The organism is Pseudescherichia sp. (assembly GCF_032052675.1).
Lineage (GTDB): Bacteria > Pseudomonadota > Gammaproteobacteria > Enterobacterales > Enterobacteriaceae > Pseudescherichia.
In genome coordinates, this window is record NZ_DAMBWA010000001.1 from 285,379 (window position 1) to 516,064 (window position 230,686).

The 230,686-nt window shown below is 57.3% G+C and carries 204 protein-coding genes, 1 tRNA gene, 1 pseudogene and 1 riboswitch (2 of these 207 running past the window's edge); of the genes and pseudogenes, 83 read left to right on the forward strand and 123 right to left on the reverse strand.

What is annotated here, in order from left to right; translation table 11 throughout:
* Positions 1-2,013 carry the 3' portion of a diguanylate cyclase gene (locus tag RTX96_RS01370; protein WP_312669912.1) on the forward strand. 1,317 nt of this gene lie to the left of the window's left edge, so the window shows 2,013 of its 3,330 coding nt (coding positions 1,318-3,330); the start codon falls outside the window, past its left edge; the stop codon is at positions 2,011-2,013.
* On the opposite strand, the gene alkA is transcribed toward RTX96_RS01370, so the two are convergent.
* Positions 1,995-2,864 (reverse strand): DNA-3-methyladenine glycosylase 2, encoded by an 870-nt coding sequence (alkA, locus tag RTX96_RS01375; protein ID WP_103819134.1) that lies wholly within the window; start codon positions 2,862-2,864, stop codon positions 1,995-1,997. The genes RTX96_RS01370 and alkA overlap by 19 nt on opposite strands.
* A 113-nt stretch (positions 2,865-2,977) precedes the next feature.
* Here alkA and yegD point away from each other — a divergent pair, with 113 nt between their 5' ends.
* The 9 genes from yegD to yegS all read left to right on the forward strand — a co-directional run bounded on the left by yegD (position 2,978) and on the right by yegS (position 18,313).
* Positions 2,978-4,327 carry a molecular chaperone gene (gene yegD, locus RTX96_RS01380; RefSeq protein WP_312669913.1) on the forward strand — a complete coding sequence of 450 codons (1,350 nt, stop codon included), beginning with the start codon at positions 2,978-2,980 and terminating at the stop codon, positions 4,325-4,327.
* A 280-nt stretch (positions 4,328-4,607) separates the two neighbouring features.
* Positions 4,608-5,852, forward strand: a complete 1,245-nt coding sequence (locus tag RTX96_RS01385) for an MdtA/MuxA family multidrug efflux RND transporter periplasmic adaptor subunit (RefSeq protein ID WP_312669914.1) — start codon at positions 4,608-4,610, stop codon at positions 5,850-5,852.
* Positions 5,852-8,986, forward strand: a complete 3,135-nt coding sequence (locus RTX96_RS01390) for an MdtB/MuxB family multidrug efflux RND transporter permease subunit (protein WP_312669915.1) — start codon at positions 5,852-5,854, stop codon at positions 8,984-8,986. Before RTX96_RS01385 ends, RTX96_RS01390 begins: the two co-directional genes overlap by 1 nt.
* Positions 8,987-12,070, forward strand: coding sequence for a multidrug efflux RND transporter permease subunit MdtC (gene mdtC, locus RTX96_RS01395; RefSeq protein WP_312669916.1), 3,084 nt, complete (start codon positions 8,987-8,989; stop codon positions 12,068-12,070).
* A 20-nt stretch (positions 12,071-12,090) separates the two neighbouring features.
* Positions 12,091-13,506: an MFS transporter gene (locus RTX96_RS01400; protein ID WP_312669917.1), complete on the forward strand. Its 1,416-nt coding sequence runs from the start codon at positions 12,091-12,093 to the stop codon at positions 13,504-13,506.
* A complete protein-coding gene (baeS, locus tag RTX96_RS01405; RefSeq protein WP_312268193.1) occupies positions 13,503-14,906 on the forward strand; it encodes a two-component system sensor histidine kinase BaeS in 1,404 nt (467 codons plus the stop codon). Before RTX96_RS01400 ends, baeS begins: the two co-directional genes overlap by 4 nt.
* Complete coding sequence (gene baeR / locus RTX96_RS01410) at positions 14,903-15,625, forward strand: two-component system response regulator BaeR (RefSeq protein WP_103819127.1); 723 nt, start codon at positions 14,903-14,905, stop codon at positions 15,623-15,625. The genes baeS and baeR overlap by 4 nt, the downstream gene beginning before the upstream one ends.
* Positions 15,626-15,789: 164 nt before the next feature.
* Positions 15,790-17,151 carry a tRNA 5-hydroxyuridine modification protein YegQ gene (gene yegQ / locus RTX96_RS01415; RefSeq protein ID WP_103819126.1) on the forward strand — a complete coding sequence of 454 codons (1,362 nt, stop codon included), beginning with the start codon at positions 15,790-15,792 and terminating at the stop codon, positions 17,149-17,151.
* A 262-nt stretch (positions 17,152-17,413) separates the two neighbouring features.
* Positions 17,414-18,313: a lipid kinase YegS gene (gene yegS, locus RTX96_RS01420; protein WP_103819125.1), complete on the forward strand. Its 900-nt coding sequence runs from the start codon at positions 17,414-17,416 to the stop codon at positions 18,311-18,313.
* A gap of 51 nt (positions 18,314-18,364) precedes the next feature.
* Here the strand turns inward: yegS and RTX96_RS01425 are convergent, their stop codons facing one another.
* From RTX96_RS01425 to RTX96_RS01495, 15 genes and pseudogenes are all read right to left on the reverse strand, one after another.
* Positions 18,365-19,138: an ABC transporter ATP-binding protein gene (locus RTX96_RS01425; protein ID WP_312669918.1), complete on the reverse strand. Its 774-nt coding sequence runs from the start codon at positions 19,136-19,138 to the stop codon at positions 18,365-18,367.
* Positions 19,139-19,148: 10 nt separating this feature from the next.
* Entirely contained in the window at positions 19,149-20,012 is an 864-nt protein-coding gene (locus tag RTX96_RS01430) for an ABC transporter ATP-binding protein (RefSeq protein WP_312268326.1), read from the reverse strand.
* Entirely contained in the window at positions 19,984-20,889 is a 906-nt protein-coding gene (locus RTX96_RS01435; protein ID WP_154058162.1) for an ABC transporter permease, read from the reverse strand. Before RTX96_RS01435 ends, RTX96_RS01430 begins: the two co-directional genes overlap by 29 nt.
* Complete coding sequence (locus tag RTX96_RS01440) at positions 20,886-21,923, reverse strand: ABC transporter permease (protein WP_312669919.1); 1,038 nt, start codon at positions 21,921-21,923, stop codon at positions 20,886-20,888. The genes RTX96_RS01435 and RTX96_RS01440 overlap by 4 nt, the downstream gene beginning before the upstream one ends.
* Complete coding sequence (locus RTX96_RS01445; RefSeq protein WP_312669920.1) at positions 21,920-23,548, reverse strand: ABC transporter substrate-binding protein; 1,629 nt, start codon at positions 23,546-23,548, stop codon at positions 21,920-21,922. The genes RTX96_RS01440 and RTX96_RS01445 overlap by 4 nt, the downstream gene beginning before the upstream one ends.
* A gap of 71 nt (positions 23,549-23,619) precedes the next feature.
* Positions 23,620-24,774, reverse strand: coding sequence for a mandelate racemase family protein (locus tag RTX96_RS01450; RefSeq protein ID WP_312669921.1), 1,155 nt, complete (start codon positions 24,772-24,774; stop codon positions 23,620-23,622).
* Positions 24,775-25,177: 403 nt separating this feature from the next.
* Entirely contained in the window at positions 25,178-26,230 is a 1,053-nt protein-coding gene (gene fbaB, locus RTX96_RS01455) for a class I fructose-bisphosphate aldolase (protein WP_103819118.1), read from the reverse strand.
* A 173-nt stretch (positions 26,231-26,403) separates the two neighbouring features.
* Positions 26,404-26,769 carry a hypothetical protein gene (locus RTX96_RS01460; protein WP_312669922.1) on the reverse strand — a complete coding sequence of 122 codons (366 nt, stop codon included), beginning with the start codon at positions 26,767-26,769 and terminating at the stop codon, positions 26,404-26,406.
* A gap of 137 nt (positions 26,770-26,906) precedes the next feature.
* A complete protein-coding gene (thiD, locus tag RTX96_RS01465) occupies positions 26,907-27,707 on the reverse strand; it encodes a bifunctional hydroxymethylpyrimidine kinase/phosphomethylpyrimidine kinase (RefSeq protein WP_103819116.1) in 801 nt (266 codons plus the stop codon).
* Positions 27,704-28,492 carry a hydroxyethylthiazole kinase gene (gene thiM / locus RTX96_RS01470; RefSeq protein WP_312669924.1) on the reverse strand — a complete coding sequence of 263 codons (789 nt, stop codon included), beginning with the start codon at positions 28,490-28,492 and terminating at the stop codon, positions 27,704-27,706. The genes thiD and thiM overlap by 4 nt, the downstream gene beginning before the upstream one ends.
* A 32-nt stretch (positions 28,493-28,524) precedes the next feature.
* Positions 28,525-28,622, reverse strand: a riboswitch (TPP riboswitch).
* Positions 28,623-29,826: 1,204 nt separating this feature from the next.
* Positions 29,827-31,272: an AAA family ATPase gene (locus RTX96_RS01475; RefSeq protein WP_312669925.1), complete on the reverse strand. Its 1,446-nt coding sequence runs from the start codon at positions 31,270-31,272 to the stop codon at positions 29,827-29,829.
* A gap of 112 nt (positions 31,273-31,384) precedes the next feature.
* Positions 31,385-31,831: pseudogene (locus tag RTX96_RS01480) on the reverse strand (integrase); the annotation flags it as partial.
* A gap of 88 nt (positions 31,832-31,919) precedes the next feature.
* Positions 31,920-32,498, reverse strand: coding sequence for a hypothetical protein (locus tag RTX96_RS01485; protein ID WP_312669926.1), 579 nt, complete (start codon positions 32,496-32,498; stop codon positions 31,920-31,922).
* A 370-nt stretch (positions 32,499-32,868) separates the two neighbouring features.
* Positions 32,869-33,360 carry a type VI secretion system tube protein TssD gene (tssD, locus tag RTX96_RS01490; RefSeq protein WP_312669927.1) on the reverse strand — a complete coding sequence of 164 codons (492 nt, stop codon included), beginning with the start codon at positions 33,358-33,360 and terminating at the stop codon, positions 32,869-32,871.
* A 280-nt stretch (positions 33,361-33,640) separates the two neighbouring features.
* Positions 33,641-34,534: a LysR family transcriptional regulator gene (locus RTX96_RS01495; RefSeq protein WP_312268205.1), complete on the reverse strand. Its 894-nt coding sequence runs from the start codon at positions 34,532-34,534 to the stop codon at positions 33,641-33,643.
* Positions 34,535-34,698: 164 nt separating this feature from the next.
* Here RTX96_RS01495 and RTX96_RS01500 point away from each other — a divergent pair, with 164 nt between their 5' ends.
* The 4 genes from RTX96_RS01500 (at position 34,699) to RTX96_RS01515 (ending at position 37,004) form a co-directional block, all read left to right on the forward strand.
* Complete coding sequence (locus RTX96_RS01500; RefSeq protein WP_103819111.1) at positions 34,699-35,706, forward strand: zinc-binding alcohol dehydrogenase family protein; 1,008 nt, start codon at positions 34,699-34,701, stop codon at positions 35,704-35,706.
* The gene (locus RTX96_RS01505) at positions 35,706-36,029 is read left to right on the forward strand and encodes a putative quinol monooxygenase (RefSeq protein ID WP_103819110.1); all 324 of its coding nucleotides are present in this window, start codon (positions 35,706-35,708) and stop codon (positions 36,027-36,029) included. The genes RTX96_RS01500 and RTX96_RS01505 overlap by 1 nt, the downstream gene beginning before the upstream one ends.
* A gap of 223 nt (positions 36,030-36,252) precedes the next feature.
* On the forward strand, positions 36,253-36,582 hold the full coding sequence (locus RTX96_RS01510) for an RcnB family protein (protein WP_103819109.1): 330 nt from the start codon (positions 36,253-36,255) through the stop codon (positions 36,580-36,582).
* Positions 36,579-37,004 (forward strand): GNAT family N-acetyltransferase, encoded by a 426-nt coding sequence (locus tag RTX96_RS01515; RefSeq protein WP_103819108.1) that lies wholly within the window; start codon positions 36,579-36,581, stop codon positions 37,002-37,004. The genes RTX96_RS01510 and RTX96_RS01515 overlap by 4 nt, the downstream gene beginning before the upstream one ends.
* Positions 37,005-37,111: 107 nt before the next feature.
* Here the strand turns inward: RTX96_RS01515 and apbC are convergent, their stop codons facing one another.
* Positions 37,112-38,221, reverse strand: coding sequence for an iron-sulfur cluster carrier protein ApbC (gene apbC / locus RTX96_RS01520; protein WP_103819107.1), 1,110 nt, complete (start codon positions 38,219-38,221; stop codon positions 37,112-37,114).
* A gap of 134 nt (positions 38,222-38,355) precedes the next feature.
* Between apbC and metG the strand changes: the two genes are divergently transcribed.
* Both metG and RTX96_RS01530 read left to right on the forward strand, forming a co-directional pair.
* Entirely contained in the window at positions 38,356-40,389 is a 2,034-nt protein-coding gene (metG, locus tag RTX96_RS01525) for a methionine--tRNA ligase (RefSeq protein ID WP_312670012.1), read from the forward strand.
* An 85-nt stretch (positions 40,390-40,474) separates the two neighbouring features.
* A complete protein-coding gene (locus RTX96_RS01530) occupies positions 40,475-40,933 on the forward strand; it encodes a YehR family lipoprotein (RefSeq protein WP_103819106.1) in 459 nt (152 codons plus the stop codon).
* Between the two features lie 43 nt (positions 40,934-40,976).
* Here the strand turns inward: RTX96_RS01530 and RTX96_RS01535 are convergent, their stop codons facing one another.
* Genes RTX96_RS01535 through RTX96_RS01545 form a run of 3 tightly spaced genes read right to left on the reverse strand, consistent with a single transcriptional unit; the run spans position 40,977 to position 43,894 of the window.
* A complete protein-coding gene (locus RTX96_RS01535; RefSeq protein WP_103819105.1) occupies positions 40,977-41,444 on the reverse strand; it encodes a DUF1456 family protein in 468 nt (155 codons plus the stop codon).
* 48 nt (positions 41,445-41,492) lie between these two features.
* On the reverse strand, positions 41,493-42,212 hold the full coding sequence (gene btsR / locus RTX96_RS01540) for a two-component system response regulator BtsR (RefSeq protein WP_103819104.1): 720 nt from the start codon (positions 42,210-42,212) through the stop codon (positions 41,493-41,495).
* Entirely contained in the window at positions 42,206-43,894 is a 1,689-nt protein-coding gene (locus tag RTX96_RS01545) for a sensor histidine kinase (RefSeq protein WP_312669928.1), read from the reverse strand. Before RTX96_RS01545 ends, btsR begins: the two co-directional genes overlap by 7 nt.
* A gap of 218 nt (positions 43,895-44,112) precedes the next feature.
* On the opposite strand from RTX96_RS01545, the gene mlrA reads away from it, so the two are divergent.
* Together mlrA and RTX96_RS01555 are read left to right on the forward strand one after the other, a co-directional pair.
* Positions 44,113-44,844: an HTH-type transcriptional regulator MlrA gene (gene mlrA, locus RTX96_RS01550; RefSeq protein WP_103819102.1), complete on the forward strand. Its 732-nt coding sequence runs from the start codon at positions 44,113-44,115 to the stop codon at positions 44,842-44,844.
* Positions 44,845-44,902: 58 nt separating this feature from the next.
* The gene (locus RTX96_RS01555) at positions 44,903-45,010 is read left to right on the forward strand and encodes a protein YohO (RefSeq protein ID WP_103819101.1); all 108 of its coding nucleotides are present in this window, start codon (positions 44,903-44,905) and stop codon (positions 45,008-45,010) included.
* On the opposite strand, the gene RTX96_RS01560 is transcribed toward RTX96_RS01555, so the two are convergent.
* From RTX96_RS01560 to bglX, 5 genes are all read right to left on the reverse strand, one after another.
* Positions 44,991-45,722: an ABC transporter permease gene (locus RTX96_RS01560; RefSeq protein ID WP_103819100.1), complete on the reverse strand. Its 732-nt coding sequence runs from the start codon at positions 45,720-45,722 to the stop codon at positions 44,991-44,993. The genes RTX96_RS01555 and RTX96_RS01560 overlap by 20 nt on opposite strands.
* Positions 45,706-46,653 carry an ABC transporter ATP-binding protein gene (locus tag RTX96_RS01565; protein ID WP_312669929.1) on the reverse strand — a complete coding sequence of 316 codons (948 nt, stop codon included), beginning with the start codon at positions 46,651-46,653 and terminating at the stop codon, positions 45,706-45,708. The genes RTX96_RS01560 and RTX96_RS01565 overlap by 17 nt, the downstream gene beginning before the upstream one ends.
* On the reverse strand, positions 46,650-47,804 hold the full coding sequence (locus tag RTX96_RS01570) for an ABC transporter permease (protein WP_312669930.1): 1,155 nt from the start codon (positions 47,802-47,804) through the stop codon (positions 46,650-46,652). Before RTX96_RS01570 ends, RTX96_RS01565 begins: the two co-directional genes overlap by 4 nt.
* Before the next feature lie 21 nt (positions 47,805-47,825).
* Positions 47,826-48,743, reverse strand: a complete 918-nt coding sequence (locus RTX96_RS01575; RefSeq protein WP_312669931.1) for an ABC transporter substrate-binding protein — start codon at positions 48,741-48,743, stop codon at positions 47,826-47,828.
* 98 nt (positions 48,744-48,841) lie between these two features.
* Positions 48,842-51,139 (reverse strand): beta-glucosidase BglX, encoded by a 2,298-nt coding sequence (bglX, locus tag RTX96_RS01580; protein ID WP_312669932.1) that lies wholly within the window; start codon positions 51,137-51,139, stop codon positions 48,842-48,844.
* Positions 51,140-51,325: 186 nt separating this feature from the next.
* Here bglX and dld point away from each other — a divergent pair, with 186 nt between their 5' ends.
* The gene (dld, locus tag RTX96_RS01585; RefSeq protein ID WP_312669933.1) at positions 51,326-53,056 is read left to right on the forward strand and encodes a D-lactate dehydrogenase; all 1,731 of its coding nucleotides are present in this window, start codon (positions 51,326-51,328) and stop codon (positions 53,054-53,056) included.
* 14 nt (positions 53,057-53,070) lie between these two features.
* The gene (locus tag RTX96_RS01590) at positions 53,071-53,625 is read left to right on the forward strand and encodes a GNAT family N-acetyltransferase (protein WP_103819095.1); all 555 of its coding nucleotides are present in this window, start codon (positions 53,071-53,073) and stop codon (positions 53,623-53,625) included.
* An 18-nt stretch (positions 53,626-53,643) separates the two neighbouring features.
* Here RTX96_RS01590 and pbpG read toward each other — a convergent pair whose 3' ends face one another.
* Positions 53,644-54,591: a D-alanyl-D-alanine endopeptidase gene (gene pbpG / locus RTX96_RS01595; protein ID WP_103819094.1), complete on the reverse strand. Its 948-nt coding sequence runs from the start codon at positions 54,589-54,591 to the stop codon at positions 53,644-53,646.
* 153 nt (positions 54,592-54,744) lie between these two features.
* On the reverse strand, positions 54,745-55,332 hold the full coding sequence (locus tag RTX96_RS01600; protein WP_103819093.1) for a Yip1 family protein: 588 nt from the start codon (positions 55,330-55,332) through the stop codon (positions 54,745-54,747).
* A gap of 163 nt (positions 55,333-55,495) precedes the next feature.
* On the opposite strand from RTX96_RS01600, the gene RTX96_RS01605 reads away from it, so the two are divergent.
* A complete protein-coding gene (locus tag RTX96_RS01605) occupies positions 55,496-56,074 on the forward strand; it encodes a DedA family protein (RefSeq protein WP_103819092.1) in 579 nt (192 codons plus the stop codon).
* Positions 56,075-56,091: 17 nt separating this feature from the next.
* Here RTX96_RS01605 and RTX96_RS01610 read toward each other — a convergent pair whose 3' ends face one another.
* Positions 56,092-56,862: an SDR family oxidoreductase gene (locus tag RTX96_RS01610; RefSeq protein ID WP_103819091.1), complete on the reverse strand. Its 771-nt coding sequence runs from the start codon at positions 56,860-56,862 to the stop codon at positions 56,092-56,094.
* 179 nt (positions 56,863-57,041) lie between these two features.
* On the opposite strand from RTX96_RS01610, the gene yohP reads away from it, so the two are divergent.
* Entirely contained in the window at positions 57,042-57,125 is an 84-nt protein-coding gene (gene yohP / locus RTX96_RS01615) for a small membrane protein YohP (RefSeq protein ID WP_000698460.1), read from the forward strand.
* A gap of 102 nt (positions 57,126-57,227) precedes the next feature.
* Here the strand turns inward: yohP and mdtQ are convergent, their stop codons facing one another.
* Both mdtQ and dusC read right to left on the reverse strand, forming a co-directional pair.
* A complete protein-coding gene (gene mdtQ / locus RTX96_RS01620; RefSeq protein ID WP_312669934.1) occupies positions 57,228-58,667 on the reverse strand; it encodes a multidrug resistance outer membrane protein MdtQ in 1,440 nt (479 codons plus the stop codon).
* Between the two features lie 144 nt (positions 58,668-58,811).
* Positions 58,812-59,759, reverse strand: coding sequence for a tRNA dihydrouridine(16) synthase DusC (gene dusC, locus RTX96_RS01625; RefSeq protein WP_312669935.1), 948 nt, complete (start codon positions 59,757-59,759; stop codon positions 58,812-58,814).
* A gap of 208 nt (positions 59,760-59,967) precedes the next feature.
* Between dusC and RTX96_RS01630 the strand changes: the two genes are divergently transcribed.
* The 4 genes from RTX96_RS01630 to sanA all read left to right on the forward strand — a co-directional run bounded on the left by RTX96_RS01630 (position 59,968) and on the right by sanA (position 62,958).
* Positions 59,968-60,366 (forward strand): CidA/LrgA family protein, encoded by a 399-nt coding sequence (locus tag RTX96_RS01630; RefSeq protein WP_103819087.1) that lies wholly within the window; start codon positions 59,968-59,970, stop codon positions 60,364-60,366.
* Positions 60,363-61,058 carry a CidB/LrgB family autolysis modulator gene (locus RTX96_RS01635; protein ID WP_103819086.1) on the forward strand — a complete coding sequence of 232 codons (696 nt, stop codon included), beginning with the start codon at positions 60,363-60,365 and terminating at the stop codon, positions 61,056-61,058. The genes RTX96_RS01630 and RTX96_RS01635 overlap by 4 nt, the downstream gene beginning before the upstream one ends.
* 129 nt (positions 61,059-61,187) lie before the next feature.
* Entirely contained in the window at positions 61,188-62,075 is an 888-nt protein-coding gene (gene cdd, locus RTX96_RS01640) for a cytidine deaminase (protein ID WP_103819085.1), read from the forward strand.
* Between the two features lie 163 nt (positions 62,076-62,238).
* A complete protein-coding gene (gene sanA, locus RTX96_RS01645; RefSeq protein ID WP_103819084.1) occupies positions 62,239-62,958 on the forward strand; it encodes an outer membrane permeability protein SanA in 720 nt (239 codons plus the stop codon).
* A gap of 3 nt (positions 62,959-62,961) precedes the next feature.
* Here the strand turns inward: sanA and RTX96_RS01650 are convergent, their stop codons facing one another.
* Together RTX96_RS01650 and RTX96_RS01655 are read right to left on the reverse strand one after the other, a co-directional pair.
* A complete protein-coding gene (locus RTX96_RS01650) occupies positions 62,962-64,188 on the reverse strand; it encodes an EAL domain-containing protein (protein ID WP_312669936.1) in 1,227 nt (408 codons plus the stop codon).
* Between the two features lie 90 nt (positions 64,189-64,278).
* Complete coding sequence (locus tag RTX96_RS01655) at positions 64,279-64,611, reverse strand: EmrE family multidrug efflux SMR transporter (protein WP_312669937.1); 333 nt, start codon at positions 64,609-64,611, stop codon at positions 64,279-64,281.
* Between the two features lie 113 nt (positions 64,612-64,724).
* Here RTX96_RS01655 and RTX96_RS01660 point away from each other — a divergent pair, with 113 nt between their 5' ends.
* The 4 genes from RTX96_RS01660 to RTX96_RS01675 are packed head-to-tail and all read left to right on the forward strand — an operon-like array spanning position 64,725 to position 66,678.
* Positions 64,725-64,922, forward strand: a complete 198-nt coding sequence (locus tag RTX96_RS01660; protein ID WP_103819081.1) for a hypothetical protein — start codon at positions 64,725-64,727, stop codon at positions 64,920-64,922.
* Position 64,923: 1 nt separating this feature from the next.
* Positions 64,924-65,691 (forward strand): hypothetical protein, encoded by a 768-nt coding sequence (locus tag RTX96_RS01665; protein WP_103819080.1) that lies wholly within the window; start codon positions 64,924-64,926, stop codon positions 65,689-65,691.
* Between the two features lie 18 nt (positions 65,692-65,709).
* The gene (locus tag RTX96_RS01670; RefSeq protein WP_103819079.1) at positions 65,710-66,222 is read left to right on the forward strand and encodes a hypothetical protein; all 513 of its coding nucleotides are present in this window, start codon (positions 65,710-65,712) and stop codon (positions 66,220-66,222) included.
* Between the two features lie 9 nt (positions 66,223-66,231).
* Positions 66,232-66,678, forward strand: a complete 447-nt coding sequence (locus RTX96_RS01675) for a YetF domain-containing protein (RefSeq protein WP_312669938.1) — start codon at positions 66,232-66,234, stop codon at positions 66,676-66,678.
* A 135-nt stretch (positions 66,679-66,813) separates the two neighbouring features.
* Here RTX96_RS01675 and RTX96_RS01685 read toward each other — a convergent pair whose 3' ends face one another.
* The 9 genes from RTX96_RS01685 to RTX96_RS01725 form a co-directional block, all read right to left on the reverse strand.
* The gene (locus tag RTX96_RS01685) at positions 66,814-67,293 is read right to left on the reverse strand and encodes a ferritin-like domain-containing protein (RefSeq protein WP_103819077.1); all 480 of its coding nucleotides are present in this window, start codon (positions 67,291-67,293) and stop codon (positions 66,814-66,816) included.
* Positions 67,294-67,440: 147 nt separating this feature from the next.
* A complete protein-coding gene (locus RTX96_RS01690) occupies positions 67,441-67,620 on the reverse strand; it encodes a general stress protein (protein WP_042389732.1) in 180 nt (59 codons plus the stop codon).
* Positions 67,621-67,955: 335 nt separating this feature from the next.
* The gene (gene mglC / locus RTX96_RS01695) at positions 67,956-68,966 is read right to left on the reverse strand and encodes a galactose/methyl galactoside ABC transporter permease MglC (protein ID WP_312268225.1); all 1,011 of its coding nucleotides are present in this window, start codon (positions 68,964-68,966) and stop codon (positions 67,956-67,958) included.
* A 15-nt stretch (positions 68,967-68,981) separates the two neighbouring features.
* The gene (gene mglA, locus RTX96_RS01700; RefSeq protein ID WP_042389728.1) at positions 68,982-70,502 is read right to left on the reverse strand and encodes a galactose/methyl galactoside ABC transporter ATP-binding protein MglA; all 1,521 of its coding nucleotides are present in this window, start codon (positions 70,500-70,502) and stop codon (positions 68,982-68,984) included.
* Between the two features lie 78 nt (positions 70,503-70,580).
* Complete coding sequence (gene mglB / locus RTX96_RS01705) at positions 70,581-71,579, reverse strand: galactose/glucose ABC transporter substrate-binding protein MglB (RefSeq protein WP_103819075.1); 999 nt, start codon at positions 71,577-71,579, stop codon at positions 70,581-70,583.
* A 282-nt stretch (positions 71,580-71,861) separates the two neighbouring features.
* Complete coding sequence (galS, locus tag RTX96_RS01710) at positions 71,862-72,887, reverse strand: HTH-type transcriptional regulator GalS (protein WP_312669939.1); 1,026 nt, start codon at positions 72,885-72,887, stop codon at positions 71,862-71,864.
* Positions 72,888-73,042: 155 nt separating this feature from the next.
* Complete coding sequence (gene yeiB, locus RTX96_RS01715) at positions 73,043-74,200, reverse strand: DUF418 domain-containing protein YeiB (RefSeq protein ID WP_312669940.1); 1,158 nt, start codon at positions 74,198-74,200, stop codon at positions 73,043-73,045.
* Positions 74,201-74,229: 29 nt separating this feature from the next.
* Positions 74,230-74,895: a GTP cyclohydrolase I FolE gene (folE, locus tag RTX96_RS01720; RefSeq protein ID WP_103819072.1), complete on the reverse strand. Its 666-nt coding sequence runs from the start codon at positions 74,893-74,895 to the stop codon at positions 74,230-74,232.
* 121 nt (positions 74,896-75,016) lie between these two features.
* Positions 75,017-76,150, reverse strand: coding sequence for a YbfB/YjiJ family MFS transporter (locus RTX96_RS01725; RefSeq protein ID WP_312669941.1), 1,134 nt, complete (start codon positions 76,148-76,150; stop codon positions 75,017-75,019).
* Between the two features lie 141 nt (positions 76,151-76,291).
* On the opposite strand from RTX96_RS01725, the gene fghA reads away from it, so the two are divergent.
* The 3 genes from fghA to RTX96_RS01740 all read left to right on the forward strand — a co-directional run bounded on the left by fghA (position 76,292) and on the right by RTX96_RS01740 (position 78,736).
* Entirely contained in the window at positions 76,292-77,131 is an 840-nt protein-coding gene (gene fghA / locus RTX96_RS01730; RefSeq protein WP_312669942.1) for an S-formylglutathione hydrolase, read from the forward strand.
* 425 nt (positions 77,132-77,556) lie between these two features.
* Positions 77,557-78,441: a LysR family transcriptional regulator gene (locus RTX96_RS01735; protein WP_312669943.1), complete on the forward strand. Its 885-nt coding sequence runs from the start codon at positions 77,557-77,559 to the stop codon at positions 78,439-78,441.
* On the forward strand, positions 78,425-78,736 hold the full coding sequence (locus RTX96_RS01740; RefSeq protein ID WP_103819068.1) for a phage holin family protein: 312 nt from the start codon (positions 78,425-78,427) through the stop codon (positions 78,734-78,736). The genes RTX96_RS01735 and RTX96_RS01740 overlap by 17 nt, the downstream gene beginning before the upstream one ends.
* Positions 78,737-78,783: 47 nt before the next feature.
* Here the strand turns inward: RTX96_RS01740 and cirA are convergent, their stop codons facing one another.
* The 3 genes from cirA to yieE all read right to left on the reverse strand — a co-directional run bounded on the left by cirA (position 78,784) and on the right by yieE (position 83,450).
* Positions 78,784-80,766, reverse strand: coding sequence for a catecholate siderophore receptor CirA (gene cirA / locus RTX96_RS01745; RefSeq protein ID WP_312669944.1), 1,983 nt, complete (start codon positions 80,764-80,766; stop codon positions 78,784-78,786).
* Positions 80,767-80,983: 217 nt separating this feature from the next.
* Positions 80,984-82,453 carry an amino acid permease gene (locus tag RTX96_RS01750; protein WP_103819066.1) on the reverse strand — a complete coding sequence of 490 codons (1,470 nt, stop codon included), beginning with the start codon at positions 82,451-82,453 and terminating at the stop codon, positions 80,984-80,986.
* A 130-nt stretch (positions 82,454-82,583) separates the two neighbouring features.
* Positions 82,584-83,450: a DNA-binding transcriptional regulator YeiE gene (gene yieE, locus RTX96_RS01755; RefSeq protein ID WP_312669945.1), complete on the reverse strand. Its 867-nt coding sequence runs from the start codon at positions 83,448-83,450 to the stop codon at positions 82,584-82,586.
* 123 nt (positions 83,451-83,573) lie between these two features.
* Here yieE and RTX96_RS01760 point away from each other — a divergent pair, with 123 nt between their 5' ends.
* Both RTX96_RS01760 and nfo read left to right on the forward strand, forming a co-directional pair.
* Positions 83,574-84,620 carry a YeiH family putative sulfate export transporter gene (locus RTX96_RS01760; protein ID WP_312669946.1) on the forward strand — a complete coding sequence of 349 codons (1,047 nt, stop codon included), beginning with the start codon at positions 83,574-83,576 and terminating at the stop codon, positions 84,618-84,620.
* A 75-nt stretch (positions 84,621-84,695) separates the two neighbouring features.
* Complete coding sequence (gene nfo / locus RTX96_RS01765) at positions 84,696-85,553, forward strand: deoxyribonuclease IV (RefSeq protein WP_312669947.1); 858 nt, start codon at positions 84,696-84,698, stop codon at positions 85,551-85,553.
* 558 nt (positions 85,554-86,111) lie between these two features.
* Here the strand turns inward: nfo and fruA are convergent.
* Genes fruA through fruB form a run of 3 tightly spaced genes read right to left on the reverse strand, consistent with a single transcriptional unit; the run spans position 86,112 to position 89,893 of the window.
* On the reverse strand, positions 86,112-87,809 hold the full coding sequence (gene fruA / locus RTX96_RS01770; RefSeq protein WP_103819062.1) for a PTS fructose transporter subunit IIBC: 1,698 nt from the start codon (positions 87,807-87,809) through the stop codon (positions 86,112-86,114).
* A 15-nt stretch (positions 87,810-87,824) separates the two neighbouring features.
* Entirely contained in the window at positions 87,825-88,763 is a 939-nt protein-coding gene (gene fruK, locus RTX96_RS01775) for a 1-phosphofructokinase (RefSeq protein ID WP_042389694.1), read from the reverse strand.
* Positions 88,763-89,893 carry a fused PTS fructose transporter subunit IIA/HPr protein gene (gene fruB / locus RTX96_RS01780; RefSeq protein WP_312669948.1) on the reverse strand — a complete coding sequence of 377 codons (1,131 nt, stop codon included), beginning with the start codon at positions 89,891-89,893 and terminating at the stop codon, positions 88,763-88,765. The genes fruK and fruB overlap by 1 nt, the downstream gene beginning before the upstream one ends.
* 370 nt (positions 89,894-90,263) lie before the next feature.
* Here fruB and setB point away from each other — a divergent pair, with 370 nt between their 5' ends.
* Positions 90,264-91,445: a sugar efflux transporter SetB gene (setB, locus tag RTX96_RS01785; protein ID WP_103819060.1), complete on the forward strand. Its 1,182-nt coding sequence runs from the start codon at positions 90,264-90,266 to the stop codon at positions 91,443-91,445.
* Here setB and RTX96_RS01790 read toward each other — a convergent pair.
* Positions 91,442-91,696: a YkgJ family cysteine cluster protein gene (locus RTX96_RS01790; RefSeq protein WP_312229299.1), complete on the reverse strand. Its 255-nt coding sequence runs from the start codon at positions 91,694-91,696 to the stop codon at positions 91,442-91,444. The genes setB and RTX96_RS01790 overlap by 4 nt on opposite strands.
* Positions 91,697-91,864: 168 nt before the next feature.
* On the opposite strand from RTX96_RS01790, the gene yeiP reads away from it, so the two are divergent.
* Positions 91,865-92,437, forward strand: coding sequence for an elongation factor P-like protein YeiP (gene yeiP / locus RTX96_RS01795; RefSeq protein WP_103819058.1), 573 nt, complete (start codon positions 91,865-91,867; stop codon positions 92,435-92,437).
* Between the two features lie 104 nt (positions 92,438-92,541).
* Here yeiP and uxuA read toward each other — a convergent pair whose 3' ends face one another.
* Positions 92,542-93,732 carry a mannonate dehydratase gene (gene uxuA, locus RTX96_RS01800; RefSeq protein ID WP_103819057.1) on the reverse strand — a complete coding sequence of 397 codons (1,191 nt, stop codon included), beginning with the start codon at positions 93,730-93,732 and terminating at the stop codon, positions 92,542-92,544.
* Between the two features lie 209 nt (positions 93,733-93,941).
* Between uxuA and RTX96_RS01805 the strand changes: the two genes are divergently transcribed.
* From RTX96_RS01805 to yejF, 8 genes are all read left to right on the forward strand, one after another.
* The gene (locus tag RTX96_RS01805; protein ID WP_312669949.1) at positions 93,942-95,408 is read left to right on the forward strand and encodes a fructuronate reductase; all 1,467 of its coding nucleotides are present in this window, start codon (positions 93,942-93,944) and stop codon (positions 95,406-95,408) included.
* A gap of 131 nt (positions 95,409-95,539) precedes the next feature.
* The gene (locus RTX96_RS01810) at positions 95,540-96,526 is read left to right on the forward strand and encodes a GTP-binding protein (protein ID WP_312669950.1); all 987 of its coding nucleotides are present in this window, start codon (positions 95,540-95,542) and stop codon (positions 96,524-96,526) included.
* 33 nt (positions 96,527-96,559) lie between these two features.
* On the forward strand, positions 96,560-97,273 hold the full coding sequence (locus RTX96_RS01815; RefSeq protein ID WP_312669951.1) for a phosphatase PAP2 family protein: 714 nt from the start codon (positions 96,560-96,562) through the stop codon (positions 97,271-97,273).
* Between the two features lie 416 nt (positions 97,274-97,689).
* Positions 97,690-98,256, forward strand: coding sequence for a bifunctional murein DD-endopeptidase/murein LD-carboxypeptidase (gene mepS, locus RTX96_RS01820; protein ID WP_103819053.1), 567 nt, complete (start codon positions 97,690-97,692; stop codon positions 98,254-98,256).
* Positions 98,257-98,466: 210 nt separating this feature from the next.
* A complete protein-coding gene (locus RTX96_RS01825; protein ID WP_103819052.1) occupies positions 98,467-100,275 on the forward strand; it encodes an extracellular solute-binding protein in 1,809 nt (602 codons plus the stop codon).
* A gap of 15 nt (positions 100,276-100,290) precedes the next feature.
* Complete coding sequence (locus RTX96_RS01830) at positions 100,291-101,385, forward strand: microcin C ABC transporter permease YejB (RefSeq protein ID WP_312268243.1); 1,095 nt, start codon at positions 100,291-100,293, stop codon at positions 101,383-101,385.
* Entirely contained in the window at positions 101,385-102,410 is a 1,026-nt protein-coding gene (locus tag RTX96_RS01835; RefSeq protein WP_312669952.1) for an ABC transporter permease, read from the forward strand. The genes RTX96_RS01830 and RTX96_RS01835 overlap by 1 nt, the downstream gene beginning before the upstream one ends.
* Position 102,411: 1 nt before the next feature.
* Positions 102,412-103,998 carry a microcin C ABC transporter ATP-binding protein YejF gene (yejF, locus tag RTX96_RS01840; RefSeq protein ID WP_312669953.1) on the forward strand — a complete coding sequence of 529 codons (1,587 nt, stop codon included), beginning with the start codon at positions 102,412-102,414 and terminating at the stop codon, positions 103,996-103,998.
* A gap of 3 nt (positions 103,999-104,001) precedes the next feature.
* On the opposite strand, the gene RTX96_RS01845 is transcribed toward yejF, so the two are convergent.
* The 3 genes from RTX96_RS01845 to rsuA form a co-directional block, all read right to left on the reverse strand.
* A complete protein-coding gene (locus tag RTX96_RS01845) occupies positions 104,002-104,346 on the reverse strand; it encodes a YejG family protein (RefSeq protein ID WP_103819048.1) in 345 nt (114 codons plus the stop codon).
* 330 nt (positions 104,347-104,676) lie between these two features.
* Positions 104,677-105,867, reverse strand: a complete 1,191-nt coding sequence (locus RTX96_RS01850; protein WP_103819047.1) for a Bcr/CflA family multidrug efflux MFS transporter — start codon at positions 105,865-105,867, stop codon at positions 104,677-104,679.
* Between the two features lie 16 nt (positions 105,868-105,883).
* Positions 105,884-106,591, reverse strand: a complete 708-nt coding sequence (gene rsuA / locus RTX96_RS01855) for a 16S rRNA pseudouridine(516) synthase RsuA (protein WP_103819046.1) — start codon at positions 106,589-106,591, stop codon at positions 105,884-105,886.
* Positions 106,592-106,743: 152 nt separating this feature from the next.
* On the opposite strand from rsuA, the gene RTX96_RS01860 reads away from it, so the two are divergent.
* Both RTX96_RS01860 and rplY read left to right on the forward strand, forming a co-directional pair.
* Complete coding sequence (locus RTX96_RS01860) at positions 106,744-108,504, forward strand: DEAD/DEAH box helicase (RefSeq protein ID WP_312669954.1); 1,761 nt, start codon at positions 106,744-106,746, stop codon at positions 108,502-108,504.
* A 122-nt stretch (positions 108,505-108,626) separates the two neighbouring features.
* The gene (gene rplY / locus RTX96_RS01865; RefSeq protein WP_042389657.1) at positions 108,627-108,911 is read left to right on the forward strand and encodes a 50S ribosomal protein L25; all 285 of its coding nucleotides are present in this window, start codon (positions 108,627-108,629) and stop codon (positions 108,909-108,911) included.
* Between the two features lie 143 nt (positions 108,912-109,054).
* Here the strand turns inward: rplY and yejK are convergent, their stop codons facing one another.
* Positions 109,055-110,059 carry a nucleoid-associated protein YejK gene (gene yejK, locus RTX96_RS01870; protein ID WP_103819044.1) on the reverse strand — a complete coding sequence of 335 codons (1,005 nt, stop codon included), beginning with the start codon at positions 110,057-110,059 and terminating at the stop codon, positions 109,055-109,057.
* Between the two features lie 134 nt (positions 110,060-110,193).
* Between yejK and RTX96_RS01875 the strand changes: the two genes are divergently transcribed.
* From RTX96_RS01875 to RTX96_RS01900, 6 genes are all read left to right on the forward strand, one after another.
* The gene (locus tag RTX96_RS01875) at positions 110,194-110,421 is read left to right on the forward strand and encodes a YejL family protein (RefSeq protein ID WP_312669955.1); all 228 of its coding nucleotides are present in this window, start codon (positions 110,194-110,196) and stop codon (positions 110,419-110,421) included.
* Between the two features lie 18 nt (positions 110,422-110,439).
* Positions 110,440-112,197, forward strand: a complete 1,758-nt coding sequence (gene yejM, locus RTX96_RS01880) for an LPS biosynthesis-modulating metalloenzyme YejM (protein ID WP_312669956.1) — start codon at positions 110,440-110,442, stop codon at positions 112,195-112,197.
* Positions 112,198-112,272: 75 nt separating this feature from the next.
* Positions 112,273-112,349 (forward strand) — tRNA-Pro (locus tag RTX96_RS01885).
* 187 nt (positions 112,350-112,536) lie between these two features.
* A complete protein-coding gene (locus RTX96_RS01890) occupies positions 112,537-113,598 on the forward strand; it encodes a hypothetical protein (protein WP_312669957.1) in 1,062 nt (353 codons plus the stop codon).
* Between the two features lie 30 nt (positions 113,599-113,628).
* A complete protein-coding gene (locus RTX96_RS01895) occupies positions 113,629-114,717 on the forward strand; it encodes a hypothetical protein (RefSeq protein ID WP_312669958.1) in 1,089 nt (362 codons plus the stop codon).
* Positions 114,718-115,170: 453 nt separating this feature from the next.
* Complete coding sequence (locus RTX96_RS01900; protein WP_312669959.1) at positions 115,171-116,232, forward strand: hypothetical protein; 1,062 nt, start codon at positions 115,171-115,173, stop codon at positions 116,230-116,232.
* 62 nt (positions 116,233-116,294) lie between these two features.
* Here the strand turns inward: RTX96_RS01900 and mqo are convergent, their stop codons facing one another.
* The gene (gene mqo, locus RTX96_RS01905; RefSeq protein ID WP_312669960.1) at positions 116,295-117,953 is read right to left on the reverse strand and encodes a malate dehydrogenase (quinone); all 1,659 of its coding nucleotides are present in this window, start codon (positions 117,951-117,953) and stop codon (positions 116,295-116,297) included.
* A gap of 257 nt (positions 117,954-118,210) precedes the next feature.
* Between mqo and RTX96_RS01910 the strand changes: the two genes are divergently transcribed.
* Positions 118,211-119,458: a SulP family inorganic anion transporter gene (locus tag RTX96_RS01910; protein WP_312669961.1), complete on the forward strand. Its 1,248-nt coding sequence runs from the start codon at positions 118,211-118,213 to the stop codon at positions 119,456-119,458.
* Here the strand turns inward: RTX96_RS01910 and mgtE are convergent.
* From mgtE to RTX96_RS01940, 6 genes are all read right to left on the reverse strand, one after another.
* Positions 119,421-120,857 carry a magnesium transporter gene (gene mgtE, locus RTX96_RS01915; RefSeq protein ID WP_312268253.1) on the reverse strand — a complete coding sequence of 479 codons (1,437 nt, stop codon included), beginning with the start codon at positions 120,855-120,857 and terminating at the stop codon, positions 119,421-119,423. The genes RTX96_RS01910 and mgtE overlap by 38 nt on opposite strands.
* Positions 120,858-120,885: 28 nt before the next feature.
* Positions 120,886-122,529, reverse strand: a complete 1,644-nt coding sequence (locus RTX96_RS01920) for a multidrug ABC transporter permease/ATP-binding protein (protein ID WP_312454180.1) — start codon at positions 122,527-122,529, stop codon at positions 120,886-120,888.
* An 80-nt stretch (positions 122,530-122,609) separates the two neighbouring features.
* Entirely contained in the window at positions 122,610-123,254 is a 645-nt protein-coding gene (alkB, locus tag RTX96_RS01925) for a DNA oxidative demethylase AlkB (RefSeq protein WP_312669962.1), read from the reverse strand.
* Positions 123,254-124,318 (reverse strand): bifunctional DNA-binding transcriptional regulator/O6-methylguanine-DNA methyltransferase Ada, encoded by a 1,065-nt coding sequence (ada, locus tag RTX96_RS01930; RefSeq protein WP_312669963.1) that lies wholly within the window; start codon positions 124,316-124,318, stop codon positions 123,254-123,256. The genes alkB and ada overlap by 1 nt, the downstream gene beginning before the upstream one ends.
* 78 nt (positions 124,319-124,396) lie before the next feature.
* On the reverse strand, positions 124,397-125,443 hold the full coding sequence (gene apbE / locus RTX96_RS01935) for an FAD:protein FMN transferase ApbE (protein ID WP_312669964.1): 1,047 nt from the start codon (positions 125,441-125,443) through the stop codon (positions 124,397-124,399).
* Positions 125,444-125,561: 118 nt separating this feature from the next.
* Entirely contained in the window at positions 125,562-126,686 is a 1,125-nt protein-coding gene (locus tag RTX96_RS01940; protein ID WP_103819032.1) for a porin OmpC, read from the reverse strand.
* A 753-nt stretch (positions 126,687-127,439) separates the two neighbouring features.
* On the opposite strand from RTX96_RS01940, the gene rcsD reads away from it, so the two are divergent.
* Together rcsD and rcsB are read left to right on the forward strand one after the other, a co-directional pair.
* Positions 127,440-130,106 carry a phosphotransferase RcsD gene (gene rcsD, locus RTX96_RS01945; RefSeq protein ID WP_103819030.1) on the forward strand — a complete coding sequence of 889 codons (2,667 nt, stop codon included), beginning with the start codon at positions 127,440-127,442 and terminating at the stop codon, positions 130,104-130,106.
* A 16-nt stretch (positions 130,107-130,122) separates the two neighbouring features.
* Positions 130,123-130,773, forward strand: a complete 651-nt coding sequence (gene rcsB / locus RTX96_RS01950; protein WP_103819029.1) for a response regulator transcription factor RcsB — start codon at positions 130,123-130,125, stop codon at positions 130,771-130,773.
* Positions 130,774-130,832: 59 nt separating this feature from the next.
* On the opposite strand, the gene rcsC is transcribed toward rcsB, so the two are convergent.
* Together rcsC and gyrA are read right to left on the reverse strand one after the other, a co-directional pair.
* Positions 130,833-133,679, reverse strand: coding sequence for a two-component system sensor histidine kinase RcsC (gene rcsC / locus RTX96_RS01955; RefSeq protein WP_312268260.1), 2,847 nt, complete (start codon positions 133,677-133,679; stop codon positions 130,833-130,835).
* A gap of 127 nt (positions 133,680-133,806) precedes the next feature.
* Positions 133,807-136,443 (reverse strand): DNA topoisomerase (ATP-hydrolyzing) subunit A, encoded by a 2,637-nt coding sequence (gene gyrA, locus RTX96_RS01960; RefSeq protein ID WP_312268261.1) that lies wholly within the window; start codon positions 136,441-136,443, stop codon positions 133,807-133,809.
* A 157-nt stretch (positions 136,444-136,600) separates the two neighbouring features.
* Here gyrA and ubiG point away from each other — a divergent pair, with 157 nt between their 5' ends.
* The 4 genes from ubiG to yfaE all read left to right on the forward strand — a co-directional run bounded on the left by ubiG (position 136,601) and on the right by yfaE (position 141,455).
* Complete coding sequence (ubiG, locus tag RTX96_RS01965; RefSeq protein ID WP_103819026.1) at positions 136,601-137,329, forward strand: bifunctional 2-polyprenyl-6-hydroxyphenol methylase/3-demethylubiquinol 3-O-methyltransferase UbiG; 729 nt, start codon at positions 136,601-136,603, stop codon at positions 137,327-137,329.
* Between the two features lie 349 nt (positions 137,330-137,678).
* A complete protein-coding gene (gene nrdA, locus RTX96_RS01970; RefSeq protein ID WP_103819025.1) occupies positions 137,679-139,964 on the forward strand; it encodes a class 1a ribonucleoside-diphosphate reductase subunit alpha in 2,286 nt (761 codons plus the stop codon).
* Between the two features lie 106 nt (positions 139,965-140,070).
* On the forward strand, positions 140,071-141,201 hold the full coding sequence (gene nrdB, locus RTX96_RS01975) for a class Ia ribonucleoside-diphosphate reductase subunit beta (RefSeq protein WP_042389616.1): 1,131 nt from the start codon (positions 140,071-140,073) through the stop codon (positions 141,199-141,201).
* Entirely contained in the window at positions 141,201-141,455 is a 255-nt protein-coding gene (gene yfaE / locus RTX96_RS01980) for a class I ribonucleotide reductase maintenance protein YfaE (protein WP_103819024.1), read from the forward strand. The genes nrdB and yfaE overlap by 1 nt, the downstream gene beginning before the upstream one ends.
* An 86-nt stretch (positions 141,456-141,541) precedes the next feature.
* Here the strand turns inward: yfaE and RTX96_RS01985 are convergent, their stop codons facing one another.
* From RTX96_RS01985 to RTX96_RS02000, 4 genes are all read right to left on the reverse strand, one after another.
* Positions 141,542-141,979: a helix-turn-helix domain-containing protein gene (locus RTX96_RS01985; protein WP_312268262.1), complete on the reverse strand. Its 438-nt coding sequence runs from the start codon at positions 141,977-141,979 to the stop codon at positions 141,542-141,544.
* Between the two features lie 354 nt (positions 141,980-142,333).
* Positions 142,334-143,683 carry a glycerol-3-phosphate transporter gene (glpT, locus tag RTX96_RS01990; RefSeq protein WP_312669965.1) on the reverse strand — a complete coding sequence of 450 codons (1,350 nt, stop codon included), beginning with the start codon at positions 143,681-143,683 and terminating at the stop codon, positions 142,334-142,336.
* 330 nt (positions 143,684-144,013) lie between these two features.
* Positions 144,014-145,213, reverse strand: coding sequence for a nicotinamide mononucleotide deamidase-related protein YfaY (locus tag RTX96_RS01995; protein ID WP_312268264.1), 1,200 nt, complete (start codon positions 145,211-145,213; stop codon positions 144,014-144,016).
* Between the two features lie 113 nt (positions 145,214-145,326).
* Positions 145,327-145,869, reverse strand: a complete 543-nt coding sequence (locus tag RTX96_RS02000) for a YfaZ family outer membrane protein (RefSeq protein WP_312669966.1) — start codon at positions 145,867-145,869, stop codon at positions 145,327-145,329.
* Between the two features lie 381 nt (positions 145,870-146,250).
* Here RTX96_RS02000 and arnB point away from each other — a divergent pair, with 381 nt between their 5' ends.
* The 7 genes from arnB to arnF are packed head-to-tail and all read left to right on the forward strand — an operon-like array spanning position 146,251 to position 153,624.
* Complete coding sequence (arnB, locus tag RTX96_RS02005; protein ID WP_312669967.1) at positions 146,251-147,390, forward strand: UDP-4-amino-4-deoxy-L-arabinose aminotransferase; 1,140 nt, start codon at positions 146,251-146,253, stop codon at positions 147,388-147,390.
* Positions 147,391-147,392: 2 nt separating this feature from the next.
* Positions 147,393-148,376: an undecaprenyl-phosphate 4-deoxy-4-formamido-L-arabinose transferase gene (gene arnC, locus RTX96_RS02010; RefSeq protein ID WP_312669968.1), complete on the forward strand. Its 984-nt coding sequence runs from the start codon at positions 147,393-147,395 to the stop codon at positions 148,374-148,376.
* Positions 148,373-150,355 carry a bifunctional UDP-4-amino-4-deoxy-L-arabinose formyltransferase/UDP-glucuronic acid oxidase ArnA gene (arnA, locus tag RTX96_RS02015; RefSeq protein WP_312669969.1) on the forward strand — a complete coding sequence of 661 codons (1,983 nt, stop codon included), beginning with the start codon at positions 148,373-148,375 and terminating at the stop codon, positions 150,353-150,355. The genes arnC and arnA overlap by 4 nt, the downstream gene beginning before the upstream one ends.
* Positions 150,352-151,254: a 4-deoxy-4-formamido-L-arabinose-phosphoundecaprenol deformylase gene (arnD, locus tag RTX96_RS02020; protein ID WP_312669970.1), complete on the forward strand. Its 903-nt coding sequence runs from the start codon at positions 150,352-150,354 to the stop codon at positions 151,252-151,254. Before arnA ends, arnD begins: the two co-directional genes overlap by 4 nt.
* Positions 151,251-152,906 carry a lipid IV(A) 4-amino-4-deoxy-L-arabinosyltransferase gene (gene arnT / locus RTX96_RS02025; RefSeq protein WP_312669971.1) on the forward strand — a complete coding sequence of 552 codons (1,656 nt, stop codon included), beginning with the start codon at positions 151,251-151,253 and terminating at the stop codon, positions 152,904-152,906. Before arnD ends, arnT begins: the two co-directional genes overlap by 4 nt.
* Entirely contained in the window at positions 152,903-153,238 is a 336-nt protein-coding gene (arnE, locus tag RTX96_RS02030) for a 4-amino-4-deoxy-L-arabinose-phosphoundecaprenol flippase subunit ArnE (RefSeq protein WP_312669972.1), read from the forward strand. Before arnT ends, arnE begins: the two co-directional genes overlap by 4 nt.
* A complete protein-coding gene (gene arnF, locus RTX96_RS02035) occupies positions 153,238-153,624 on the forward strand; it encodes a 4-amino-4-deoxy-L-arabinose-phosphoundecaprenol flippase subunit ArnF (protein ID WP_312669973.1) in 387 nt (128 codons plus the stop codon). Before arnE ends, arnF begins: the two co-directional genes overlap by 1 nt.
* 7 nt (positions 153,625-153,631) lie before the next feature.
* Here arnF and menE read toward each other — a convergent pair whose 3' ends face one another.
* The 7 genes from menE to RTX96_RS02070 all read right to left on the reverse strand — a co-directional run bounded on the left by menE (position 153,632) and on the right by RTX96_RS02070 (position 160,250).
* On the reverse strand, positions 153,632-155,002 hold the full coding sequence (gene menE, locus RTX96_RS02040) for an o-succinylbenzoate--CoA ligase (RefSeq protein ID WP_312669974.1): 1,371 nt from the start codon (positions 155,000-155,002) through the stop codon (positions 153,632-153,634).
* Positions 154,999-155,961 (reverse strand): o-succinylbenzoate synthase, encoded by a 963-nt coding sequence (menC, locus tag RTX96_RS02045; RefSeq protein WP_312669975.1) that lies wholly within the window; start codon positions 155,959-155,961, stop codon positions 154,999-155,001. Before menC ends, menE begins: the two co-directional genes overlap by 4 nt.
* Entirely contained in the window at positions 155,961-156,818 is an 858-nt protein-coding gene (gene menB / locus RTX96_RS02050) for a 1,4-dihydroxy-2-naphthoyl-CoA synthase (RefSeq protein WP_312669976.1), read from the reverse strand. Before menB ends, menC begins: the two co-directional genes overlap by 1 nt.
* 13 nt (positions 156,819-156,831) lie before the next feature.
* Positions 156,832-157,605, reverse strand: a complete 774-nt coding sequence (gene menH, locus RTX96_RS02055; protein WP_312669977.1) for a 2-succinyl-6-hydroxy-2,4-cyclohexadiene-1-carboxylate synthase — start codon at positions 157,603-157,605, stop codon at positions 156,832-156,834.
* The gene (menD, locus tag RTX96_RS02060) at positions 157,602-159,272 is read right to left on the reverse strand and encodes a 2-succinyl-5-enolpyruvyl-6-hydroxy-3-cyclohexene-1-carboxylic-acid synthase (RefSeq protein ID WP_312669978.1); all 1,671 of its coding nucleotides are present in this window, start codon (positions 159,270-159,272) and stop codon (positions 157,602-157,604) included. Before menD ends, menH begins: the two co-directional genes overlap by 4 nt.
* 148 nt (positions 159,273-159,420) lie before the next feature.
* The gene (elaB, locus tag RTX96_RS02065) at positions 159,421-159,723 is read right to left on the reverse strand and encodes a stress response protein ElaB (RefSeq protein WP_103819015.1); all 303 of its coding nucleotides are present in this window, start codon (positions 159,721-159,723) and stop codon (positions 159,421-159,423) included.
* Between the two features lie 53 nt (positions 159,724-159,776).
* Positions 159,777-160,250 (reverse strand): GNAT family N-acetyltransferase, encoded by a 474-nt coding sequence (locus RTX96_RS02070; protein ID WP_103819014.1) that lies wholly within the window; start codon positions 160,248-160,250, stop codon positions 159,777-159,779.
* A gap of 60 nt (positions 160,251-160,310) precedes the next feature.
* Between RTX96_RS02070 and rnz the strand changes: the two genes are divergently transcribed.
* Positions 160,311-161,228: a ribonuclease Z gene (rnz, locus tag RTX96_RS02075; RefSeq protein ID WP_312669979.1), complete on the forward strand. Its 918-nt coding sequence runs from the start codon at positions 160,311-160,313 to the stop codon at positions 161,226-161,228.
* 75 nt (positions 161,229-161,303) lie between these two features.
* Positions 161,304-162,308, forward strand: a complete 1,005-nt coding sequence (locus RTX96_RS02080; RefSeq protein ID WP_312669980.1) for a chemotaxis protein — start codon at positions 161,304-161,306, stop codon at positions 162,306-162,308.
* Between the two features lie 82 nt (positions 162,309-162,390).
* Here RTX96_RS02080 and RTX96_RS02085 read toward each other — a convergent pair whose 3' ends face one another.
* The 16 genes from RTX96_RS02085 to lrhA all read right to left on the reverse strand — a co-directional run bounded on the left by RTX96_RS02085 (position 162,391) and on the right by lrhA (position 181,053).
* Positions 162,391-162,996 carry a hypothetical protein gene (locus RTX96_RS02085; protein ID WP_312669981.1) on the reverse strand — a complete coding sequence of 202 codons (606 nt, stop codon included), beginning with the start codon at positions 162,994-162,996 and terminating at the stop codon, positions 162,391-162,393.
* 7 nt (positions 162,997-163,003) lie between these two features.
* The gene (locus RTX96_RS02090) at positions 163,004-164,344 is read right to left on the reverse strand and encodes an AAA family ATPase (protein WP_312669982.1); all 1,341 of its coding nucleotides are present in this window, start codon (positions 164,342-164,344) and stop codon (positions 163,004-163,006) included.
* A gap of 158 nt (positions 164,345-164,502) precedes the next feature.
* Positions 164,503-165,960: an NADH-quinone oxidoreductase subunit NuoN gene (gene nuoN / locus RTX96_RS02095; protein ID WP_312268274.1), complete on the reverse strand. Its 1,458-nt coding sequence runs from the start codon at positions 165,958-165,960 to the stop codon at positions 164,503-164,505.
* A gap of 7 nt (positions 165,961-165,967) precedes the next feature.
* A complete protein-coding gene (nuoM, locus tag RTX96_RS02100) occupies positions 165,968-167,497 on the reverse strand; it encodes an NADH-quinone oxidoreductase subunit M (protein ID WP_103819010.1) in 1,530 nt (509 codons plus the stop codon).
* A gap of 121 nt (positions 167,498-167,618) precedes the next feature.
* The gene (nuoL, locus tag RTX96_RS02105; RefSeq protein WP_312669983.1) at positions 167,619-169,460 is read right to left on the reverse strand and encodes an NADH-quinone oxidoreductase subunit L; all 1,842 of its coding nucleotides are present in this window, start codon (positions 169,458-169,460) and stop codon (positions 167,619-167,621) included.
* Positions 169,457-169,759, reverse strand: coding sequence for an NADH-quinone oxidoreductase subunit NuoK (gene nuoK, locus RTX96_RS02110; protein ID WP_042389582.1), 303 nt, complete (start codon positions 169,757-169,759; stop codon positions 169,457-169,459). Before nuoK ends, nuoL begins: the two co-directional genes overlap by 4 nt.
* Complete coding sequence (gene nuoJ, locus RTX96_RS02115) at positions 169,756-170,307, reverse strand: NADH-quinone oxidoreductase subunit J (RefSeq protein WP_103819008.1); 552 nt, start codon at positions 170,305-170,307, stop codon at positions 169,756-169,758. Before nuoJ ends, nuoK begins: the two co-directional genes overlap by 4 nt.
* An 11-nt stretch (positions 170,308-170,318) precedes the next feature.
* Positions 170,319-170,861: an NADH-quinone oxidoreductase subunit NuoI gene (gene nuoI / locus RTX96_RS02120; protein ID WP_103819007.1), complete on the reverse strand. Its 543-nt coding sequence runs from the start codon at positions 170,859-170,861 to the stop codon at positions 170,319-170,321.
* Between the two features lie 14 nt (positions 170,862-170,875).
* Positions 170,876-171,853, reverse strand: coding sequence for an NADH-quinone oxidoreductase subunit NuoH (gene nuoH / locus RTX96_RS02125; RefSeq protein ID WP_042389577.1), 978 nt, complete (start codon positions 171,851-171,853; stop codon positions 170,876-170,878).
* The gene (nuoG, locus tag RTX96_RS02130; protein WP_141092915.1) at positions 171,850-174,576 is read right to left on the reverse strand and encodes an NADH-quinone oxidoreductase subunit NuoG; all 2,727 of its coding nucleotides are present in this window, start codon (positions 174,574-174,576) and stop codon (positions 171,850-171,852) included. Before nuoG ends, nuoH begins: the two co-directional genes overlap by 4 nt.
* 32 nt (positions 174,577-174,608) lie before the next feature.
* Positions 174,609-175,946 (reverse strand): NADH-quinone oxidoreductase subunit NuoF, encoded by a 1,338-nt coding sequence (gene nuoF / locus RTX96_RS02135; RefSeq protein ID WP_312268277.1) that lies wholly within the window; start codon positions 175,944-175,946, stop codon positions 174,609-174,611.
* Positions 175,946-176,446: an NADH-quinone oxidoreductase subunit NuoE gene (gene nuoE / locus RTX96_RS02140; RefSeq protein ID WP_042389573.1), complete on the reverse strand. Its 501-nt coding sequence runs from the start codon at positions 176,444-176,446 to the stop codon at positions 175,946-175,948. The genes nuoF and nuoE overlap by 1 nt, the downstream gene beginning before the upstream one ends.
* A 2-nt stretch (positions 176,447-176,448) precedes the next feature.
* Complete coding sequence (gene nuoC / locus RTX96_RS02145) at positions 176,449-178,251, reverse strand: NADH-quinone oxidoreductase subunit C/D (protein WP_103819004.1); 1,803 nt, start codon at positions 178,249-178,251, stop codon at positions 176,449-176,451.
* A gap of 87 nt (positions 178,252-178,338) precedes the next feature.
* Entirely contained in the window at positions 178,339-179,013 is a 675-nt protein-coding gene (gene nuoB / locus RTX96_RS02150) for an NADH-quinone oxidoreductase subunit NuoB (RefSeq protein WP_042389571.1), read from the reverse strand.
* Between the two features lie 15 nt (positions 179,014-179,028).
* Entirely contained in the window at positions 179,029-179,472 is a 444-nt protein-coding gene (nuoA, locus tag RTX96_RS02155) for an NADH-quinone oxidoreductase subunit NuoA (protein ID WP_042389569.1), read from the reverse strand.
* Positions 179,473-180,117: 645 nt separating this feature from the next.
* Entirely contained in the window at positions 180,118-181,053 is a 936-nt protein-coding gene (lrhA, locus tag RTX96_RS02160) for a transcriptional regulator LrhA (RefSeq protein WP_312669985.1), read from the reverse strand.
* Positions 181,054-181,901: 848 nt separating this feature from the next.
* Between lrhA and alaA the strand changes: the two genes are divergently transcribed.
* Both alaA and yfbR read left to right on the forward strand, forming a co-directional pair.
* Positions 181,902-183,116, forward strand: a complete 1,215-nt coding sequence (gene alaA, locus RTX96_RS02165; RefSeq protein ID WP_103819002.1) for an alanine transaminase AlaA — start codon at positions 181,902-181,904, stop codon at positions 183,114-183,116.
* 81 nt (positions 183,117-183,197) lie between these two features.
* On the forward strand, positions 183,198-183,803 hold the full coding sequence (yfbR, locus tag RTX96_RS02170) for a 5'-deoxynucleotidase (protein ID WP_103819001.1): 606 nt from the start codon (positions 183,198-183,200) through the stop codon (positions 183,801-183,803).
* Positions 183,804-183,843: 40 nt separating this feature from the next.
* Here the strand turns inward: yfbR and RTX96_RS02175 are convergent, their stop codons facing one another.
* From RTX96_RS02175 to yfbV, 4 genes are all read right to left on the reverse strand, one after another.
* Positions 183,844-185,676, reverse strand: a complete 1,833-nt coding sequence (locus RTX96_RS02175; RefSeq protein ID WP_103819000.1) for an SLC13 family permease — start codon at positions 185,674-185,676, stop codon at positions 183,844-183,846.
* A gap of 88 nt (positions 185,677-185,764) precedes the next feature.
* A complete protein-coding gene (locus RTX96_RS02180) occupies positions 185,765-186,436 on the reverse strand; it encodes a sugar phosphatase (RefSeq protein ID WP_312669986.1) in 672 nt (223 codons plus the stop codon).
* Entirely contained in the window at positions 186,436-186,930 is a 495-nt protein-coding gene (locus RTX96_RS02185; protein WP_103818998.1) for a YfbU family protein, read from the reverse strand. Before RTX96_RS02185 ends, RTX96_RS02180 begins: the two co-directional genes overlap by 1 nt.
* Positions 186,931-187,010: 80 nt before the next feature.
* Entirely contained in the window at positions 187,011-187,466 is a 456-nt protein-coding gene (yfbV, locus tag RTX96_RS02190; RefSeq protein WP_103818997.1) for a terminus macrodomain insulation protein YfbV, read from the reverse strand.
* A gap of 338 nt (positions 187,467-187,804) precedes the next feature.
* On the opposite strand from yfbV, the gene ackA reads away from it, so the two are divergent.
* The 3 genes from ackA (at position 187,805) to RTX96_RS02205 (ending at position 193,750) form a co-directional block, all read left to right on the forward strand.
* Positions 187,805-189,007, forward strand: a complete 1,203-nt coding sequence (ackA, locus tag RTX96_RS02195; RefSeq protein ID WP_103818996.1) for an acetate kinase — start codon at positions 187,805-187,807, stop codon at positions 189,005-189,007.
* Between the two features lie 80 nt (positions 189,008-189,087).
* Positions 189,088-191,229, forward strand: coding sequence for a phosphate acetyltransferase (gene pta / locus RTX96_RS02200; RefSeq protein WP_312669987.1), 2,142 nt, complete (start codon positions 189,088-189,090; stop codon positions 191,227-191,229).
* Positions 191,230-191,350: 121 nt separating this feature from the next.
* Positions 191,351-193,750: a phosphoketolase family protein gene (locus RTX96_RS02205; RefSeq protein WP_312669988.1), complete on the forward strand. Its 2,400-nt coding sequence runs from the start codon at positions 191,351-191,353 to the stop codon at positions 193,748-193,750.
* Between the two features lie 58 nt (positions 193,751-193,808).
* On the opposite strand, the gene yfcD is transcribed toward RTX96_RS02205, so the two are convergent.
* From yfcD to yfcF, 3 genes are all read right to left on the reverse strand, one after another.
* On the reverse strand, positions 193,809-194,354 hold the full coding sequence (yfcD, locus tag RTX96_RS02210) for an NUDIX hydrolase YfcD (RefSeq protein ID WP_103818993.1): 546 nt from the start codon (positions 194,352-194,354) through the stop codon (positions 193,809-193,811).
* Positions 194,355-194,410: 56 nt separating this feature from the next.
* Positions 194,411-194,962, reverse strand: a complete 552-nt coding sequence (yfcE, locus tag RTX96_RS02215; protein ID WP_103818992.1) for a phosphodiesterase — start codon at positions 194,960-194,962, stop codon at positions 194,411-194,413.
* 63 nt (positions 194,963-195,025) lie between these two features.
* Positions 195,026-195,664, reverse strand: a complete 639-nt coding sequence (gene yfcF / locus RTX96_RS02220) for a glutathione transferase (RefSeq protein WP_312670013.1) — start codon at positions 195,662-195,664, stop codon at positions 195,026-195,028.
* Positions 195,665-195,798: 134 nt separating this feature from the next.
* Between yfcF and yfcG the strand changes: the two genes are divergently transcribed.
* The 4 genes from yfcG to RTX96_RS02240 all read left to right on the forward strand — a co-directional run bounded on the left by yfcG (position 195,799) and on the right by RTX96_RS02240 (position 198,383).
* Positions 195,799-196,428: a GSH-dependent disulfide bond oxidoreductase gene (gene yfcG, locus RTX96_RS02225; protein WP_312669989.1), complete on the forward strand. Its 630-nt coding sequence runs from the start codon at positions 195,799-195,801 to the stop codon at positions 196,426-196,428.
* A gap of 75 nt (positions 196,429-196,503) precedes the next feature.
* Positions 196,504-196,866, forward strand: coding sequence for a dihydroneopterin triphosphate 2'-epimerase (gene folX, locus RTX96_RS02230; RefSeq protein WP_103818989.1), 363 nt, complete (start codon positions 196,504-196,506; stop codon positions 196,864-196,866).
* Between the two features lie 19 nt (positions 196,867-196,885).
* Positions 196,886-197,779 (forward strand): TIGR01777 family oxidoreductase, encoded by an 894-nt coding sequence (locus tag RTX96_RS02235; RefSeq protein WP_312669990.1) that lies wholly within the window; start codon positions 196,886-196,888, stop codon positions 197,777-197,779.
* A 76-nt stretch (positions 197,780-197,855) separates the two neighbouring features.
* Positions 197,856-198,383 (forward strand): GNAT family N-acetyltransferase, encoded by a 528-nt coding sequence (locus RTX96_RS02240; RefSeq protein ID WP_103818987.1) that lies wholly within the window; start codon positions 197,856-197,858, stop codon positions 198,381-198,383.
* Between the two features lie 16 nt (positions 198,384-198,399).
* Here RTX96_RS02240 and hisP read toward each other — a convergent pair whose 3' ends face one another.
* From hisP to pdxB, 15 genes are all read right to left on the reverse strand, one after another.
* On the reverse strand, positions 198,400-199,173 hold the full coding sequence (gene hisP, locus RTX96_RS02245) for a histidine ABC transporter ATP-binding protein HisP (RefSeq protein WP_103818986.1): 774 nt from the start codon (positions 199,171-199,173) through the stop codon (positions 198,400-198,402).
* Between the two features lie 7 nt (positions 199,174-199,180).
* A complete protein-coding gene (locus RTX96_RS02250) occupies positions 199,181-199,897 on the reverse strand; it encodes an ABC transporter permease (RefSeq protein WP_103818985.1) in 717 nt (238 codons plus the stop codon).
* Positions 199,894-200,580, reverse strand: a complete 687-nt coding sequence (locus tag RTX96_RS02255; protein ID WP_103818984.1) for a histidine ABC transporter permease HisQ — start codon at positions 200,578-200,580, stop codon at positions 199,894-199,896. The genes RTX96_RS02250 and RTX96_RS02255 overlap by 4 nt, the downstream gene beginning before the upstream one ends.
* Positions 200,581-200,665: 85 nt before the next feature.
* The gene (gene hisJ / locus RTX96_RS02260; RefSeq protein ID WP_103818983.1) at positions 200,666-201,448 is read right to left on the reverse strand and encodes a histidine ABC transporter substrate-binding protein HisJ; all 783 of its coding nucleotides are present in this window, start codon (positions 201,446-201,448) and stop codon (positions 200,666-200,668) included.
* 251 nt (positions 201,449-201,699) lie between these two features.
* The gene (gene argT, locus RTX96_RS02265) at positions 201,700-202,482 is read right to left on the reverse strand and encodes a lysine/arginine/ornithine ABC transporter substrate-binding protein ArgT (protein ID WP_042389536.1); all 783 of its coding nucleotides are present in this window, start codon (positions 202,480-202,482) and stop codon (positions 201,700-201,702) included.
* A gap of 286 nt (positions 202,483-202,768) precedes the next feature.
* Positions 202,769-203,350: a UbiX family flavin prenyltransferase gene (locus RTX96_RS02270; protein WP_103818982.1), complete on the reverse strand. Its 582-nt coding sequence runs from the start codon at positions 203,348-203,350 to the stop codon at positions 202,769-202,771.
* Between the two features lie 95 nt (positions 203,351-203,445).
* Entirely contained in the window at positions 203,446-204,963 is a 1,518-nt protein-coding gene (gene purF / locus RTX96_RS02275; RefSeq protein ID WP_103818981.1) for an amidophosphoribosyltransferase, read from the reverse strand.
* Between the two features lie 33 nt (positions 204,964-204,996).
* The gene (cvpA, locus tag RTX96_RS02280) at positions 204,997-205,485 is read right to left on the reverse strand and encodes a colicin V production protein (protein WP_103818980.1); all 489 of its coding nucleotides are present in this window, start codon (positions 205,483-205,485) and stop codon (positions 204,997-204,999) included.
* Between the two features lie 185 nt (positions 205,486-205,670).
* Positions 205,671-206,375 carry a cell division protein DedD gene (dedD, locus tag RTX96_RS02285; RefSeq protein ID WP_312669991.1) on the reverse strand — a complete coding sequence of 235 codons (705 nt, stop codon included), beginning with the start codon at positions 206,373-206,375 and terminating at the stop codon, positions 205,671-205,673.
* Positions 206,365-207,633 (reverse strand): bifunctional tetrahydrofolate synthase/dihydrofolate synthase, encoded by a 1,269-nt coding sequence (gene folC, locus RTX96_RS02290; protein ID WP_312669992.1) that lies wholly within the window; start codon positions 207,631-207,633, stop codon positions 206,365-206,367. The genes dedD and folC overlap by 11 nt, the downstream gene beginning before the upstream one ends.
* Before the next feature lie 67 nt (positions 207,634-207,700).
* Positions 207,701-208,615: an acetyl-CoA carboxylase, carboxyltransferase subunit beta gene (gene accD / locus RTX96_RS02295; protein WP_103818977.1), complete on the reverse strand. Its 915-nt coding sequence runs from the start codon at positions 208,613-208,615 to the stop codon at positions 207,701-207,703.
* A gap of 103 nt (positions 208,616-208,718) precedes the next feature.
* On the reverse strand, positions 208,719-209,378 hold the full coding sequence (locus RTX96_RS02300; RefSeq protein ID WP_103818976.1) for a DedA family protein: 660 nt from the start codon (positions 209,376-209,378) through the stop codon (positions 208,719-208,721).
* Between the two features lie 25 nt (positions 209,379-209,403).
* Positions 209,404-210,216 carry a tRNA pseudouridine(38-40) synthase TruA gene (truA, locus tag RTX96_RS02305; protein WP_103818975.1) on the reverse strand — a complete coding sequence of 271 codons (813 nt, stop codon included), beginning with the start codon at positions 210,214-210,216 and terminating at the stop codon, positions 209,404-209,406.
* Complete coding sequence (locus tag RTX96_RS02310) at positions 210,216-211,229, reverse strand: aspartate-semialdehyde dehydrogenase (RefSeq protein WP_103818974.1); 1,014 nt, start codon at positions 211,227-211,229, stop codon at positions 210,216-210,218. Before RTX96_RS02310 ends, truA begins: the two co-directional genes overlap by 1 nt.
* A gap of 66 nt (positions 211,230-211,295) precedes the next feature.
* The gene (gene pdxB / locus RTX96_RS02315) at positions 211,296-212,432 is read right to left on the reverse strand and encodes a 4-phosphoerythronate dehydrogenase PdxB (protein ID WP_103818973.1); all 1,137 of its coding nucleotides are present in this window, start codon (positions 212,430-212,432) and stop codon (positions 211,296-211,298) included.
* Between the two features lie 125 nt (positions 212,433-212,557).
* Here pdxB and flk point away from each other — a divergent pair, with 125 nt between their 5' ends.
* The gene (gene flk / locus RTX96_RS02320) at positions 212,558-213,565 is read left to right on the forward strand and encodes a flagella biosynthesis regulator Flk (protein WP_312670014.1); all 1,008 of its coding nucleotides are present in this window, start codon (positions 212,558-212,560) and stop codon (positions 213,563-213,565) included.
* An 81-nt stretch (positions 213,566-213,646) separates the two neighbouring features.
* Complete coding sequence (locus tag RTX96_RS02325) at positions 213,647-214,711, forward strand: SDR family oxidoreductase (RefSeq protein ID WP_268107305.1); 1,065 nt, start codon at positions 213,647-213,649, stop codon at positions 214,709-214,711.
* 46 nt (positions 214,712-214,757) lie between these two features.
* Here the strand turns inward: RTX96_RS02325 and RTX96_RS02330 are convergent, their stop codons facing one another.
* Positions 214,758-216,188, reverse strand: coding sequence for a 6-phospho-beta-glucosidase (locus RTX96_RS02330; protein WP_312268288.1), 1,431 nt, complete (start codon positions 216,186-216,188; stop codon positions 214,758-214,760).
* Between the two features lie 257 nt (positions 216,189-216,445).
* On the reverse strand, positions 216,446-217,663 hold the full coding sequence (gene fabB, locus RTX96_RS02335; RefSeq protein WP_103818969.1) for a beta-ketoacyl-ACP synthase I: 1,218 nt from the start codon (positions 217,661-217,663) through the stop codon (positions 216,446-216,448).
* Positions 217,664-217,821: 158 nt separating this feature from the next.
* Here fabB and mnmC point away from each other — a divergent pair, with 158 nt between their 5' ends.
* A complete protein-coding gene (mnmC, locus tag RTX96_RS02340; RefSeq protein ID WP_312669993.1) occupies positions 217,822-219,834 on the forward strand; it encodes a bifunctional tRNA (5-methylaminomethyl-2-thiouridine)(34)-methyltransferase MnmD/FAD-dependent 5-carboxymethylaminomethyl-2-thiouridine(34) oxidoreductase MnmC in 2,013 nt (670 codons plus the stop codon).
* A 99-nt stretch (positions 219,835-219,933) separates the two neighbouring features.
* Here mnmC and RTX96_RS02345 read toward each other — a convergent pair whose 3' ends face one another.
* Genes RTX96_RS02345 through prmB form a run of 6 tightly spaced genes read right to left on the reverse strand, consistent with a single transcriptional unit; the run spans position 219,934 to position 224,487 of the window.
* Complete coding sequence (locus RTX96_RS02345; protein WP_103818967.1) at positions 219,934-220,209, reverse strand: YfcL family protein; 276 nt, start codon at positions 220,207-220,209, stop codon at positions 219,934-219,936.
* Positions 220,210-220,238: 29 nt separating this feature from the next.
* A complete protein-coding gene (locus RTX96_RS02350; RefSeq protein WP_312268291.1) occupies positions 220,239-220,790 on the reverse strand; it encodes an elongation factor P hydroxylase in 552 nt (183 codons plus the stop codon).
* Positions 220,787-221,599 carry a sulfite exporter TauE/SafE family protein gene (locus tag RTX96_RS02355; protein WP_103818965.1) on the reverse strand — a complete coding sequence of 271 codons (813 nt, stop codon included), beginning with the start codon at positions 221,597-221,599 and terminating at the stop codon, positions 220,787-220,789. The genes RTX96_RS02350 and RTX96_RS02355 overlap by 4 nt, the downstream gene beginning before the upstream one ends.
* Entirely contained in the window at positions 221,599-222,423 is an 825-nt protein-coding gene (gene mepA, locus RTX96_RS02360; RefSeq protein ID WP_103818964.1) for a penicillin-insensitive murein endopeptidase, read from the reverse strand. The genes RTX96_RS02355 and mepA overlap by 1 nt, the downstream gene beginning before the upstream one ends.
* A 3-nt stretch (positions 222,424-222,426) precedes the next feature.
* Positions 222,427-223,512 (reverse strand): chorismate synthase, encoded by a 1,086-nt coding sequence (gene aroC, locus RTX96_RS02365; RefSeq protein WP_103818963.1) that lies wholly within the window; start codon positions 223,510-223,512, stop codon positions 222,427-222,429.
* Between the two features lie 42 nt (positions 223,513-223,554).
* Complete coding sequence (gene prmB / locus RTX96_RS02370; RefSeq protein ID WP_103818962.1) at positions 223,555-224,487, reverse strand: 50S ribosomal protein L3 N(5)-glutamine methyltransferase; 933 nt, start codon at positions 224,485-224,487, stop codon at positions 223,555-223,557.
* Between the two features lie 166 nt (positions 224,488-224,653).
* Between prmB and smrB the strand changes: the two genes are divergently transcribed.
* On the forward strand, positions 224,654-225,205 hold the full coding sequence (gene smrB, locus RTX96_RS02375; RefSeq protein WP_103818961.1) for an endonuclease SmrB: 552 nt from the start codon (positions 224,654-224,656) through the stop codon (positions 225,203-225,205).
* A gap of 80 nt (positions 225,206-225,285) precedes the next feature.
* Here smrB and sixA read toward each other — a convergent pair whose 3' ends face one another.
* The 4 genes from sixA to RTX96_RS02395 all read right to left on the reverse strand — a co-directional run bounded on the left by sixA (position 225,286) and on the right by RTX96_RS02395 (position 229,900).
* Entirely contained in the window at positions 225,286-225,771 is a 486-nt protein-coding gene (sixA, locus tag RTX96_RS02380; protein WP_103818960.1) for a phosphohistidine phosphatase SixA, read from the reverse strand.
* A gap of 210 nt (positions 225,772-225,981) precedes the next feature.
* Positions 225,982-228,129: a fatty acid oxidation complex subunit alpha FadJ gene (gene fadJ, locus RTX96_RS02385; protein ID WP_409418550.1), complete on the reverse strand. Its 2,148-nt coding sequence runs from the start codon at positions 228,127-228,129 to the stop codon at positions 225,982-225,984.
* Between the two features lie 17 nt (positions 228,130-228,146).
* Positions 228,147-229,457 carry an acetyl-CoA C-acyltransferase FadI gene (fadI, locus tag RTX96_RS02390; protein ID WP_312669994.1) on the reverse strand — a complete coding sequence of 437 codons (1,311 nt, stop codon included), beginning with the start codon at positions 229,455-229,457 and terminating at the stop codon, positions 228,147-228,149.
* Positions 229,458-229,615: 158 nt separating this feature from the next.
* The gene (locus RTX96_RS02395) at positions 229,616-229,900 is read right to left on the reverse strand and encodes a YfcZ/YiiS family protein (protein ID WP_312669995.1); all 285 of its coding nucleotides are present in this window, start codon (positions 229,898-229,900) and stop codon (positions 229,616-229,618) included.
* A 371-nt stretch (positions 229,901-230,271) separates the two neighbouring features.
* On the opposite strand from RTX96_RS02395, the gene fadL reads away from it, so the two are divergent.
* A protein-coding gene (gene fadL / locus RTX96_RS02400) for a long-chain fatty acid transporter FadL (protein WP_312669996.1) crosses the window boundary here: on the forward strand, positions 230,272-230,686 show its 5' portion. Its footprint extends 947 nt past the window's final position; 415 of the gene's 1,362 nt are visible here — the first part of the coding sequence; its start codon is at positions 230,272-230,274; the stop codon falls past the right edge of the window.

Here is a 230,686-nt window from a genome sequence, read left to right on the forward strand (position 1 = left end):
ATTGGCATCTGGGAGTGGGAGCTGGAGCCGGATATCATCAGCTGGGATAAGCGCATGTTTGAGCTTTATGAACTCCCGCCGCACGTGAAGCCGACCTGGAAGCTGTGGTATGAGTGCGTGGTTCCGGAGGACAGAGCCGAAACCGAGCGCATCGTTCGCGACTCGCTGATAGCGAGGGTGGCATTTAAGCTTGAGTTCCGCATCCACGTTAAAGGGGGCGTTCGCCATATCCGCACCCTGGCGAACCGCGTGCTGAATAAAAATGGCGAGGTTGAACGGCTGCTCGGCGTCAATATGGACATGACCGAGGTGAAACAGCTGAACGAGGCGCTATTCCAGGAGAAAGAGCGTCTGCACATTACGCTCGACTCCATCGGCGAAGCGGTGCTCTGTACCGACGTGGATATGAACGTCACCTTTATGAACCCGGTGGCGGAAAAAATGAGCGGCTGGCAGCAGGAGTTAGCGATAGGCCAGTCTCTGCTGAACGTTCTGCGCATTACCTTTGGCGATAACGGCCCGGCGCTGGAAAATATCCATAGTGGGGACATGTCCCGTTCAGCTATCGAGCAGGACGTGGTGCTGCACTGCCGCAACGGCGGTACCTATGATATCCACTACAGCGTGACGCCTCTTAGCACCCTTGACGGACATAATATCGGCTTCGTGCTGGTGATCCAGGACGTCACCGAGTCCCGGAAGATGCTGCGCCAGCTGAGCTATAGCGCCTCCCACGATGCGTTGACCCATCTGGCAAACCGCGTCAGCTTCGAGAACCATCTTAAACGCCTGCTGCATACGGTGCAGGAGACCCATCAGCGTCACGCGCTGGTCTATATCGATCTCGACCGCTTTAAGGCAGTTAACGACACCGCAGGCCACGCGGCGGGCGATGCCCTGCTGCGGGAGCTCTCCTCCCTGATGCTGAGCATGCTGCGCTCTACCGATATCCTTGCCCGCCTCGGCGGAGATGAGTTTGGTCTGCTGCTGCCCGAGTGCAATATCGAGAGCGCCCGCTATATCTCCGGGCGCATCATCCATGCGATCAACGACTACCGCTTTATGTGGGAGGGCCGCCTGCACCGCATCGGCGCGAGCGCCGGGATCACCCTGATTGATGAGAGCAACTGCCAGGCCTCCGAGGTCATGTCCCAGGCGGATATCGCCTGCTACGCCTCGAAAAATAACGGTCGGGGCGTGGTCACGGTGTACGAACCGCAGCAGGATCACATGCATCACAACCGCAGCCTCATCTCCCTTGAAGAGCAGTCACGGATGATCCGGGACAACCATCTGCTGCTGGTAGCGCGCGGCGTCGCCTCCCCGCGCGTGCCGGAGTCCTGTAATTTCTGGCTGCTCTCGCTGCGCCTGTGGACCAGCGAAGGGGAAGCGATGGAGGAGCGCGCCTTCCGTTCAGGCCTCGCCGAGCCGGAGCTTATCCGCGCCCTCGATCGCCGGGTGATCCACGAGTTCTTTACCAACAGCGCCGCCGGGGTGATACGCAAAGGGGTCAGCGTCGCGCTGCCGCTCTCCAGCGCCGGGCTGGGCAGTCGGACAGTGATCAACGAGATTATTGAGAAGCTGGCGCAAAGCGGCATGCCGGGCCGCCTGCTGCACTTTGTGATCCATGCCGATGCCCTGATGCGGGAAGAGAGCAGCATCGGAGAGGGCCTGGCTAAACTTCGCCAGGCGGGCTGCCGACTCATTATCAGCCATATTGGCCGCGACCTGGAGATCTTCAACCATCTTATGCCGCAGATGGCGGACTACGTTCTGCTGGAGCCTGAGTTGGTCACTAACGTGCACGGTAACCTGATGGACGAGATGATGGTCACTATCGTACAGGGCCATGCCCAGCGCCTGGGGATGAAGAGCATCGCCGGGCCAACCAACCAGCCGATGATGATGGATACCCTCTCCGGCATCGGCATTGACTATATCTATGGGGATACCATCTCCCAGGCCCAGCCGCTGGATCTGATGCTAAACACCAGCTACTTTGCGATTAACTGACGATCGTCAGCTGACGGCTGCCAGTCCGGGGTGTACCAGAGATGCAGCAGCGCATAGGCGCGCCAGGGTTGCCAGCGTTGGGCATAGCGGCGGATCTGCGCCGGGGTCATGCCCGCAAAACGCTGCTTGATGGCGTAGTCATCGGCTAAAAAGACATCTTTCGCCTGCCAGCCGCGCATGGCCAGATAGTTTGCCGTCCAGCGCCCGATCCCGGGAAAACGCTGCAATAATTTTACTCCCTGCTCGATATCCGTCGGCGGCTGCAGCGGGAACTCGCCCTCAAGGGTGGCGCGGGCCAGATTAACCAGCGCCTCGGCGCGCTTAAGCGGCATCCCCAGCGCTTTTAACGCTGCAGGATCGGCCCGGACCAGCGTCTCTGCCGTCGGGAAGCAGATAAAGCCCGGCGCGTCCGCCAGCGGTTCGCCTAGGCTCGCCACCACCTTCCCGGTCAGCTTTGCCGCCATCGCTACGCTTACCAGTTGCCCAAGGATCGCCCTCACACCCTGTTCAAACGTATCCATCGAGCCCGGCAGCCGCAGGCCCGGCCTCTGCTCCCCCAGCGAACCGAGGGCCTGCACAATCTCCTGCGGATCGCAGGCAAGATCGAACAGACGCCCAAGCCGTTCCAGACACGCATCGGCAACAGGCATCAGCCCATCGCTAAGGGTGACCCGCAGCGTATGGTTAGCCTCATCCGGCTCAGCGGTGACGATCCCCCGATGCTCTCCCAGCGCAAAGCTGCGTACGTAGCGGCCTTCGCTGACCACCTCCACACCGGTTACCGCACGCGCCTGTAAAAAACCTAACATCCACGCCCAGTCGTAGGGCGGCTTCCAGCTCAGTGTATACATGGTTACTCCTCTCACTCTCTTTTCAGCTTAAGCGCCCCGCCACTTTTTTGCTTTGCTTTCATAATCCTTTCGGCTAAAGTCGCCCCCCTTCTTCACCGGCATGGGGAACTTTCATGTTTATTGGTTTTGACTACGGCACGGCAAACTGCTCCGTTGCGGTGATGCGCGACGGCATCCCGCAGCTCTTAAAAATGGAAAACGGCAGCACGCTACTGCCTTCAATGCTCTGCGCCCCGACGCGGGAAGCGGTCAGCGAGTGGCTCTACCGCCACCATGACGTCCCGGCTACCGGCGGTGAAACCCAGGCGCTGCTGCGTCGGGCGGTGAGCTTCAACCGCGAGGAAGATATCGAGGTGCTGCCGGGCAGCGTCCAGTTTGGTCTTCAGTCGTTGCAGCAGTACGTTCAGGATCCGGAAGAGGTCTACTTCGTAAAATCGCCGAAATCCTTCCTCGGGGCCAGCGGCCTGAAGCCGCAGCAGATCGCCCTGTTTGAGGATCTGGTCTGCGCCATGATGCTGCATATTCGCCAGCAGGCGGAGAGCCAGCTGCCGGAGGCCATCGATCGGGCGGTAATTGGCCGCCCCATCAACTTCCAGGGGCTGGGCGGCGATGACGCTAACGCCCAGGCGCAGGGGATCCTCGACCGTGCCGCCAGGCGCGCAGGCTTTAACGAGGTGGTGTTCCAGTACGAGCCGGTCGCGGCGGGTCTGGATTTTGAAGCTACGCTGCAATCAGAGAAGCGCGTGCTGGTAGTGGATATCGGCGGCGGGACCACCGACTGTTCGCTGCTGCTGATGGGCCCACAGTGGCACCAGCGTCAGGATCGCGACAGCAGTCTGCTGGGCCACAGCGGCTGCCGCGTCGGCGGTAACGATCTCGACATTGCGCTGGCCTTCAAGCACCTGATGCCGTTGCTGGGCATGGGCGGCCAGACCGAAAAGGGTATCGCCCTGCCGATCCTGCCGTGGTGGAACGCGGTAGCGATTAACGACGTTCCGGCCCAGAGCGACTTCTACAGCAGCGCCAACGGCCGTCTGCTTAACGACCTGGTGCGCGACGCCCGGGAGGGGGATAAGGTGGCGCGGCTGTTGAAGGTGTGGCGTCAACGACTGAGCTACCGCCTGGTGCGCAGCGCGGAAGAGAGCAAGATTGCCCTCTCCGACAACCTGCAAACCGAGGCTCGCCTGCCGTTTATCAGCGACGAGCTGGCAACCGCCATCACTCAAGAGGGGCTGGAGACCGCCCTCAACCAGCCGCTGGCGCGCATCCTTGAGCAGGTGCAGCTGGCGCTGGCAAGCAGCAATGAGACGCCGGATATTATCTACCTGACCGGCGGCAGCGCCCGCTCCCCGTTGATCAAAAAGGCGCTGGCCGAGGCCCTGCCCGGTATTCCTATTGCCGGCGGCGACGATTTTGGCTCGGTCACCGCGGGCCTCGCCCGTTGGGCGCAGGTGGTGTTTTAAAGATCCATAGCGCACTCCGCGCCCTGTAGGCCGGGTAAGGCGCAGCCGCCACCCGGCATTTCCATGCCACCATTGTGCAACGCCCGGCGGCGCTACGCTTGCCGGGCCTACGGAACCCGTTACACCTCCGCACCCGGCGATTTCATACCACCATAGTGCAACGCCCCTCCCATTCAGACGATTCCAGACGGTCTTTCATATTTCCTCCATTTTTCTGCGGCGTTGCATTACTAAACTAGTATCATTCTGTGAAATGTTTCAGGAAGAGATACGGATAACAATGAAAGGTCGTGTTAATGCCCGCTGGGCGATGGTTATCGGCGTGGCGCTTGTTGCTATTGCCGCACTTTGGTACTGGCATAGCCACAACAGCACCCAGACCGCGGCAGGCGCACATGCCCCGCAGGCGGGACGCGGAGCTACGGGCGGTCGTCGCGGTATGCCGCTGGCCCCGGTGCAGGCCGCTACCGCCGTGGAGGGTGAAGTCCCCCGCTATTTGACCGGCCTTGGCACCATCACTGCCGCCAATACCGTGACCGTGCGCAGCCGCGTTGACGGCCAGCTAATGGCACTCCACTTCCAGGAGGGTCAGCAGGTCAAAGCGGGCGATCTGCTGGCGGAGATTGACCCTAGCCAGTTCAAAGTGGCGCTCGCCCAGGCCCAGGGCCAGCTGGCGAAGGACAGAGCCACGCTGGCCAACGCCCAGCGCGATCTGGCCCGCTATCAGCAGCTGGTTAAAACTAACCTGGTTTCCCGCCAGGAGCTGGATGCCCAGCAGGCGCTGGTGAGCGAATCCCAGGGCACCATCAAGGCAGATGAAGCCTCGGTGGCAAGTGCCCAGCTGCAGCTGGACTGGAGCCGCATTACCGCCCCGATTGATGGCCGCGTTGGCCTCAAGCAGGTCGACATCGGCAACCAGATCTCCAGCGGCGACACCACCGGCATCGTGGTCATTACCCAGACCCACCCTATCGATCTGGTCTTTACCCTACCGGAGAGCGATATCGCCACGGTGGTGCAGGCACAAAAGGCCGGACAGACCCTTAGCGTTGAAGCCTGGGACCGCACCAACAAGCAGAAGCTGAGCGACGGCACCCTGCTGAGCCTCGACAACCAGATCGACACCACCACCGGCACCATCAAGCTGAAGGCCCGCTTTGCCAACCACGATGACGCCCTCTTCCCTAACCAGTTCGTTAACGCCCGGATGCTGGTCTCTACCGAGCAGAACGCGGTGCTGATCCCGACCGCCGCGCTGCAGATGGGCAACGACGGCCACTTTGTCTGGGTGCTGAACGAGCAGAACAAAGTGAGCAAGCACACCGTAACGCCTGGCATTCAAAACAGCCAGCAGGTAGCGATCAGCGCCGGGCTGTCGGCAGGCGACCGTGTAGTCACTGACGGCATCGACCGCCTAACCGAAGGTGCGCAGGTTGAGGTGGTAACGGCCCAGAGCGCCGACGCCGCTCCTGCCGCGCAGGCGAAAACCCACGGCACGCGCGCCGCACAGGGAGCCGGTTCCTGATGCAGGTGTTACCTCCCAGCGCTACCGGCGGCCCGTCCCGCCTGTTTATTCTCCGTCCGGTTGCCACCACGCTGCTGATGGTAGCGATCCTGCTGGCCGGGATCATCGGCTACCGTTTTCTGCCGGTATCCGCCCTGCCCGAGGTGGACTATCCCACGATTCAGGTGGTGACCCTCTACCCCGGTGCCAGCCCGGACGTGATGACCTCCGCCGTCACCGCGCCGCTTGAGCGCCAGTTCGGCCAGATGTCTGGCCTCAAGCAGATGTCCTCCCAAAGCTCCGGCGGCGCGTCGGTAGTGACGCTCCAGTTTCAGCTGACGCTGGGGCTGGACGTTGCCGAGCAGGAGGTGCAGGCCGCAATTAACGCCGCCACTAACCTGCTCCCCTCCGATCTGCCTAACCCGCCGGTCTACAGCAAGGTCAACCCGGCGGATCCGCCGATCATGTCGCTGGCGGTGACCTCGACCGCGATGCCGATGACCCAGGTTGAGGATATGGTCGAGACCCGTGTCGCGCAGAAGATCTCCCAGGTCTCCGGCGTTGGGCTGGTCACCCTCTCCGGCGGCCAGCGTCCAGCCGTGCGGGTGAAGCTGAACGCCCAGGCCATTGCGGCACTCGGGCTGACCAGCGAAACCATACGTACTGCAATTAACAATAACAACGTTAACTCGGCGAAGGGTAGCCTCGATGGCCCGACGCGGGCGGTGACCCTCTCCGCGAACGATCAGATGCAGTCTGCCGAAGATTATCGCCGCCTGATTATCGCCTACCAGAACGGGGCACCGATCCGCCTCGGCGACGTGGCGACCATCGAGCAGGGGGCGGAGAACAGCTGGCTGGGGGCGTGGGCCAACAAGCAGCAGGCGATTGTGATGAACGTCCAGCGCCAGCCGGGGGCCAATATTCTCTCGACCGCAGACAGCATCCGCACGCTGCTGCCCCAGCTCACCGAGAGCCTGCCAAAGTCGGTTACGGTGAAGGTCCTGTCGGATCGTACTACTAACATTCGCGCCTCGGTGCACGACACCCAGTTTGAACTGATGCTGGCCATCGCCCTGGTAGTGATGATCATCTACCTGTTCCTGCGCAACGTCCCGGCCACCATCATTCCTGCCGTGGCGGTGCCGCTGTCGCTGGTAGGCACCTTTGCGGTGATGGTGTTCCTCGACTTCTCGATCAACAACCTGACGCTGATGGCGCTGACTATCGCTACCGGCTTCGTGGTGGATGACGCCATCGTGGTGATTGAGAACATCTCCCGCTATATCGAAAAAGGCGAGAAGCCGCTGACGGCGGCGCTGAAGGGTGCGGGCGAAATTGGCTTTACTATCATCTCCCTCACCTTCTCGCTGATCGCGGTGTTGATCCCGCTGCTGTTTATGGGCGATATCGTGGGCCGTCTGTTCCGCGAGTTTGCCGTCACCCTGGCGGTGGCGATTTTGATCTCCGCCGTGGTCTCTCTGACCCTGACGCCCATGATGTGCGCCCGCATGCTCAGCCATGAATCCCTGCGCAAGCAGAACCGCTTCTCCCGCGCCTCGGAACGCTTTTTCGAGCGGGTGATCGCCGCCTATGGCAGAGGGCTGACGAAGGTGCTGAACCATCCGTGGCTGACCCTCAGCGTGGCGGTGGGGGCCCTGCTGCTGTCGGTGCTGCTGTGGGTGACCATCCCGAAAGGCTTCTTCCCGGTGCAGGATAACGGCATCATTCAGGGCACGTTGCAGGCCCCGCAGTCGGCGTCGTTTGCCAGCATGGCGGAGCGCCAGCGCCAGGTGAGCGATATTGTCCTGAAGGATCCGGCGGTTGAGAGCCTGACGGCCTTTGTCGGCGTCGACGGCACCAACCCGTCACTGAACAGCGCCCGGCTGCAAATCAACCTTAAGCCGCTGGATGACCGGGACGATCGCGTTCAGGCCGTCATTGCCCGCCTGCAACAGGCGGTGGCAAACGTGCCGGGCGTGGCGCTCTATCTCCAGCCGACCCAGGATCTGACCATCGACACCACCGTCAGCCGCACCCAATACCAGTTTACCCTCCAGGCCACGACCCTTGAGGCGCTGAGCACCTGGGTGCCACAGCTGATGAACCAGCTTCAGACCCTGCCGCAGCTGGCCGACGTCAGCAGCGACTGGCAGGACAAGGGGCTGGCAGCCTACGTGAACGTTGACCGGGACAGCGCCAGCCGACTGGGTATTACGATGGCCGACGTGGATAACGCCCTCTACAACGCCTTCGGTCAGCGACTGATCTCCACTATCTATACCCAGGCCAACCAGTACCGCGTGGTGCTGGAGCATAATACGGCGGCAACGCCGGGTCTGGCGGCGCTGGACTCCATTCGCCTGACCAGCAGCGACGGCGGCGTGGTACCGCTCAGCGCCATTGCGAAGGTGGAGGAGCGCTATACGCCGCTGGCGATCAACCATCTTGACCAGTTCCCGTCTACAACCATCTCGTTTAACGTTCAGGACGGGTACGCGCTGGGGGATGCGGTGCAGGCTATTCTGGACAGCGAGAAAAATCTCAGCCTGCCGGGGGATATCACTACCCAGTTCCAGGGCAGCTCGCTGGCGTTCCAGGACGCGCTGGGCAGCACCGTGTGGCTGATCGTCGCGGCGGTGGTGGCGATGTATATCGTGCTCGGCGTGCTCTACGAGAGCTTTATTCACCCGATCACCATCCTCTCTACTCTGCCTACCGCTGGGGTGGGCGCGCTGCTGGCCCTGATGCTGGCGGGCAGCGAGCTGGACGTGATCGCCATTATCGGCATCATCCTGCTGATCGGCATCGTTAAGAAGAACGCCATCATGATGATCGACTTTGCCCTCGCCGCCGAGCGGGAGCAGGGCATGTCGCCGCGGGAGGCGATCTTCCAGGCCTGCCTGCTGCGCTTCCGTCCGATCCTGATGACCACCCTCGCGGCGCTGCTGGGTGCGCTGCCGCTGATGCTGAGCACCGGGGTGGGCGCCGAGCTGCGCCGTCCGCTGGGGATTGGCATGGTCGGCGGCCTGCTGGTGAGCCAGGTGCTGACCCTCTTTACCACGCCGGTGATCTACCTGCTGTTTGACCGCCTGGCCCTGCGGGTTCGCCACCGCTTCCCCCGCCGTGAAGAGCGTGAAGGGGAGGAGGCGTAAGTGAAGTTTTTTGCCCTGTTTATTCACCGTCCGGTCGCCACCATCCTGATTTCGCTGGCGATCACGCTGTGCGGCATTCTCGGCTTCCGTCTGCTGCCGGTGGCCCCGCTGCCGCAGGTGGATTATCCAGTGATCATGGTGAGCGCCTCCCTGCCGGGGGCCTCGCCGGAGACGATGGCCTCCTCGGTGGCGACGCCGCTGGAGCGATCTCTTGGGCGCATCGCCGGGGTCAATGAGATGACCTCCTCCAGCTCGCTGGGCAGCACGCGCATCATTCTGGAGTTCAATTTCGATCGCGATATCAACGGTGCGGCGCGTGACGTGCAGGCGGCGATCAACGCTGCACAGAGCCTGCTGCCGAGCGGAATGCCGAGCCGTCCGACCTATCGGAAAGCGAACCCGTCCGATGCGCCAATCATGATCCTGACCCTGACCTCGGACACCTACTCCCAGGGAGAGCTGTACGACTTCGCCTCGACCCAGCTGGCGCAGACCATCTCGCAAATAGAGGGCGTGGGCGATGTTGACGTCGGCGGCAGCTCCCTGCCCGCCGTGCGGGTGGCGCTCAACCCCCAGGCGCTGTTTAACCAGGGTGTCTCTTTGGACGACGTGCGCAGCGCGATTAATAACGCCAACGTGCGCAGGCCGCAGGGCGCCATTGAGGATGGCACCCACCGCTGGCAGCTGCAGACCAACGACGAGATCAAAACCGCCGAGGCCTACCAGCCGCTGATTGTCCACTACAGCAACGGGGCGGCGGTGCGCCTTGGCGACGTCGCCAGCGTCACCGATTCGGTGCAGGACGTGCGCAACGCCGGGATGACCAACGCCAAGCCAGCGATCCTGCTGATGATCCGCAAGCTGCCGGAAGCCAACATTATCCAGACCGTGGACAGCATCCGCGCCCGGCTACCGGAGCTGCAGGAGACGATCCCGGCGGCCATCGATCTGCAGATCGCCCAGGACCGCTCCCCCACTATCCGCGCCTCGCTGGATGAGGTCGAGCACAGCCTGATCATCTCCGTCGCGCTGGTGATCCTGGTGGTCTTCCTCTTCCTGCGCTCGGGACGGGCGACGCTGATCCCGGCGGTGGCGGTGCCGGTGTCGCTGATCGGCACCTTTGCGGCTATGTACCTGTGCGGCTTTAGCCTTAACAACCTCTCCCTGATGGCCCTGACCATCGCCACCGGCTTCGTGGTGGATGACGCCATCGTGGTGCTGGAGAATATCGCCCGCCATCTGGAGGCCGGAATGAAACCGCTCCAGGCGGCATTGCAGGGCTCGCGGGAGGTGGGCTTTACCGTGCTCTCCATGAGCCTGTCGCTGGTGGCGGTCTTCCTGCCGCTGCTGCTGATGGACGGCCTGCCGGGCCGCCTGCTGCGGGAGTTCGCCGTCACCCTGTCGGTGGCGATCGGCATCTCGCTGGTGGTCTCCCTGACCCTGACGCCGATGATGTGTGGCTGGCTGCTCAAGAGCGGCAAACCGAAAGCGCAGACCAAAGTGCGGGGCTTTGGCCGCCTGCTGCTGGGCCTGCAGCAGGGCTACGCTAAATCGCTGAAGTGGGTGCTAAACCATACCCGGCTGGTAGGCGTAGTGCTACTCGGCACCATTGCGCTCAACGTCTGGCTCTATATCGCCATCCCGAAAACCTTCTTCCCGGAGCAGGACACCGGCGTGCTGATGGGCGGCATTCAGGCCGACCAGAGCATCTCCTTCCAGGCGATGCGCGGCAAGCTGGCGGACTTTATGAAGATTATTCGTGACGATCCGGCGGTGGATAACGTCACCGGCTTTACCGGCGGCTCGCGGGTCAACAGCGGGATGATGTTTATCACCCTGAAATCCCGTGACCAGCGCAGCGATACGGCCCAGCAGGTGATTGATCGTCTGCGAGTGAAACTGGCGAAAGAGCCGGGGGCTAACCTGTTCCTGATGGCGGTACAGGATATCCGCGTCGGCGGACGCCAGTCGAACGCCAGCTACCAGTACGCCCTGCTGTCGGACAATCTCAGCGACCTGCGGGAGTGGGAGCCGAAGATCCGCAAGGCATTTTCGGCCCTGCCCCAGCTGGCGGACGTTAACTCCGACCAGCAGGATAACGGCGCGGAGATGGACCTGATCTATGACCGCGAGACGATGTCCCGGCTAGGCATCAGCGTACAGGATGCTAACGGCCTGCTGAATAACGCCTTTGGCCAGCGGCAGATCTCGACCATCTACGAGGCGCTTAATCAGTACAAGGTGGTGATGGAGGTCGATCCGCGCTACACCCAGGACATTAGCGCCCTCGACAAGATGTTTGTGATCAACAGCGAGGGCAAGCCGATCCCCCTCTCCTACTTCGCGAAGTGGCAGCCGGCTAACGCGCCGCTGTCGGTAAACCATCAGGGGCTCTCTGCCGCCTCGACCATCGCCTTTAACCTGCCGACCGGCGTCTCGCTCTCCGAGGCCAGCGCGGCGATCGACAGGACCATGACCCAGCTGGGAGTGCCCTCCAGCGTGCGCGGCAGCTTTGCCGGGACGGCACAGGTCTTCCAGGAGACCATGCGCTCCCAGCTGATCCTGATCCTCGCGGCCATCGCCACGGTCTACATCGTGCTCGGCATTCTCTATGAGAGCTACGTTCATCCGCTGACCATTCTCTCTACCCTGCCGTCGGCGGGCGTGGGGGCGCTGCTGGCGCTGGAGCTGTTCAATGCCCCATTTAGCCTCATCGCCCTGATCGGAATTATGTTATTGATAGGTATCGTCAAGAAGAACGCCATCATGATGGTCGACTTCGCCCTGGAGGCGCAGCGCACCGGCAACCTGACGCCGCAGGAGGCCATCTTCCAGGCCTGTCTGCTGCGCTTCAGACCGATCATGATGACCACCCTGGCGGCGCTGTTTGGCGCGCTGCCGCTGGTGCTGACCTCCGGCGACGGTTCCGAGCTGCGCCAGCCGCTCGGGATCACCATCGTCGGTGGCCTGGTGATGAGCCAGCTGCTGACGCTCTACACCACGCCGGTGGTCTACCTCTTCTTTGACCGGCTGCGGCTGCGTTTTGCCCGTAAAGGTAAAGGCCAGCCGCTACTGAATGATTAACCGTTCAACAGGCAGGTGAGATGACCGATCTACCGAACCAGGTCCGCTGGCAGCTATGGATAGTCGCCTTCGGCTTTTTTATGCAGGCGCTGGATACCACCATCGTCAATACCGCCCTGCCCTCAATGGCGCAGAGCCTCGGCGAAAGCCCGCTGCATATGCATATGGTGGTGGTGGCCTACGTACTCACGGTGGCGGTAATGCTGCCCGCCAGCGGCTGGCTGGCGGATAAGGTCGGGGTGCGCAACGTCTTCTTCAGCGCGATTGTGCTCTTTACCCTGGGATCGCTGTTCTGCGCCCAGGCCAGCACCCTCGATGGGCTGGTGATGTCCCGCGTGCTGCAGGGCGTCGGCGGCGCGATGATGGTGCCGGTGGGCAGGCTGACGGTGATGAAGATCGTTCCCCGGTCGCAGTACATGGCGGCGATGACCTTCGTCACCCTGCCGGGGCAGATTGGCCCCCTGCTTGGCCCGGCGCTGGGAGGTATTCTGGTGGAGTACGCCTCCTGGCACTGGATCTTTTTGATTAACCTGCCGGTGGGTATCGTTGGGGCGATGGCTACCCTCTGGCTGATGCCCAACTACACCCTGCAAACCCGCCGCTTCGATATGCCTGGCTTCCTGCTGCTGGCCTTTGGCATGGCAGCCTTGACCCTCGCTCTCGACGGCCAGAAGGGGTTAGGCATCTCGACGTTAACCCTCGTGGCGCTGGTGGTTGCAGGCGGGCTCGCGCTGGGCGTCTACCTGTGGCACGCCAGACGCAACGAGGCGGCGCTCTTTCCCCTCGGCCTGTTTAGTACCCGCTCCTTCTCGCTGGGCCTGGCCGGCAGCTTTGCCGGACGCATCGGCAGCGGGATGCTGCCCTTTATCACCCCGGTTTTTCTCCAGATCGGCCTCGGTTTCTCGCCGTTCCACGCCGGGCTGATGATGATCCCGATGGTGCTGGGCAGCATGGGCATGAAGCGCATCGTAGTGCAGATCGTTAACCGCTTCGGCTACCGTCGGGTACTGGTGGCCAGCACGCTGGGGCTGGCGCTGGTGAGCCTGCTGTTTATGGCAACGGCGCTGGCGGGCCTCTACTACCTGCTGCCAGTGGTGCTGTTTGTGCAGGGGATGATCAACTCGATGCGCTTCTCGACCATGAACACCCTGACGCTAAAGGATCTGCCGGATGCGCAGGCCAGCAGCGGCAACAGCCTGCTGTCGATGGTCATGCAGCTCTCAATGAGCGTCGGCGTTACCGTCGCCGGGCTGCTGCTCGGCCTGTTTGGTCAGCAACATCTGGCGACCGACAGTACTCTGGTACACCACGTTTTCTTTTCCACCTATCTGTGCATGGCGGTGATTATCGCCCTGCCCGCGCTGGTCTTTGCCCGCGTGCCGAATGACGCCAGCACCAATACCGTGATTGCCCGGCGCAAAAGGAGCCACCGATGAAATTCTGGCGACCCGGTATTACCGGCAAGCTCTTTCTGGCGATTTTCGCCACCTGTATTGCGCTGCTGATCACCATGCACTGGGCGGTGCGGGTCAGCTTTGAGCGCGGCTTTATCGACTACATCAAGCATGGCAACGAGCAGCGGCTGCAGATGCTTGGCGATGCGCTGGGGGAGCAGTATGCGCTGCATGGCAACTGGCGTTTCCTGCGCAATAACGACCGCTTTGTCTTTCAGATCCTGCGCTCCTTTGAGCATGACGGCAACGACGATCGGCCCGGCCCTGGCATGCCCCCTCACGGCTGGCGCACACAGTTCTGGGTGACCGATCAGCGTGGTGACGTGCTGGTTGGCCCGCGATCGCCGATCCCAAAAGAGGGAACCCGGCGGGCGATAATGGTCAACGGGGCGGAAGTGGGCGCAGTGATCGCCTCCCCGGTAGAGCGTCTGACCCGCAACACCGACATCAACTTCGATCGTCAGCAGCGGCGCACCAGCTGGCTGATTGTCGGCCTCGCCACGCTGCTGGCGGCGCTGGCGACCTTCCCGCTGGCGCGCGGCCTGCTCGCCCCGGTGAAACGACTGGTAGAGGGGACGCACCGGCTGGCAGCCGGGGACTTTACCACCCGCGTGGCGACATCCAGCCCGGATGAGCTGGGCAAGCTGGCGCAGGACTTTAACCAGCTCGCCAGCACCCTGGAGAAGAACCAGCAGATGCGCCGCGACTTTATGGCCGATATCTCCCACGAGCTGCGTACCCCGCTGGCGGTATTGCGCGGCGAGCTGGAGGCAATTCAGGACGGCGTGCGCCAGTTCACCCCCGAGTCGGTGGCCTCCTTACAGGCCGAGGTGGGCACGCTGACCAAGCTGGTTGACGATCTGCATCAGCTCTCGATGTCCGACGAGGGGGCGCTGGCCTACCAGAAAGCCCCTATGGATGTCATAACCCTGCTGGAGATTGCCGCCGGCGTATTCCGGGAGCGTTTTGCCAGCCGGGGACTGACCCTTAGCGTCTCGCTGCCGGAGAGCGCCATCGTATTTGGCGATCGCGACCGCCTGATGCAGCTGTTTAATAATCTGCTGGAGAACAGCCTGCGCTATACCGACGCCGGAGGCCAGCTGGTGATCAGCGCCAGCGTGAAGCCTGATACCCTGGCGATGACCTTCGCCGACAGCGGCCCCGGCGTCAGTGACGAACAGCTAAGCCGCCTGTTTGAGCGCTTCTACCGCACCGAAGGCTCGCGCAACCGCGCCAGCGGCGGCTCTGGACTGGGGCTGCCTATCTGCGTGAACATTGTTGAAGCTCACGGCGGGACCATTGCCGCAGCCCATTCGCCTTTTGGCGGGGTTAGCATTACAGTTGAACTACCGCTGGAACGCGATTTACCGAGAGATGTATGACTGAGTTACCGATTGACGAAAACACCCCGCGCATTTTAATCGTGGAAGATGAGCCAAAGCTGGGACAGCTGCTGGTGGACTACCTGCGGGCGGCAGGCTACGCCCCGACGTTGATTAGCCACGGTGATAAGGTGCTGCCCTACGTGCGCCAGACGCCGCCGGATCTGATGCTGCTGGATCTGATGCTCCCCGGTACCGACGGTCTGACCCTGTGCCGGGAGATCCGCCGCTTTTCCGATCTGCCGATTGTGATGGTCACCGCCCGCATCGAAGAGATCGACCGCCTGCTGGGGCTGGAGATTGGTGCCGATGACTATATCTGCAAGCCCTATAGCCCGCGGGAGGTGGTGGCGCGGGTAAAAACCATTCTGCGTCGCTGCAAGCCCCAGCGCGAGCTGAAAGAGCTGGACGCGGTCAGCCCACTGGTGATCGACGAAGGACGTTTCCAGGCCAGCTGGCACAGCAAGGCGCTGGATCTCACCCCCGCCGAGTTTCGCCTGCTGAAGACCCTCTCTGGCGAGCCGGGAAAAGTCTTCTCCCGCGAGCAGCTGCTGAATCATCTCTATGATGATTACCGGGTCGTCACCGACCGCACCATCGATAGCCACATCAAGAACCTGCGCCGCAAGCTGGAGGCGCTGGATGAGGAGCAGTCCTTTATCCGCGCGGTGTACGGCGTCGGCTACCGCTGGGAGGCGGATGCAGGCCGAATAGCCTGATATTTACGCCCGGCAAGCGGCGCGCCGCTTGCCGGGCCTACGGATGACGGCGCTTTACCTGACTCCCCCGCAACGCTATAATTCCCGCCCTTAAAACAGGGGATTACCCCCTGCCCGCCCACTACGCTGCGGCGGATCTGACCTGTCATCAGAACGAGAACATAATGTTTAAACCGGAACTTCTCTCCCCGGCGGGAACGCTGAAAAATATGCGTTACGCCTTCGCCTATGGCGCGGATGCTGTCTACGCGGGCCAGCCCCGCTACTCCCTGCGCGTGCGCAATAACGAATTCAACCACGAGAATCTCCAGCTGGGGATCAACGAAGCCCATGCGCTGGGTAAAAAGTTTTACGTGGTGGTGAATATTGCGCCGCACAACGCCAAGCTGAAGACCTTTATCCGCGATTTAGCGCCGGTGGTGGCGATGGGGCCGGATGCGCTGATCATGTCCGATCCCGGTTTAATCATGCTGGTGCGCGAGCACTTCCCTGAGATAGACATTCACCTTTCGGTGCAGGCTAACGCCGTCAACTGGGCGACGGTGAAGTTCTGGCAGCAGATGGGCCTGACCCGGGTGATCCTCTCCCGCGAGCTGTCGCTGGATGAGATCGCCGAGATCCGCCAGCAGGTGCCGGAGATGGAGCTTGAGATCTTCGTTCACGGCGCGCTGTGCATGGCCTATTCGGGCCGCTGCCTGCTCTCCGGCTACATTAACAAGCGCGATCCGAACCAGGGCACCTGCACCAACGCCTGCCGCTGGGAGTACAACGTCCAGGAAGGGAAAGAGGACGCCGTGGGTAATATCGTCCACGTCCACGAGCCGATCCCGGTGAAAAACGTCGAGCCGACGCTGGGGATTGGCGCGCCGACCGACAAGGTCTTTATGATTGAAGAGGCCCAGCGTCCCGGCGAGTACATGACCGCGTTCGAAGATGAGCACGGCACCTACATCATGAACTCGAAAGATCTGCGCGCCATCGCCCACGTTGAGCGCCTGACGCAGATGGGCGTGCACTCGCTGAAGATCGAGGGCCGCACCAAGTCATTCTACTACTGCGCCCGTACCGCGCAGGTTTACCGCAAGGCCATTGACGACGCCGCCGCCGGTAAACCGTTCGACACCAGCCTGATGGAGACCCTTGAGGGGCTGGCACACCGGGGCTATACCGAAGGCTTCCTGCGCCGTCATACCCATGACGACTACCAAAACTACGAGCAGGGCTACTCGATCTCCGATCGCCAGCAGTTTGTTGGCGAGTTTACCGGCGAGCGCAACGGCGCGCTGGCGGCGGTGAAGGTGAAAAATAAGTTCTCCGTGGGCGACAGCATGGAGCTGATGACCCCGCACGGCAACGTCAACTTCACCCTGGAGCATATGGAGAATGCCAAAGGCGAAGCGATGCCGGTTGCGCCGGGCGACGGCTATACCGTCTGGCTGCCGGTGCCTTCGGATATGCAGCTGGAGTATGGTCTGCTGATGCGCAATTTCAACGGCCAGACGACGCGCAATCCGCACGCTGCTTAGCGGCCGAGTAGTTCATTTGGGTTATTTTTTCAATTGATAGGGATCTTAGAATCGGATCACATACCGTTTCGCTTGATAAGGGTATTATTCCTGCGCTGAAAAACATAACCCATAAATGCTAGCTCTACCAGGAACCACCTCCTTGGCCTGTGTAATCTCCCTTACGCAGGCCTATTTTTTTTGTGCCTTTCGGCCTCTTCTTACACGCTCTCGTTCCAGCTAAGATACACTCTCTCCATTCTCTCTTTTTCAGGGTTTTAGGATGACTAGCGATCCGTCGAGTTTACTTATTCTGAATGGCAAAAGTGCAGGCGATGACACCCTACGCGAGGCAGTTACCCTGCTGCGTAACGAAGGTATTGAGCTGCACGTCAGGGTCACATGGGAAAAAGGTGACGCGGCCCGCTACGTTGCGGAAGCCGTAGAGCTTGGGGTTGCTACTGTCATCGCCGGCGGCGGCGATGGCACGATCAATGAAGTGGCCACGGCGCTGGTCAACGTGGCGGGAGCGAATGCGCCGGCGCTTGGGATTATCCCTCTCGGTACCGCCAATGATTTTGCCACCAGCGTAGGGATACCGGAGACGCTGGATAAGGCGCTGCAGCTGGCGATTGTCGGCAAGGCCGTGCCGATAGATATCGCCAGGGTCAATGGCGAGACCGGGTTTATCAATATGGCCACCGGCGGGTTCGGCACGCGCATCACTACCGAAACGCCGGAGCGGCTGAAGGCTGCGCTGGGTGGCGTATCCTATGTCATTCACGGCCTGATGCGCATGGACACGTTGAAAGCCGACAGCGTTGAGATCCGTGGTGAAAACTTTTCCTGGCAGGGCGACGCGCTGGTGATCGGCATTGGCAATGGTCGCCAGGCAGGCGGCGGACAGCAGCTCTGCCCGAGCGCGCTGATCAACGACGGCCTGCTGCAGATCCGCATTTTTACCGGGGACGAGCTTCTGCCCGCGCTCTTTACCACCCTCACCCGCCCGGAAGACAGCCCGAACATCGTGGATGGCGAATCGGCCTGGTTTGAGGTGACCTCTCCCCATGAGATCACCTTTAACCTCGACGGCGAGCCGCTGAGCGGCCAGCATTTCCGGATGGAGATCATGCCCGGCGCGTTGCAGTGCCGGTTGCCACCGGACTGTCCGTTATTGCGTTAGTTTTTCGTAGGCCGGGTAAGCGCAGCGTCACCCGGCGTAAAAAACCAGCGGCTAATAGGCCGCCACCGCCCGCGCCATCTCCCGGCTGTACTGCTGGCTGGCATTGACCAGCATCCGCGTATAGTCAGTTTTTGCCTGACCGCTCACCAGATTGTCTACTGTCAATGTCTCAAGGATCTTGCCGTACTGCATTACGGCAATCTTCTGGCACAGATGGGCGATGACGCCAAGATCGTGGGTCACCATCAGATAGGTCAGCTTCGACTCCTGATGCAGCTCCGCCAGCAGGTTGAGGATCTCCGCCTGCACCGACACGTCCAGCGCCGAGGTCGGCTCATCCAGCAGCAGCACCTGCGGCTCAAGGATCAGCGCCCGGGCGATAGCCACGCGCTGGCGCTGACCGCCGGAGAGCTGGTGCGGGAAGCGATCGCGAAAGGCGCGGTTCAGCCCGACCCGATCCAGCAGGCGGTTTACCCGCCGATCCCGGTCGCCAATGCCGTGAATATGCAGCGGCTCCTCCAGAATATCGCCGATGGTATGCCGCGGATGCAGCGAGCCGTAGGGATCCTGAAACACCATCTGCACCAGTCGACAGCGCTGCGGATTGAGTCGGTGCTCCAGCGGCTGGCCGTTAATGGCCAGCTCGCCATCCCAGTGGGTAAACAGCCCCGCCAGGCATTTCAGCACCGTGGTTTTACCCGAGCCGGACTCCCCCACCAGGCCGTAAATCTCCCCAGGCTGCACGTTAAAGCTGACGTCATACAGGACCTGGTTACGCTTCTCCCCTTCGCCAAAGGCCAGGTTCAGGTTCTTCACATCGATCATAGTGGGCTCCTCACTCGCTCAGCCAGCTGGCCTGGCGCTGCAGTACCGGCAGCACGGGACGACGATGGTGGATCTCCGGCAGGGCGCTGATCAGCCCCTGAGTATAGGGGTGCCGGGCATTGTGCAGATCGCAGGCGGCAATCGACTCCACTACCCGCCCGGCGTACATCACCAGCACCCGGTCGCAGAAGCTACGCACCAGGTTGATATCGTGACTGATAAAGATCAGCCCGAGCCCGCGGGACTGAACCAGATCGTCCAGCAGCCCCAGCACCTGTAAACGCACCGAGACATCCAGCGCAGAAGTGGGCTCGTCGGCGATCACCAGCTCGGGATCGGTGATCAGCATCATAGCGATCATGATGCGCTGCCCCTGCCCGCCGGAGATCTCGTGTGGGTAGAGGTTATAGACGCGCTCGGGCTGGCGGATACGCACCACGTCGAGCATCTCCAGCACTTTGGCCTTCGCCTCGGCCTTACGCCCCGGATGGTGAGTCAGCCAGGCCTCGGCGATCTGTTCCCCGACGCAGACCACCGGGTTAAGGGAGTATTTCGGGTCCTGCATGATCATGGAGATCCGCTTCCCGCGCACGGTACGCATCTGCGACTCGCTGGCAGTGCGCAGGTCGACATCGCCGAAGTGCATCCGTTCGGCGGTAATGCGAGCCTTAGCCGGATGCAGGCGCATCAGCGCCCGGCCAACCGTGGATTTACCGGAGCCGGATTCGCCGACGATGGCCAGCTTCTCCTGTCCCAGCTGAAAGGAGACGCCGCGCACCGCGTTGGTAACCGCGCGTCCGTTGATAAAGTCGACGTGGAGATTGCGCACGTCGAGCAGAGGTGCGTTATTCGCTGCGAGGATCGAGGATGTCACGTAGGCCATCTCCTAAAAAGTTGAACGCCAGGCTGTTGATCAGGATCGCCAGCCCCGGAATAGTCACTACCCACCAGCACTCCATCATGTAGGTGCGGCCGCTGGAGATCATTGCCCCCCACTCCGGCTCCGGCGGCTGGGCGCCAAGGCCGAGGAAGCCCAGCCCGGCGGCGGTCAGGATAATCCCCGCCATGTTCATAGTGATGCGGATGATCACCGACGGCAGGCAGAGCGGCACGATGTGACGCCACAGGACGCGCACCGGCGAGGCCCCCTGCAAGCGCACCGCCGAGATAAAGTCGGCCTGGCGCAGGGAGAGGGTTTCGGCCCGCGCCAGTCGCGCAATCGGCGGCCAGGCGGTCAGGGTAATGGCGATTACCACGTGCTCAAGGCCGGGGCCGAGGGCGGCCACGAACGCCAGGGCCAGCACCAGGCTTGGGAAGGAGATAAAGATATCGGTGACGCGCATCAGCACCATATCAACCTTGCCACCAAAATAGCCCGCGCTCACCCCCAGCAGCAGGCCCAGCGGCCCGACGGTGACCGACACCAGCAGCACGATGTAGAGCGTGATGCGCGCCCCGTAGACCAGGCGGCTGAAGATGTCCCGACCAAACTCGTCGGTGCCAAACCAGTGCTGGGCGTTTGGAGATTGCAGCGCGGCGTTGAGATCCTGCACCAGCGGGTTATAGGGCGCGATCCACGGCGCAAAGGCCGCCACTACCAGCAGCAGGAAAATAATCCCGCCGCCGATGGCGGTCAGCGGGTTGCGGGCCATCTTGCCAATAAACCCGCCGGTGCGGGCCAGGGCGCGCTTCAGGCGCAGGCGGCTTTCATTTCCGCCGCCGGTTACGGGCGTATCCAGAGAGACCGTCATGATTTCGTCCTCGGGTCAAAGAGTTGGTAGAGCATGTCGGAGAGCAGATTGAGCATCACGAAGATCACCCCCACCAGCAGCACGCAGCCCATAACCGCATTCATATCCCCCAGCAGCAGGCTGCCGGTGAGGTAGGATCCAAAGCCCGGCCAGGAGAAGACTGTTTCGATCAGGACCGCGCCCTCCAGCAACGAGCCGTAGGCCAGCGCCACCACCGTCAGAAGCTGCACGAGGATGTTGCGAAACGCGTGGTTCCAGATCACTTGCCGCTCGGTTAAGCCTTTAACGCGGGCGGTGATGATGAACTCCTGGGAGAGCTGGGCCAGCATAAAGCTGCGGGTCATCCGGCTGATGTAGGCCAGGGAGTGGAAGCCGAGCAGCGACGCGGGCAGCACGAGATGATTGATGGCGTTCCAGAACACCTGTCCATTACCTGCCAACAGGGCATCAATGGTAAACAGCCCGGTGCGGCGCGGAACCAGCCCCTCAAGGCCCATATCCAGCCGTCCGGCCCCGCCGACCCAGCCGAGCCAGGCGTAGAACAGCAGCAGGCCCATCATCCCTACCCAGAAGATCGGCGTCGAGTAGCCCGCCAGGCTGATGATGCGCACCACGTAGTCGGAAAACGAGTTGCGCCGCGCCGCGGCCAGCACGCCAAGCGGAATGCCGAGGCCCGCGCCGACGATAATCGCCATCGTTGCCAGCTCCAGCGTCGCCGGGAAGACGCGCAGAATATCATCCGTTACCGGTTTACCCGTCAGCAGCGCGTTACCGAGATCGCCATGCAGCAGATTGTTAAAGTAGATACCAAACTGGGTCAGCAGAGATTTATCGAACCCCAGCTGTTGGTAAACCTGCTGATAGGTGCTCTGGTCGGCGTCCGGGCCGACGATCGCCAGCACCGGATCCACCGGCATCACCCGGCCAATAAAAAAGGTTAGCAGCAGCAGGCCGAACAGGGTCACCAGCACCTGACCGAGCCGGGTTGAGAACCGCCGGGCTCGGGAGCCGGGCGCTAAGATTGCTACACTCATCCTTTGGTTCCTCCGGTATGGATCGGCTCTTTGTAAACCTCACGCAGGAAAGTCGTGGCGGAGGGGTGAGACTGGAAGTTCTTCACCTCGTTGCGGACCACCACCGAGTCCACCATCTGGGAGAGCGGCACCAGGGCGGGGATCAGCTGGTCGTAGCGGGTCTGGATCTGCTGATAGTCGGCAATCTGCTTCTGCGGATCGCGCTCCAGCAGCGCTTTATCGATCATCTCATTAAGCGGCTTATCGTAAAAACCGGTGCGCCAGCCCTGGAAGTTGGTCAGCCGCGCCTCGTCGCTGTTGTCCGGGTTATAGACCAGCGCGCGCAGGCTGGAGTGCGGATGCGGCTCCACCCCGCTGCCGCCGCGCCCAACCAGGATGTCAAACTTACGCTCGCGCATTGCGCCGTAGATCTGGTTCCCGGTGCCGGTGATGATTTTGGCGTTAATACCCGCCTGCATCAGGGTGGACTGCACGGCAATGGCGATATTAAGGAATGGCTGATCCGCCAGCACCCGCAGGGTGGTATCAAAGCCGTTCGGGTAGCCCGCCTCGGCCAGCAGCTTTTTCGCTTTCGCAATGTCCAGCCGGTAGCCGGGGTCCGGCAGCGTCGACGGCATTCCAGCCTTGATGGGCCGCTGGTGCAGCACGCCGTAGCCCGGCATCAGCGCCTTGTTGATCCCCTGATAGTCGATGAGGTAGCGCACCGCCTCGCGCACCTTCGGATTAGCAAAGTGCGGCTCCTTCATGCTCATCGCCACGTAGTAGACCGTCCCGCGCTGCACCGCCTCCACGGTGACGTCGGGATCCTTACGCAGGGCGTTGATGTCTGATACCGCCATGCTGTTGGCGATATCGAGATCGCCCTTGGCAATCATCAGACGCAGGGTCTGCGACTCCTGGAAATGGCGCAGCACGATGCGGCTCATCTTCGGCTCTTCCCGCCAGTAGGCCGGGTTACGCTTCATGCGCAACACGTCTTTTGCCTGCCAGGTCTCCAGCATAAAGGGGCCAGAACCCGCTTCGTTAGTGGTCAGCCAACGGTTGCCCCAGTCATTATTCACCTCGTGGCCCTGCACCGTTTTGCTGTCGAGCACCCCAAGGTTGCCTAGCGCGCCGAGGGAGTAGATCACCAGCTGCGGATCGTTGGCCTTTGGCAGGACAATCTGCACGGTATAGTCATCCGGCGCGCTAACCTGATCGTCAATGTTCTTTTTGCTAAAGCCGTAGGATTTCCACACCGAAGCCTGAGCGAGGTTAAGGTGCAGCAGGCGGCGCATCGACCACACCACGTCCTGGGCGGTCAGCGGATTGCCGGAGTGAAACTTCACGTCCTTGCGCAGGTGGAAGGTCAGGGTTTTGCCATCCGGGCTGATGGTCCAGGATTCGGCCAGCGCCGGGCGGACGTTGGTGAGCTGGTCAGGATCCAGCTCCACCAGCGAGTCGTAGAGATTGACGACGATGCCGACCACTTCGTTACCGGTCATCGCCGCCGGATCGAGGCTCAGCAGATTATTCATGTTCATGCCGATGATGAGCTGATCCGGCGGCGTGGCCGCCAGCGTTGCCCCACTCCCCATCATCAGCGAGAGCGCCAGCAGGCTAGCCCTCAACGCGTTTTTTTTCATCTCTGTATACCGTTTGTAGGGTAAGACGTAGGCCCGGTTAGCGCAGCGTCACCGGGCGTTGGCTTTTTTTATTAGTCGTGACTGACGGTATTGGCTTCGATATAGGCAAAATTGATATCTTCGCCGAGGCCGGGGCGCTGTGGCAGGTGGACAAAGCCCTCGTCATCCATCGGATCAACAATGCTGTTGAGGTAGGCTGCGGGTTCGTCATAGTCAAGGAACGGGTGCAGCAGGCCGCGCTCGTACCAGCGGCAGTTGCGGATCGCTCCGACCACCGCCAGGCTGGCCGCGCCGTTGCCGTGCACTTCGCAATCCATACCGAAGGCTTCCGCGAGGCTGGCGACTTTTAGCGTGGGTGAAATACCGCCTACGCCGTTAGATCCGGCACGCAGAATGTCGCAGGCTCCGGCTTTTACCCAGTCGGCGCGGCTGTGGTGCTTACCGCCGAGGCTCTCCGGCCCGATAATGGGAATAGAGAGGTTCTCTGCCAGCCAGGCGTAGGAGGACATGCTCTCCTCCTCCATCGGCTCTTCAAACCAGGCAAAGTTGAGTTTCTCCAGCTCCTTGCCGATATAGAGCGCCTCGGTACGGCTATACCAGTGGTAGCCATCGATCATCAGGTCGATATCCGGCCCGACCGCTTCGCGCACCGCGGCACAGGCTTTCACGTCCATTTTCGGGTTAGGTGCAAACGACACCGGCGGCATCCAGGTGTGGAGCTTGATCGCCTTATAGCCACGGGCGACCAGGGTTTCGGCAAAAGCAGCGTACTCATCCGGGGTGGAGAGCCCGCCCGGCAGATCGTCCCCGCACATGGTACTGCCGTAGGCCGGAACCTTGTCACGGAAGCCGCCGAGCAGCTTATAGACCGGGATGTTGAGCTTGCGGCCAATCAGATCCCATAGGGCCTGTTCAACAAAGGAGAGCGCCCGCTCGGTGAGCTGATGGGCGCTGCCGCGCTGCCAGTGGACCAGATCCTGCCAGATGCGCTCGCGGTTGAACGGATCCTGGCCCACCATCACCTTACGAAAGAAGGTGTTCACGACAAAGGGCCGCACCACTTCCGACGGCGCAAAAGAGAATCCCTGGCTGCCATCATCAGCGGTGATGGTCAGCATCGCCATCTTTGCCATGCTCTCCGGGCCCGGATGGGAGTGGCCAGCGCTATCGGAAACACGACGGGTGGGATACTGAAAAACGGTGACGTTTACAGATTCAATTTTCATTACGGATCCTTGTGTCAGGGTGCCTGCTTCATTTTGAAAAGCTGTTTCAGATGTAAATGTATGCAGATTTTTTAGCCGATGCCTCAGACAATTTCCGCTAAGCAACGGGTGATTTTTGGGCAATAGCACAGGGCTGAGTGACACTTTTCACAAAAGAGAGGGGAAATGTGATGCAGATCGGGAGGGCGTTAACCCTAAAATGAAAAGGTGTTTTGTTCTGTGGGCCGGGCCAGCGTTAGCGCCGCCCGGCAGTATAGCTTTTGCACAGTAACGCCCGGTGGCGCTGCGCTTACCGGGCCTACGAACTGCACCGCGCTCACTGTAGGCCGGGCAAACGCAGTGCCGCCCGGCGTTGCAGTATCTTACCGAGCCTACACACCCATCCAGAGTATGTTGTAACTAATTAGGCAATGGTCACTTTATTATCCAGGTAGACATCCTGCACGGCGTTAATCAGCTTCACACCGTCGGCCATCGTTTTCTTAAACGCTTTTCGGCCCAGGATCAGCCCCATCCCGCCCGCGCGTTTGTTAATGACAGCCGTACGCACCGCCTCGGTCAGGTCGGCTTCTCCCCCTGATGCACCGCCGGAGTTAATCAGCCCGGCCCGGCCCATGTAGCAGTTTGCCAGCTGATAGCGCACCAGGTCGATAGGGTTATCGGTGGTGAGCTTGCTGTAGACACGCTCGTCGGTATAGCCATATTTCACCGCGTTATAGCCGCCGTTATTCTCCGCCATCTTCTGTTTAACGATATCGGCCCCGATGGTGGCCGCCAGGTGGTTGGCCTGCCCGGTGAGGTCGGCAGAGACGTGATAGTCCACACCATCCTTTTTGAAATCGGCGTTGCGCAGATAGGCCCACAGCACGGTCACCAGTCCCAGCTCGTGGGCGCGCTCAAAGGCGCTGGAGATCTCCTCGATCTGGCGGCGCGACTGCTCAGAGCCAAAGTAGATGGTTGCGCCCACGGCAACCGCCCCCATATTGAACGCCTGCTCTACGCTGGCGTAGAGCGTCTGGTCAAAGGTGTTGGGATAGCTCAAGGTTTCGTTATGGTTGAGCTTCACCAGAAACGGAATACGGTGCGCATAGCGGCGCGATACCGAGGCCAGTACACCATAGGTAGAGGCGACGCAGTTACAGCCCGCTTCAATCGCCAGCTCAACGATGTTTTTTGGATCGAAATAGTGCGGGTTGGCGGCGAACGACGCGCCCGCCGAGTGCTCTACGCCCTGGTCAACCGGCAGAATTGACAGATAGCCGGTTCCTGCCAGACGGCCGGTGTTGTAGAGCGTTTGCATATTGCGGAGGACGGCCGGGGGACGGTTATTATCGACCATCACGCGGTCGACATAGTCGTGTCCTGGCAGGTAGAGCTGGTCGGCTGGAATGGTCATACAACGATGCTGCAACAGGCTGTCGGCATCTTTGCCAAGCAGCTGTGAAATATCAGTCATGATGAGGCTCCCGTAAGATTCGCCCGCAGGCGAACGTGGTTAGTCCTGCCCTGAGTTCGCAGGCAGAGTAAGCCTGGTACCGGGCGGCGGATTTTTCCAGCACAAAGGGAATTATGGTACTTATGTACGACTGAAATTTATTACTCAGCTGGCAGTTACTCACCGCGCTATTATCAGGACGCTTTTAAAATGGTTATCCTGCCATTTTGATCGCTAAAAAAGCGAAAATGATACCAGTCACCTTCTACTTGATAATTAAATGAGTAGATATAGCCCTTATCAAAGCGCGCTAAAAAACAGACGCCTGGGGCATGCACAAGAATCGGCTCCTCACCTACCGGGGAATAGGTAGACTTGAAGTTATCCTTCGATGAGGTGAGGTTGTACGCCTCTATCTCTCCATCTTCCGGGGAGGTTAAACAGATAAAGTTTTCATAATGCCTGGTGCCAATATGTCCCGTATAGGGGGACGGTCCCTCACTTGCACAGGCGCTCAGCAAGCAAGAGACCAGCGGCAATAGCAAAGCGTGCAGTTTCATATCTTCAGCTCCATTATCACGCGTTAATGCTTCCAGGAACCTGCGACAAATATCTGAGAGAATATCTGAGAATAGTTAATTACAGTAAATATTAAATCCCCTTCCGTAAGCCGGAAGGGTTATTTATGTGTTTGCTTTTACCACCAGGCGTGGAAATGGTGCACCGGGCCGATACCCTGCCCCACCTCCAGCGAGTCCGCCTGGCTCAGCGCCTGGGTTAACCAGCCTTTGGCTTCGGCTACGGTATCGGCCCAGTTAGTATGGCGTGGGCGCAGCGCCGCCAGCGCCGCCGAGAGCGTGCAGCCAGTGCCGTGGGTGTTTTTGGTGGCAATACGTGGAGCACTAAAGCGCGTGGCTCCCTCGCGGGTAAAGAGCCAGTCTGGGCTTTCGCCGTCGGTCAGATGGCCCCCCTTCATCAGCACCGCTTCACAGCCGAGGGCCAGCAGCGCCCGCCCCTGCTCATGCATATCCTGCTCGTTGCGAGCATGGTCGGCATCAAGCAGCGCCGCCGCCTCCGGCAGGTTAGGCGTAATCAGTGAAACCTGCGGCAGCAGTCGGGTGCGCAGGGTCGCGACCGCCGAGGGCGTCAGGAGCGGATCGCCGCTTTTCGCCAGCATCACCGTATCCAGCACGATATTCTCTACCCGATAGTGCGCCAGCCGCTCGGCCACCGCCTCGATGATATCGGTATCCGCCAGCATGCCAATTTTGGTGGTATCAATACGCACATCGCTCAGCACCGAATCCAGCTGCGCGGCGACAAATTCTGGGGTAATACGGTAAACCGACTGCACACCGAGGGTGTTCTGCGCCACCAGCGCGGTGATGACCGAGCAGCCATAGGCCCCGAGGGCGGAGAAGGTTTTCAGATCCGCCTGGATGCCTGCCCCGCCGCTGGGATCGGTTCCGGCGATGGTCAATGCATTGATTCGTTTCATGCCGGGGCGCCTCCATCCAGATGATAGAGCGCATCGAGAAACGCTGCGGCAAAGGAGCCTGGGCCACGACTCGCTGCCACCGCCTCGCCGCCTGCAAGGGCGAACAGGCCGCAGGCCGCCGCAACGTTAACGAGACGCTCGCCAGGCAGCGCACAGCTTGTCGCCACAACCGCCGACAGCGCGCAGCCGGTGCCCACTACCCGGGTCATGATCGACGCCCCGCCGATGACCTTCAGCGTGCGGTTGCCGTCGGTGACGTAGTCCACCTCACCTGTGACGGCGACCACCGCTCCCGTTTCCCGAGCCAGCTGCTCCGCCGCAGGAAGCGCCGCGCTGGCCGAATCGGTGGTATCCACGCCGCGCCCGCCTGTGCTCACGCCCGCGAGGGCCATAATCTCCGAGGCGTTACCGCGGATCGCCGCCGGACGTAGGGCGAGGATCTCCCGGCAGAAGCGGGTCCGAAATTCGAGCGCACCAACGGCTACCGGGTCGAGAGTCCAGGGTTTGTCCGCTTGATTAGCACTGTAAATAGCGGCGCGCATGGCATCGGCGCGATCGGCGGTGAGCGTGCCGACGTTAATCAGCAGCGCGTCGGCGATAGCGCTGAACTGCACGGCCTCCTCACGCTCAATCACCATTGCAGGGGAAGCGCCGAGGGCAAGCAGAACGTTAGCGGTAAAGGTCTGCACAACGTCGTTAGTCATGCAGTGAACAAGCGGGGAACGGGTACGGAAGTGCTGTAAAACAGACGCGATATACGCGTGGCTCAGCAGGTCAGGTTGCATAGCTAGCTCCTGCCCGGCGCGAAGAAGGGACGCCGGCAGGCATCTGACTTCCCTACGCTGGCATTATCCAGATCAGGTGGTACGGGTATTTCTCAGCCTTCAACGAAGAAGGGCACCCCGAGTCAAATAAGACAAAATCAAAAGCTTGCGATTAACGTTCCGTTAATCCCTGTTCTGGATCATGCCAGCGGAAAGCCAAAGACTCAACCCTAAAAAATCCTCTGTGTCCCAGTTTGTGTCTCATGTTGTGTCCCACACATTAATGGCAGGCACAAAAAAATCGCCTATAAGGCGGCTTAAGAAAATTATTTCAGTCGTGATGATTTAAATTAAATCTATTTTCTGCATACCTTTTCATCATGCAGTCGAAGTGCTTTTGCCAACTCCAATTGGGATGCAAAGGACAGACGGGAGCGGCTGATCTTGATACCGTCAATAATGATGTATGTAGGGTAAATAGTGACCATACGCCCCATGTATTGGAAGTGTTTAGGGTGGTTTGACTTATCGTTATTCATTGAGTGCCATCCGTCTGGGCGGGGGTAATCTCGGTAACGGATAATTGATGTAAAACAGACAAAAATCAATAACTTAACAGAAAACAAAATCCAGGGGTGTACACTGGCGAGCCTCACTCAGCCTACCCTATACCCGAATATAAAAAGGAGCGGGTCCCTTCCATTTGGGTGGGAAAATATCTGGGAGTTTGGATATTGCTGCTAGGCCCCTCGACCTGAGGCCCTGGGTGACGAGTGTATTTTCGCCAAATATCTGGAGGCACTCCCTGCCGGTTGGCCTGCATTCTGAGCAAACTTTGTGCAATCTTCCGCTCCTACAGTGCGCCTGCTCAGAAATCGCTTTATTCTCAATTACTTAATAACAACACAATACCAAAAAGTAATAACCGACCGTTACGGCATGGTGACCATTTACCAGGAGGCGAGCTTCATCCCGCTGAACCTACGCCCGAACTACACGCTGAACGTTAAGCTGAAGTAATGCAGAATGCCCCCGGTCTTGCCCTTTGGGTATCGGCTGGGGGTTTTCCCTTCCGGTTATATTCATTTTTACTTTTAACTGAGGTGTCACATGAAAGTCACAATTAATATACCTGGGGCTGGGGCTGGGGCTGGGGCTGGGGCTGTCTATGTATCTGGCGCGGCGGATGTCGTAAAACGTAAAGCACTGTGTAGAGAGTTGGGCCTGTGTAACGTGACCTTTAGCCGTTTGGAGTCACAACACGGTTTTGAATATGCTTTAAGCATGCTATTGTCTAAAAGTCGTAAGCTATTAAATTAATATGAAAAGGCGAGCCAAATGGCTCGCCTTTTTCTTTACAGAAGTCCAACCATCTGTTGGATTGAAGTTAGTAATTCTTGTTGTGTATAACGATGAGATTGCATTGTAACATTCTCTGGGTGGTGTATATGATTACGGATGAATGTTTGCAACGAAGTATCCGAAGGTGATTGCGCCACACCTTTAAACTCCTTGACCCATATTTTATCAAGTGCGATCCTGTTCGCACTTAGCCATTGATCCATTGCTCTTTCATTTGGACAGGAGTTTTTCTCCTGCAGGTATCCATATAATTCATTATGCAATTCCACGGTTGCTAAATTGTATGCCTTAAAATTAATCTCCCCCCAGGATGGAGACCATGGGAACCATGGAGAAGTATCAGCCCTTTCCACAATATTTTTGTTATTTTCTTTTTTAAAAACAAATAAACCAACATTTTTGAGGAAAGGGGAAGATAGAAGGAAAGGAGAATGCGTTGTAACAAAAACCTGTCTACTTTTGGAGATAATCATCAAAGCTTCTAAAAGCTTTTGCTGGCCTGACGGATGAAGACATATTTCAGGTTCATCAATGAAAAGATAAAATGGCTTGCTGATTCCCGCACCATGGGCGTTACACGTTATCTCAGCGTACACCTGAAGTAATGATAGGGCCAGCGCCCTTTGCATACCATGCCCCTTCTCTCCCATAGGGACATTTACCCCATCATCAATCATGATGGAAATAGTTTTGAAAAAATTCTCTACCTGCAATTCTTCAAAAATGAAGGAAATATCTGCCATGCCAAATTGAGAAGAAAAAACCTCTCTAACTTGATTTTCGACTAATGATATTTTCTGTCTCAACTCTGATTCAGGATGATTGAATACGCGATGGTATTGTTCAGAAAATGATCTGTATTCATCCGTTGCAATATGGCCCAAGGCTATCTCTTTTAGAAGCGAACCACATATAGTTGTAGAGCCAAACTTTACTTCATTGCTTGGATTTGTATCAGCCCAAATGAAGTTATTATCATAAAATTTCTTGAATGGGGCATCTATGCCACTTGGGTTAACAAATTCATTTCCATTCCAAAATAATATTTTCTTCTCCCCAGCCTCGCTACATCTCTTTACTCTAAAATAATTTACTCCTTCATCCTCATAAACATGCGAGGTGAATGCAGCCACCTTATTGGCTTGTACATGAGCAGCAATTACTTCTGATAAATTCCCAGTAAACGTCAACTCGGCTGAAAGCTTTTCAGCTATATTATCGGGGACTGATTTACATATAAGATCTTCAATATTTTTTTTAGTTCCGTCCTTAATAAAATCTATGATTTCAAATATAGTAGATTTTCCTGCGTTGTTTTCACCCACGAAAATATTAAGCCCACTGCCTTCCGTTTGTCCATCAGGGATATTAAATTCCAACTGATTAACTTCCCCGTGATACCCTTTAAAATTTTCTATTTTCAGTTTTTTAATAAACATTACTAATCCTTTATGCTGGCTGTGTATAGAAAAATAACCTTAAGTAGAACACCATGTTTTATGCAATTTATATCACTGAAATTTGAGCAAGACTATGACATTTCGCAAATAATTAGCCATGCCAACATAATCCATCAATGACGTAAGAAACAGTTTTCAGAGGAAAGATATGCAAGTATCTCCTTGTGATCCCTAACCCGCTTTTCTCGTGCCCAACCACCTGCTGCAAGTGCGCTAGATTACCAACCCAGCCAGATAAACAGGTTGAAATCATAGTATGCCGCAAACTGTGCATCAATCGCCGATGTCCATAGTCATCAAGGTAAGGAATACCAAGCTGATCGCGGACATCAGCTAAGACCTTACCTATCTTCGACATATTCTTACCCAACACAGTGGAGAAGATTTTCTCTTTCCATTGGCGGTTAACAAAATCAAGGAAACCCCATTCAATCAGTTTGGGATGGGTTGCCACCTGCCTTGTCGCGTTCTCAGTTTTACCCAGTTTCCCATCGGCGATCGGGAGGTAGTGCCGCTGGCTATCTTCGTCATATTTAAGTAGTCAGTTCAACGTTGATACCAGGATACTCGTGGAGAAAAGGCTTTACTCCACATCCCCTTTCTCATGTAATTGTGTAGTAAGCGCATTAACTCGTAGTAAGCTGACTTATAAAAATTCCTTGCATTACATTTCCCTTGAGATAATACTGAATACAGTTTCCCTGTATGTAATCACTCGAGACCTTTGTATCATTACAATACATAACAATATCTTTATTTGGTTTGTTAGAAAAATAAGAAGATACTTTTTCTTTAGACGCATTTAATAATGGCACATCATTAATGGACACCTCCAACCTATCCTTAAATGCTTTACAGTTTGAATTGCCCGCTGCGATACCTATCGCAGTAAGATCCCCCTGACCCATTTCATTATCCGATATAAACCAATAATTCACACCTTCACTTTTTAGACAAATCCAGGATGCTTGATCGTCTTTACTTACAGTAATGCCAGTATGTTTAGCAATATCATCCAGCGTACTGGACTCCATTACATAACTATCCCCCCCTATAATAACATCAGGTATCAAAGATTTATTTGTATCATGTTCATCCGAGTAATTCTCTCTATCCTCATCATAGTACCTTGCCCCAAAACCTTCCATACGGACAGCGAAACAAGCATTACTCATCAGGATTAATATTAATAGAGTAAATTTCATATTAATCTTCAACCACCAGAACCTTATCTGAACTATCATTAATTTCTTTACGATACCGAATATCTAATATAATGCATCCATCAGAAGCATCTCGAGGGTGCTTTCCACTATTGCCATGTATCATAAATCCATCTCGTCCACACATTTGATTCTCAATAAAGGGGGGTCAAACGCATTGTCATGGCCCGTGTTTTATGATGATAGAAAGCAGGCCCAATAGTGTAAGTACCTCTTGGCAAAGGACCTTTACCACTTACACACTCATTTGCGGAATCATTCCAATATCCCGGCCTACCTGAGTATTCAGCATCAAATTTATATGTACCATTTAGGTAGAATGCGTGTGCACTAACTTTATATACCCACGGCATTATGCGGCCTCCATGCTGTTCCATGAGTCGGAATGAATAATATTCCCGTCCAGGTAGTGCCACGTAATCTTTTCATAGGCTAAGTAGAAAGCCTCAAGATGATTGTGCTTCTCGTAGCGGGGATTGTCTATATCCATCATAAAAGGTTCAACTTCGTTTACCCTTACGTTCTCCATTGTAACCCGGAAGTACTCTTCTTCCTGCCCGTTGTAATTGATTCGATAGAATTTTAAGATAGCCTCTTTAAACTTTCTACCCGTAGATACCCCCTGATAAAGATAGGGTGATGAACTGTCCAGCTCTTTAATTAGGAAGTAATCGCCATGTACACGCTTACTTACAATCTTGCCCGTACGGTCATCTGTAGGTAAATCTACCGTGTGCATTAGCTCTATAATCTCAATAGAACCTTCACGATCTTTTACATCGACAGATCCTCTAACGGCAGTGCCACCGTCATCTTTTAACCATAAATAAACTGGGATTGCCATTTGTTTCCTTATTTAACATTTTTAATAAAAAAGTAATTTCATTATTCGACGCCAATATTCGTTAGCCTATTCCTACTATGAAGAATTTCAATGCATCAATAGTAACAAAAATTAATCTATAAACAGGTGATAGTGGCTGGAACACGCCCTGTCTAATGATAGGGCATATTATATAAAAAAGATGTCACTTAACGCTTGGGCAATTCATCGCCATAATTATATTTACTGAAAAAATAATCATTAGGTATTCATTATACTAATCAATGTTACTGGTCACCCCCTACCCCTTATACCTCAGCGCCTCGATCAGCCGGGCAAAAGCCTGGGTGTGCTGCTTGCGGCTGGGGTAGTAGAGGTAATAACCCTGAAACGGTTCGCACCACGGCTCCAGCACCGCCTCCAGTTTCCCCTCGGCCAGCGCGCCCGCGACCGTATCCTCTGGTACAAACGCCAGCCCCATACCGGAGATGGCTGCATCAATACGAGCAGGCAGATTATTAAACGTCAGCTGCCCCTCGACCCGTACGCGCAGATCCTGTCCGTTGCGGGAAAACTCCCAGGCATAAAGCCCACCGAGCGTTGGCAGACGAATATTAATACAGCGGTGATGCTGAAGATCGTGCGGCGTGTCTGGCCTGCCATGACGGGCAAAGTAGTCCGGCGAGCCGACCACCAGCATCCGCCAGTCTGGCCCAATTCTGACTGCGACCATATCTTTCGCTACCTGCTCCCCCAGCCGCACCCCCGCATCAAAGCGGCCGCTGACGATATCCGTCAGGCTATTGTCGGTGGTCAGCTCAACGTTAATGTCAGGATAAGCATTTAGAAAAGGCTTTAGCGCCGGCCAGACCGTAGATTGCAGGGCGTGCTCGCCAAGATTGATACGAATATTGCCTGCGACGCGATCGCGCATCTCGGTCAGCGAGGTGAGCTCGGTTTCGATCTCACTAAAGCGCGGCGCAATGGTATTGATAAGTCTTTCACCCGCCTCGGTTGGGGCTACGCTGCGGGTAGTGCGCGTTAACAGGCGGATCTCAAGCCGCTCCTCCAGCCCTTTAATGGCGTGGCTCAAAGCCGACTGGGATACGCCAAGCTTTGCCGCCGCCCGGGTAAAGCTCCGCTCCTGCGCGACCACGGTCAGATAGTAGAGATCGTTAAAATTATCTTTGAGCATCAACATCATCTCACTATTTATGAGTAAGGCTCAACAGTAGCGCAATCGCACGTCATTTTCACTCCCCGAGGATAAGTGCTGCTGTTAGCAGGCGCTGTTTCCGCCGTCCGACGCTGGTTACCCTAAACTCAATCATCTAAAGCCACTCATGCTATGGAGTATTTATGAAAGCTATTGCTATTACCGCCGCGGCACAGGCCGATGGCAATATTGACGCCCTGCAGGAGATTGAGATTGAACAACCGGTCGCACATGGCCATGACCTGCTGGTGCAGGTTAAAGCTATCTCCGTTAACCCGGTGGATACTAAAGTTCGTGCAGGCTTTAACGCCGATACGCCGCGTATTCTCGGCTGGGATGCCGTAGGTATCGTAGCCGAAGTAGGCGATGCGGTTACGCTGTTTAAGCCAGGCGACACCGTGTGGTATGCCGGGGCGCTGACCCGCCCGGGCAGCAATAGCGAATATCAGCTGGTGGATGAGCGCATCGTGGCGCTGAAGCCCACCTCCCTGGATAACGCTTCCGCCGCTGCGCTGCCGTTAACGGCCATTACGGCCTGGGAGATGCTGTTCGATCGCCTGGGGATTAGCGAAAACGGTAACGAAGGCGACGTATTGTTGATCGTCGGTGCGGCAGGCGGCGTCGGCTCCATCATGACCCAGCTTGCCCGTAAGCTCACCAAAATGACGGTGATCGGCACGGCCTCACGCCCGGCAAGCCAGAAGTGGGTGACCGATCTCGGCGCGCACCACGTTATCGATCACAGCAAACCGCTTGCCGAGGAGCTGGCCCGCATCGGTATCCAGCATGTCACCCACGTCGCCAGCCTGAACAGTACCGAACAGCACTACCCCCAGCTGATTGAGGCGCTGATCCCGCAGGGCAAGCTGGCGCTGATTGACGATCCTGAGACGCTGGATGCGCGCCCGCTAAAGGTAAAGAGCATCTCTCTGCACTGGGAGTTTATGTTTACCCGTTCGATGTTCGAAACCGAGGATATCATTGAGCAGCACCGTCTGCTGACCCGCGTCGCCTCGCTTATCGACAGCGGCGTGATCCAGACCACCCTGGGCGAACACTTTGGTGCCATTAACGCCGAGAATCTGCGTAAAGCGCATCGGTTGATCGAAACCCAGCGTGCGGTCGGTAAAATTGTGCTGGAGGGTTTTTAATGTCCGACAACACGTCCATATCAGCGGAGGATAACCTGACCATCCTTGCGGTGCTTACCGCCAAGCCGGATCACGTCGAGGCGTTAAAAGCGGCCCTAATCGCGCTGATCGCACCAACCCGCCAGGAGCCGGGCAATATGCGTTACGATCTGTTTCAGCTAACGGAGACGCCAGAGGTATTTCATATGCAAGAGCGCTGGCAGAGCCAGGCGGCGCTGGATGACCATGTCGCCACGCCGCACTTCCAGACATTTGTTAGCCAGATGGACAGGCTGCTTAATGAACCGCTTGCTATCGTTCCGCTAACGCCTGTTAGCCTGTAGCCAGGAATCATCCCAAAAGGGATCGTCCTTCACAAGCGGAGAGCTGTTTTAGCGATCCGCTGCTTCTGCTTTCTCCCGCATTTGCTTACACTTTTTCTCAGTGCGCGCGCGGGCATGATGTTTTTTGCTATTGCTTTCAGAGAGAAATCACAGCAATGATAGCGCGCACATAATACCAAAGGGCCAGACGACAATAGCCCGCCCGGCAAAATATGGAGAGATCATGGGTAAGACTAAACTGATGCTTCTTGGTGCGCTGCTGGTATCAGCCAGTACCGCTTTCGCAGCGCCACAGCCTGCTTCCGCTACCGGCATATCCAAATACGAACTGCAGGAATTTGTCGCCGACTTTACTAAATTCAAAATCGGCGACACCGTTCCGCCGATGTACCTCACCGACGAATACAACATTAAGGCGTGGCAGCAGCGCAACCTGCCTGCACCGGATGCCGGAAGCCGCTGGACCTACATGGGCGGCAACTATGTGCTGATCACCGAACCTGAAGGTAAGATCCTTAAAATCTATGACGGCGAGATTTTCTACCACCGATGATTATTCGTCCCTGGCAGGAGAGCGATCGCCCTTTCCTACGCACGCTCTACCTGCACGCTCGTCGCACCTGCTGGACCTGGAAAGAGGGCAGCGACTGGCAGCTGGAAGATTTTGATGCCGCCACCCTTGGGGAGCGCATCTGGGTCGCTGAAGAGGATGGGCACCGCCTGGGCTTCGCGTCGGTCACGCTGAACGATAATTTTGTCCACAACCTGTTTGTTGACCCGGCGTATCAAGGCCGGGGCGTCGGCAGCGCGCTGCTGAAGAAGGTGCAGTCGAATTTTACAAGTTCGGGATCGCTGAAGTGTCTTGCCGAGAACAAAGCCGCACTGGCGTTTTATCGCCGTCACGGCTGGCATATCGAGGCGCGAGGCGAGGCGCCGGAAGGGGATTACTACCTTTTACACTATCGGTTGCCTTAGAAATGTAGGCCCGGTAAGCGTAGCGCCACCGGGCATTTCTATGCTGATGCTGCAATGCCGGGCGGCACTGCGTTTGCCCGGCCTACAAAATGCAAATCCGACGCCGCTTACACCGCGCGGAAGGCGATCTCGGACGGGATCACATCGCCCTGCCAGTAGAGCTGAGCGGCAACGCGTCCCGCCAGCCGACGGTAGAGTGCAGTAAACTCGCTATCCGGACGGTGGATCACCGTTGGCGTGCCGTTGTCGAGATCTTCACGCAGCGTAATGTGCAGCGGCATCTGTCCCAGCAGTTCAGTGTGGTACTGCTGAGCCAGCTTCTCTGCGCCACCGGTGCCGAAGATAGCTTCATGATGGCCGCAGTTGCTGCAAATATGCATGCTCATATTTTCGACAATGCCCAGCACCGGGACTTCCACCTTCTCAAACATCACGATGCCTTTTTTAGCGTCGATGAGGGCGATATCCTGCGGCGTCGTCACCACCAGCGCGCCGGTCACCGGAATGTTTTGCGCCAGCGTCAGCTGTATGTCACCGGTGCCCGGCGGCATATCCAGCACCAGATAGTCCAGATCCGGCCACATTGACTCCTGCAGCAGCTGCAGCAGCGCCTTGCTGGCCATCGGGCCACGCCACACCATCGCGTTATCGTCGGTGACCAGGTAGCCGATAGAGTTGGTCGCGAGACCGTGGGCCATGATCGGCGCCATGTGGGTACCGTCCGGGGAGGTCGGGCGATTGCCCTCAGTGCCCAGCATCGCCGGAATTGACGGACCGTAGATATCGGCATCGAGGATACCGACCTTCGCCCCTTCGGCAGCCAGCGCCAGCGCCAGATTAACCGCGGTAGAGGACTTCCCTACCCCGCCCTTACCGGAGCTGACGGCAATAATGTTCTTCACGCCGTTGATGCCCGGCTGGTTTTTAACACGCTTCAGCGTGGCGATAGTATGGGACAGCTTCCAGTCGATGGCTTTTGCGCCGGTAATGCGCAGCAGCTCGGCGCTGCACTGCTCCTTCAGCTCCTCAAACGCGCTGCGCCAGGCGAACGGCATCAGCAGTTCGATGTGCACGGTGTCATCCAGCCAGGCAACGTGGTGCACGGCTTTTAGCGCGGTGAGATTATGCTTCAAAGTGGGGTGCTGAAAATTTGCCAGCGTTCCGGCAACCATTGCTCGCAGGGCTTCCGGTGATTTGGCCTGGGATTGAGAGTTCATCCCGACTCCTCTGTTCTTGTAGGTGAAAAGCTCGTGTAGCAAGTTTACCTGAAAGAGAAAGTTTTGTGCTTACTTATAATGGCCCTTTTGGTAATATCAAAACCCCTTTTTTTACAGAAGACGTAATGCTCACTATGACTCAAGTCGCGAAAAAAATTCTGGTAACGTGCGCGCTGCCGTACGCAAACGGCTCAATCCACCTCGGCCATATGCTGGAGCACATCCAGGCTGATGTCTGGGTCCGTTACCAGCGAATGCGCGGCCACGAAGTCAACTTCATCTGCGCCGATGACGCCCACGGCACGCCAATCATGCTGAAAGCTCAGCAGCTGGGCATCACCCCGGAGCAGATGATCGGTGAGATGAGCCAGGAGCACCAGACCGATTTTGCTGGCTTTGATATTAGCTATGACAACTACCACTCTACGCACAGCGAAGAGAACCGCGAGCTGTCCGAGCTGATCTACGGTCGCCTGAAAGAGAACGGTTTTATTAAGAACCGCACCATCTCTCAGCTCTACGATCCGGAGAAAGGCATGTTCCTGCCGGACCGTTTTGTGAAAGGCACCTGCCCGAAATGTAAGTCACCGGACCAGTATGGCGATAACTGCGAAGTGTGCGGGGCGACCTACAGCCCGACCGAGCTGATTGAGCCGAAGTCGGTAGTCTCTGGCGCGACGCCGGTAATGCGTGACTCTGAGCACTTCTTCTTTGACCTGCCGTCGTTTAGCGAAATGCTGCAGGCGTGGACCCGCTCTGGCGCGCTGCAGGAGCAGGTGGCTAACAAGATGCAGGAGTGGTTCGAATCCGGCCTGCAGCAGTGGGATATCTCCCGCGATGCGCCCTACTTCGGCTTTGAAATTCCGAACGCGCCGGGCAAATACTTCTACGTCTGGCTGGATGCGCCGATCGGCTACATGGGCTCGTTCAAAAACCTGTGCGACAAGCGCGGCGACACCGTTAGCTTCGACGAATACTGGAAAAAAGAGTCCACCGCCGAGCTGTATCACTTTATCGGCAAGGATATCGTCTACTTCCACAGCCTGTTCTGGCCAGCGATGCTGGAAGGCAGCAACTTCCGCAAGCCAACCAACCTGTTCGTGCACGGCTATGTGACGGTGAACGGCGCGAAGATGTCCAAATCGCGCGGGACCTTCATTAAGGCCAGCACCTGGCTGAACCACTTCGATGCTGACAGCCTGCGCTACTACTACACCGCCAAGCTCTCTTCGCGCATCGACGATATCGACCTGAACCTGGAAGATTTCGTTCAGCGCGTGAATGCCGACATCGTTAACAAGGTAGTGAACCTCGCCTCCCGTAACGCAGGCTTTATCGCCAAGCGCTTTGACGGCGTGCTGGCGGCCGAGCTGCCGGATCCGGCGCTCTATAAAACCTTTACCGATGCGGCAGCCAGCATTGGCGAAGCATGGGAGAGCCGCGAGTTTGGTAAAGCGGTGCGTGAGATCATGGCCCTGGCCGACGTGGCAAACCGCTACGTTGACGAGCAGGCACCGTGGGTAGTGGCGAAGCAGGAGGGTCGCGATGCCGACCTGCAGGCTATCTGTACTATGGGACTTAACCTGTTCCGCGTGCTGATGACCTGGCTGAAGCCGGTGCTGCCGCAGCTGGCCGCACGTGCCGAAGCGTTCCTGAACACTGAGCTGAACTGGGATGCTATCCAGCAGCCGCTGCTGAGCCACAAGGTGAATACCTTTAAGGCGCTGTATAACCGCATCGAGATGAAGCAGGTTGAAGCCCTGGTCGAGGCCTCGAAAGAGGAGGTTAAAGCCGCCGCTGCGCCGGTTACCGGTCCGCTGGCTGACGATCCGATTCAGGAGACCATTAGCTTTGACGACTTCGCTAAGGTCGATATGCGCGTGGCGCTGATTGAGAACGCCGAGTTTGTTGACGGCTCTGACAAGCTGCTGCGCCTGACCCTCGATCTCGGTGGCGAGAAACGCAACGTCTTCTCCGGCATTCGCTCTGCCTATCCGGATCCGGCCGCTCTCGTGGGCCGCCTGACGGTAATGGTTGCCAACCTCGCGCCGCGTAAGATGCGCTTTGGTATCTCCGAAGGCATGGTAATGGCCGCCGGTCCTGGCGGGAAGGATATCTTCCTGCTTAGCCCGGACAGCGGCGCGCAGCCGGGCCAACAGGTTAAATAATCCGCAAAGGGTGCTCTAAACAGAGCGCCCTTTTTTTATTGCGCTATGATTTTAGGGACAGGGTTATTTTAAATAAGGGAAAAGTATGAACATTCTGAAAAAAGTCATTGCTACTGCGTTTACTGCACTGCTGGTAATTACCTTGAGCGGCTGCGGCGATAAAGAGGAGAGTAAGACCTTTACCTGGTCAGACGGTAAAACCAACGTTGAGCTGACCTATTACTATAAAAACGACGTCGTACTGCGCCAGACGGCGAAAAATACGCTGCACTATGATGCACTGGGTATCCCGAATAAAGAGGCGGCCATGCAGCGTCTGGGGCCAATCAGCGAACAATATAAAGAGATTAAAGGCGTGGATGAGAGCCTGGACTATCAGGATACCTATGCCACTGAGACCTTAACCGTTGATTACACGAAAGTCGATCGCGATGCGCTGCAAAAAGTGCAGGGCACAGCCTTCACCGGTGAAATCAAAGAAGGTATCAGCATGAAAAAATCAGAGGAGCTGCTGGAGTCTCGCGGCTTTAAAGAGGTTAAATAATCGACTTTATGCCCGGCAGCGCCAGTTGCCGGGCAGTCTCACGTTATTTAGCCGCGTGCAGACGAACGGCCAGGCCACGCAGGAAATAACGGAAAAACTGATCCCCACACTCGCGGTAATTCTTATGATCCGGCGCCCGCATCATGGCGGTAATTTCCGGCATCGATACGCGGAACTGCTGCTCGGTCAGAATAGCCAGAATATCGTCGGTTTTTAACGCAAAGGCGATCCGCAGTTTCTTCAGCACAATATTATTATTCAGCTTGCGCTCGGCCTTCAGCTCAGGGGCGGATTCATCTTTGCCCCGGCGGGCATAAATTAGCCCGTTAAGGAAGGTTGACATCACGATGTCCGGGCAGGCCTGGAACCCCGCCTCCTCCTCTTTACGCAGCCAGGCGGCAATCTGCTGCTCGCTGGCCTCTGCGCCGCCAAGGGTAAAGATCCGTTGCAGCTCGGTGTTGTTGGCTTTCAGGGTGTAGCGCAGGCTACGTAAAATATCGTTGTTCAGCATAGTCTCTTCAGCGGTGATTTTCGCAAACGCACAGTGTACCACCGAAGTTTATAACCCCAGCGCCTCTTTTAGATTTTTCAGGTAGCGGCGGCTCACCGGCACGGTGTGACCGGCACGCAGAAGGAGCTCGGCCTGACCGTTATCCTCAAAGCGGATCTCCTGCAGATGCGTCATATTCACCAGATACTGTCGATGGCAGCGCATGAGCGGCGTACGCTGCTCAAGGGTGCGCAGCGTCAGCTCGGTAAAGCCCTCTTTGCCCTCGTGGCTGGTGACGTAGACGCCGCTCATCCGGCTGCTGACAAAGGCCACGTCGTCCATCTGCAACAGCCAAATGCGGCTGTGGCCGGTACAGGGAATGAACTTCAGCGCCTGCTGGTTCTCCGGCAAAAGGGAGATATCCTGCACGCCCCGCTCCTGACGTAGACGCTGTAGCGTCTTCGCCAGCCGTGGCGCCTCAATAGGCTTGAGCAGGTAGTCAAAGGCGTGCTCTTCAAACGCCTTCACCGCATACTCATCGAAGGCGGTGAGAAACACGACGTAAGGACGCTGGTCCGGGTCGAGCATGCCGACCATCTCCAGCCCGCTGATGCGCGGCATCTGGATATCCAGAAACAGCACGTCCGGGCGCAGCTTGTGCACCGCCCCCAGTGCCTCAATCGCGTTAGCGCACTCGCCAACAATCTCAATATCGCTCTCATCTTCCAGCAGAACGCGCAGGTTCTCCCGCGCCAGCGGTTCGTCATCGACAATCAACACTTTTAACATGCGTTCTCCTCCAGGGGCAATCGCAGGGTAATGCGGGTAAACCGATCCGGCTCGCACTTCACCGTAATGCCGCAGGTATCGCCAAACCGCGCCCGTAGGCGCTTGTCCACGAGACTCATACCCAACCCGCTGGCATCGGTTTTTGGCTGGTAGAGACCCGCGTTATCTTCGATATCCAGCACCAGATGATTTTCATGCTGGCTGGCCTGGATGGTGATCTCCCCCACCCCAAGCAGATGCGAGGTGCCGTGCTTAATGGCGTTCTCGACAATTGGCTGTAGGGTAAAGGCCGGGAGCTGCTGATGGGCCAGCGCCTCGGGCACGTACAGCGTCACCTGCAAGTTGGCCTGAAAGCGCGCCTTCTCAATTTGCAGATAGGCGTTCACATGCTCAATCTCATCCGCCAGGGTAACCACTTCCGACGGGCGCTTGAGGTTTTTACGGAAAAAGGTGGAAAGATACTGCACCAGCTGGCCCGCCTGGTCGCTGTCGCGGCGGATCACCGCCTTCAGCGTATTGAGGGCGTTAAACAGAAAGTGCGGATTGACCTGGGCATGGAGCAGCTTGATCTCCGACTGGGTCAGGAGCGCCTTCTGTCGCTCGTACTGCCCGGCCAGAATTTGCGCCGACAGCAGCTGGGCAATCCCCTCCCCCAGCGTGCGATTGATAGAGCTAAACAGACGATTCTTGGCCTCGTAAAGTTTGATGGTGCCCATTACCCGCTGATTTTCGCCGCGCAGCGGGATCACCAGCGTCGAGCCGAGTTTGCATTGGGGATGGAGCGAGCAGCGATAGGGCACCTCGTTGCCGTCGGCGTAGACTACCTCGCCGGTCTCCAGCGTCTTTTTGGTCCAGGGGGAGGAGATGGGCCGCCCCGGCAGATGGTGATCGTCACCGATGCCCTTGAACGCCAGCAGCTTCTCCCGGTCGGTGATGGCTACCGCGCCGATATCCAGCTCCTGATAGAGTACCTGGGCCACCTTCATGCTGTTCTCTTCGTTAAACCCCTGACGCAAGATCCCCTCCGTAGAGGCCGCCACTTTCAAGGCGGTGGCGGAGAAGGCTGAGGTGTACTTTTCGAACATGGCGCGCTTATCCAGCAGGATGCGCATAAACAGCGCCGCGCCCACGGTATTGGTCACCATCATGGGCGCAGCGATGCTGCCTACCAGATGCAGGGCGTCGGCAAAGGGTCGGGCGATAAGCAGAATGATCAGCATCTGCACCAGCTCCGCCACCAGGGTAATCGCCCCTGCCGTTAATGGGTTAAAAACGTAGTCGGTGCGGCCACGCTTGATCAGCATACTGTGCACCAACCCGCCGAGCAGTCCTTCAACCATCGTGGAGAGCATGCAGCTCAGGGCGGTCATACCGCCCATCGAGTAGCGATGCAGGCCGCCGGTGAAACCCACCAGCCCGCCCACCAGCGGGCCGCCGAGCAGGCCACCCATCACCGCGCCTATGGCCCGCGTATTGGCGATGGAGTCTTCGATATGCAGACCAAAGTAGGTTCCCAGAATGCAGAAGATTGAGAAGGTCACATAGCAGAGCAGCTTGTGGGGTAAGCGGACAGTGACCTGCATCAAGGGAATAAAGAGCCGGGTTTTACTCATTAGCCAGGCAATAACCAGAAAAACGCACATCTGCTGCAGCAGCAGCAGGACCAGATTAAATTCATACATGCCTGCGCGTTCCTCCCGATAAAAACGCGTAACATACAGTGAGTGGATGTAACTTTCTTTTAAGCATTGCAATAAATCGGAAAATCGTGCTCACTATCACATAATCGCGCCGATCATTTGACGAAATTGTTACAAAGCGATCATAAAACGATCGGTCCCTTCTGATACGCTGGGCGTTGATCCTCGGACAAATGGAGTCTGCTGGCAAAGGTGAAATCATGGCGCTTTACACGATCGGTGAAGTGGCTCTGCTCTGTGATATCAATCCCGTTACGCTGCGCGCCTGGCAGCGGCGGTACGGACTACTGAAGCCGCAGCGCACGGATGGCGGGCATCGCCTATTTAACGATGCGGATATCGACCGGATCCGGGAAATAAAGCGCTGGATCGACACCGGTGTGCCGGTAAGTAAAGTCCAGGCGCTACTGCTTAACGAGTCGCTGGATGGCTCGAACGGCTGGCGCGATCAGCAGGAGGTGCTGCTTCAGCTGCTGCAAAACGGCAATATTCCCCGCCTGCGCCAGTGGTTAAAGGAGCGTGCTCGCGACTACCCTGCCGAAACGCTGACCCTTCATCTGCTGATCCCGCTTCGCCGCCGCCTGCGCTGTCAGCAGCCGACCCTGCTGGCGATGCTCAGCCTGCTTGACGGCATTCTTATCAACCATATCTCTGCCTCCCTTGCTGCATCCCGAAAGAAGCATAATAAGGATGCGCTGGTCGTGGGCTGGAACATTCACGATACCACCCGGCTATGGCTGGAGGGGTGGCGGGTGAGCGAGCAGGGCTGGCGCGTGGAGGTGCTGGCAAACTCACTGAATCAGCTGCGTCCGGATCTGTTTGAGGGCCAGACCATGATGGTGTGGTGCGGTGATGCTCCCTCCCCGTCCCAGCGTCAGCAGCTGGCGGCATGGCAGGCCGCCGGGCATGCCATCTATGCGCTCGGCATTTAATGTTTTCTTAACAGCTACGCTTCACGTTATACTTATCCGCGTACATAAGGAGCAGACCATGAACGCAGCCAAAATTTCTATTATTACCCTTTTCTTGCTGATGGCCGTGGGCGGCATCGGCGGCGTGATGCTGGCCGGCTACACCGTTATTTTGCATGCTGGCTAAGACGGCGCGCCAGCCGTTCAAAGCAGCGATCGACAATAATCGCTGCCAGCGCCACCAGTAGCGCGCCCTGCAGAACGTAGGCGGTATTAAACCCGCTCAGGCCGATGATAATCGGCGTCCCCAGCGTATTTGCCCCTACCGTTGACGCAATCGCCGCCGTGCCAATGTTAATAATGACCGAGGTCCGTACCCCGGCCAAAATCACCGGCGCCGCCAGCGGTAGCTCAACCTTGACCAGGCGCTGCCATCCGCTCAGTCCCATTCCCTCCGCCACGCTCACCACCCCACCGGGAAGCGCAGCAAAACCCGCCAGCGTTCCCTGTAAAACCGGCAGCACGCCGTAAAGGGTAAGTGCGATGATGGCTGGCTCTTTGCCGAAGCCCATCACCGGCACGGCGATCGCCAGCACCGCCACCGGTGGAAAGGTCTGTCCCACGGCGGCAATGGTCTCTACCAGCGAGCGAAACTCCAGCCCCGCCGGACGGGTCACGGCAATGCCCGCGCCGACGCCCAGCACCACGGCTATGGCACTGGAGACGCCCACCAGCCAGAAGTGGGCCAGCGTCAAGGAGATAAAGCTCTCCTGCTGATAGAGCGGTCGTGAGAGCTCCGGAAAGAGTGCGCTGAAGAGGCCGCCGCTGTAGGGCAGCGCCAGCAGCAGGGCAATAAACAGCGCGATAAGCCACACAAGCGGATCACGAATGACTTTCATGGCTGGCCTCCGCGCGCAGCAGATCCTGGAAATGGATCGCGCCGCAGGGTTCCCCCTCGGCGTTGGCGACCGGCAGCACCTCGCAGCGTCGGGCAACGAATGCCGAGAGCGCATCACGCAGGGTCATGGCGGCATTGAGCGGCTCTCCCTCTACCTGCTCGCCGGGGCGGACGTAGTCACCCACGCTGCGCAGGGAGAGCAGACGCACGCCCAGCTCGCTGCGGCCAAAGAAGGTGCGAACAAACTCATTGGCGGGCTGGGTGAGCATCTCCAGCGGCGTCCCCTGCTGCACTACCCTGCCGCCATCCATCAGCACCAGGTTGTCCGCCAGCTGCAACGCCTCGTCGATATCGTGGGTTACCAGCACAATGGTCCGCCCCAGCAGGCGATGGATGCGCTTCATCTCCTGCTGGAGCGCGCCGCGGGTGACCGGATCCAGGGCGCCGAAAGGCTCATCCATCAGCAGCACCTCTGGATCGGCCGCCAGCGCCCGCGCCACGCCAACGCGCTGCTGCTGACCGCCTGAAAGCTGGTGCGGATAACGCCCGCGCAGCTGCGGATCCAGCCCCAGCAGGGCCATCAGCTCGTCAATACGAGCGTCGATTTTGGCCCGCGGCCACTTCAGCAGTTGCGGCACGGTGGCAATGTTCTGCGCTACCGTCCAGTGGGGAAAGAGGCCGATCGACTGAATGGCATATCCCATGCGCCGCCGCAGGGCCAGCAGCGGCAGGCTGCGGATCTCCTCCCCGGCAAAGCGGATAGTGCCCGCATCGTGCTCCACCAGCCGATTGATCATCTTCAGGGTCGTAGATTTCCCCGAGCCTGAGGTGCCGATCAGCACCGAAAAAGCCCCGGTTTTGAAGTGCAGATTGAGATCGCTGACCGCGCTCTGCCCGTTAAAGATTTTGCTAACCTGCGTGAACTCGATCATGGCTGTTTTATCCTCAGCAGCGCTATCCATAAACCAAAGAGCGCGTCGACTACCACCGCCAGGGCGATTGTCGGGATCACGCCGAGCAGCACCAGATCCAGCGCGCTGCTAAGCAGCCCCTGGAAGACCAGCGCGCCGAAGCCACCCGCGCCAATCAGAGCGGCGATCACCGCCATGCCTACCGTCTGCACCGTCACCACCCGCAGGCTGCGCAGCAGCACCGGCAGGGCCAGCGGTAGACGCACCTGGAAGAAGCGCTGACGGGCGCTCATTCCCATCCCGGCGGCGCTCTCCAGCACCTCCTGTGGCACCTGGTTCAGCCCCGCCACCACCCCACGCACCAGCGGCAGCAGAGCATAGAGCACCAGGGCGATCAGCGCGGGCGTAAGCCCGGTCCCGGCGATGCCTATCTGGCCGAGCGCGGGAAAATGCGCAACCAGCCCAGCCAGCGGGGCGATCAGCAGACCAAACAGCGCCACGGAGGGCACGGTCTGGATCACGTTGAGCACGGTAAATACCGGGGCCTGCCGCGCCGGATGGCGATAGCACCACAGCCCCAGCGCGCCGCCCAGCAGCAGCGCCGGAAGCAGCGTGCCAAAGAGCAAAATCAGGTGCTGGGCCAGGGCATCGTTAAACACCTCCTGGCGGTTGGCATACTCTTTCATCAGGGAGAGGTTATTCAGCGTCCCGTAGTGCAGGAGCAGCAGCGGTATCAGCCAGATCTGAGCCTGTAGCAGCCAGCGCCAGAGCGGATTGGCGGTAAGGCGACGGATGGCGTCGCTGCAGACGAGCAGAGCCAGAGCCAGCCATAGCCAGAGGCCGCTGCCGATGGAGGTGCGCGCCAGCGTGCTGCCCGACTGGGCCAGATCGGTGGCGGCTTTGCCCGCCCCCCAAACCAGCACAATAAAGCACAGCTCCGCCAGCGCCAGCGTCGCCACCCGCGGCCAGCGCCGGGGCAGAAAGCAGAGCGCGAGAAAGAGCAGCGGTACGGGAAGCCACAGCGCGGGCGAGTGCGGCCAGATCTGCCACAGCGCCCGGCTCTCGCCGGACACCAGTCGATTTGGCGCATAGTTGACAAAAGGCAGCATCGCTGCCGCCAGGGCAATCGCCACCAGCAGCAGCACGACGCGGTTATGACAGCGTATAGACACGTTCCGGTCCTGTCGGGTGGGTTACTTCACCAGCCCTTTCTGTTTCAGGTAGTCGGCGGCAACCTTTTTGGCATCCAGCCCTTCAACGGCGATGCTGGCATTAAGCTGCTGGAGCGTTTTTTCATCCAGGCTGGCAAATACCGGTTTCAGCCACGCCTCCAGCTGCGGATAGGCCTTCAGCACTGCCTCACGCACCACCGGCGTCGGGGCATAGATCGGCTGCACGCCTTTCGGATCGCTCAGGGTTTGCAGACCAAGGGCCGCAACCGGGCCGTCGGTACCGTAGGCCATCGCCGCGTTCACGCCAGAGGTCTGCTGGGCCGCCGCTTTAATGGTGACCGCCGTATCGCCCCCGGCAAGGGAGAGGAGCTGCTTCTGATCCAGCTTAAAGTCGTAGGCTTTTTCAAACGCCGGCAGGGCATCGGTGCGTTCGATGAACTCCGCCGAGGCAGCGAGCTTAAACTCCCCGCCCTTCTTCAGATAGCCGCTGAGATCGGCCAGCGAGTTAAGCTTGTTCTTCTCCGCCAGGTCTTTGCGTACGGCAATGGTCCAGGTGTTGTTAGCCGGAGCCGGGGTCAGCCACACCAGCTTGTTCTGCTCAAAGTCGAGCTTTTTCACCTTCTCGTAGCCCTGCTGGGCGTTTTTCCACGCCGCGTCGTTCTCGTCCTTAAAGAAGAACGCGCCGTTGCCGGTATATTCCGGGTAGATATCCAGCTCGCCGGAGGTAATCGCTCCGCGCACCACCGGCGTCGTCCCCAGCTGAACCTTATTAACGGTTTTTACGCCGTGGCTCTCCAGCACCTGGAGGATAATATTGCCGAGCAGCGCCCCTTCCGTATCAATCTTCGAGCCGACTTTAACCGGCTCAGCCGCCAGCGCAGGCAGGCTCACGGCAGCCATCAGTACCAGTGAGCCCAGAGTTGTTTTTATCATTGCCATTGCACTTTCCTCATTATTGTTGAAATTGCGGATCGCTCTTACTCATCTCACAAAAAGAAGGGCCAGTAAACTGACCCTTTTGGTTATTGCTTTTCTGATTATTGCAATTCGAACTGCGCCTGCTTCACCCGGGCAGAGTCGGTACCGATAAAGACGTTAAACTTGCCTGGCTCGGCATCATATTTCATCTTCTGATTCCAGAACTTCAGCGCGTTAATATCGATTGGGAAGCTGACGGTCTGGGTCTCGCCCGGCTTGAGGTTGACCTTATCAAAGCCCTTCAGCTCCTTCACCGGACGGCTTTGGGAGGCGGTAACGTCCTGAATGTACATCTGCATCACCGTGGCCCCCTCCCGCTTGCCGGTGTTGGTCACGTCAACGCTGGCGGTAACCGTGCCGTCACGCGAGAGCGTCGGGGCGGAGAGCTTCACGTCAGAGACGCTGAAGGTGGTGTAGCTCAGGCCGTAGCCAAACGGATAGAGCGGCCCGTTAGCCTCGTCAAAGTAGCGTGAGGTGTACTTGTTCGGATGCTCGGCGTTGTACGGCCGACCGGTATTCAGGTGGCTGTAGTAGACCGGGATCTGCCCTACCGAACGCGGGAAGGAGATCGGCAGCTTGCCGGAGGGGTTGTAGTCGCCAAACAGCACGTCGGCCACGGCGTTGCCGCCCTCGGTACCGGCGAACCAGGTCTCAAGAATGGCATCCGCCTGCTGGTCCTGCTTAACCATAGCCAGCGCACGACCGTTCATCAGCACCAGTACCAGCGGCTTGCCGGTGGCTTTCAGGGCGGTGATCAGATCCTGCTGGCTCTGGGGAATGGTGATGTCGGTCCGGCTGGAGGCTTCGTGCGCCATCCCCTGGGACTCGCCCACGACCGCAACCACCACGTCAGACTCATTCGCCGCCTTGACCGCTTCGTCAATCATCGCCTGCGGCGTGCGCTCGTCAACCTGAATGGCCGGCTCGTACTGGTTAAGGAACGCAACAATATCTTTGTCGTTGGTGACGTTCGCGCCTTTAGCGTAGATCACCTTCCCTTCGCTGCCGACGGCGTTTTTAATCCCGGTCAGCACGGTCACTGACTGATCGCTCACCCCGGCGGCGGACCAGCTGCCCATCACGTCACGCTTGCTGTCGGCCAGCGGCCCCACTACGGCAACGGTGGCGGATTTTTTCAGCGGCAGCGTCTCCAGGCGGTTTTTCAACAGCACCATGCTTTCACGCGCCACTTCCCGGGCCTCTTTACGGTGCAGACGGCTCTCGGCGTTGGTGTCCTGCGGATCGCTCTCTTTCGGGCCAAGATGGCTATAGGGATCGTTAAACAGCCCCATATCATATTTGACGTTCAGCACGTGACGGGTGGCGTCATCCAGTTCGGCCATCGTGACCTTACCGCTCTTGATCAGCCCCGGCAGGTACTTGCTGTAGTACTCATCAGCCATGCTCATGTCAACGCCGGACTTGATTGCCACGCGCACTGCATCCTCGGGATCCGCCGCCGTGCCGTGCTTAATCAGCTCTTTAATTGCCCCATGATCGGAGATGGTGATGCCTTTAAATTTCCAGTCGCCGCGCAGGAGATCCTTCAGCAGCCAGGCGTCAGAGGAGGCTGGCGTCCCGTTGAGCGAGTTAAGGGCAATCATCACCCCGCCGCTGCCCGCGTCGAGGGCGGCTTTGTAGGGCGGCATATAGTCGTTGAACAGGCGCTGCGGGCTCATGTCGACGGTGTTGTACTCTTTCCCGCCTTCCACAGCACCGTAAGCGGCAAAGTGTTTCACGCTGGTCATCACCGAGTAGCGATCCGCCGGGCTGTTACCCTGCATCGCTTCAACCATCGTTTTACCCATCATCGCGGTAAGGTAGGTATCCTCCCCGAAGCCCTCGGAGCCACGGCCCCAGCGCGGATCGCGCGTGACGTCGACCATTGGAGCCCAGGTCATGTTCAGGCCGTCATCCGCCGCTTCATAGGCGGAAACGCGACCGACGGTTTTTACTGCGTCAAGATCGAAGGAGGAGGCCAGGCCCAGGCTGATAGGGAAAACAGTACGCTGACCGTGCACCACGTCGAAGGCGAAGAAGAGAGGGATCTTCAGGCGGCTAAGCTGCATCGCCTGGTCCTGCATCGCACGGATATCCTGGCGGGTCACGGTGTTGAAAATTGCCCCCACCTGGCTGGCTTTGATCATATCGCGGATAGCCTCTTTCGGGTTATCCGGTCCGACGCTGATCAGGCGGAGCTGGCCAATTTTTTCGTCGACCGTCATTTTTTTGAGCAAATCCGTGACGTATGCATCCCGCGCCTGCGGCGTCAGGGGATGGTTAGCGGACGTATCCTCTGCCAGCGCGGGTTGCAGCGCCAATCCTACGGCGACACCTACTGAACATAGCCATTTCATGTCGTTCACTCTCTTGTGTTAACAGCCGACTCAGCGGCCTGATCGTGCGAAAAAATGCAGTGTGCCATAATCGTAGCGCGCCTTGCAGGGTTATTCTCTTATTTTTCTGGCAATTAGTTCGTCGGGATAGTTTTTCCCGCGCTATGCTTTATCAGATGATTCTGGCCCTGCCACAAGGAGTGGAAAATGTCTGCTGTGCCCCTACAAAATAACACCCTCTTTCTCAGCGAACTTGCCCGGCTGGTAGGCCACGCGCAATTGCTTACCGATCCGGCCAAAACCGCCCGCTACCGCAAAGGCTTCCGCTCCGGCGAGGGCAAGGCGCTGGCCGTGGTATTCCCCGAGTCGCTGCTACAGCTTTGGCATGTGCTCAATCTCTGCGTGCGTGCCGATAAGATCATTTTAATGCAGGCGGCGAATACCGGCTTGACCGAAGGCTCGACGCCAAGCGGCAACGACTACGATCGTGACATTGTGATTATCAGCACCCTGCGTCTCGATCAGCTTCAGCTGATTGATGAAGGCAAGCAGGTGCTGGCCTACCCTGGCACCACCCTCTATGCGCTGGAGAAAGCCCTCAAGCCGCTGGGCCGGGAGCCGCACTCGGTGATTGGCTCCTCATGCATCGGGGCGTCGGTGATTGGCGGCGTGTGCAATAACTCCGGCGGCTCGCTGGTACAGCGCGGCCCGGCCTACACCGAGATGTCGCTCTTTGCGCGCATTGACGAGCAGGGTCAGCTGCGGCTGGTGAACCACTTAGGGATTGACCTCGGCGAGACGCCGGAGCAGATCCTCAGCAAGCTTGATGACCGACGCATAACCGACGCCGACGTGCGCCACGACGGCCGTCACGCCCATGACAGCGATTACGTGGAGCGGGTGCGCGATATCGCGGCCGACACCCCTGCGCGCTATAACGCCGATCCGGATCGCCTGTTTGAGTCCTCCGGCTGCGCGGGCAAGCTGGCGGTCTTTGCCGTGCGCCTCGATACCTTTGCCGCCGCCAAGCGCCAGCAGGTGTTCTATATCGGCACCAATCAGCCGGCGGTACTGACGGAGATCCGCCGTCATATGCTGGCCAATTTTGATAACCTGCCGGTGGCAGCGGAGTATATGCATCGGGATATCTACGATATCGCCGAGCGCTACGGCAAAGATACCTTCCTGATGATCGACAAGCTCGGTACTGACAAGATGCCGCTGCTCTTCACCCTCAAGGGGCGTGCCGACGCCATGCTGGAGAAGGTGACGCTGTTTAAGCCCCACTTTACCGATCGCCTGATGCAGCGCGTAGGCAGCGTCTTCCCGGGGCATCTGCCGCCACGGATGAAAAGCTGGCGCAACAAGTATGAGCACCACCTGCTGCTGAAGATGGCCGGAGACGGCATCGCCGAAGCGCAAAGCTGGCTGAAGGAGTACTTCACCGAGGCCGAAGGCGGTTTCTTCGCCTGCACCACCGAGGAGGGTAATAAAGCCTTTCTGCACCGCTTTGCCGCAGCGGGAGCGGCGATCCGCTATCAGGCCGTGCATGCCGATGAGGTAGAGGAGATCCTGGCTCTGGATATCGCCCTGCGGCGTAACGACACCGAGTGGTTTGAAACGCTGCCGGAAGAGATCGCCAGCAAACTGACGCATAAGCTTTACTATGGCCACTTTTTCTGTCACGTTTTCCATCAGGACTACATCGTCAAGCGAGGCGTTGATGTCCATGAGCTAAAAGAGCAGATGCTGGCGCTGCTGCACGAGCGCGGCGCGCAGTATCCGGCTGAACATAACGTCGGGCATCTGTATGAAGCGGCGGAGAGCCTGAAACGCAACTATCGCGAGCTCGATCCCACTAACAGTATGAATCCCGGCATTGGCAAAACCAGTAAGCGGAAGTACTGGGGCGAAGGCGCTGACCAGCCCCGGTCGTAAAGGAGTACAGCGCGATGTCTGCTGTTGATGTTTTAGCCATAACCGACGTTGAAGTCCGCGATGCCCGGCCGGACGACGTACACGCTATCTCAGCGATCTATGCCTGGCATGTTCTGCATGGCCGCGCCTCCTTTGAGGAGGTGCCCCCTACCATCGACGAGATGCGTCAGCGCATCGCGAAAATTACCGGCGAAGGCCTGCCGTGGCTGGTGGCGCTCTATCGCGGCATCATCGTGGGCTACTGCTACGCGGGACACTATCGCCCGCGCCACGCCTATCGCTATACCCTTGAATGCTCTATCTACATTGAGTCCACCCTGACCGGGCGGCAGATCGGCAGCACGCTGATGCAGGCCCTGCTCGCCCGCTGTGAAGAGGGCCCGTGGCGGCAGATGGTGGCGGTGATTGGCGACGGCCATCAAAATGAAGGCTCTCTGCGCCTGCATAAAAGCCACGGCTTTGAAGTGGTGGGACAGCTGCGCAGCGTTGGCTACAAGAAGGGCGACTGGCGGGATACGCTGATTATGCAGCGCCCGCTCAACGATGGAGACTGGACGCTGCCGGAGTAGTCAATTAACAGCAGTTAATTAATCATTCTGCGCGGTTTGCGCCGCGCTGCCGGTGGCGTTGATCGCCATCTGGGCCGCCTTCTGGCGCTTATAGCTCAGCGCCGATGCGGGCACGGGCTGGACCTTACCGGTCTCAATCCAGGTACGCAGGCGGCTGGCGTCGGCGAAATGGGTATATTTGCCAAAGGCGTCCATCACCACCAGCGCTACCGGTTTGTTATTGATCACCGTACGCATCACCAGGCAGTGCCCGGCGGCATTGGTGAAGCCGGTTTTGGTCAGCTGTATATTCCAGTTGTCGCGATAGACCAGGTGGTTGGTATTGCGAAACGGCAGGGTGTAGGCCGGACTGGAGAAGGTCGCCATCTCTTCCCGGGTGGTGCTGAGCTGGCCGATGAGCGGATACTGCTTGCTGGCAATCAGCAGCTTCGTGAGATCGCGCGCGGTAGAGACGTTATGGATCGACAGCCCGGTCGGCTCCACAAAGTGGGTATGCACCATGCCCAGGGATTTTGCTTTCGCATTCATCGCCCGAATAAACGCATCGTAGCCGCCCGGGTAGTGGTGGGCTAAGCTTGCGGCGGCGCGGTTCTCTGAAGACATCAGCGCCAGCAGCAGCATATTCTTACGGCTAATTTCACTGTTCAAGCGTACGCGAGAGTAGATGCCGCGCATCTCTGGCGTCTGGCTGATGTCGACTTTCAGACGTTCATCCAGCGGCAGGTGGGCATCCAGCACCACCATCGCCGTCATCAGCTTGGTGATAGAGGCAATCGGTCGCACCAGATCCGGATGGCTGGCATAGATCACTTTGTTGGTTTGCAGGTCGACAATCATCGCGCTGCCGGAGGCGATCTCTGGCTGGGCAGCGGAGGTAGCAGCAACGGTTTTGGCCAACGCCTGAGGAGCGACGGGGACGGCCAGCAGCAGAGCAAGGCTTAACAGGGAAACTCGAAATTTCAGCATGGTGAGACTTCTGGTGATTATTCACGCGCGTGTGACGCACACCGCCTTTGCCGGTAGAAAAAAGCAAAAGCTGGCCAACGCATGATAGCTGCCATCATGCGTTGTCGCCAGAGAAGATTGTTTGCTGAACGTTACGCGCAGATCGCGTCAGGTTCAGAACAGGCGGTAGCCGTAACCCCAGAGTATCACCGTCAGCGCCAGCAGTACTTCCAGCACCAGCACGCCAATCGCCAGCGTCGAACTAGAGAAGCTCAGCCCCTCCTCCTGATTAATGTTCAGGAAGGTCGGAATGCCGACGTAGAGCAGATAGCCGGTATAGAACAGCGCCACCGTTCCCACCAGCGCGCAGAGCCAGACCAGCGGATAGAGCGCGACCAGCCCGCTCAGGAAGAGCGGCGTTGCGACATAGCCAGCAAAGACCATGCAGCGCGCCAGCGACGGCCGCTGGGGAATATTACGCGCCATCCAGTAGATAACCCGTCCCATCACCGCCACGCCAGCCAGCATCAGGCCATAGAAGAGAATGCCGAGTAACAATGCCGTGGAGAGCGACAGCCTTGAGAAAACACCTTCGCCAAAATGCCAGCCAAGCTGGGTGGTACCTATGAATGCGGAGACAACCGGGATCGCCGCCATCAGCAGAACGTGGTGGGTATAGTGATGCGAAATCGTTTCGTTTTCGCCTCGGATCACTTTCATTTCACGATCGGGATGGGACAGGAGTCCCCAGACATGGTTCATAACGCCCCCTTGCTGTCAGCCCTGATGATAACGTCTTTAGTATAATGCAAATGCTGATTATTTTTTGTGCAAAGAAACGCTCTCTGCCACGTCGCATCCTTGCTAACGCTCTTCTGACGCTATGCTTAAGTCATATTTTCACTCTGGAGAAAGCATAACTCGCATGGATATCAACAGCCTGATTGCGCACTACGGTTACGCCGCGCTCGTCGTGGGCAGCGTGGCAGAAGGTGAAACGATTACCCTCCTCGGCGGTGTGGCAGCACATCAGGGCCTGCTGCGCTTCTGGCTGGTAGTCGCAGCGGTGGCATTAGGGGGAATGATTGGCGATCAGCTGCTCTTTCTGCTTGGCCGCCGCCTGGGGGATCGCGTATTGGGCCACTTCTCACGCCATCAGGATAAGATCGATCGCGCCCAGCGCTTAATCAAAAAACGGCCCTGGCTGTTTGTGATTGGCACCCGCTTTATGTACGGTTTTCGCATCATCGGCCCGCTGCTGATTGGCTCCAGCGGCCTGTCACCGCGGATCTTTATTCCGCTCAATATCATTGGCGCGCTTGTCTGGGCGCTGATCTTTACTACCCTCGGCTATGTAGGCGGCGAGGTGGTGGGCCCGTGGCTGCACACCCTGGACCAGCACCTGAAGCACTGGGTATGGCTGATCCTGGCAGTTGTCCTCGCTTTTGTTCTGCGGGCGGTAATCAAACGCTGGCTGGCAAAAAACAGAGAGACGGGAGAGTAACCCCTCCCGTCTGCGGCTTACTGGGGCTTGAACTGTGGATTGGCCAGCATAAAGCCGCCGTCAACGATAAACGACTGGCCGGTGGTGTAGCTGGCGTCCCCAGAGCTGAGCCAGCCCACCAGGCTGGCAATCTCCTGGGTTCTGCCGGGCCGGGTCAGGGGAATAGTCGGCAGCGAGCCTTCCTGCACATCGTCATCCTTCATGTCGTTCATTGGGGTGGCGATTGCCCCAGGCGCAACCGAGTTGACGAGGATTTTGTGTTGCACCAGCTCCATCGCCATTGACTTGGTCAGGCCGCCAAGAGCGTGCTTGGCGGCGGTGTAGGCGCTGGCTTCCGGCAGCGGGGTGTGCTCATGTACCGAGGTGATATTGATAATGCGCCCACCCTCGCCCTGCTCCACCATCTTCCTGGCAGCGATCTGCGCGCATAAGAACGCGCCGTCAACGTCAACGGTAAAGACGGTACGCCAGTCTTTGAACTCCATCTCCAGAAACGGGGCTTTGCTCATCGCCCCGGCGTTATTCACCAGTACGTCGATACGCCCAAACTTGTCGATCAGCGTCTGGATCGCCTGCGCACCCTCGGGCAGGTTACTCAGATCGAGCTGCACGGTTTCGGCCCGGCGGCCAAATGAGGCAACGGTCTCAGCAACCGCTTTCGCCCCCTCCTCGTCCGAGTGCCAGGTGATACCAATGTCAAACCCCTGCTGCGCCAACACTAACGCGCACTGCTTACCGATACCTGAATCTGACGCCGTGACGATGGCAACCTTGTTTGTCGTGCCCATAAGAACCTCCGCAAAAAGAAGTGATAGGGGGAGAACGCGAAAAGCTGAACAGTAAGTATAGAGAGTTCCCGACTATCGCAAGGCGGCAGGCCATTTTCTGCTTCGGCCAGGCAAAACGGGAGATAATTGCCTATGCTTTCAGAGGTATCAGCAAGACGTCACAACAAAAGGACAGGACGATGAAAATTTTACTTTGGGCTATTTTGATTATTTTTCTGATTGGGCTGTTGGTGGTAACCGGCGTGTTTAAGATGATTTTCTAAGATGTTCGAATGAACATGGCCCCCGCAAGGGGGCAAAGTTTAGCACGCCGGGTAACGCCCGGTGGCGCTGCGCTTACCGGGCCTACAGGAAAAACACACTTATCACACCTGATGATACCCCCCGCCCAGCGCGGAGGTGAGCTGCAGAGTGGCATCCAGCCACTGGCCGTGCAGGGTAATACCGTTAATCTCCTCCTGAAGCAGCGGCAGACGGCTCTGGCTGACCCGCATGCCGGGAATAATCCCTACCTTAAAACGTGCTTCGGCTAACGCAACGATCCGTCCGGCATCCTGCTCGATCTGCTTCTGACGTTGGTTTTCGTCCGCCAGGGTCGCAACCTGCACCGCCGCCTTCTCTACCTCGTTAACCGCATCGACTACCGCCTTGTTGTAGCTGGCGATAGAGAGGTTATGCTCCTCTTCAGCGACGTTCAGGCTGGCATTCAGCCGCCCGCTGTCAAAGATCGGCAGCGTCAGCCCGCCGGTAACGCCCATCTGCTGGGCAGAGTGGCGAAAAAGATCGCTCAGGTGCAGGGCGTCCTGCTGCAAAAACGCCATCAGATTAAGATCCGGGTAGAAAGCCGCCTTTGCTGCCTCCACGCTGCTGAGTGAGGACTCAATGTACCAGTGCGCCGCCTGGAGATCCGGACGGCGGGCCAGCAGATCGTAACCGAGCTGCGCAGGCATCTTGCCCTCCACCTTCGGCAGCCCGATGGGCTGCAGATGCAGCGTGGCTGCGCTGCTGTTCGTTAATGCCATCAGGCGGGCTTCAATGACCCGCATTTTACCCCTGGCCTCGCTCTGCTGCTGACGGGTTTTCCCTTCGTCGATGCTGTTCTCCGCGTCCGCCACCGAGGAGGTAATGCCCGCCTGATGGAGCTGACCATCGGCGGCAACTATCGTCTGCTGGTCACGCTCGATCTCATCCAGCACCTGACTGATGGCCGCCTCGGTCTGCCACTGCCAGTAAAGGCGCGCCACGCTGATGGCCAGCAGCTGACGCGTCTGCTGACGTTCCGCTTCATGGGCGCGTACGTTGCCAATGCGGGCGGCCACCTCGTCACGGTTTTTCCCCCACAGGTCCAGATCCCAGCCAGCGGTAAGCCCGAAGGTGCCGTTGGTATACCAGGGACCCGTGGTTCCGGCGGCAGGATCGGTTATGGCAAAGGGTCCCATCAGCCCCTCGGCAGACATGCGCTGCCGCTCTACGTCGGCAGAGAAATCGACCTCGGGGCCATCGTTGGCGGCGACGCGCTGGGCCTGCGCTTCGGCAAGGTGAATACGCTGCTCTGCAACCTGCATATCCGGGGCGTGAGCCAGAGCGCGCTCAATCAGGGCGTTAAGCTGCGGATCGTGGTACGCCTGCCACCACTGGCTCTGCGGCCAGCCCGCAGCCAGTGCCGGAGGTAAGCTATGGGTAGCCGCCGCGGCCGGGGCCTGTTCTTTCAGGAGGACGACGCTGTCATGCATCGGCGCGCACCCGCTAAGAAGGGATACCAGCGGGAAGCACGCCGCAGCGGCGAGGATAAAGGGACGATTCATAGACACGCTCTGTCAAACCAGGGCGTTGCAGAGTACACACACTTTTACCCTGTTTTTTAGGTAAGCGTGGCAAAACACAGCCAGTCATAAAAAGACACAGCTGGAAAAATATTCACCTTATCAATGATATAAAAGAAAGCATTGTCACCGAATATGTTTAGCGGCCGCTTCGATGGCGATGGCAATCTCCGCCGACCGCTTCAGCGTACGGATCTGGCTAAACAGGCCGTCGGCTTCGGCATACTCCTTACGTAAGTAGCCCAGCCACTGCTTTATACGCGCCACGTGATACATCCCCGTATCACCCTGCTTCTCAAGCTGGCTGTAGTGCTGGAGCAGGCCGACTACCTCCGGCCAGGGCATGCGCGGCGCGTTGTATTTGATCACCCGGCTGAGGTTAGGCACGTTCAGCGCGCCCCGGCCAATCATCACCGCATCGCAGCCGGTCGCCGCCAGGCAATCCTGCGCGCTCTGCCAGTCCCAGATCTCGCCGTTAGCAATCACCGGAATAGTCAACCGCCTACGGATCTCACCGATCGCCTGCCAGTTAATACGATCCGCCTTATAGCCATCCTCTTTCGTGCGGCCATGCACCACCAGCTCCGTGGCCCCCGCCTGCTGCACCGCGTCGGCAATCTCAAACTGTCGCGCGCCGCTGTCCCAGCCGAGGCGTATCTTAACGGTGACGGGCAGCGAGGCGGGCACGGCTTCGCGCATCGCCTTCGCGCCGCGGTAGATGAGCTCAGGGTCTTTGAGCAGCGTGGCCCCGCCCCCGCTGCCGTTTACCAGCTTTGACGGGCAGCCGCAGTTGAGATCGACCCCGAACGAGCCCAGCTCCACGGCGCGGGCGGCGTTCTCCGCCAGCCACTGCGGGTACTGACCCAGCAGCTGGATCCGCACCGGGGTACCGTTCAGCGTGCGGCTCTGGCGATGCAGCTCCGGGCAGATCTTATAGAATGATTTTACCGGCAGTAGCTGATCGACCACGCGTAAAAATTCAGTGATGCAGAGATCGTAATCATTTACCCCGGTCAGCAGCTCGCGCACCAGCGAATCGAGCACGCCTTCCATCGGTGCCAGTAATACACGCATAACGTTACCCGTCTGAAAAGAGGCGCGTATGGTAGCGTCTCTGGCTCATGGGTGAAAGGGGCTTTATCGCGCGGTTTACGCCTAATCTTGTAGGAATGTCTGACGTTCCATTCAGGAATATTTGGTATGCTCACAATTCATGATGTGATCGATAGCACAGTTATCGAATCAATTGTATGATGAATGCGTTTCATCAGAGGCTTTCACCATGTCTAAATCGTTGACCGTTGTCTGGCAGTATGTTCGCGCTTTTGTGCTGATCTATGCCTGCCTGTATGCCGGGATCGCTATCTCTTCCCTGCTGCCCATCACTATCCCTGGCAGCATTATCGGTATGTTGATCATGTTCGTTCTGCTGGCACTGCAAATTCTGCCGGCGAAATGGGTTAACCCCGGTTGCTACGTGCTGATCCGCTACATGGCGCTGCTGTTTGTCCCCATTGGCGTCGGCGTGATGCAGTACTACGACGTGCTGCGGGCGCAGTTTGGACCGGTGGTGGTCTCCTGCGCGATCAGCACGCTTATCGTCTTCCTGGTGGTGAGCTGGAGCTCGCATCTGGTGCACGGCGAGCGCAAGGTGACGAGTAAGAAAGGAGCAAAATCGTGATGGAAAATATCTGGTGGTCGCTGCCGCTAACGCTGGCGGTCTTCTTTGCGGCCCGCAAGCTGGCGGCGCGTTTTAAGATGCCGCTGCTCAATCCGCTGCTGGTAGCGATGGTAGTGTTGATCCCCTTCCTGCTACTGACCGGCATTCCCTACGCGCGTTATTTTGCCGGGAGTAAAATCCTTAACGATCTGCTTCAGCCCGCCGTGGTAGCGCTGGCCTACCCGCTCTATGAGCAGCTGCATCAGATCCGCGCCCGCTGGAAATCGATCATCTCCATCTGCTTTATCGGCAGCGTGGTCGCGATGGTCACCGGCACCACTATTGCGCTGCTGATGGGCGCCTCGCCGGAGATCGCTGCCTCGGTACTGCCAAAATCAGTCACTACCCCGATTGCGATGGCGGTAGGCGGCAGCATCGGCGGCATTCCGGCCATCAGCGCGGTCTGCGTAATCTTTGTCGGCATCCTTGGGGCAGTATTTGGTCATACCCTGCTCAATCTGATGCGTATTCGTACCAAAGCGGCACGCGGGCTGGCGATGGGCACCGCTTCTCACGCCCTGGGCACGGCACGCTGCGCGGAGCTGGATTATCAGGAGGGCGCATTCAGTTCACTGGCGCTGGTGATCTGCGGGATTATCACCTCCCTGATGGCACCCCTGCTCTTCCCACTGATCCTGACGCTAGTGGGCTAAAATTTGCGATGCGTCGCGCATTTTTAATTTGAATTTCATAAGTTGCATACACAGTGTGATGTGAATCACATATTAAGCGCCTTCTGCTCTTTACACTAGGCTCCCATTACACTGCTATGAGGCAACGCCATGCATTCACGTTTTCACTCGGCTTTCGCTAACCTTGCGGCGGATCTGCAATCCGCTCTGGCACCTATTCTTGCGGACGATCATTTTCCCGCCATGCTGAGCGCGGAGCAGGTGAAGGTGCTGACAAGCGCCACGGGGCTGGATGAAGACGCGCTGGCCTTTGCGCTCTTACCGCTGGCCGCCGCCTGCGCCCGGGCCGATCTCTCGCATTTTAACGTGGGCGCCATCGCCCGTGGCGTGAGCGGCACATGGTACTTCGGCGGCAATATGGAGTTTCTTGGCTCCACCATGCAGCAGACCGTCCACGCCGAGCAGAGCGCCATTAGCCACGCCTGGCTGCGGGGCGAAACGTCCCTGGTCGCTATCACCGTTAACTACACCCCCTGCGGCCACTGCCGGCAGTTTATGAACGAGCTGAACAGCGGCCTCGATCTGCGTATCGCCCTCCCGGGCCGCGCGCCGCATACCCTGGCGGACTACCTGCCCGACGCCTTTGGTCCCAAAGACCTCGAGATTAATACCCTACTGATGGATGACGAGAACCACGGTTTCCCGTTAGAGGGCGAAGCGCTGGTCAAGGCGGCCATCACCGCCGCCAACCAGAGCCATGCGCCCTATAGCAACGCCCCCTCCGGCGTCGCCATCGAGCTGAGCAACGGGCAAATTTTCGCCGGGCGCTATGCAGAAAATGCGGCTTTCAACCCGTCCCTGCCGCCGTTACAGGGCGCGCTAAATCTACTGAGCCTGAATGGCTACGATTATCCGGATATGCGCCGGGCCGTGCTGGCCGAACGCCCGGATGCCGCCCTGACCCAGTGGGATGCCACTTCCGCCACCCTGCGAGCGCTGGGCTGTCGCTACGTTGAGCGTGTGGCGCTCTCAGCCTGACCGACGGCGGGCCATGCGCCTGCCGTCGATCCGTTAATGCTTAACGGGTAACACAATGAAAATGTTGTGATGAAAATCGCCGCAGTTGAATCGCAGATTCTTGCGCTTCCTCTGCGGGTAAAGTAGCCTGAATGAAATTTCATCCCTGTACCGAGCTATCTGCATGTTAAAGCGTTTGTTATACAGCCTGTTAGTCATCATCGGCTTGCTGCTGTTAACCGCGCTTGGCCTTGACCGCTGGATAAGCTGGAAAACCTCACCGTGGATCTATGATGACCTGCAGGATCTGCCCTATCGCCAGGTAGGTGTGGTGCTGGGGACCGCCAAGTACTACCGTACCGGGGTGATCAATCAGTACTATCGCTACCGCATTCAGGGGGCGCTCAACGCCTATAACAGCGGCAAGGTGAACTACCTGCTGTTGAGCGGGGATAATGCCCTGCAGAGCTATAACGAGCCGGTGACCATGCGCAAAGATCTGATTGCTGCCGGGGTGGATCCCCAGGATATCGTGCTCGACTACGCGGGTTTTCGTACCCTCGACTCCATCGTGCGCACGCGTAAGGTTTTCGACGCCAACGACTTTATAATCATTACCCAGCGCTTCCACTGCGAGCGTGCCCTGTTTATCGCCCTGCACCGGGGCATTCAGGCCCAGTGCTACGCCGTGCCTTCGCCGAAAGATATGCTCACCGTGCGGGTGCGGGAATTTGGCGCACGTCTTGGCGCGCTGGCGGATCTCTATATCTTTAAACGCGAACCGCGCTTCCTTGGCCCGCTGCTGCCCATCTCTTCGCTACAGGATGTGCCGGACGATGCCCAGGGCTACCCCGCCGTCACGCCGGAGCAGCTGATGGATATCCAACCGAAAGCGAAAAAGTAAGCCTCAGAAGGCGATGTTGTCTGCCCAGGCGGTGGCGCGTTTCATGATCTCTATTACCGCTTCAGGCGCCAGACCGAGGCATTTTGCCACGGCGTTAACCTCATCCCACCGCTGCTGTTCATAGAGACGGGCCAGATCCAGGAACGGATAGAGCACGCCAGCATTCTCGGTCAGAGCCTGCGTAACCCGCTCGGAGAGGGCGATCTGCTTAACCAGATCCTCCAGCGCGATGCCAAGAATAGCGTCCAGCAGTGAAAACAGACCGCAGAAGAAGGCGTCATGAGAGAGCGCCTCTCGTCCCGCCGCTTTGGCAAGCAGCTCGCAGAACATCCCTCTTACCAGGCTCATATGGTACAGCTCGGTCGTTTTCACGTTGGCGATGCTGGTCAGGCAGGAGATCGAGACAAAGCGACGCAGCTCGTTAAAGCCAAGATAGAGCAGCGTATCCTTGAGGGTGCTGTTTTTTACCATCTCAATGCCGCGCGTGTTATAGACCACATTGCGGGCGTAGCGCATCAGGGTATAGGAGAGGCTGATGTCGCTCTTGAGATAGTTTTCGATTTTCGTCAGATCCGGATTTTGAGCGTTGACCTCGGCAATAAGCTGGATCTGCAACACCTTATTTTGCGATAGCCGTTTGTTTTGCAGCACCTCTGGCTTGCTATAGAAGTATCCCTGAAAAAGGTCGAAGCCAAACGCCCGGTATTGATCGAACTCTTCCTGAGTTTCAACCTTTTCCGCCAGCAGCGTAACCTTGCCCAGCCGGTCGCGGTTTTGCGTAATATAGTCAGCTATCTCAGCAAAGCTCTGGGCCTGGATATCGAACTTAATAATGCTGATGTAGGGAAAAAAGCGCTCCCACTCGCTTTTCAGGGCGAAGTCATCAAGGGCGATTTGAAACCCACCCGCATAGAGGCGACGCACGGCGGCCAGCAGTTCGTTATTCGGCGTAGCCGTCTCAAGGATCTCAATGACAACCTTGTCATGAGGAAGCGCATCGGCAAAGCCCTGCACGATCATCTCGCCGGGAAAGTTGATATAGCAGGCGTGCTTGCCCACCAGCGACGGCAGCGGCGTAGAGAAGAAGAGATCGGAGATAATTTGTTTTGTCGCATACTCAGACGAGACGTCTGGAAACCGGTTGGTTAACCCGTCACGAAACAGCAGCTCCCAGCCAACGGTCGCCATGTTTTTATCAAAAATGGGTTGTCTCGCAACAAATGAGTACATACTCCTCTCCTTGGCATATGTCAGCGGCAAAATTTAACTATAGCTAAAACCATCCTGAGATCGAGCGTTCCGGCTGCTCTAGCTCACACTTTAGTGCGCAACGCTTTTAGAAAAGAGGTTGATCACCAGTACGCCAGCACAAATCAGCGCCATTCCGCCGATGGCAGGCAGGTCCAGCTTCTGGCCGCTAAAGATCCATCCCGCGGCGCTAATCAGTACGATACCCACCCCGGACCAGATGGCATAGGCAATGCCGGTAGGAATGTACTGTATCGTCTGGGACAGAAACCAGAACGCTAGCGCATAGCAGCCCAGCGTTGCCGCCGTCGGCCACAGTTTCGTGAACCCCTCCGAGTAGCGCATCAGCGTTGTACCTATTACTTCTGCCACTATTGCGATCCCCAGATGAACATAAGCGTGCATGAACTCTCCCCTTTTGATTGATTTTGTAAAATATGCCACTTGCCGTTACATATCGCCACTTCTTAACCTCCCCCGCAGGGCATCTATACTGTTACTGACACAGGAGGTTATTAATTGTGAGAATTCTACGCTATCTATTCACCAGTCCGGAAAAGCTGCTTCAGGTAACCGATCACCGCAACGTTCAGGAATCTATCGATGACGGCGAGCGGATCATTATTGATGAGGACGGCAGGGCGCGGGTTAACGTACGCAGCCAGGCCGTAAAAGAGGATTTTATCCGCCATGTTGATGCACTAAAGAGGGCATAAGATGGCGACAGCAATATTTATGGTATTGATGGTTTCCGGCTACTGGTATACCAGCCGCGATCTCTCTACCCGCTTTAAACTACGCCGCTCCTTTGGCTGGGACGTCTACTTTTTGGTAGCCCTTTACGGCTGCATCTTTATGCTCCAGGGCATTATCGCCACCGCCCTGCTGTGGCTGTTGCTGCTGCTGTCATCTATGGGCATGGATGCGCTGCCGCAGTGGTTTGGTACAGAAGACCACCGTCTGCAGGTGGCCTTCATGAACTGGAGCTTTCTTGGCATTCAGGCTCCGGTGGTGATCATGCTCGCCTTTGCCATACTGTTCTGCCTCTACCGCTCTAACTGGGCAGGCAGCGCCCGTCTCGACAGCAACGGTCGTCGCCAGCTATATAAGTTTCTGACGCGGGGCAACGGCGTCGAGGGGTTGCTCTACCAGTGTATGGAAACAGGCCAGCTGGCGTGGATCACTCTTAAGTCGCAGCGGGTCTACATTGGCATGATCCACGGCGCTACGCTTGACGATACCGAAGTGAGAAATATTGAGCTGATCCCCATGCTGAGCGGTCATCGGGACCGTCACTCCCACCAGCTCAATATTGAGAACAACTACAGTGCCTGGTATGCCAAGCACAATATCAACCTCGATACCGAGCCGCAGTCGGCGCTGGATTTCCGCAAGGTGATCCTGCTCGATGAGGTAGAGAGCCTGTCGCTGTTCGATCCGGCGCAGGTCATGGCGATGGGTATTAAAGAAGAGCCGCAGGCATAATCTCAACAGGAAAGCGCTATGCATAAAACGTCCCCGCCCGATCGGAATCCGCCACCGGTGCGGGAGAAACACGTCTGGTTAAGCTTTGAAGCCAATGTCCGCCGCATCGGCTTCTTTGTGCTGCTGTTCATCGTGCTGGCCGCCCTGAGCGGCCTCTTCTCCCGGGGTCACTTTAGCCACGTTGAACGCAGCAGCGCCGACAATACGCTAACGGTAAGCTACGAGCGGTTCAACCGCCAGCAGAGCGATGTGGATATGAAGATAGTTGCTAAAGCAGCCGGCGGCGAGACGCTAACCGTGACGCTGGGCGGGGAGTTTATGCGGGCATTTAAGATCGATACCCTTCAGCCGCAGCCGGATAAAACCTGGAGCCAGGGCCAAAATCTGATACTGGAGTATGGGCACAGCAGCCTGCTCTCCGGGGAAACGATCTGGCTGGGGCTACTTCCACAGCAGCCAGGCAGCAGCACAAGTACCGTTACCATTAACAACGGCCCGGCCCTCTCTTTCTGGCAGTTTACTTACCCTTAGGAGCGCAATATGGAAATGGTACTCAGAGCATTAGCCATCTACCTGGTGTTGATGGTGGTGTTTAAGATTGCCGGACGGCGGGCGCTTATGCAGATGACCTCGTTCGATCTGATCCTGCTGCTGATTATCAGCGAGGCGACGCAGCAGGCGCTGTTGGGCAACGATTTTTCCGTTACCGGCGCGGCGCTAACCATTATTACGCTGGTGGTGGTGGATATGCTGTTTGGCTACCTGAAGCGGTATCTGCCGGGCGTTGAAGCAACCATTGATGGTACGCCGGTGATCCTTGTTGAAAACGGCAGGCTGCTGGAGAAGAAAATGAAGCAGGCTGATATCTCCTATGACGATATTATGGCTTTTGCCCGCAACGGCCAGGGGATTGATAAGCTAGCCGATATCAAGTACGCCATTCTGGAGCAGAACGGCCATATCTCTATCATTCCCACAAGCAAATAAAAAACCGGCCAGCATGGCTGACCGGTTCTCTTCAGGCCTGAGCTACTTCTTCTCAGGCTTTTTGTCACCTGACTCTGGCGACTCAGAGGGATCGTCTTTTTCAACATTGACAAAGTAAGTACGCATAGTGCCTCCTTATTTTTGGCCTTCGGCAATGCCGGTCAGCTTCACGTCGGTCTGTTTCTCTTCGTTCAGCGTCTCTTCCAGCAGTTTAGCCGCCTCTTTGTAGCCCAGCTTCAGGGCCAGGGTGCGCAGCGTACCGTAGGAAGCAATCTCATAGTGCTCAACCTTTTGCGCCGCACCAATCAGGCCCTCGTCGCGCAGCTCACCGGCTTCAACGGAGTCAATAATCTCCTGCGCCTCTTCTACCAGCCCCTCAAGGGCGTGGCACTTCATGCGACGGATACGCAGACCCTCTGTCACTTCGACAATCTGGTCAATACGTTCGATCTGTCCGCGGGTCTCTTCCAGGTGCGTTTCAAAAGCAGTAACCAGCTTTTCGGAGGTTGCCGCACGAGCTAATTTAGGCAAGGCGCGAGCAATCTGTTTTTCGGCGCTGTATATGTCTGACAGTTCATGAATAAATAGATCTTCAAGGGTTTTTACTGCTGGCATAATTAATTCCTCTTTATCTCGCCGGAATAGATCCTTAATAAGGGATTGTGGCAATCCTGTAAATCTAATTACAGGATTGCCACCGACAGTCAATACATATTTATTTAATTGGTTTTTAATTAACTAAATAATATATGTGTGCTACGGTCAGGATGAACGACCGCCGCTGTGACTGTTTTGACCGCCTTTCTTACCTGCTTCAGATGCGCGCTGCGGGTCGTTTTTGAAGTTCCCGCCGCTCTGCTGCCCACCTTTACGGCCTGCTTCAGATGCACGCTGTTTATCTTCTGCAAAGTTTCCTGAACCGCCACGATGTTGTTGGGCCATAATATACTCCTTCCACATACAGTTTTGGTTAAAAATAGAGGGAAGTCATTCCCCCGTCAGGCATGTTTAACTGTAGTCATAATTCCCCCGGGTTCAAGTCAAAAACTCAAGGAAATATCAACAGCGAAGCATACCAGGAGTATTCTGAGCGCTATATATTTTTCTTATAACGACAAATCAAGCAGATAGGCGAATATATTTTTTAAGCGAAGCGGCAGATATATTATTGGCTGAAAATATTACAAAATATGTCTTATTACCATGAAACTGAGCAACGAAGCGGTAACGAAAAAGCCCGCCGAAGCGGCGGGCCTGATAACTGGGCTAAAAAGTGGTTATTTTTTACGCGCGTACTTCAGCGAGTCCAGCGCGACGGCGAAGATGATAATGCCGCCCTTGATAATGTACTGCCAGTACGGGTTAACGCCGATATAGGTGAGGCCGTAGTTGATAACGGTAAAGATAATGACCCCGGTCACTACCCCGAGCACGGTACCCACGCCGCCGCTGAAGGAGACCCCACCCACTACGCAGGCGGCGATAGCATCCAGCTCATACATAAAGCCGAGGTTGTTGGTTGCCGAGCCGATACGACCCGCTTCCAGCATGCCGCCAAAGGCATAGAAGACGCCGGACAGGGCATAGATCATCAGCAGGTTCAGCGCCACGTTCACGCCAGAGACCTTGGCCGCTTCCGGGTTACCACCGATAGCGAAGATATTTTTACCGAAGCGCGTCTTGTTCCACAGGATCCAGACAAAGGCCACGGCGATTAGCGCGTAGAAGGTAATATATGAGAGACGGAAGCTGCCCAGCGCAACGAACCCCTGGGTAAAGGTCGAGAAGCCGCTGTCGAAGCCGGAGATCGGCGATGCGCCCACGAAGTCATAGTAGAGGGAGTTGATACCGTAGACGATGATCATCGTACCTAACGTAGTGATAAACGGCGTCACGTTCAGGTAGGCAATGATAATCCCGTTTACCAGGCCAATAACCGCGCCAATGACGCAGACGATACCGATAACCGCGATAATCGGCATGGTGGCCATCTCAGGGAACACCTTGTTGGCGTTCTCCATCGACTGGAGCAGCGTCGCCGCCACCACCGCCGCCAGACCAACCTGACGGCCGGCGGAGAGGTCGGTCCCCTGGGTAACGATCAGCCCCGCCACGCCTAGCGCAATGATAATACGCACCGAGGACTGGGTGAGAATGTTACTGAGGTTAAGCAGGCTCAGGAACGTGGGATCCTGGAAGATAATAATGGCCAGCAACACCAAAAGAACGACGTACAGACCGCCCTCTTTCAGGTAAGTGAGAAAACTCTTTTTATTTAGCGCACTCATGAGAAGCCCCTGATCTTAAAGGTGCAAAGACGCAAGACGTAAAATTTCGTTTTGCGTTGTCGTTTTAGTGTCAACAATTCCGGCAACGAGGCCATTGCTCATAACCAAAATACGGTCGGTGATACCTAACAGCTCCGGCATTTCAGAGGAGATGATAATGATCCCCTTCTCTTTCTTCGCCAGTTCAGCGATCAGCTGGTAGATCTCAAATTTTGCCCCTACGTCGATACCGCGCGTAGGCTCATCCAGCATCAGGATCTCCGGCTGGGTCAGCAGCCAGCGGCCGATAATCACCTTCTGCTGGTTGCCGCCGGAGAGGGAGCCGATCTGCGTGCGGTGGCCCGGGGTTTTTACGCGCATGGAGTCAATCACCCACTGGGTGTCGCTTTTCATGCGGCTGTTATCCAGCAGGCCAACTTTGTTTTTGTAGTTCTGGATATTAGAGATGAGGGAGTTAAAGCCGATATCCAGATAGGCGTAGATCCCCGTTGAGCGGCGCTCTTCGGTCACCAGCGCAAAGCCGTTATTGATCGCTTCGTGGGCGGTGTGGTTATTGATGGTTTTACCGTGCAGGGTGATGGTGCCGCCTGATTTTTCGCGGATGCCAAACAGCGTCTCGACGATATCGGTACGCTTCGCCCCTACCAGCCCGGCGATGCCGAGAATTTCACCCTTGTGCAGGTCGAAGGAGACGTCGCGAATCGAAGGCTGGCGCAGGGAGGTCAGGTTGCGCACCTCCATGATCACTTCACCCGGCTTGTTCTGCTTGTCCGGGAAGCGCTGGTTGAGCGAACGACCCACCATCATGGCGATGATTTTGTCCATATCCAGCCCTTCCAGCGGCTGGGTAGCGATCCACTGACCGTCGCGCAGGATGGTGATTTCGTCACACAGCTGGAAGATCTCTTCCATCTTGTGCGAGATATAGACGATACCGCAGCCACGCTCTTTCAGCTTGCGGATAATTTTAAACAGATGGTTGACCTCTTTTTCGGTCAGCGAAGAGGTCGGCTCATCCATAATGACGATCTTGGCATCGTAGGAGAACGCCTTCGCAATTTCGATCATCTGCATTTGCGAAACGGAGAGGGTCCCCACGCGGGCACGTGGATCGATATCAATATCCAGCTCGTCGAAAATCGCCTTTGTATCGCGGTACATTTTATCCTGATCGACAAACACACCTTTGGTGGGGTAACGCCCCAGCCACATGTTGTCCATCACCGACCGCTGCAGCACCAGGTTAAGCTCCTGATGCACCATAGATATCCCGTTTTCCAACGCCTCTTTGGTCGAATGAAAATCGATCTCTTTACCCTGGAATAGAATGCTGCCGGAATCTTTTTGATAGATCCCAAAAAGGCATTTTAATAACGTTGACTTCCCTGCGCCGTTTTCACCCATCAGGGCGTGAATGGAGTGCGGGCGCACTTTTAAATTAACGTTATCGAGTGCCTTAACGCCGGGAAATGACTTGTTGATGCCGCTCATTTCCAACAAGAATTCACCTGACGACTGAGTAGTATCGCTGACCATAATTATACCTTGTTGGCCTCGCACATCGCGTTATAAAAGGGCGCATCAAGATGCGCCCAGTGAAAGCAGAACAATGAATTACTTATTGCTGAACTCAGAGAGGTTCTCTTTATCCACGCCAACGTAAGGGATACGGACGATTTTATCTTCCAGCTTCCAGTTAGTGCCGTCAGCCGCGCCTTTACCGTCAGCGAGGTTTTTCGCCAGATCAAAGGTCGCTTTCGCCTGGTTGTTGGCATCGTTCAGAACGGTACCGGCCAGCGCACCGGATTTAACCAGCGCCAGCGCTTCTGGCAGGGCGTCAACGCCGAATACCGGAATGGCGGATTTGTTGTGGGCCTTAAGTGCTTCTACCGCACCCATTGCCATTGCATCGTTGTTGGCAATAACCACTTCGATTTTGTTCGCGTTCGGGCCAGAGAGCCATGCATCCATCTTATCTTTCGCCATTGCGGTATCCCACATGGCGGTATCCAGCTGCAGCTGCTGGGTTTTCACACCCTTGTCGTTCAGCTCTTTGATAACGTAAGTAGTACGCGCTTCGGCATCCGGGTGGCCCGGCTCGCCTTTCAGCAGAACGAACTGAATCTGGCCGTCTTTATTCAGGTCCCAGGTTGGGTTCGCCGCCCAGTGCTTAGCGATCAGGTCGCCCTGAATAATACCGGACTCTTTTGAGTCGGTACCGACATAGTAGGCTTTGTCATAGCTATCCAGCGCCTTGCGGGATGGCTCTTTGTTGAAGAAGACGATCGGCACGTTCTGGCCGCGCGCTTTCTCGATAACCGTACCTGCGGCTGCCGGGTCAACCAGGTTAATCGCCAGCGCTTTAACGCCCTTCGCCAGCAGAACGTCGATCTGATCATTCTGTTTTGACTGGTCGTTCTGCGAGTCGTTCATCAGCAGCTGAACGTCCGGCGTCTCTTTCGCATCTTTCTCAATTGCTTTACGCACAACCGACATAAAGTTGTCGTCATATTTATAAATGGTCACGCCAATGCGGGTATCTGCCGCATGTGCTGCCGCGCCAAAAAGCATGCTTGCCATTACGGCAGACAGAGTTAAAACCTTCTTATTCATGGTATCTCCGGTTTATGCAGGGTAGTTCTTGTGAATAAAGATCGGCGGGCAGCAGAATAGTGAAACGTTACTGTCGCCGAAGGTCACTCTAAAAATTGGGTCTTCCGTGTACGGTAACGCTCCAGAAAAGCTTTATTGATTGTTCCTTGCGATGCACCATGCCTGGCCGAACGGCCTGTATTACATAATGTTTCAGGCTTTGGAACGCTGACATCATAGTCAGCGCATTGTTAAGATACTGTGAATTTACTCACAGATTGAAAACGGTTACATGCAGCTATGTTATGAGTTAGTGATCGGAGCCACAGTTTGCCGCAGCGCGACCGAGTGACGGCGAACCAGAGTCGGCATAAAGCAGTGCGTCGCGGCCAGATCCTGCGCCCCCGCCGCCCCCTGCAGCGCCAGCTCAGTCGCCAGCCGGGCCATTGATGCAATGGGATACCGCACCGTCGTTAGCTGCGGATCGGTATAGCGGGCGATAGGGATGTCATCGAAACCAATGAGTGACAGATGCTGCGGTACGGCGATACCGTTATCCTTGAGCGCCGTCAGCGCCCCGGCGGCCATGCTGTCGTTGTAGGCGAAAACGGCAGTCAGGTGCAGATTCCGGCCAAGCAGCTCAACCATCGCCGCCTCTCCCCCCTGCATATCCGGCGCGCCCACCCCCACCCAACCTTCGGGCGCGGTGATCTCCCGCTCCGCCAGCGCCTGCCGCCAGCCCTGCTGGCGCAGATCGTTATCTTCAATCTGATGGCTGGAGCCGAGGTAGCCTACACGCTGATGTCCCTGAGCAAGCAGCATCCGGGTCGCCATTACCGCCCCGCTGACGTTATCCAACGCAACGCAGCGGTGGGCGTAGCCGGGAACCACGCGGTTGATCAACACCATGCCGGGGATCTGCTCCATAAAACCGGCCAGCTCTTCATCGCTTAATGCTTTAGAGTGAACAATCAGGGCGTTACAGCGTTGACGGATGAGGATCTCAATGGCGTGACGCTCTTTTTCCGCCTCATGGTAGCTGTTACCAATGAGGAGATACTTCTGGTGCTGCTGGGCGACGGTGTCTACCGCCTTGACCAGCGCGCCGAAGAAGGCGTCAGAGACGTCCATGACCACGACGCCAATCGTATCGCTGACCTGCGTCGCCAGCGCCTGAGCGTTGGCGTTAGGCCGATAACCCAGCTGTGCCACGGCCTTCATTACCGCTTCGCGGGTGTCAGGGCTGACCATCGCGCTATTATTGAGCACGCGTGAGACCGTCGCGACAGAGACGCCCGCACGACGGGCCACGTCACGAATGGTAATCATGCCCGGCCTCCTGAATGAGTTTGCAGCAGCTCACAGTTTCCCCCTGGGTTTAGCAAGAGCGCTATTCTGGCAGGGGGAGCGGCGGCGCTACGTGAGGAAGGTCACAGCACTGAAAACGGTTACATCCGTTTTGTTAATGATTGTGATCCAGATCGTTATCTGGATGTATGGGAGAGTGAAACGCCTGCCGCACGGGCGGTAAGCTTGCGCCACAGCCACTCCACCGGTCCCTGACGGAAAGTGCGCAGCCAGAGGAGAGAGAAGAGAATATTCACGGCCCAAATAGGTGGGATAAATGCCAGCAGCTGTAAGCGGTCAAAGCGCATAAACAGTCCGAGGTGATAGAAGAGCGTGGTGCAGATCAGGGTCTGTAAGAGATAGTTGCTCAGCGCCATCCGCCCTACACAGGCCACCGCCAGCACAATACGCCAGCGGCAGATTTGCGGCCAGAAGCCATAGGCCAACGCCGCATAGCCGATGGTTTGCAGCGGTGCGCCAAGCTCGCGCGGCGCCTGGAGCAGAAAGGCACACCAGCGGTATGACCATCCCAGTTGCCACTGGGCAATAATCGCTGGCAGGTTAATCGCCATACCGGCAAGGATCAGCAGCACCCCGGTTTTACGGTAGTGCCGCAGGCTAAACTGCCCTTTCAACCAGCCGCTACGCATGAGCGCCGCCCCCATCAGCATCATGCCCGCCAGCTGCCAGCCATACTGCGCGCCCAGCGCAATCAGACTGTTGGAGAGCATGTCCGCCCGGTTGTCGATCGCCTCATAACCGCCATGCGTCTTCCACCACTGCTCATACTGGAGGTTCGCCGCGTCAGGCATCCACGAGCGGCTGGTCTGGTTGCCAGAGATAAAGCCCAGCAGCAGCAGCACGGCGATGCCAACCAGATAGAGCATAATTCCGGTGTTAAAAAGGCTCTTTATGCCCGGCGCATCGCGCACCAGCCGCCAGCTGATCACGCCGATCAGCCCATAGGCCAGCAGAATATCGCCATCCCAGAATAGCAGGCCGTGAATAAAGCCCAGCAGCGCCAGCAGAGTAAGCCGCGACTGGATCCAGCGTTTGCCCCGTGGGAGCAGCAGCTGAAGTCCCGCTCCAAACAGCAGCGCAAACAGCGTTAAGAATTTAACCTGGGCGAAAAGGTCAAGCACCGCCCAGGTCCAGGCATCGCGCAGCGTGATATCGCCATACCATGCCGGATTGATATAGGCCGCCTTCGGTAGGCCAAAGGCGTTGATATTAAGCAGCAGAATACCGAGGATGGCGACGCCACGAATGAAATCCAACGTAACATTTCGTTCCATTGCGTCGCCCCTGCGCGTAGTTGACGGGATCAGTTATGGTGACGCACGGCGCGTAAAAACTCCTGCCGCGTGTTCTGGCTGGATTTAAACAGCCCACCCAGCGAGGTGGTCGTGGTGGCGCTGGTGGCATCACGAATGCCGCGCGCTTTCACACAGTAGTGCACCGCATCAATAGAGACGGCCACGTTGTTGGTGCCGAGCAGCGTTTGCAAGGCGATAAGGATCTGCTGCGTCAGACGCTCCTGAACCTGCGGGCGCTGGGCAAAGAACTGCACGATGCGGTTGATCTTCGAGAGGCCGATTACCGCATCTTTCGGAATATAGGCTACCGTTGCCTTACCGTCGATAGTAACGAAATGGTGTTCGCAGGTGCTGGTAAGCGTGATGTCGCGCACCGTAACCATCTCATCCACCTTCATTTTGTTCTCAATGACGGTGATCTTCGGGAAGTTAGCGTAGTCGAGGCCGGAAAAGATCTCGTCCACGTACATTTTGGCGATACGGTGCGGCGTTTCCATCAAACTGTCATCGCTCAGATCGAGATTTAACAGTTGCATGATCTCGGTCATGTGTCCGGCAATAAGACGCTTGCGGGTTTCTTTGTCCAGGTCGACCGGCGGACGCAGCGGGGTTTCCAGCCCGTGCGCGACCAGTGCCTCATGGACAAGGGCTGCTTCTTTACTGAGTGATGGCATTATTTATTCTCCTGCAAGTGATGCTCTCCTTTGCCGCTAAGGGGGCAAAGTGCGCAATCATTGTGCGTGAGGACGCCGACAGAAGCTAGTGGTGCGGTCATGATAATTATTGAAATTGCTATTACCTTTCATCATGACGCCGCCAAACCAGCCCTCCGGCAATGAAAAGCGCCGCGCCTGCCAGACCCAACGCCGGTTCCAGACGGTGGGTTAGCCAGGTCGACAGCGCCGAGGTCATCGGCCCGATCAGCTGGCCAACGGCATAGCCGGTGGTCAGCAGCCCGGCCATATAGCGCGCATGCCCTGCCGCCAGCTCGCGGCCATAAAGCAGCGACAGCTGGACCGCACAGAGGAAGCCGCCGCCCACCAGCAGCGCGCCGCAAACCAGCCCCGCCATGCCCGGCAGCAGCCAGGCGGCAAGTACCCCTACCCCCTGCAGCCAGAGCACCACGGCGAGACGCTGATGGCTCTCACCGCGATGACGCAGCGCCACGCTAAGGGCGATGCCAAGCACCGCGGCTACGCCAAACACTGGCCAGACAAACTGGGCGAACAGGCTACCGGGAAAGCGCAGCGCTGCCATCTGCGACAGAAAGGTAGCGGGCAAAATATAGCCGAACCCGGCGAGGCTGTAGCTCCACGCCAGCCGCGTAATATTCCCGGTCAGGTGCAGCGGCTGCGGCTGCTCGCCGCTGCGGTGCAGCGCCCCCGGCCGGGGGAGATCGCGGGCAATCGGCGCAACAAGCACCAGCGCCAGCACGCCATAAACCAGCCAGCCCGCCGCCGCCGACAGCCCATACGCCTGGATCGCCACCGCCAGCAGACCGCTAAGGGCAATACCTGCCCCTGGGCCGGCAAACACCGCTGCGTTAAGGCCCGGCCTGCCGGTATGCGCCAGCCGATCGCCGACCCACGCGGCGGTCAGCACCATCGCCCAGCCGCTCATTACGCCGATAACCAGCCGCAGCACGCCGTGGAGCAGCGGATTTACCGCCAGCGCAGAGAGAAAGGTCAGCAGCACCGCCCCGCCGATGCCGACGTAGAGCCTCTGCTCAACATGATGGCGGGCACGCATGGCATCCCACGCACCGATGAGATAGCCAAGGTAGTTCATCGCTGCGACCAGCCCGGTACTGGTCAGGCTGAGCTGGCCGTCACGGATCATCAGCGGCACCTGGGGGGTGAAAGCAAAGCGCCCTATCCCCATCGCCACAATGAGCATTACAAACCCGGCCAGGGCAATGCGTACTGCCATAACAGCCTCAAATGTTAATAAAAAGTTGCGTTTATGATGCTTGATATTGCTTTTATGCGGAAGTGAAAGTTTCTCCCGGCTTGCGAATTATCTGTATGATTAATCAAACAGACGAAAGTATGACGATCCGAGGAGACAGGCATGGAAATGCTCGAACAACACCGCTGCTATGAAGGCTGGCAACAGCGCTGGCAGCACCACTCCGCCGTACTGAACTGTACGATGACTTTCAGCGTTTTTGTTCCGCCCTCGGCGAACGATGCGCCGCTGCCGGTGCTCTACTGGCTCTCTGGCCTGACCTGTAACGATGAGAATTTCACGACCAAGGCGGGGGCGCAGCGCGTAGCGGCCGAGCTGGGGATCGTGCTGGTCATGCCGGATACAAGCCCGCGCGGTGACAGCGTTGCCGATGACGCCGGGTACGATCTGGGTAAAGGCGCAGGTTTCTACCTCAATGCCACTCAACAGCCGTGGGCTGCCCACTACCGGATGTATGACTACCTGCGCGACGAACTACCCGCTTTGGTGAAAGCGCACTTTAACGTAAGCGATCGCTGCGCCATCAGCGGTCACTCGATGGGCGGTCACGGCGCGCTGATCATGGCGTTAAAAAATCCAGACAGATATACCAGCGTGTCAGCCTTCGCGCCTATCGTTAATCCGGCGCAGGTTCCGTGGGGAGAGAAAGCGTTTAGCGCCTACCTGGGCGATAACCGCAGCGACTGGCAGGCATGGGACAGCTGCGCGCTGATGCAGGCCAGCCAGCCGGGGGATGCCATTCCGACGCTTATCGATCAGGGTGATGGTGACACATTCCTGGCCGAGCAACTGCAGCCTGCCCGCCTCGCCGAGGCCGCCCGCCAAACCGACTGGCCGTTAACCCTGCGCGTGCAACCGGGCTATGACCACAGCTATTTCTTCATCGCCAGCTTTATTGAAGACCACCTGCGTTTTCACGCCCACTACTTGCAGGCTAATTAAGTACCATACTCATTTAACTACCCCGCCCAACGTGGGGTAGTTAATTCTTATTTAACTGATCTATCAGGGTGCTAAAGCATTTCCTTTCCGTGACAAAATATATCCGTGATCGTCCCAACAAAAACTAAAACTCTTTTCCAGAAATGCCCCTCGTTTTTACCTCTTTCAGAAACCTTTTATTTCTCTTAAACGTCAAGCGTGACGCCTGTCAGCCGTGTATTTATTGACAAATCAAATAGATAGCCAACACCCATTGATTAAATATATAAATCGTAACGATCTTTATTTTTTGAGGTTAAAAAAATGTAACTCGATACAATAGCCGCACCATTCTCAGGCATATGCCTATAGAAAATGCACATCTTCACTATGTTGTTCAGTGTTAACTTACCTGTGATGCAGTATTCACACTGTCGGAGGGAGTAATGAACCTTTTTATCTCTAATAAGCTTAAGTACTTTATAGCGGTAATGGAGGAAGGCAGCGTAAGTAAGGCCTGCCAGCGTATGCATATATCGAGAACGCCTATGAGCAAGGCCATCTCAGATATTGAGCAGGCGCTGGGGATCCCACTGTTTATCAGAACCAAGGAGGGTATGACACCCAGTAAATTTGGTACCATTCTTTATAACAAGATCGTGCCCTACTATAACGATCTGGTTAAAATCGAACACTGTATGCATACCGACGACGGGTTGCCCGTCACGCGTATAATGTGCAGTCGCAGTATACCAAAATCAATAATAAGCCACCTAAGCGTGGCGCTATCAAACAACAATATCAATAATGAATTTACTCTTGCCGATGAGATAAAGCAGGACGATCTCTCCTCAGAGCTCCATTTCTATGACATTGTGATAGCTGATAAAAATTTTCTCAGCCAGTATGCCCGATCCGAGCCGGTATCCTTTGATATCTCTATCAACTCGACGTCCGCCGCCTGTGAAAAAATGTTACGCGGAGGGGAAATTGACGTATACCATGACTTTGATGCAGACAGCAGCGTGACCGAACTCTTTGTGCAGGATAAAATAAAGTTCAGGGATATCAAAAAAATTTGTAACAGCGATCTCATCGATATGATGGATAGAGTTAACAACCATCATGCGGTTATCATTTCAACGGATCCGCTATTAAGCCTGCTCAACGTCGACGACACCACCGTGTTAAAGCGCAGCGTCATCAGTAAAAGATTATGGTTCTATTCGCAGTGGAAAGTAAAAAATAACAAAGAGACAGCACAGGTAATGTCTACGGTATTTGCCGATTTAAATAAATCAGGCGTTACCCATAATGAGCTACCTCGTTAGTTTGATTTTATTCTTGCTTAGCCATCCATTGGCTACTTTTTGCGGTCTGAGTGCGTTTATCGTATCCTGTTGGTCAGGGTACATAGAAAAAGCATCACCAGGGAATATTATTATAAGCAGCTTAGTCTGCGTTGTCAGCGCGCTGGCTTTTTTAGATGTGTTAATTCGTGGCAACCACTATCATCTCATCTTCCCGTTAATAGGGATTATTACCGGATTTATTGGGCCCTATAAAATCAGAGCCATTATTATTGCTTTAGTAAGATACTCTCTCTCCTCTGACAATAAGAAATAAGTTGTAATTTTCAGGGGGGCTGGCACCCCCCTATTTTTTTGTATCTATCAAAAACGATAATCTACCGCCATGAAATAACGACGGCCATCTTCGTTATAGCTGTAGTCGTCGCGGCTCAAATCTTTATCTGTAAGGTTAAGCACCCCCGCACGCAGCTTGACGTTTTTGGTCGCCTGCCATGCGCCACCCGCGTTCCAGATCACGTAGCCGCCCGGGGTTTTCCCGGTGTTGCTGACGTCACGCTTCTCACCGGTATAGTTACCGGATACGTAGAACGACCAGTCCTGCATCGCCTGCCAGTCCAGGGTACCGTTTGCAGTGTGGAACGGCAGCTCTTGCAGCGGTTTATCGCCGCCGTCGCTGAGATCGCGACCGTCGTTATAGGTGTAGTTCAGGGTCAGCTTCCAGGCATCGTCAAACGGCACCTTCAGCTCGGTCTCTACGCCACGAATGCGCGCTTTGTTAACGTTGAAGTAGCGGAACGTCGGGACGCGGCGGCCGTTGGCGTTGGTGTAGAAGCCGACAAAGTTGGAGTAGGACGGTGCGGCTGCGGCATCAGCGGTACGGTTGATGCTGATCATATCGTCAACGTCGTTCTGAAAGGTGGTAATACTGCCTTCCACCCCCTCCAGCCAGCCCTCTTCCCCGCTGTAGTAAAGACCCAGCTCAAAACTTTCGCTGGTTTCCGGTTTCAGATCCGGGCTGCCCACAATCCGGCAGCTGCCGCGGCAGGAGTTGGTGGCCCAGTCCGGGCTAAGTTGTAACAAGGAGGGCGCTTTAAACGCGGTGGCCCAACCGCCTTTGACGGTCACAGTATCGGTGGCGTTATAGACCAGGTAGGCGCGCGGGCTGTAGTGATCACCGTAGGTTTCATGATCGTCCATACGAATGCCGGTGGTCAGCGCCAGCGGCTCGAAAATACGCCACTCGTCTTCAATAAACAGTGCATACTGGCTGGCGGAGGTGTTGCTGCTGCTCCCCCCGGTCAGGTTAACCGGATCCTTGAGCTTGTCGTGACGCCATTCGCCGCCGACGGTCACGAACTGATTAATCATCTCCAGCGGCAGGACGTATTTGCCATCCACGGTATTGTTTTCTGAGGTAATGGGTTTGCTACCCGGACTCTTATTATCCACCTTCTCGCCGTAGAACTTTAGCTCGCTGGTGCCGACGTCCCAGCGGCCGTTGTGGCTAAGAGAGTAGTTTTCCCGCTCAAGACGGTTGCGATCGAGAGAGTCGGAGTCCCGGTCCTGACGGTCAAAGCCATACCCGGCGGTAAAGTCATGATTTTCGGAGGGCGTCCAGGCAAACTCTACGTTTGCATCGCGGCTGGTAAAGCCCTCGATGCGCGGAGTCTCGCCGGTCGCGGTGGTGTCTGACGGCTCCTGCTTATCTTTTTCACGCTTTGCCACGCTGCCAAAGGCTTTCACGCCCAGCACGCCATCCACCAGCGGACCGCTGGTATAGAACTGGCCGTTGTAAGTGTCCCCGCGATCGCGCTTCTCCTGGAGGGTGGTATCAGCGGAGAGGGTGCCCGTCCACTGCTGGCCAACCTTTTTGGTAATAATATTGACGACGCCGCCCAGCGCGTCAGAACCATACAGCGAGGACATCGGGCCGCGAACGACTTCAATACGCTCAATGGCATCTACCGGGATCCAGTTCAGGTCAAAGTCGTTATGGCGGAAGACCGCGTTACGGGAGTTGACGCGTTTGCCGTCGATCAGGATCAGGGTATAGCTGCTGTCGAGGCCACGAATGCTGACGCCTTTACGGTTATCCCCCTCGTTGGTGAGCTGTACGCCCGGTACGTCCTGAAGCACATCCTTCAGATTATTGACCGGCCGGCGCTGCAGATCCTGCTGCGTCACAACGCTAATGCTGGCCGGGGCATCTTTCAGATTCTGCTCGGTGGCGGCGGCGGTCACGACCAGGGTGTCGGATTCGCTGTCGACGGCAAAAGCGGGCAGCGCCAGCGCCATTGCGGACGCACAAAGCCCTCCCCGCACGATGGGATTCAACCTAAACATTCCATTTCTCCATGAGATAACTACAACAAATCTAAGAAGTTTTGCTCACAAGGTTTTATCTGATTCCCGCTACGTTGGCAGGATGAGCGTAACGATAAAGCAAATAATAATGATTATCAATTTAATTGTTAAAAGTTATGTCAACGCGAGGATTTATGGAGAAATGATGGGCAAAAAAAAGCCCTTTCAAAATGAAAGGGCTTGATTGTGAAAGGATTTATTTGTTAAATCTTTTCGGGAACTCCATGTCCTTGTAGCTGACAAATTTCGTTCCGCGGGTCAGCTTGTAGCCGAACCAGATGATCAGGAACAGCGGAATTCCAATATAGGTCGCCGCGACCCCGCCCCAGTCGATGGTGTCTTCTAGGAAGGCCTGGTAGTTTTGACCCAGCGTGATAATCAGGCAGAGCACAAAGGCGAAGATGGGCCCCAGCGGGAAGAAACCGGAGCGGTACGGCAGATCGCTCAGGCTATGGCCCTGCATCACGTAGCCGCGACGGAAACGGTAGTGGCTGATGGCAATCCCCAGCCAGGCGATAAACCCGGTCATGCCCGAGGTGTTCAGCAGCCACAGGTAAACCGTCTGGTTGCCAAACATTGAGGTCAGGAAGCAGAGCCCGGCAATCACCGTCGTCGCATACAGGGCGTTACGCGGTACGCCGCCCTTAGAGAGACGGGCGAAAATACGCGGCGCCTTACCGTCGCAGGCGAGAGTGTAGAGCATACGCGTAGAGGCATACATCCCCGAGTTACCCGCAGAGAGGACCGCCGTCAGGATCACCGCGTTCATTATCGCCGCCGCTGAGAGCAGGCCCGCATGTTCGAATACCAGGGTGAACGGGCTGACGCTGATGTCTTTCACATCGTTACGCAGCAGGCTCGGATCGGTATAGGGGATGATCAGGCTAATAATCAGAATAGCGAATACATAGAACAGCAGGATACGCCAGAACACCTGACGCACCGCGCGCGGAATATTCTTCTCTGGATCCTCTGACTCGCCCGCCGCAATACCGATCAGCTCGGTACCCTGGAAGGAGAAGCCTACAATCATCGCGACGCCAATCATGGCGGCAAAACCGCCGGCAAACGGCGCGTCGCCAATGCCCCAGTTGCTCCAGCCAGCCGGTTTTGCACCGTGGAAGATGCCGAGGATCATCATCACGCCGACGATGATAAAGATAATGACGGTAGCCACCTTAATTAGCGAGAACCAGTACTCCGCCTCGCCAAAGCCCTTCACGGAGATCCAGTTCAGCAACACGATGACGGTTAAGAACAGCGCGCTCCAGATCCAGCCCGGCGTGTCCGGGAACCACCAGCTCATCACCAGCTGCGCGGCGACCAGGTCGACAGCGATAGTCACCGCCCAGTTGTACCAGTAGTTCCAGCCCAGCGCGAAGCCAAAGCCCTCTTCCACATACTTCTGGCCGTAGGTTGCAAACGAACCGGATACCGGCATATAGGCCGCCAGCTCGCCGAGACTGGTCATCAGGAAGTAAACCATAAGGCCAATCAATATATAAGAGAGCAGCGCGCCGCCCGGGCCCGCCTGGGAGATGGTTGCGCCACTGGCAACGAAAAGACCTGTACCAATCGATCCGCCAATTGCGATCATGGTCAGATGACGCGCCTTGAGTTCACGGCGAAGCGTGGGCGCTTGTGTGGTTTTAGTTTCGGAAACCATATGAAAATGCTATCCATCAAAAAAATGAGGCGGGATTGTAGCAGACGTCACCACATCCTTCTGGCTCAAATATGCGGTTATAAGAGAGCTTCATGATCGGTAATGGATTATAAGTAAAGCACAGAATCCCTTATATTTCACAGTAACGCAGAAAACGCTTCAGGGCGTTGGAGAGGTGCTTCTGCCGGTGATGGATGCGCCACAGCGTACGCACCAGGCGCGGCAGCGGAATGGCAATCTCCTTAAGCGTGCCGGTCTCCAGCTGCTCGGCAATCACCCGGCGTGACAGGCAGCTAATACCCAGCCCGTGGCGCACCGCATGTTTAATGGCTTCGGAGTTGCCCAGCTCCATGCCGAGATGAAACTGTGGCAGGTGGGAGAGCAGCAGATAGTCAACCAGCTCGCGGGTACCGGATCCGCGTTCGCGCAGGATCCACGGCGCACTGGCAAGGCGCTCCAGCGTGACATCGCCCTGCAACAGCGGCGAGGCCGGGGAGGCAAACACCACCAGCTCATCCTCCAGCCAGGGCTCGGATACAATCTCGGCGGTATGGCACGGCCCCTCAATCAGGCCAATATCCACGCGGAAATCCGCTACCGCATTAATCACGTCCTGACTGTTACCTACGCTCATCTCCAGCGGCAGTCCTGGAAAGTCGCGACGGTAGCGGGCGATGATCTCCGGCAGGATATAGTTGCCGATGGTGCTGCTGGCGTAGACGCGGATCGCCCCGTTATCTTCCCGGAACAGCTGCTCTATTTCTGTGGCCTGTTCAAGGAGGGCCAGCGCGCGGGGATAGAGCAGTCGCCCATGCTCGTTAACCACCAGCCGCTTGCCAACCCGGTCAAAAAGCTGCACACCAAGCTGCCCCTCCAGATCGGTCAGGGCCGCGCTGACCGCCGACTGCGAAAGCGCGAGCATCTGGGAAGCCTGGGTTGTTGAGCCGCTTTTCAGCACTTCAGCAAAGACGGCCAGCTGGCGCAGGGTGATATGCATGGTCAGGATCCTGTCGGGCAAGCATCGCACTTACCACTTATATAGATTGATTATAAATATATAATCAATTTTATTTTTAAGCCAGCCCGACGTAACCTTTTTATCCCGACAGAGGAGAAGGTTATGGCTGAACTTACATTAAAACATCATCGTAGCGTGGGGCATCTCGTGCCAGGCCTGGCGCTAAGCGCTGCCGTTGCTGGCGTGGCGCTGTGGAGCGGCACGATCCCTGCGGTTTCCGGTGCCGGTTTTAGCGCGCTTTCGCTGGCTATTTTAATCGGGATGGTGCTCGGCAACATCCTTTATCCGCAGATTGGACAGCCCTGCGAGGGCGGGATTGTGTTTGCCAAACAGCACCTGCTGCGGCTGGGGATCATTCTGTATGGCTTTCGCCTGACGTTCTCTCAGATTGCTGACGTCGGCGTCAGCGGCATCGTTATTGACGTACTGACCCTCTCCAGCACCTTTTTACTGGCCTGCCTGCTGGGGCAGAAAGTGTTCGGCCTCGACAAGCACACCAGCTGGCTGATCGGCGCAGGCAGCAGCATCTGCGGCGCGGCGGCGGTGTTGGCTACCGAGCCGGTGCTGAAAGCCGAATCCAGCAAGGTGACAGTGGCCATTGCCACGGTAATGATTTTCGGCACGCTGGCTATTTTCATCTACCCGGCCCTCTATCCCCTGGTTACGCACTGGTTTACCCCCGAGAGCTACGGCATCTATATAGGATCGACCATGCACGAGGTCGCTCAGGTGGTTGCCGCAGGCCATGCCGTTAGCCCGGAAACAGAGAGTGCAGCGGTCATTGCGAAAATGCTGCGCGTAATGATGCTGGCACCGTTTCTCATCCTGCTTGCGGCCCGCGTGAAGCAGCTGGCCCCGACTAACGACGGTCAACGCAGCAAGATTACGATCCCGTGGTTTGCGATCCTGTTTATTGCGGTTGCGGTGTTTAACTCCTTCGGCCTGCTGCCGAAAGCCGCTATCGATATGCTGATTACGCTGGATACCCTGCTGCTGGCAATGGCAATGGCGGCGCTGGGCGTAACCACCCACGTTAGCGCAATTCGCAAAGCAGGGGCACGGCCGTTGCTGATGGCGCTACTGCTCTTTACCTGGCTAATTGTCGGCGGCGACGCCATCAACCTGGCGGTTCATTATCTAATGGCATAAATCAATACATTCTACTGTAGCGAACCCGCTATCATACGCCTTTGTTTTTACCTGCGGGTTTTACAGGAGTAGTAGATGAAATTTATTGGCGCGCATGTTAGCGCGGCGGGTGGCGTGGCAAATGCTGCCGTACGTGCGGCAGAGATCGGGGCCACCGCCTTTGCCCTGTTTACCAAAAACCAGCGCCAGTGGCGGGCGGCGGCGCTCAGTGGCGCGACAATCAACGAGTTTAAGGCCGCCTGCGAAAAACACCGCTTTGGTCCGGGCCAGATCCTGCCCCACGACAGTTATCTGATTAATCTGGGGCACCCGGTAGCCGAAGCGCTGGAGAAGTCCCGGGAAGCCTTCATTGATGAGATGCAGCGCTGCGAGCAGCTGGGGCTCACCCTGCTGAACTTCCACCCCGGTAGCCACCTGATGCAGATCCCAGAGGATGAATGCCTGGCGCGCATCGCCGAGTCGATCAACATCGCGCTGGATAAAACCGAGGGCGTCACGGCGGTGATTGAGAATACCGCAGGCCAGGGCAGCAACCTCGGCTTTAAGTTTGAGCACCTGGCGGCAATTATTGACGGCGTAGAGGATAAGTCCCGCGTCGGCGTCTGCATCGATACCTGCCACGCCTTTGCGGCGGGGTACGATCTGCGCGGCAGCGAGGCCTGTGAAAAGACCTTTGCCGAGTTTGAGCGGATCGTCGGCTTCCAGTATTTACGGGGAATGCACCTCAACGATGCCAAAAGCGCCTTTGCCAGCCGCGTCGACCGCCATCACAGCCTGGGCGAAGGCAATATTGGCCACGAAGCCTTTAGCTGGATCATGCAGGACGCCCGCTTCGACGGTATTCCGCTGATCCTCGAGACCATTAACTCAGATATCTGGGATGAAGAGATTGCGTGGCTGAAGGCGCAGCAGGTGCAGACAGCCACGGTTTAAGACAGGAACGCCGGGCGGCGGCTACGCCTTGCCCGGCCTACAAACTGCACGATCCTGTAGGCCCGGTAAGCGTAGCGCCACCGGGCGTAAAAAAAGCAGGAAGAATATACGAGCCCGCAGTGGTTTCCGTTCACCTCAACTACCCTGCTTATCTGAGAAAGTTGTACACGTGAACGTGCCAGGGTGGCTCACCGCCACCACCCCGGCGACCCGGGCTCCCGGCAGGGAAAATCGCCGCTGCGCGGTTCCCTCGGCTTATCCCTTTCGGCTTTCGGGTCGGGCGAGATGCAACGTCCCTGTAAGTCACGCCCTCAGCCCGCATCCATGCGGGCTGCCCCGGCCGTAAGTGAACGCCTCAGCAATTTTCAGCCGGACCCAACACCTTGCTTTAATATCGAGCATAAAGTGGCGTCTCTGTCGCTGTATGTTCTTAATGCCGGACGGTGGCTTCGCTTTGCTCGGCTTACAAAATCTCACGGTCTTGTAGGCCGGTAAGCGTAGCGCCACCGGGCGCAAAAAAAGGCAGCCCGTGGGCTGCCTTTTTTGATCCCGCACGCGTTACGCGGTTTTCACCGCCATCTCCGCTTCCGGACGCTTCAGGAAGGCGTAAGCCAGACCCGCCAGCAGCGTACCGGCAACGATGGCCACCAGGTAGCCCAGCACCGGCGTAATAGCACCCGGGATCAGCAGCACAAACAGACCGCCGTGCGGCGCCATCAGCTTCGCGCCAATCGCCATCGAGATAGCCCCGGTCACCGCGCCACCCACGATGCAGCACGGGATCACCCGCATCGGATCGCGCGCGGCGAATGGAATCGCCCCTTCGGAGATGAAGCACAGGCCCAGCACCAGCGCGGCTTTGCCACCCTCCTGCTGCCCTTTATCAAACTTCTTACGGGCCACCATCGTTGCCACACCCATCGCCAGCGGCGGTACCATGCCCGCTGCCATGATAGCGGCCATCGGCGCATAGGTCTGGGTACTCAGCAGGCCAACGCCGAAGGCATAAGCCGCTTTGTTAACCGGACCGCCCATGTCAGTACACATCATGCCACCGAGGATCGCCCCCAGCAGGACCGCATTCGCCGTACCCATAGTCTGCAGCCAGTGGGTCAGGCCCGTCAGGATGCCTGCAACCGGTTTGCCGATCAGGTAGATCATCGCCAGGCCAACCACCAGGCTGGAGAAGAGCGGAATGATCAGGATTGGCTTCAGCGCCTCCATGCTCGGCGGCAGCTTCAGCTTCTGGCTGATCGCCTTCGCCACATAGCCGGCAAGGAAGCCCGCAATGATACCGCCGATAAAGCCGGAGCCGGTGCTGACGGCCAGCATGCCGCCAATCAGGCCCGGGGTGAGACCCGGACGGTCGGCAATAGAGAACGCAATGTAACCTGCCAGTACCGGTACCATCAGCGCGAACGCCGAGCCGCCACCGATCTGCATCAGCGCAGCGGCCAGGGTATCAGGGGTTTTAAACGCTTCAATACCAAAGGCGAATGACAGGGCGATACAGAGACCGCCCGCCACGACCATCGGCAGCATATAGGAGACGCCGGTCAGCAGGTGACGGTACGCGCCCGCACCCTCTTTCTTCCCTTCCGTCGCCGCCTGGGCTTTGCCAGAAGGCTGATAAGGCTTGGCTTCCGCCTGGGCTTTATCCAACTCCTGCGCGGTTTTCTTCAGCGCCAGGCCGGTGGTGGTGCGATACATCGGCTTACCGGCAAATTTCGCCAGGTCCACTTCGATATCTGCCGCAACGATCACCAGATCCGCCTCGGCCACCTCCTCTGGGGTGATGGCATTGCCAGCACCCACGGAGCCGCGGGTTTCAACCTTCACCCACCAGCCGCGTTTTTTGGCTTCGGTTTCGATCGCTTCTGCCGCCATAAAGGTGTGCGCTACGCCGGTCGGGCACGCGGTCACCGCCACGATGCGCTTCACGCCGCCGCTCGCCGCCGGAGCGGCAGTCGCAGCAGTGGCGACCGGCGCGCTGTAGACCGCGGCGTGACTTTTCGCCTCGCTCAGGAACAGCTCCGGATGTGCTACAGCGCGGTTTACGTCGCCGAGCCACACCTTCTTGCCGCTCAGGGCGCTGTCGTTTGGCACGCTGGAGCCGAGTACAATCGCCAGCTCCGCTTCATTCGGGTTGTCGATAAATTGCAGATTTGCTTTTTGTGCTGCCGCACCCAGCAGGGTTTTCGCCATGTAAGCGCGAGCCTGTCCAAGAGCGGAGTCAATAATCAGCAGCGTTTTCATTATGCTCTCCTGCTGTTAGTTAAAAGGTTTTAAGTCAACGCGCGCCATCATCGCGGCTAACTGGGTACGATCGGTAATGCCCACGTTACTCTGGCTAACGGCCAGCGCCGCGACCGCGGTCGCAAGGCGTAACGTATGCTCACTGGATTCACGCATCAGCAGGCCGTAAATCAGACCACCAACCATCGAATCCCCTGCGCCAACGGTGCTTACCACCTCCATTGACGGCGGTTTGGCGATCCATTCGCCTGAAGCGTTAACCCACAGCGCCCCTTCCGCACCCAGCGAAATCACCACGTGGGCGATCCCCTGCTCGCGAAGGGCATGAGCGGCTTCAATCACATCTTTCAGCTCAGGCAGCTTACGCCCGGCCCAGATCTCCAGCTCGCGGCGGTTCGGCTTCACCAGCCACGGCGCGGCTTTCAGCCCGGCAACCAGCGCCTCACGGCTGCTGTCAAAAATGATGCATGGGCACTGGCTGCGCAGACGCGTCATCCAGTCGGTAAAGGCTTCCGGACTGACGCCGGCCGGCAGGCTGCCGCTGACGCAGACCATATCGAACTGGCCCAGCCAGCTCAGGGAGTCGGCGACAAAGCGTTCCCAGTCCGCCGGGGTCACTTCAAAACCGGAGAAGTTGAAATCGGTGACCTCGCTGTCTTTTTCGGTCAGCTTAACGTTGATGCGGGTACGGCCCTGCACTACCTGGAAACGGTTAGCAATACCCAGCTCGCTAAACAGCTGCTGGAAGCCATCCTGGTTATCTTTGCCGAGGAAGCCGCCGACGGTGACGTCAATCCCTAAGTCTTTAAGCACCTTGGCAACGTTGATCCCTTTACCTGCAGCGTGCAGGCCGGTGGTGCGCACGAGGTTGACTTCACCGCGCTCAATTTCCGGGGTGAATCCGACCAGGTCATAGGCTGGGTTAAGGGTGATGGTGGCAACACGTCTGCTCATTATGCGCCCTCCCCCAGACCGGCCGCGATGGCTTCGCCAATCGCCTTCAGCGCCTGTTCAGCATCCTCACCCTGAGCGGTAAAGCGCAGGCGATGGCCCTTCTTCACGCCCAGCGCCACAACCTTCATCAGGCTGCGGCCGTTGGCAGGCTTGCCGCTGCCGTCCAGATTGGTAACCGTCACGTCGCTATTAAACTGTTTAATGGTGTTCACCAGCATCGTTCCTGGACGGGCGTGCAGGCCGTGTTCGTTGCGCACGACAAACTCGGCGTTCAGCACGTCAGCCTTCAGCGCATCATCGCTGGTGAGCAATGCCAGCAGCGTGGCGGAGTCAGCGGACAGCAGACGGTCAGCTTTGTTGGCCAGCAAAATGTCAGCCAGACGCTTCAGCACCGCTTCCGGGCCGTTGTCGGTCATCGCCACGCTCACCAGCAGCGCCGCGCGCTCGCCGTTCACGTCAAAGGCGTTTGCCGCCCGGCTGACGGCAATGGCGCTCTGCAGGTTGCCTTCGGCGCTGTCGTTCAGCCAGATCCCCTGGCCGAGGTTCAGCGGCTGTTCGCTGATGGCGCGGGTCACAAAGTTAACGTCAACCGCCCCCGCCTCTTTCAGACGTCCGGCGTTCAGCGCCTGCAGCGTCACCAGATCGCTGGCTGCAACGTCGAGAGTCAGGGTTTCATTATCCAGCTTCATGCCAGCGCTCTGCTTTTCACCCATCAGCAGGGCACGCAGCTCTTCCGCAGTCGTGGCGGATTGCAGCTGGGCTGCCACGTCGTCGTCGCTCAGAACGTGGGTCAGCTGGCGCAGCAGGCCCAAATGCTCATCGGAGCTGGCAGCAATACCAATAGCGACATAGGCTACCTGCCCTTCCCCCCACAGGACGCCCTGCGGGAACTGATAGACCTGCACGCCGGTTTTCAGCACCTTGTCACGGGTATCAGTGGTGCCGTGCGGAATAGCGATGCCGTTGCCAAGGAAGGTTGAGGTCTGCTGCTCGCGCGCGAGCATACCGGCCACGTAGCCGTCAGCCACGTTGCCCGCCTGCACCAGCTCGCCCGCTATCTGGCGAATCGCCTCTTCTTTATTACCGGCCTGCTGGCCCGGATGGATGTCCTGAACGGATAACTGGAACATGAATCTCCACTCCTGCTGAACTTGAATCGTTTCAGCTAGCTGGTGAAATGGAGCGTCATCGACGCGGGAACGATCGCGCAGATGACGCTGAAACGTTTCACGAAGTCTTGCTCACTCTCCTTCCGGGATCAAGGAAACTCTTCATTTAGGTGCAAAAATTTAGAGCTAATGCACATTTCTTTAACGCTTGCCGACGCAATGCTGAACATAAACCTGCAGCCGACGGCCCTGTTTCAGCAACGTCAGCTTTAATGATAATTATTTCAAAATAGCGTTTTGCTTTTTTGTGGCAAATCCCGGCCTGATCGCTGTCTATTTTCGCTCCAGCGGCGTAAAATCCGCCTCTTTCTCCCCTAAACAATAGTCAAAGATGCAAACTTCCCCTGCTGACGCTGCCCCAAGATCCGTTGATTTCACCTCTGCCGCGTTCCTGATCGTTGCCTTTTTAACCGGCATCGCCGGGGCGTTACAGACCCCGACCCTGAGCCTGTTTCTGACTAACGAGGTGCATGTTCGTCCGGCGATGGTTGGCTTCTTCTTTACCGGCAGCGCGGTGATCGGCATCCTGGTCAGCCAGTTCCTCGCTGGACGATCCGACCGCAAAGGGAGCCGGAAAAACCTGATCGTTTTCTGCTGCCTGCTCGGCGTGCTGGCCTGCGTGCTGTTTGCCTGGAACCGCAACTATTTTATCCTGCTGTTTATCGGCGTATTCCTGAGCAGCTTTGGCTCCACCGCCAACCCGCAGATGTTCGCCCTGGCCCGGGAGCACGCCGACCATACCGGGCGGGAAGCAGTGATGTTCAGCTCGATCCTGCGCGCCCAGGTGTCGCTGGCATGGGTGATTGGCCCGCCGCTAGCCTACGCCCTGGCGATGGGATTTGGCTTCACGGTGATGTACCTTAGCGCGGCGGTAGCCTTTATTGTCTGCGGCGTGATGGTCTGGCTCTTTCTGCCTGCCATGCGCAAAGAGCCGCGCCTCGCCTCCGGCGTGGTGGAAGCACCACGCACCAACCGTCGTGACGCCCTGCTGCTGTTTACTATCTGCACCCTGATGTGGGGCACCAATAGCCTCTACATTATCAATATGCCGCTGTTTATTATTGAGGAGCTGCACCTGCCGGAGAAGCTTGCTGGTGTGATGATGGGCACCGCCGCCGGACTGGAGATCCCGACGATGCTGATTGCGGGCTACTACGCCAGGCGCTTTGGTAAACGCTTCCTGATGCGTATTGCGGTGGCGGGCGGTCTGCTGTTCTACATCGCAATGCTAACGGTGCATACGCCAGCCCTGCTGCTGGCTTTCCAGCTGCTGAACGCCATCTATATCGGCATTCTGGCGGGGATTGGCATGCTCTACTTCCAGGATTTAATGCCGGGCCAGGCTGGGGCAGCGACCACGCTCTATACCAATACCACCCGCGTCGGCTGGATCATCGCGGGCTCAATGGCCGGGGTGGTGGCGGAGATCTGGAGCTACCATGCCGTATTCTGGATTGCGCTGGTGATGGTGCTGCTCGCCGCCGTCTGCCTGGCACGGATTAAGGACGTTTAGGGGGCGGTGGCCGCTTCGAGCGTAAGCAGGTACGTCATCGCCTCGTCGCGGCTGGTGAGGCACATCTCCCGCGACGGCTGCAGGCCGGAACAGACTTTTGGACGCAGGGGCGAGCCGAAGATGTTGCAGAGGTTATCCGCCGAGAGCTGCACGCAGCGCGTATTGGCTGGTTTGCCGTTGGGCATCCCGGGGATAGGACTACTGATTGACGGGGCGGTACAGCAGGCTCCGCAGTCCGGGCGACACTCCATAAAACGGCTCTCTTTTAGTGATGAATAGCGCAGCAAATGCCAACGCTTTGCCGCACGCTAACACTTTTCGTAGTGAAGATGCAAAACCTGGCGAAGAGGCTTGCCAACTGCGCCCCTCGCGAGTACTTTGTCGCGATATTTTTCCCACTTTTCCGCACAGGATCCATCATGGCAAGAGCGAACGAAATCAAAAAAGGTATGGTATTGAATTACAACGGTAAGCTGCTGATTGTAAAAAATATCGATATTCAGTCCCCGAGCGCCCGCGGCGCAGCCACCCTCTATAAAATGCGCTTCGCCGACGTCCGTACCGGAATGAAAGTGGAAGAGCGTTTCAAGGGCGATGACATCGTTGATACCGTGACCCTGACCCGTCGCTTCGTTGACTTCTCCTATGTAGATGGCAACGAGTACGTCTTTATGGATAAAGAGGATTACACCCCGTATATCTTCACCAAAGAGCAGATTGAAGAAGAGCTGCAGTTTATGCCGGAAGGCGGCATGCCGGATATGCAGGTTCTGACGTGGGACGGTCAACTGCTGGCGCTGGAGCTGCCGCAGACGGTGGATCTGGAGATTGTGGAAACCGCACCGGGGATTAAAGGCGCATCGGCCAGCTCGCGTACTAAACCGGCCACCCTGAGCACCGGTCTGGTGATCCAGGTGCCTGAATACCTGACTACCGGCGAGAAGATCCGCATTCACATCGAAGAGAGCCGCTATATGGGCCGCGCGGATTAAAATTATGTCAATGCCGGGTGGCGGCTAACCGCCTTACCCGGCCTACAAAACCTCACGATCCCGTAGGCCCGGCAAGCAGCGCGCCGCCGGGCAATTTGCGAAACTTATAATAGATCGCGGAACAGCGTCTGCTTCAGCGCCAGCTCTACGCCGCGCACTTCCGCCATTCCCTTCAGGCGACCAATCGCCGAATAGCCCGGATTCGTTTTCTTACGCAGATCGTCAAGCATCTGGTGACCGTGATCGGGACGGAACGGGATCGGACGCAGATCGCCCGCCTGTTTGCGCCGCTGCTCTTCGGTCAAAATCGCTTTTACCACTGACACCATATCCACATCGCCCTGCAGATGGGCCGCCTCGTGGAAGGTTTTGGGGTTCTCTTCCCGGCAGGTTGAGCGCAGATGGGTGAAGTGAATACGGTCGCCAAAGGTCTCCACCATCTTCACCAGATCGTTATCGGCGCGTACGCCGTAGGAGCCGGTGCACATGGTGAAGCCGTTGTGAATGCTGTCGACGGTCTCTTTCAGCCACTGCATATCTTCAATGGTAGAGACGATACGCGGCAGACCGAGGATGGGGCGCGGCGGATCGTCCGGGTGTACCGCCAGACGCACGCCAGCCTCTTCCGCTACCGGGACAATGGCCCGCAGGAAGACGGCCATATTCTCCCGCAGCTGCGCTTTATCGATACCATTATACTCTGCCAGACGGGCGCGGAACTGATCCAGGGTATAGCCCTCTTCCGCCCCCGGCAGGCCAGCAATGATATTGCGGGTCAGCTTGTCGATCTCCGCTTCGCTGGCGTTGTCGAACCAGGTTTTGGCCTGACGCTGCTCCTCTTCGCTATAGTCCGCCTCCGCGCCGTTGCGCTTCAGAACGTGCAGCTCAAAGGCGGCAAAGGCGATCTGGTCGAAACGCAGCGCTTTCGAACCATCCGGCAGCACATACTCCAGATCGGTACGCGTCCAGTCGAGGATAGGCATAAAGTTATAGCAGACGGTATCAATACCGCAGGCCGCCAGGTTACGGATGCTCTGCTGATAGTTGGCAATCCAGGTATCAACCTGACCGCTGTGAGTTTTGATCTCTTCGTGCACCGGGATGCTCTCAACCACCGACCAGGTTAACCCTTTTTCGGCCAGCAGCGCCTGACGCTGTTTGATCTCCTCAATCGGCCACACCTGGCCGTTGGGAATATGGTGCAGCGCAGTGACCACGCCCGTTGCGCCTGCCTGGCGCACATCATCAAGTGAAACCGGATCGTTCGGACCGTACCAACGCCAGGTTTGTTCCATCGCCTAACCCTCAAATAAAGTTGTTATACCAATATGGCTCACTCCCATGACGACTACCATACATGTTTCCCGATTAGGGTCAATTGGTCCGCCAGCTTTGATTGATCCAGCTCACGTTACGCAGATATTTGAGGCACACCAATTCAATTTGCTGTCATATAACTTTACACTGCACTTTGTTAATTATTGGTTAATCAGGTGTATGGGTCATGAAAAATATAGCCTCTGTTGCCCTCGCGGAAAACGTTCAACGGCCAGGGTACGATCGTCAGGCGCTGCGCTCGCGCATTGTCCACTTCGGGTTTGGCGCTTTTCACCGCGCTCATCAGGCGCTGTTAACCGATCGGGTGCTGAATGCCCGGGGCGGCGACTGGGGCATCTGTGAGATTAGCCTGTTCAGCGGCGACACATTAATGACCCAGCTCCGCGAGCAGGATCATCTGTTTACCGTGCTGGAGAAAGGCGCTGAGGGGAACCAGGCGATTATTGTCGGTGCGGTGAAAGAGTGTCTCAACGCAAAGCTCGACTCGCTGGCGGCCATTATTGAGAAGTTTTGCGAGCCGCAGGTGGCGATTGTCTCCCTGACCATCACCGAGAAAGGCTACTGCATCGATCCGGCCACCGGCAAGCTGGATACCCGCAATGAACGCATCATGCACGATCTGCAGAACCCGCAGGCGCCGCACTCCGCGCCGGGCATTCTGGTTGAGGCCCTCTCCCGCCGCCGCGAGCGGGGCCTGCCTCCCTTTAGCGTTCTCTCCTGCGACAACATTCCAGACAACGGCCACGTGGTTAAAAACGCCGTGCTGGGGATGGCGCAGCAGCGCTCTGCCGAGCTGGCAGCGTGGATCGGCGAGCAGGTGAGTTTTCCGGGCACGATGGTCGATCGCATTGTGCCCGCGGCCACCGATGCCTCGCTGGCCGAGATCGCCGACGTGCTGGGGGTAGCGGATCCCTGCGCCATCAGCTGCGAGCCTTTTATCCAGTGGGTTATCGAAGATAACTTCGTTGCCGGGCGTCCGGCGTGGGAAGCCGCAGGCGTGCAGATGGTCGATGACGTCCTGCCCTGGGAGCAGATGAAGCTGCGGATGCTCAACGGCAGCCACTCTTTTTTAGCGTATCTCGGCTACCTGGCTGGTTTTGCCCACATCAACGACTGTATGGCCGACGCGCACTTTCTCGCCGCGGCTCGCCAGCTGATGCTGGATGAGCAGGCCCCGACGCTGCGCATTACCGGCGTCGATTTAACCGACTATGCCGAGAGCCTGCTGGCGCGCTTTGCTAACCCGGCGCTACAGCACCGCACCTGGCAAATTGCGATGGACGGCAGCCAAAAGCTTCCCCAGCGCATGCTGGAGAGCATTCGCCTGCATCTGGAACGTGGATCGGCGTGGCCGCTGCTGGCGCTGGGCGTCGCGGGCTGGATGCGCTACGTCAGCGGCATTGATGATGCAGGGAACGCTATTGATGTGCGCGATCCGCTGGCGGAGAAGTTCCGTGAGAAGGTGGCCCAAAGCAGCGAGCAGGAGCGTGTTGCGGCTCTGCTCTCGCTCAGCGAAATCTTTGGCGCCGATCTGCCGAATAATCCAGCCTTTGTCGCCGGCATCGAAGCCGCCTGGCAGCGTATCACCACCCAGGGCGCGCATCAGGCGGTGATCTCCACGCTACAGCGTTAACCTTTCCTGCCCTTACCGCGGACGGAAAATGCTGCCGTCCGCGGTGACCCTTCTCTTTTCACTCTTTTTTCGCCAGGATGATGGGATCGTTTTTACGCGCTTTATTGTGCGGGACTATTTCTGGAGTGAATGTGACTAAGACCAATTTAATTACCGGCTTCCTGGGCACCGGCAAAACCACCTCTATATTACATCTGCTGGCGAACAAGCCGGAGGGAGAGAAGTGGGCCGTGCTGGTCAATGAATTTGGTGAGGTCGGCATCGATGGCGCGCTGATGGCCGAGAGCGGCGCGCTGCTAAAAGAGATCCCCGGCGGCTGCATGTGCTGCGTCAACGGCCTGCCGATGCAGGTGGGTCTGAATACCCTGCTGCGTCAGGGTAAGCCCGATCGCCTGCTGATTGAGCCGACCGGTCTGGGCCATCCGAAGCAGATCCTGGATATCCTGACGGCTGACGTTTATGAGCCGTGGATCGACCTGCAGGCCACCCTCTGCCTGCTCGACCCGCGTCAGCTGCTGGATGAAAAAGCGGTCACCAATGACAACTTCCGCGATCAGCTGGCGGCGGCGGATATCATCGTCGCTAATAAAAGCGATCGCGCGACTCCTGAGAGCGAGGCGGCGCTGGCCGAGTGGTGGCAGCGGTTTGGCGGCGACCGCCAGCTGCTGACGGCTACCCAGGGCGAGATTGATCCTGCGCTGCTGGATACCCCTCGCCGCAATCGTCGCGAGCTACCTTCCAGCGCCGAGCACAACCACGGCCACGCTGAGAAAAAGGGATTAGCGGCACTCAATCTGCCCGCCCACCAGCGCTGGCGGCGCAGCCTGAACAGCGGCCAGGGCCACCAGGCCTGCGGCTGGATTTTTGATGCCCAAACGCGGTTTGATACCGTAGGTATCCTGGAGTGGGCGCGTCTGGCCCCGGTCGGACGGGTAAAGGGCGTAATGCGTATTGCCGAGGGGCTGGTGCGCATCAATCGCCAGGGCGACGACTTCCATATTGAGACGCAGAATATTGCTCCGCCGGACAGCCGCATCGAGTTAATTGCGGATCGTGACGTAGACTGGAATGCGCTTCAGTCCGCTCTGTTGAAGCTTCGTTTAGCGGATGAGGATTAACGTTGCGGCTTTAAAAATTGCCGTGACGGAACTATGAAAAATCGATTGCCGCTTATATTACTGCTGAACGTTGTCGGGCTGGGCCTGTTTTTATCCTGGTACCTGCCCGATAATCACGGTGCGTGGTTTACGCTGGACTCTGCGATTTTTCATTTTTTCAATCATCTGCTGGTGGAGAGCCGTGCCTTCCTGTGGCTGGTGGCGATCACCAACAATCGGGCGTTTGACGCCTGCTCGCTGCTGGCAATGGGCTGCGTCATGCTTGCGTTCTGGCTAAAGGCCGACAGCGTCGGCCGACGCCGCATTATGGCTATCGGTTTAGTGATGCTGCTGACGGCGCTGGTGGTAAATCAGCTTGCACAGCTGCTCTACCCGGTTAAACGCGCCAGCCCTACCCTCTATTTCAGCGATATCTGGCGCGTGAGCGAACTGCTGGATATTTCTACTAAGGATGCGTCAAAAGATAGCTTCCCTGGCGATCACGGCATGATGCTGCTTATTTTTTCCACATTTATGCTGCGCTATTTTGGCAGAAAAGCCTTTACTGCTGCCCTTATTATTTTTGTGGTCTTTGCGTTCCCGCGGGTAACGATTGGCGCGCATTGGTTTAGCGATATCGCCGTCGGCTCGCTCTCTGCGGTGCTTATTGGCCTGCCGTGGATCCTCCTGACATCGATAAGTGACAAAGTAGTTTCACTCTTTGATCGTTACCTTCCTAATAAAAATATACAATTTAATAACATTTAAACGAGTTATATTAACAACGCACATCAGGGATTCATTAGGATCCCTGACACAAATTTTTACCTGTCGGCGCAGTTTGTCATCATTTTGTCATTTTAATTTACTTACAAATTAGCGAGTTGAATGACACCTAAGCCAAATCGAACGCTTTTTACCCAAATCATTTTTTTCACTTTGTCTATCATAATTTCTTATAAAAAATCCTATAAAACTACTCGCAATGGGGGATACGATCGGGTAATCTCGATGACGTTTCGCCTCACAGAGATAAATATTCCCGCTGTGAATTAATTTGTGCGTTTCACCACAGATTTGACCAAGAGGAATTGTCTCTCAGTGCGCAAGTAATTAGGCTCGTCACGTTTGGCATTTTTATAACGATTATTTATCGTTAAGGACTTCAAGGGAAAATAAGCAACATGGTCAAATCTCAACCGTTCCTGAGATATCTCTGGCGGGCTATCCCCGCGATTGCAGTAGCGGCACTGCTTTCAGCTTGTTCGACAAATACCGCAAAGAATATGCACCCTGAGACGCATGTTGTGGGCATGGAAGATGCCTCTTCACTGCAAGCTTCTCAGGATGAATTTGAAAGTATGGTACGTAATCTCGACGTTAAATCGCGAATTATGGATCAATACGCCAGCTGGAAAGGCGTGCGTTACCGTCTTGGCGGCGATACCAAGCGTGGCATCGACTGCTCTGGTTTCGTACAGCGCACCTTCCGGGAACAGTTTGGCTTAGAGCTGCCGCGTTCGACCTACGAACAGCAGGAGATGGGCAAATCGGTATCACGCAGCAGTCTGCGTACCGGCGACCTGGTTCTCTTCCGCGCGGGCTCAACCGGACGCCACGTTGGCATCTATATCGGTAACAACCAGTTTGTTCATGCATCCACCAGCAGCGGTGTGATGATCTCCAATATGGACGAGCCCTACTGGAAGAAGCGCTACAATGAAGCGCGCCGCGTATTAGTTCGTAGCTAATGGTACGTAGCTAATTACCCGAGACCGGTTTTCCCTTGGCCGGTATCGAGAAAACAGAATAAATAAAAGCGTTGCTACGGCAGCGCTTTTTTTTGTTCGTTTGCTCGGCAAATTCTACACAGGGTAATAACGTGCGAATCATATTCACAATATCCGCAAGGTCACTTATCATTCACTGAACCCCAGCGCCCGGTAAAAGGACACTGCCTGATGACGTTTGCGCGCCTCTCTGCTCTGCTGTTTGCTCTGATCTGCTTTACCTGCCAGGCGCAGACTATTAAAGAGAACTATGCCTTTGCCGTCATTGGCGAACCCAAATACGCCATCAACTTTACCCACTTCGACTATGTGAACCCGGCGGCCCCCAAGGGCGGCAACGTCACGCTGTCGGTCATTGGCACGTTCGATAACTTTAACCGCTTTGCCCTGCGCGGCAATGCCGGCGTGCGCACGGAGTCGCTCTATGACTCGCTGTTCACCACCTCTGACGATGAACCGGGTAGCTACTATCCGCTGATCGCCGAGGTGGCGCGCTATGCCGATGACTATTCGTGGATGGAGATCTCGCTTAACCCGCGCGCCACCTTTCACGATGGCTCGCCGATTACCGCCCGCGACGTCGCCTTTACCTTCCATAAGTTTATGACTGAAGGGGTGCCGCAGTTTCGCCTGATCTATAAGGGCACGACGATGGAGGCTATCGCGCCGCTCACGGTACGCATCAAGCTGGCGAAGCCAGGCAAAGAGGATATGCTCAGCCTGCTGACGCTACCGGTCATGCCGGAGAAGTTCTGGAAAAACCACAAGCTCAGCGATCCCCTCGCCACCCCGCCGCTGGGTAGCGGGCCGTACCGCATTAGCAAATGGCGAATGGGGCAGTACATCGTCTACAGCCGGGTGAAGGACTACTGGGGAGCCAATTTACCGGTTAACCGCGGCCGCTGGAATTTCGATTCAATCCGCTACGACTACTACCTTGATGATAACGTTGCCTTTGAAGCGTTTAAAGCGGGCGCATTTGACATGCGTACCGAAGGCGATGCTAAAAACTGGGCCACCCGCTACAGCGGCAAAAACTTCAGTAATCATCAGATCGTTAAAAAGGAGCTGAAAAACGAATCGGCTCAGGATACACGCTGGCTGGCGTTTAATAACCAGCGTCCGCTGTTTAGCGACCGTCGCGTACGTGAGGCGCTTACCCTTGCCTTTGACTTTGAGTGGATGAACAAGGCGCTGTTCTATAATGCCTACAGCCGCACCAACAGCTATTTCCAGAATACCGAGTACGCCGCCCGCGGTTATCCCGATGCGGCAGAGCTGACCCTGCTCGCCCCCATGAAGGCCGACCTGCCGGCAGAGGTGTTTAACGCGATCTATCAGCCGCCGGTGTCGAAAGGCAACGGCTTCGATCGCGCTAACCTGCTGAAGGCCAGCAAGCTGCTGGATGACGCAGGTTGGGTGCTGAAAAACCAGAAGCGGGTAAACGCGAAAACCGGCAAACCTTTTAGCTTTGAGCTGCTGCTGCCTGCCGGGGCCAACAATCTCTGGGTGATGCCCTTTCAGCACAATTTACAGCGCCTTGGGATCGTCATGAACGTGCGGCAGGTGGATAACTCCCAGCTCACCAATCGCCTGCGCAGCCGTGATTTTGATATGATGCCGCGCACCGTACGCGCTACGCCGTGGCCCGGTACTGACCTGCAGATCTCATGGGGGTCGCAATACCTTGATTCGACGTATAACACCCCAGGCGTCAGCAGCCCGGTGATTGACGCCCTGCTGGCGCAGATCGTCGCCAACCAGGGAAATAAAGAGAAGCTTGTCCCGCTGGGGCGCGCCCTGGATCGGGTCCTGACCTGGAACTACTACATGCTGCCGATGTGGTATATGGCCGCCGATCGCCTCGCGTACTGGGATAAGTTCTCCATGCCCGAGGTGCGCCCGATCTACTCCCTTGGGTTTGATACCTGGTGGTACGACGTAAATAAAGCAGCCAAACTGCCTGCCGACAGGCGCTAAGGAGTACACGAGACGATGGGTGCTTATCTGATCCGCCGCCTGCTGCTGGTGATCCCCACCCTGTGGGCGATCATCACTATTAACTTTTTTATCGTGCAGATTGCCCCCGGCGGGCCGGTGGACCAGGCGATTGCCGCCATTGAGTTCGGGAATCAGGGCGGAATGCCGGGCGGCGGCGGCGAAGGTATGGGCGCTACCCACGCGCATACCGGCGTCGGCAACGTCGGTGAGGGTCAGTACCGCGGCGCACGCGGGCTGGATCCCGAGGTGATCGCCGAGATCACCAAGCGCTACGGCTTCGATAAACCACTATACGAACGCTACTTCACCATGCTGTGGAACTACGTGCGCTTCGACTTTGGCGACAGCCTGTTCCGCAGCGCCTCGGTGCTGCAGCTGATCAAAGACAGCATGCCGGTCTCGGTTACCCTTGGGCTATGGGGAACGCTGATTATCTACCTGGTCTCGATCCCATTGGGGATCCGCAAGGCGGTCTCTAACGGCAGCCGCTTCGATATCTGGAGCAGCGCGTTTATTATCATCGGCTACGCCATTCCCGCTTTCCTGTTCGCTATCCTGCTGATTGTGCTGTTTGCGGGCGGCAGCTACTACGATCTCTTCCCGCTGCGCGGGCTGGTGTCGGCCAACTTTGACGCTCTGCCGTGGTATCAAAAAATTACCGACTACCTGTGGCATATCACCCTGCCGGTGCTGGCGACGGTGATCGGCGGCTTTGCGGCGCTGACCATGCTGACAAAAAATTCGTTTCTCGATGAGATCCGCAAGCAGTATGTGGTTACCGCCCGGGCAAAAGGGGTAAGCGAGCGGGCCATCTTGCATCACCACGTTTTCCGTAACGCCATGCTGCTGGTGATCGCCGGTTTTCCGGCCACCTTTATCAGCATGTTTTTTACCGGCTCGCTGTTGATCGAAGTGATGTTCTCCCTCAACGGCCTTGGCCTGCTGGGCTATGAGGCGACCGTGTCGCGAGACTATCCGGTGATGTTTGGTACGCTCTATATTTTCACGCTGATCGGCCTGCTGCTGAATATCCTGAGCGATATCAGCTACACGCTGGTCGATCCGCGTATTGATTTTGAGGGCCGCTGATGCGCCGATTAAGCCACGTCAACCAGGCCCGCTGGGCGCGCTTCCGTCATAACCGCCGCGGCTACTGGTCGCTATGGATCTTCGCGGTGATTTTCGTCCTCAGCCTTGCCTCGGAGCTGATCGCGAATGATAAGCCGCTGCTGGTGCACTATCACGACCGCTGGTATGCGCCAGTACTTAAAGATTACAGCGAGACCGACTTTGGCGGCGCGTTTGCCACCCCAGCAGATTATCAGGATCCATGGCTGCAACAGCAGCTTGCAACCCACGGCTGGGTGCTATGGGCACCGGTCCGCTTTGGTGCCACCAGCATCAATTTTGCCACCGACACCCCCTTCCCTTCGCCACCCTCGGCGCAGAACTGGTTTGGAACCGATGCCAACGGCAGCGACGTGCTGGCGCGCATCCTCTACGGCACACGGATCTCCGTGCTGTTTGGCCTGATGCTAACCTTCTGCTCCAGCGTCATTGGCGTGCTGGCCGGGGCGTTACAGGGCTACTACGGGGGTAAAATCGACCTCTGGGGCCAGCGTTTTATTGAGGTATGGTCGGGGATGCCGACGCTTTTTTTGATCATCCTGCTCTCCAGCGTGATCCAACCGAACTTCTGGTGGCTGCTGGCGATCACGGTGATCTTCGGCTGGATGAGCCTGGTAGGCGTAGTGCGGGCTGAGTTCCTGCGCACCCGTAACTTTGACTATATCCGCGCGGCGCAGGCGCTGGGAGTAAGCGATCGCGGGATTATCTTCCGCCATATGCTGCCCAATGCAATGGTGGCCACCCTCACCTTCCTGCCCTTTATTCTCTGCGGCTCCATCACGACCCTGACCTCGCTCGACTTTCTCGGCTTTGGCCTGCCGCTGGGTTCGCCCTCGCTGGGAGAGCTACTGCTGCAGGGTAAAAACAACTTGCAGGCGCCGTGGCTGGGTATCGCCGCCTTTCTATCGGTGGCGGTGCTGCTCTCACTGCTGATCTTTATTGGCGAAGCCGTGCGCGACGCGTTTGATCCCAACAAGGCGCTCTGATATGACTCCCCTGCTCACCATTGATTCACTCTCGGTCGCCTTCCGTCATCAAAACCAGCTGCATACGGTAGTCAGCGATCTCTCTCTCCAGGTTGAGGCCGGTGAGACCCTGGCCCTGGTAGGGGAATCCGGATCCGGCAAGAGCGTGAGCGCCCTGTCGATCCTGCGCCTGCTTCCCTCTCCACCGGTGGTCTACCCCAGCGGCGATATCCGCTTTCATGGCGAATCGCTGCTCCACGCCAGCGAGCAGACGCTGCGCGGCGTGCGCGGCAATAAGATCGCCATGATCTTCCAGGAGCCAATGGTATCGCTTAACCCGCTGCACACCCTGGAGAAGCAGCTCTATGAGGTGCTCTCCCTGCATCGCGGCATGCGGCGGGAAGCCGCGCGCGCGGAGATCCTAACCTGTCTCGATCGGGTGGGGATCCGTAACGCCCGCACGCGGCTGGGGGATTTTCCGCATCAGCTCTCCGGCGGCGAGCGCCAGCGGGTGATGATTGCGATGGCGCTGCTGACCCGCCCGGAGCTGCTTATCGCCGACGAACCTACCACCGCGCTGGATGTGGCGGTGCAGGCACAGATTTTACAGCTGCTGCGCGAGCTGCGTGACGAGCTGAATATGGGCCTGCTGTTTATTACCCATAACCTCAATATTGTGCGCAGGCTGGCGGACAGCGTGGCGGTGATGCATAACGGCCGCTGCGTGGAGCAGAACCGGGCGGCGGCGCTGTTTAGCGCCCCGCAGCACCCCTATACCCAGCGCCTGCTGGCGAGCGATCCGGCGGGCGATCCGGTTCCGCTGCCCGCCAATGCCCCGTCGCTGCTGGAGGTCGACAGCCTCGGGGTTGCTTTCCCGCTGCGTAAAGGCATATTCAAGCGCGTCGTCGGCCATAAGCCGGTGGTCAAGGATGTGAGTTTTAGCCTGCGGGCAGGTGAAACCTTAGGCCTGGTGGGTGAGTCCGGCTCGGGCAAGAGCACCACCGGCCTGGCGCTGCTGCGCCTGATCGCCTCGCAGGGAACAATCAACTTTGACGGTCAGCCGCTGCATCAGTGGGCGCGTAAGCAGATGCTGCCGGTGCGTCACCGGATGCAGGTCGTTTTTCAGGATCCCAACTCCTCTCTTAACCCACGCCTCGACGTGCTTCAAATTATTGAGGAGGGTCTGCGCGTGCATCAGCCCGGGCTGAGCCCGCAGGCGCGTGAAGAGCAGGTTATCGCGGTGATGCAGGAGGTAGGCCTCGATCCTGACACTCGTCACCGTTACCCGGCAGAGTTCTCCGGCGGCCAGCGCCAGCGGATCGCCATCGCCCGGGCGCTCATTTTACAGCCGGAGCTGATCGTGCTGGATGAGCCAACCTCCTCGCTGGATCGCACCGTGCAGGCACAGATCCTCGCCCTGCTGAAATCATTGCAGGAGAAACACCGGCTGGCCTATCTGTTTATCAGTCACGATCTGCAGGTGGTGCGGTCGCTGTGTCACCAGGTGATTATCCTGCGACAGGGCGAAGTGGTTGAACAGGGCGAGTGCCAGCGCGTGTTTGCCGATCCGCAGAACGACTATACGCGCCAGCTGCTAGCGCTCAGCTAGTTGTTAGAAAGGCGTAGTGCTGGCAAACGGCTCGGCAATCGCCACGCCAAAATTTTTCAGGCGGCAGGTGGCGGCAAACTCATCCTGGCGATTCACAAACAGGCACGGCTCGCCTTCACACTCCAGCACGGAGCAGTCAACTTCGATATCGTTCAGCGCCTGGCTAAGTTTGTACATCACCGGCCAGGCCTTATCGCCGTCCGGGCTCAGCAGCTTTAACGCTACCAGGCAGTTATCACCGCTCTGGCCGTTCGATGGGATCGGTTCGACTTGCGAGCCGGCAGCGCCTGCCAGCCAGCGGTAACTTTGGGGTAACCGATGCACAATAGAGAGATTTAAGCTATTCATGTTCTTCCCCGAAGCAATCAATTCACAATTCATTTACATCTATATTAACACATCATTGACATTTCTGCCTGTCACGACGTGGTAACCGCTTACATCCTTGAATTTACAAGGTTAGCAGCCTCATTATTAGGGTGAGAGGATGATGTCCTGCCTCACCTTTTGGGGGTATATGTACCCGTTTCTGCGATCTAACTCAACCTTTTTAACTACAATAGTGTGACATTTACACAAATGGATTTTACATAAAAGAAACAAATGATAGCAATCTAACAATAGATTGTGATGATGTGTGTCAATGAAGGGGGCAGTTTTGCCCCCTAAAGAGAGGCGCTAGCCGCGTTTAGGACGGCTGGCGTAGAGATAGAAGAGGATTGAGCTGGTTGCACAGAAGGCGATAGACCAGATCATCGGCCAGGCGCTGTTAAAGGTGGCCAGCGAGAGCAGCGCGCCGACAATGGCACCGATACCAAAGCGGAACGTCCCCGCCAGCGACGAAGCGGTACCCGCCATATGGGGAAACTCATCCAGGATGACTGCCATAGCATTCGAGGCCACCAGCGAAACACAGCCGACAAAGGCGGCCACGCCCATCACCAGCGCCCAGAAGCCCACGTCAAACGCGGCGCTCAGCACCAGCCACAGCGCCATCACGAACTGGATCCACAGCCCGGTGCGGAACATCCTCAGCGCCCCCACCCGCCGCACAAATCGGCCATTGATGATGGTCATGATAAACAGGAAGACGATGTTCAGCGCGAAGTAGTAACCGAAGTTCTGCGGCAGAACGTGGTTAAGCTCAATGTAGACAAAAGGCCCGGCGCTCAGGAACGAGAACATGCCCGCGAAGCTGAAACCGCTTGCAAGCATATAGCTCAGCACCCGCTTGTGGCGAAACAGCGTCGCAAAGTTACCGAGGGTGGTACGAATGTGAAACGGCTGACGTCGCTCGACCGGCAGCGTCTCGCTGATAAAGAACAAGATCATCAGCGAGGCCAGCAGCGCGGCAATGGCCAGGATCCAGAAGATGGCGTGCCAGCTTAGCCAAACCAGTACCGCGCCACCGATCATCGGGGCCAGCAGCGGCGCAACGGTGGTCACCAGCATGACAAACGACATCATCCGCGAGAACTCCTCTTTCGGATAGATATCGCGCATCAGGGCGTTGATCACTACGCTTGCCGCCGCCGCCGCCAGGCCGTGGAAAAAGCGCAGGGTGATAAGCTGATCGATACTCTGGGCCAGCGCGCAGGCGCCTGCCGCCGCGGCGAAGATCAGCGTGCCGCCGAGGATCACCGGCTTGCGGCCTATGCTGTCCGCCATCGGCCCGTAGAGCAGCTGCCCGAGCGCAAAGCCAAGAATATAGGTGCTCAGGGTCATCTGGGCGCTGCCGGCCGGAACGCCAAACTGCTGAGCGATAACCGGCAGCGCAGGCAGGTACATATCGATCGAGAGCGGCATTAGCATGGCCAGCAGGCCAAGAATAAAAACAATGCGCAGGGAAGAGTGCTGCCTGGTGGTCACTACGGGCTCCTGGAATTTAGCGGGACGGTAAGCTAACGCTGGCGATCTCTTCTTCGGTCAACGGACGATATTCGCCCGGGGCCAGGTCAGCGTCGAGAACAATATCCCCGATGCGCTCGCGGTGCAGCCCAACAACGTGGTTGCCTACCGCAGCAAACATGCGCTTGACCTGATGGTAGCGCCCCTCGCTGATGGTCAGACGCACCTCGGTGGGGGTGATCACCTCCAGCACGGCGGGCCTGGTCAGATCCGGTTCGTTATGCAGCTGTACGCCCCTGGCGAACTGCGCGGCGGTATCGTCACTTACCGGGGACTCCAGCGTCACCAGGTAGGTTTTCTCGCAGTGGTGGCGCGGAGAGGTGATGCGGTGCGACCACTGGCCGTCGTCGGTCATCAGTACCAGTCCGGTGGTGTCGATATCCAGCCGTCCTGCGGCGTGCAGCTTATGCGCCACCGGCTCGTCAAGAAAATAGAGCACCGTCGGATGATCGGGATCGTCAGTAGAGCAGACATAGCCCTGCGGCTTATGCAGCATGAAGTAGCGCGGGCCGGTCTGCTGCACGAGCGTATTACCGTCATACTCTACCTCGTGTTCGGGCAGAAGTTTGAACGCGGCGTTTCTAACAATGTCGCCATCCACGGTAACGCGGCTGCCGCGGATTTCACGCCCGGCAATAGCCCGGCTGACGCCGAGTTGCTGAGCGATAAACTTATCAAGTCGCATGAAGTCTTATTTGCCTGTAAAGAGTGCCGGAGTCGGACAAAAGTCCGAAAAAAAGAAGCAATTGTGAATCTCTCAGTATAACGGCCTGCCAGCAGCGCTCAAGAGAAAAAATCGTGGCATACTATGACCAGACTCATGAACGCTGAGAGACAATGACCTTTACGCTACGCCCCTATCAACGAGATGCGGTAAACGCCACCCTCACCCACTTTCGCCATCGCCATGAGCCCGCGGTTATCGTCCTGCCTACCGGTGCAGGTAAGAGCCTGGTGATCGCCGAGCTTGCCCGCGTGGCCCGTGGCCGCGTGCTGGTGCTCGCCCACGTCAAAGAGCTGGTGGCGCAGAACCATGCCAAATATCTGGCGCTGGGGCTGGAGGCGGATATCTACGCCGCCGGACTGAAGCGCAAAGAGAGCCACGGCAAGGTGGTGTTTGGCAGCGTGCAGTCGGTCGCCCGCAACCTTGACCACTTCCAGGGCGAGTTCTCCCTGCTGATCGTCGACGAGTGCCACCGCATCAGCGATGACGACGAGAGCCAGTATCAGCAGATCCTGACCCATCTCTCAAAGGTTAATCCACGACTGCGCCTGCTGGGCTTGACCGCCACCCCGTTTCGCCTCGGCAAAGGGTGGATCTACCAGTTTCACTATCATGGCATGGTGCGCGGCAACGACAAGGCGCTGTTTCGCGACTGCATCTATGAGCTGCCACTGCGCTATATGATCAAGCACGGCTACCTGACGCCCCCCGAGCGGCTGGATATGCCCATCGTGCAGTATGACTTCAGCCGGCTGCAGGCCCAGAGCAGCGGCCTGTTCAGCGAGGCGGACCTCAACCGCGAGCTGAAAAAGCAGCAGCGTATTACCCCGCACATCGTCAGCCAGATCGTCGAGTTTGCCGCCGAGCGTCAGGGGGTGATGATCTTTGCCGCCACCGTAGAGCATGCCCGGGAGGTCACCGGCCTGCTGCCCGCCGGCGAGGCGGCGCTGATCACCGGAGAGACGCCGGGGCCCGAGCGCGATGCGCTGATTGAGGACTTCAAATGTAAGCGCTTTCGCTATCTGGTGAACGTCTCGGTGCTGACCACCGGCTTTGATGCGCCGCACGTCGATCTGATCGCCATTCTGCGTCCGACCGAGTCTGTGAGCCTTTATCAGCAGATCGTCGGTCGCGGCCTGCGTCTGGCCCCGGGTAAAACCGACTGTCTGATCCTCGACTACGCCGGTAACCCACACGATCTCTATGCCCCGGAGGTCGGGGAACCCAAGGGGAAAAGCGATAACGTACCGGTGCAGGTCTTCTGCCCCGACTGCGGTTTTGCTAACACCTTCTGGGGCAAGATGGCATCCGACGGTACCTTAATTGAACACTTTGGCCGCCGCTGCCAGGGCTTTTTTGAGGATGACGAGGGCCACCGGGAGCAGTGCAGCTACCGCTTCCGCTTTAAAAACTGTCCCCAATGTAATGCCGAAAACGACATTGCTGCCCGCCGCTGCCGGGAGTGCGACACGGTACTGGTGGATCCGGACGATATGCTGAAGGCCGCCCTGAAGCTGAAGGATGCCCTGGTGCTGCGCTGCAGCGGCATGGATCTGCAGCACGGCGCGGACGATAAAGGCGAGTGGCTGAAGATCACCTACTACGACGAGGACGGAGCAGACGTTAGCGAGCGCTTCCGCCTGCACACCCCTGCCCAGCGCACCGCCTTTGAACAGCTCTTTATCCGCCCGCACACCCGTACCCCCGGCGTGCCGCTGCGCTGGATCGTGGCCGCCGATATCAAAGCCCAGCAGGCGCTGCTGCGCCACCCTGATTTTGTCGTAGCGCGCCTGAAGGGCCAGTACTGGCAGGTGCGAGAGAAGGTGTTCGATTATGAAGGTCGCTTCCGCCGGGCAAACGAATTGCGTGGTTAGCATACTTTTCGTTGAAGAAAAAGCGATTCAGGGCTACTATATCGCCCGCTTTACATCCGTAAAGCCAGAAATCTGCCTGCTGCTGGGTCGCCTGTAGCAGGAATTATTGAAGAGAAATTGATATGTTCACTATCGAAGCACAAGCACGTAAAGAGCAGGGTAAGGGTGCGAGCCGCCGCCTGCGTACCGCTAACAAGTTCCCGGCGATCGTTTACGGTGGCACTGAAGCCCCGATCGCTATCGAACTGGACCACGACAAAGTCATGAACATGCAGGCTAAAGAAGGTTTTTACGGCGAAGTTCTGACCCTGGTTGTTGACGGTACCGAAGTTAAAGTTAAAGTTCAGGCTGTACAGCGTCACCCGTACAAACCTAAACTGTCTCACATCGACTTCGTTCGCGCTTAATCGCTAACGTGTTGAAAAAAACCCCGCTTCGGCGGGGTTTTTTGTTGTTAAGTCCGGGTGCGGTCCCGTAGGCCTGATAAGCGCAACGCCACCAGGCGTTACCCATGACGCCGGGCGGCGGCTCCGCCTTGCCCGGCCTACAGCTACTTCCCGGAGGTTCTGCGCTGCAGCTGATCGCGCAGGTTCGGGGGCGTGCCCTTAATGGTCAGGGTGTCGGTGGCCGGATCCCAGAAGATGCGCTCGCCGAGCAGCATCGCATCAAAGTTGATGGTTAAGCCGCCGCCGCTGCCAGCGTACTTGGTCAGCTGACGCAGGGTGCTGCGATCCGCCGGGAAGCTCTCCTCCAGCTCGTAGCCTTTATCGGCGGTAAACTCCTGGAAGCTCACCTCGCTGACGCCCCCCAGCTCTTTCGACAGCGATGCCAGCTCGATCTCCTCTCCGGCCTGCAGCTGTTCGTTGCAGTAGCTGTAGACCTGCTGACGCACGCTCTGGCGCTCGGCTTTATCAAGCTGTGCCTCGGCGGTGAAGTCGTCTACCGCCTGCAGCAGGCCGCGGTTCTGCGCTTTGGCGTTCAGCCCTTCGCTGGCCCCGAGGAAGTCCATAAAGAAGTCGGCAACCTTGCGCCCTACCCTTCCCTTCAGGAAGGTCAGGTAGCGGGTTGACTCCGGATTGGTCTCCCACTCGGTGAGATCGATCCGCGCCACGATATCCGCATGGTTGATGTCCAGGTAGTGGGTGGAGCTGATATCGAGCTGCTCGTTAACGCGCATGCTGCTGAGATTGTTCAGCACCGCCACCAGCAGATACTCCACCGCGAGGTAGCGGTAGTGGCAGAACAGCACGATGCCGCCGTCGGCAAAGGGATATTTCGCCAGCTCGTCGCGCAGGCGTCCGGTCGCCGCCCGGCTGAAGGCGAGAAAATCCTCGTTGCCCTGGCGCTGCAGACGCAGCGTCTCGGCCAGCTCGCTCTCTTCGCTAAACAGACCGTAGGCTTTATTTTTTGCACTGTAGACCCGATGCAGCTCGGCCATCATCTCAACAACGGTAGCCGTCGGCTCCAGTAATGAATCGCGCAGCACCAGCTCAAGGGTTTGCTCATCACGCTTGATAAGCTGGTGCAGGGCAATCTGGTTGATATCCAGACTCATGATAAACTCTCCTTTTAGACCGGCGGTATTCAACCACCGCAACGCTAACAGCGCAACCAGAGATAAAAAAGCAGAAAAAAAGCTGTTGCTACGGTAATATGTTGCCCTTTCATAAAGAGACTGATTCTGATTTTATGACACAGATTTCCCGTTATAGTGATGAACACGTTGAACAACTGCTAAGCGAACTGGCGAACGTGTTGGAAAAACACAAGGTTCCGACCGATCTCTCCCTGATGGTGCTGGGAAATATGGTCACGAACCTGATCAACACCAGCGTTGCCCCGGCGCAGCGGCAGGCTATTGCGAAATCCTTCGCCCAGGCGCTGCAGTCCTCCGTGACTGACGATAAAGCGCACTAAAGGACTACGACGGCATTTATGGTGACTCATCGTCAACGCTACCGAGAAAAAGTCTCCCAGATGGTTAGCTGGGGGCACTGGTTTGCCCTGTTCAATATTCTGTTGGCAATGGTTCTTGGCAGTCGTTACCTGTTCGTCGCCGACTGGCCGACCACGCTTGGCGGCAGGATCTACTCCTGGCTAAGCGTCATCGGCCACTTCAGCTTTCTGGTGTTTGCTACCTATCTGCTGATCCTCTTTCCACTCACCTTTGTGGTGATGTCGCAGCGGCTGATGCGGGCGTTCTCCGCCGTGTTGGCTACCATCGGCATGACGCTGCTGCTGATCGATAGCGAAGTCTTTACCCGTTTCCACCTGCACCTGAACCCCATCGTCTGGGAGCTGGTAATCAACCCGGACCAGAATGAGATGGCCCGCGACTGGCAGCTGATGTTTATCAGCGTGCCGGTGATCCTGCTGGTGGAGCTGCTATTTGCTAACTGGAGCTGGCAGAAGCTGCGTAGCCTGACGCGCCGTCGTCGCTACGCTAAGCCGGTAGCCGCCCTCTTCTTTACCGCCTTTATCGCTTCGCATCTGACCTACATCTGGGCCGATGCGAACTTCTATCGGCCCATCACTATGCAGCGCGCCAACCTGCCGCTCTCCTACCCAATGACCGCGCGCCGGTTCCTGGAGAAGCACGGCCTGCTGGATGCGCAGGAGTATCAGCGCCGGCTGGTTGAGCAGGGCAATCCGGAGGCGGTTTCGGTGCAGTATCCGCTGAGCGATCTGCGCTATCGCGATATGGGCCCGGGCCAGAACGTGCTGCTGATCACCGTCGATGCGTTGAACTACGCGCGCTACGAAAAAGAGATGCCGTCGCTGGCAGGCTTTGCCGCAGAGAATATCACCTTTACCCAGCATATGAGCGCCGGTAACGATACCGATAATGGCCTCTTTGGCCTGTTCTACGGTATCTCGCCCTCCTATATGGATGGGGTGCTGTCGGCGCGTATCCCGGCGGCGCTGGTGACCGCGCTCAACCAGCAGGGCTATCAGCTGGGCCTCTTCTCGTCCGATGGGTTTAGCAGTTCACTCTATCGTCAGGCGCTGCTCTCAGACTTCTCACTGCCTGCGGCGAAGGCGCAGTCCGATAAGCAGACCGCCGATCAGTGGATCAACTGGCTGGATCGCTATGCTCAGGAGGATAACCGCTGGTTCTCGTGGGTAGCACTGAACGGTACGACGCTGGACGCCGATCGGCAGGATTTTGAACGCCGCTACGCGCGGGCCGCGGGTAACGTCGACGCGCAGATCGAGCGTGTGCTGACCGCCCTGCGCGACGCGGGCAAGTTGGATAAAACGGTGGTCATCATTACGGCAGGCCACGGTATTTCCGCTGAGAGTAGTGACATGGACGAGGGCTGGTCACGCGGCGACCTGCACGTGCCGCTGGTTATCCACTGGCCAGGCACCCCTGCCCAGCGCATCAGCAAGCTGACCGACCATAAAGATGTCATGACTACCCTGATGCAACGCCTGCTGCACGTCAGAACGCCGGCGAACGAATACTCTCAGGGCCAGGATCTGTTTAATGCCGCGCGTCGTCACAACTGGGTCACTGCGGCCAACAGCGATACGCTGGCGGTCACTACGCCGGAGATGACCCTGGTGCTCAAGCACAACGGTACCTATCAGACTTACAACCTGAAGGGCGAGAAGATCGGCGACCAGAAGCCACAGCTCAGCCTGCTGTTGCAGGTGCTAACGGATGAAAAACGCTTTATCGCTAACTGATTGATTAATTATAAATCAGTCAGCCTGCTGCCACTTGCAATCGGTGGCGAAAAGGGTACTATTAGCGCCACAGTTCGGCACGTAGCGCAGCCTGGTAGCGCACCGTCATGGGGTGTCGGGGGTCGGAGGTTCAAATCCTCTCGTGCCGACCAAAAACTCCAAAAAAAACCAACCGTTTAGGTTGGTTTTTTTATGCGTAAATTTCAACCCTGTCTCCTTCTGCCTCACATCGCCGACTATTAATAGTGCATTTTCCCTTCGTTAAAAATCCCTCATGCTGTAGTTGAGAAATCGCTTTAACCCTTTCTATCAAGCGCTATCAATATGAGGTAATAAATTATGTCATGGGATAATGTTTCCGATATAAAAAATATTAAGATCTGGACAGATTACTCTGACTCCACCCAAGGGCATCTGTTTGTTAATGATAACCATCGGCTGAAACTGAACGTAGGGATCTCGTTTACTCTAAAAAGTGGAACGACTGAAGGTCCAACCGAGGATGAAGTAAGCAATGCGTTGTCGCTAATAAATAACCAGGATAGCGGCCCGCTTAAGTACCTTAAGCTAGCAGATGAGAATATATACACTACTGTCTATGATCCTTATCATACACAGAGTGATAATAAAAATAATTCGAATACTATAGATGATGGCATCTACGATTTTGTATTAACCTATTATGTAAATAGTCCTTTAAGTATCAATGCTGAAGCTCATTCAGAAGTCGTGGCGCTGCAGCTGAAGTACACGGTAACTGACTCAGCAGGTAAAACAACTGAAGTTATAAAACAAACCTCGGTTAATGGCAACTATCCTACTAAAGTCAAACTTAATGTAGTTTGTTACCCCTCAAAACTGTATGGCATAGAGAATGAAAACCGTACCTGCTTAACATCGGTAAAAACCATCGTTAGTAATGCAACTTATCATAACGGACATTATGATAACTCAGGTGATACATCTTATTGTGTAGCCATATCTATAGATGACCCCTATTTTAAAATTTTTCATCTGGACGGTGCACAGGAGCCTGACACTCTTAGCACCCTTCAACCACTCTATATCTCCTTTTATGAAGACAAACCGATGTGGGATCATATAAATAATGCCTTTTTTCCAAATATACAATGTGGTGAAAAAAGCTATACCGTTACTGCAGAAGTGCGCTCTAACCTAAGCTACGATTCATACTATCAGCTTTTCGACGCCGATATCCCCATAAGTCAGAAAGAAGGCCAGATTATATTTGCCGCTGTGCAAACTGATGTCAAAAGCACAGGTTACAATTGGGCCACTAACAACTATCAATATTTAAGCGCTTACGATCAGTTTGGCAACAGTATGTATATAGTTATTGCTTTCAGTAATGATAGTAATTATATCAAAAGCGTAAGCTAATCCTGCATCTATAAGATAGAGGTAATAATTATGTCATGGGATAATGTTAAAGGGGTCAGCGCTGCGCAGATCTGGACCGATAATCCGAATATGACTCAGGCTTATCTGTTTGCCAACGGTAATCATCAGGTAAAAATGACCATTGGCTTAACATTGACTTTGAGTAATTCATCGCAACCGGGGCCAACAGACGAGGAAGTGAAAGCAGCCCTCTCCTTAATTGATTATGAAACCGGTGCGGATATTTCATATCTCAAAATAGGTGATAAAGGCCAGTATGGTTATGTTTATCAGCCAAATATGCCTATGGAGATAAAGGATCTGCCAGTCAGCAGCGCAAGTAATCCAGGTGCTTATCAATATGAACTGGATTACTATCTTTCTAGCGATGAAACTGTCAACGCCAGTTACGCCTCAGAAACGGTTGCGTTGCTGCTATCATATATAGATGTTAATGGTAAAAAAATTGACTACCAGACCGGAAGCGGCAGCAGGTCGCAAAGCTCTGTGGCAGTGACGGTATATCCACCTAAAAAATATGGCATGCCAGATTCAGCTATGACAGCCGTTGTTTTTAATACTCTTAATGACAAACCAAATTATACAACCGATACCAGCTCATTTGTAGATACCTTTATTGTACATAGCGTACAAGTATATGGGCTTGCTATTGATGACTCTTATTTCAGATTTATTGGTTATCAATCCCCAAATACTCGCTTATCGCCTGCACAATTTCGCCAAATCATTGAGAGTGACTATTCTGCCGGGGATACTCCTGGTTATAAATTATCTCAAGGTTTTTTGCTTGAAGATAATGATGTAAAGAGCATGGGTAGATCGTATAGTGCTAATGTAGCCGTAATGGATAAAGATCCAGATACAGGAGAACCTAATGGAGAGATAGCTGAATTGGATGTCACTGTATATCAACAGTCTGGTCAAATCATTTTTATCAATTTTGACGTAGACGTAAGCTGGTATAACAATTATGGCGATACTCTTTTTAAAGAGAGTGCAAGTGCCAAGCTTACTGCTTTCGATCAATTTGGCAATCCAGCCTATATTGAAGTAGGTGCTGGCAATAGCTCTACTCTCTCGCTTTCAAGCGTAAGCTAAATGATATTATTGCAAATATAGCAAAGCAGCGCTGACCCTACAGCCGGCGCTGTTTTTTTACCTCAAGCTAAATCCGTCACCGCTTCAACTTCACCCTGCCGCTGCTTCTGCGGCTGGGCTTTTAGCGCTGGCACCACATTAACTATTGGCGGCTGCGCGTAGGTCAGGCCCAATACTTCGCTGCCCTGCTGCAGTACTCGTTGAGTAGCTTCGATGTTGCCGTTGAATTACATGCCAAAGCTCGGGTTCGTCTCCTTCAACTTCATCTGCAACTCTGAAGAAGTGAGCCACTTTAAAAACCAACCGCTTAGGTTGGTTTTTATATCAACATGCTGTCTCTTTCCCTTTCTGCTTAACAGCGCCGCCTGTTAATAGTGCATTTTCTAATCGCTGAACTTCCCTCATGCTGTAATTGAGAAATAACTGTAGCTGCTACTAACATGAGGTAAAACTATGTCATGGGATAATGTAAAAGGGGTCAGCGCTGCGCGAATCTGGACCGATAATCCAGATACCACTCAGGCCTACCTGTTTGCCAATGGTAACCATCAGGTCAAATTAACCGTTGGTCTAAGCCTGGTGCTGGCTAACACAACCCAACCCGGCCCGACTGAAGACGAAGTTAAGGCTGCCCTCTCCTTAATAGATTTTAATACCGGTGCGGGTATTTCGCATCTCAAAACCGGGGATAAGGGCGAGTATGGGTACGTTTATCTACCGAATATGCCTGAGCAGATTAAAGCCTTACCGGTCAGTGACGCCAGTAATCCCGGCGCCTATCAGTATGAACTGGATTACTATCTTTCCAGTGATAGCACTGTTAACGCCAACTATGCTTCAGAAACGGTTGCTCTGCTGTTGTCTTATACAGATGTTAATGGCAATAAAATTCATTATCAGACCGGAAGCGGCAGCAACTCGCAAAGCTACGTTGCGGTAACGGTGTATCCGCCTAAAAAATATGGGGTCGCCGGTTCATCATCTACACCGGTGATTATAGAAATAAAAGATGATCAACCGCAGTGTAGTTACAGCTACTCAACTCCTCTTCAAAATTTAGCAGTCCACACATGCAATTTGAGAATTGACGATGGCTATTTCAGGATAATTAAATTCCAGGCAGATAGTGGCACTGAATCAAATAATCCATTTTATCGACATGGGACAAACGTTGCACCAGGAGGTATAGCTTATGATGAAACCTGGGAAACAAACGAAGGTTTTCTTCCTGTCGAAAACAAGCTAAATCAGGGACGCGTCTCTTATAAATCGACTTTATCAATAATCTATGATGATGAGAACAGATACTTTTTTAATATCACTGTCCCGGTAGAGCAAGAAGCGAATGAAATTATCTTTATTCACTTCTATGCCATCATTAACCCTCCAGATGACACGGGCTTTGACAACAAAATTGATACTGCCTCGCTATCGGCTTTGGATCAGTTTGGCAATAAATTTTATATTGAAGTCGGAAAAACTAATGATGGTTTCCAAATCAATAGCATAACTTGAATCTGCTTTATTGACTTTTATAAACGCATTAGCCTACTGGCTAATGCGTTTTTTTATAAAATTTAAGCCGGATCCGTCACCGCTTCAGCTTCAACCTGCGGCTGCTTCTGCGGTTGTGCCTTTGGCACAGATACCACATCAACCACCGGTGGTTGCGCGTAGGTCAGGCCCAATACTTCGCTGGTCTGCTGCAATACGCGCTGGGTCGCTTCGACGTTGCCATTCAGCTGTGTGCCAAAGCTTGGGATAATCTCCTTCAGCTTGGCCTGCCACGCGGGTGAGGCGAACTGGGTTGTAAAGACCTTCTTCATCAGCTCCAGCATAATAGGCGCTGCGGTAGAGGCCCCCGGCGACGCACCAAGCAGCGCGGCAATGGTGCCCTGCTGGTCGCTGACTACCTCGGTACCAAGACGCAGTACCCCGCCCAGCAGCGGATCGCGCTTGATGATCTGCACCCGCTGCCCCGCCTGCCACAGACGCCACTCCTCTTTCTTCGCCTGCGGATAGTACTCCCGCAGGGCGGCAAAGCGCGCGTCGTCATTCTGCAGCACCTGCCCTACCAGATATTTCACCAGGCTGAAGTTGGTCAGCCCCACCTTCACCATTGGCATCAGGTTAGACGGCGTGGTTGAACGCGGCAGATCCCACAGCGAGCCGTTCTTGAGAAACTTAGTAGAGAAGGTCGCGAACGGTCCGAACAGCAGCACGCGCTTGCCGTTAAGGATGCGGGTATCGATATGCGGAACCGACATCGGCGGCGCGCCAACCGACGCCTGGCCATAGACCTTCGCCAGATGGCGATTCACCACGTCCGGGTTGTCCGATACCAGGAACTGGCCGCCCACCGGGAAGCCAGCGAAATCCCGCGCTTCGGGGATACCGGACTCCTGTAATAATTTTAGCGCCGCGCCGCCTGCACCGATAAAGACAAACTTCGCCACGATAGTGCGGGTGCTGCGGGGGTGATTAACGTCAGCGACGGTTACCGCCCAGCGGCCATCGGCGTTACGCTTGATGGCGCGCACTTCGGTGCTCAGGTTAAGAGAGAAGTTGTCACGTTTTTGCAGGGAGGCCACCAGCTGGCGGGCAATCTCGCCGAAGTTGACATCCGTCCCCAGCTCGGTGCGGGTGGCGGCAATTTTCTGCTTCGCGTCGCGCCCCTCCATCACCAGCGGTGCCCAGCGCTTGATCTGCGCATGGTCTTCACTGTAGTGAATGCCGCTAAAGAGGTTGCTCTGCTGGAGTGCGGCGTAGCGGGCGCGCAGGAATTTGACGTTCTCTTCGCCCCACACAAAGCTCATGTGCGGTACGGTGTTAATAAAGGAGCGGGGATTGTTCAGCACGCCCGCTTTCACCTGGTGAGCCCAGAACTGGCGTGAGAGATGAAATGCCTCGTTGATTTCGATGGCTTTATCGATGCTTACGCTACCATCGGCCTTCCGCGGCGTGTAGTTCAGTTCCATTAATGCAGCGTGCCCGGTGCCGGCGTTGTTCCAGCCCTCAGAGCTCTCCTTTGCGACTTCATCCAGGCGCTCAATCATGGTCATCGACCACGTTGGTTCCAGCGCCTGCAGATAGGTTCCCAGCGTAGCGCTCATAATGCCACCACCCAGGAGGAGTACATCAGTTTCTCGCTTCTTCGCCGCAGTTGCCTTCCCTGTCCTTGAGGCAGCGCGACTACCCGTAGCCACAGAAGAGAGCACGGCACGCATTTTTTTCATAATGATAATGCCCTACAATTAGTACTGCTTTATTGGAATTTATTGGAGTGAAATTACTCGGACAACTAACCTACCACCATCGTCCGGGAATTTAAATATTGTTGAGATAGTACACAGCAAGTTGATAGATGTTAACAAAAAGTTAGATTTTTATAACGGCTATGACAAAAAAACTGGTATCTCCTGCGCTGCGCCGCTACTATTCTTCGCTTTGCTACACTGCACACTTTCCGTCCGTTTAGACTCTGTGAAATTCTATGCCTGACGCCCAAAAAGCTTTAACTCCTGTACAAGCGGGAAGCGTTGCCACGGTGCTGCGCTCCCCGTCTCTGCTGATGCGTGAAACCCTGGCGGGGGTAATGACCGCCCTGGCGCTGATCCCGGAAGTGATCTCCTTCTCGGTGATCGCTGGCGTCGATCCAACCGTAAGCCTCATCGCCTCCGTGGTGCTCTGTCTGGGGATGTCTTTCCTTGGCGGACGCCCGGCGATGGTTACGGCGGCGGCTGGCTCCGTGGCGCTGGTGATCGGCCCGATGGTGCATCAGCACGGCGTGGAGTACATCCTGCCTGCCGTCCTGCTCGCCGGGGTGATTCAGATCGTCTTTGGCCTGACGGGGATGGCGCGCCTGATGCGCTTTATTCCGCACACGGTGATGACCGGCTTTGTTAACGCCCTGGGGATCCTGATCTTTTTTGCGCAGGTGCCGCACTTCTGGACCCGCGATCCGCTGATCCTTGGGCTGTTTGTCCTGACGCTGCTGATTGTGCTCTGGCTGCCGAAGGTGCTGAAGAGCATCCCCTCCCCGCTGGTAGCGATTGTGGTGCTGACCCTGTTTACCGTCTTCTCCGGGCAGATCCTGCCGGTGGTGGGCGATGAAGGCCCGATGCAGGGCGGCCTGCCCGGCCTGACCCCGTGGCTGGTACCGTTCAACCTGACCACGCTGAGCATCATCTGGCCCTGCGCGCTGAGCATCGCCTTTGTCGGCCTGATGGAGTCGCTGCTGACGGCGAAACTGGTGGACGATCTGACCGAAACGCCGTCGAACAAGGGCCGCGAGAGCGCAGGTCTGGGGATCGCCAACATTCTGGCGGGTCTCTACGGTGGGATTGCGGGCTGCGCAATGATCGGCCAGACCATCGTTAACGTTGAGATGGGTAAAGGGCGCAGCCGCGTCTCAACCATCGCGGCGGGCCTGGTCCTGCTGCTGCTGGTGACCGCGCTGAGCAACGTGATGGCGAAGATCCCGATGGCGGTGCTGGCTGGGATCATGGTGATTGTGGCGGTAAAGACCTTCAACTGGCACAGCATCCAGCCTGCGCAGCTAAAACGCGCCCCGATAGCCGAGACGCTGGTGATGCTGGTGACGGTGATTGCCACCGTCACCACCGGGAACCTGGCGATTGGTGTCGTCGCTGGCGTGGCGCTGATGTTCGTGCTGCCCCCGGTCTTTGGCCGCAAAAAGCGCGCTACAGCAGAAACAGCGTCGCCAGACCCAGAAAAATAAAGAAGCCGCCCGTGTCCGTCAGGGCGGTGATCATTACGCTGGAGCCGACCGCCGGGTCGCGCCCCAGCCGTACCATAATCATCGGGATCAGCACGCCCATCGTGGCGGCCAGCAGCAGGTTTAGCACCATCGCCAGGGTCATCACCCCGCCGAGGGCCATATCGTCATACAGCCACCAGGTCACGCCACCCATAATCCCGCCCCACACCAGGCCGTTGATGAGCGCCACCCCCAGCTCGCGGAAAATAAGAAAACGGTAGTTACCCGGCTGGATGTTTTGCAGCGCCAGCGCGCGCACAATCATGGTGATGGTCTGGTTGCCGGTATTGCCGCCAATCCCGGCGACGATAGGCATCAGCGAGGCCAGGGCCACCAGCTGAGAGATGGTATGCTCGAAGCCGTCGATCACCCGCGAGGCGATAAAGGCGGTGCAGAGATTGATCGCCAGCCACGCCCAGCGGTTTTTAACCGCTTTGCCCACCGGCGCAAAGACATCCTCCTCCGGACTAAGACCGCCCATCAGACGCATGTCGTTATCGCTCTCCTCATAGACCACGTTAACGATCTCATCGATGGTCACCCGCCCCAGCAGCTTGCCGTCGGGGTTGACCACCGGCGCACTCACCAGGTTGTCACGCTCAAAGGTGCGGGCGGTCTTCTCCGCATCGTCATGAGGCGAGAAGGTCACGGGATCGGCCTCCATCACCTCGCTAACTAGCGTCTGGGTATCATTGAGCAGGATCGTTTGCAGCGGCAGCTCGCCCAGCAGCAGCGCATCGCGATCGGTGACAAACAGCTTATCGGTGTTCTGCGGCATGCTGCCGAGACGATGCAGATAGCGCTGCACCGTCTCAAGGGTAACCTCCGGACGGACGGTGATCACCTCAAACTCCATCAGCGCACCCACGCTGTTCTGCTCGTAGCTCATCACCTGATGCACGCGGGCGCGATCGTTCGGCGGCAGCGAGGCCACCAGTCGTCCGGTCAGGTTGCGCGGCAGGCGCTTAACCAGATAGATCTGCTCGTCGATATCCAGCCCGCGCAGCGCCTCCAGCAGCGCCTTGTCGCTCATCTCCTCAATCAGATCCTCGCGCACGCTGTCCGAGGCCTCTACCAGCACCTCGCCACGCTTGAGATCCTCGACCAGACGCCACAGCGCCCGGCGCTCTTCGGTGGGCAACGCCTCCAGGGTATCGGCCAGATCCGGGGCGGGAAGATGGGCGACCAGCACGCCGACTTCGGCAATATCGTCGTTTAGCGCACTGCCGTCGAACTGCTCGACCAGGGTCAGCTTGCCGAGGATCTGCGAGGTGATGGCGCTGTTGGTATTCAGCAGCCAGATGAGGCGCGCCCGCTCCTCGTCACGAAGGCGGGCGCTATTTTTAGGGGTGGCGGACATTAACGACTCCTTATCCTTATCCTTATACTTATGCGGTGCGTGAAACGGCGTCGCGCGAAGCGAGCGCCCGCTCTTCTCCTGTCAGCTCTGTGAGCACGCCGCTGCGCATCTCCAGCAGGCGATCGGCATGTATAAAGTAGTGGTCGTCGTGACTAATAGCAAAAATGGTTTTTCCTTCGGCCTGCATCAGCGGCAGGATCGTCTGGTAAAACTCGCGGCGGAAGTGCGGATCCTGATCGGCGGCCCACTCATCCAGCAGGATGATATCGCGCTCCTCTGCCAGCGCCAGCAGCAGGGCCACGCGCTTCTTCTGCCCTTTCGACAGCTTGAGGTTAAGGATCTTGCCGTTATCCAGCTCCAGCTTGTGGGCCATCTTCAGCTGCGCCAGCCATTTGTCAACGATAGCCGGATCCGCCTGCTTGCCTTCCGGGCCAATCAGCTGGTCAAACAGCCAGACGTCGGTAAACACCGCCGAGAAGAGCTTGCGATAGTCCTCTTCACGCCCGGCGGCCAGCGGCTGACCGTCGATCAGAATAGTACCCGATACCGGCTGATAGAGACCGGTCAGCAGCATCGCGAGGGTCGATTTGCCGCTGCCGTTGCCGCCGATCAGGAACACCAGCTCGCCGCGCTTCAGGGTCAGGTTAATCGGCCCGACGGAGAAAGCGCCCTCCTGGTAGGTAAAGGTCACATCGCGCAGCTCCAGGGTCTGCCAGCCGGTAAAGGCGGTCGGGCGCGGAAACTCAGGCTCATAGGGCGCGAGGGAGAACTGCTTCAGCTTGTTGAACGCCACCTGGGCGCTGAGCAGGGTCGGCAGCGCCCCCACCGCCGAGAGCAGCGGCGTACGCAGGAACAGCACCGTCAGGGAGAAGGTCGCTGCGACGTTGGTATCCGCCCAGCCAAGCCCGTTAGCCATCCAGAATACCAGGCCAATCGCCCCCAGCATCATGATGTTTGACCAGTTAACGGCGCTAAGGTGGAAGGTGTCGGCGCGGATAATATGGTGGCGATACTCCCGGGCATCCGGCAGGTAAGCGTTGTTGAAGATCGCCTCGGCACGCTCGCGGTTGAGGGTCAGCTCTTTACGCCCCTCCAGCACCGTCTGGTAGTCATGGTGCAGCTTGTCTTCGGTTTCACGCAGGGTCGCTAAATGCTTGTAGACCCGCGACACCAGCATAAAGCCACCCCAGATAGTGAGCGCCATCCACAGGGCGGTGACCAGCAGCATTTTGCCGGAGAGCCAGCCGAGGTAGGCCGCCGACCCGGCGGTAAGAATGATCCCCTGCACCAGCTCCGGCAGGCGCACAAAAGCGATGGTGATGTTACGCACGTCGCTGGTCAGCGCGGCCAGCAGCGCGGCGTTGCCTAACTGCTCCACGCGCTCCACCTGGGTATCGAGGATGCGCTTAATAAACTCACCCCGCAGGCGGTAGACAAAGTGGTGGCCGAGGCTGGTCAGCGCCAGCTGCGAGCCAAGGGTGACTGCCATCAGCAGCAGCAGCAGGCCGAGAAACTCCGGCAGCACCGTCAGGGAGATATCCACGTTCTCAATGAGCCGCGCGTTGATAAAGGCAATAAGGCCGATACCCAGCGCCGCGCTGAGCAGGGTCAACAGGATGACAGCAATAAAAGGCCAGCGGTACTGCCGCCAGACAAGAAGAAGAAGTTCCATGAGAGCGATCCGGCAAGAAAAATCAGCCCGCAGTGTAAACTGCCGTCGCTCCGAATCAAGAATAATTCAGATTTATATTCTTAATTACCTGCCCGGCGAAAGGTTAAGTTATAGCGGCATTCACCGGTCGCCGGATGCTGGCCTGGCTTAAGCGGCTGCACGCCATGATAGAAGAGACGGGACGGGCCGCCCCACACCACCACGTCGCCATGCTCCAGCAGCAGGCGCTTGAGCGGATCGCTGCGCCGGATCCCGCCAAATTGGAAAACGGCGGGCAGGCCCAGCGAGACCGAAACAATAGGTGCAGCCAGATCCGGCTCGTCTTTATCATGATGCAGAGAGAGCTTGGCTCCCGGCAGGTAGCGGTTGATGAGGCAGGCGTCCGGCTGGAAATCGCTATAGCCTGCCGCCGCCGACGCCTGCTGGCATAGCGCGGCAAAGGCGGTTGGCATAGCAGGCCACGGCTGGCCGGTGAGCGGATCGCCGGGCGCATAGCGGTAGCCGCGCGCGTCGGTCGTCCAGCCCAGATGACCACAGTTGGTCATTGCCACCGACATGGTATAGCCGCCGGGGGTGACCATCTGGCGAAACGGCGACTGGCTGGCGACCGCGTTGATTTCATTCAACAGCGTATCGGCGTCGGCAAGGGCAAAGCGACGCAGGATGGTGGCCCCTGCAGCGAGCGGCTCCTGCCAGGGTTCGGCATCGGCAAACAGATCGAGCATCAGGTCTCCTCTTTTAACGATTCGCGCGCCAGCAGCTGGGCCTTGCGCGCCGCCCCCCAGCGGTAGCCGGAGAGCATACCATCGCCGCGCACGACGCGATGGCAGGGAATGACGATCGCCAGGCGATTGGCCGCACAGGCGCTGGCCACGGCGCGGATCGCCTGCGGTTTGCCGATGGCGCTGGCGATGGCGCTATAGCTGGCGGTTTCTCCCACCGGGATCGCCTGCAGAGCCTGCCAGACCTGCATCTGAAAAGCGGTGCCGCGAAGATCCAGCGGCAGGGCCAGCGGGCGGCCTGGGTTTTCCATTGTCGCTACCACGTCGGCTACCCGGGCACTAAATTCGGCGTCGTCCTGCATAAGCTGCGCCTGAGGGAACATCATATTCAGCTCGGCGGTGAGCAGAGAGTCGCAGTCAGCCAGCAGGATTGCACAGATCCCACGATCGCTCTCGGCCACCAGGCAGCGGCCCAGCGCGCAGCGCGTCAGGGCATAGCGGATCGCCGTGCCCTCCCCGCCCTGACGATACTGCCGGGCCGTCATGCCCAGCGTCGCGTCTGCCTTGCGGTAGTAGCTGCCGCTGTCCGGGAAGCCGGCGGCCAGCACCGCGTCAGTTACGGTTGCGCTATTAGGTAGCGCGCTGCGCAGGCGTTTCCCCCGGGCAGCCTGCTGCCAGGCTTTGGGCGTCATGCCGGTAACGGCTTTAAACTGGCGGTGAAGATGGTACGGGCTAAGACCCACCCGCTGCGCCAGCACCTCCAGGGTTATCGGCGTCTCCTGCTCCAGCAGACGGCAAGCGGCGGTGATTTTTTGCGCCAGGCTGCTCTCATCTGCGGGTCTGTCGGGCTGGCAGCGCTTGCAGGGACGAAAGCCTGCCTGCTGCGCTGCCTGCGCATCGGTAAAAAAGCGCACGTTTTCACGCAGGGCGTGGCGCGCCCGACACGAGGGGCGGCAAAAGATACCGGTAGTAATGACGGCAAACACAAAACGCTCATCTGCGTCGGTACGCCGTTCAAGCACCGCCTGCCAACGGTGCTCATCTTCAATAAAGGTTGTTACGCTCATATCAGGCTCCTCTATTTAGCTTAGCCTGACTATGCCCTGGGCTGGTGCAGCCTTCACCTGAAATCTTGCGCTTTAATTCTATTTACTCTGTAAAAAAGCGGCAAACTGCGGCGACATCCAGGGGGTAAAAGTATCGCCCTCTTTGGTGATCATATAGATCGCCAGCCCTTCACGCATCGCCACCTCTCGGGCCTTCTGCGGACCCAGCACCATCAGACCGGTATCCCAGGTATCAGCCTCCAGCGCCGTCGGGGCGATCACCGTAACCGACACCAGGTTATGATCGATAGGATGCCCGGTATGCGGATCGATGACGTGTGACAGGCGTTTGCCATCCAGCTCATAGTAGTTGCGGTAGCTGCCGGAGGTGCTGATCCCGTGTCCGTTAATGTCCACTACCGCCTGCACTGCGTTCTCGCGATCGGTCGGCTTCTGGATCGCGACCCGCCAGGGTTTGCCTTCGCCGTTCATGCCCCGGCTCACCAGCGCGCCGCCTACCGAGACCAGATAGCGGGGGATCCCCTCCTGCTCCATCAGCCGTGCCAGGTGATCGGCCGCGTAGCCCTCCCCTACCGTGGAGAGATCGACATAGAGGTCGGGAATATCCTTCTGTAAAAACTGCTGCCCCGCCAGATAAGAGACCGACAGGTGCTGCAGGCCAACGCGCCTTTTTGCCGCTTCAATTTGTGACGGCGTTGGTGTCGTGGTTGGCTGTTTATCTGGGCCAAAGCCCCACAGGTTAACCAGCGGACCAACGGTGATGTCCATTGCGCTGTCCGTTTTGAGGCCGATACGCAGAGCAAGGGTAACAATATCTGCCATCGCGGCATCAACCGGCCACGGCGTGGTGCTGGTGGAGGCGTTAAAACGGCTCAGGGCCGAGTCGCTCTTCCAGGTAGAGAGCAGCATGTCGTCGGCGTCGAGCTGGGCGGTAATTTTTTCCCGTAGCGCATCGGTCTGGGCTTTATCCATATCCACAACGCTAACGCGCCAGGAGGTGCCCATCGTTTTGCCTTCGAGAACGGTAACGGCAGCGCCGGGCTGCGGCGCGGGCGGCGTCGGATCGCAGCCGGTGATGATCAGGGTAAGCGCCAGCAGCGCGGCGCGAAGAAGAGTTGTATCCATAGCTATGATTCCCTTACGCAATGCGCGCAAGAGTACACCAAAAGTGTGTCTGTCCAGAAAAGAATCGATAAAAAAAGGGGCCAGCGCGGCCCCTTCATGCATGTATGTATGTAACGACTTAGAACTGGTAAACCAGACCCAGGGCTACGATATCATCGGTGCTGATACCGGTGCGGCGGGTGAAGTCGTTGTCATCCAGCAGGTTGATTTTGTAGTCAACGTAGGTGGACATGTTTTTGTTGAAGTAGTAAGTCGCGCCAACGTCGACGTACTCCAGCAGATCCTGGTTGCCGTAGTCAGGGCCGACACCGTTGCCGTTGATGTCTTTACCTTCAGACTTCAGGTAAGCGATGGACGGACGCAGGCCGAAGTCGAACTGGTACTGCGCAACCACTTCGAAGTTCTGCGCTTTGTTAGCAAAGCCATAGTCCGGCTGGTCAGTACCGCGAGAACCGAAACGGGTCGCGTTATAGGTCTGGGAGTACTGTGCCGCCAGGTACAGGTTGTTGGCGTCGTATTTCAGGCCGCCGGTGTAAACGGTAGCGCGGTCGCCGTCGCCATAGACGCCAATAGCGTTCTGGTCAGCAGTACGTTTAGACGTGGTGATGGCACCACCGACGCTGAAGCCTTCGCCGATGTCATAGGTCAGAGAGCCGCCGTAGCCGTCGCCGTTCTGGCGCAGGGTGCTACGACCGCCAACATCTTCACCACGGGTGCTGCCGTTTTTACCCTGGTACTGCAGAGCAAAGTTCAGGCCGTCAACCAGACCGAAGAAGTCGGTGCTGCGGTAGGTCGCCACGCCGTTTGCGCGGGACTGCAGGAAGTTGTCGGCACCGTAGGTGTCGCCGCCGAACTCAGGCAGAACGTCGGTCCAGGCGGTAACGTCATAGGTTACGCCGTAGTTACGACCGTAGTCGAAAGAGCCTGCGTCGCCGAATTTCAGACCGGCGAACGCCAGACGGGTCCAGGACTGGTTGTCGCTCTCAGCGGTGTTGCCCTGGATCTGGTATTCCCACTGGCCGTAGCCGGTGATCTGGTCGTTAACCTGAGTTTCGCCTTTGAAGCCGAGACGCATGTAGGTCTGATCGCCATCGCTACCGTCGTCATCAGAGAAATAGTGCAGGCCGTCAACTTTACCGTAGAGGTCTAATTTGTTGCCGTCTTTGTTGTAAATTTCAGCCGCGTTCGCTGCGCCTGCTACCAGCAGAGCCGGTACCAGAAGGGACAGTACTTTAACTTTCATGTTATTAACCCTCATTTATATGCTTTTATTATTGCCACTGCTTACTGATTGAGCGTCAAATCAGTCGGCCCAGCCATTCTCCTAAAAAATACAGAATAATCCAACAAGAAAATGCTACTAAAACTTTTAATATGTTTCATTGAGGGTGATAGGTGTTTCATTTTGTAAATTTTGGGGAACTTTTTCCAGCACAGACGGTTAAAAAATAACGCACCAATAATCAAAAAATAATTTTTAACGTTTAAAATCATCAGCTTGTATGATTTTGATAGCATAGCACTGAAAGACAAAACAAATCGCCATCGGCCTACTAAAATAACTCTCGCTATCATCATTAACTTTTATTTATTACCGTCATTCGACTCTGAATGTCCGTTTACCCCAATTCTCGCCGGATGCACTGCATTCGGCTTTTTTTTACCTTTCTTTACGTTGCCTGCTCCATTTTGTGCTACCGCTGCGAAATCATAACGACTATTAAATAATGATGACGGAAAGTAACCAAAATTTGCTGTGCAAAACGCTCGGTCAATATCTTGTTATTTCGTGCTATTTCCCTGCTATCATCGCTGGTTATTTATACCACTGTCTAAAGCCTGTACAGGTTTACCGTTTCGCTACGCTGAAATACGCTTTTTGGCGCTTTGTTGTTCTCCAGAGGTGAAGAGAGTCTGGAAATTCAGTCATTACCCTTTATACTGCCTGCTGTACGCCACCCAGTAGCTTAACTTTTACCAGCCTGATGACACACTGATGAGTCGATCCGACAGCATGATCCCTGGCAAGTTTTCCCTGATACCAGGCAACATTACCCGTTTTTTTCTATTACTGATTATCGTTCTGTTGGTCACCCTGGGCGTCATGGTGCAAAGCGCCGTTAATGCATGGCTGAAAGATAAAAGCTATCAAATCGTCGACATCACCCATGCGATGCACAAGCGTGTCGATACCTGGCGCTATGCAACGTGGCAGATCTACGACAATATCGCCGCCGCGCCTGCCGCACCCGCCGACGGTCTCCAGGAGACGCGTCTCAAGCAGGACGTCTACTACCTTGAGAAGCCACGGCGTAAAACCGAAGCGCTGATCTTTGGCTCGCACGATAGCTCAACCCTTGAGATGACGCAGCGCATCTCGACCTACCTTGATACGCTATGGGGCGCCGAAACCGTGCCCTGGTCGATGTACTATCTCAACGGCCAGGATAACAGCATGATCCTGGTCTCTACCCTGCCGCTGAAGGATCTCTCTTCAGGCTTTAAGGAGTCGACCATCGATAATATCGTCGACTCACGCCGGGCAGAGATGCTGCAGCAGGCTAATGCCCTCGACGAGCGGGAGAGCTTCTCCCCGCTGCGTAGCCTGAGCTGGCAAAACGGCTACTACTTTACGTTGCGCACTACGTTTAACCAGCCGGGCCATCTGGCGACGGTGGTGGCGTTCGATCTGCCCATTAACGACCTTATTCCTCCGGGCATGCCGATGGACAGCTTCCGTCTCGAACCGGACAATGGCCCAACTCCCCTGCGCGCCTCGGACAAAGAGACGGCAGACAGCGTCTCGATCAACTTTAGCGGGGCAAAGATTGAGATCTCCTCCTCGCTGAACTCAACGGATATGCGCCTGGTTTGGCAGGTGCCTTTCGGTACCCTGCTGCTGGAGACGCTACAGAATATCGTCCTGCCGCTGCTGCTCAACATTGGCCTGCTGGCGCTGGCGCTGTTTGGCTTTACCACCTTCCGTCACCAGCCAGGCCGGCAGCTTGACGGCCAGCCCTCTCCGGGCGCCAATAACGAACTGCGTCTGCTGCGCGCGCTGAACGAAGAGATTGTCTCGGTTCTGCCGCTGGGGCTGCTGGTGCACGATCAGGAGGCCAACCGGACGGTCATCAGCAATAAGATCGCTGACCATCTGCTGCCGCATCTGAACCTGCAAAACATCACCAGCATGGCAGATCAGCACCAGGGAGTGATCCAGGCGACGGTCAACAACGAGCTGTACGAGATCCGCCAGTTCCGCAGCCAGGTGGTGCCCAGAACGCAAATTTTCATTATTCGCGATCAGGATCGTGAGGTGCTGGTAAATAAAAAACTCAAGCAGGCCCAGCGTCTGTATGAGAAAAACCAGCAGGGCCGCTCGGCCTTTATGCAGCATATTGGCGAGGCGCTACGCCTGCCGGTACAGACCCTGGCCGGAGAAGCCGCGGCGATAGACAGCGAAGAGAGCCGCCACCTGGCGCAGCATGCCCAGACGCTGGTGCAGTTGGTTGAGGATATTCAGCTGGCGAATATGCTCGAGACCGACAGCTGGAAAGGGACGCTGACCCAGTTCTCGATTCAGGATCTGATTGATGAAGTGGTGCCCGAGGTGCTGCCGACCATCAAGCGTAAAGGCCTGCAGCTGCTGATCAATAATAACCTGCCCGCGAATGAAGAGCGGCATGGCGATCGCGAGGCGCTGAGACGTATCCTGCTGATGCTGATCCAGTACGCGGTAACCACCACGCAGATTGGCAAAATTACCCTTGAGGTCGATACTGACGAGTCGGCGGACGATCGTCTGACCTTCCGTATTCTCGATACCGGCGAGGGGGTGACGGCCAGCGAGGTAGATAACCTGCACTTCCCGTTCCTCAACGATACCCAGAGCGATCGCTACGGCAAAGCTAATGCCCTCACCTTCTGGCTGTGCGATCAGCTGGCACGCAAGCTCGGCGGGCATCTGAACATTAAAGCACGCGAAAGCTTAGGCACCCGCTATACGCTGCATGTGAAGATGGCGGCCCAGGCACAGGAGATTGAATCTGAAGAGAAGCTGCTGGATGACGTGGTGGCGATGATTGATATCACCTCCAACGAAATTCGCCATATCGTGGTTCGCCAGCTGGAAAATTGGGGGGCAAGCTGCATCACGCCGGATGAAAGACTCATTAGTCAAGAGTACGATCTCTTTTTAACGGATAATCCGTCTAATCTTACATCCTCGGGCTTGCTTTTAAGCGATGATGAGGCCGCCGTGCGGAAAATTGGCCCAGGCCAGCTGCGCGTGAACTTTAATATCAGTAATGCAATGCAGGAAGCGATACTGCAACTTATCGAAGAACAGCTGGCGCAGGATGAGGTTTCCCCCTCACCGATGGGCGGAAATGAAAATGCCGAACTGCATGCCAGCGGCTATTATGCGCTGTTTGTCGATACAGTACCCGACGATGTTAAGAGGTTGTATACTGAAGCGGCTGTAAGCGATTTCGCGGCGCTGGCACAGACAGCGCACCGCCTCAAAGGGGTGTTTGCCATGCTAAATTTGGTTCCCGGCAAGCAATTATGTGAAACGCTGGAACATTTAATTCGTGAGAAAGATGCTCCAGGCATAGAAAAATATATCAGCGACATTGACGCCTATGTCAAAAGCTTGCTGTAGCAAGGTAGCCTTATACATGAACAATATGAACGTAATTATTGCCGATGACCATCCGATTGTACTGTTCGGTATTCGCAAGTCACTTGAACAGATCGAGTGGGTGAATGTAGTCGGTGAATTTGAAGACTCAACACAGCTTATCAATAACCTGCCAAAACTGGACGCCCATGTCCTGATTACCGATCTCTCCATGCCCGGTGATAAATATGGCGACGGCATTACCCTGATTAAATATATCAAGCGTCACTTCCCGAACCTGTCGGTGATTGTGCTGACCATGAACAACAACCCGGCCATCCTCAGCGCGGTGCTGGAGCTGGATATCGAAGGCATTGTCCTGAAACAGGGCGCGCCGACCGACCTGCCGAAAGCGCTGGCCTCGCTGCAGAAAGGGAAGAAGTTTACCCCGGAAAGCGTCTCCCGCCTGCTGGAGAAGATCAGCGCCGGCGGCTACGGCGACAAACGTCTGTCACCGAAAGAGAGTGAAGTGCTGCGCCTGTTCGCCGAAGGCTTCCTCGTCACCGAGATTGCCAAGAAGCTGAACCGCAGCATTAAAACCATCAGCAGCCAGAAGAAATCGGCAATGATGAAGCTGGGGGTGGATAACGATATCGCCCTGCTGAACTACCTCTCCTCCGTGACCCTGAGCCCGGCGGATAAAGATTAATCCTTTCTGACCGTTAAGCCGGGCAGCGCATTGCGCCTGCCCGGCCTACGTTTTCCACCTTATACTCTCGCTTTCCTCACCCGCTCCGCGTAGATCGCCAGCGTCTGCTGCAACACGTCCAGCGTCACCGGTTTCGACAGGCAGCTATCCATGCCCGACTCGAGACAGCGCTGCTTCTCTTCCGCCAGCGCGTTAGCCGTCACGCCCACCACCGGCAGGGTCAGCCCCAGCTGGCGAATGCGCTGCGTCAGGCGGTAACCGTCCATATTCGGCATGTTGACGTCGCTCAGAATAATGTCGATATGGTTTTTACTCAGCACGTTCAGGGCATCCACCCCGTCATTGGCGGTTTTGCACTGGTAGCCCAGGGAGCCAAGCTGATCGGCCAGCAGACGTCGGTTGATCGGGTGATCGTCCACCACCAAAATCATCATGTCGTCGTTATGCGCATCCTGCGTGCCGGTGGCAGAGAGCTGCGGCGCTGTTTCGCTGGTATCCACCTTAACGCTGTAGATACGCGCCAGCAGGGCCAGCAGCTCATGGGGTGATGCCACGCTGTGCGTCCACTCGCCGGGTTTGCGCTCCTGCGGAATACCAATATGCCGACGGCAGAAGATCACCGCCGCCCTGCCCTGCCAGGGTTCGTCGAGAGCCTCATCGGTAATCAGCGTATCGTCCGCGTCCGGGGTCTGCCCTTCATAACGCTCGGTGCGAATGCCGTTACGGGCCAGCAGCGACTCCACAAAGCTACACAGAGAGGCGTTACGGATCGCCAGCCAGCAACGGGTATTGGCCAGGCCGTCGACGTCAATCGCCTGCGGAGACTGCACGGAGTAGAGCGGGATGCGCACGGTAAACTGGCTCCCCATTCCCGGCTCGGTATCCACGGCGATATCACCGTCCATCATGCTGATCAGCTTCTCGCAGATAGCCAGCCCCAGCCCGGTGCCCTGGAAGTTGCGCTGCACGCCGGTACCCACCTGGAAGAAGGGATCGAACAGGCGAACCACCTCTTTGGCCGGAATACCCACGCCGGTATCACGCACCTGAATAGAGAGATACTCCCCTGAGCGCTGCACGTGCAGCACGATGCAGCCCACGTCGGTAAATTTAATGGCGTTGCTCAGCAGGTTGGAGATCACCTGCTGCAGGCGCATCGGATCGCCCTGCATCATCACCGGCACGTCCGGCTCGATAAAGCAGTAGAGCCCAAGCTGCTTACGCACCACCAGCGGCAGGTAGTTGGCGGTGATATGGTTCATCACCTCGCGCGGAGAGAACTCCCGCGGCTCGATCTTCAACTGCTCGGACTCAATTTTTGAGAAGTCGAGAATATCGCTGATGATCTTCAGCAGCAGGCTGGAGGAGTTGTTCATGGCCGTGACCAGACGATCTACCCCTTTCGGCAACGCCTTGGTTTGCAGCAGATCGAGGTTACCGATAATGCCGTAGAGCGGCGTGCGCAGCTCATGGCTAACGGTCGCGAGGAACATCGACTTCGACTGGCTCGCCTGCTCTGCCGCCTGGGCCATATCCTGCAGCGACTCCTCCATTTTTACCCGTGAGGAGACATCCACCAGCACGCAGATCGCCACGTTCTCATTGCGGTAGCGCGAATGAACAAAGCTAATCTGTAGGTTGGTGTTGTTACTGGTCAGCACGTCAACAAAGTTAACCTGCTGGCCGCAGATAATCTGCGTCAGCCGCTGCCGATCCTCATGGGTCAACATATTGAGGTAGTTGTGCGCCAGCTCATTACTCAGAATGTTCGTCCCATCCTGAGTACGTAAAATACAGATCCCCACCGGCGCGGATGCGACAATCTTGCGGTTGAACTGCTCATGCTCTTCCAGGCGCTGGGCATCCACCTCCGCCGGAATAAAGATGCGTCGCTCGTACATTCGCGCCAGGGTAAAGAGCGCGATCCCCACCAGCACGTTAAGCAGTACCGCGTTGAGGATCAGCATGCGGATATGCTCCAGCACCAGATCCACCGGCACCGAGTAGACCACGCTTAGCGATGAGGGTTGCAGGCTCTTTTTCAGTACCAGATCGCGGAAGCCGGCGGTGTAGCCAAACCAGGAGCGCTCCTGCATCCAGCGCGGATCGATCTCCGGACGGTTATCCGGCCCGGTCAGAGAGATGAGCGCATGGCCGTTCTCATCCAGAATGGTTACGCTGATCGGCAGGGTACCCGGGGTAAAGAAGTTATCCATGCGGATAGACTGCTCAACGCCCAGCAGCGCCTGCAGGCGGTTGGCCAGGTAGACCGGCGTCAGGGCGTAGAAGTAGCCGATGCCGGGACGCGCGCCCTGGCTTATCCAGAAGATGTTATTACCGCGCTCTTCCTGCGGTGCGTTGCGGTACTTCATGATGCGCTCGTGCAGGTTTTTCAGCGCGCTTTCCCGCTCCAGCGGCACGTCGCGCAGGCCAAAGTCCGCCATGCAGAGGTTTGCGCTGCCGATTAAGAATACCCGGTTGAGATCGTAGGCGGCGGAGAAGTTGTCCCGCCAGTAGCGCATAAACCAGGCCAGCGACTCCAGCGAGCCGCGCCATGCCGTGCCCATCGCCGCGCAGTCGGAGTCCGGGAATAGCGGTTGGAAATCGGGGACGTCGTTCTGCGTATTCTGGGCACGAGAGGCCAGAATACCATTCTCTGCCGTCAGGCGATTCTCCGCGATGTATTTAAGCTCTTTCATCACGTCTGAGGTGCGCTGGATATAGCGCTGGGCCTGATCGGAGCTGAGGTTAAACTCCTTACGGATTTCAGACTCTTTCTGGTGTAGGGCGTTAACGATGTAGAACACCGAACAGAGGACAATCAGCAGCCAAAGCAGCAGCGCCAGCGCCCGGAACAGATAGCGTGAAACTTTGAGCGTGGTACGAAAAGAGACGAGGTATTTCAACGTGGCGATGCTCCGCCGTCAGGGTCACAAAAGGATGTCGATAAGGTAGCGGTAAAACGGGCAGACCGCAAAGAAAAAGGGCCGGATTGCCGGCCCTTTCATCAATACTCAGACGTATTGCGCTGAATTACTCTTCGCTATCGTCCACAGCATCATCGTCGGCTTCGGTTTCCGGGGCGATATCGTCATCGCCCTCTGCGACCGTACCGTCGATAGCGTCCAGCTCTTCGTCATCCACCGGCTCTGCCACGCGCTGCAGACCCACTACGTTCTCATCTTCCGCCGTGCGGATGAGGATCACGCCCTGAGTGTTACGCCCAACCACGCTGATCTCCGAGACGCGAGTACGTACGAGAGTACCGGCATCGGTGATCATCATAATCTGGTCGCAGTCGTCGACCTGTACCGCGCCGACAACGGAGCCGTTACGCTCGGTGACCTTGATAGAGATAACGCCCTGGGTACCACGCGACTTGGTGGGGTACTCTTCCTGCGCCGTACGTTTACCGTAGCCGTTCTGGGTCACGGTGAGGATAGCGCCTTCACCGCGCGGAACAATCAGGGAGACGACCTTGTCAACGCCAGCCAGCTTGATACCGCGCACGCCGGTAGCCGTACGGCCCATCGCACGCACCGCGTTATCTTTGAAGCGCACCACTTTACCGGCGGCGGAGAAGAGCATGACCTCATCATCACCGGAGGTCAGGTCAACGCCAATCAGCTCATCGCCTTCGTTCAGGTTCACCGCGATAATCCCGGCCGAGCGCGGACGGCTGAACTCGGTCAGCGCCGTTTTCTTCACCGTACCGCTGGCGGTGGCCATAAAGACGTTCACGCCCTCTTCATACTCACGCACCGGCAGAATAGCGGTGATACGCTCGTCAGCCTCCAGCGGCAGCAGGTTGACGATCGGACGACCACGCGCCCCACGGCTCGCTTCCGGCAGCTGGTAGACCTTCATCCAGTAGAGACGACCCCGGCTGGAGAAGCAGAGGATCGTGTCGTGGGTGTTGGCCACCAGCAGACGGTCGATAAAGTCCTCTTCTTTAATACGGGCGGCGGACTTGCCTTTGCCGCCGCGGCGCTGGGCCTCGTAGTCGGTCAGCGGCTGGTACTTAACGTAGCCCTGATGCGACAGCGTGACCACCACGTCTTCCTGGCTGATCAGATCTTCGATATTGATATCGGCGCTGTTGGCGGTGATCTCGGTACGACGCTCGTCGCCAAACTGATCGCGGACCAGCTCCAGCTCCTCGCGGATCACCTCCATCAGACGGTCGGCGCTGCCAAGGATGTGCAGCAGCTCGGCAATCTGCGCCAGCAGCTCTTTGTACTCGTCGAGCAGCTTCTCGTGCTCCAGACCGGTCAGCTTCTGCAGACGCAGATCGAGGATCGCCTGGGCCTGCTGCTCGGTCAGGTAGTATTTACCGTCGCGTACGCCAAACTCTGGCTCCAGCCACTCTGGACGTGCGGCGTCATCGCCAGCGCCTGCCAGCATGGCCGCCACGTTGCCCAGATCCCACGCCTGCGCCACCAGCCCGGCCTTCGCCTCTGCCGGCGTCGGCGCGCGGCGGATCAGCTCGATAATCGGGTCGATGTTAGCCAGCGCAACCGCCAGCGCTTCAAGGATGTGTGCACGATCGCGGGCTTTGCGCAGTTCAAAAATGGTACGGCGGGTCACCACTTCGCGGCGGTGACGCACAAACGCTGAAAGAATATCTTTCAGGTTCATGATCTTCGGCTGACCGTGGTGCAGCGCAACCATGTTGATACCGAAGGAGACCTGCAGCTGCGTCTGGGAGTAGAGGTTGTTCAGCACCACCTCACCCACCGCGTCGCGTTTGATCTCAATCACGATGCGCATGCCGTCTTTATCGGACTCGTCACGCAGGGCGCTGATGCCCTCGACGCGTTTGTCCTTCACCAGCTCAGCAATCTTCTCAATCAGGCGCGCTTTGTTCACCTGATATGGAATTTCGTGCACGATGATGGTTTCGCGACCGGTTTTCGCGTCGGCTTCGACTTCCGCGCGCGCGCGAATGTAGATCTTACCGCGGCCGGTGCGATAGGCCTCTTCAATACCGCGACGGCCATTGATGATCGCCGCCGTCGGGAAGTCTGGCCCAGGAATATGCGCCATCAGCCCTTCAACGCTGATGTTCTCATCGTCGATATAGGCCAGACAGCCGTTGATCACTTCCGTCAGGTTATGTGGCGGAATGTTGGTGGCCATCCCTACCGCGATACCGGACGCGCCGTTAACCAGCAGGTTCGGGATTTTGGTCGGCATGACGTCCGGAATGCGTTCGGTACCGTCGTAGTTATCAACGAAATCGACCGTCTCTTTTTCCAGATCGGCCATCAGCTCGTGGGCAATTTTCGACATACGGATTTCCGTATAACGCATCGCCGCGGCGGAGTCGCCGTCTACCGAGCCGAAGTTACCCTGGCCATCAACCAGCATGTAACGCAGCGAAAACGGCTGCGCCATACGGACGATGGTGTCATACACCGCCGTATCACCGTGGGGATGGTATTTACCGATTACGTCACCAACGACACGGGCAGATTTTTTGTAGGCTTTATTCCAGTCATTGCCCAATACGTTCATGGCGTAAAGTACGCGACGGTGTACCGGTTTCAGGCCATCGCGGACGTCTGGCAGCGCACGGCCAACAATGACCGACATCGCATAGTCCAGATAGGAGCTCTTCAGCTCTTCCTCGATGTTAACCGGTGTAATTTCTCTCGCAAGGTCGCTCATCTAACCGCTATCCCTCTACTGTATCCCGGATTCAAAGGTCGCAAATTATAACACAGCCGACGTGATTCCGGTAAAGGAAACACCCCCACCAATGCTTTATTGATACTTCTCTCCTGATATACTCAATGCACTGATTGATTAAGGAGTAAAAGCGCCCATGAATGCTGAAAAACCGCCGGTGGCTCAAAACGTTGACTATGAAGAGATCGCCAAATTTGAAGCCGTGGCGTCACGCTGGTGGGATACCGAAGGCGAGTTCAAACCGCTGCATCGTATTAACCCCCTGCGGCTGGGCTATATTGCCGAGCGCGTCGGCGGCCTGTTCGGCAAAAAAGTGCTGGACGTCGGCTGCGGCGGCGGCATTCTGGCCGAAAGCATGGCCCGGGAAGGCGCCAACGTCAGCGGCCTCGATATGGGCTTTGAGCCGCTGCAGGTTGCTCGCCTGCACGCCCTCGAGTCCGGCATCCATGTCGACTACGTTCAGGAGACGGTAGAGGAGCATGCGGCTAAGCAGGCAGGACAGTATGACGTCGTGACCTGCATGGAGATGCTGGAGCACGTGCCCGATCCACAGTCGGTGGTGCACGCCTGCGCCCGCCTCGTGAAGCCGGGCGGCCACGTCTTCTTTTCGACGCTTAACCGCAGCGGTAAAGCCTGGCTGCTGGCGATTGTTGGCGCAGAGTATGTGCTGCGCATGGTGCCGAAGGGCACCCACGACGTGAAGAAGTTTATTAAACCCGCCGAGCTGATCGGCTGGATCGATCCTACCCCGCTGCAGGAGCGGCACATGATCGGCCTGCACTACAATCCGCTTACCGATCGCTTCAAGCTGGCGCCGGGCGTTGACGTGAATTACATGCTGCACACTCAGGCGAAAAACAGCTAACGTTATCTGAAAACGATATGACCATTACGCAGCCTCATAAGCTGCGTAATTCGCTTTTGCCAGTTCCGCGATGAAGATTTCAGCGTTCGATCACATTCAGTTTTTTTTTTCTCATGCGTTGACTTTCCTGTAGCCCTTATCGTTCGCGGACTTAGCGATTATTACCTTTCCGCAACCGCAATTTAACCTCAAAATCAACTCTTGTACTGAAAAGAATCCAGACTAAAATACTCACCATATTGTGACGTTTTTATCAAACACCCCCTACATATAGTATTTATCCACAGGTTTAACCACAGTGTGAAATTGTGGATAAGCGGGGGATACTTTTTTTCTTAAGGACAGGTACATGAATCAGAGTCTGCTGGTGACGAAGCGTGATGGTCGTACTGAACGCATCAATCTGGATAAAATCCACCGGGTGCTGGATTGGGCGGCAGAAGGGCTGAATAACGTATCGATCTCTCAGGTTGAACTGCGTTCCCACATTCAGTTCTACGACGGCATCAAAACGTCCGACATCCACGAAACCATTATCAAAGCCGCTGCGGATCTCATCTCCCGTGACGCGCCGGATTATCAATATCTGGCTGCCCGCCTTGCCATCTTCCACCTGCGTAAAAAAGCCTACGGCCAGTTTGAGCCGCCGGTGCTGATCGACCACGTGCGCAAGATGATCGCGCTGGGCAAATACGATAATCATCTGCTGGAAGACTACACGGAAGAAGAGTTCCAGCAGATGGACGGTTTCATCCAGCACGACCGTGACCTGACCTTCTCCTACGCGGCTGTGAAGCAGCTGGAAGGCAAATACCTCGTTCAGAACCGCGTGACCGGTGAAATCTACGAGAGCGCCCAGTTCCTCTACATTCTGGTTGCCGCGTGCCTGTTCTCTAACTATCCGCGTGACACCCGTCTGGACTACGTGAAGCGTTTCTATGATGCGGTCTCGACCTTTAAGATCTCGCTGCCGACGCCGATCATGTCCGGCGTGCGTACCCCGACCCGCCAGTTCAGCTCCTGCGTGCTGATCGAGTGCGGCGACAGCCTGGACTCCATCAACGCCACCTCCAGCGCGATTGTGAAGTATGTCTCCCAGCGCGCCGGTATCGGCATCAACGCCGGCCGCATCCGCGCCCTCGGCAGCCCGATCCGCGGCGGTGAAGCGTTCCACACCGGCTGTATTCCGTTCTACAAGCACTTCCAGACCGCGGTGAAGTCCTGCTCCCAGGGCGGCGTGCGCGGCGGTGCGGCTACCCTCTTCTACCCGATGTGGCATCTGGAAGTTGAGAGCCTGCTGGTGCTGAAAAACAACCGTGGCGTCGAGGGCAACCGCGTTCGTCACATGGACTACGGCGTACAGATCAACAAGCTGATGTACACCCGTCTGCTGAAAGGTCAGGATATCACCCTCTTCAGCCCGTCCGACGTCCCTGGCCTGTACGACGCCTTCTTTGCCGATCAGGACGAGTTTGAGCGCCTGTACGTGCAGTATGAGCAGGACGAGAGCATCCGTAAGCAGCGCGTGAAGGCCGTTGAACTCTTCTCGCTGATGATGCAGGAGCGCGCCTCCACCGGCCGTATCTACATCCAGAACGTTGACCACTGCAACACCCACAGCCCGTTCGATCCGGCGGTTGCGCCGGTGCGCCAGTCTAACCTCTGCCTGGAGATTGCCCTGCCGACCAAACCGCTGATGGACGTCAACGACGAAAACGGCGAAATCGCACTCTGCACGCTGTCGGCGTTCAACCTTGGCGCAATCAGCAGCCTCGACGAGCTGGAAGAGCTGGCCGTGCTGGCCGTACGTGCCCTGGATGCGCTGCTGGACTATCAGGACTACCCGATCCCGGCCGCCAAACGCGGGGCAATGGGCCGCCGTACGCTGGGTATTGGCGTGATCAACTTCGCCTACTGGCTGGCGAAAAACGGCAAGCGCTACTCCGACGGCAGCGCCAACAACCTGACCCACCAGACCTTTGAAGCCATTCAGTACTTCCTGCTGAAAGCCTCTAACGAGCTGGCGAAAGAGCAAGGCGCATGCCCGTGGTTCAACGAGACCACCTACGCCCAGGGTATCCTGCCGATCGACACCTATAAAAAGGATCTCGACGGTATTACCGACGAGCCGCTGCACTTCAACTGGGAAGCGCTGCGTCAGTCAATTAAAACCCACGGCCTGCGTAACTCCACGCTCTCCGCGCTGATGCCGTCTGAGACCTCGTCGCAGATCTCTAACGCCACCAACGGTATTGAGCCGCCGCGCGGCCACGTGAGCATCAAAGCGTCGAAAGATGGCATCCTGCGCCAGGTGGTGCCGGACTATGAGCACCTGAAAAACAACTATGAGCTGCTGTGGGAGATGCCGAACAACGACGGTTACCTCCAGCTGGTGGGCATCATGCAGAAGTTTATCGACCAGTCGATCTCTGCGAACACCAACTACGATCCGTCCCGCTTCCCGTCAGGCAAAGTGCCGATGCAGCAGCTGCTGAAGGATCTGCTTACCGCCTATAAGTTTGGCGTCAAGACTCTGTACTATCAGAACACCCGTGACGGCGCGGAAGATGCGCAGGACGATCTGGTGCCTTCTATCCAGGACGACGGCTGCGAAAGCGGCGCATGTAAGATTTGATAAATTGCCCGGCGGCGCAAAGCTTGCCGGGCCTACGGATTAGGTTTTGTAGGCCGGGTAAGCGAAGCGCCACCCGGCGTATAACGGCAGGACAGGAAACACTCGCATGGCATACACCACCTTTTCACAGACGAAGAACGATCAGCTGAAAGAGCCGATGTTTTTCGGCCAGTCGGTCAACGTCGCCCGCTACGATCAGCAAAAATATGACATCTTTGAAAAGCTGATTGAGAAACAGCTCTCCTTCTTCTGGCGTCCGGAAGAGGTTGACGTCTCGCGTGACCGCATCGACTTCCAGGCGCTGCCGGAGCATGAAAAGCACATCTTCCTCAGCAACCTGAAGTATCAGACGCTGCTGGACTCCATTCAGGGCCGCAGTCCGAACGTGGCGCTGCTGCCGCTGATCTCTATTCCTGAGCTGGAGACCTGGGTCGAAACCTGGGCGTTCTCCGAGACCATCCACTCGCGCTCCTACACCCATATCATCCGTAACATCGTTAACGATCCGGCGATTGTCTTCGATGATATCGTCACCAACGAGCAGATCCTCAAGCGCGCGGAAGGTATCTCCCACTTCTATGACGATCTGATCCAGCTGACCAGCTACTGGCATCTGCTGGGCGAAGGGACGCATACCGTCAACGGCCAAACCGTGACCGTAAATCTGCGCGAGCTGAAGAAGAAGCTCTACCTCTGCCTGATGAGCGTTAACGCGCTGGAGGCGATCCGCTTCTACGTCAGCTTCGCCTGCTCCTTCGCCTTCGCCGAGCGCGAGCTGATGGAGGGCAACGCCAAAATTATCCGTCTGATCGCCCGTGACGAAGCCCTGCATCTGACCGGCACCCAGCATATGCTGAACCTGCTGCGCAGCGGCGTAGACGATCCGGAGATGGCGGAGATTGCCGAAGAGTGCAAGCAGGCCTCTTACGATCTCTTCGTGCAGGCGGCACAGCAGGAGAAAGAGTGGGCGGAGTATCTCTTCCAGGGCGGCTCGATGATTGGCCTGAACAAAGATATTCTCTGCCAGTACGTGGAGTACATCACCAATATCCGTATGCAGGCGGTGGGTCTGGATCTGCCGTTCCAAACCCGTTCTAACCCGATCCCGTGGATTAACACCTGGCTGGTCTCTGACAACGTACAGGTAGCGCCGCAGGAGGTTGAGGTGAGCTCTTACCTGGTCGGCCAGATCGATTCGGAAGTCAACACCGACGATCTCAGCGACTTCCAGCTCTGATGGGTGCGGTGACGCTGCGCATCACTGGCGCACAGCTGCTGTGCCAGGATGAACATCCGTCGCTGCTGGCGGCGCTAGAGTTCCACAAGGTCAACGTCGAGTACCAGTGCCGGGAGGGCTACTGCGGCTCCTGCCGCACCCGGCTGATTGCAGGCCAGGTTGAGTGGCTCACCGAGCCGCTGGCTTTTATCCAGGCAGGGGAGATCCTCCCCTGCTGCTGTCGCGCGATGGGCGATATTGAACTCGACCTTTAATTGGCGGCTGGCAAATATAAAAAATCCCTGAGCACACACATGTTCAGGGATAAATTTCCGGGTTGACATCACTCACGCCGGAATAGCTAACTCTCCGTTATTTTCTCAGGGCAGCGCTGGAGTTCACTGACTCTGTAATAGATTGGCGTAATATCAACGTAGTTAATGATATAGCCGCTTCCCCTGATGTTGGCGATGAAATCATCAGGTAATCCCAGCAGGCTGAGCCGCCGATTAAGGTTTTTTAAGACCTGCCACAGGCGCTGGCTCGATGGCACTAAATCGTTCTCTTCCCACACGACCCGCAGCAACTCTTCGCGCGGCACCGTCGTATGACGGCCATGCTGTAATAGATAGACAAAAAGATGCAGCATCGTATGGTTAAATAATACCGAGCCAAAGATAAATGATTTATCGGCACTTCCCTGCGGCAGGCGATAAAGCCTTCGGTTTTCAATCTCGAAGTGAATTTCTTTGCCGATTACGTAACCGTATAGCCGATATCCCATCGTATCTTTACTCATATCTCTTAAAACTGTCCGTAGAGTGCCGTTCGATCCTTATTTCATAAGTCGCACTGATAATAAGAACGATTATATGGCGATAGTGAATACTTTCAACATACAGCCCGGCGCCTATTTTTACACGCCGCCATGCATGTAAATAAATTATTATTCGACGTTAACAGCAATATTTAGCGTTAAATAGTGAAAAAAGGTAAACAGAGAGTCGCACTGGGTCATCCAGGATCGTCGCGCGGATCATCAACATAATCTATTGATTTTACATGATTTGTAAGAAGTAAATGCTACCGCAACCTTACCTGTTTCCTGGATATAAAAAAAGGGCCTTGCGGCCCTTTTCTTTTTTAATGTGTATTAACGACGCGCCAGCACTTCCGCATGGTGCCGTTTTTCACCGAACATCACCACCGTGAGCAGCAATACCGCCAGCACGCTGCCGCCAATCATCACCATAAAGCCGCCGTCCCAGCCAAAGAAGTCAACGGTGTAGCCTACGATAGCGCTCGCCGCGACCGATCCCCCCAGGTAACCAAACAGGCCGGTAAAGCCTGCCGCGGTGCCTGCCGCTTTTTTCGGTGCCAGCTCCAGCGCATGCAGACCAATCAGCATCACCGGGCCGTAGATCAGGAAGCCGATGACAATCATGCAGGCCATATCCACGCCCGGGTTGCCCGCTGGGTTGAGCCAGTACACCACGGTAGCAATGGTGACCAGCGTCATAAAGAACACGCCCGTCGCACCGCGGTTGCCCTTGAACACCTTATCCGACATCCAGCCGCACAGCAGGGTGCCTGGGATCCCGGCATATTCATACAGGAAGTAGGCCCAGGAGGATTTATCCAGTGCAAAGTGCTTCACTTCACGCAGGTAGGTTGGCGACCAGTCGAGGATGCCGTAACGCAGCAGATAGACAAACACGTTGGCTATCGCGATGTACCACAGCAGCTTGTTGGGCAGAACATACTTCATAAAGATCTGTTTAGCTGTCAGCTCCTCTTCATGCTGCTCGCTATAATCATCCGGATAGTCATTTTTATACTCTTCGATAGGCGGTAGCCCCTGGGACTGCGGCGTATCACGCATCAGCGCAAAGGCAATGATCGCCACCACAATCGCACCAAACGCTGGCATATAGAGCGCGGCTTTCCAGTCGTTGAACCAGGCCATTCCCAGCAGGAACAGCAGGGGCGGAATACCACCGCCCACGTTATGCGCGCAGTTCCACACTGAAACAATGCCGCCGCGCTCTTTCTGTGACCACCAGTGAACCATCGTGCGTCCGCACGGAGGCCACCCCATCCCCTGGAACCAACCGCATAAGAAGAGCAGCACAAACATAACGGCAATGCTCGATGTCGCCCAGGGCACGAAGCCCATAAACAGCATCACCGCTGCCGCCAGGATCAGACCGGCGGGTAAGAAAACACGCGGGTTAGAGCGATCCGATACCGAGCCCATAATGAACTTGGAGAAACCGTAGGCAATGGAGATGCCCGACAGCGCGAAGCCGAGATCGCCGCGTGAGAAGCCCTGCTCCACCAGATAGGGCATCGCGAGGGCGAAGTTTTTGCGTACCAGGTAGTAAGCCGCGTAGCCAAAGAATATGCCGATAAAGATTTGCCAGCGCAAACGACGGTATAGCGGATCAATTTCTGCCTTTCCCAGGCACGCCTGATGTGGCGCTGGTTTAAAGATACTGAGCATGTAGCCTCCGTGGCCAAATATTAAATTTATAGGGTTTACGAGCCTCACCCCTTCAGCGAGGCTGGCGATGTTAAGGAATATCGGTAATTGTTACTGTGAATCCACGCACAGATTGTTACAGAAATATGACAAAAATGCGCAAAAAAGCGCATCAGCACGCAATATTATTTTCGAATCACGCTCGGTATCGCGCGAAATAGACCAAAAAACAGATTAGAAAGGATGAAATGATAAGAAAACGAACATAAAGGAGGGGGGAGAAAGCAAAGCATATGAGATGTCCACCGGCAAACGCGATGAACATCCCATTATGCTAAGAGCGCAGACGGATCACGCCACAAACAGGGAATCTACTACGCTCACCCAGCCGTGATCGCTGGCGACATCTTTACCGCTGAGCCAGCGGCGCAGCATGTTCAGGGCCATCATGGCACACACCTCCTGACGTACAGCTATGCCGTGGCGTCCAGTGCTGAACTTTATCCGAAGAGCGTGGGTACCCTGCGGCGTGGCGAGGGCAAAGTTGATATGCTCCTCGTCCAGCCCGCCTACGCTCAGCGCCAGTCCGGCCAGGTGACGGTTGCGCAGCTCGGCGGCCCAGCGTGCGGTCTGCTCCAGCGTGTCGGCCTGGAAAGGCAGCACCTCGCTCGCCAGCAGCGGTGCAGAGGCACGGGAGAGCTGCAGCGCCAGCAGGCCGCTGGTGAACTGCTCGCTAACGGTCAGGCTGAGCTGCTGCTCACGCATCTTCTCTGCCAGCAGCGCCGGTAGCCCCTGAGTCCCTTCAAAAATCAGGCTCTCGCCAGCGACGCGCTGCACCTCTGGCCACAGCGCCTCCATCGCTTCGCGCTGCTCCGCCGGGCCGGTCAGCTTCAGCTCGATAATCGGCATGGATGAGCGGTAACCCATCACCACCCCTTCCGGCAGCTGAAGATGATCGAGACTCTGGGCCAGATCGCTCTCGGAGCGGCCAAAGGTGGTCAGGCGCAGGCAGATTGGCGGCGACGGCAGGGTAAAGCGCTCCCGCAGACGCGGCAGGATCTCCTGCTGAACCATCACCTTGAATTCAGAGGGTACGCCCGGGGTAAAGAACATCAGGCAGCGGTTGAGCTTGACGGCAAAGCCGCAGGCGGTGCCTACCGGATTATCAATTAGCTCCGCGCTGGCTGGGATCTCTGCCTGTTTACGGTTGCTGGGGGCCATCACGCGACCGCGCTCGGTGAAGAAACGCTCCATATGGCTCAGCCACGCTTCGTGCAGCACCAGCTCTTCGCCCGCCGCAGTCGCTGCCGCCAGCGCGCTAAGATCGTCGCTGGTCGGGCCGAGGCCGCCGTTAACGATTAAAACATCGGCGTGCTCGCTGCGCTCGCGCAGGATAGCAACCAGATCGTTAAGGCTATCGCCCACGGTATTACGGCGCGTCAGCGGTAACCCTTCGGTGAAAAACAGATCGGCAAGCCATGCAGCGTTGGTATCAACAATCTGACCATGCAGGACTTCATCCCCGGTAGACAGCATTTCCACGTTTATCATCGTTATCTCCGTACTCTCCCTTACCTGTTGTCGGAGTACTATAACGCATGGGGAAGTAAATGGCGGCAGGATTAAACAGATGAAAAGGCGCGGCAGATTGCCGCGCCGGAGGATTAGAAGCTGGCGTTAACCCCAACGTAGGGGCCATCAGCAAGCGCGTTGTCGCGGTTGCCGTCTTTACCCGCCAGGTTCAGGTAGCGGTAGCCAGCTTCAATGCTCAGCGGACGCATGATAGTCCAGCGTGCGCCAGCGTTAGCTTCCTGATAGCTGTCGATACCGCTGGAGAGCGAGTCCGGAGAGTAGTAGTACTCACCAAACAGGCGGAAGCTGTCGCCGATCGGCCACTGTAAGCCACCGCCAACCGCTGCGGCATAGCCCTCGTCACCGTCGTTCGGATTAGTATAAACGCCTTTACCGCCAACGGTCGCCAGCAGCGGCCCGAGCGGAAGGTTAAGACCAAGGCCCAGGCCCGCAGCATCGCCGTCGTCGTCGCTGTGCGTCCAGTTGCCGCTTAACGCCAGGCCGCTGGTTTCAGTCCCAAAACCGGCCGCCAGGTTGGTGTAGTGCTCCCCTGCCTGACCGCTAAGGCTCAGCGCATTCACCGACGCGGAAACAAACAGTAATCCGCTCAGTCCTAGTAAAACCCTTGTCTTCATTTTGACTCCTTACAGCAAAAATATAACCAGCAACCCCAAAAGTGCTGGATTGTACTGCCAGATGCGAAGGAATCAATGAACTAAAAAAGCGATCCGAGAACAAATTGTAACTAAAAGCAATAATGACATCGTTTGACAGAGCAGCATCGGATGTCAACTGAGCAAATAAGCAACAGAAGTAGCACAAAAAGATGTAAAGAACGCGCTCCATAAAAAATAAACATAACAAAATTTCTATTGAAGCCTCGTCTTTAAGAATTAAGGTTAAATTAATATTTAAACGGCAATCTCACCCCCTGTCCATATAATTAACGGGTGTTTTCTCCTTTAATTATTTAATGAATAAACAGATTTCTATTTGTGATAGATAAAGGAGAGGTCATGCCTGACTTTCTGCCGTTTTCTCGCCCGGCAATGGGTGATGACGAGCTTGCCGCCGTGAAGGCGACGCTCGACTCTGGATGGATAACCACCGGCCCGAAAAACCAGGCGCTGGAAGAGGCGTTTTGCACGCTGACGGGAAACCAGTACGCCGTTGCCGTCAGCTCCGCCACCGCAGGCATGCACATTACGCTTATGGCACTGGGGATCGGTGCAGGCGACGAGATCATTACCCCCTCGATGACTTGGGTTTCCACCCTGAATATGATTACCCTGCTGGGTGCGACGCCGGTCATGGTCGATATCGATCGGGACACGCTGATGGTCACGCCCGATCAGATCGAGGCCGCACTCTCCTCACGCACCAGAGCGATCATCCCGGTGCACTACGCGGGCGCGCCTGTCGACCTTGATGCGATATATGCCCTCGGCGAACGCTATGGCATACCGGTGATTGAAGACGCAGCCCATGCGCCAGGCTCGCTGTACAAAGGCCGCCACGTTGGCGCACGCGGTACGGCAATTTTCTCCTTTCACGCGATTAAAAATATCACCTGTGCAGAAGGCGGGCTGATCGTTACCGACGACCCCCAGCTTGCACAGCGGCTACGCAGTCTGAGGTTTCACGGACTGGGTGTGGATGCGTACGACCGGCAAACCTTCGGACGTGCACCGCAGGCGGAAGTTATCAATCCCGGTTATAAATATAACCTGACGGATATCAACGCGGCTATTGCACTGGCCCAGTTGAGCAAACTGACGCTGCTCAACGCCCGCCGCACGGCCATCGCTATGCGCTATCAGCAGGCGCTGGCGGATACCCCTTTTCAGCCGCTGAGTCTGCCTCCGTGGCCGCACGTTCATGCCTGGCATCTGTTTATTATCCGCGTCGATCAAGACAGCTGCGGAATAAGCCGGGACGATTTAATGGAAGCGCTAAAAATAAAAGGTATCGGTACCGGCCTGCATTTTCGCGCGGCGCATACGCAAAAATACTATCGCGAAAAATTCAGCCATCTCACGCTGCCTAATACCGAATGGAACAGCGCGCGTATCTGCTCCTTGCCTCTGTTTCCCGATATGTCCACGGACGATACTGACCGTGTTATCGCCGCTCTTCAGCAGATAGCTGGATTATAACTATGTTTGAAACCCATCCTGTAAAGCGAGTTTCGGTGGTCATCCCTGTTTATAACGAACAGGAGAGCTTGCCGGAGCTAATCAGGCGTACCACCGCCGCGTGTGAGAGCCTGGGCAGAGAGTATGAAATTTTGCTGATCGATGACGGCAGCAGCGACGGCTCTGCGCAGCTGCTGATCGCAGCCTCCCAAGCGGAAGATAGCCATATTGTCTCCATTTTACTCAACCGCAACTACGGCCAGCATTCAGCCATTATGGCCGGTTTTAGTCATGTTACGGGCGATTTGATTATCACCCTTGATGCGGACTTGCAGAATCCGCCCGAAGAGATCCCGCGCCTGGTGGCCAAAGCCGACGAAGGGTTTGATGTCGTGGGAACCGTGCGTCAGAACCGCCAGGATAGTCTGTTTCGAAAAACGGCGTCGCGCATGATTAACCTGCTGATCCAGCGCACCACTGGTAAAGCGATGGGGGACTACGGCTGCATGCTGCGCGCCTATCGACGCCATATTATTGATGCCATGCTGCACTGTCAGGAGCGCAGCACCTTTATCCCGATACTGGCTAATATTTTTGCCCGCCACGCCACGGAGATTGCAGTAAATCACGCTGAGCGCGAATTTGGCGACTCAAAATATAGCTTTATGCGTCTGATTAATTTGATGTATGACCTGGTGACCTGCCTCACGACTACGCCGCTGCGCATGCTGAGCCTGCTAGGCAGCGCTATTGCCCTGACCGGTTTTACCTTGTCGATTTTGCTTATTGTTCTACGACTGACCCTGGGGTCCCAGTGGGCAGCAGAGGGCGTGTTTATGCTGTTTGCCGTCCTGTTTACCTTTATTGGTGCCCAGTTTATCGGTATGGGGTTACTCGGCGAATACATTGGCCGCATCTACAACGATGTCCGCGCTCGTCCCCGCTATTTTGTTCAACATATAGTCTATCCCCAACGCCTGGCGTTAAATAAGGAGAGCCGTAAATGAAAGCCGTTGTCTTTGCCTATCATGATATGGGATGCCAGGGGATCAAAGCCCTGCTGGAAGCAGGCTATGAGATAGCTGCCATCTTCACCTATGACGACTCCCCTGGAGAGAAGGCGTTTTTTGGCTCCGTTTCACAGTTGGCGGCCGGTGCAGGCATACCAGTTTATGCCCCTGCCGAGATCAACCACCCCATCTGGATCGAACGCATCAGCCAGCTTGCTCCGGATATCATCTTCTCTTTTTACTACCGCAGCCTGCTGAGCGACGAGATCCTGAACCTCGCCCCCGCCGGGGCCTTCAATCTGCACGGATCTCTACTCCCTAAGTATCGGGGCCGCGCGCCGCTGAACTGGGCGCTCGCCAGGGGAGAAGCCGTAACGGGCGTTACGCTCCATCGCATGATAAAACGCGCCGACGCTGGCGCAATCATTGCCCAGCAGCGCGTCGCGATTTCGCCCGACGATGTCGCCATGACGTTGCACCTAAAATTGTGCCAGGCCGCGCGGCAATTGCTGGCACAGGCGCTGCCCGCAATCGCAAGCGGTGATTACATCGAGGTGCCGCAGCGTGAGGCTGACGCCACCTGCTATGACCGTCGTACGCCGGAAGATGGCTTTCTTGACTGGGCCAGGCGCGCCGAGCAGTTGCATAACCTGGTGCGTGCCGTGTCCGATCCCTGGCCAGGCGCATTCAGCTATGCCGGCACGAAAAAATTTATCGTCTGGTCATCTCGCTTGCATCAGCAGGCCCCTGCCGCCGCGCCCGGTACGGTGATCTCAGTCGCCCCGCTGCTTGTCGCCTGCGCCGATGGCGCGCTGGAGATTGTCACCGGCCAGGCCTGCGACGAGATTGCCATGCAAGGCACCCAGCTGGCGCAGGTTCTGGGCCTGGTGGTAGGTTCCCAGCTAAACAATAAGCCCGTAACGACCCGCCCTAACCGCACCCGTGTATTGATCCTCGGCGTAAATGGTTTTATCGGCAACCATTTAACCGAGCGCTTATTGCGTGAGAGCCACTACGAAATCTACGGTATGGATATTAGCAGCGATGCTATTGGACGTTTCCTTGATCATCCGCGCTTCCATTTTGTCGAGGGCGACATCGGCATTCATTCTGAGTGGATTGAATATCATGTAAAAAAATGCGACGTGGTGCTGCCGCTGGTAGCGATTGCTACGCCGATCGAGTATACCCGCAACCCGCTGCGCGTTTTTGAGCTCGATTTTGAAGAGAATTTGAAAATCATCCGTTACTGCGTGAAATACAGTAAGCGCATCGTTTTTCCTTCCACTTCAGAAGTCTATGGCATGTGCAACGATGCCGTTTTTGATGAGGACAAGTCTAATTTAATCGTCGGGCCAGTGAATAAGCCACGCTGGATCTACTCGGTATCCAAACAGCTCCTGGATCGCGTTATTTGGGCCTATGGCGAAAAAGAGGGGCTACGTTTTACGCTTTTTCGCCCCTTTAATTGGATGGGGCCGCGGCTGGACAGCCTGAATGCCGCACGCATCGGTAGCTCCCGCGCGATCACCCAGCTGATCCTCAACCTGGTGGAGGGGTCGCCGATCAAGCTGATTGAAGGTGGTAAACAGAAACGCTGCTTCACTGACATTCGTGACGGCATCGAAGCGCTGTTCCGCATTATTGAGAATGACGGCGGCCGCTGCGACGGTGAAATTATCAATATCGGCAATCCGGATAACGAAGCGAGCATTCAGGAGCTGGCAGAGATGCTGCTGGAGAGCTTCGAGAAACATCCGCTGCGCAGCCACTTCCCCCCCTTTGCCGGTTTTCGGGTCGTCGAAAGCAGCAGCTATTACGGGAAAGGCTACCAGGATGTGGCGCATCGAAAACCCAGCATTCGCAATGCTAAACGCTGTTTGGGGTGGGAACCCGCGATCGTGATGCATGAAACGGTGGAGGAGACCCTCGACTTCTTTTTGCGCAGCGTAGATATCACGGAACACACATCATGAGAAAAGTAGGCTTGCGCATTGATGTCGATACGCTTCGCGGCACGCGTGAAGGCGTCCCTCGCCTGCTTGCAACATTAAACCGATACAACGTACGGGCAACCTTTTTCTTTAGCGTCGGTCCTGACAATATGGGGCGTCATCTTTGGCGTCTGGTAAAACCGCAGTTTCTGTGGAAGATGCTGCGCTCCCGGGCGGCTTCGCTCTATGGCTGGGATATTTTACTGGCAGGCACTGCCTGGCCAGGCAGAAAGATCGGCCCCACCTGCGCGAACATTATCCGCGAAGCCGCCCAGTATCACGAAACAGGATTACATGCCTGGGACCACTATACCTGGCAAACCTTCAGCGGTAACTGGAATATCCCGCTGCTGGCCGACGATATTCTACGTGGAGTAGGCGAACTCGAGGCGATAATTGAACAGCCTGTACGCTGCTCTGCGGTAGCGGGATGGCGCGCCGATCGACGCGTCGTCAACGCAAAAGAGGCGTTTAACTTCCGCTATAACAGTGACTGCCGGGGACGCTCTCTCTTTCGCCCGCTGATTAACGGTGGCAAACTGGGCACGCCGCAAATTCCCGTCACCTTACCCACGTGGGATGAAGTTATAGGTCGGGAAGTACAGGCCGTTGATTTCAACGCCTATATTCTCTCTCACATGCTGATGGACACAGGCACGCCGGTCTACACGATTCACGCCGAAGTTGAAGGCATTGCGTGGCACAGTAACTTTGAAGATCTTCTCATCCGGGCTGCCGATTCTGGCATTACGTTCTGCCCTCTCGGTGATTTGCTGCCTGACAACCTCGATACCTTACCGCCGGGGCAACTTGTTCGTGGTAACGTTCAGGGAAGAGAGGGCTGGCTAGGTTGCCAGCAACCGGTAGAGGCCGTCGGATGAAATCTCTACGTTACTCGCTGGCCTTCATCGCCTTTGTTACGCTCTATTATCTTCTGCCCACTAGCAGTCGGCTGCTCTGGCAGCCTGATGAGACACGCTACGCCGAAATTAGCCGGGAGATGCTCGCCTCCGGTGACTGGGTGGTCCCCCATTTTCTCGGGCTGCGCTATTTTGAAAAACCGATTGCAGGCTACTGGCTAAATAGCTTCGGGCAGTGGCTGTTCGGCGCAACCAACTTTGGCGTCCGCGCAGGCGCTATTTTCTCTACGCTGCTGACGGCAGGTCTGGTTGCCTGGCTCGCCATGCGGCTCTGGCAGGATAAGCGTATCGCGCTGTACGCCTCCCTCATCTTTTTATCGCTGTTCGCCGTCTACGGTATTGGTACATTCGCTGTGCTCGACCCGGCGCTCGCGTTCTGGCTGACGGCGGGAATGTGCTGTTTGTGGCAGGGCATGCAGGCGACAACCTGGCAGGGTAAACTCATCGCCTTTGTGCTGCTAGGCGCAACCTGCGGCATGGGGGTAATGACCAAAGGCTTTCTCGCCCTGGCCGTGCCGGTACTCAGCGTCCTGCCGTGGGTTGTTGTACAAAAACGAAGCAAAACGCTCTTTAGCTACGGCTGGCTGGCGGTGATCGGTTGCCTCGTGATAATGCTCCCCTGGAGCATTGCCATCGCCCTGCGCGAGCCTGATTTTTGGCACTACTTTTTCTGGGTCGAGCATATCAAACGCTTTGCCATGAGTGATGCCCAGCATAAAGCGCCGCTCTGGTACTACGTGCCTGTACTGGTGGCTGGCAGCCTGCCCTGGCTCGGGTTACTGCCTGGGGCATTGAAAACAGGGTGGCGTAGCCGCGATGCTACGCGCAGCACGCAGTACCTGCTGAGCTGGATAGTCATGCCGGTGCTTTTTTTCTCTATCGCGAAGGGAAAATTGCCAACCTATATTCTCGCAAGCTTCGCTCCTCTGGCGATATTGATGGCGCGTTTTGCCGTGGAAGCGGCTGAAAAAGACGGGGTTTTGCTACGTGCTAATGCCTGGATTAACATCGTATTCGGCGTAACAGGCGCTGTCGCAACCGCTATTGTCTCTCCCTGGGGACCATCGAAAATAGCGATCTGGACGCATATTGAACTCTATAAAGTCTTTCTCTCCTGGATCGTCTTCTTCTGCTGGGCCTTTTTCGGCGCGTATACGCTGAAGAATATCCATAAGAGATGGCCTTTCTCCGCGCTTTGTCCCCTGGGTTTGGCGCTGCTGTTTGGGTTCTCTTTACCCGACAGAATAGTTGAGTCCAAACAGCCGCAGATTATTGTCGATATCAATCGCGATTATCTGGAGCAGAGCCGTTATATTCTCACTGACAGCGTAGGTATCGCAGCGGGTTTGGCCTGGAGCCTGAAACGGAATGACATCATTATGTACGGGCAACAGGGCGAAATAAAATATGGCCTAAACTATCCGGATGCAAAAAACCGTTATGTCAGTACTGAGGATTTTGCACGCTGGCTCAGCCAGCATCGTCAGAAAGGAGAAGTTGTGCTCGTGCTTGCAACCGTAAAGGATGAAGATATTAGTCATCTTGCCATCCCACCTGCCGACAACATTGATCGCCAGCTGCGTCTGACGCTCATTCAGTATCATCCAAAATGATCTGGCTTGCTCTAATGCTGACCAGCCTGCTCAGCGTGGGCGGTCAGCTTTGCCAGAAACAGGCCACGCACCCGGTGGCGATAAGCGCACGGAGAGGACATATTACGTTGTGGCTTAGCCTGGCGTTGTTATGCCTGGGTCTGGCAATGGTGCTGTGGCTATTGGTGCTGCAAAACATCCCGGTAGGCATCGCCTATCCTATGCTAAGCCTGAACTTTGTTTGGGTCACGCTGGCGGCGTGGAAGATCTGGCGCGAACCAGTCACCCCACGCCATTGCCTTGGTATCACACTGATTATAGTAGGTATTTTTACTCTTGCGAGTGCCGCGTAATGGGCATGATGTGGGGTTTGTTAAGCGTTGCTATCACCTCAGTTGCCCAGCTCAGCCTGGGTTTCGCCATGACGTCGCTGCCGCCGATAGAGCACCCTTTAGCGTTTACCATGACGCTATTTTCCACAGGGGTACAGGCGCTTGCCCTTTTTGGCGGACTAGCGGGTTATCTACTCTCGGTGTTCTGCTGGCACAGGGCCTTGCACCGGCTTGCCCTGAGCAAAGCGTATGCCCTGCTAAGCCTTAGCTATGTTCTGGTGTGGGTAGCATCAATGGTATTACCTGGCTGCCAGGGTATCTTCTCCCTGAAGGCGCTGCTGGGCGTACTCTGCATAGTCACAGGCGTAATGACAATATTCTTGCCAGCAAGCCGATCCGTACGCTAAGAGAGGATTAACCTCCTTGCATGGCGCGCGCTACCCACTCCCCCAGCACCTGGCGAGAAATTTTGATGCCGCCGTTTTTTAACTCTGGCGGCAGCGTTAGCCAACTGACCGGCTGCTGAAAGCGCGCTAGCTTATCCTCTACCCATCCACTGAGGTCGATCTCACCGGCATCGGGGCTATATTCAACTACCGCGACAGGACGATGGCCAAACTCTCTGTCTTCAAGGGGAAGCACAAAGACCTGGAGAACTTGCGGATGGGCCACGATCACCCGCTCCACCTCCTCCGGCTGGATCCCCTCCCCGCCGCTGAAGAAGAGATTATCCATACGCCCGAGCACGCTCAGCCGCCCGCTGCTTAGCACGCCGCGATCGCGAGTGGCAAACCAGCCTTCATCATTGACCAACGGGATAAGCTCCCCGTCACGCCAGTAGCCTGCGGCCATGCTCTCGCCGCGCAGCCACACTTCGCCGTTAACAATTCGTACTTCACGTCCCGGCAGCGGCTGGCCAACGTCCGGCTCGCCGTCGGCGGTTTTGGCGCACACCGTAGAGGCGAATTCTGTCAGCCCGTAGCCGCACCAGGTGCAGATCCCCCGCTCGCTGGCCCGATGGGTAAGCTCAACCGGGATGGCCGCGCCGCCCAGCAATACCGCCTTCAGGTTCACGCTGGCGCTCTCCTCCAGCAGCCGCCAGAGCTGGGTCGGCACCAGCGAAGCGTGAGTACACCCTGCCAGCGCCTGCGTCAGAGGCTGTTTATCGCGGACCGTCAGCCGCCCGCCTGCCAGCAGCCAGCGCCACAGGATCCCCTGTCCCGAAACATGAAACAGCGGCAGGGAGAGCAACCAGTCATCTTCCGGGCCATAAGGAAGCAGGGACAGCACGCCGTGAGCGCTGGCAAGGTGTGCGGCAGCGGTGTGTACCGCCGCCTTCGGCAACCCCGTAGAGCCGGAGGTTAAGGTCATAGAGGTTAGCCGCTGCGGCTGCCATGAGGTGACGTCAACGCCCTCAGCCTCGCGCATGTTGAGCGTCGGAAGCCCGATGTCGCGCCAGCTGTTATCAACGCTCAATGTATGTTGTAACGAAAGCGGCGGAAGCAGTACCGCCAGCAGGGTATCAGGGAGTTGAGGGTTAATGTGCAGTATCCGCGCTCCGCACTGGAGCAGCGCCAGCCAGGCCAGCAGCGTCTGCGGTGAATTGCTGGCGCGCAGAAGCACCCCCTCTCCTGGCCGGACGTTCTGCTGGATAAAGCCCGCCGCCAGACTATCAATACGTGTACACAGCGCACGCCAGCTGAGCGATTCACTGTGCAAACGCACGGCGGTAGCCCCGCCCCGCAGATCGCGCCAGTGACGCCAGGGCCAGTCGGCAAAGGTCATCGCAAAGCCTCCAGGCCCGCAATATCAAGGCATGGCAGAGCGCAGCCCGGCCAGCGACGAACCTGCTGGGCCTGCATCAGCCCCAGCGTATCGAGGCCTGGTATGGTCTGCGGCGTCAGCCAGGCGGCAATCCGCGCCAGCTGAGTCAGGCCAAGGCTTGACTCGATAGAGGAGCTGATCACCGCCGTCATGCCCAGCGCATGGGCCGCCTGCACCTGCTCGCGAACACTCTCCAGCGCGCCGGTGAGCGTAGGCTTGATCACTACCGCCTTTACGCCCGCCTCGGCGACAAGGGCAAAATCAGGCTCGCGGAGGCTCTCATCCCAGGCGATGGCGATCCCGGTGTCATGGGCAAAGGCCCGAGAATCGGCGCAGGTGCGGCACGGCTCCTCAAGGAAAGCGATACGCGAGCGATAGTCGGGATGAACATATTTCGCAAACTGCTGCGCCTTTTGCGGCGTCCAGGCGCGGTTAGCGTCCAGCCGCAGCTGGAGATCGGGCACCGCTTCCAGCAGGAGATTAACCACCATGCCGTCACGTACCGCTTCATAGAGGCCCACTTTGACCTTTGCGACCTTCTCGCCGGGCATGGCAGCCAGCTTAAGCATCAATTCGTCAGGATCGCCAGTGCAGAGCGGCGCGGCGCGATAGTCCGCTGTCTCAGGTAAGGTTCCGGCCAGCTCCGCCTGCGCGCAGCTAATGCCAAAGGCCACCGATGGCATCTCCGGCAGCGCCTCTGCACCCTGTAACCAGCGGTCAACCCAGGCCATCAGCGCGGCCTGTGCCTCATTGCATGTTTCATGACTAAAACCCGGCAGCGGGGCAATCTCGCCCCACCCTTCCCGGCAGCCGTCGCGCAGACAGAGATAGAGTCCTTCGCGGACTTTAAGCCGCCGCTCGCGCAGCACTACCCCTGCGTCCATCGGGATCTGCCAGCGATAAACCTGCGCCCGACGCATTACGGGTTCCGTTTAAATTTGCTGAAGTCCGGCTGGCGCTTTTCGTTGAAGGCATTGCGCCCCTCTTGCCCCTCCTCGGTCATGTAGAAGAGCATCGTGGCGTTGCCCGCCAGCTCCTGAAGGCCCGCTTGGCCATCGCAGTCGGCGTTGAGCGCCGCCTTCAGACAGCGCAGCGCCATTGGGCTGTTTTGCAGCATTTCCCGACACCAGCGCACGGTCTCTTTTTCCAGCTCGGCAACCGGCACCACGGTGTTGACCAGTCCCATATCCAGCGCCTGCTTGGCGTCGTACTGACGGCAAAGGAACCAAATTTCCCGCGCCTTTTTTTGGCCAACGATACGGGCCATATAGGCTGCGCCCCAGCCGCCGTCGAAAGAGCCCACCTTCGGGCCGGTTTGACCGAATACCGCATTTTCCGCCGCTACGGTCAGATCGCACATCATATGCAGGACGTGGCCACCGCCAATGGCGTAGCCCGCCACCATCGCCACCACCGGTTTTGGGCAGGTGCGGATCTGGCGCTGGAAGTCGAGCACGTTGAGGTGGTGCACGCCGGAGTCATCCTGATAGCCACCGTAGTCACCACGCACCTTCTGGTCGCCCCCGGCGCAGAAAGCTTTGTCACCTTCGCCGGTGAGGATAATCACGCCAACCGCATCATCGTAGCGGGCGTCCGCCAGCGCCTGAAGCATCTCTTTCACCGTCAGGGGGCGAAACGCATTGCGCACCTGTGGGCGGTTGATGGTGATTTTGGCGATGCCGTCGGTAGATTTATGGTAGCGAATGTCGCTGTAGCCTTTGGAGCAGTCCTGCCACTCAACCGGCGCGTAAAGCATGGATTCATCGGGATAGATCATCAGAGTTCCTTAATCAGTAGCGCAAAATATGCGCCAGAGAGGCTGCCGTCCCGCCGGGATTTTCCCGGTGGGCATTGTGTCCAGCGTCGTTAATCAGCAGGCAAGGCACCGCAAGCTCAGCACCGAGAGCGCGGAATTTGTGGTCGTGTTCGCCGCACAGGTAGTAAAAGGGGAAGTCGCCCCGCCGCAGCGCTGGGCGAAGATCGGGCTGTACCGCCAGGGAGGTGGCTTCCAGCATGGCGGCCAGCGCCGCACCGCTGTTCTCGCATCTTGATGCCACCAGCTCGCACCGCTGTTCAGCGCTCAGCCCGGCAAATACCGGCTGTCGATACCAGTCGTTAAAAACCTCAGCCAGCGGCTCATGGCGAAAGCGCCGTGCCCAGCGAGCATCCGAGAGCCAGCGCGCCTCGCGGGCGGCAGCGGTGGTGAGCCCTGGATGGCCGCCTTCTACAATCGCGCCTTGTAAACCAGCGGGATACTGGCAGGCATTGTCCATACACGCATAGTACATAGCGATGCGGCCGCCGAGGGAGTAGCCCACCAGCCAGTAATTTAGTATGTTGTAACTAATAAGCATAGCGTACAGCTGTGAACACACCTCATTAAAGTCGCGAGCGTAGAGAGCCGACGAACCACCGTGGCCGGGGAGATCGAGATAGAGCCGGGGATAGCGGGAGAAGCGCTCCCCTACCGCCATCCACTCCTGGCCGCAGCCAGAGAAGCCGTGCAGGAACACCAGCCAGGGCAGCTCGCTCTCGCCCGCTTTCGCCACTGCATGAAGGATCATAGCTGGCTAACCTGGGCAAGGAGCTGCTGCAAGGTTTGCGCACCCTCCTGCGGATCGACCACCAGCTCGATAAGCGTCGCCTGCGGCGTACGCCAGGCGCCGACCAGCGCTGACGCCAGCCCGGCCCAGCTATCCGGACGATGATAGGCCAGGCCGAACATCGCCGCCGCATGGTCAAAGTGAACGTTCTGCGGCATCAGGTAGAACTGTTCGCGCTCGGCCTGCGGGGTCGGCAGCAGGGAGAAGATCTGCCCGCCGTTGTTGTTCACCACGATCAGCACAAAAGGGGCGGAGACCTGGCGCAGCAGCGCCAGCGCGTTGAGATCGTAGAGCGCAGAGAGATCGCCCACCAGGGCAAGAGTCGGTCTCGCGGTGGCGCGCTGTACGCCAGCGGCGGTAGAGAGCAGGCCGTCGATGCCGCTGGCACCGCGATTGCTGAACACAGGATAGCCCGCAGGCAGTTGCCCGAGGGCATCCACCAGGCGCACGACCAGGCTGTTGCCCAGAAAGAGCTGCCCCTGCTCCGGCAGAAACTCCGCCAGACGGTGGGCCAGCTGCGCTTCGCCAAAGGTTTCACGCCGCGCCGCAGCGGCCTGCCACGCCCGATCCGCCAGGGCGGGGATCGCCGAATACCACGGATGACGTTTTTCGGCCGGGTGCAGCGCCAGCCACTCGCCGACACCGGATATCAGGCGTCGCCCGCGATGGTGCGCAGGATCGAGGCGGCCTGCAATGCTATCAACCAGCCAGTACTCCTCTGGCGCACAGGTTGCCTGCCACTGCAACAGCCGTTTTCCGGTCAGGCTGCTGCCCAGCTGAATGACAATCTGCGCCTGGGCCAGCTCGCTTACCGCGCTGGCGTTGCCCAGCCACAGATCGGCGCAGGGCAGCGGCTGCCCGGTCTGGGAGAGCACATCGCCAATCAGCGGCCAGCCCAGCGTCTGCGCCCACTCTGCCACCCGTTTGCCTTCGGCGGCGCTCATCCGCCCGGCCACCACAACGCCGCGCTTCTGCCGCCAGAAGAACCAGTCACGCTGCTTCTCGCTCTCGCGACGGATATCCTCCCGCAGCCAGGGACAATCGCTCTGCCACCAGCTGCCCAGCGCGCGCTGCCACTCAAGGCCAGTATCATCCAGCTCGCCGTAGAGCGGCTCGGCAAAGGGACAGTTGATGTGTATTGCCCCGCCGTGCAGCGCGCCGAGGGCGTTATCCAGCGTAGAGACCAGCCAGCGGGCCGGGATCTCCAGGGCAGGACGCGGCAGCGAAACGGTCTGTGCCGGATGCGAAGCAAAGATGCCCGGCTGGCGGATCGCCTGATTGGCACCGCAGTCGATAAGCTCCGGGGGACGATCGGCGGTGAGCAAGATCAGCTTTTCACCGGTTAGCCCGGCCTCAATCACTGCCGGGTAGAGGTTCGCCACCGCTGTTCCGGAGGTGACAATCACCGCTACCGGCTGCTGGCTGGCCTTCGCCAACCCGAGCGCCAGATGCCCCAGCCCACGCTCGTCAAAATGGGTATGGTGAATAAACGCGTTATTCTGCGCTGCCGCCAGAGTGAGCGGCGTCGAGCGGGAGCCGGGCGCGATGCAAACGTGTCTGATGCCGTGGCGCGCCAGCGTTTCGAGGATAACCTCCGCCCAGCGCCGGTTGAATGAGCTTGCTGACATGAGTTTGTCCGGTATCAATAATACGGACCAGTATAGGGAAAGGCAGAGGCGGGATTTTTGATGTAAATCGGTAAGGGATGAAGAAAGGAGAAAAAACAGCGGGCGCTGTTTTTAAGACAGCGCCCGCGTTGTAAACACCGTTACGGCATTAGCGGCGCAGCAGCAGCCCTAATACCAGGCCAGCAGCGGCACCAATGCCCACGCCCTGCCACGGCTTTTCATGCACGTAATCATCTGCACGGTACGCCGCCTGCTTAGCACGCACGTAGTAAGTGTCAGATGCCTGGCTTACGCGGTTTTTGACATCATGCAGGGCCTGCTCGGCGCGTGCTTTCAGCTCGACATATTTCTGGTCGGCCGGATCGCCGGAGGAGCGTAGCACTTCTTCCAGCGTGTCGCTTAGCAGGGTCAGGTCGTCATCGATACGGGTACTCGTAAATTGGTTAGACATTAGGTTTCTCCATGTTTTGCACCTGTCAGCTAACTATAGACAATGACTTGCGGTTACGCCTGGTCAACATGAGGTATGATTTCACGTGCCATACCAATATGCGGGATACCATCTTCGTCGTAGACATCGGTCACCGGCGCAAAGCCAAAGTGACGATAAAAGTTCTGTAGGTGCGCCTGTGCGCCCAGATATATCGGGCTTTGCGGCCAGTATAGGCTACAGCTGGCAACCGCCCTTTCCATCAGCTCGTAGCCCAGTTTTTCCCCTCGTACCGCAGCGCTTACGATGACGCGGCCAATGACAACTGGCGCAAAATCATCCTCGCTTTTCAGAATCCTCGCATACGCCACCAGCTGGTTATCGCGCCAGCCAAGCAGATGTCGGTTCTCACCGACCAGATCGTCACCGTCAACGTCGAGATAGACGCAGTTCTGCTCCACCACAAAAACTTCACAGCGCAGCTTCAGCAGAGCGTAGAGTTCAGAGACGGTTAATTCAGAGTGGTGCAGGTCTTGCCAGCGGATCATGGTGCGCTCCTTTTTATGCGTTGCTCGCTATAATAAGGATTTTATCGACCCAGAGCGCATATGGAACTGATATTTTTAGGCACCTCGGCAGGCGTTCCCACGCGCGCCCGTAACGTCAGCGCGGCGCTGATTAACCTACGTCACCCGACCCGGCCCGCGCTGTGGCTGATTGACTGCGGCGAAGGTACCCAGCAGCAGATGCAGCGTACCGCCTGGCACCCCGGCAAGCTGGATCGCATCTTCATTACCCATCTCCACGGGGATCATATTTTTGGCCTGCCGGGGCTGCTTTGCAGCCGTTCGATGGCGGGAAACGTCCAGCCGCTGACTATCTATGGCCCTAAAGGGCTGCGGGAGTTTATCGATACCGCGCTGCGCCTGAGCGGCTCCTGGACCGACTATCCGCTGACGGTGGTGGAGATTGAAGAGGGTCCGGTAGTGGATGATGGCCTGCGTCGCGTCACCGCCGTTGCCCTTAACCATCCGGTGGAGTGCTATGGCTACCGCATCGAGGAGCACGATAAGCCTGGTGCACTCGACGCCGCGGCCCTGGTGGCGCAGGGCGTCAGGCCCGGTCCCCTCTTTCAGCGTCTGAAAGCCGGAGAGAGCGTCACGCTGGAGGATGGCCGGCGTATTGATGGCAAAGATTATCTTGCCCCCGCCGTACCCGGCAAAAAGTTGGCGATGTTTGGCGATACTGCCCCCTGCCCCGGCGCGCTGACGCTGGCCCGCGGCGTGGACGTGATGGTCCATGAAACGACGCTGGAGGCGGAGATGGAGGAGAAAGCCAATAGCCGGGGCCACAGCTCAACGCGCCAGGCAGCACGGCTAGCCCATGAGGCAGGCGTCGGCAGGCTGGTGATGACCCACATCAGCTCACGCTACGATGACGAGGGTGGCCAAAGGCTGTTAGCAGAGTGTCAGGCCATCTTCCCTGATACCCTGCTGGCAGAGGATTTTGCGGTCATCGAAATTTGATGTAAAACGCGCCTCCACTTTTTCCTCAGCGTGCCGATAACTGTGTAAACGCAGGTACTTCACTCTGAGGGCATAATGGATAGTTTCCAGAAAGATATCGATGACAGGGCTAATCTCACCCTGTCCAACCGCTTTGAGCTGTTACTGTTTCGCCTTGGCACGTCACAACACGAACAGAAATCAGAACTCTATGGCATCAACGTATTTAAGCTGCGTGAAATTGTCCCGATGCCTGCGTTTACCCGCCCTGCCGGGATGAAGTCGCCCCTGCTGGGGATGGTTAATATCCGCGATCAGGTGATCCCGGTTATTGACCTCCCTGCCGTAGCGGGCTGTAAACCCAGCACCGGTCTTAATATCCTGCTGATTACCGAGTATGCCCGCAGCGTTCAGGCCTTTGCCGTTGAGTCGGTAGAGAACATTACCCGGCTGGACTGGAAGCAGGTGCATACGGCGGAAAAGGCGATCAACGGCCGCTATATCACCAGCATTGCCTGCCTCGATGAAGAGAAAGATACCAACAACCTGGCGCTGGTGCTGGACGTTGAGCAGATCCTCTATGACATCGTGCCGTCCGATCATGACGTGCACGCCAACAATGCCGCAGTGCAGAGATTCAATATCAAGCCGGGTGCGGTAGCGATTGTTGCCGAGGACTCAAAGGTAGCGCGCGCGATGCTGGAGAAGGGGCTGGAAACAATGCAGATCCCGAACCAGATGCACATTACCGGCAAAGACGCGTGGGAGAAGATCCAGCTGCTGGCCCAGCAGGCAGAAGCCGAAGGCGTACCGGTGAGCGATAAGATCGCTATGGTGCTGACCGACCTTGAGATGCCCGAGATGGATGGCTTTACCCTGACGCGCAAGATCAAAACCGACCCGCGCCTGAAGCATATTCCGGTCGTGATCCACTCCTCGCTCTCCGGCAGCGCCAACGAGGATCACGTCCGTAAGGTGCAGGCCGACGGCTACGTCGCCAAGTTTGAAGTGACCGAGCTGTCGGCGGTGCTCAAAGAGGTGCTCGATCGCGCCTCGAGTAAGGCCAACGGTCCGCTGATTAGCCACAAGCAGGCGGTGTAATACATTAACGCCTGATGGCGCAGCGCTTATCAGGCCTACAAACTGTAGGCCCTGCCAGCGATGCGCCATTCGGTTTCACCCGCTAGCTGGCATCCAGGAGAAAATAGCGATAGCTAAAGTCATCCAAAATGGATGTATCCGGATTTCGCTGCAAATAGTGCTTAAGTTCTTTTTTACGAATGGTCTTCCTGACATCAATATTAAGACCGTACAGCTCAATGGTCTTATCGGCTCGAGACTGATTTACAGCAGACGCCAGTGGGTTCGGTAATATCTCTCCCGTCGAGTAATCTGCAATAAAATAGTCCTCAAAGGCATAGCCTACTGCATCGGCAATCAACAGCGCATCGTCATATTGTTCGTGTTTCTCGCTCTGGCAGCGATCGCAGCAGGGATAGAGATTCTCCCACTGGTAGGCCAGCCGGTGAAACTCGGGTCTGCTTTTTGGACGAAAATGCTCTAGCGTTTCACGACTCATAGCCCCTAGATCACCACCGTCACAAAATGCGCAGTGGGTTTTGGTCATAGCCAAGAGCAACTCACGCGTCTCTTCATATCGAAACGTTGTAAACCAATAAAATTTATATTTCGGATTGGCCTTTTTTGCCGCTTCATACCGCAACCCGAGTGCTTCCCAGCATTCGGTTAAGTGGTCAGGGCAAGCCGGCCGGATAAAGGGATACATCATATCGTCCTTATTTCTTACCCAACAGCCGGGTCATCTGCCGTAGTTCCATGCTCACCAGCGTCGCCAGCTCTTCACTTTTATCGCGAAGCGTTTGTGCCAATGCCATAACTCTGGAATCATCCTGCGGGCTTTGCAGGTATTGCCGTATCGCCGCTTTAAAAGAATGCAATTGACGCTCTGTTTCGACATCAAACTCCTCATCAATATCGAAAACTTCAGCAAGGATCAGCTGATAGCTTTTCCCTGCACCGGATTTAATGGCTTTAACGGTCTCAGGCACGCTGGCATCGCGACAGATATTGCGCTCCAGCTCGGGTAAGCGATAGACAAAAGCATCCTCTACCGATCCGACCACAAAGGGGGAGTGAGTTGAAACAAAAACCTGAGCGTTAGGCAGGAGCTTTTGGATCGCGGGCAGGATCCGCCGCTGCCATTTGGGATGAAGATGAATATCGACTTCATCAAGGAACAGGATCACTGGCTGAGAGAAAATATCCCGCTCTGTTTTCCAGGGGATGGCCTCAAGACGCAGAGCCATATCGCCTATCCAGCTGATAATCGATTTCAGCCCCTCCGGAAGCGTATCCAAATTGACCCGCTGACCAGCAAGCCCGACTTTCACTTCCAGCGGGTTTCTTTGCAGGTGAAAGGTTAACGCAAGCTGACAGATATCGCTCACAAACGTAGTGATGCGATTTATCGCCATATCATACTGCCTGGCCTCCTCCTCTGAACCGTCGTCCCTGGCGAGTGCAGCCTGGGTACGATTATTGGCAATCCACTGCGCCAGCAGCTCAGGGCGAACGGTTTGGTCGAACGAGAGCGCTTTATCAAACGGTGACTGGGTAATGTTTTGAATGGCGGAAAATACATAGCCGGTCTGAGCGGCCCGGCTGCCTGAATAGGCAAGCGCTGCGTAATCAAATGTTTGAGAAGTGATGCTTTGGTTCATGTCCAGCCACGGACGATTTTTCCAGACGGGATGCTCAAAATGTTCTGCGATACGATAATAATACGCCTCACTTCTGTGCAGCACATTACTCAGGGTTTTTTCACCTTTAACACCGTATCCGCCAGCCCCGCCGCAAAAGCGAAAGTTCACCTTGCTCGTAACGTCATGATAGCGCTTTCTGACCAAAGCATCGCCTTGAGGACCTGGATTTAAAATCCCCGCCAGCGCATACAGCACCGTGCTCTTGCCGCAGCCGTTGGGCCCGGTAAAGATATGGATCTCCGCTTTCGTCGCATCTTCGGCTTCGCTCACTATTTGCGGAAAATCAAAGTGGGTATGTTCAAAAACGCCGATGTCTCTTAGCGTAACGCTCTCAATCCGATAAGGCTGTCGCATAGCGGGTTCCCTGAAGTTAGCTTCAATTTATGCGGCATATTACACCCTGGACGAATGCGGTTGTCATTAGCGTTTCAACTCTGCGCAGCGCTACGCAAATTACAATAGACGAAAAAAAACCGCCGAATCTTCGGCGGTTTTTATTTTGCTCTAAAGCGTTACATCAGCGGCTGGGCCATCTGTACCAGGCTGATCAGCGGCTGCGGATAGACACCCAGCAGCAGCACCAGCAGCGCAGAGATCAGAACTACGATCCCGCCCGCGCTGTAGGCCCAGTCGGACGGCGCATCACGGTTAAGCTGCTGCGGCGCGCTGAGGTAGAGGCTCACCGCCACGCGCAGGTAGTAGTAGAGGCCAATTGCCGAGCCAATGACTACCGCTGCCGTCAGCCACCACAGGTGAGCATTCACACCCACCGCCAGCACGTAGAACTTACCGATAAAGCCAAGAGTCATCGGGATCCCCGCCAGCGACAGCATCATCACCGTCATCACCGCAGAGAGGATCGGACGGTGCCAGAACAGGCCGCGGTAAGAGTAGAGCGAGTCGGCATCCGGGCCACGGTACGGGCTGGACATCAGGCTCACCACGCCGAACGCGCCGAGGCTGCTGAACAGGTAGCCCGCCAGGTAGACGCCTACGGTCTCCATCGACATCTCGCCGCTCTGCAGGGCGATCAGCGCCACCAGCAGATAGCCGAGGTGGGAGATTGAGGAGTAGCCGAGCAGACGTTTGATGTTGGTCTGGCTCAGCGCCATCAGGTTACCGAAGATGATCGAGGCGAAGGCAATAATGCCCAGCACCACGCGTACCGCTTCGCTATCGCCTACCGGCGCGTAGAGGAACAGACGCATCACCACGCCAAAGATGGCGATCTTGCTGGCGGTCGCCAGGAAGGTAGAGACCGGTGCAGGTGCACCCTGATAGACGTCCGGCGTCCAGAGATGGAACGGCACCAGCGACAGCTTGAAGCCAAGACCGACGATCATCAGGCCGAGACCGATGAGCAGCAGCGGCTCGTGCAGCATGCCGTCGCCGAGGCTCTTACCGATGGCCAGGAACGACAGGTTGCCGGAGTTGGCATACACCAGCGCCATACCAAACAGCAGGAACGACGATGCGGCGGCAGAGAGGATGGTGTACTTGATGCTGGCTTCCAGCGAGCGCTTCTGGCGGAACGCGTAGCCGATCAGGCCGAACAGCGGCAGCGAGATCAGCTCGATGCCGAGGAACAGCGCGGCCAGATGGTTAGCGTTAGCCAGCAGGATGCCACCGAGGGCGGCAATCAGCACCAGCAGGTAGAACTCCTCTTTATTATCTTTGTACCCCTCCAGCCACGGGTAGGCAAAGGTACAGGTCGCAAGGCTCGCCAGCAGTACCAGCCCGGTATAGAGCATGGAGAAGCCGTCAACGCGCATTAGCGGCGTCACGTCCATTGCTCCCGCCTGGCCAACCAGCCAGAGCGAGACCAGCGCGGCGTTCAGGCCGATAACGGCGATCGTGGCGTTCAGGAAGTGGTTGCGTCGCCACGCAATGGAGAGCATCACAACCACCACCGTCAATCCGACGATCAGCAGCGGTAGCAGCGCGATCAGGTGTTGTGGAGTAAGAGTCATATGCGCTTTACGGCCTTGTAGTAGTAACGGAATTAACAAACCACTGCTGGATATTGCTCATCGCAGAGTGCGAGGTATCCAGAATCGGCTGCGGATAGAAGCCAAGCAGTACCAGAAGTACTACCAGCAGCAGGATGATGAACAGCTCACGCAGCGACATCCCTGGCAGTTCTTTAGCGGCAATTTCACTCTTCGCCTTACCGAAGTAGGCGCGGTGCAGCATCGCCAGCGAGTAGACCGAGGCGAAAACCAGACCAAAGGTCGAGATCACGGTGATGACCGGTACGACGCCGTAGCTGCCGAAGAGGATCATGAACTCGCCCACGAAGTTACCGGTACCCGGCATCCCGAGGGTGGCGACGGCAAAGAACATCGACAGCGCTGGCAGCCACTTAATCTTGCTCCACAGGCCGCCCATCATGCGCATATCACGGGTGTGCAGGCGCTCATAGAGCTGGCCGCAGATGATGAACAGACCGGCCGCAGAGAGACCGTGGGCAATCATCTGGATCACCGCCCCCTGGTAGGCCAGCTGGTTGCCGGTGTAGATGGCGATCAGCACGAAGCCCATGTGGGAGACGGAGGTGTAGGCAATCAGACGTTTGATATCGGTCTGGGCAAAGGCCATCCACGCGCCGTAGAAGATACCGATAACGCCCAGCCACATGGCAATCGGGGCGAACTCGGCAGAGGCGTTCGGGAACAGCGGCAGCGCGAAACGCAGCAGACCGTAGGCCGCGGTTTTCAGCAGGATCCCCGCGAGGTCAACGGAACCGGCGGTCGGTGCCTGAGAGTGCGCATCCGGCAGCCAGCCATGCAGCGGTACCACCGGCATTTTCACCGCAAAGGCGATGAAGAAGCCCAGCATCAGCAGGTATTCTACGCCGTGGGACATTGGGGTGTTCAGCAGCTGCTCGTAGTTGAAGGTCCAGACGCCGGTGGCGTTGTAGTGAACAAACACCAGCCCGAGGATCGCAATCAGCATCACCAGCCCGCTCGCCTGGGTGTAGATGAAGAACTTGGTGGCCGCCGTGATACGCGTTTTACCATCGGAGGCTTTGTGGCCCCAGAGCGCGATCAGGAAGTACATCGGCACCAGCATCATCTCCCAGAAGAAGAAGAACAGGAACATGTCGATGGCAAGGAACACGCCGATCACGCCGCCCAGGATCCACATCAGGTTGAGGTGGAAGAAGCCCTGGTACTTTTCGATTTCACGCCATGAGCAGAGCACCGCCAGCACGCCGAGGAAGCCGGTCAGGACGACCATCAGCAGCGACAGGCCATCCAGCGCCAGGTGAATAGTGATACCAAAGCGTGGGATCCACGGCAGTACAAACTCTGACTGCCACTGCGGCAGGCCCGCGGCCTGGGTAAGTGAATAGCCGCCCTGCATCCAAAGCTGCAGAGAGAGCGCCAGCGTCAGCCCCATTGTTACCAGCGCGATCCAGCGCGGCACCTTCACGCCGAAGCGTTCAGTCAGCCAGCAGAGGAAGCCGCCGATAAAGGGAATTAATATTAGCCAGGGTAGTAACATGGCGGTTCTTATTCCTTGTTAAATTCTGTATCGCCGGGTGGCGCTGCGCTTACCCGGCCTACAGGTTAGATCGTAGGCCCGGCAAGCGCGAGCGCCGCCGGGCATCACCTGCATGATTAAATCAACGCAAAACCACTAATAGCGCGAGCACCACAACCGCACCAACGCTCATGGATGCCACATACCAGCGCAGCTGCCCATTCTCGCTGAACAGCAGGCCTTTCCCAGCAAAGCGGGAGAGAATAGCCGGCGTGTTCATTACCGCATTCAGCGGATCGCGTTTAATCAACCACGCAATACCGAGGAAGGGTTTAACGAAAATTTTGTCATACAGCCAGTCGAAGCCCCAGGCGTTGTACCACCAGGTCCCCAGCAGACGGCCCGGCGCGCTGTTGGCAATGGAGGTGACCAGCGTACGCTTGCCCAGCCACAGCCATGCGGCAATCAGGATCCCGGCGATTGCCACCACGCCTGACGTAATTTCCAGGGTCAGCACGCGGCCATGCTCAAGCTCGGTAGTATCCGGCAGGACGCCCTGCAGCGGCGGTACGATCATCGCCCCGACGAAGGTCGAGAGCACCAGCAGCACAATCAGCGGCAGGTGATGGGTGATCCCCTTCCCTGCGTGGGCATGGATCTGCTCTTTGCCGTGGAAGACGATAAAGATCATGCGGAAGGTGTAGAGCGAGGTCATGAACGCACCGACCAGGCCTGCCACCATCAGGTTGATATGGCCATTAGCCATCGCCCCGGCGAGGATCTCATCCTTACTGAAGAAGCCTGCGGTGATCAGCGGCAGCGCCGCCAGCGCCGCGCCGCCCACCAGGAAGCAGACGTAGACCAGCGGAATCGACTTACGCAGCCCGCCCATTTTAAAGATGTTCTGCTCGTGGTGGCAGGCAAGGATCACCGAGCCAGACGAGAGGAACAGCAGCGCTTTAAAGAACGCGTGGGTCATCAGGTGGAAAATCGCCGCATCCCACGCCTGCACGCCGAGCGCGAGGAACATGTAGCCGATCTGGCTCATGGTGGAGTAAGCGAGAACGCGTTTGATGTCGGTCTGTACCAGCGCCGCAAAACCCGCCAGTACCAGGGTGACCGCGCCGACGATCCCTACCAGATGCAGGATCTCCGGGGTCATCAGGAACAGGCCGTGGGTACGGGCGATCAGGTAGACACCGGCGGTCACCATCGTTGCGGCGTGGATCAGCGCCGAGACCGGCGTCGGGCCAGCCATCGCGTCCGCAAGCCAGGTCTGCAACGGCAGCTGCGCCGACTTACCGACCGCGCCACCCAGCAGCATCAGCGTCGCCCACGTCAGCATGTTGTTGCCGGCTTCGAAGTGCGCAGGTGCCAGCTCGACCATCTCACGGAAGTTCAGCGTGCCCAGCTCGTTGTAGAGAATGAACAGTGCGAAAGCGAGGAAGACGTCACCCACGCGGGTCACGATAAATGCTTTCATTGCCGCCGCGCCGTTCTTCGGATCGGTGTAGTAGAAGCCGATCAGCAGATAGGAGCAGAGGCCCACGCCTTCCCAGCCGAGATACATCAGCAGCAGGTTGTCCGCCAGCACCAGTACCGCCATGCTCGCGATGAACAGGTTGGTGTAGGCGAAGAAGCGGGAGTAGCCCTCTTCCCCACGCATGTACCAGGAGGCAAACATGTGGATCAGGAAGCCAACGCCGGTGACCACCGAGAGCATGGTCAGCGACAGGCCGTCCAGCACGAGGTTGAAGCCGATGTTGAAATCGCCCACGGCCATCCATGTCCACAGCGGCTGGCTGAAGGCTTCGCGTCCATTGTTAAAGAAGTCAACGCCTGCAATCGCCGTTACCAGCGCCGCCAGACCGACGGAGCCCATCCCCACCGCGGCGGAGAGGTTTTCCGACCAGCGGCCACGGGAGAACGACAGAAGCAGGAAGCCAATCAATGGCAAAATAATGGTTAAGGCAAGCATGTTCATCCACGCAACTCACTTACTGAATCGATATTCAGGTTCTGGCGACGGCGATGCAGCTGAAGCAGCAGCGCCAGGCCAATACTGGCTTCCGCGGCCGCGAGGCTAATCGCGAGGATATACATCACCTGGCCGTCACTCTGGCCCCAGTAGCTGCCCGCGACGACAAAAGCCAGCGCGGCGGCGTTAATCATGATTTCCAGGCCAATCAGCATGAACAGCAGGTTGCGGCGGATGATAAGCCCCGTCAGCCCGAGCACAAACAGAACGGCGGCGAGGATCAGTCCGTGTTGTAAGGGGATCATACATGCTCCTCCGTTTTTCTTTTCGCATCCGCCGGACGGTTGCTCAGCACCTCGCCCGGACGCTCTTCACGGCCAACGTGGAAGGCCACGACCAGACCGGCCAGCAGCAGCATGGACGCCAGCTCAACCGCCAGAACGTAAGGTCCGAACAGGGTAATACCTACCGCTTTCGCGCTAATCGAGGTGCCGTCAATGCCCTGATCGTTAACGGTGAGGATGGCGTAAACCATCACCACCAGCAGCACGGCAGAGACCAGCCCTGGGCCGATCCAGACCTGCGGCTTCAGCCACTGGCGCTCCTGCTCGATTTCGGCTCCGCCAAGGTTAAGCATCATCACCACAAAGACGAACAGCACCATGATGGCCCCGGCGTAGACGATGATCTCCAGCGCACCGGCAAAGTAGGCGCCAAGGGAGAAGAAGACTCCCGAAATCGCCAGCAGGGAGACAATCAGGTACAGCAGCGCATGCACCGGATTGGTATGCGTGATCACGCGTAGCGTGGTCACGATGGCAACAAGGCCACAGATATAAAAAGCGAACTCCATTGCCCCTCTCCTTACGGTAACAGGCCCTTGACGTCGATAGGTTTGGCTTCGTTCTCCGCCTCGCCCTTATCTTTGCCGTCGATTGCCATACCTGCCATCCGGTAGAAGTTATATTCCGGATATTTACCCGGACCGGAGATCAGCAGATCCTCTTTTTCGTAAACCAGGTCCTGACGCTTGAACTCGCCCAGCTCGAAGTCTGGCGTAAGCTGGATGGCGGTAGTCGGACAGGCCTCTTCACACATGCCGCAGAAGATGCAGCGTGAGAAGTTGATACGGAAAAACTCTGGATACCAGCGGCCGTCGACGGTTTCCGCTTTTTGCAGCGAAATACAGCCTACGGGACAGGCTACCGCACACAGGTTACAGGCAACGCAGCGCTCTGCGCCGTCCGGATCGCGGGTTAATACAATGCGGCCACGGTAGCGCGGCGGCAGGTAGACCGGCTCTTCCGGATACATACGGGTTTCGCGTTTGGCAAACGCGTGCAGGCCGATCATCCAGATACTGCGTACCTGGGTGCCGAAGCCTACGATTATCTCTTTTAAGGTCATGGTCTTTTCATCCCTTATTGCGCCTGCCACAGAATGACAGCCGCCGTTACCAGCAGGTTGATTAGCGTAAGCGGCAGGCACACTTTCCAGCCGAAGGACATCACCTGGTCATAACGCGGACGCGGTAATGCTGCGCGAATCAAAATGAACATCATCATGAAGAATGCTGTTTTCAGGGCAAACCAGACGAACGGAGGTAAGAACGGACCGTGCCAGCCACCGAAGAACAGGGTAACGATCAGTGCGGACACGGTAACGATAGCGACGTACTCGCCCACAAAGAACAGGCCGAACTTCATGCCGGAGTATTCAATGTGGTAACCATCCGCCAGCTCCTGCTCGGCCTCCGGCTGGTCAAACGGATGACGGTGACACACCGCAACGCCCGCAATCGCAAAGGTGATGAAACCAAAGAACTGAGGAATGATGTTCCACAGGTGCGCCTGGTTGTTGACGATGTCGGTCATGTTGAATGAACCGGCCTGCGCCACAACGCCCATCAGCGACAGCCCGAGGAAGACCTCGTAGCTCAGCGTCTGGGCAGAGGCACGCATCGCCCCCAGCAGCGAGTATTTGTTGTTACTCGACCAGCCGGCAAACAGCACCGCGTAAACCGTCAGCCCCGCCATCATCAGGAAGAACAGGATGCCGATGTTGAGATCCGCCACCACCCACGTCGGGCTGACCGGCACAATCGCAAAGGCCAACAGCAGCGAGGTAAAGGCGATCATCGGTGCGAGGGTGTAGATCATGCGGTCCGAGAAGCGCGGGATCCAGTCCTCTTTAAAGAACATCTTGATCATGTCCGCCACCAGCTGGAGTGAGCCACCCCAGCCTACGCGGTTCGGTCCATAACGGTTCTGGAACAGGCCGAGCAGACGACGCTCGGCAAAGCTCATAAACGCGCCGCAGATGACCACCACCAGCAGGATCGCCAACGCCTTAAGAATGCCGATCAGGATATCAATCAGCTCCGGTGTTAACCAACTCATTGCTGTGCCTCCTGCAAGTTCTCAAGACGCGCGCCCGCCAGCACCGGTGCAATGCCCGGCATACCCATCGGCAAGCCCACCTGCCCTGCTGTCAAACCGTCTGCAATCACCAGCGGCAGGGTTACCGTCTGGCCCTCATAGCTGAATGCAACCTGCGCACCCGCGTTAACGCCAAGCTTCGCGGCATCCGCCGGGTTAAGCTTGATGTACGGCTGCGGCATCCGGGTCTGGAACACCGGAGAGCGCTGGGACATCTCATCGCTGCCGAAGAGGTGGTAGTACGGCGCCACACGCCATTTCCCCTCTTCCGCCTGGAAGCCCGCCGGTACGCGGTCAAAGTACTCCAGACCGTTGGCAGAGGCTTCGATCAGGCGCACGCCCGGATCGCCATGACGCAGTTTGCCACCCACTTCGGCCTGGAACTTGTTCCACGCCTGCGGTGAGTTCCAGCCCGGCGCCCAGGCAAACGGAATTTGCGAGCGCGGGGCGGACGGCTGGTTGTTCCCTTCCATTGAGAAGGCAAACATGGTGTCTTTATCCTGCGGCTGGCGCGGCTCGTGCACGTTGATATTGGCGCGCATTGCCGTCCGGCCGCTGTAGCGGTGCGGTTCACGGGCCAGTTTCTGACCGCGAATACGGAAGCTGGCGTCCGGCGCGGCATCTTTGATACCGGCCAGCTGCGGCAGCTGAGCAATGGCGGCGTCGATCACGTGATCGAGCTGGGTCCAGTCGACCTCGCGGTTCAGCACGGTGCTGTGCAGGGAGTGCAGCCAGCGCCAGCTCTCCAGCATCACGGCGCGGCTGTCATAGTAGGCCGGATCGTAAACCTGGAAGAAGCGCTGAGCACGGCCTTCGTTGTTGATCACCGTCCCGTCGCTTTCGGCGAAGCTTGCCGCCGACAGCACCAGGTGTGCTTTCTCCATAATCGCCGTGCGCTGGTGGTCAATGACCATCACCAGCGGCGCTTTAGAGAGCGCAGCGTCAACGCGGGTCGCAGAGGCGTGACGATGGAGATCGTTCTCCAGCACCACTACGGCATCCGCCGCGCCGCTCTCCAGCTCGCTCAGGGCGTCATCAAGGGAGCCGCCGCCGATCATACCGAGGCCAACGCTGTTCACCGCCCGGGCAATCATAGTCACGCCCACGTCCGCGCCGCGTCCCTTCAGGGCTTTGGCCACGTTCGCTGCCGCCTGGATCACCTCGGCGCTGCCGGCGTTGGTACCGGAGATAATCAGTGGTTTTTTCGCCCCGGCCAGCGCCTGGACAATCACATCAATTTTGTTCTGCAGATCGCGATCGATACCCTCGACCGCAGGCGCGGAGCCGTCCAGCGCGTGGGCGATGGCAAAGCCTAAGCGCGCCTGGTCTTCGACCGGGGCACGGTAGGTCCACGCTGCGATATCGTCCAGACGGGTGCTGTCAACGTTGGTCACGAACAGCGGATGTTTAGCACGCTGGCCGATGTTAAGGATTGCGGCAATCTGCCAGTCGGCCACTTTTTGGGCCGCAGCCATCTCACGCGCTTTGCCTTTCACCGCCTGACGCACTGCCAGCGCGGCACGGGCGCCGGTCTGGGTAAGGTCTTCACCGAGGATCAGCACCGCGTCGTAGCTTTCGATTTCGCGCAGCGCCGGGGTATGGATGCCCCCTTCGCGCAGCACCTTCAGAGCCAGCTCAAGACGCTCCTGCTCACCTTTGGCGATGCCGGTATAGAAGTTCTCTGCTCCCACCAGCTCACGCAGGGCAAAGTTGCTCTCGACGCTGGCGCGCGGGGAGCCGATACCGATCACTTTCTTCGACTGGCGCAGAATATCCGCCGCACCCTGCATCGCCTGCTCGGCGTTGAGGGCGATCAGATCGTCGCCGCGGCGCTGAACCGGCTGGCGCGGACGATCCTTCAGGTTCACGTAGCCGTAGCCGAAACGGCCGCGGTCGCAAAGGAAGTAGTGGTTAACGGTGCCGTTATAGCGGTTTTCAATACGACGCAGCTCGCCGTAGCGTTCACCAGGGCTGGTGTTACAGCCCAGAGAGCACTGCTGGCAGATGCTTGGGGCGAACTGCATATCCCACTTACGGTTGTAGCGTTCGGAGTGGGTTTTGTCGGTAAAGACGCCGGTCGGGCAGATCTCTACCAGGTTGCCGGAGAACTCGCTCTCCAGCACGCCATCTTCCGGACGACCGAAGTAGACGTTGTCATGGGCACCGTAGACGCCGAGATCGGTGCCGTCGGCGTAGTCTTTGTAGTAGCGCACGCAGCGGTAGCAGGCGATGCAGCGGTTCATCTCATGGGAGATGAACGGCCCCAGATCCTGGTTGCGGTGGGTACGTTTTGTAAAGCGATAGCGGCGGAAGCTATGACCGGTCATCACCGTCATATCCTGCAGGTGGCAGTTGCCCCCCTCTTCACAGACCGGGCAGTCGTGCGGGTGGTTGGTCATCAGCCACTCCACAACGCTCTCACGGAACTGTTTTGCCTCTTCGTCATCGATAGAGATAAAGGTGTTGTCCGTCGCCGGTGTCATACAGGACATCACCAGGCGACCGCGCGTATCTTCCGCGTTCTGGTACTGCTTCACCGCACACTGGCGGCAAGCGCCAACGCTGCCCAGCGCCGGATGCCAGCAAAAATACGGAATATCAAGACCTAACGAGAGACATGCCTGTAGCAGGTTGTCCGCCCCGTTGACCTCGTAATCTTTGCCGTCTACATGAATCGTAGCCATTAGCATGCTTCCAAAATAAATAAACCTTTAGATTACCAGCGCGTCTTAAGCAGGTTAGGCTGAATACCGTTGATCAGATGGGTATTGCTAAACTGCTGTTTAATGCCGGCTTCGAATTCATCGCGGAAATATTTTATTGCACTCTGCAGAGGCTCTACCGCGCCTGGCGCATGGGCACAGAAGGTTTTACCCGGACCCAGGAATCGACAGAGCTGCTCAAGCGTCTCGATATCGCCAGGCTGACCTTCGCCGCGCTCAAGGGCGCGCAGGATCTTCACGCTCCACGGCAGGCCGTCGCGGCAAGGCGTACACCAGCCGCAGGATTCGCGGGCAAAAAACTCTTCCAGGTTACGCACCAGCGACACCATATTGATTTCGTGGTCCACCGCCATCGCCAGCGCGGTACCCAGACGGCTGCCGGCTTTACCAATGCTGGCAAACTCCATCGGCAGGTCGAGGTGTGCGTCGGTGAGGAAGTCGGTTCCCGCGCCGCCCGGCTGCCAGGCTTTGAACTTCAGGCCATCACGCATGCCGCCCGCGTAGTCTTCAAGAATTTCACGCGCGGTGGTGCCAAACGGCAGCTCCCAGACGCCGGGATTTTTCACCCGGCCGGAGAAGCCCATCAGCTTGGTACCGTTGTCTTCGCTTTTCGAGATCCCCTGATACCACTCGACGCCGTTAGCGAGGATCGCCGGGACGTTACACAGGGTTTCAACGTTGTTTACGCAGGTCGGCTTGCCCCACACCCCGGAGCTTGCCGGGAACGGTGGCTTAGAGCGCGGATTGGCGCGGCGGCCTTCCAGGGAGTTGATCAGCGCCGTCTCTTCACCGCAGATGTAGCGCCCTGCCCCGGTGTGGACAAACAGCTCGAAGTCGAAGCCGGTGCCGAGGATGTTTTTGCCCAGCAGCCCCGCCTCGGTCGCTTCGGCGATGGCGCGGCGCAGGCGCTCGGCGGCCTCAATGTACTCGCCGCGCAGGAAGATGTAGCCCCGGTACGCTTTCAGCGCGAACGCGGAGATCAGCATCCCTTCCACCAGCAGGTGCGGGAGCTGCTCCATCAGCAGGCGGTCTTTATAGGTGCCCGGCTCCATCTCATCGGCGTTACACAGCAGGTAACGGATGTTCATGGATTCGTCTTTCGGCATCAGGCTCCACTTCAAACCGGTGGAGAAGCCCGCGCCGCCGCGCCCTTTCAGGCCCGAATCTTTAACCGCGTTAACAATCTCATCCGGCGCCATGCCGGTGAGCGCCTTACGCGCCCCGGCGTAGCCGTTTTTGCTCTGGTACTCATCCAGCCAGACCGGCTGCTTGTCAGCACGCAGACGCCAGGTCAACGGATGGGTTTCAGGAGTCAGGATAATGTTTTTCATTATTTATACTGCTCCAGCAGGTCGGGGATGGCTTCCGGCGTCAGATAGCTATGGGTATCGTCGTCGATCATCATCGTTGGCCCCTTGTCGCAGTTCCCCAGGCAGCAGGTCGGCAGCAGGGTGAAACGGCCATCAAAGGTGGTCTGTCCCGGCTTGATATCGAGCTTTTTCTCAATCGCAGCCTGGATGCCCTGGTAACCGGTGATGTGGCACACCACGCTATCGCAGTAGCGAATAACGTGACGGCCCACCGGCTGGCGGAAGATCTGGCTATAGAAGGTGGCGACACCCTCTACGTCGCTGGCCGGAATATCCAGCACCTCGGCGATGGCGTAGATCGCCCCATCCGGCACCCAGCCACGCTGCTTCTGAACGATTTTCAGCGCTTCGATGGACGCCGCACGCGGGTCTTCGTAGTGGTGCTTCTCGTGCTCGATAGCATCACGCTCTGCCGCACTCAGCTCAAAAGCCTCGGTCTGTGGTTGTTGATTTTCGTGCATAATTAGCGGTCCACGTCTGACATAACAAAATCGATACTACCCAGATAGACAATCAGGTCGGACACCAGGCTGCCGCGGATCGCCGAAGGGATCTGCTGCAGGTGCGGGAAGCTCGGCGTACGCACGCGGGTGCGGTAGCTCATGGTGCTGCCATCGCTGGTCAGGTAGTAGCTGTTGATACCCTTGGTTGCCTCAATCATCTGGAAGGATTCGTTGGCCGGCATGACCGGGCCCCAGGAAACCTGCAGGAAGTGGGTAATCAGGGTTTCGATATGCTGAAGCGTGCGCTCTTTCGGCGGCGGCGTCGTCAGCGGGTGATCCGCCTTGAACGGGCCTTCCGGCATGTTGTTGAGGCACTGCTCAAGAATGCGCAGGCTCTGGCGCAGCTCTTCCACTTTCAGCATCACGCGGGTATAGGCATCGCTGATGCCGCCGCCGACGGGAACTTCAAAGTCGAAGTTTTCATAGCCAGAGTAAGGACGCGCCTTACGCACGTCGAAGTCGATACCGGTAGCGCGCAGGCCAGCCCCGGTGGTACCCCACTCCAGCGCCTCTTTCGCGCCGTAGGCGGCAACGCCCTTCGAACGGCCAATCAGAATGGTGTTGCGCAGCGCGGCTTTCTCGTAGGAGTCCAGACGCTTCGGCATCCACTCGAGGAACTCACGCAGCAGGCGGTCCCAGCCGCGCGGCAGATCGTGCGCCACGCCGCCGATGCGGAACCAGGCCGGGTGCATACGGAAGCCGGTGATCGCCTCAACCAGATCGTAGATTTTCTGGCGGTCGGTGAAGGCGAAGAAGACCGGCGTCATCGCCCCGACGTCCTGGATAAAGGTCGAAATATAGAGCAGATGACTGTTGATACGGAATAGCTCAGAGAGCATCACGCGGATCACGTCTACGCGCTCAGGCACCTTGATGCCTGCCAGCTTCTCAACCGCCAGCACGTACGGCATCTCGTTCACGCAGCCGCCGAGGTATTCGATACGGTCGGTATACGGAATGTAGCTGTGCCAGGACTGACGCTCACCCATCTTCTCTGCGCCACGGTGGTGGTAGCCGATATCCGGTACGCAGTCCACGATCTCTTCGCCATCAAGCTGCAGGATAATACGGAACGCACCGTGCGCCGACGGGTGGTTCGGCCCGAGGTTGAGGAACATAAAGTCTTCGTTGGCGGTGCCGCGCTGCATGCCCCAGTCTTCCGGCTTGAAGGTCAGCGCCTCCATCTCCAGATCCTGCTTGGCTTTGGTCAGCTCGAACGGATCGAACTCGGTGGCGCGCGCCGGGTAGTCTTTACGCAGCGGGTGGCCGGTCCAGGTCGGCGGCATCATGATCCGCGTCAGGTGCGGATGGCCTTCGATATTGATGCCAAACATCTCCCAGGTTTCACGCTCGTACCAGTTGGCGTTGGGGAAGAGTTTGGTAAAGGTCGGCACGTTGAGATCGTTTTCTGACAGCGCTACCTTGAGCATGATGTCGCGGTTACGCTCAATGGAGAGCAGGTGGTAGAAAACGGAAAAATCCGCGGCGGGGAGCCCGTCGCGGTGCGTGCGGAGACGTTCGTCCATGCCGTGCAGATCGTACAGCATGACGTAAGGCTTCGGCAGTTTCTTTAAGAAATCGCCCACTTCCAGTAACTGTTCACGCTTTACCCAAACAACAGGGACGCCGGTGCGGGTCGCCTGAACGGTAAAGGCATCCGGCCCAAAACGGTTGCGCAGTTCGCCAATAACTGGGTCATCCAGGTGATCCCGGGTTTGCCAGAACGCGTCTTGCGCGGTTAAGTCGGTCATAATGTTCACCATTGCAAAGGGTCCGTGGTGACTGCCGGGCGTGGCTTCGCGCTATAAGTTTATTATGCGAAGGAGTTTCCCACGGCCCGCAGGCGCAAATTAAATCTCGTCCGGCGTACGCAGGTTGGTAACAGCAATGCGTTCGCCGCGTTTGCGCTCGCGCTCTGACTGCATGTTGGCGCGATAGACGCCCTGGTCGCCCACAACCCATGAGAGCGGACGACGCTCTTTGCCAATCGACTCCTGAAGCAGCATCAGCGCCTGCATATAGGCTTCCGGACGCGGCGGACAGCCCGGGATGTACACATCAACCGGGAGGAATTTATCAACGCCCTGCACCACGGAGTAGATGTCGTACATGCCGCCGGAGTTGGCGCAGGCACCCATAGAGATAACCCACTTTGGCTCCAGCATCTGATCGTACAGACGCTGAATAACCGGGGCCATTTTGGTAAACGGCGTGCCGGCGATAACCATCAGGTCGGCCTGGCGCGGCGAGGCGCGCAGAACTTCAGCACCAAAACGTGCCACGTCGTGAACCGCGGTAAAGGAGGTCACCATCTCAACGTAGCAGCAGGAGAGACCGAAGTTATATGGCCAAATAGAGTTTTTACGGCCCCAGTTAACCATGCCGTGCATGACGTCTTCGAGCTTGCCCATGAACACGCTGCGGTTAACTTCTTGCTCGAGGGGGTCGGTTACGATCTCCTGTTTTTGCAGGGGGTAACGGTCGTTCTCACCGTTGGGATCGATGCGGGTGAGCGTGTAATCCATCTTATTGCCTCGCTGTTAGCGTTGACGGTTAGTGATATTGCCTGACTCAGGGTTGAAGCGCTCGCGGCGTGAACGCGCGGGCGTCCAGTCCAGCGCGCCGATACGCACCAGATAAACCAGACCAGCCAGCAGCACTAAAATAAAAATTGCAGCCTCAACAAAGCCAACCCAGCCGCTTTCGCGTATAGAGGTTGACCATGCAAACAGGTAAAGCGCTTCGACGTCGAAGATGACGAAGAACATGGCGACCAGATAAAACTTGGCAGAGAGGCGCAGACGAGCGGTGCCAACGGAATCGATACCCGATTCAAAAGGCGTGTTCTTGTGCCGCGCGCGGGCGCGCCCGCCCAGTAACCAGCCGCCGACCAGCATCAGGCAGCATAAGCCAATGGCAACAATAAGAAAGATCGCGAATGCCCAGTGATGAGCAATAACTTCAGTGGATGTTGACATACGCATTGCTTAACTCAAAAAGTGGCACCGTTACCTCTGCTCTTCTCGGCAGATGGACGCCACACAGTTTAAGGGAGGAACAAAAAAAACCTTACACTCACTGTTAGAAACGGCTTAGACAGCTAAATGATGGGGTTTTTTACTCCTTTCTATAACCTTTTGTCAACTTTGAACAAAAGTTCCTTCACATTAGTTTACAGCGGTAGCAATTCATTAACATAAAATGCCTTTTTTTCCACCAACACCCATTTTTTATAGGGTGTTTAGCGGTGTTGAATCGTGTCCGTTGTGCGCTGATACAAAAAGTACCCTCTTATTTTGACAGGATTTCGGCAGGATTCCTCCCCCTCTATGGGAGTATTTTCTTGATCTGAGACACGCTTTTGTTAATTCACACAAAAAAACGGCAACAATCAGACTTGTTTTTTAACATGAAGTTTCGCTATGCATAGTAGCATACAAACCAGGGTTAACCGTGGGCAGGATCCCTTAAGGTATTGATGTCAAAAGCGATAAATAATGATTTTTGATAATTTGTGCTGAAAAAGCGTTCGAAGCGCGCCGCTGGCAAATTTTCTACTACCAGCGGCCCGCTCACTCTGAGGGGATGTGACCTGCGCCAGCTGACGTTGTTACGTAACGTCCTCTGGGTTACTCAAAGTCCCCTTCTACGATCAGGCCGTCGCCGCCCGGCGGCGTAGTGGCACCGTAGTGCCAGGGCGTCTGGTAATCTGCCATAGCCTGAAAAACGATCTGGGCTAGCTCGTTCTGGCTTTGCGGATTATGGCACAGTAGATACTCGGTCTCCGCCAGCACCGGCAGCCCATCGCTCGGGCCCAGCACGCGTAAATCCGCGCTCATCATCTCTACCGGCCGGGCGGTAATCCCCAGCCCGGCTTTCACTGCTGACTTCACCGCCGAAAGCGTCGAGGCCACGTAGGCCATACGCCAGGGGATCCCGGCGGCATCAAGCGTGTTAAGCACGCCGTCGCGGAACGGGTTAGGATCGTCGAGGAACACCAGCGGCAGCGTTTCCCCTCTCTGCAGGACATACTCTGCCGCACAGTACCAGTGGGTTGGCGAAGTACGCAGCGTGAGATACTCGAACTGATGGGGCCGATGCGTGGTGACCATGAGATCGACCTCCTGAGCCGCCAGCATCTCGACCATAGAAAAATTACGCTTAACGCGTATGTCCAGCGCCAGCTTGGGATAGATCGAACTGATACGATTTAACAGAAACGGCAGGATAGTATCCGCAGAGTCGTCGGAAGCCCCGACGGTCAATACCCCCTGGAGATTGTTGAACATTAATGAGCTACAGGCTTCATCATTAAAGCGCAGGATTTTTCGCGCATAGCCCAGCAGCTGAATACCGTGTTCAGTTAACAGTTTATTACGACCGTGGCGGACGAAAAGCTCTTTGCCAACCAGCTGCTCCAGACGCTGCATCTGTTGGCTTACCGCAGATTGCGTTCGGCATACCGCCACAGCGGCAGCCGCAAAGGTGTTGAGATCGGCGACGGCAACGAACGTTCTCAGCAGATCGAGATCGAGATTGAGTATCGGACGATTTGCATTAATCATATGTTTTCACTTACAGGGTACTCCTCACGAGCGCCCCGGCTTTTGCTGTGTTCAAAGATTTAAGCAATCCCCGTTGAGAGGCGGCCTGCACGATCGCTACAAAACCGATCGTGACTAATAATTCGCTTACGTTCGCGATCCTCTATATATACATACAGCATTACGCTATAAATTATTTTACGAGGTCACATGCTATTACTGCATTTCTGAACGCAATCGAAAATCATTTACCAAACCATCTCAGGAAGATTGGCGGGAAAAAATTCTTAATATCAATTAATTGTATATTCAGTTAGAGAATTACGTGGATGGCATTATCGCTTTTAGCCGTAGTCTCTGCTGCTCATCTTACCTCATACCTGCATCGGTTATAAGTACCTATGCGAATGACCTTAAGCCTCCTGATGTTATACCGGAGAGCCTGGTCCTATTAATATTAACAATTGTCGGTAATCGCAAGCTATCGTATTAAATAATTATTAATTGATAATAGATCCTGGCCTAAATAGGCCTTAACAATACCTTTACACCCCTCCCTTTTACCTTGCCCATATCTCCGTACACAATCCTGAACATTATCTAAAAGCGCCCTGCTTTCCCTGTGCAATACAGAGATAACCGCGGCAATTTTGCGATCTGGCGACACATTAATCCAAAATTAATATTTTTGGTGAAATTATTATCAGCCTCATACTCTTAACCGCAGCGTAAAAAACCGCTATCCCAGCATGGACAGAAGCAAAATCTTCTTCTATGTGCCCTTCTAAACTGTCATGCGGGGGAGTACATTGTTCCGTGCTGACTTCCACGGCAGGGAGTCGCACCAACAGCTAAAAGGTCAACGATTCATGTCCCCCATCGAAAAATCCAGCAAATTAGATAACGTCTGTTATGACATCCGTGGCCCGGTTCTGAAAGAGGCGAAACGTCTTGAAGAAGAGGGTAACAAGGTACTGAAGCTTAATATCGGTAACCCAGCTCCCTTTGGTTTCGACGCCCCCGACGAGATTCTGGTGGACGTAATCCGTCATCTCCCCACGGCGCAGGGCTACAGCGACTCGAAAGGACTCTACAGCGCCCGCAAAGCGATCATGCAGCACTATCAGGCCCGCGGCATGCGCGACGTTACTGTAGAAGATATCTATATCGGTAACGGCGTCTCCGAGCTGATCGTGCAGTCGATGCAGGCGCTGCTAAACAGCGGCGATGAGATGCTGGTCCCGGCTCCGGACTACCCACTGTGGACGGCGGCGGTATCGCTCTCGGGTGGCAAAGCGGTGCACTATCTCTGCGATGAATCGTCTGACTGGTTCCCGGATCTCGATGACATCCGTGCGAAAATCACCCCGCGCACCCGGGGGATTGTCATTATTAACCCTAACAACCCCACCGGCGCGGTCTACTCTAAAGAGCTGCTGCTGGAGATCGTAGAAATTGCTCGCCAGCATAACCTGATTATCTTTGCCGATGAGATCTACGATAAGATCCTCTACGACGAGGCGGAACACCACTCCATCGCCGCGCTGGCACCTGACCTGCTGACAATTACCTTTAACGGCCTCTCTAAAACCTATCGCGTGGCCGGTTTCCGTCAGGGCTGGATGGTGCTTAACGGGCCGAAAAAACATGCTAAAGGCTATATCGAAGGGCTGGAGATGCTGGCTTCAATGCGTCTGTGCGCCAACGTTCCGGCCCAGCATGCCATTCAGACCGCGCTTGGCGGCTACCAGAGCATTAGCGAGTTTATCGTGCCTGGCGGGCGGCTCTATGAGCAGCGTAACCGCGCCTGGGAGCTAATCAACGAGATCCCTGGCGTGACCTGCACCAAGCCAAAAGGCGCGCTCTATATGTTCCCAAAAATTGATATCAAGCGCTTTAATATCCATGACGACCAGAAAATGGTGCTGGATTTCCTGCTGCAGGAGAAGGTGCTGCTGGTACAGGGGACGGCGTTTAACTGGCCGTGGCCGGATCACGTGCGCATTGTGACCCTGCCGCGCCTGGACGATCTGGAGATGTCCATCAATCGCTTTAGCCGCTTCCTCTCTGGCTACCATCAGTAAGCTTATCAAGGGGAAGATTTGCATCTTCCCCTGCTCTCTGCGCACAATGGATCCTTAGCGCCGTTACTGACAGGGTCCATTATGAGTACGAGTCAAAGCCACTTCTTCGCCCATCTCTCCCGCCTGAAACTGATCAACCGCTGGCCGCTGATGCGCAACGTGCGTACCGAGAACGTCTCCGAGCATAGCCTGCAGGTAGCGATGGTTGCCCATGCTCTGGCGGCGATAAAAAATCGTAAGTTTGGCGGCCAGGCTAACCCGGAACGCATCGCCCTGCTGGCGATGTACCACGACGCCTCTGAGGTGCTCACCGGCGATCTGCCGACGCCGGTTAAGTATTTCAACTCGCAGATTGCCCAGGAGTATAAGGCTATCGAGAAGATCGCCCAGCAGAAGCTGGTAGATATGGTGCCAGAGGAGCTGCGGGATATCTTTGCCGGGCTGATTGATGAGCAGCACTACAGCGAAGAGGAGACGTCGCTGGTGAAGCAGGCCGATGCCCTCTGCGCCTATCTGAAGTGCCTGGAGGAGCTGTCCGCTGGCAACAACGAGTTCTCGCTGGCGAAATCCCGGCTGGAGAAGACCCTCGCCGCCCGCCGCAGCCCGGAGATGGACTACTTTATGGCGGTGTTTGTGCCGAGTTTTCATCTCTCATTGGATGAGATAAGCCAGGATTCGCCGTTGTAATCATTTTGTCGCCCCGGTAAGCGCAGCGTCACCGGGGAAATTAAAACGGAAACAGCACCGGGATCAGCACGACGCACACCACCATCACTATCAGCGTGAACGGTACGCCGATCTTCACGAAATCACTGAAGGTATAGTTCCCCGGCCCCAGCACCAGGGTGTTAACCGGGGAGGAGACCGGGGTCATAAAGGCCGCCGATGCCGCCATCGCCACCATCATTGCAAAGGGGTACGGCGAGACGCCCATCGACTTGGCCGTCGCCAGCGCAATGGGTGCCATCAGTACCGCCGTGGCGGTGTTTGAGATAAACAGCCCGATAGCGGCACACATGATAAACAGACAGAACAGCATCATGTGTGGTCCGTAGCCACCGCCTAACTCCATCAGCCCCTTCACCACCAGATCGACGCCGCCGGTTTTTTGCAGCGCCAGGGCGAACGGCATCATGCCGACGATAAGGATAATGCTCGGCCAGTGGATCGCTTTATAGGCGCTGGCGGCATCAATACAGCGAAATTTGCCCATCAGCAGGCAGGCGATAATCGCTGCCACCGGATTGGGGATCTCATCGGTTAGCATCAGGGCGACCATCAGCAGCAGGCAGAAGATGGCGTGGGGAGCCTGGCTATGGGCAGGCGAGGCGTCTCCAGCCTCGATAGGCATATGCAGCACGACAAAATCGCGCCCCTTCTGCGCCAGCTGGCTAATCAGCTTCCAGTTACCTACTACCAGAAAAATATCCCCCAGCTGTAAGGGTTCATCTCCTACCGGCCCGCTAATTGCGCTCCCGTCACGTTTAATACCCACCATATTCAACCCGTAGCGGGTACGAAAGCCAATTTCACGCACGGTTTTGCCGATCAGCTCTGAGTCAGGGATCAGCGACACCTCTGCCATGCCGACGTCCAGCGCCTGGTCGGAGAAGTACTCACCGCGCAGGATCATCGGCTCCAGCAGCTGCTCGCTGCAAAATTCCCGCAGATCGACCTCGGCGGCGGACATGTCGATCAGCAGGACATCCCCGGCGCGAAACTCCGATACGCCGTTGACGTTAACGATCACCCGACGAAAACGACGCCAGCGTTCGACCCCAATAACGTTGGCCCCGTAGCGCTCCCGGAGTTTGAGATCGTCGAGGCGCTGGCCAACCATCGGCGAGCCGGGGCGAATAGCCAGCCGCCGGGCGCGCCCCGCCAGACGATACTCTTTAATCAGATCGCGGAAAGTGCGTCGCTTCCAGCCATCATGCGGCCCCTGCTGCCCTTCGCGCTTCAGGGAGAAGCGCATCACCAGCATATAGATGATGCCCAGCAGCAGAATCGTTACCCCCAGCGGGGTTACGCTAAAGAAGCTAAAGCCCGGCAGCCCCTCGCGCAGCAGCTCGCTGTTCACCACCAGGTTAGGCGGCGTGGCCACCAGCGTCATCATGCCGCTGATCAGGCCCGCAAAACTGAGGGGCATCATCAGACGCGACGGGGCGATCTGCATCCGCATCGAGACGCTGAGCACCACGGGAATAAAGATGGCGACTACACCGGTAGAGCTCATAAAGGCACCCAGCCCGGCGACGGTAAGCATGAGCAGAACCAGCATCTTGATTTCGCTGCTGCCCGCAACGTTCACCAGCCAGGCCCCCATGCTGGTGGCGACGCCGGTGCGCACCAGCCCGTCGCCAATAATAAACAGCGCGGCGATAAGAATGACGTTGGGATCGCTAAAGCCAGAGAAGGCCTCGCTGAGGGTCAGGGTGCCGCTGAGGCTGAAGGCGACGATCACCAGCAGCGCGACGGCATCCATGCGTACTTTGCCGGTGGCAAAGAGTACGATGGCAATGACCAACAGACACAGCACCCAAATCAGTTCACCGTTCACAACGTATCCTTGTTAATTGCGGGGATACCAGAAGTGTGCCATAAAAAAGCCCCGCTCAGGCGGGGCTAAATCAATAGGATGGGCTGTTTTACCGATTTTTGCTTAGTTGCGCCCTGCCGTCGGCGTGGCGGGTCACGGCAATCTCCTCCAGACTTTGCAGCACAAAATCGGCCTCGCTCAGGCTGGGCGTATCCGCCGGGGCGTTAACGGCAATCATATGACAGCCAGCGGCGAGTCCGGAGAGGATCCCGGCTGGCGCGTCTTCTACTACGACGCACTCCTGCGGCGCAAGCCTCAGCAGCTCAGCCCCCAGAAGATAGGCATCCGGCTCTGGTTTGCCACGCTTAACCCGCTCGGCGGTCACGAAGACCTCCGGCAGCGGCAGGCCCGCCGCACGGTGGCGGGCGCGGGCTACGGGCATCGAGCCCGAGGTAACAATTGCCCACGGGATCCCCAGATCGTTAAGCTGCGTGAGCAGCGCCACCGCGCCGGGCAGCGCCACGATGCCGGTGGTGTCGCTGGCCTCTATCTCCTCCAGGCGAGTAAACTCGGCGGCAATCTCCGCCTCGCTGTGCCCGGCCATAAAGTGGCGTAGCGAGGTAATCGCCTGCTTACCGTGAATGAACCCCAGCACCTCGTCGTGGGCAAGATTGAACCGGTCGGCCCAGTTGCACCACGCGCGCTCCACGGCTGGCAGAGAGTCCACCAGCGTGCCGTCTAAATCAAACAGGAAACCCTGACACTGCACAGCGGCCCCCATCAGGCGTTAACAATCTGGTTGATTTCATTTGCGCTCAGGTGGTACTGACGCGGGCAGGCGTGCCAGGCTCCCAACATGCGCTGGTACTTTTCCCACATCGGCGTCTGGGCATTGAAGCCGTGTGTTCCGGCGTCGAAATGGGTGTAGCGCCCTTCGGTATTGACCATAAAGCGCACGTAGCTCAGGTAGCGCGCCTCGGTGGCGGCATCAAAGCCTAAGAAGGTTACCCGGCGCTCGTCGATGGACTGGGTATCTTTCAGGTTGGCCCAGGAGACATGCAGCGCGTGATACATCTCCATAATGTCGATAACGGTGCGGCAGGTCTCCTCCGGCAGCTCGCCAAACTCGCGGTCCAGCTCGCGCATCTGCAGGCCAAAGCCGCGCTCGACGATGGTTTGCAGGCGGCGGTAGCGTTCGGCGTTGGTGGGATCGAGCATGGTCATCATTTTGTACTGATTCGATAAAATCAGCCGTTGGGCATTGGTCATTTCCATCTTACACTCCCGTATCACGTCGGAAAAAAAAGAGGCACATAGATTATGTGCCTTCTTTTATATGCGTAATCAGGGGTCAATTACAAATCATCGAGGAAAGTTTTGTCGAGCTGACCAAATGCGCGCTTAAGCGTGTCAGCTAAAGCCTGGTAGTCAGGCTTGCCGGTGACCGGGGCCATTGTTTGGCCCGCGTCCTGTAATTTACCGCGCACCTCATAGAACCAGTGCAGGATACCCGGCGGCAGCGGGGTGACGGAGCGTTTGCCTAGCCACCATAGCCCCTGCAGCGGCAGGCTCAGGGCAAAGAGCGCGGTCGCCACCGCAGGGCCCAACTGGCCGCCAAGAGCGATCTGCCAGCAGAGGGTAAAGACGGCAACGGGCGGCATGATGCGGATCGCGTAGCGGGTAGCGCGAATGACACGGTTATCGATAAAGACGGGAGCGAGGCTTTTTTCCATAGGCCAGGTCTTCGAATAGTGCTGACCCAGGCGAAACAAACTGAAAAAGCTCACAGGGCGATTCTCAGGAGTGTTCATGGCGTTACCTCAACTTCACATATAAAAATTAAAAAATTTGTGCAAAACAACAACTGCTCATGACAACGTTCAAAATATTTTGTCATCGCTACCCAGTATCGGGTATTCTGTGCCCGCCTGAGTGGGCCTTAGACGAAGAACGCAACGTCGTCAATGTAACGCCCAGTATGCCACTCCCACATATGGGGACAAAATGGCATAAACTCAACAGTATTCTCTTTCATCGTGCCAAAAAATCGTTCTGGCATGATGTTAATCATAAATGTCAGCGTCAACATGCGCTACGCTGAAAGACTCACTGACGTTTTTTTAGCCACGTATCAAAAATAGGTACTTCCATGTCGAGTAAGTTAGTACTGGTTCTGAACTGCGGTAGCTCCTCACTGAAATTTGCAATCATCGATGCAGTGAACGGTGAAGAGTACCTCTCTGGTTTAGCCGAATGCTTCCATCTTCCTGAAGCGCGTATCAAATGGAAAATGGACGGTGGTAAACAAGAAGCTGCTTTAGGTGCAGGTGCCGCTCACAGTGAAGCACTGAACTTTATCGTTAACACTATTCTGGCACAAAAACCAGAACTGTCTGCACAGCTGACCGCAATTGGTCACCGCATCGTGCACGGTGGCGAAAAATACACCAGTTCCGTAGTTATTGATGACTCCGTTATCCAGGGCATTAAAGACTCTGCCTCTTTTGCACCGCTGCATAACCCGGCTCACCTGATCGGTATCGCTGAAGCGCTGAAATCCTTCCCGCAGCTGAAAGAGAAGAACGTAGCCGTATTTGATACCGCGTTCCATCAGACCATGCCGGAAGAGTCCTACCTCTACGCCCTGCCGTACAAACTGTACAAAGAGCACGGCGTTCGCCGCTACGGCGCGCATGGCACCAGCCACTTCTACGTGACGCAGGAAGCAGCAAAAATGCTGAACAAGCCGGTAGAAGAAGTAAACATCATCACCTGCCACCTGGGCAACGGCGGCTCCGTCTCTGCCATCCGTAACGGCAAATGCGTTGATACCTCTATGGGTCTGACCCCGCTGGAAGGCCTGGTGATGGGTACCCGTTCCGGTGATATCGACCCGGCGATCATCTTCCACCTGCACGATACCCTGGGTATGAGCGTAGAAGAGATCAACAAAATGCTGACCAAAGAGTCCGGCCTGCTGGGCCTGACCGAAGTCACCAGCGACTGCCGCTACGTTGAAGACAACTACACCAGCAAAGAAGACGCTAAACGTGCAATGGACGTTTACTGCCACCGCCTGGCGAAGTACATCGGCTCCTACACCGCGCTGATGGAAGGTCGTCTGGATGCGGTTGTCTTTACCGGTGGTATCGGTGAGAACGCGGCGATGGTGCGCGAGCTCTCTCTGGGCAAACTGGGCGTGCTGGGCTTCGAAGTTGACCACGAGCGTAACCTGGCTGCCCGCTTCGGCAAATCTGGCTACATCAACAAAGAGGGTACCACCCTCGCGATGGTCATCCCGACCAACGAAGAGCTGGTGATCGCCCAAGACGCCAGCCGTCTGACTGCCTGATTCCACACCGCCAGCCAACGCTGGCGGTGCTGTTTTGTATCGCGCCAAATTACTGGCGGTAACGAAAAAGAGGATATACCGTGTCCCGTATTATTATGCTGATCCCTACCGGAACCAGCGTCGGCCTGACCAGCGTCAGCCTGGGCGTGATCCGTGCTATGGAACGCAAAGGCGTTCGTCTGAGCGTCTTTAAACCTATCGCCCAGCCGCGTGCCGGTGGCGATGCGCCAGACCAGACCACCACGATCGTGCGTGCGAACTCCAATCTGCCTGCCGCTGAGCCGCTGAAGATGAGCCACGTTGAGTCTCTGCTCTCCAGCAACCAGAAAGACGTGCTGATGGAAGAGATCATCGCCCGCTATCACGAAAGCGCGAAAGACGCGGAAGTGGTGCTGGTTGAAGGCCTGGTCCCGACCCGTAAACACCAGTTTGCCCAGTCGCTGAACTTCGAAATCGCCAAAACGCTGAACGCCGAGATCGTCTTTGTGATGTCTCAGGGTACCGATACCCAGGAGCAGCTGAAAGAGCGTATCGAGCTGACCCGCAACAGCTTCGGCGGCGTGAAGAACACCAACATCACCGGCGTGATTGTTAACAAACTGAACGCCCCGGTTGATGAGCAGGGCCGTACTCGCCCGGATCTCTCTGAGATCTTCGATGACTCCTCCAAAGCGAAAGTGATCAGCATCGATCCGGCTGAGCTGAGCGCATCCAGCTCCCTGCCGGTGCTGGGCGCCATTCCGTGGAGCTTCGACCTGATTGCCACCCGCGCAATCGATATGGCAAAACACCTGAATGCCACCATCGTTAACGAAGGCGACATCAACACCCGCCGCGTGAAGTCCGTGACCTTCTGTGCGCGCAGCATTCCGCACATGCTGGAGCACTTCCGCCCAGGCTCCCTGCTGGTGACCTCCGCTGACCGTCCGGACGTGCTGGTTGCCGCCTGTCTGGCTGCGATGAACGGCGTTGAGATCGGCGCGATCCTGCTGACCGGTGCCTATGAGATGGACGCTCGCGTTGCCAGGCTGTGCGAACGTGCCTTTGCCACCGGCCTGCCGGTATTCATGGTGAACACCAACACCTGGCAGACCTCGCTGAGCCTGCAGAGCTTCAACCTGGAAGTGCCGGCTGACGACCATGCGCGTATCGAGAAAGTGCAGGAGTACGTAGCAGGCTATGTTAACGCTGACTGGATCGAATCCCTGACCGCGACCTCCGAGCGTAGCCGCCGTCTCTCCCCGCCTGCGTTCCGCTACCAGCTCACCGAGCTGGCGCGCCAGGCAGGTAAACGCGTTGTGCTGCCGGAAGGCGACGAGCCGCGTACCGTTAAAGCGGCGGCCATCTGCGCCGAGCGCGGCATCGCGACCTGCGTACTGCTGGGTAATCCGGAAGAGATCACTCGCGTTGCGGCCTCCCAGGGCGTTGAGCTGGGTGCCGGCATCGAGATCGTTGATCCGGACGTAGTGCGTGAAAGCTACGTAGCCCGCCTGGTTGAGCTGCGTAAGAGCAAAGGCATGACCGAAGCCGTTGCCCGCGAACAGCTGGAAGACAACGTGGTGCTCGGCACCCTGATGCTGGAGCAGGACGAAGTTGACGGTCTGGTCTCCGGTGCGGTTCACACCACGGCCAACACCATCCGTCCGCCGCTGCAGCTGATTAAAACGGCACCGGGCAGCTCGCTGGTCTCCTCCGTATTCTTCATGCTCCTGCCGGAGCAGGTTTACGTTTACGGCGACTGCGCCATCAACCCGGATCCGACCGCTGAACAGCTGGCTGAGATCGCGATTCAGTCCGCTGACTCCGCGATTGCCTTCGGTATAGAGCCGCGCGTGGCGATGCTCTCCTACTCCACCGGTAACTCCGGCGCGGGTAGCGACGTAGAGAAAGTGCGTGAAGCGACCCGTCTGGCGCAGGAGAAACGTCCTGACCTGATGATCGACGGCCCGCTGCAGTATGATGCCGCGGTAATGGCTGACGTCGCGAAATCCAAAGCGCCGAACTCGCCGGTTGCCGGTCGTGCTACCGTGTTCATCTTCCCGGATCTGAACACCGGTAACACCACCTACAAAGCGGTACAGCGCTCTGCCGACCTGATCTCCATCGGGCCGATGCTGCAGGGTATGCGCAAGCCGGTGAACGACCTGTCTCGTGGCGCGCTGGTTGACGATATCGTCTACACCATTGCCCTGACGGCGATTCAGTCCTCTCAGCAGCAGTAAGCTCGACGCTGCTTAAAGGGTCGTGGCGTTGCCACGGCCTTTTTTTTGGCGCAGATTCGCCCTCCTCCGCTTCTTCTATTAGGGTTAACAGGTACGATTTAACCTGATAACGGGAGAAAGCATGACGCAATCTGCAACCGGGCACGTTAACGATAACGACTTCACGTTACTGGATCGCTACTGGCGCGCCGCAAACTACCTCTCCGTCGGCCAGATCTACCTGATGGATAACCCGCTGCTGCGCGAGCCGCTTAAGCCGGAACATATTAAACCTCGCCTGTTGGGCCACTGGGGCACCACGCCGGGGCTAAACTTTATCTACGCACACCTTAATCGCGCCATCCGCCAGCGCGATCTGGACATGCTCTATGTCTGCGGCCCCGGCCACGGTGGACCTGGCATGGTAGCGAATACCTGGCTTGAGGGTAGCTATAGCGAGATCTATCCCGATATCAGCCAGGACGCGCCGGGGATGCAGAAGCTGTTCAAGCAATTTTCATTTCCCGGCGGGATCCCCAGCCATGCTGCACCGGAGACGCCCGGCTCAATCAACGAAGGGGGCGAGCTGGGCTACTCCCTCTCCCACGCTTTTGGGGCCGTGTTTGATGCGCCCGACCTGATTGCCGCCTGCGTGATTGGCGATGGCGAAGCCGAGACCGGCCCGCTCGCCGCCAGCTGGCATGGCATCAAGTTTCTTAACGCCGCCCGGGACGGGGCCGTGCTGCCTATTCTGCATCTCAACGGCTACAAGATCGCTAACCCGACGCTGCTGGCGCGTACCAGCGATGAGGATCTCACCCAGCTGTTCCGTGGCTACGGCTACGATCCGGTCTTTGTCAGCGGTCACGAGCCGGAAAAAATGCACCCGCAGATGGCCGAGGCGCTGGACAATGCCCTGGATAAGATCCGTGATTTCCAGCAGCGCGCCCGCCAGGGTGACGCAGTGGAGTCCATCCCGCGCTGGCCGATGATTATCCTGCGCAGCCCGAAGGGGTGGACCGGCCCGCAGATCGTGGACGGTAAGAAAGTTGAAGGCTTCTGGCGTGCCCATCAGGTGCCGGTCTCCTCGTGTCGGGAAAACGACGAGCATCGACAGATCCTTGAGCGCTGGATGCGCAGCTATCAGCCGGAAGATCTCTTTGACGAACAGGGGCGGCTTAAGCCCGAGCTTAAAGCGCTGGCACCCGAAGGTGACAAGCGGATGGGCGCGACGCCCTGGGCCAACGGTGGACGACTCCGGCGTGAGCTGGTGACGCCCGAGCTGCGCGAGTTCGCCCTTGATATCACCTCCCCAGGCGAGACCCAGGCACAGTCCACAGAGGTACTGGGGCGCTACCTGCGCGGCATCTTTACCCGCAACCCGGACAACTTCCGTCTCTTTGGTCCGGATGAGACCGCCTCCAACCGGCTGGGGGACGTGTTCGACGTCACCAACCGCACCTGGGAGGGAGAGATTGAGCCTTACGATGAGCAGCTGGCCCCCGATGGCCGGGTGATGGAGATCCTCAGCGAGCATCGGTGCCAGGGTTGGTTAGAGGGCTATCTGCTCACCGGACGCCACGGCCTGTTTAACTGCTACGAGGCCTTTATCCACATCATTGACTCGATGTTCAACCAGCACGCCAAGTGGCTGAAGGTCACGCGCAAGCTACCGTGGCGCGAGCCGGTCGCCTCCCTGAACTACCTGCTCTCCTCCCACGTCTGGCGGCAGGATCACAACGGCTACAGCCATCAGGATCCCGGCTTTATCGATCACGTTGCCAACAAAAAAGCCGATATCGTACGCATCTATCTGCCACCGGACGCGAATACCCTGCTGTGGGTGGCCGATCACTGCCTGAAGACCTGGGATCGCATTAACGTCATCGTCGCTGGCAAGCAGCCGGAGCCGCAGTGGCTGACGATGGAAGAAGCGGCGAAGCACTGTGAAGTGGGGATGGGCATCTGGCCCTGGGCAGGTACCGAAGAGCCGGACAGAACGCCGGACGTGGTGATGGCCTGCGCCGGGGATGTGCCCACAATGGAGGCGCTGGCGGCGGTGGATCTGCTTCGCGGCTACCTGCCGGATCTCAGCGTGCGGGTGGTAAACGTAGTGGATTTGATGGCGTTACAGACCGAGGATCAGCATCCGCACGGCCTGAGCGACGAGGCGTTTGAGGCTATCTTCACCGCCGACAAGCCGGTAATCTTCGCCTTCCACGGCTATCCGAGCCTGATCCATCGCCTGACCTACCACCGCAATAACCATCGCAACTTCCACGTGCGCGGCTTTATGGAGGAAGGTACCACCACCACGCCGTTTGACATGACGGTGATGAACGAGCTGGATCGCTTCCATCTGGCCCAGGAGGCAATTCTGCGGGTAGAGAAGCTGGCTGGCCAGGCGGATGAGATCCTCGACGAGCTGCAGGAGAAGATCGCTGAACATCACCGCTACGTGCGTGAGTATGGGGAGGATCTGCCGGAAGTGCGTAACTGGAAGTGGCCTTCGCAGCAGGGCAGCGGCGACGTGCCGGAGTAAGTTAAGGCATTAAAAAAGCCGGCCAATACGTACCGTGGCCGGCTTGATGCTTTTAGGCCTACTCGGTTTCAGCCAGCTTAAGCGTATCGTTGTTGGCGTTGCGGCTCATCCACAGCGCCAGCGCCTTGAGTGAGTCCGGCGTAAACTCATCGCAGCGGGCGGTGATCTCTTCCGGCGTCATCCAGATCGCTTCGCTGACCTCATCCTCCTGCAGGGCAAAAGGCCCGTGGGAGACGCAGCTGAATAGCCCACCCCAGACGCGGCAGTGATCGTCTTCGTAGTAGAACTGCCCATGCTCGGCAAACGGCACGCCGGCGATGCCCAGCTCCTCTTCCGCCTCACGCCGTGCGGACTCGAGCATCCCCTCGTCCGCCTGCACCACGCCACCCGCCGTTGCATCCAGCAGGCCAGGCAGGTAATCCTTTGTCTCGGTGCGGCGCTGCACCAGAATTTTTCCCATGCCGTCATGCACGACAATGTAGGTGGCGCGATGGCGCAAACACTGCGCGCGCATCTGTTCGCGGCTGGCCTGCGCGATCACCTCGTTGTCCTCATTGACGATATCCACCCACTCCGTGCCTGTAAAATGACTCTGTTCCACCATCGGAAAAACCTTCTCTGCATAGCGCTCTGGTGGCGCGTTTCTGGTTGAGAGCTAACTTACGGATTAATAGCGACCTCTGCAATAATCCGTTGATCGTTCAGTGCGATTACGCGAAAAATACCGTCCTCAAACATACCGTAGCTGGCGGCAAAGCCCCCTTTCGGAATGCTCACCGAGCCGGGGTTGAAGTGAATAATCTCGCCGCGCTTTTCCGCCACCGGAATATGAGTATGACCGGAGATGAATACATCGCCAGCGGCAAGCGGTGGTAAATTTTCTGCATTATAGAGATGGCCGTGGGTCAAAAACAGCCGGGAATTATCCAATAATATCTGCTGCCAGGGGGCAGTGACAGGAAACGTCAGCAGCATCTGATCCACTTCGCTGTCACAGTTGCCGCGCACGGCGATGATCCGCGATGCCTGCGTATTCAGCCGCTCGGCCACCTGCGCAGGCGCATACCCCTCCGGCAACGCGTTGCGCGGCCCGTGGTTGAGCAGATCGCCAAGGATCACCAGCCACTGCGCGCCGCTCTCGGCAAACAGCGCCAGCACGCGCTCCGTGGCCGGCAGCGAGCCGTGAATATCGGAGGCAAACATCAGCTTCATCGCTTACACCCTTACCGTTGAGAAGTCGCTTTATGATAACGGATTTGGCTGTGCTAAACAGCTTCAACGCGCCGCTGAAAGTGCGATATAGCGCTGTACCGAGGAGCGTTGCCACTGGAAGGCGGCATAGTCTGCCAGGCGCTCTGGAACCTCGTCGCCGTTGAGCACCAGCCGGTTGAGCATCAGCGCCAGATCGGCGTCGGCAATGCACCATTCGCCAAACAGGTTGGGGTTGGCATGGGCCAGCAGCGTGCCGGCGATGGTCATCAGTTTTTCTGCGCTCCGCTGGCCAGCCTCGCTGAGCGGGGGCTTTTTCACACCCGCAAAGATGACGTCCGTTGGGCGCTCTTCGCGGATAGGCACCAGATCGCTGCGCAGCCAGGCCTGAATCTGCCGCGCACGGGCGCGCTTCTGGATATCGTGGGGATAGACGCGCTCCCACTCCGGCGGCGCAAAGCGCTCCTCAAGGTATTCGCTAATCGCTGAGGATTCCGTTAACTCAAAGCCGTCGACCTCCAGCAGCGGCACGCGGCGGCTGAGGTGATAGCCCTTCCACTCCGGGCGCAGATGTTCGCCGCCGTTGAGATCGACGGTCTTCAGCGTGAACGGCAATCCCTTTTCGTGCAGGGTGACATACACCGACATGACGTAAGGAGAGAAAAAGTCTGCATCAGACCACAACGTTATTGCTGGCTCGCCCATTGGTACCCTCATTGAGTTGTCTCATTTCATCTAAAATATAGCGTCCTGTGCGGGCTGTCACTGCCTGAAAATCCCGCCTCGTCCGGCAGCGCCTATACTCCTGTTTGCGACTTTATTCCCAGACAGGAGTTGAGATGATCGATCTCTATTACGCCCCCACCCCTAACGGTCACAAAATTACGCTATTTCTGGAAGAGGCGGAGCTGGATTACCGACTGATCCGTGTCGATATCAGCAAAGGCGATCAGTTTCGCCACGACTTTTTAGAGATTTCACCGAATAATAAAATTCCCGCCATCGTAGATCATGCCCCTGTCGACGGTGGTGCGCCGCTTAGTCTGTTTGAATCAGGGGAGATCCTGCTCTATCTGGCAGAGAAGAGCGGCAAGCTGCTCAGCGGCGAGCTGCGCGAGCGGCACCTGACCCTACAGTGGCTCTTCTGGCAGGTAGGCGGGCTGGGTCCAATGCTTGGACAGAACCACCATTTTAACTATTTTGCTCCCAAGCCGGTGCCCTACGCTATTGAGCGTTTTCAGGTGGAGACCCAGCGTCTGTATAGCGTGATGAATAAGCGACTGGAGCGCGTGCCGTGGCTGGGCGGTGAGCACTATAGCATTGCCGATATCGCCGCCTGGCCGTGGATCAACGCTCACGAACGCCAGCGGATCAACCTTAACAGCTACCCGGCGGTGAACAACTGGTTCGAACGCATCCGTACCCGGCCAGCCACCCTGCGCGCAATGCAAAAAGTTACCCAGAGTTAGCCACTTTTGCCCGCATAGGCGAGCCGTTTAACCTCGTGTATGATAGCGCGGGTCACTACACTGAGGGAATTTACCATGTCACAGCCAGACGCGGTCATACGAATAAAAAATTTGCGCCTGAGAACCTTTATCGGCATCAAAGATGAGGAGATAGCTAACCGTCAGGACATCGTGGTCAACGTGGTTATTCACTACCCCGCTGACAAAGCACGGGCCAGTGAAGATATCAACGATGCGCTGAACTACCGTACCATCACCAAAAGCATCATTCAGCATATTGAAAATAATCGCTTCTTTTTGCTGGAAAAATTAACTCAGGATGTGCTCGATATCGCACGCGAACATCACTGGGTTACCTATGCTGAAGTGGAGATCGATAAACTTTATGCGCTACGGTATGCCGACTCGGTGTCAATGAGTATGAGCTGGCGACGTTAAGCGCAGCCCTGGAGGTTGCATGAGGATTTTGATTACCGGCGGTACCGGCCTGATTGGCCGCCATCTTGTTCCCCGCCTGCTGGCGCTGGGGCATTCGGTCACGGTGATCACTCGCAGCCCCGAACGGGCGCGCCGCACATTAAGCGATGACGTGGTCTTCAGCAAAGGGTTGGACGATCGCCGCGATCTGAACGACATTGACGCGGTCATTAACTTGGCGGGCGAACCCATTGCTGATAAGCGCTGGAGCGAGGCGCAAAAAGCGCGCCTCTGCAACAGTCGCTGGCAGATCACCCAGATGCTGGTGGATCTGATCAAGGCCAGCGCTACCCCACCCTCGGTGCTGATCTCCGGATCGGCTACGGGCTATTATGGCGATCTCGGCGAGGTGGTGGTCACCGAAGAGGAGCCGCCGCACAACGAATTTACCCACAAGCTCTGCGCCCGCTGGGAGCAGATCGCCTGCGGCGCGCTGAGCGATCGTACCCGCGTCTGCCTGCTGCGCACCGGCGTCGTCTTCGCCCCAAAAGGCGGCGTGCTGGCAAAAATGCTGCCGATATTTCGCCTCGGCCTCGGCGGCCCGATCGGCAGCGGACGACAGTACCTGGCCTGGATCCATATCGATGATATGGTCAACGGTATCATCTGGCTGCTGGATAACGATCTGCGCGGGCCGTTTAATATGGTCTCCCCCTACCCGGTGCATAACGAACGCTTTGCCCATGCCCTCGGCCATGCCCTGCATCGTCCGGCCTTTATGCGCGCGCCGGCCAGCGCCGTGCGGCTGCTGATGGGCGAATCCTCGGTGCTGGTGCTTGGCGGCCAGCGCGCCCTGCCTAAGCGCCTGGAGGCCTCCGGGTTTGGTTTTCGCTGGTACGATCTGGATGAGGCCCTCGCGGACGTCTTGCGCTGAATCGTTAAAATAAATAGCACCAATTTACTATTCTGGTGCTAATGTAAATAACCCATTCACCAGAATGATGATTTAAATGCCTACGCTGACCTCTTCACGCCTGATCCTCTCTCCCTTCCAGGAGTCTGACTGGCCATTTTTCCTGCGCCTGCGCCGCGATCCGCTGATTATGCGCTTTATGGCAGACATCGCCTCGCAGCAGGATATTCGTCGGGTATTTGACGCGCGTTTAATCGACGCCGGGGCGTTTGTCATTCGTCAGCAGGGAACAGCGACCCCGCTTGGTGATATTGGTCTGAGCCGGTCAGGAGAGAACCCGCAGGAGGCGGACGTCGGCTACAGCATTGCCACCTACGCTCAGGGCCAGGGGTACGCCAGCGAAGCGCTGCGCACGCTCTGTCAGTATGCATTTAACGAGGCCGGGATCACGGCGCTGAATGCATGGGTGCTTGCGGGCAATATCGGTTCGCAGCGCGTGCTGGAGAAGCTGGGGTTTAGCCGGGTGGAGATCCTGCAGAAGGTCTATCGCCTGAACGGCGTGTTTCATGATGACTGGGTCTACCGCCTAACCGCCCAGGCATTCAGCTCTGCCCTCTCCGGTTAAGAAGAGGGCCAGAGCGTTACTTCAGCGAGCCTTTGAGGAACTGCTGCAGGCGTGGGCTTTGCGGATTGTCAAACAGCGCCTCCGGTTTGCCCTCTTCCTCGATTTTCCCCTGGTGCAGGAAGATCACATGGGAAGAGACATGGCGGGCAAAGCCCATCTCATGGGTCACCACCACCATTGTTTTCCCCTCCTCTGCCAGCTGCTGCATGATGCGCAGCACCTCACCCACCAGCTCCGGATCCAGCGCCGAGGTTGGCTCATCAAACAGCAGCACCTCAGGCTCCATCGCTAACGCACGGGCAATCGAAACGCGCTGCTGCTGGCCGCCAGAGAGGTGCACCGGGTATTTGGCCTGGGCGCGCTCGTCAATGCCCACCTTCGCCAGATACTTCACCGCCCGCTCGCGCGCCTCCTGCTTGCTCAGCCCCAGGACCTGGATTGGCGCTTCCATCACGTTCTCCAGCACCGTCATGTGGCTCCAGAGATTAAAATGCTGAAATACCATCGTCAGGCGGGTACGTAGCAGGCGCAGCTGATGTTTATCAGCGACCTTCAGCTGGCCGTCTTTATCCCGTACCAGAGTGATGTTCTGGCCGTTAACCACAATCGTGCCTTCGCTCGGCTTTTCGAGAAAGTTAATGCAGCGCAGGAAGGTACTCTTGCCGGAGCCGGACGAGCCGATAATGGTGATCACATCGCCTGCGTTAGCCTGCAGCGAGACCCCTTTCAGCACCTCATGTTCGCCGTAGCGCTTGTGCAGATCTGTAACGTTTAATTTATTCTCGGACATCGTATTCTCAGTGCGTCGAAGACGGTTTCACATGCTTCAGCCAGCGTTTTTCCGCTTTGCGGAACAGGCTGATGAGAGCATAGGAGATAATCAAGTACAACACGGCGGCAATACCAAACGCGGTAAAGGGCTGGTAGGTAGCCGAGTTAATATCACGGGCAATTTTCAGCAGGTCCGGGACGGTGGCGGTGAAGGCCAGCGCCGTCGAGTGCAGCATTAAAATCACTTCGTTGCTGTAGGCGGGAAGCGCAATGCGCAGCGCCGACGGCAGAATAATGCAGCGGTACATCTTCACCGACGAAAAGCCGTAGGCCCGCGCCGCCTCAATCTCGCCGTGCGGCACCGAGCGGATCGCCCCGGCAAAAATTTCGGTGGTGTAGGCGCAGGTATTGAGCGTTAACGCCAGCACCGTACAGTTCAGGCCGCTGCGGAAGAAGGCGTTCAGCAGCTCCGTGCCCTTCACAATCTCGAGGGTATACATCCCGGAGTAGAAGACCAGCAGCTGGACGTAGAGCGGCGTACCGCGAAAAACATAGGTAAAGAGCCAGATAGGAAAGCGGATAAATTTATTGCTGGAGACGCGTCCGATGGCGAGAAACAGCGCGAGGATACCGCCCATCACTACCGAGAGGATCAGCAGCCAGAGGGTGATCGCCACGCCGGTAAAGCGGTAACCGTCGGTCCACAGCAGGGCGCGCCAGTACTCCTGAATAATTTCGATCACAGATCAGCCCTCTTCACACCCACGGAGTAGCGGCGCTCGAGCAGAAGCAGCACACCATTAGAGACGGTGGTAAACACTAAATAGATCAGGCCGCAGACCACGGCGAAGTAGAACGGCTCCCAGGTACTTTTCCCGGCGAGCTGGGTAGCTTTCACCACGTCCTCGAGGCCCAGCAGGGACACCAGCGCGGTCGCCTTGAGGATCACCTGCCAGTTGTTACCAATTCCCGGCAGGGCGTAGCGCATCATGGCCGGAAAGAGAATACGACGGAAGATCTGTCCGCCGGTAAAGCCAAAGGCGGTAGCGGCCTCGATGTGCCCTTTCGGCACGGCCATAAACGCCCCGCGAAAGGTTTCCGTGAAATAGGCCCCGTAGATAAAGCCGAGGGTAATAATACCGGCGATCATCGGATCGATATCAATCTGCGCCATACCAACGGCGTCGGTGATGCCGTTCAGCGCGATTTGCAGCCCGTAGAAGATGAGCAGCATCAATACCAGATCGGGCACGCCACGGATAAGCGTGGTGTAGCCTTCAAAAAGAGCGGCCAGCAGGCGGTTATGAGAGAGCTTGGCCCCCGCCCCTGCCAGGCCTATCAGCACGGCCAGCACAACGGAGCTGAGCGCCAGCTCCAGCGTGACGACAGCGCCCTGGAATATAACTTGAGAAAACCCGTACAGCATGCAGCCTGCCCCGTGGTGTGTAGTGTCTGCCGTGTCTTTTCCCCTCCCGTTATGGGAGGGGCTGCACGTTTGTCACAGGTGGGAATTAGCCACCGTAAACATCAAAATCGAAATACTTTTTCGCCAGCTTTTCGTAGGTACCGTCGGCACGCATATCGGCAAAGGCTTTGTTCAGCGCTTCGCGCAGCTCGTTATCCTCTTTGCGAATGCCCATGCCGGTACCCACGCCAAACAGCTTCTCATCTTTGATGGACGGTCCACCAAATTTGTACTCTTTGCCCGCCGCGGTTTTCAGGAAACCTTCGCTGGCGGCCACTTCGTCCTGGAACGCGGCGTCAATACGGCCCGCGGTCAGGTCGGCATAGATAGAGTCCTGGCCCTGATAGGAGACGATCTCCACCCCTTTCGCCGCCCAGTGTTCGTTACCGTAGGTCTCCTGGGTGGTGCCCTGCAGAACGCCGACGCGTTTGCCTTTCAGGGTCGACAGGTCCGGCTGGATATTAGAGGCCTTCGCCACGACCAGACGTGAATCGGCCGCATAAAGCTTGTCAGTAAAGGCGATCTCCTGCTGACGCTTCTCGGTAATCGAGAGCGACGACATGATGGCATCGATTTTCTTCGCTTTCAGCGAGGGGATCAGCGCATCCAGCGGGTTCTCAATGAAGGTACACTGCGTATTAATGCGTTTACACAGCTCTTTAGCCAGATCGATATCAAAACCAACTAATTCACCCTGCGCATTCTTCGATTCGAACGGCGCGTAGGTAGGATCGGTGCCGATACGCAGCTTCTGCGGAATGGCAGCAAAGGCGCTGGACGCGCTGGAAAGAGCAAGCACCAGAGAAAGCGATAATACCAACTTATTCATAAACATCCTCAACTGACGGTCTTTTAACGGGATTTTGCACAGAATACGGTACGGCTATCGTGCCATTATTCGGCCCGGCAAGGCAAAATATTCTGCCCTGCCGGACGCTTTTTTTTGCAGTGCCACTGCTTAACTATGCTGTTTTAGGTCCCGTTGCCTGACATAAGTACGTTTACCGCACCGCCGTAAGGCATCAACCACATCAATGCACCACGCTGGCTCACCACCCTGGTGCAGAGACGTGCCGTCACTTAATCGCCGTAGACGTTAAAGTCGAAGTATTTTTTCGCCATCTTGTCGTAGGTACCATCTTTGCGGATTTCACCCAGCGCTTTGTCGAATGCGGCCTTCAGCTCGGTATCGTCTTTACGCAGGCCAACCCCGGTGCCTTCCCCGAAGAAGTTTTTATCTTTTACCGACGGACCGGCAAAGGCGAACTCTTTTCCGGCAGGCTGCTTGAGGAAGCCTTCGCTGGCGGCAACCTCGTCCTGCAGGGCGGCATCCAGACGACCGGCGGCGAGGTCGGAGTAGATCAGATCCTGGTTCTGATAGGCAACGACATCAATGCCTTTGCTGCGCCAGTTGGCATTACCAAAAGCCTCCTGGGTTGAACCCTGCAGCACGCCAACGTGCTTACCCTTCAACGACTCAATGGTCGGCTGGATCGGCGAGCCTTTGGCCGCGATCAGACGTGAATCCGCCGCGTAGAGCTTGTCGGAGAAGGCGATCTCCTGCTGACGTTTTTCGGTAATGGAGAGAGAAGAGATAATGGCATCAATTTTCTTGGCTTTCAGAGAGGGGATCAGCGCGTCAAAATCGCTGCCTACCCAGGTGCACTTAACCTGGATACGTTTGCACATCTCGTTACCAAGGTCGATATCAAAGCCGACAAACTCACCCTTCGCGTCTTTAGACGAGAATGGCGCATAGGTCGCATCCGTACCAATGCGCACGGTCTGGGGAAGCGCAGCGTAAACGCTGGCGGCGCTGGAGAGTCCCAGCAGTAAAGAGAGAGCTACAGCCGTCTTCTTCATACATTACCCTCGAGTTTCTGATTTTATTATCTATTGCGTGTTGTTGTTGTATAACGTTGTGTTGCGTTGCCCGCTGATGCTTGCACGTCTCATGCCACTTTCTCATGGCGAACAGTAATCGCCCTAATGAATGTTAATAAAACGTTGCAGCATTACCGTTAGGGTGAAAGATAGCAGGTCTGCTAAATGAACCGCAGCGTTACAAACTGAAAACAGCGGTTAAATGTCGAGGATATGATCGCGCTTGCAGATTTGCCCTGAAACAGGGCAATCCAGGCATGATGCACTATTTTGACGCAGCGGGTCCCTGCCAGCGGGTAAAGAGATCTTCCGGCAGGTCAATGTCGAACTGATCGATCACGCGATTGACCGTCTGGTTGATGATGTCATCAAGGGTCTGCGGACGGTGATAGAAGGCCGGGACCGGGGGCATGATCGCCGCGCCCAGCTCCGCTGCCTGGGTCATCAGACGAAGGTGACCGAGGTGCAGGGGCGTCTCGCGCACGCAGAGCACCAGCGGGCGGCGCTCCTTCAGCACCACGTCCGCCGCGCGGGTCAGCAGGCTGTCGGTATAGCTGTGAACGATGCCGGAAAGCGTCTTGATTGAACAGGGAAGGATCACCATGCCAGCGGTCTTAAACGAGCCAGAGGAGATGCTGGCGGCGATATCACGCGCGTCATGCACCACGTCGGCCAGCGCCTGCACGTCACGCAGGGAGAGGTCGGTCTCCAGCGCCAGCGTCTGACGGGCGGCGTTGCTCATCACCAGATGGGTTTCTACCTCAGCCACGTCCCGCAGCACCTGCAGCAGACGCACGCCGTAGATGGCCCCGCTAGCCCCTGAGATGCCAATAATCAGTCGTTTCATATTCCTGTCCTTTTACTTACGTGAGAGGACTTTGCCGGATTATGGCGGGCGTTGCAACGTTGAAGCGCCCTGCGAACGCAGGGCGCGAGAGAGAGTTAACCCTCGTTATGCATCTCTAAGCTTTCGAGATCGTTTTGCATCTGCACGGCTTTGACATCGTCATTGCGCAGGGAGTCGAGATAGTCGAGATACTGCTGGTTTACGTCTTTGGTCACGTAGATCCCGTTGAACACCGAGCACTCGAACTGCTGGATATCCGGATTCTCGGCGCGCACGGCATCGATGAGATCGTTGAGGTCCTGGAAGATCAGGCCGTCAGCGCCGATGATCTGGCGGATCTCGTCCACTTCACGCCCGTGGGCGATCAGCTCGTTCGCGGTCGGCATATCGATACCGTAGACGTTCGGGAAGCGGATCTCCGGGGCCGCAGAGGCGAGGTAGACCTTCTTCGCCCCGGCTTCGCGTGCCATCTCGATGATCTGCTCCGAGGTGGTGCCGCGCACGATGGAGTCATCCACCAGCAGCACGTTCTTGTCGCGGAACTCGGCGCGGTTAGCGTTGAGCTTGCGGCGTACGGATTTACGACGCAGCTGCTGACCCGGCATGATAAAGGTGCGGCCAACGTAGCGGTTCTTCACGAAGCCCTGACGGTAGGGTTTATCCAGAATATGGGCGATCTCCAGCGCGATATCGCAGGAGGTCTCCGGGATCGGGATCACCACGTCAATGTCGAGATCTTCCCACTCGCGGGCAATCTTCGCGCCCAGCTTTTTACCCATATTGACGCGGGCGCTGTAGACGGAGATTTTGTCGATAAAGGAGTCCGGACGGGCAAAGTAGACGTACTCAAACAGGCACGGGTTGCTGACCGGATTGTCGGCACACTGGCGGGTAGAGAGCTGGCCCTTCTCGGTGATGTAGACCGCTTCACCCGGGGCGACGTCACGCAGAAACTCAAAGCCCAGCGTATCCAGCGCCACGCTCTCGGAGGCCATCATGTACTCGGTACGGCCGTCGCCGATGTCACGCTTGCCCAGCACCAGCGGGCGAATGCCGTTGGGATCGCGGAAGCCAACCATACCGTGGCCGATAATCATCGCGATGCAGGCGTACGCGCCGCGGATCTGGCGGTTGGTCGCGGCGATAGCGGCAAAAATGTTATCCGCCTCTAACGGGTAGTGGCGGAAATTATCCAGCTCGCTGGCGAAAATATTGAGCAGGATTTCAGAGTCGGAGGTGGTGTTGATGTGGCGACGCTTCTCCTGGAACAGCTTCTTACGCAGCTCGTGAGCGTTGGTCAGGTTGCCGTTGTGGGCAAGCGTAATACCATACGGCGAGTTGACGTAGAAGGGCTGGGCTTCAGACGCGCTGGAGCTGCCGGCCGTGGGGTAGCGCACATGGCCAATACCCATATGCCCCTGGAGGCGCTGCATGTGGCGGGCTTCAAATACATCGCTAACCATCCCGTTCGCTTTACGTAAACGGAAGCAGTTGTTTTCATCGATAGTGATGATGCCTGCGGCATCTTGACCACGGTGCTGAAGCACCGTTAACGCGTCATAAATCGACTGGTTTACCGGCAAAACACCGGCGATACCGACAATACCGCACATACGTCTTTTCCTCGCTAGGCCACATCGCAGGGCTTACGCCCTGGGCAAAAAACTAGACGAGCTTTGCAGATAGTCAAAGAACCACCTGATGATAACACTGAACTGCGGGATCAGCTGCGAACGCTGCCAGTCATCGCTTTTCGAGAACCCGGTAAAGGTATCGAGAAAGAACAGGATTGCGGCGACGATCAGCGCTCCACGTAGCGCACCGAAGCAAATCCCCAACACCCTGTCGGTTCCCGACAGGCCGGTTTTATCCACCAGCGCGCCGAAAATGTAGTTAACAATCGCGCCGACAATCAGCGTTGCGATAAACAGTACTGCGATAGCAATCCCGTTCCGCACCAGTGCGTCTTCAAAGCCCGTGAACCAAACAGACAGGTAAGTGTAGTAATGACTGGCAACAAAGAAAGCACAACCCCATGTCACCAGCGATAACGCTTCACGAACAAAGCCACGGATCAGGCTAACCAGACAGGAAAAACCTATTACCGCGATGATGGCGTAATCAATCCAGACCATATGTGTCCCATGATTTTACGCCCTGTCGTCCAGTTCGGGGCGCATTCTAACAGAAAAAGAAAACGTTTGCGTAGCGATTTCCGTGCCGCGCGAAAATAAAAATGGCGCTGAAAAAATATTCAACGCCATCAGACCTTTTGCCTCTGCGGGCCTGCCGGTCGCTCTTTTTTTAACCTGCTGAAGGATCAGTTTGCGCTGTAGTTCATCACCACGCCGCTTAACCCCGAGAGCTGTTTTAGCTCCCCGAGCGATCCTTTTAGCTTGTCTCTGGAGGCGTCCGGGCCGACCAGAATGCGGGTTATTTTACCCTGTACCGGCGTATTTGGAATAGTGTAAACGCGATACCCTGCCCCACGCAGCTTGCCAACGATCTCGGTAACTTTATCGGCATTTTTCAATGCCCCAAGCTGGACAACCCAGGCTTTACCGGTTGGCGCAGGTTTCTCCTCTGCCGCCGGTTTGGGCGGGGCTACCGGCGCGTCGTTCGCGGCCGCCAGCTGCTCGCTGGCCCGGTCACGCTGCGGCTGCGGCTGCGGCTTAGACGGCGCCTTTTCGACCGGCTTTGCTTTCGGCGTCTCTACCGGATACTGCTCCGCCTCCAGCGCGCTACCTTCAAGCGCCTGGCGGGACGTCTCCAGCGACGGCGCGGCGGCATCGCCCGCACGCACCTCTTCCGCAGCGCCCTCCGGCGGCTGGGCCGGCAGCGCCTGCGTTGCCGCTGGCATCATGTCCGGTTCATCGCGATCGCCCGGCTTCGGCACCAGTGGGATCGCCGCAAACTCGTCCTGATAGTGTTTTTTCTGCCCGTCAAGCAGCCCTGGCAGGATAATCACCCCCAGCGCCACCAGCACAATGGTTCCCATTAAACGGTTCTGAAACTTACTTGCCACCTGCTCTCCCCGCGTCCATCGCTTCCATGACATGTGCCACCGTGTGGAATGAACCACACACCAGCACGGTATCTTCAGGTCTGGCATCCGCCATCGCCGCGTGCCACGCCTGCTCAACGTCAGCAAACGCAGCCCCGCCTTTCAGATGAGCCAGCAGCTGCTCCGCCGTCGCGCCGCGCGGCCCCTCCAGAGGGGCACAATACCAGCTATCGACGCAGCGCTCCAGACAGGCCAGCGTGCCGCCAATGTCTTTATCGTGCAGCATGCCGACCACCGCCAGCACGCGTCCGCGGGTCGGCAACGCCGCAAGCCGCTCGGCGAGGTAAGCCGCCGCGTGCGGGTTATGCGCCACGTCGAGGATCACTCTTGGCGACTCGCTCACCGTCTGAAAACGGCCCGGCAGGATCGCCCCGGCGATACCGTCGCGGATCGCCTGCTCGCTCACCGTCAGTCCGCTGGCCCGCAGCGCTGCCAGCGCGGTGGCCGCGTTCGGCTGTGGAATCTGAGGCAGCGGCAGTGCGCGTAGCTCGCCCGCGGCATCCTGAAATGTCCAGCTATTATCCGCTACCGCATAACGCCAGTCGACCCCGCGGCGCAGCAGATCCGCCCCCTTCTCCGCCGCCACCTCGGCAATGGTATGCGGCATATCCGGTTCCCCCACCACGGCAGGTTTGCCGCCGCGAAAGATCCCGGCTTTTTCCCGGCCAATGCTTTCGCGATCCGGCCCCAGCCAGTCGGTGTGGTCGAGGGCGATGCTGGTGACCACCGCCACGTCGGCATCCACCATGTTGGTGGCATCCAGACGTCCGCCCAGCCCCACTTCAAGGATCACCACGTCCAGCGCGGCTTGCTTAAACAGCCACAGCGCCGACAGCGTGCCGTACTCAAAGTAGGTGAGCGAGGTCTCGCCACGGGCAGCTTCAATGGCGGCAAACGAGCGGGTATGCTCCAGCTCGGGCAACTCGCCGCCCTGCACGCGCACGCGCTCGGTATAGCGCACCAGATGAGGTGAACTGTAGACGCCAACCCGGTAGCCTGCCGCCAGCAGGATCGACTCCAGCGTGCGGCAGGTGGTGCCTTTGCCGTTGGTGCCTGCCACGGTAAAGACAAAAGGTGCGGGCTTCAAAACATCCAGCGCGGCGGCGACCTGGCTGACGCGCTCAAGACCCATATCGATGGTTTTACCGTGCAGGTTTTCCAGATAAGAAAGCCACGTGGCCAGGGGCGACGTGGCTTGAGGAGTGCTTTTCGTTTCCATAGTGCCCGGGGATTGCTGCCAGTGTGAAAAGAAAAAAGGCAGAGCCGGCTGGCCCTGCCCTGGTTTATCAGACTCCGCCTTCCTGATCCGGTACCGGCGGTACCACCACGCTTTCACGCGGCGCATCCGGGTTAGGTGCAGGCTGGTTCATCAGCTTCGCCAGAATGCTCGCCAGCTTCAGGCGCAGCTCTGGACGACGCACGATCATATCGATCGCGCCTTTTTCGATCAGAAACTCACTGCGCTGGAAGCCCGGCGGCAGTTTCTCACGCACGGTCTGCTCAATAACGCGCGGGCCAGCAAAGCCGATTAGCGCTTTCGGCTCGGCGATATTGAGATCGCCCAGCATCGCAAAGCTTGCAGAGACGCCACCCATAGTCGGGTCGGTCAGCACAGAGATATACGGCAGACCGCGCTCCTGCATTTTCGCCAGCGCAGCAGAGGTTTTCGCCATCTGCATCAGGGACATCAGCGCTTCCTGCATACGCGCCCCGCCGGAGGCGGAGAAGCAGATCAGCGGGCAGTTGTCTTCCAGCGCCTGCTCAACGGCACGCACAAAACGCGCCCCCACGACCGAGCCCATAGAGCCGCCCATAAAGGCAAACTCAAAGGCGGCTGCCACAACGGGCATCTCGTGCAGGGTGCCTTTCATTACTACCAGCGCGTCTTTCTCACCGGTCTCTTTCTGAGCCGTCGCCAGGCGATCTTTGTATTTCTTCGAGTCGCGGAACTTCAGCACATCTTTCGGCTCAAGCTCGCTACCCAGCTCCACCATTGACCCTTCGTCCAGCAGGCTATGCAGGCGATTACGCGCTGACATACGCATGTGGTGGTCACATTTCGGGCAGACCTCAAGGTTACGCTCCAGTTCGGCACGGTAAAGCACCTGACCGCAGCTGTCACATTTGGTCCACACGCCCTCAGGGATGCTTGCCTTGCGGGTGGGGGTAATATTGCTCTTAATTCGTTCAATCCAGCTCATTGATAACCTTTCTGCATGAACCTGGTAGCCCATAAATGGTGCACATTAAAACATAACAGTCGGCAACTTGGGACAAAAAAGTGGTCGAACCGTTGCCGGGTTCCTATTTTGCCTGTCGCGATGCCGCCCGTCGATGACGAATAATTTCGACCACGCCTGGCAGGATAGAGAGCACGATAATCGCCACGATCATCAGCTTCAAATTCTCCTGCACCACCGGCAGATCGCCAAACAGGTAGCCTGCATAGGTGAACAGCAATACCCATAGCAGCGCGCCGATGACGTTGTAGGCCGCAAAATGACGATAGGACATATGGCCCATTCCCGCCACAAATGGCGCAAATGTTCTAACGATCGGCACAAATCGCGCCAAAATGATGGTCTTGCCGCCGTGCCTGTCGTAAAACGCATGGGTCTTATCGAGGTAGCTGCGACGGAAGATTCTGGAGTTGGGATTACTGAAGAGCCGGTCGCCAAACAGACGGCCAATGGTGTAGTTCACCGCATCGCCAAGGATCGCCGCGACAATCATCAACATCACCATGACATGCACATTGAGATCGTTGCTCGGCAGCGCGGAGAGCGCCCCAGCCACAAACAGCAGCGAGTCGCCCGGCAGGAACGGCGTCACCACCAGCCCGGTTTCACAGAATAAAATCAGGAACAGAATAGCGTAGATCCAGATACCGTATTCGGCCACCAGCTCCGCCAGGTGCACATCGATGTGCAGGATAAAGTCGATCAGAAAGTAGATAAAATCCATGTCATTAGCCTTTGTCTGTCTGCATTTAGTCCGCTAAAAACAGCGGACCCATTGGCAATACGGGCAGCTCAAACCTGGCGGGATAGTCCACCGCCACCAGGTACAGCCCTTCCGCTTTTGCCGTTGCCGCTGCAAGCCGACGATCCTTTGCCGCCAGCAGCTCTGCTATCCAGCTCTCCGGCTGGTTGTGGCTGCCTACTTCCATCAGGCTGCCGACAATATTCCTGACCATATGATGTACAAAGGCATTGGCTTTGATATCGACCACCACATATGCACCGTAACGGGTAACGTTAATGTGCATCACGTTACGCCACGGCGTGCGCGACTGGCACTGCACCGCCCGGAACGAGGTAAAGTCATTCTCGCCAATCAGACACTGGGCCGCGCGGTGCATCCGCTCGGCGTCCAGCGGCTGATGGTAGTGCGTTACGCCCTGGCCGAGTACCGCCGGACGCAGCCGATGATTGTAGATGACGTAGCGGTAACGGCGAGCCGTGGCGCTAAAACGGGCATGAAAATCATCGGGCACATCTTTCACCCAGCGCACCGCAATGTCACCAGGTAAATTCGCATTTACGCCCAGCGTCCAGGCGGCCTCTTTACGCAGGGCGGTGGTCTCGAAGTGCACCACCTGCCCCGTGCCGTGCACGCCTGCATCGGTGCGGCCCGCGCAGAAGACCGAGATCGGCTCGTTCGCCACCTGCGAGAGCGCCTTCTCCAGCTTCTCCTGCACGCTGCGGACTTCGTTCTGCCGCTGCCAGCCGTAATATTTGCTGCCGTCGTACTCAATGCCCAGCGCGATCCGATAGACCGGCTTCTCCTGCACTTCTGACATCAGTAGAGATACTCCTGGACCAGCTTCTCGGCGATCTTCACCGCCATCAGCGCGCCGCCGAAGCGCACGTTGTCGGCGACTGACCAGAACTGGATCTGCTCCGGCATGCCGTAGTCGTTACGCACGCAGCCGACGGAGAGCTGGGCGTTGCCAGAGGCATCCCCCACCTGGGTCGGAAATTCACCGGCCTCGGAGAGGACGATATCTTCGCCACGGGCAAAGGCGTCGCGTGCCTCTTCCGCCGCCAGCGGACGCAGGGCTTCAAAGTTCACCATCTGCGCGTGGCCGTAGAAGACCGGTGACTGGACGCTGCTGACGGAGATCATCAGCCCCTCGTCCTGCAGCACCTTGCGTACCTGATCGACGACGCGGCGCTCGTCAGGCACGCTGCCTTCGCCATCAACGCGCAGCGGCAGCATGTTGAACGCCAGCTGACGGCCAAAATAGTCCTCTTCGTCAACGGGGATGCCGTTGAGCAGCTTAGCGCTCTGGCCAGCCAGCGCGTCCACCGCCGCCTTACCCTGCGCAGAGACCGACAGCAGGTTAGTTACGGAGATGCGCGACAGGCCACCCTCCTCGATCAACGGCTTTAGCGCGGTCAGCAGCTGGCTGGTGAGGCTGTCCGCGACGGCAATGACGTTGCGGTTGCGGTAGTCGGCCAGCACAAACGGGTTTACGTCCGGTACGACCAGCGGCACGTCCGGCTCCAGCGCAAAGAGGCCGCTGGCGTCGATCACCAGGCAGCCAGCGTTAGTCGCCTCGTCAATATAGGTGGCTGATGCCTCGGCGCCGGCCACGAAGAAGGCCAGCTGCGCCTGCGTCCAGTCAAACTCGGCGGCGTCCTGAACATAGACAGTTTTACCGGCGTAGCGCAGGTCTTTACCCGCGCTCTCCTGACGGGCCAGCGCATACAGATCGCCCACCGGGAACTGACGCTCAGCAAGCGTTTCGAGCAGGGCTTCGCCGACAGCGCCGGTCGCGCCCAGGATGGCAATGTTCCAGCCTTCTGACATGGTGGTTTACTCCAGACAATAGCAATACGCTCCCCGCAGCATGGCGGAGAGCGAAAGAGAATAAGTTTAGTGCGTCGGGTGATAGACGGCGTTAAAACCGAGCTTGTGCAGCAGGCTTGCCGCCTCGGCGTCGTCGCACTGAATATAGAGCGATGACCACTCTCGGCGCTCAAGATAGTTTTTGCGCAGCTTATCAAATTCACCCGGGATGCCCGCCACTTTACGCAGGGGTGCATCGTCGCGGCGCACATCATACACCAAATGGGCCACTCTTTTCAGCGTTGGCTGATCGAGAGGACCGTGCAGGGTAAGGCGGCCAAACTCCGGCGCGGGCAGCAGGGTATCGAGAGCCACCTGCTGGCGGTGGCCGATAAAGGCGCTAAAGGCCTCGAAGACCTGGGTAGTACCACGCGCTTTACCCTCGAGGGTGTAGCCCGCGATGTGCGGTGTGCCAATATCGACACGCTTAAGTAGCTCGACGCTGAGATCCGGCTCCGGCTCCCACACGTCCAGCACCACGCTGAGATCCTGCCCGGCCTCGAGACGCGCGAGCAGTGCGGCGTTATCCACCACCCTGCCCCGGCAGGCGTTGATCAGGATCGCCCCCGGCTTCAGGGCGCTGATTAGCGCCTCGTCGGCGAGGTGCAGCGTTTTATACGGCCCCTCCTTGAACAGCGGCGTGTGGAAGGTCAGGATGTCGGCTTCGCGAACCAGCTCCTCCAGCGGACGGAAATCCCCCGCGTCGCCCCGATCGGCACGCGGCGGATCGCACAACAGAGTGCGCACGCCCCATGCCTCCAGCCGCGCCTGTAAGCGCGCCCCAACGTTGCCCACGCCAACGATGCCCACGGTGCGATCTTTCAGCGTAAAGCCGTCGCGCTCGGCCAGCATCAACAGGGCGGAAAAGACGTACTCCACTACCGCAATCGCGTTGCAGCCCGGTGCAGCAGAGAAGCCAATCCCCGCCTCGCCCAGCCACTGCTGATCGACATGATCGGTTCCGGCGGTGGCCGTACCGACAAACTTAACGGCGGTCCCGCTGAGCAGCGATGCGTTCACCTTGGTGACGGAGCGCACCATCAATGCCTGCGCATCAGCCAGCGCCTCTACCGGGATCGGGCGGCCGGGAACGGGTTTGACCTCGCCCAGACGGCTAAAAAGTTCGCGGGCGTAAGGCATATTTTCATCAACGAGGATTTTCACGTTACGGTACCTGTATGAGAACGGGAGATAACGGCGCAAGTGTGCCATAATCTCGCCGCCAGGCATACCGACATTGCCGCAGACCGTTACGCGAGCCGCATACGTAAGAGATAAGGACAGAGATGATGCAACCCATTCAGGGTGCGCCGGCGCGCCCTCCCGGGCAAGAGCCGACCACCTCCACCACAGCCGCAGGCGACCAGCCCCTCTCCACCCAGCAGCGCACGGTGCTGGAGAGGCTGATTACCCGTCTGGTGGCCCTGACGCAGCAGCAGAGCGCCGAAGTCTGGGCCGGGGTGAAGCACGATCTGGGTTTAAAAAACGACGCACCGCTGCTCTCCCGACACTTCCCTGCCGCCGAGCAGAGCCTGACTCAGCGCCTGGAGAGTGCCGTCCAGAATAACGCCAACCGCCAGGTGCTTTCCCAGCTCACCGAGCTGCTGGGCCAGGGCAACAATCGCCAAGCGGTGAGCGACTTTATCCGTCATCAGTTTGGCCAGACGGCACTAAGCCAGCTCTCTCCCGAGCAGCTTAAAACCGTGCTGGTGATGCTGCAGAAAGGCGAGCTGGCGATCCCCCAGCCGCAGCAGCGTCCGGCCACCGATCGCCCGATGCTGCCTGCCGAGCATAATACGCTCAACCAGGCGGTTACCAAGCTGGCTGCCGCCACGGGTGAGTCCAGCAAGCTTATCTGGCAGTCGATGATTGAGCTTTCCGGCGCGAAGACCGGCGAGCCGATCCCGGCCAAACAGTTTGCTCACCTGCTCACCTGGCTACAGGCGCGCCAGACGCTAAGCACCCAGGCTGCACCGACCCTGCATACGGTGCAGTCGGCTCTGAAGCAGCCGCTCGACGCGCGCGAATGGCAGGGCATTCAGGATTATGCCCAGCAGACCTGGCAGGTGACGCCGCAGACGGTGCTGACCACCGCCCAGGTGCAGGATCTGCTTAACTACATCTTCCTGCGCCGTGCCGAACGCAACGAAGCGCTGCTGGAGCCGCGTAATATCCAGCCGATCTATAGCCCGCTGTTCGCGCCGGTGATGGAATCGTTCCGCTCGCTCTCCGCCCGCCCAGGCCTGATTGCTATCGCCCTGCTGGTCGTGCTGGTGCTTATCTGGCTGGTGATTTAACGCGCGCCTGGCGCAGATAACCGGGATAACAACGCAATTCTCTATTAGGCTTTTGATTTGGCCCATCAAGAGGAGAGAGCGATGCGCAAAAAAGCATTGATAGTCGGAATCAGCGGCGTAATTGGTCGCGCCCTGGCAGAGAAACTGCTGGAAGAGGGCTGGGAGGTCACCGGCCTGTCACGCGGACGCGGTGAGGTACTGGCGGGCTGTACCAGCCTGACGGCGGATCTGACCGATGCGGCGGCGGTCAGCGAGGCGCTAAAGTCGGTCAAACCCGATGCGCTCTTCTTTAGCGTCTGGGCGCGTCAGGAGAGCGAGAAAGAGAATATCCGCGTAAACGGCGCGATGGTGAAAAACGTCATTGAGGCGCTGGGTAATCGTCTACATGGCGCGCACGTGGCGCTGGTCACCGGGCTTAAGCACTACCTTGGCCCGTTTGAAGCCTATGGTAAAGGCGCAGTACCGGTGACCCCCTTCCGCGAAGAGCAGGGTCGCCAGCCGGTGGAGAACTTCTACTATGCCCAGGAAGATGAGCTTTTTGCCGGAGCAGAGAAGTATGGCTACCGCTGGAGCGTGCATCGTCCACATACCATTGTCGGCTATGCGCTGGGCAATGCCATGAACATGGGCCAGACGCTGGCAGTCTACGCCACCCTGTGCCGGGAGAAAGGCTGGCCGTTTATCTTCCCTGGCTCCCCCGAGCAGTGGAACGGCGTGTCGGACGTCACCGATGCTGGCCTGCTGGCCGAGCAGCTGGAGTGGGCAGCCACCAGCCCGACGGCGGCAAATCAGGACTTCAACGCCGTTAACGGGGACGTGTTCCGCTGGAAGTGGCTGTGGCCGCGTCTCGCCGCGTATTTTGGTATTGAGGCCGCGCCCTACCCTGAGAAGATGATGCCCCTGGAGGGCCGGATGCTGGAGGCCGAGGCCGCCTGGCGGACGATTGCCGCGCACCATCAGCTGCGTGAGGCGGATATCAACAAGCTGGTCTCGTGGTGGCATACCGATGCCGACCTGGGCCGCCCGATGGAGGCCTTTACCGATATGAGTAAAAGCCGCAAGGCCGGGTTTATCGGCTATCGCAGCACGCTGGACGCCTTTACCGGCCTATTCGATCGGCTGAAGAGCGAGCGCATTATCCCCTGATCGTCATGTGATGCCAGTCAGCGCAGCCGCTGACTGGCTTGTCTAACTACAGGTTCTCGCCGTTGCTGCTGATCACCTCTTTGTACCAGTCGAACGACTTTTTCTTGCTGCGCGCCAGCGTGCCTTTACCTTCATTGTCCTTGTCGACATAGATAAAGCCGTAGCGCTTTTTCATCTCGCCGGTGCCTGCCGAGACAAGATCGATGCAGCCCCACGGCGTATAGCCCATCAGATCGACGCCGTCTTCCTCTACCGCCTTCTTCATTTCACGAATATGGTCGCTCAGGTAGGCGATGCGATAGCTGTCGTCCACCGTGCCGTCCGCCTCCAGCTTATCAATGGCGCCAAAGCCGTTTTCCACAATAAACAGCGGCAGCTGGTAGAGATCGTAGAAGTAGTTCAGTGAGTAGCGTAACCCCACCGGATCGATCTGCCAGCCCCAGTCGGAGGCTTTTACCCACGGGTTAGTGACCAGGCTTTTGGTTTCGTCATAGTCGAGGCGGGGGTTATCCTCGGTGGCTTTGGTGGCAAATGACATGTAGTAGCTAAAGCCAATGTAGTCGACGCAGCCGCGCTGCAGGATACGCAGATCCTCCTCGGTTATATCGAGGTTGAACGCTTTCCGCGCAAAGTAGTTCAGGGTGTGTTTCGGGTAGGCGCCCCGGACATGCACGTCGGCAAACCAGTAGCGGCGATGCATAGCGTTGACCGACATCATCATGTCGTTGGGATCGCAGGTCAGCGGATAGACCGGACACATGGCGATCATGCAGCCAATCTGGAAATCGGGATTAATAGCGTGCCCGGCCTCCACCGCCAGCGCGCTGGCCACCAGCTCATAGTGCGCCGCCTGGTACATGATCTTCTCGCGATCCTCGCCCGGCTTATAGTGCAGCCCCGAGTTGGTGAACGGTGCAAAGTCCTCGTTAAAGTTGGCCTGGTTGTTGATCTCGTTAAAGGTCATCCAGTACTTCACTTTCTTCTGGTAACGAGTGAAAACGGCTTTGGCAAAGCGGACAAAGAACGCGATCGTCTGGCGGTTGCGCCAGCCGCCGTATTCGGTAACCAGGTGGTACGGCATCTCAAAGTGCGAGAGGGTAATAACGGGTTCGATGTTGTACTTCAGGCACTCGTCGAAGAGATCGTCATAGAACTGCAGCCCGGCTTCGTTCGGCTCCAGCTCATCCCCGCGAGGGAAGATGCGTGTCCAGGCGATGGAGGTACGGAAGCATTTAAAGCCCATCTCCGCAAAGAGCTTAATGTCCTGCGGGTAGCGATGGTAAAAGTCGATGCCTTCATGGTTGGGGTAGTATTTCCCCTCGAGCACGCCTTCGGTAATTTCCCGCGGCACGCCGTGTCGCCCGGCCGTCATCACGTCGGCAACGCTGACCCCTTTGCCCCCCTCTTGCCAGCCACCCTCAAGCTGATGCGCGGCGACCGCCCCGCCCCAGAGAAAATCTGCTTTAAATCCAGGCATCTGTACCCTCCTCTTCGTTGGAATCTACTGGAGGATAGCAACCGATGCGGCAGATTGCCGGACACATGTCACATAATTGCCCGTGGCTCTGTCCTTATAAGTAGGTCGGGTAAGGCGTAAGCCGCCACCCGACATAGCGACATCAACGCCGGGCGGTGCAAGCTTGCCCGGCCTACGGAGCCAACCTTGCTGGAACCAGGACCGTTAGCCATAAAAAAAGGAGCCTGCAGGCTCCTTTTTATTTTGCCGGAGGGCAACTATTTGTTCAGCTTGCGCATCACGAGGGTGGCGTTGGTGCCGCCAAAGCCGAAGCTGTTGGACATCACGGTGTTCAGCTCACGCTCGGTGGTCTCGGTGACGATGTTCAGGCCTTCTGCTTTCTCGTCCATCTCTTCGATGTTGATGCTCGGGGCGATAAAACCGTGCTCCAGCATCAGCAGAGAGTAGATCGCTTCCTGCACACCTGCCGCGCCCAGCGAGTGACCGGTCATGGCTTTGGTGGCAGAGATAGCAGGGCTGTTGTCACCGAAGACTTCACGGATCGCACCCAGCTCTTTCACGTCGCCTACCGGCGTAGAGGTGCCGTGGGAGTTGAGGTAGTCGATCGGGGTGTCCAGACCGTGCATCGCCATCTGCATGCAGCGCACGGCGCCTTCACCAGACGGAGCCACCATGTCAGCACCGTCGGAAGTTGCGCCGTAGCCCACGATCTCAGCATAGATTTTCGCACCGCGTGCCAGAGCGTGCTCCAGCTCTTCCACCACGACCATACCGCCGCCGCCTGCGATAACGAAACCGTCACGGTTTGCATCATAGGTACGGGAGGCTTTCGCCGGCTCGTCGTTGTACTTGGTCGAGAGCGCGCCCATCGCGTCGAACTCACAGGCCATTTCCCAGCCCAGCTCTTCGCCGCCGCCGGCAAAGACGATATCCTGTTTGCCCAGCTGGATCTGCTCAACCGCGTTACCGATACAGTGTGCAGAGGTCGCACAGGCGGAGCTGATAGAGTAGTTTACGCCGTGGATTTTGAACGGCGTGGCGAGGCAGGCGGAGACCGCCGAGCCCATCGCTTTGGTCACCACGTACGGGCCAACCGCTTTCAGGCCGCGCGGGCTACGCATGGCGTCCGCACCGAAGACCTGCGCTTTGGAGGAGCCGCCGGAGCCGGCAATCAGGCCCACGCGTGGATTATTCTGGTAAACCTCTTCGCTCAGGCCAGCATCAGCGATGGCCTCCTGCATAGAGAGGAAGGCGTAGATGGCGGCATCGTTCATGAAACGCACCACTTTGCGGTCAATCATGCCCGTGGTGTCCAGTTTTACATTACCCCAGACGTGGCTGCGCATACCGGAATCGTGAAATTCCTGGGAGAAAGTGATCCCTGAGCGCCCTTCACGCAGAGATGCGAGGACTTCCTGCTGGTTATTACCGATGCTGGAAACGATGCCCAGGCCAGTAATCACTGCACGTTTCATTCAATACCTCTGTAAGTCGCACTATTATAAGATTCGATTCGCAAGATAGCGTACAGTTGTACGCCGAACAAGTCCGATCAGCCAATTTCTGGAGAAATTTGCGCCAACGGGCCGACATCGTTAAGATCGTGCCACTGCCTGCCACGCGAGTAACTTACGTGAAACAAACCGCTATACAATCTGCCAACCTCGAATTCAACGCTGAGGGTACACCTGTTTCCCGAGATTTCGACGACGTCTATTTCTCTAATGATAATGGACTGGAGGAGACCCGCCATGTTTTCCTCGAGGGCAACCAGCTCAGCAGCCGTTTTCCGCTGCATCCGCGCTCGCTGTTTATCGTTGGCGAGAGCGGCTTCGGCACCGGACTAAACTTTCTCACGCTGTGGCAGGCGTTTGATGATTTTTTGCTCGCCCACCCGCAGGCTACGCTGCAAAGATTACATTTCATCAGTTTTGAAAAATTCCCGCTGAAAGCGGCGGATCTCGTCCTGGCGCACCGGCACTGGCCCGAGCTGGCCCCCTGGGCTGAACAGCTCCAGGCCCAGTGGCCCCACGCCATGCCGGGCTGCCATCGTCTGCTGCTGGCGGACGGGCGCATCACGCTCGATCTCTGGTTTGGCGATATTAATAGCTTAACCGACGCGCTGGATGATTCCCTCAACCAGAAGGTTGACGCCTGGTTTCTCGACGGCTTCGCTCCGGCGAAAAACCCGGATATGTGGACGCCGACGCTGTTCAGTGCCCTGGCCCGCCTGGCGCGCCCCGGTGGCACGCTCGCGACCTTTACCTCCGCCGGATTTGTCCGCCGGGGGTTGCAGGAGGCGGGCTTCACCATGCAGAAAAGGAAAGGGTTTGGCCGCAAGCGTGAGATGCTGACCGGCGAGATGCAGCAGACGCTCAGCGTCCCGTCACGCACGCCGTGGTTTGCCCGTACCCCGGCGGCAGGTCAGGAGGTGGCGATTGTCGGCGGCGGCATCGCCAGCGCCCTGCTCTCACTCTCCCTGCTGCGCCGGGGCTGGCAGGTGACGCTCTACTGCGCCGATGACGCACCCGCTAAGGGCGCATCCGGCAATCGCCAGGGAGCGCTCTACCCGCTGCTGAGCGCCCACGACCCGGCCCTGGCCAGCTTTTTCCCCGCTGCCTTTACCTTCGCCCGCAGGCTCTACGATACCCTGCCGCTTGAGTTCGATCATGACTGGTGCGGCGTCACCCAGCTTGGCTGGGACGAGAAGAGCCAGCAGAAGATTGCCCAGATGCTTAGCCTGGAGCTTCCTCCTGAAGTGGCCGTGGCGGTGGATGCCGAGGCGGTTAAGGCCACTACCGGGGTGGATACCGGCTGCGGCGGCATTCAGTACCCGGCAGGCGGCTGGCTCTGCCCTGCTCAGCTCACCGCCGCCGCGCTGGCCCTGGCGGTCTCTCAGGGCCTGCGCGTGTATTATCAATCCGAGGTTAACGCCCTCACCGCCACGGAGGTGGGCTGGCAACTGACGTTTACTCAAGGCGAAAGCGTCTGCCATCAGACAGTGGTGCTGGCGAACGGCCACCGCGTCAATCAGTTTACCCAGACGGAGAACCTGCCGGTCTACGCCGTCGGCGGCCAGGTGAGCCACATCCCTGCTCGCCCTGGGCTGTCGGCGCTGCGTCAGGTGCTGTGCTATGACGGCTACCTGACGCCGCAGGATCCCTCTAACGGCGAGCACTGCATCGGCGCGAGCTACCATCGCGGTCAGCAGCAGGCGAGCTACAGCGAAGAGGATCAGCAGCACAACCGCCAGCGGTTAATAGACTGCTTCCCAGAGGCGGAGTGGGCAAAAGAGGTAGACGTCAGCGGCAAATCCGCTCGCTGCGGCGTGCGCTGCGCCACGCGCGATCATCTGCCTATGATTGGCAACGTCGCCGATTATGAGGCTATTTTGACGAACTATGCAGATTTGCCTGAGCATCAGGAGAGCGCTATCTCTGCTCCGGTGCATACAGGGCTATATATGCTCGGCGCGCTGGGTTCACGCGGGCTGTGCAGCGCGCCGCTGGCGGCTGAGATCCTCGCGGCGCAGATGAGCGACGAGCCGATCCCGCTGGAGGCTGAGACCCTGGCGGCGCTGAATCCTAATCGTCTGTGGGTGAGAAAACTGCTGAAGGGTAAAGCAGTGAAGCGCGCTCAGATTTAACGATGGTTTCGCCGGGCGGCACTGCGTTTGCCCGGCCTACGGTGGCTCGGTGCCATTTGTAGGCCCGGTAGACGTAGCGCCACCGGGCGTGAGCGCAGCTTAGGCTTTAGCCTGCTGGTAGAGCTTCTCCCACATCTCCAGCACCAGCACCTGATCGCGCGGAGAGAGCTCGCCGCCCTGAATCGCCTGCTCGAGGCTGGAGGTCACCTGGGCGTAAACCGCTTCCGGGGAGTGATCGTCACCGTTTTCCAGTACGGCGACGGCCAGCGTCAGGTGGCCGCTCAGGTAACCGCTGGCGAAAAGCTCATCGTCACTGGCGTGCTCAACCATGTCATCAATTAACGCCAGAATGCGTGATTCAAATTCCGCGATCATCTTCTTTCCTCATTTAAAAAACCGTGGCGCTAGTTCAGATCGTCCGGCCACGGGAACTGGTCTGCCGTTAAAGACGGCGTGTGATAATAATCCTGTAATGCCTTGATAAAGCGGGCCGGTCGCTCGGGGATCCCCTCCTCCAGCCAGGTCATCACCTGGGCGTGCACCCGACGCTGGAAGGCGATGCGATCTGGCTCAACGTCGCCTTCAAGGTTGTCGCAGCTGACGTTAAACGGGAAGCCCGCCGCCACGCAAAAGAGCCATTCGAAAGATTGCGGCTTTACTTCAACGTCCTCAAACTGCCCCTGGGTGGCAGCATCACGACCGTCCGGGCAGTACCAGTAGCCGAAGTCTACCAGCTCCCGGCGTGCCTTACCGGCGACGCACCAGTGTGAAATCTCATGCAGCGCGCTGGCGTAAAAACCGTGGGCGAAGACGATGCGGTGATAGTCGACCTCGTCATCAGCCGGAAGATAGATAGGCTCGTCGTCGCCCTTCACCAGGCGCGTATTAAAATCATCGGCAAAACAGCCGTTGAAGATCTCAATCAGCTGCTCGTAGCGGTGTGTTGTACTGCTCATGCGTGTATCCCCACCCAGTGGAGGATCTCCTGTCCGTGACTGTCAAAAAGAAGTTTGGCGCTCATCACCGCCGAAACGATAACGATCATCGGGCGGATCAGCTTCTGCCCTTTGCTCAGCACCAGCCGCGAGCCGAGGCGTGCGCCGATAAACTGCCCGGCAAGCATCACAAACCCGGTGGCCCATACCACCTTGCCGCCGATGATAAACAGCAGCAGGCCGCCGAGATTCGAGGTGGCGTTAAGCACCTTGGCGTGCGCGGTGGATTTCGCCAGGTTGTAGCCGCAGAGCGTGACAAACGCCAGGGCATAGAATGACCCTGCGCCGGGGCCGAAAAAGCCGTCGTAGAAGCCCACGCAGCCTCCGGCGACCAGCGCAAACGGCAGGCCGTAGAGACGCCGCTGGCGATCCTCTTCACCCAGCTTCGGCATCAGCAAAAAGTAGAGGCCAATACCGATGACTAATATGGGCAAGATCTGACGCAGTATGTCGGACTGCACATGCTGTACCAGCAGCGCCCCCGTCGTCGAACCGATAAAGGTCATGAGAATATTGAGTTTCTGATCGCCGAGCTTTACCACGCCACGGCGCAGAAAGTAGATCGTTGACGAGAGGGAGCCGCCGCAGGCCTGTAGCTTGTTGGTCGCCAGCGCCTGGGCTGGCGTCATGCCCGCCGCCAGCAGCGCGGGGACGGTAAGCAACCCGCCGCCACCCGCCAGGGCATCAATAAATCCGGCCAGCAGAGCGACGAAAAACAGCACTGCCAGCAGCAGCGGCGAGACCAAAAAGAGATCGCTAAAATTTTCCATTAAAGTACATGCTCGTCCAGTAGCGCCTGGCAGGAAGGCGGCAACGGCGGCGGTGTCTTCTTCTCAGGCTTCGTTGAGGCAGGTTTAGGTGGTTCAAACCAGCTTTGCAGCTCCGCGCCACAGCCGTCACCCGGCGGCGGCAGAGGTTGATCGACGCACTCCAGGCTATCTGCCGGGCAGCGCAGGCGAACGTGCATATGCGCCCGGTGCTGGAACCACGGACGCACCTTGCGCAGCCAGTCGCGATCGGTTCCTGCATCTTCGCACAGCTGCTGCTTAATGGCCGGGTTAACAAAGATGCGCGTCACGTCGTTATCTTCCGCGGCCAGCTTAATCAGCTGGCTGATTTCCGGCTGCCACAGGGAGGAGACCACATGCTTGCCGTCCTGGGAGACCAGATCCAGCGCCTGGGGCTTCAGCAGCTGCGCCGCGCTCCAGCGCGTTTTTGGCAGCTGTAAGAAGATATCGACGTCCAGCCCGGTCTGGTGGCTGGCGTGACCGCCATTAAAGCGTCCACCGGCGGGCATGCCCATGTCCCCTATCAGCACCGTTCCGAGGCCGAGATTGTGTACCCGTCCGCTGAGGCGCTGAATAAACTGCACCAGGTCGGGGTGGCCAAAGTAGCGGCGCTGATCGGTGCGCATCACCTGATAGGTGTCGGACTGAATCGGCAGCGCGCTCGCGCCGACGATACAGCCGTTGGAGAACGCGCCCACCGACTGCGCGCTCCCGGCAATCGGATGGGTGATTTTCTGCCACGGCGTCGCCGCAAGCGTGGCATGGCTGGCGAGCACCGCCAGCAGCGCAATGAGCGTTTTTTTCATCGTTTACCAGCGTGGGATCGTTGTCGTTACGTCCGCATTTTGCGCCCGCTGGCGCAGGAAGTGATCCATCAGGACAATCGCCAGCATTGCTTCGGCGATGGGCACAGCACGAATGCCCACGCAGGGATCGTGACGACCTTTGGTGATCATCTCCACCTCTTCCCCGCTGCGGTTGATGGTTTTCCCCGGCACGGTAATGCTGGAGGTCGGCTTCAGGGCGATATTGGCAACAATCTGCTGGCCGCTGCTGATGCCACCGAGAATGCCGCCCGCGTGGTTGCTGGTAAAGCCTGCGTGGGTAATTTCGTCCCGGTTTTCGCTGCCGCGCAGGGCTACCGATGCAAAGCCTTCGCCAATCTCTACGCCTTTCACGGCGTTGATGCTCATCAGCGCGTGGGCAATATCGGCATCGAGACGGTCAAACACCGGCTCGCCCAGCCCCGGCGGCACGCCGTCGGCGACCACGGTGATCTTCGCCCCGATGGAGTCACCCTCTTTTTTCAGGGCGCGCATCAGCTCATCAAGAGCTTCAATCTTGTCTGGATCCGGGCAGAAAAACGGGTTCTGCTCAACCTGGTCCCAGGCTTTAATCTCCAGCGGGATATCGCCCATCTGGGTCAGGCAGCCACGAACGGTGATGCCCAATTTTTCCGCGAGGAATTTTTTGGCAATTGCTCCTGCCGCCACGCGCATAGCCGTTTCACGGGCCGAGGAGCGGCCGCCGCCACGGTAGTCGCGCAGACCATACTTCTGCTCGTAGGTGTAGTCCGCGTGGCCAGGACGGAAGACGTCTTTGATAGCGCTGTAGTCCTGCGAGCGCTGATCGGTATTCTCAATCAGCAGGCCGATGCTGGTGCCGGTGGTCACCCCTTCAAAAACGCCGGAGAGGATCTTCACCCGATCCGGCTCGCGGCGCTGGGTGGTATAGCGTGAGGTGCCCGGACGGCGGCGATCCAGATCGTGCTGCAGATCGGCTTCGCTCAGGGCGATCCCCGGTGGTACGCCGTCGACAATGCAGCCGAGCGCCAGGCCATGTGACTCCCCGAAGGTGGTCACGCGAAAGAGTTGTCCAATACTGTTTCCTGCCATCACGGCTCCACTGTCTTTATTTAAATTGGCGTTATCGTTTTATTAATCTTTGTAGATGCTGAAGTGCTCCCGGGCCGCCAGCAGCTGCGCTTTGGTCAGCATAAAGACGCCGTCGCCGCCGTTATCGAACTCAAGCCAGGTAAAGGGCACCTCAGGGTACTGCTCTATCAGATGTACCATGCTGTTGCCGACTTCACAAATCAGCACGCCGTCGTCGGTGAGATAGTCCGGCGCACAGGCCAGGATGCGGCGCGTCAGCTTGAGGCCATCGCTGCCGGAGGCCAGGCCCAGCTCAGGCTCGTGGCGATACTCGTTCGGCAGATCTGACATATCCTCTTCATCCACGTAGGGCGGATTAGTGACGATCAGATCGTACTGCACCTTGGGCAAGTCGCGGAACAGATCGGAGCGGATAGGCGTCACGTTATGGATCAGGCCGTGCTCTTCGATATTGTGCTCGGCTACGGCCAGCGCCTCGGTAGAGATATCTACGGCGTCGACTTCCGCTTCCGGAAACTCATAAGCACAGGCGATGGCGATGCAGCCGCTGCCGGTGCACATATCCAGAATGTGCTGCGGCTGGTGGTTGATGATGCCAGCAAAGCGGCTGGTAATGAGCTCGCCAATAGGTGAACGAGGCACCAGCACGCGCTCATCGACATAGAATTCGTGGCCGCAGAACCAGGCCTTGTTGGTCAGGTAGGCGACCGGGATCCGCTCGTTGACGCGGCGGATCACGCGCTCAACGATACGGTGACGCTCGCTGGAGGTAAGGCGCGCGCTGCGCATATCTTCCGGGATATCCAGCGGCAGGTAGAGGGTCGGCAGCACCAGCTGCACCGCTTCGTCCCACGGGTTATCAGTACCGTGCCCGTACCAGATGTTTGCCGCGCTGAATCGGCTGACCGACCAACGTAACATGTCCTGAATGGTGTGCAGCTCATTCACTGCTTCATCGACAAATATTTTATCCACGCTATCCTCCGGGACATGCCTTGCTGTAAATTCGGCGGCTAGTTTGCCACGAAGACGCCGATAAATCAGCATTCTCGCGCACAGCCAGCCGGAAAAAAGCATTTTGCCTGAACACAGAGCGCGACGAGTCGGGTAAACTGAAAAAAATCAGAAATGAGACGAATGAATGAAGAAGAAAACAGCGCTTAGCGAGGCGGATCAGGAGCTGTTCCGTCAGTTAATGACCGGCACGCGCCAGATCAAGCAGGATACGATTGTGCACCGCCCCCTGCGCAAAAAAGTGAGCGAGGTGCCGGTAAAACGACTGCTTCAGGAGCAGGCCGACGCCAGCCACTACTTTTCTGATGAATTCCAGCCGCTGCTCAATACCGACGGGCCGGTGAAGTACGTTCGTCCGGACGTGAGCCACTTTGAAGTTAAGAAGATGCGGCGGGGTGACTACTCGCCAGAGCTGTTTCTTGATCTGCACGGTTTAACCCAGCAGCAGGCTAAACAGGAGCTGGGCGCGCTGATCGCCGCCTGCCGCCGGGAGCATGTCTTCTGCGCCTGCGTGATGCATGGTCACGGAAAGCACATCCTGAAACAGCAGACGCCGCTGTGGCTGGCGCAGCATCCGCATGTGATGGCCTTTCACCAGGCGCCGAAAGAGTATGGCGGCGACGCGGCGCTGCTGGTGCTGATTGAAGTAGAGGAGTGGCAGCCGCCCGAGCTACCCTGATGAAGTGCCCGGATACCGGGGCCGGAGGCCAGAAATGACAAGAGCCGCATAAGCGGCTCTTTAGCGATGGCCAGGCAGCGTTAGATCGCCTTAGCCATTTTCAGGTTGCAGGGGCTAACCTGCCAGTTAAAGGTCCCTTTACCCTCGCTGTCCAGCGTCACGCTGGCAATCGCAGAGGTCAGGAACATCGGCGGCGCCTCGTCCGGGCAGAGCTCGGAGACGAGGTAGCCCACCAGCGGCAGGTGAGAGATCACCAGCACCGAGGAGACGCCCTTGCTGGCCAGCGCCTGAAGATAGTCGCCAACCAGAGCCACGTCGCCGCCGGGTGTTAACTCAGGCAGCACATCGACGCTGTCCGGCAGGTTCATACACTCCCCTACCTTCTCCAGCGTCTGTTCAGCGCGCAGAAACGGACTGACCAACACACGCTCAACGTTTACTTTTTGCCCTTTTAGCCAGGTGGCCATTTGACGGGATTCGTCGCAGCCACACAGGGTTAAAGGACGTACCGAGTCACTGGCTGCTTCAAGAGCAGCGTCGCCGTGACGCATGATAAAAACTTGCATATTGCACCGCTTTTGTTAACCAGAAGCACTGATGTTGCCCGAGCAGAACAGCGTAAACGCGTCGGAAAACAGCAGTGGCCGGGCATTGTGCCTTATCCATTCGTCGAATGAAACGCTGTGTTTTACCTCAATGGCGCAACTCTCGTCAATCTCTGTTTAGAAATTGAGCAACACAACCTCATTCAACGCCAGATTTACCCTTACCAGACCTTAACTTACCCGATCGGCGTCCCTGTGCGGCCAGAACGTCATGCCGTGCTGCGCCATGTGTAACAAAATCTCACAGGGCGCAAACCGCTCCCCATACTGGGCGGCTAAGCGCTGTAGGGTTGCAACGACATTATCCGCCCCGAGGCGATCCATATAGCGGAACGGCCCGCCCAAAAACGGCGGGAAACCGATCCCGAAGACTGCGCCGATATCGCCATCGCGCACGCTTCTGATGACCTTCTCATCTCTACAGCGTGCCGCTTCATTAAGCATCATCATCACGCAGCGTTCAGCCACCTGGGCTTCGTTTAAACGCCCGCTGCCTGCTGCCCCCACCAGCGGATAAATAGCCGGATCCACCTGTTTCTTGCTTGTACGCCCTTTCGCGTCATAAAGATAGAAACCACGACCATTTTTTCTGCCTTTGCGATCGTCGTTCAAAATTGCGCTGACGACATTTGCCGGCGGTGAAAAACGTTCTCCATATGCCGCTTCTAGCACAGGTATAATTTTAGTGCCGGTATCGATTCCAACCTCATCCAAAAGTTGGATCGGGCCAACCGGGAAACCAAACTTTACCAGCGCGTTATCAATGTGCTCTACACGCTCGCCCTCGGTCAGCATTCGCATCGCTTCGTTAATATAGGGGGCAAGGATACGGTTAACATAGAAGCCGGCCTTGTCCGCCACCACGATGGGCGTTTTCCCTTGCTTTTTCGCCAGCTTTACCGTCGTGGCAATGGTTTGCTCATCCGTGCCGGCGTGGGGGATGATCTCCACTAGCGGCATCCTCTCTACCGGGCTAAAGAAGTGCAGGCCAATGACCTTCCCCGGACGCGCCGCGCGGGCGGCGATATCGCCAATCGGCAAGGAGGAGGTGTTGGAGGCAAAAATGGTATGCGACGCGCAATGTGCTTCAACGTCAGCAACCATCTGCTGCTTCAGACCTAAATCTTCAAATACCGCTTCTATGACCACGTCCCGATGGGAGAAGCCGCGATAGTCCGTCGCGCCTGAAATCATCGCCATCTGGCTGTCGCGTTCGCTGGATCTGATATGGCGGCGGCGGACTTTTTTATCAAGCTGCTGCCAGCTGTATTTCAGCGCATGGTTGATGCCCGTCGGGTTGATATCCTTAATGCGCACCGGCAGCCCAGCCTTGCTGGCGGTGACAAACGCAATGCCGCCCCCCATCAGGCCGCCGCCCAGCACGCCCACTGACCGCAGCGGGCCGGGTTCGACGCTGCTGCCGGGATCCTTTTTGATCTCGGTGGTGGCAAAGAAGATCTGCCGTAGCGCCTGGGACTGAGGCGTCATAGCCAGCTCACCAAAGGCGCGCGCCTCGGCCGTATAGCCGCTACCCTTGCCCTGCGCCAGCCCAATATGGATAACGTCCAGAATGCGTGATGCCGCCGGATAGTTGCCGTGGGTCTTCTGCTGGGTCTTTTTACCTACGAAGTGGAACAGCAGCGCACGCCCAAGGGGGCCTGCGAGAATGCGCTCTTTTACCGGCAGCCGACGGTTTGCGGGGCGGCCCTTAAGCGCCAGCGCCGCTGCCGCCTCCAGCAAAATAGCGTGCGGGACGACGTCATCCACCAGCCCAACCTTCCGCGCCTGACGTGCCCGCAGCTGCTTGCCGGTGAGGATCATCTCCAGCGCCGTGCTGACGCCCACCAGACGCGGCAGACGTTGGGTTCCCCCGGAGCCAGGAAGCAGTCCCAGCTGAACCTCCGGCAATCCCAGCACGGTTTTGGCATCGTCGGTACAGACGCGCCCGTGGCAGGCCAGAGCCAACTCAAGGCCGCCGCCGAGGCAGGGGCCGTGAATAGCAGCAATTACCGGAATGGTGAGCGCGTGAATATCCGACATAATTTTCCGCCCCTCGTACGCCAGCGCTTCGGCCTGCTGGGCAGTGGTGCAGCCGTCAATCATGTTGATATCGGCTCCGGCAATAAAGTTGTCCGGCTTGGCAGAGATAAACACCACGCCACGCAGATCCTTATTGTCACGGATCGCTTTAATAATGGCCCGCACCTGGCTGCCAAACTCTGCCTTAAGGGTATTCATCTTCTCGCCGGGGACGTCAATCGTGACGACGGCGATATTGTCCGGCCGCACGCTAAGAGCAAATGCGGAGGGCGTTGCCATTTCAATCTCCATGTCCATTATTCGGCCTCCAGAACCATTGCCGCACCCAGCCCACCGGCGGCGCAGGCGGTCACCAGGCCAAAGCCACCTCCGCGACGGCGCAGCTCGTGCAGCGTCTGGGTGATCATCCGCGCTCCGGTGGCGGCAAAGGGGTGCCCGTAGGCAATAGAGCCACCCAGCACGTTAAACCGGCTCTCATCGACTTCACCAATGGCGCGATCGCGCCCCAGCACCTCACGGGCGAAGCGGTCGCTGGCCATCAGCTTCAGGTTAGCCAGCGTTTGCGCGGCAAAGGCTTCGTGCATATCAAACAGGGTAAGATCGCCAAGCGTGAGCCCGGCGCGCTCCAGCGCCAGCGGCGTCGACCACGCCGGGCCGAGCAGCATGTCCTGCTTCACGTCAATGGCGGTAAAGGCATAGCTGCGCAGGTAGCCGAGCGGGGTTAGCCCCAGCTCACGGGCGCGGGATTCGGTCATCAGGATCACCGCCGCTGCGCCGTCGGTGAGCGGCGTACTGTTGGCGGCGGTTACCGTGCCGTGCTGACGGTCAAAGGCTGGACGCAGCTTGCCGTAGTCGGCGAGCGACGCATTGGCTCGCACCGTATTGTCCTGAACAAAAGGCTCACGATAGGGCGGCGCATAGGCGGTCATCACCTCCTCCGCCAGCCTGCCGTCGGCCCACGCCTGAGCGGCGCGCTGGTGGGAACGGTGAGCAAACACGTCCTGCTCCTCACGGCTAATGCCATAGGTTTTCGCCATCTGCTCGGCGGTATCACCCATGCGCAGCCCGGTGGAGTACTCGGCAACCGCAGGCGGTACCGGAAGCAGATCGCGCAGGCGCAGACGGGAGAGAAGCTTAAGCTTTTGCCCGCCGGAGCGGGCCTTGTTGAGATCGACCAGCGTACGCGCCAGGGTCTTACTGACGCCAATCGGCAGGACGGATGAGGAGTCGGCTCCCCCGGCGATACCGGCGCGGATAGTCCCCGCCAGCAGACTCTCCGCGACGTTCGCTACCGCCTGAAAGCTGGTGGCGCAGGCGCGGCTCACGCTGTAGGCATCGGTATGCACGTTCATCCCGGTTCCCAGCACGATTTCGCGGGCGATGTTGGGCGCCTCCGGCATCTGCACAACCTGACCAAAAACCACCTGCTCAACGATCTCTGGCGGAATTTCGCTGCGCGCCAGCATCTCACCCACGGCCATCTTACCCAGCTCGATGGCGGTGACGCCATGAAACGCAGTGGCCTGGCGGGCAAACGGGGTGCGTAACCCGCTAACAATGGCTATACGATCGCCCTGACGGGTGACAAGCGGTAATGCCTGACTCATAACTCTCCCCTGTTGACATACTGCGCAAAGTGGTCTGACCTGATAACAGTCTTAACCATTTTTTTACATTTAGCCAAGCGGAGAGGCGAAAAAATGCGAGCTAAAACACAGAGAAAAGCATAGACAACGCTCCCGGCAGCGAGAGCGTTAGAGGAAGATTAACGCAGGCCCAGCTGGAAGATGAGGGTTTCAGCTTCGCAGGCAAAAACGAAGTCGATATCGAGCTTAACGCCACCGTTAACCTCGGTGAAGGTTGGGGTAATTTCACACGGCTCAGACTCAACGTTACGCGCTTTTTCCGTCAGCGCCGCCAGGGTCTCTTCGGCCTGGGCACGATCGGTGAACACACGGCTGTAAGAGGCCGTGCAGTCGCTGTTGTCCATGATGGTGCCAACGTCCATACAGCAGCAAACGGGGGTTTCATCAGCACTGCATTTACTCATATTGAAAGTCCTCTCTCATTCGCACGTAGCGTGCCCGATAAATAGTGAGGCTATTTTACGCGCTGGCGGTTGCGGTCTCCAGTTGTTAGCGCGCCAAAAGCGCATAAGTGACCGATATCACACTTAAAAATGATCTGGCGCAATAATCACCCTTTTCCCTCATTGAAGGCCGTCGCGTTTTTGCCAGCCAGATCGCGTTTCCGTGATCACATTTGAAAATACTTATAAACATACTTGCAACATTCGGGCTGGTCAGACCTATACTCTCGCGACTGGTCTGATTTGTCTGTCGTAACTCAGACCCTACACTCCGCGCTCCTGTTACGGCATGTAACATTTATTGTATAAAAATAAATTATGAGGTTATGGTCATGAGCCAGAAAACCCTGTTTACCAAGTCTGCACTCGCAGTTGCAGTGGCAATTGTCTCAACACAAGCCTGGTCAGCAGGCTTCCAACTTAATGAATTCTCCTCCTCTGGTCTTGGCCGTGCCTACTCAGGTGAAGGCGCTATCGCTGATGATGCAGGTAACGTGAGCCGTAACCCCGCCCTGATTACGATGTTTGACCGCCCGACTTTCTCCGGCGGTGCCATCTTTGTTGATCCGGATGTAGATGTCTCCGGCGTCTCTCCGTCTGGCCGTAGCCTGGACGCGGATAACATCGCGCCGACGGCGTGGGTCCCTAACCTGCACTTCGTCGCGCCGATTAACGACCAGTTTGGCTGGGGCGCATCCCTGACCTCAAACTACGGTCTGGCTACTGACTTTAACGACACCTACGCCG

Bases quoted from the DNA above. Each gene is read 5' to 3' on its own strand.
- cvpA (WP_103818980.1), bottom strand. From the start codon at position 205,485: ATGGTCTGGATTGATTACGCCATCATCGCGGTAATAGGTTTTTCCTGT.
- RTX96_RS02395 (WP_312669995.1), bottom strand. From the start codon at position 229,900: ATGAGTAAATGCAGTGCTGATGAAACCCCCGTTTGCTGCTGTATGGAC.
- yfcG (WP_312669989.1), top strand. From the start codon at position 195,799: ATGATCGATCTCTATTACGCCCCCACCCCTAACGGTCACAAAATTACG.
- RTX96_RS02085 (WP_312669981.1), bottom strand. From the start codon at position 162,996: ATGATGTATCCCTTTATCCGGCCGGCTTGCCCTGACCACTTAACCGAA.
- fadJ (WP_409418550.1), bottom strand. From the start codon at position 228,129: ATGGCAACGCCCTCCGCATTTGCTCTTAGCGTGCGGCCGGACAATATC.
- RTX96_RS01400 (WP_312669917.1), top strand. From the start codon at position 12,091: ATGACCGATCTACCGAACCAGGTCCGCTGGCAGCTATGGATAGTCGCC.
- rsuA (WP_103819046.1), bottom strand. From the start codon at position 106,591: ATGCGACTTGATAAGTTTATCGCTCAGCAACTCGGCGTCAGCCGGGCT.
- RTX96_RS01445 (WP_312669920.1), bottom strand. From the start codon at position 23,548: ATGAAAAAAAACGCGTTGAGGGCTAGCCTGCTGGCGCTCTCGCTGATG.
- RTX96_RS01545 (WP_312669928.1), bottom strand. From the start codon at position 43,894: ATGTATGAATTTAATCTGGTCCTGCTGCTGCTGCAGCAGATGTGCGTT.
- mgtE (WP_312268253.1), bottom strand. From the start codon at position 120,857: ATGTCCGCCACCCCTAAAAATAGCGCCCGCCTTCGTGACGAGGAGCGG.
- folE (WP_103819072.1), bottom strand. From the start codon at position 74,895: ATGCCATCACTCAGTAAAGAAGCAGCCCTTGTCCATGAGGCACTGGTC.
- RTX96_RS01630 (WP_103819087.1), top strand. From the start codon at position 59,968: ATGTCTAAATCGTTGACCGTTGTCTGGCAGTATGTTCGCGCTTTTGTG.
- fabB (WP_103818969.1), bottom strand. From the start codon at position 217,663: ATGAAACGTGCAGTGATTACTGGCCTGGGCATCGTTTCCAGCATCGGT.
- RTX96_RS01860 (WP_312669954.1), top strand. From the start codon at position 106,744: ATGACCTTTACGCTACGCCCCTATCAACGAGATGCGGTAAACGCCACC.
- RTX96_RS01385 (WP_312669914.1), top strand. From the start codon at position 4,608: ATGAAAGGTCGTGTTAATGCCCGCTGGGCGATGGTTATCGGCGTGGCG.
- yeiB (WP_312669940.1), bottom strand. From the start codon at position 74,200: ATGGAACGAAATGTTACGTTGGATTTCATTCGTGGCGTCGCCATCCTC.
- rcsD (WP_103819030.1), top strand. From the start codon at position 127,440: ATGAGTCGATCCGACAGCATGATCCCTGGCAAGTTTTCCCTGATACCA.
- mqo (WP_312669960.1), bottom strand. From the start codon at position 117,953: ATGAAAAAAATGCGTGCCGTGCTCTCTTCTGTGGCTACGGGTAGTCGC.
- flk (WP_312670014.1), top strand. From the start codon at position 212,558: ATGCAACCCATTCAGGGTGCGCCGGCGCGCCCTCCCGGGCAAGAGCCG.
- btsR (WP_103819104.1), bottom strand. From the start codon at position 42,212: ATGTTAAAAGTGTTGATTGTCGATGACGAACCGCTGGCGCGGGAGAAC.
- nuoG (WP_141092915.1), bottom strand. From the start codon at position 174,576: ATGGCTACGATTCATGTAGACGGCAAAGATTACGAGGTCAACGGGGCG.
- thiD (WP_103819116.1), bottom strand. From the start codon at position 27,707: ATGAAACGAATCAATGCATTGACCATCGCCGGAACCGATCCCAGCGGC.
- RTX96_RS02240 (WP_103818987.1), top strand. From the start codon at position 197,856: ATGCCTACGCTGACCTCTTCACGCCTGATCCTCTCTCCCTTCCAGGAG.
- RTX96_RS02070 (WP_103819014.1), bottom strand. From the start codon at position 160,250: ATGATCCGCTGGCAAGACCTGCACCACTCTGAATTAACCGTCTCTGAA.
- fghA (WP_312669942.1), top strand. From the start codon at position 76,292: ATGGAAATGCTCGAACAACACCGCTGCTATGAAGGCTGGCAACAGCGC.
- fruA (WP_103819062.1), bottom strand. From the start codon at position 87,809: ATGAAAACGCTGCTGATTATTGACTCCGCTCTTGGACAGGCTCGCGCT.
- RTX96_RS02205 (WP_312669988.1), top strand. From the start codon at position 191,351: ATGACGCAATCTGCAACCGGGCACGTTAACGATAACGACTTCACGTTA.
- nrdB (WP_042389616.1), top strand. From the start codon at position 140,071: ATGGCATACACCACCTTTTCACAGACGAAGAACGATCAGCTGAAAGAG.
- RTX96_RS01805 (WP_312669949.1), top strand. From the start codon at position 93,942: ATGAAAAATATAGCCTCTGTTGCCCTCGCGGAAAACGTTCAACGGCCA.
- RTX96_RS01875 (WP_312669955.1), top strand. From the start codon at position 110,194: ATGACACAGATTTCCCGTTATAGTGATGAACACGTTGAACAACTGCTA.
- RTX96_RS01910 (WP_312669961.1), top strand. From the start codon at position 118,211: ATGCCTGACGCCCAAAAAGCTTTAACTCCTGTACAAGCGGGAAGCGTT.
- RTX96_RS02090 (WP_312669982.1), bottom strand. From the start codon at position 164,344: ATGCGACAGCCTTATCGGATTGAGAGCGTTACGCTAAGAGACATCGGC.
- folX (WP_103818989.1), top strand. From the start codon at position 196,504: ATGTCACAGCCAGACGCGGTCATACGAATAAAAAATTTGCGCCTGAGA.
- bglX (WP_312669932.1), bottom strand. From the start codon at position 51,139: ATGAAATGGCTATGTTCAGTAGGTGTCGCCGTAGGATTGGCGCTGCAA.
- yegD (WP_312669913.1), top strand. From the start codon at position 2,978: ATGTTTATTGGTTTTGACTACGGCACGGCAAACTGCTCCGTTGCGGTG.
- RTX96_RS01440 (WP_312669919.1), bottom strand. From the start codon at position 21,923: ATGAGTGTAGCAATCTTAGCGCCCGGCTCCCGAGCCCGGCGGTTCTCA.
- sanA (WP_103819084.1), top strand. From the start codon at position 62,239: ATGTTAAAGCGTTTGTTATACAGCCTGTTAGTCATCATCGGCTTGCTG.
- apbC (WP_103819107.1), bottom strand. From the start codon at position 38,221: ATGAACTCTCAATCCCAGGCCAAATCACCGGAAGCCCTGCGAGCAATG.
- metG (WP_312670012.1), top strand. From the start codon at position 38,356: ATGACTCAAGTCGCGAAAAAAATTCTGGTAACGTGCGCGCTGCCGTAC.
- yegS (WP_103819125.1), top strand. From the start codon at position 17,414: ATGACTAGCGATCCGTCGAGTTTACTTATTCTGAATGGCAAAAGTGCA.
- RTX96_RS02330 (WP_312268288.1), bottom strand. From the start codon at position 216,188: ATGCCTGGATTTAAAGCAGATTTTCTCTGGGGCGGGGCGGTCGCCGCG.
- hisJ (WP_103818983.1), bottom strand. From the start codon at position 201,448: ATGAATAAGTTGGTATTATCGCTTTCTCTGGTGCTTGCTCTTTCCAGC.
- mglC (WP_312268225.1), bottom strand. From the start codon at position 68,966: ATGAGTGCGCTAAATAAAAAGAGTTTTCTCACTTACCTGAAAGAGGGC.
- cdd (WP_103819085.1), top strand. From the start codon at position 61,188: ATGCATTCACGTTTTCACTCGGCTTTCGCTAACCTTGCGGCGGATCTG.
- yfcF (WP_312670013.1), bottom strand. From the start codon at position 195,664: ATGGGCGAGCCAGCAATAACGTTGTGGTCTGATGCAGACTTTTTCTCT.
- RTX96_RS01655 (WP_312669937.1), bottom strand. From the start codon at position 64,611: ATGCACGCTTATGTTCATCTGGGGATCGCAATAGTGGCAGAAGTAATA.
- RTX96_RS01675 (WP_312669938.1), top strand. From the start codon at position 66,232: ATGGAAATGGTACTCAGAGCATTAGCCATCTACCTGGTGTTGATGGTG.
- galS (WP_312669939.1), bottom strand. From the start codon at position 72,887: ATGATTACCATTCGTGACGTGGCCCGTCGTGCGGGCGTCTCTGTCGCG.
- yfcD (WP_103818993.1), bottom strand. From the start codon at position 194,354: ATGGTGGAACAGAGTCATTTTACAGGCACGGAGTGGGTGGATATCGTC.
- fruB (WP_312669948.1), bottom strand. From the start codon at position 89,893: ATGTTCCAGTTATCCGTTCAGGACATCCATCCGGGCCAGCAGGCCGGT.
- rcsB (WP_103819029.1), top strand. From the start codon at position 130,123: ATGAACAATATGAACGTAATTATTGCCGATGACCATCCGATTGTACTG.
- yejF (WP_312669953.1), top strand. From the start codon at position 102,412: ATGACTCCCCTGCTCACCATTGATTCACTCTCGGTCGCCTTCCGTCAT.
- mglB (WP_103819075.1), bottom strand. From the start codon at position 71,579: ATGAATAAGAAGGTTTTAACTCTGTCTGCCGTAATGGCAAGCATGCTT.
- RTX96_RS01610 (WP_103819091.1), bottom strand. From the start codon at position 56,862: ATGGGCACGACAAACAAGGTTGCCATCGTCACGGCGTCAGATTCAGGT.
- RTX96_RS01450 (WP_312669921.1), bottom strand. From the start codon at position 24,774: ATGAAAATTGAATCTGTAAACGTCACCGTTTTTCAGTATCCCACCCGT.
- RTX96_RS01575 (WP_312669931.1), bottom strand. From the start codon at position 48,743: ATGGCAATGATAAAAACAACTCTGGGCTCACTGGTACTGATGGCTGCC.
- nuoC (WP_103819004.1), bottom strand. From the start codon at position 178,251: ATGGTGAACATTATGACCGACTTAACCGCGCAAGACGCGTTCTGGCAA.
- RTX96_RS01750 (WP_103819066.1), bottom strand. From the start codon at position 82,453: ATGGTTTCCGAAACTAAAACCACACAAGCGCCCACGCTTCGCCGTGAA.
- RTX96_RS02355 (WP_103818965.1), bottom strand. From the start codon at position 221,599: ATGGAAAATTTTAGCGATCTCTTTTTGGTCTCGCCGCTGCTGCTGGCA.
- ada (WP_312669963.1), bottom strand. From the start codon at position 124,318: ATGAGCGTAACAACCTTTATTGAAGATGAGCACCGTTGGCAGGCGGTG.
- RTX96_RS01495 (WP_312268205.1), bottom strand. From the start codon at position 34,534: ATGCTCAAAGATAATTTTAACGATCTCTACTATCTGACCGTGGTCGCG.
- yejK (WP_103819044.1), bottom strand. From the start codon at position 110,059: ATGAGTCTGGATATCAACCAGATTGCCCTGCACCAGCTTATCAAGCGT.
- mepS (WP_103819053.1), top strand. From the start codon at position 97,690: ATGGTCAAATCTCAACCGTTCCTGAGATATCTCTGGCGGGCTATCCCC.
- RTX96_RS01560 (WP_103819100.1), bottom strand. From the start codon at position 45,722: ATGAAAGTCATTCGTGATCCGCTTGTGTGGCTTATCGCGCTGTTTATT.
- yfaE (WP_103819024.1), top strand. From the start codon at position 141,201: ATGGGTGCGGTGACGCTGCGCATCACTGGCGCACAGCTGCTGTGCCAG.
- RTX96_RS01830 (WP_312268243.1), top strand. From the start codon at position 100,291: ATGGGTGCTTATCTGATCCGCCGCCTGCTGCTGGTGATCCCCACCCTG.
- RTX96_RS02255 (WP_103818984.1), bottom strand. From the start codon at position 200,580: ATGCTGTACGGGTTTTCTCAAGTTATATTCCAGGGCGCTGTCGTCACG.
- RTX96_RS01590 (WP_103819095.1), top strand. From the start codon at position 53,071: ATGTCTGCTGTTGATGTTTTAGCCATAACCGACGTTGAAGTCCGCGAT.
- RTX96_RS01435 (WP_154058162.1), bottom strand. From the start codon at position 20,889: ATGACGGTCTCTCTGGATACGCCCGTAACCGGCGGCGGAAATGAAAGC.
- truA (WP_103818975.1), bottom strand. From the start codon at position 210,216: ATGTCAGAAGTGCAGGAGAAGCCGGTCTATCGGATCGCGCTGGGCATT.
- RTX96_RS01725 (WP_312669941.1), bottom strand. From the start codon at position 76,150: ATGGCAGTACGCATTGCCCTGGCCGGGTTTGTAATGCTCATTGTGGCG.
- gyrA (WP_312268261.1), bottom strand. From the start codon at position 136,443: ATGAGCGACCTTGCGAGAGAAATTACACCGGTTAACATCGAGGAAGAG.
- sixA (WP_103818960.1), bottom strand. From the start codon at position 225,771: ATGCAAGTTTTTATCATGCGTCACGGCGACGCTGCTCTTGAAGCAGCC.
- tssD (WP_312669927.1), bottom strand. From the start codon at position 33,360: ATGGCAATCCCAGTTTATTTATGGTTAAAAGATGACGGTGGCACTGCC.
- RTX96_RS01690 (WP_042389732.1), bottom strand. From the start codon at position 67,620: ATGGCCCAACAACATCGTGGCGGTTCAGGAAACTTTGCAGAAGATAAA.
- RTX96_RS01825 (WP_103819052.1), top strand. From the start codon at position 98,467: ATGACGTTTGCGCGCCTCTCTGCTCTGCTGTTTGCTCTGATCTGCTTT.
- folC (WP_312669992.1), bottom strand. From the start codon at position 207,633: ATGGAAACGAAAAGCACTCCTCAAGCCACGTCGCCCCTGGCCACGTGG.
- RTX96_RS01475 (WP_312669925.1), bottom strand. From the start codon at position 31,272: ATGTTTATTAAAAAACTGAAAATAGAAAATTTTAAAGGGTATCACGGG.
- RTX96_RS01510 (WP_103819109.1), top strand. From the start codon at position 36,253: ATGGGTAAGACTAAACTGATGCTTCTTGGTGCGCTGCTGGTATCAGCC.
- RTX96_RS01920 (WP_312454180.1), bottom strand. From the start codon at position 122,529: ATGGAACTTCTTCTTCTTGTCTGGCGGCAGTACCGCTGGCCTTTTATT.
- RTX96_RS01815 (WP_312669951.1), top strand. From the start codon at position 96,560: ATGAAAAATCGATTGCCGCTTATATTACTGCTGAACGTTGTCGGGCTG.
- RTX96_RS01985 (WP_312268262.1), bottom strand. From the start codon at position 141,979: ATGAGTAAAGATACGATGGGATATCGGCTATACGGTTACGTAATCGGC.
- purF (WP_103818981.1), bottom strand. From the start codon at position 204,963: ATGTGCGGTATTGTCGGTATCGCCGGTGTTTTGCCGGTAAACCAGTCG.
- RTX96_RS02180 (WP_312669986.1), bottom strand. From the start codon at position 186,436: ATGGGGGCCGCTGTGCAGTGTCAGGGTTTCCTGTTTGATTTAGACGGC.
- RTX96_RS02345 (WP_103818967.1), bottom strand. From the start codon at position 220,209: ATGATCGCGGAATTTGAATCACGCATTCTGGCGTTAATTGATGACATG.
- nuoL (WP_312669983.1), bottom strand. From the start codon at position 169,460: ATGAACATGCTTGCCTTAACCATTATTTTGCCATTGATTGGCTTCCTG.
- yfbV (WP_103818997.1), bottom strand. From the start codon at position 187,466: ATGAACACTCCTGAGAATCGCCCTGTGAGCTTTTTCAGTTTGTTTCGC.
- nfo (WP_312669947.1), top strand. From the start codon at position 84,696: ATGAAATTTATTGGCGCGCATGTTAGCGCGGCGGGTGGCGTGGCAAAT.
- accD (WP_103818977.1), bottom strand. From the start codon at position 208,615: ATGAGCTGGATTGAACGAATTAAGAGCAATATTACCCCCACCCGCAAG.
- ackA (WP_103818996.1), top strand. From the start codon at position 187,805: ATGTCGAGTAAGTTAGTACTGGTTCTGAACTGCGGTAGCTCCTCACTG.
- RTX96_RS02270 (WP_103818982.1), bottom strand. From the start codon at position 203,350: ATGAAACGACTGATTATTGGCATCTCAGGGGCTAGCGGGGCCATCTAC.
- RTX96_RS01485 (WP_312669926.1), bottom strand. From the start codon at position 32,498: ATGAAATTTACTCTATTAATATTAATCCTGATGAGTAATGCTTGTTTC.
- mepA (WP_103818964.1), bottom strand. From the start codon at position 222,423: ATGAAAAAAACGCTCATTGCGCTGCTGGCGGTGCTCGCCAGCCATGCC.
- rplY (WP_042389657.1), top strand. From the start codon at position 108,627: ATGTTCACTATCGAAGCACAAGCACGTAAAGAGCAGGGTAAGGGTGCG.
- fruK (WP_042389694.1), bottom strand. From the start codon at position 88,763: ATGAGCAGACGTGTTGCCACCATCACCCTTAACCCAGCCTATGACCTG.
- nuoE (WP_042389573.1), bottom strand. From the start codon at position 176,446: ATGCACGAAAATCAACAACCACAGACCGAGGCTTTTGAGCTGAGTGCG.
- yohP (WP_000698460.1), top strand. From the start codon at position 57,042: ATGAAAATTTTACTTTGGGCTATTTTGATTATTTTTCTGATTGGGCTG.
- nuoI (WP_103819007.1), bottom strand. From the start codon at position 170,861: ATGACCTTAAAAGAGATAATCGTAGGCTTCGGCACCCAGGTACGCAGT.
- RTX96_RS01500 (WP_103819111.1), top strand. From the start codon at position 34,699: ATGAAAGCTATTGCTATTACCGCCGCGGCACAGGCCGATGGCAATATT.
- RTX96_RS01845 (WP_103819048.1), bottom strand. From the start codon at position 104,346: ATGAATAGCTTAAATCTCTCTATTGTGCATCGGTTACCCCAAAGTTAC.
- RTX96_RS02000 (WP_312669966.1), bottom strand. From the start codon at position 145,869: ATGAAGACAAGGGTTTTACTAGGACTGAGCGGATTACTGTTTGTTTCC.
- nuoA (WP_042389569.1), bottom strand. From the start codon at position 179,472: ATGCGTATGTCAACATCCACTGAAGTTATTGCTCATCACTGGGCATTC.
- baeS (WP_312268193.1), top strand. From the start codon at position 13,503: ATGAAATTCTGGCGACCCGGTATTACCGGCAAGCTCTTTCTGGCGATT.
- RTX96_RS01790 (WP_312229299.1), bottom strand. From the start codon at position 91,696: ATGGAGTGTCGCCCGGACTGCGGAGCCTGCTGTACCGCCCCGTCAATC.
- hisP (WP_103818986.1), bottom strand. From the start codon at position 199,173: ATGTCCGAGAATAAATTAAACGTTACAGATCTGCACAAGCGCTACGGC.
- RTX96_RS01665 (WP_103819080.1), top strand. From the start codon at position 64,924: ATGGCGACAGCAATATTTATGGTATTGATGGTTTCCGGCTACTGGTAT.
- mlrA (WP_103819102.1), top strand. From the start codon at position 44,113: ATGGCGCTTTACACGATCGGTGAAGTGGCTCTGCTCTGTGATATCAAT.
- RTX96_RS02325 (WP_268107305.1), top strand. From the start codon at position 213,647: ATGCGCAAAAAAGCATTGATAGTCGGAATCAGCGGCGTAATTGGTCGC.
- alkA (WP_103819134.1), bottom strand. From the start codon at position 2,864: ATGTATACACTGAGCTGGAAGCCGCCCTACGACTGGGCGTGGATGTTA.
- nuoF (WP_312268277.1), bottom strand. From the start codon at position 175,946: ATGAAAAACATTATCCTGACTCCTGAAACCCATCCGTTGACCTGGCGT.
- nuoJ (WP_103819008.1), bottom strand. From the start codon at position 170,307: ATGGAGTTCGCTTTTTATATCTGTGGCCTTGTTGCCATCGTGACCACG.
- yfcE (WP_103818992.1), bottom strand. From the start codon at position 194,962: ATGAAGCTGATGTTTGCCTCCGATATTCACGGCTCGCTGCCGGCCACG.
- RTX96_RS02300 (WP_103818976.1), bottom strand. From the start codon at position 209,378: ATGGATTTTATCTACTTTCTGATCGACTTTATCCTGCACATCGATGTG.
- RTX96_RS01995 (WP_312268264.1), bottom strand. From the start codon at position 145,213: ATGATAAACGTGGAAATGCTGTCTACCGGGGATGAAGTCCTGCATGGT.
- arnF (WP_312669973.1), top strand. From the start codon at position 153,238: ATGGGCATGATGTGGGGTTTGTTAAGCGTTGCTATCACCTCAGTTGCC.
- apbE (WP_312669964.1), bottom strand. From the start codon at position 125,443: ATGGATACAACTCTTCTTCGCGCCGCGCTGCTGGCGCTTACCCTGATC.
- arnC (WP_312669968.1), top strand. From the start codon at position 147,393: ATGTTTGAAACCCATCCTGTAAAGCGAGTTTCGGTGGTCATCCCTGTT.
- nuoB (WP_042389571.1), bottom strand. From the start codon at position 179,013: ATGGATTACACGCTCACCCGCATCGATCCCAACGGTGAGAACGACCGT.
- RTX96_RS01760 (WP_312669946.1), top strand. From the start codon at position 83,574: ATGGCTGAACTTACATTAAAACATCATCGTAGCGTGGGGCATCTCGTG.
- arnD (WP_312669970.1), top strand. From the start codon at position 150,352: ATGAGAAAAGTAGGCTTGCGCATTGATGTCGATACGCTTCGCGGCACG.
- yejM (WP_312669956.1), top strand. From the start codon at position 110,440: ATGGTGACTCATCGTCAACGCTACCGAGAAAAAGTCTCCCAGATGGTT.
- pbpG (WP_103819094.1), bottom strand. From the start codon at position 54,591: ATGCTGAAATTTCGAGTTTCCCTGTTAAGCCTTGCTCTGCTGCTGGCC.
- setB (WP_103819060.1), top strand. From the start codon at position 90,264: ATGCAAACTTCCCCTGCTGACGCTGCCCCAAGATCCGTTGATTTCACC.
- arnE (WP_312669972.1), top strand. From the start codon at position 152,903: ATGATCTGGCTTGCTCTAATGCTGACCAGCCTGCTCAGCGTGGGCGGT.
- menH (WP_312669977.1), bottom strand. From the start codon at position 157,605: ATGATCCTTCATGCAGTGGCGAAAGCGGGCGAGAGCGAGCTGCCCTGG.
- nuoH (WP_042389577.1), bottom strand. From the start codon at position 171,853: ATGAGTTGGTTAACACCGGAGCTGATTGATATCCTGATCGGCATTCTT.
- RTX96_RS01390 (WP_312669915.1), top strand. From the start codon at position 5,852: ATGCAGGTGTTACCTCCCAGCGCTACCGGCGGCCCGTCCCGCCTGTTT.
- RTX96_RS01835 (WP_312669952.1), top strand. From the start codon at position 101,385: ATGCGCCGATTAAGCCACGTCAACCAGGCCCGCTGGGCGCGCTTCCGT.
- RTX96_RS01535 (WP_103819105.1), bottom strand. From the start codon at position 41,444: ATGCTGAACAACGATATTTTACGTAGCCTGCGCTACACCCTGAAAGCC.
- RTX96_RS01425 (WP_312669918.1), bottom strand. From the start codon at position 19,138: ATGATCGATGTGAAGAACCTGAACCTGGCCTTTGGCGAAGGGGAGAAG.
- dusC (WP_312669935.1), bottom strand. From the start codon at position 59,759: ATGCGTGTATTACTGGCACCGATGGAAGGCGTGCTCGATTCGCTGGTG.
- RTX96_RS01670 (WP_103819079.1), top strand. From the start codon at position 65,710: ATGCATAAAACGTCCCCGCCCGATCGGAATCCGCCACCGGTGCGGGAG.
- nuoM (WP_103819010.1), bottom strand. From the start codon at position 167,497: ATGTTACTACCCTGGCTAATATTAATTCCCTTTATCGGCGGCTTCCTC.
- uxuA (WP_103819057.1), bottom strand. From the start codon at position 93,732: ATGGAACAAACCTGGCGTTGGTACGGTCCGAACGATCCGGTTTCACTT.
- arnB (WP_312669967.1), top strand. From the start codon at position 146,251: ATGCCTGACTTTCTGCCGTTTTCTCGCCCGGCAATGGGTGATGACGAG.
- nuoN (WP_312268274.1), bottom strand. From the start codon at position 165,960: ATGACTCTTACTCCACAACACCTGATCGCGCTGCTACCGCTGCTGATC.
- menE (WP_312669974.1), bottom strand. From the start codon at position 155,002: ATGACCTTTGCCGACTGGCCCTGGCGTCACTGGCGCGATCTGCGGGGC.
- yieE (WP_312669945.1), bottom strand. From the start codon at position 83,450: ATGCATATCACCCTGCGCCAGCTGGCCGTCTTTGCTGAAGTGCTGAAA.
- rnz (WP_312669979.1), top strand. From the start codon at position 160,311: ATGGAACTGATATTTTTAGGCACCTCGGCAGGCGTTCCCACGCGCGCC.
- RTX96_RS01685 (WP_103819077.1), bottom strand. From the start codon at position 67,293: ATGCCAGCAGTAAAAACCCTTGAAGATCTATTTATTCATGAACTGTCA.
- alkB (WP_312669962.1), bottom strand. From the start codon at position 123,254: ATGCTCGATCTGTTTGCCGATGCCGAACCCTGGCAGGAGCCGCTCGCT.
- glpT (WP_312669965.1), bottom strand. From the start codon at position 143,683: ATGCTCAGTATCTTTAAACCAGCGCCACATCAGGCGTGCCTGGGAAAG.
- RTX96_RS02350 (WP_312268291.1), bottom strand. From the start codon at position 220,790: ATGAGCAGTACAACACACCGCTACGAGCAGCTGATTGAGATCTTCAAC.
- dld (WP_312669933.1), top strand. From the start codon at position 51,326: ATGTCTGCTGTGCCCCTACAAAATAACACCCTCTTTCTCAGCGAACTT.
- RTX96_RS01650 (WP_312669936.1), bottom strand. From the start codon at position 64,188: ATGTACTCATTTGTTGCGAGACAACCCATTTTTGATAAAAACATGGCG.
- RTX96_RS01565 (WP_312669929.1), bottom strand. From the start codon at position 46,653: ATGATCGAGTTCACGCAGGTTAGCAAAATCTTTAACGGGCAGAGCGCG.
- RTX96_RS01740 (WP_103819068.1), top strand. From the start codon at position 78,425: ATGAGCTACCTCGTTAGTTTGATTTTATTCTTGCTTAGCCATCCATTG.
- RTX96_RS01895 (WP_312669958.1), top strand. From the start codon at position 113,629: ATGTCATGGGATAATGTTAAAGGGGTCAGCGCTGCGCAGATCTGGACC.
- RTX96_RS01890 (WP_312669957.1), top strand. From the start codon at position 112,537: ATGTCATGGGATAATGTTTCCGATATAAAAAATATTAAGATCTGGACA.
- RTX96_RS01940 (WP_103819032.1), bottom strand. From the start codon at position 126,686: ATGAAAGTTAAAGTACTGTCCCTTCTGGTACCGGCTCTGCTGGTAGCA.
- RTX96_RS01460 (WP_312669922.1), bottom strand. From the start codon at position 26,769: ATGAAACTGCACGCTTTGCTATTGCCGCTGGTCTCTTGCTTGCTGAGC.
- smrB (WP_103818961.1), top strand. From the start codon at position 224,654: ATGAAGAAGAAAACAGCGCTTAGCGAGGCGGATCAGGAGCTGTTCCGT.
- elaB (WP_103819015.1), bottom strand. From the start codon at position 159,723: ATGTCTAACCAATTTACGAGTACCCGTATCGATGACGACCTGACCCTG.
- yfbR (WP_103819001.1), top strand. From the start codon at position 183,198: ATGAGTACGAGTCAAAGCCACTTCTTCGCCCATCTCTCCCGCCTGAAA.
- menC (WP_312669975.1), bottom strand. From the start codon at position 155,961: ATGCGTCGGGCGCAGGTTTATCGCTGGCAGATCCCGATGGACGCAGGG.
- fadI (WP_312669994.1), bottom strand. From the start codon at position 229,457: ATGAGTCAGGCATTACCGCTTGTCACCCGTCAGGGCGATCGTATAGCC.
- arnT (WP_312669971.1), top strand. From the start codon at position 151,251: ATGAAATCTCTACGTTACTCGCTGGCCTTCATCGCCTTTGTTACGCTC.
- RTX96_RS01505 (WP_103819110.1), top strand. From the start codon at position 35,706: ATGTCCGACAACACGTCCATATCAGCGGAGGATAACCTGACCATCCTT.
- RTX96_RS02235 (WP_312669990.1), top strand. From the start codon at position 196,886: ATGAGGATTTTGATTACCGGCGGTACCGGCCTGATTGGCCGCCATCTT.
- RTX96_RS01555 (WP_103819101.1), top strand. From the start codon at position 44,903: ATGAACGCAGCCAAAATTTCTATTATTACCCTTTTCTTGCTGATGGCC.
- yegQ (WP_103819126.1), top strand. From the start codon at position 15,790: ATGTTTAAACCGGAACTTCTCTCCCCGGCGGGAACGCTGAAAAATATG.
- aroC (WP_103818963.1), bottom strand. From the start codon at position 223,512: ATGGCAGGAAACAGTATTGGACAACTCTTTCGCGTGACCACCTTCGGG.
- fbaB (WP_103819118.1), bottom strand. From the start codon at position 26,230: ATGACTGATATTTCACAGCTGCTTGGCAAAGATGCCGACAGCCTGTTG.
- RTX96_RS02080 (WP_312669980.1), top strand. From the start codon at position 161,304: ATGGATAGTTTCCAGAAAGATATCGATGACAGGGCTAATCTCACCCTG.
- alaA (WP_103819002.1), top strand. From the start codon at position 181,902: ATGTCCCCCATCGAAAAATCCAGCAAATTAGATAACGTCTGTTATGAC.
- RTX96_RS01900 (WP_312669959.1), top strand. From the start codon at position 115,171: ATGTCATGGGATAATGTAAAAGGGGTCAGCGCTGCGCGAATCTGGACC.
- RTX96_RS01735 (WP_312669943.1), top strand. From the start codon at position 77,557: ATGAACCTTTTTATCTCTAATAAGCTTAAGTACTTTATAGCGGTAATG.
- argT (WP_042389536.1), bottom strand. From the start codon at position 202,482: ATGAAGAAGACGGCTGTAGCTCTCTCTTTACTGCTGGGACTCTCCAGC.
- arnA (WP_312669969.1), top strand. From the start codon at position 148,373: ATGAAAGCCGTTGTCTTTGCCTATCATGATATGGGATGCCAGGGGATC.
- yeiP (WP_103819058.1), top strand. From the start codon at position 91,865: ATGGCAAGAGCGAACGAAATCAAAAAAGGTATGGTATTGAATTACAAC.
- thiM (WP_312669924.1), bottom strand. From the start codon at position 28,492: ATGCAACCTGACCTGCTGAGCCACGCGTATATCGCGTCTGTTTTACAG.
- RTX96_RS01605 (WP_103819092.1), top strand. From the start codon at position 55,496: ATGGATATCAACAGCCTGATTGCGCACTACGGTTACGCCGCGCTCGTC.
- mglA (WP_042389728.1), bottom strand. From the start codon at position 70,502: ATGGTCAGCGATACTACTCAGTCGTCAGGTGAATTCTTGTTGGAAATG.
- RTX96_RS02310 (WP_103818974.1), bottom strand. From the start codon at position 211,229: ATGTCAGAAGGCTGGAACATTGCCATCCTGGGCGCGACCGGCGCTGTC.
- RTX96_RS02185 (WP_103818998.1), bottom strand. From the start codon at position 186,930: ATGGAAATGACCAATGCCCAACGGCTGATTTTATCGAATCAGTACAAA.
- lrhA (WP_312669985.1), bottom strand. From the start codon at position 181,053: ATGATTAATGCAAATCGTCCGATACTCAATCTCGATCTCGATCTGCTG.
- nuoK (WP_042389582.1), bottom strand. From the start codon at position 169,759: ATGATCCCCTTACAACACGGACTGATCCTCGCCGCCGTTCTGTTTGTG.
- nrdA (WP_103819025.1), top strand. From the start codon at position 137,679: ATGAATCAGAGTCTGCTGGTGACGAAGCGTGATGGTCGTACTGAACGC.
- menB (WP_312669976.1), bottom strand. From the start codon at position 156,818: ATGATCTATCCCGATGAATCCATGCTTTACGCGCCGGTTGAGTGGCAG.
- menD (WP_312669978.1), bottom strand. From the start codon at position 159,272: ATGTCAGCAAGCTCATTCAACCGGCGCTGGGCGGAGGTTATCCTCGAA.
- ubiG (WP_103819026.1), top strand. From the start codon at position 136,601: ATGAATGCTGAAAAACCGCCGGTGGCTCAAAACGTTGACTATGAAGAG.
- RTX96_RS01515 (WP_103819108.1), top strand. From the start codon at position 36,579: ATGATTATTCGTCCCTGGCAGGAGAGCGATCGCCCTTTCCTACGCACG.
- RTX96_RS01600 (WP_103819093.1), bottom strand. From the start codon at position 55,332: ATGAACCATGTCTGGGGACTCCTGTCCCATCCCGATCGTGAAATGAAA.
- RTX96_RS01530 (WP_103819106.1), top strand. From the start codon at position 40,475: ATGAACATTCTGAAAAAAGTCATTGCTACTGCGTTTACTGCACTGCTG.
- baeR (WP_103819127.1), top strand. From the start codon at position 14,903: ATGACTGAGTTACCGATTGACGAAAACACCCCGCGCATTTTAATCGTG.
- mdtQ (WP_312669934.1), bottom strand. From the start codon at position 58,667: ATGAATCGTCCCTTTATCCTCGCCGCTGCGGCGTGCTTCCCGCTGGTA.
- cirA (WP_312669944.1), bottom strand. From the start codon at position 80,766: ATGTTTAGGTTGAATCCCATCGTGCGGGGAGGGCTTTGTGCGTCCGCA.